General features: G+C 71.2%; 197 protein-coding genes, 1 tRNA gene, 3 pseudogenes and 1 riboswitch (2 of these 202 cut by a window edge). Of the genes and pseudogenes, 88 read left to right on the plus strand and 113 right to left on the minus strand.

Annotated elements, in window-relative coordinates; genetic code table 11:
• On the minus strand, positions 1-28 hold the 5' end (the start) of the coding sequence (locus OHA72_RS00600) for an acetolactate synthase large subunit (RefSeq protein WP_327005902.1). The gene continues 1,838 nt to the left of window position 1, outside the view; only the first 28 of its 1,866 coding nucleotides appear in the window; the start codon lies at positions 26-28; its stop codon lies off the left edge, out of view.
• Between the two features lie 226 nt (positions 29-254).
• Here OHA72_RS00600 and ilvD point away from each other — a divergent pair, with 226 nt between their 5' ends.
• Both ilvD and glyA (OHA72_RS00610) read left to right on the plus strand, forming a co-directional pair.
• Positions 255-2,099, plus strand: coding sequence for a dihydroxy-acid dehydratase (ilvD, locus tag OHA72_RS00605; protein WP_327005903.1), 1,845 nt, complete (start codon positions 255-257; stop codon positions 2,097-2,099).
• Between the two features lie 68 nt (positions 2,100-2,167).
• A riboswitch (ZMP/ZTP riboswitch) is annotated at positions 2,168-2,255 on the plus strand.
• Between the two features lie 34 nt (positions 2,256-2,289).
• On the plus strand, positions 2,290-3,552 hold the full coding sequence (gene glyA / locus OHA72_RS00610; RefSeq protein WP_327005904.1) for a serine hydroxymethyltransferase: 1,263 nt from the start codon (positions 2,290-2,292) through the stop codon (positions 3,550-3,552).
• A 74-nt stretch (positions 3,553-3,626) separates the two neighbouring features.
• Here glyA (OHA72_RS00610) and OHA72_RS00615 read toward each other — a convergent pair whose 3' ends face one another.
• Positions 3,627-8,033, minus strand: a complete 4,407-nt coding sequence (locus OHA72_RS00615) for a hypothetical protein (RefSeq protein WP_327005905.1) — start codon at positions 8,031-8,033, stop codon at positions 3,627-3,629.
• A gap of 215 nt (positions 8,034-8,248) precedes the next feature.
• On the opposite strand from OHA72_RS00615, the gene OHA72_RS00620 reads away from it, so the two are divergent.
• Positions 8,249-8,617 carry a PH domain-containing protein gene (locus OHA72_RS00620; RefSeq protein ID WP_327005906.1) on the plus strand — a complete coding sequence of 123 codons (369 nt, stop codon included), beginning with the start codon at positions 8,249-8,251 and terminating at the stop codon, positions 8,615-8,617.
• On the opposite strand, the gene OHA72_RS00625 is transcribed toward OHA72_RS00620, so the two are convergent.
• Genes OHA72_RS00625 through OHA72_RS00635 form a run of 3 tightly spaced genes read right to left on the minus strand, consistent with a single transcriptional unit; the run spans position 8,611 to position 11,307 of the window.
• Positions 8,611-9,495 carry a 2-hydroxyacid dehydrogenase gene (locus tag OHA72_RS00625; protein WP_327005907.1) on the minus strand — a complete coding sequence of 295 codons (885 nt, stop codon included), beginning with the start codon at positions 9,493-9,495 and terminating at the stop codon, positions 8,611-8,613. The genes OHA72_RS00620 and OHA72_RS00625 overlap by 7 nt on opposite strands.
• Before the next feature lie 13 nt (positions 9,496-9,508).
• Positions 9,509-10,816 (minus strand): hypothetical protein, encoded by a 1,308-nt coding sequence (locus OHA72_RS00630; RefSeq protein ID WP_327005908.1) that lies wholly within the window; start codon positions 10,814-10,816, stop codon positions 9,509-9,511.
• Complete coding sequence (locus OHA72_RS00635; protein WP_327005909.1) at positions 10,813-11,307, minus strand: SigE family RNA polymerase sigma factor; 495 nt, start codon at positions 11,305-11,307, stop codon at positions 10,813-10,815. Before OHA72_RS00635 ends, OHA72_RS00630 begins: the two co-directional genes overlap by 4 nt.
• A 116-nt stretch (positions 11,308-11,423) precedes the next feature.
• On the opposite strand from OHA72_RS00635, the gene OHA72_RS00640 reads away from it, so the two are divergent.
• Positions 11,424-12,605, plus strand: coding sequence for a PQQ-dependent sugar dehydrogenase (locus OHA72_RS00640; RefSeq protein ID WP_442788482.1), 1,182 nt, complete (start codon positions 11,424-11,426; stop codon positions 12,603-12,605).
• A complete protein-coding gene (locus OHA72_RS00645; protein WP_327005910.1) occupies positions 12,602-14,266 on the plus strand; it encodes a metallophosphoesterase family protein in 1,665 nt (554 codons plus the stop codon). The genes OHA72_RS00640 and OHA72_RS00645 overlap by 4 nt, the downstream gene beginning before the upstream one ends.
• Here the strand turns inward: OHA72_RS00645 and gatB are convergent.
• Positions 14,247-15,740 (minus strand): Asp-tRNA(Asn)/Glu-tRNA(Gln) amidotransferase subunit GatB, encoded by a 1,494-nt coding sequence (gene gatB, locus OHA72_RS00650; RefSeq protein WP_327005911.1) that lies wholly within the window; start codon positions 15,738-15,740, stop codon positions 14,247-14,249. The genes OHA72_RS00645 and gatB overlap by 20 nt on opposite strands.
• Before the next feature lie 77 nt (positions 15,741-15,817).
• Between gatB and OHA72_RS00655 the strand changes: the two genes are divergently transcribed.
• Positions 15,818-15,994, plus strand: a complete 177-nt coding sequence (locus tag OHA72_RS00655; protein ID WP_327005912.1) for a DUF4236 domain-containing protein — start codon at positions 15,818-15,820, stop codon at positions 15,992-15,994.
• A gap of 49 nt (positions 15,995-16,043) precedes the next feature.
• Here OHA72_RS00655 and gatA read toward each other — a convergent pair whose 3' ends face one another.
• The 9 genes from gatA to OHA72_RS00700 form a co-directional block, all read right to left on the minus strand.
• The gene (gene gatA / locus OHA72_RS00660) at positions 16,044-17,519 is read right to left on the minus strand and encodes an Asp-tRNA(Asn)/Glu-tRNA(Gln) amidotransferase subunit GatA (protein WP_327005913.1); all 1,476 of its coding nucleotides are present in this window, start codon (positions 17,517-17,519) and stop codon (positions 16,044-16,046) included.
• Positions 17,520-17,521: 2 nt separating this feature from the next.
• Positions 17,522-17,821, minus strand: coding sequence for an Asp-tRNA(Asn)/Glu-tRNA(Gln) amidotransferase subunit GatC (gatC, locus tag OHA72_RS00665; RefSeq protein WP_203846342.1), 300 nt, complete (start codon positions 17,819-17,821; stop codon positions 17,522-17,524).
• 149 nt (positions 17,822-17,970) lie between these two features.
• On the minus strand, positions 17,971-19,980 hold the full coding sequence (locus OHA72_RS00670) for a putative bifunctional diguanylate cyclase/phosphodiesterase (RefSeq protein WP_327011956.1): 2,010 nt from the start codon (positions 19,978-19,980) through the stop codon (positions 17,971-17,973).
• A gap of 877 nt (positions 19,981-20,857) precedes the next feature.
• Positions 20,858-22,984, minus strand: a complete 2,127-nt coding sequence (gene ligA / locus OHA72_RS00675) for an NAD-dependent DNA ligase LigA (RefSeq protein ID WP_327005914.1) — start codon at positions 22,982-22,984, stop codon at positions 20,858-20,860.
• 35 nt (positions 22,985-23,019) lie between these two features.
• Complete coding sequence (locus tag OHA72_RS00680) at positions 23,020-23,973, minus strand: uroporphyrinogen decarboxylase/cobalamine-independent methonine synthase family protein (RefSeq protein ID WP_327005915.1); 954 nt, start codon at positions 23,971-23,973, stop codon at positions 23,020-23,022.
• Entirely contained in the window at positions 23,970-25,040 is a 1,071-nt protein-coding gene (gene mnmA, locus OHA72_RS00685) for a tRNA 2-thiouridine(34) synthase MnmA (RefSeq protein ID WP_327005916.1), read from the minus strand. Before mnmA ends, OHA72_RS00680 begins: the two co-directional genes overlap by 4 nt.
• Before the next feature lie 35 nt (positions 25,041-25,075).
• Positions 25,076-26,242 carry a cysteine desulfurase family protein gene (locus OHA72_RS00690; RefSeq protein WP_327005917.1) on the minus strand — a complete coding sequence of 389 codons (1,167 nt, stop codon included), beginning with the start codon at positions 26,240-26,242 and terminating at the stop codon, positions 25,076-25,078.
• Between the two features lie 29 nt (positions 26,243-26,271).
• A complete protein-coding gene (locus OHA72_RS00695) occupies positions 26,272-26,868 on the minus strand; it encodes a class F sortase (RefSeq protein WP_327005918.1) in 597 nt (198 codons plus the stop codon).
• A gap of 74 nt (positions 26,869-26,942) precedes the next feature.
• The gene (locus OHA72_RS00700) at positions 26,943-27,764 is read right to left on the minus strand and encodes a DUF4397 domain-containing protein (RefSeq protein WP_327005919.1); all 822 of its coding nucleotides are present in this window, start codon (positions 27,762-27,764) and stop codon (positions 26,943-26,945) included.
• A gap of 209 nt (positions 27,765-27,973) precedes the next feature.
• On the opposite strand from OHA72_RS00700, the gene OHA72_RS00705 reads away from it, so the two are divergent.
• Positions 27,974-28,594, plus strand: a complete 621-nt coding sequence (locus tag OHA72_RS00705) for an RNA polymerase sigma factor (RefSeq protein WP_327005920.1) — start codon at positions 27,974-27,976, stop codon at positions 28,592-28,594.
• Positions 28,548-29,396, plus strand: coding sequence for an anti-sigma factor (locus OHA72_RS00710; RefSeq protein WP_327005921.1), 849 nt, complete (start codon positions 28,548-28,550; stop codon positions 29,394-29,396). Before OHA72_RS00705 ends, OHA72_RS00710 begins: the two co-directional genes overlap by 47 nt.
• A 115-nt stretch (positions 29,397-29,511) precedes the next feature.
• Here OHA72_RS00710 and OHA72_RS00715 read toward each other — a convergent pair whose 3' ends face one another.
• The 3 genes from OHA72_RS00715 to OHA72_RS00725 all read right to left on the minus strand — a co-directional run bounded on the left by OHA72_RS00715 (position 29,512) and on the right by OHA72_RS00725 (position 34,143).
• Positions 29,512-30,462 carry an electron transfer flavoprotein subunit alpha/FixB family protein gene (locus OHA72_RS00715; protein WP_327005922.1) on the minus strand — a complete coding sequence of 317 codons (951 nt, stop codon included), beginning with the start codon at positions 30,460-30,462 and terminating at the stop codon, positions 29,512-29,514.
• A 14-nt stretch (positions 30,463-30,476) separates the two neighbouring features.
• Positions 30,477-31,256 (minus strand): electron transfer flavoprotein subunit beta/FixA family protein, encoded by a 780-nt coding sequence (locus OHA72_RS00720; protein ID WP_327005923.1) that lies wholly within the window; start codon positions 31,254-31,256, stop codon positions 30,477-30,479.
• A gap of 361 nt (positions 31,257-31,617) precedes the next feature.
• On the minus strand, positions 31,618-34,143 hold the full coding sequence (locus OHA72_RS00725; protein ID WP_327005924.1) for an ABC transporter permease: 2,526 nt from the start codon (positions 34,141-34,143) through the stop codon (positions 31,618-31,620).
• A gap of 39 nt (positions 34,144-34,182) precedes the next feature.
• On the opposite strand from OHA72_RS00725, the gene OHA72_RS00730 reads away from it, so the two are divergent.
• The 3 genes from OHA72_RS00730 to OHA72_RS00740 are packed head-to-tail and all read left to right on the plus strand — an operon-like array spanning position 34,183 to position 35,234.
• The gene (locus OHA72_RS00730; RefSeq protein ID WP_327005925.1) at positions 34,183-34,548 is read left to right on the plus strand and encodes a YidH family protein; all 366 of its coding nucleotides are present in this window, start codon (positions 34,183-34,185) and stop codon (positions 34,546-34,548) included.
• Complete coding sequence (locus OHA72_RS00735; protein ID WP_327005926.1) at positions 34,545-34,847, plus strand: DUF202 domain-containing protein; 303 nt, start codon at positions 34,545-34,547, stop codon at positions 34,845-34,847. Before OHA72_RS00730 ends, OHA72_RS00735 begins: the two co-directional genes overlap by 4 nt.
• Before the next feature lie 27 nt (positions 34,848-34,874).
• The gene (locus OHA72_RS00740) at positions 34,875-35,234 is read left to right on the plus strand and encodes a PLD nuclease N-terminal domain-containing protein (RefSeq protein ID WP_327005927.1); all 360 of its coding nucleotides are present in this window, start codon (positions 34,875-34,877) and stop codon (positions 35,232-35,234) included.
• Here OHA72_RS00740 and OHA72_RS00745 read toward each other — a convergent pair.
• Together OHA72_RS00745 and OHA72_RS00750 are read right to left on the minus strand one after the other, a co-directional pair.
• Positions 35,209-36,138, minus strand: coding sequence for a diacylglycerol/lipid kinase family protein (locus OHA72_RS00745; protein ID WP_327005928.1), 930 nt, complete (start codon positions 36,136-36,138; stop codon positions 35,209-35,211). The genes OHA72_RS00740 and OHA72_RS00745 overlap by 26 nt on opposite strands.
• Positions 36,135-36,950: a DUF1206 domain-containing protein gene (locus tag OHA72_RS00750; protein WP_327005929.1), complete on the minus strand. Its 816-nt coding sequence runs from the start codon at positions 36,948-36,950 to the stop codon at positions 36,135-36,137. Before OHA72_RS00750 ends, OHA72_RS00745 begins: the two co-directional genes overlap by 4 nt.
• A gap of 36 nt (positions 36,951-36,986) precedes the next feature.
• On the opposite strand from OHA72_RS00750, the gene OHA72_RS00755 reads away from it, so the two are divergent.
• From OHA72_RS00755 to OHA72_RS00765, 3 genes are read left to right on the plus strand one after another with little or no spacing between them, the layout of a single operon-like run.
• Positions 36,987-38,417, plus strand: a complete 1,431-nt coding sequence (locus tag OHA72_RS00755) for a phosphatase PAP2 family protein (protein WP_327005930.1) — start codon at positions 36,987-36,989, stop codon at positions 38,415-38,417.
• The gene (locus tag OHA72_RS00760; RefSeq protein WP_327005931.1) at positions 38,414-39,925 is read left to right on the plus strand and encodes a phospholipase D family protein; all 1,512 of its coding nucleotides are present in this window, start codon (positions 38,414-38,416) and stop codon (positions 39,923-39,925) included. The genes OHA72_RS00755 and OHA72_RS00760 overlap by 4 nt, the downstream gene beginning before the upstream one ends.
• Before the next feature lie 51 nt (positions 39,926-39,976).
• Positions 39,977-40,657 carry a phosphonatase-like hydrolase gene (locus tag OHA72_RS00765; protein ID WP_203846363.1) on the plus strand — a complete coding sequence of 227 codons (681 nt, stop codon included), beginning with the start codon at positions 39,977-39,979 and terminating at the stop codon, positions 40,655-40,657.
• 293 nt (positions 40,658-40,950) lie between these two features.
• Here OHA72_RS00765 and OHA72_RS00770 read toward each other — a convergent pair whose 3' ends face one another.
• From OHA72_RS00770 to OHA72_RS00790, 5 genes are all read right to left on the minus strand, one after another.
• The gene (locus tag OHA72_RS00770) at positions 40,951-42,573 is read right to left on the minus strand and encodes an acetolactate synthase (protein WP_327005932.1); all 1,623 of its coding nucleotides are present in this window, start codon (positions 42,571-42,573) and stop codon (positions 40,951-40,953) included.
• 64 nt (positions 42,574-42,637) lie between these two features.
• Complete coding sequence (locus OHA72_RS00775; protein WP_327005933.1) at positions 42,638-44,971, minus strand: Hsp70 family protein; 2,334 nt, start codon at positions 44,969-44,971, stop codon at positions 42,638-42,640.
• A gap of 33 nt (positions 44,972-45,004) precedes the next feature.
• Complete coding sequence (locus tag OHA72_RS00780; protein ID WP_327005934.1) at positions 45,005-45,499, minus strand: hypothetical protein; 495 nt, start codon at positions 45,497-45,499, stop codon at positions 45,005-45,007.
• Positions 45,418-47,106: an Hsp70 family protein gene (locus OHA72_RS00785; protein WP_327005935.1), complete on the minus strand. Its 1,689-nt coding sequence runs from the start codon at positions 47,104-47,106 to the stop codon at positions 45,418-45,420. The genes OHA72_RS00780 and OHA72_RS00785 overlap by 82 nt, the downstream gene beginning before the upstream one ends.
• 17 nt (positions 47,107-47,123) lie before the next feature.
• Positions 47,124-47,594, minus strand: a complete 471-nt coding sequence (locus OHA72_RS00790) for a DUF6232 family protein (protein WP_327005936.1) — start codon at positions 47,592-47,594, stop codon at positions 47,124-47,126.
• Positions 47,595-47,656: 62 nt separating this feature from the next.
• Between OHA72_RS00790 and OHA72_RS00795 the strand changes: the two genes are divergently transcribed.
• Positions 47,657-48,430 carry an enoyl-CoA hydratase/isomerase family protein gene (locus OHA72_RS00795; protein ID WP_327005937.1) on the plus strand — a complete coding sequence of 258 codons (774 nt, stop codon included), beginning with the start codon at positions 47,657-47,659 and terminating at the stop codon, positions 48,428-48,430.
• A gap of 790 nt (positions 48,431-49,220) precedes the next feature.
• Here the strand turns inward: OHA72_RS00795 and OHA72_RS00800 are convergent.
• The 3 genes from OHA72_RS00800 to OHA72_RS00810 are packed head-to-tail and all read right to left on the minus strand — an operon-like array spanning position 49,221 to position 52,045.
• Positions 49,221-50,177, minus strand: coding sequence for a hypothetical protein (locus OHA72_RS00800; protein WP_327005938.1), 957 nt, complete (start codon positions 50,175-50,177; stop codon positions 49,221-49,223).
• Positions 50,165-51,160 carry a transporter substrate-binding domain-containing protein gene (locus OHA72_RS00805; protein ID WP_327005939.1) on the minus strand — a complete coding sequence of 332 codons (996 nt, stop codon included), beginning with the start codon at positions 51,158-51,160 and terminating at the stop codon, positions 50,165-50,167. Before OHA72_RS00805 ends, OHA72_RS00800 begins: the two co-directional genes overlap by 13 nt.
• Positions 51,161-51,214: 54 nt before the next feature.
• Positions 51,215-52,045 carry an ABC transporter ATP-binding protein gene (locus tag OHA72_RS00810; RefSeq protein ID WP_327005940.1) on the minus strand — a complete coding sequence of 277 codons (831 nt, stop codon included), beginning with the start codon at positions 52,043-52,045 and terminating at the stop codon, positions 51,215-51,217.
• A 31-nt stretch (positions 52,046-52,076) separates the two neighbouring features.
• Here OHA72_RS00810 and OHA72_RS00815 point away from each other — a divergent pair, with 31 nt between their 5' ends.
• Both OHA72_RS00815 and OHA72_RS00820 read left to right on the plus strand, forming a co-directional pair.
• Positions 52,077-53,105, plus strand: coding sequence for an ABC transporter ATP-binding protein (locus tag OHA72_RS00815; protein ID WP_327005941.1), 1,029 nt, complete (start codon positions 52,077-52,079; stop codon positions 53,103-53,105).
• Positions 53,102-54,103 (plus strand): ABC transporter permease subunit, encoded by a 1,002-nt coding sequence (locus tag OHA72_RS00820; protein WP_327005942.1) that lies wholly within the window; start codon positions 53,102-53,104, stop codon positions 54,101-54,103. The genes OHA72_RS00815 and OHA72_RS00820 overlap by 4 nt, the downstream gene beginning before the upstream one ends.
• A gap of 80 nt (positions 54,104-54,183) precedes the next feature.
• On the opposite strand, the gene OHA72_RS00825 is transcribed toward OHA72_RS00820, so the two are convergent.
• Positions 54,184-55,356: an ROK family transcriptional regulator gene (locus tag OHA72_RS00825; protein WP_327005943.1), complete on the minus strand. Its 1,173-nt coding sequence runs from the start codon at positions 55,354-55,356 to the stop codon at positions 54,184-54,186.
• Positions 55,357-55,542: 186 nt separating this feature from the next.
• Between OHA72_RS00825 and OHA72_RS00830 the strand changes: the two genes are divergently transcribed.
• Complete coding sequence (locus OHA72_RS00830) at positions 55,543-56,994, plus strand: glycoside hydrolase family 3 protein (protein ID WP_327005944.1); 1,452 nt, start codon at positions 55,543-55,545, stop codon at positions 56,992-56,994.
• A 734-nt stretch (positions 56,995-57,728) separates the two neighbouring features.
• Here OHA72_RS00830 and OHA72_RS00835 read toward each other — a convergent pair.
• On the minus strand, positions 57,729-62,588 hold the full coding sequence (locus OHA72_RS00835) for an NAD-glutamate dehydrogenase (RefSeq protein WP_327005945.1): 4,860 nt from the start codon (positions 62,586-62,588) through the stop codon (positions 57,729-57,731).
• A gap of 206 nt (positions 62,589-62,794) precedes the next feature.
• Here OHA72_RS00835 and OHA72_RS00840 point away from each other — a divergent pair, with 206 nt between their 5' ends.
• Complete coding sequence (locus OHA72_RS00840; RefSeq protein ID WP_327005946.1) at positions 62,795-64,684, plus strand: penicillin-binding transpeptidase domain-containing protein; 1,890 nt, start codon at positions 62,795-62,797, stop codon at positions 64,682-64,684.
• A 51-nt stretch (positions 64,685-64,735) separates the two neighbouring features.
• Here OHA72_RS00840 and OHA72_RS00845 read toward each other — a convergent pair whose 3' ends face one another.
• From OHA72_RS00845 to OHA72_RS64500, 11 genes and pseudogenes are all read right to left on the minus strand, one after another.
• Entirely contained in the window at positions 64,736-66,856 is a 2,121-nt protein-coding gene (locus OHA72_RS00845) for an arginase family protein (RefSeq protein WP_327005947.1), read from the minus strand.
• Positions 66,857-66,867: 11 nt separating this feature from the next.
• Entirely contained in the window at positions 66,868-67,758 is an 891-nt protein-coding gene (locus OHA72_RS00850) for a tetratricopeptide repeat protein (RefSeq protein ID WP_327005948.1), read from the minus strand.
• Between the two features lie 4 nt (positions 67,759-67,762).
• On the minus strand, positions 67,763-68,635 hold the full coding sequence (locus OHA72_RS00855) for an ABC transporter ATP-binding protein (protein WP_327005949.1): 873 nt from the start codon (positions 68,633-68,635) through the stop codon (positions 67,763-67,765).
• Positions 68,636-68,648: 13 nt separating this feature from the next.
• The gene (locus OHA72_RS00860) at positions 68,649-71,663 is read right to left on the minus strand and encodes an FtsX-like permease family protein (RefSeq protein ID WP_327005950.1); all 3,015 of its coding nucleotides are present in this window, start codon (positions 71,661-71,663) and stop codon (positions 68,649-68,651) included.
• Positions 71,660-74,626 carry an FtsX-like permease family protein gene (locus OHA72_RS00865; RefSeq protein WP_327005951.1) on the minus strand — a complete coding sequence of 989 codons (2,967 nt, stop codon included), beginning with the start codon at positions 74,624-74,626 and terminating at the stop codon, positions 71,660-71,662. The genes OHA72_RS00860 and OHA72_RS00865 overlap by 4 nt, the downstream gene beginning before the upstream one ends.
• Before the next feature lie 83 nt (positions 74,627-74,709).
• Positions 74,710-76,383, minus strand: coding sequence for a coenzyme B12-dependent isobutyryl-CoA mutase large subunit (locus tag OHA72_RS00870; RefSeq protein ID WP_327005952.1), 1,674 nt, complete (start codon positions 76,381-76,383; stop codon positions 74,710-74,712).
• A 114-nt stretch (positions 76,384-76,497) separates the two neighbouring features.
• Entirely contained in the window at positions 76,498-77,175 is a 678-nt protein-coding gene (locus tag OHA72_RS00875) for an Asp23/Gls24 family envelope stress response protein (RefSeq protein WP_327005953.1), read from the minus strand.
• A 160-nt stretch (positions 77,176-77,335) separates the two neighbouring features.
• Positions 77,336-77,986 carry an ABC transporter ATP-binding protein gene (locus tag OHA72_RS00880; protein ID WP_327005954.1) on the minus strand — a complete coding sequence of 217 codons (651 nt, stop codon included), beginning with the start codon at positions 77,984-77,986 and terminating at the stop codon, positions 77,336-77,338.
• A complete protein-coding gene (locus OHA72_RS00885; protein ID WP_327005955.1) occupies positions 77,983-78,840 on the minus strand; it encodes an ABC transporter ATP-binding protein in 858 nt (285 codons plus the stop codon). Before OHA72_RS00885 ends, OHA72_RS00880 begins: the two co-directional genes overlap by 4 nt.
• A 41-nt stretch (positions 78,841-78,881) precedes the next feature.
• Positions 78,882-79,634: an FtsX-like permease family protein gene (locus OHA72_RS00890; protein WP_327005956.1), complete on the minus strand. Its 753-nt coding sequence runs from the start codon at positions 79,632-79,634 to the stop codon at positions 78,882-78,884.
• A gap of 1,150 nt (positions 79,635-80,784) precedes the next feature.
• Positions 80,785-81,687, minus strand: a pseudogene (locus OHA72_RS64500) (FtsX-like permease family protein); the annotation flags it as partial.
• On the opposite strand from OHA72_RS64500, the gene OHA72_RS00900 reads away from it, so the two are divergent.
• Positions 81,617-81,964: a hypothetical protein gene (locus tag OHA72_RS00900; protein WP_327005958.1), complete on the plus strand. Its 348-nt coding sequence runs from the start codon at positions 81,617-81,619 to the stop codon at positions 81,962-81,964. The pseudogene OHA72_RS64500 and the gene OHA72_RS00900 overlap by 71 nt on opposite strands.
• Before the next feature lie 17 nt (positions 81,965-81,981).
• On the opposite strand, the gene meaB is transcribed toward OHA72_RS00900, so the two are convergent.
• Both meaB and OHA72_RS00910 read right to left on the minus strand, forming a co-directional pair.
• Positions 81,982-82,959: a methylmalonyl Co-A mutase-associated GTPase MeaB gene (meaB, locus tag OHA72_RS00905; protein WP_327005959.1), complete on the minus strand. Its 978-nt coding sequence runs from the start codon at positions 82,957-82,959 to the stop codon at positions 81,982-81,984.
• A 54-nt stretch (positions 82,960-83,013) separates the two neighbouring features.
• Complete coding sequence (locus OHA72_RS00910) at positions 83,014-84,201, minus strand: acetyl-CoA C-acetyltransferase (protein ID WP_327005960.1); 1,188 nt, start codon at positions 84,199-84,201, stop codon at positions 83,014-83,016.
• A 73-nt stretch (positions 84,202-84,274) separates the two neighbouring features.
• On the opposite strand from OHA72_RS00910, the gene mce reads away from it, so the two are divergent.
• The 3 genes from mce (at position 84,275) to OHA72_RS00925 (ending at position 87,806) form a co-directional block, all read left to right on the plus strand.
• The gene (gene mce, locus OHA72_RS00915; RefSeq protein WP_327005961.1) at positions 84,275-84,751 is read left to right on the plus strand and encodes a methylmalonyl-CoA epimerase; all 477 of its coding nucleotides are present in this window, start codon (positions 84,275-84,277) and stop codon (positions 84,749-84,751) included.
• A gap of 158 nt (positions 84,752-84,909) precedes the next feature.
• Positions 84,910-86,259, plus strand: coding sequence for a crotonyl-CoA carboxylase/reductase (ccrA, locus tag OHA72_RS00920; protein WP_327005962.1), 1,350 nt, complete (start codon positions 84,910-84,912; stop codon positions 86,257-86,259).
• 299 nt (positions 86,260-86,558) lie between these two features.
• Positions 86,559-87,806: a coiled-coil domain-containing protein gene (locus OHA72_RS00925; RefSeq protein ID WP_327005963.1), complete on the plus strand. Its 1,248-nt coding sequence runs from the start codon at positions 86,559-86,561 to the stop codon at positions 87,804-87,806.
• Between the two features lie 304 nt (positions 87,807-88,110).
• Here OHA72_RS00925 and OHA72_RS00930 read toward each other — a convergent pair whose 3' ends face one another.
• A complete protein-coding gene (locus OHA72_RS00930; RefSeq protein WP_327005964.1) occupies positions 88,111-88,647 on the minus strand; it encodes a hypothetical protein in 537 nt (178 codons plus the stop codon).
• A 386-nt stretch (positions 88,648-89,033) separates the two neighbouring features.
• Between OHA72_RS00930 and OHA72_RS00935 the strand changes: the two genes are divergently transcribed.
• Positions 89,034-90,461, plus strand: coding sequence for a coiled-coil domain-containing protein (locus tag OHA72_RS00935; RefSeq protein WP_327005965.1), 1,428 nt, complete (start codon positions 89,034-89,036; stop codon positions 90,459-90,461).
• A 435-nt stretch (positions 90,462-90,896) separates the two neighbouring features.
• Complete coding sequence (locus tag OHA72_RS00940; protein WP_327005966.1) at positions 90,897-92,252, plus strand: right-handed parallel beta-helix repeat-containing protein; 1,356 nt, start codon at positions 90,897-90,899, stop codon at positions 92,250-92,252.
• Here the strand turns inward: OHA72_RS00940 and OHA72_RS00945 are convergent.
• The 3 genes from OHA72_RS00945 to OHA72_RS00955 are packed head-to-tail and all read right to left on the minus strand — an operon-like array spanning position 92,249 to position 94,926.
• Positions 92,249-92,878, minus strand: coding sequence for a PIG-L deacetylase family protein (locus tag OHA72_RS00945; RefSeq protein WP_327005967.1), 630 nt, complete (start codon positions 92,876-92,878; stop codon positions 92,249-92,251). The two genes, OHA72_RS00940 and OHA72_RS00945, sit on opposite strands and share 4 nt — an antisense overlap.
• The gene (locus OHA72_RS00950) at positions 92,875-93,687 is read right to left on the minus strand and encodes a sugar phosphate nucleotidyltransferase (protein WP_327005968.1); all 813 of its coding nucleotides are present in this window, start codon (positions 93,685-93,687) and stop codon (positions 92,875-92,877) included. The genes OHA72_RS00945 and OHA72_RS00950 overlap by 4 nt, the downstream gene beginning before the upstream one ends.
• Before the next feature lie 6 nt (positions 93,688-93,693).
• The gene (locus OHA72_RS00955; RefSeq protein WP_327005969.1) at positions 93,694-94,926 is read right to left on the minus strand and encodes a methyltransferase domain-containing protein; all 1,233 of its coding nucleotides are present in this window, start codon (positions 94,924-94,926) and stop codon (positions 93,694-93,696) included.
• A 229-nt stretch (positions 94,927-95,155) separates the two neighbouring features.
• Here OHA72_RS00955 and OHA72_RS00960 point away from each other — a divergent pair, with 229 nt between their 5' ends.
• The 14 genes from OHA72_RS00960 to OHA72_RS01025 all read left to right on the plus strand — a co-directional run bounded on the left by OHA72_RS00960 (position 95,156) and on the right by OHA72_RS01025 (position 111,895).
• Positions 95,156-96,184, plus strand: a complete 1,029-nt coding sequence (locus OHA72_RS00960) for an NAD-dependent epimerase/dehydratase family protein (RefSeq protein ID WP_327005970.1) — start codon at positions 95,156-95,158, stop codon at positions 96,182-96,184.
• Positions 96,181-97,365 (plus strand): class I SAM-dependent methyltransferase, encoded by a 1,185-nt coding sequence (locus tag OHA72_RS00965; RefSeq protein WP_327005971.1) that lies wholly within the window; start codon positions 96,181-96,183, stop codon positions 97,363-97,365. The genes OHA72_RS00960 and OHA72_RS00965 overlap by 4 nt, the downstream gene beginning before the upstream one ends.
• 20 nt (positions 97,366-97,385) lie before the next feature.
• Positions 97,386-98,327 carry a glycosyltransferase family 2 protein gene (locus tag OHA72_RS00970; RefSeq protein WP_327005972.1) on the plus strand — a complete coding sequence of 314 codons (942 nt, stop codon included), beginning with the start codon at positions 97,386-97,388 and terminating at the stop codon, positions 98,325-98,327.
• A gap of 9 nt (positions 98,328-98,336) precedes the next feature.
• Positions 98,337-99,953 carry a lipopolysaccharide biosynthesis protein gene (locus OHA72_RS00975; protein ID WP_327005973.1) on the plus strand — a complete coding sequence of 539 codons (1,617 nt, stop codon included), beginning with the start codon at positions 98,337-98,339 and terminating at the stop codon, positions 99,951-99,953.
• Between the two features lie 11 nt (positions 99,954-99,964).
• A complete protein-coding gene (locus OHA72_RS00980) occupies positions 99,965-101,275 on the plus strand; it encodes a glutamate-1-semialdehyde 2,1-aminomutase (protein ID WP_327005974.1) in 1,311 nt (436 codons plus the stop codon).
• A gap of 11 nt (positions 101,276-101,286) precedes the next feature.
• Positions 101,287-102,546: a hypothetical protein gene (locus tag OHA72_RS00985; RefSeq protein WP_327005975.1), complete on the plus strand. Its 1,260-nt coding sequence runs from the start codon at positions 101,287-101,289 to the stop codon at positions 102,544-102,546.
• A 417-nt stretch (positions 102,547-102,963) separates the two neighbouring features.
• Positions 102,964-103,971, plus strand: coding sequence for a Gfo/Idh/MocA family protein (locus OHA72_RS00990; protein ID WP_327005976.1), 1,008 nt, complete (start codon positions 102,964-102,966; stop codon positions 103,969-103,971).
• Between the two features lie 37 nt (positions 103,972-104,008).
• On the plus strand, positions 104,009-105,136 hold the full coding sequence (locus OHA72_RS00995) for a DegT/DnrJ/EryC1/StrS family aminotransferase (RefSeq protein WP_327005977.1): 1,128 nt from the start codon (positions 104,009-104,011) through the stop codon (positions 105,134-105,136).
• 57 nt (positions 105,137-105,193) lie between these two features.
• On the plus strand, positions 105,194-106,078 hold the full coding sequence (locus tag OHA72_RS01000) for a sugar transferase (RefSeq protein WP_327005978.1): 885 nt from the start codon (positions 105,194-105,196) through the stop codon (positions 106,076-106,078).
• Between the two features lie 85 nt (positions 106,079-106,163).
• Positions 106,164-107,402: a glycosyltransferase family 4 protein gene (locus tag OHA72_RS01005; RefSeq protein WP_327005979.1), complete on the plus strand. Its 1,239-nt coding sequence runs from the start codon at positions 106,164-106,166 to the stop codon at positions 107,400-107,402.
• 54 nt (positions 107,403-107,456) lie between these two features.
• On the plus strand, positions 107,457-108,440 hold the full coding sequence (locus OHA72_RS01010; RefSeq protein ID WP_327005980.1) for a hypothetical protein: 984 nt from the start codon (positions 107,457-107,459) through the stop codon (positions 108,438-108,440).
• Positions 108,437-109,924: an O-antigen ligase family protein gene (locus OHA72_RS01015; RefSeq protein WP_327005981.1), complete on the plus strand. Its 1,488-nt coding sequence runs from the start codon at positions 108,437-108,439 to the stop codon at positions 109,922-109,924. Before OHA72_RS01010 ends, OHA72_RS01015 begins: the two co-directional genes overlap by 4 nt.
• A 61-nt stretch (positions 109,925-109,985) precedes the next feature.
• A complete protein-coding gene (locus tag OHA72_RS01020; RefSeq protein ID WP_327005982.1) occupies positions 109,986-110,807 on the plus strand; it encodes a glycosyltransferase in 822 nt (273 codons plus the stop codon).
• A complete protein-coding gene (locus OHA72_RS01025) occupies positions 110,804-111,895 on the plus strand; it encodes a glycosyltransferase family 2 protein (protein ID WP_327005983.1) in 1,092 nt (363 codons plus the stop codon). Before OHA72_RS01020 ends, OHA72_RS01025 begins: the two co-directional genes overlap by 4 nt.
• 26 nt (positions 111,896-111,921) lie before the next feature.
• Here OHA72_RS01025 and OHA72_RS01030 read toward each other — a convergent pair whose 3' ends face one another.
• The 6 genes from OHA72_RS01030 to OHA72_RS01055 form a co-directional block, all read right to left on the minus strand.
• Complete coding sequence (locus OHA72_RS01030) at positions 111,922-112,203, minus strand: Rv1322 family protein (RefSeq protein ID WP_442788809.1); 282 nt, start codon at positions 112,201-112,203, stop codon at positions 111,922-111,924.
• A 67-nt stretch (positions 112,204-112,270) separates the two neighbouring features.
• Complete coding sequence (locus OHA72_RS01035) at positions 112,271-114,055, minus strand: 3-hydroxyacyl-CoA dehydrogenase family protein (protein WP_327005985.1); 1,785 nt, start codon at positions 114,053-114,055, stop codon at positions 112,271-112,273.
• Positions 114,056-114,866: 811 nt separating this feature from the next.
• Positions 114,867-115,622: a maleylpyruvate isomerase family mycothiol-dependent enzyme gene (locus OHA72_RS01040; RefSeq protein ID WP_327005986.1), complete on the minus strand. Its 756-nt coding sequence runs from the start codon at positions 115,620-115,622 to the stop codon at positions 114,867-114,869.
• 66 nt (positions 115,623-115,688) lie between these two features.
• Positions 115,689-116,189: a DUF456 domain-containing protein gene (locus OHA72_RS01045; protein WP_327005987.1), complete on the minus strand. Its 501-nt coding sequence runs from the start codon at positions 116,187-116,189 to the stop codon at positions 115,689-115,691.
• A 10-nt stretch (positions 116,190-116,199) separates the two neighbouring features.
• The gene (locus OHA72_RS01050; protein ID WP_327005988.1) at positions 116,200-117,183 is read right to left on the minus strand and encodes an alpha/beta hydrolase; all 984 of its coding nucleotides are present in this window, start codon (positions 117,181-117,183) and stop codon (positions 116,200-116,202) included.
• Between the two features lie 30 nt (positions 117,184-117,213).
• Entirely contained in the window at positions 117,214-117,630 is a 417-nt protein-coding gene (locus OHA72_RS01055; protein WP_327005989.1) for a DUF7144 family membrane protein, read from the minus strand.
• A 137-nt stretch (positions 117,631-117,767) separates the two neighbouring features.
• Here OHA72_RS01055 and OHA72_RS01060 point away from each other — a divergent pair, with 137 nt between their 5' ends.
• The 3 genes from OHA72_RS01060 (at position 117,768) to OHA72_RS01070 (ending at position 119,460) form a co-directional block, all read left to right on the plus strand.
• Positions 117,768-118,124, plus strand: a complete 357-nt coding sequence (locus OHA72_RS01060; RefSeq protein WP_327005990.1) for a DoxX family protein — start codon at positions 117,768-117,770, stop codon at positions 118,122-118,124.
• A 56-nt stretch (positions 118,125-118,180) separates the two neighbouring features.
• Complete coding sequence (locus tag OHA72_RS01065) at positions 118,181-118,681, plus strand: MarR family winged helix-turn-helix transcriptional regulator (protein WP_327005991.1); 501 nt, start codon at positions 118,181-118,183, stop codon at positions 118,679-118,681.
• Between the two features lie 77 nt (positions 118,682-118,758).
• A complete protein-coding gene (locus OHA72_RS01070; RefSeq protein WP_327005992.1) occupies positions 118,759-119,460 on the plus strand; it encodes an SDR family NAD(P)-dependent oxidoreductase in 702 nt (233 codons plus the stop codon).
• Here OHA72_RS01070 and OHA72_RS01075 read toward each other — a convergent pair.
• Positions 119,457-120,269, minus strand: coding sequence for an alpha/beta fold hydrolase (locus OHA72_RS01075; protein WP_327005993.1), 813 nt, complete (start codon positions 120,267-120,269; stop codon positions 119,457-119,459). The two genes, OHA72_RS01070 and OHA72_RS01075, sit on opposite strands and share 4 nt — an antisense overlap.
• A 102-nt stretch (positions 120,270-120,371) precedes the next feature.
• Between OHA72_RS01075 and OHA72_RS01080 the strand changes: the two genes are divergently transcribed.
• On the plus strand, positions 120,372-121,877 hold the full coding sequence (locus OHA72_RS01080; protein ID WP_327005994.1) for an aldehyde dehydrogenase family protein: 1,506 nt from the start codon (positions 120,372-120,374) through the stop codon (positions 121,875-121,877).
• Between the two features lie 124 nt (positions 121,878-122,001).
• Here OHA72_RS01080 and nucS read toward each other — a convergent pair whose 3' ends face one another.
• Positions 122,002-122,661 (minus strand): endonuclease NucS, encoded by a 660-nt coding sequence (gene nucS, locus OHA72_RS01085; protein WP_327005995.1) that lies wholly within the window; start codon positions 122,659-122,661, stop codon positions 122,002-122,004.
• A gap of 90 nt (positions 122,662-122,751) precedes the next feature.
• On the opposite strand from nucS, the gene OHA72_RS01090 reads away from it, so the two are divergent.
• The gene (locus OHA72_RS01090) at positions 122,752-123,381 is read left to right on the plus strand and encodes a DUF4126 domain-containing protein (protein ID WP_327005996.1); all 630 of its coding nucleotides are present in this window, start codon (positions 122,752-122,754) and stop codon (positions 123,379-123,381) included.
• A 10-nt stretch (positions 123,382-123,391) separates the two neighbouring features.
• Here the strand turns inward: OHA72_RS01090 and OHA72_RS01095 are convergent, their stop codons facing one another.
• The 3 genes from OHA72_RS01095 to OHA72_RS01105 are packed head-to-tail and all read right to left on the minus strand — an operon-like array spanning position 123,392 to position 126,617.
• Complete coding sequence (locus OHA72_RS01095) at positions 123,392-124,111, minus strand: hypothetical protein (protein WP_327005997.1); 720 nt, start codon at positions 124,109-124,111, stop codon at positions 123,392-123,394.
• Complete coding sequence (locus tag OHA72_RS01100; RefSeq protein WP_327005998.1) at positions 124,108-124,596, minus strand: SigE family RNA polymerase sigma factor; 489 nt, start codon at positions 124,594-124,596, stop codon at positions 124,108-124,110. Before OHA72_RS01100 ends, OHA72_RS01095 begins: the two co-directional genes overlap by 4 nt.
• 53 nt (positions 124,597-124,649) lie before the next feature.
• Complete coding sequence (locus tag OHA72_RS01105) at positions 124,650-126,617, minus strand: ethylmalonyl-CoA mutase (protein WP_442788810.1); 1,968 nt, start codon at positions 126,615-126,617, stop codon at positions 124,650-124,652.
• A 113-nt stretch (positions 126,618-126,730) separates the two neighbouring features.
• Here OHA72_RS01105 and OHA72_RS01110 point away from each other — a divergent pair, with 113 nt between their 5' ends.
• Genes OHA72_RS01110 through OHA72_RS01120 form a run of 3 tightly spaced genes read left to right on the plus strand, consistent with a single transcriptional unit; the run spans position 126,731 to position 130,590 of the window.
• Positions 126,731-127,573 carry an ABC transporter ATP-binding protein gene (locus tag OHA72_RS01110; RefSeq protein WP_327006000.1) on the plus strand — a complete coding sequence of 281 codons (843 nt, stop codon included), beginning with the start codon at positions 126,731-126,733 and terminating at the stop codon, positions 127,571-127,573.
• Entirely contained in the window at positions 127,570-128,355 is a 786-nt protein-coding gene (locus OHA72_RS01115; RefSeq protein WP_327006001.1) for an ABC transporter permease, read from the plus strand. Before OHA72_RS01110 ends, OHA72_RS01115 begins: the two co-directional genes overlap by 4 nt.
• 42 nt (positions 128,356-128,397) lie before the next feature.
• Positions 128,398-130,590, plus strand: a complete 2,193-nt coding sequence (locus OHA72_RS01120) for an ATP-binding protein (protein WP_327006002.1) — start codon at positions 128,398-128,400, stop codon at positions 130,588-130,590.
• Here OHA72_RS01120 and OHA72_RS01125 read toward each other — a convergent pair.
• Entirely contained in the window at positions 130,575-131,426 is an 852-nt protein-coding gene (locus OHA72_RS01125; protein ID WP_327006003.1) for a 3-hydroxyacyl-CoA dehydrogenase family protein, read from the minus strand. The genes OHA72_RS01120 and OHA72_RS01125 overlap by 16 nt on opposite strands.
• A gap of 88 nt (positions 131,427-131,514) precedes the next feature.
• Here OHA72_RS01125 and OHA72_RS01130 point away from each other — a divergent pair, with 88 nt between their 5' ends.
• The gene (locus tag OHA72_RS01130) at positions 131,515-131,829 is read left to right on the plus strand and encodes a hypothetical protein (RefSeq protein ID WP_327006004.1); all 315 of its coding nucleotides are present in this window, start codon (positions 131,515-131,517) and stop codon (positions 131,827-131,829) included.
• 450 nt (positions 131,830-132,279) lie between these two features.
• Here OHA72_RS01130 and murA read toward each other — a convergent pair whose 3' ends face one another.
• Complete coding sequence (gene murA, locus OHA72_RS01135) at positions 132,280-133,563, minus strand: UDP-N-acetylglucosamine 1-carboxyvinyltransferase (RefSeq protein ID WP_327006005.1); 1,284 nt, start codon at positions 133,561-133,563, stop codon at positions 132,280-132,282.
• A gap of 28 nt (positions 133,564-133,591) precedes the next feature.
• Here murA and OHA72_RS01140 point away from each other — a divergent pair, with 28 nt between their 5' ends.
• Positions 133,592-134,173: a cob(I)yrinic acid a,c-diamide adenosyltransferase gene (locus OHA72_RS01140; protein ID WP_327006006.1), complete on the plus strand. Its 582-nt coding sequence runs from the start codon at positions 133,592-133,594 to the stop codon at positions 134,171-134,173.
• Positions 134,174-134,198: 25 nt separating this feature from the next.
• Here the strand turns inward: OHA72_RS01140 and OHA72_RS01145 are convergent, their stop codons facing one another.
• From OHA72_RS01145 to OHA72_RS01155, 3 genes are all read right to left on the minus strand, one after another.
• Positions 134,199-134,570 (minus strand): discoidin domain-containing protein, encoded by a 372-nt coding sequence (locus tag OHA72_RS01145; protein WP_327006007.1) that lies wholly within the window; start codon positions 134,568-134,570, stop codon positions 134,199-134,201.
• Between the two features lie 79 nt (positions 134,571-134,649).
• The gene (locus OHA72_RS01150) at positions 134,650-135,105 is read right to left on the minus strand and encodes a DUF2550 domain-containing protein (RefSeq protein WP_327006008.1); all 456 of its coding nucleotides are present in this window, start codon (positions 135,103-135,105) and stop codon (positions 134,650-134,652) included.
• 16 nt (positions 135,106-135,121) lie between these two features.
• Positions 135,122-135,406 carry a F0F1 ATP synthase subunit epsilon gene (locus tag OHA72_RS01155; protein WP_327006009.1) on the minus strand — a complete coding sequence of 95 codons (285 nt, stop codon included), beginning with the start codon at positions 135,404-135,406 and terminating at the stop codon, positions 135,122-135,124.
• 217 nt (positions 135,407-135,623) lie between these two features.
• On the opposite strand from OHA72_RS01155, the gene OHA72_RS01160 reads away from it, so the two are divergent.
• Positions 135,624-136,514, plus strand: coding sequence for a calcium-binding protein (locus OHA72_RS01160; protein WP_327006010.1), 891 nt, complete (start codon positions 135,624-135,626; stop codon positions 136,512-136,514).
• A 55-nt stretch (positions 136,515-136,569) separates the two neighbouring features.
• Here the strand turns inward: OHA72_RS01160 and atpD are convergent, their stop codons facing one another.
• The 8 genes from atpD to OHA72_RS01200 form a co-directional block, all read right to left on the minus strand.
• Positions 136,570-137,997 carry a F0F1 ATP synthase subunit beta gene (atpD, locus tag OHA72_RS01165; RefSeq protein WP_327006011.1) on the minus strand — a complete coding sequence of 476 codons (1,428 nt, stop codon included), beginning with the start codon at positions 137,995-137,997 and terminating at the stop codon, positions 136,570-136,572.
• Positions 137,997-138,923, minus strand: a complete 927-nt coding sequence (locus OHA72_RS01170; RefSeq protein ID WP_327006012.1) for a F0F1 ATP synthase subunit gamma — start codon at positions 138,921-138,923, stop codon at positions 137,997-137,999. Before OHA72_RS01170 ends, atpD begins: the two co-directional genes overlap by 1 nt.
• A gap of 3 nt (positions 138,924-138,926) precedes the next feature.
• Entirely contained in the window at positions 138,927-140,564 is a 1,638-nt protein-coding gene (atpA, locus tag OHA72_RS01175) for a F0F1 ATP synthase subunit alpha (RefSeq protein WP_327006013.1), read from the minus strand.
• Between the two features lie 40 nt (positions 140,565-140,604).
• A complete protein-coding gene (locus OHA72_RS01180) occupies positions 140,605-141,423 on the minus strand; it encodes a F0F1 ATP synthase subunit delta (protein ID WP_327006014.1) in 819 nt (272 codons plus the stop codon).
• Complete coding sequence (locus OHA72_RS01185; protein ID WP_442788483.1) at positions 141,423-141,974, minus strand: F0F1 ATP synthase subunit B; 552 nt, start codon at positions 141,972-141,974, stop codon at positions 141,423-141,425. Before OHA72_RS01185 ends, OHA72_RS01180 begins: the two co-directional genes overlap by 1 nt.
• Before the next feature lie 38 nt (positions 141,975-142,012).
• The gene (atpE, locus tag OHA72_RS01190) at positions 142,013-142,237 is read right to left on the minus strand and encodes an ATP synthase F0 subunit C (protein ID WP_327006015.1); all 225 of its coding nucleotides are present in this window, start codon (positions 142,235-142,237) and stop codon (positions 142,013-142,015) included.
• A 98-nt stretch (positions 142,238-142,335) separates the two neighbouring features.
• Positions 142,336-143,112, minus strand: coding sequence for a F0F1 ATP synthase subunit A (atpB, locus tag OHA72_RS01195; RefSeq protein ID WP_327011958.1), 777 nt, complete (start codon positions 143,110-143,112; stop codon positions 142,336-142,338).
• 32 nt (positions 143,113-143,144) lie between these two features.
• The gene (locus OHA72_RS01200) at positions 143,145-143,360 is read right to left on the minus strand and encodes an AtpZ/AtpI family protein (RefSeq protein ID WP_327006016.1); all 216 of its coding nucleotides are present in this window, start codon (positions 143,358-143,360) and stop codon (positions 143,145-143,147) included.
• 229 nt (positions 143,361-143,589) lie between these two features.
• Here OHA72_RS01200 and OHA72_RS01205 point away from each other — a divergent pair, with 229 nt between their 5' ends.
• On the plus strand, positions 143,590-144,060 hold the full coding sequence (locus OHA72_RS01205; RefSeq protein ID WP_327006017.1) for a hypothetical protein: 471 nt from the start codon (positions 143,590-143,592) through the stop codon (positions 144,058-144,060).
• On the opposite strand, the gene OHA72_RS01210 is transcribed toward OHA72_RS01205, so the two are convergent.
• The gene (locus OHA72_RS01210) at positions 144,057-144,455 is read right to left on the minus strand and encodes a Cg1360 family ATP-synthase-associated protein (RefSeq protein WP_327006018.1); all 399 of its coding nucleotides are present in this window, start codon (positions 144,453-144,455) and stop codon (positions 144,057-144,059) included. The genes OHA72_RS01205 and OHA72_RS01210 overlap by 4 nt on opposite strands.
• Positions 144,452-145,702, minus strand: a complete 1,251-nt coding sequence (gene glyA / locus OHA72_RS01215) for a serine hydroxymethyltransferase (protein WP_327006019.1) — start codon at positions 145,700-145,702, stop codon at positions 144,452-144,454. The genes OHA72_RS01210 and glyA (OHA72_RS01215) overlap by 4 nt, the downstream gene beginning before the upstream one ends.
• A 43-nt stretch (positions 145,703-145,745) precedes the next feature.
• Between glyA (OHA72_RS01215) and OHA72_RS01220 the strand changes: the two genes are divergently transcribed.
• Complete coding sequence (locus OHA72_RS01220; RefSeq protein ID WP_327006020.1) at positions 145,746-147,230, plus strand: SDR family oxidoreductase; 1,485 nt, start codon at positions 145,746-145,748, stop codon at positions 147,228-147,230.
• Here the strand turns inward: OHA72_RS01220 and OHA72_RS01225 are convergent.
• Genes OHA72_RS01225 through prmC form a run of 3 tightly spaced genes read right to left on the minus strand, consistent with a single transcriptional unit; the run spans position 147,220 to position 149,263 of the window.
• Complete coding sequence (locus OHA72_RS01225) at positions 147,220-147,789, minus strand: arsenate reductase/protein-tyrosine-phosphatase family protein (RefSeq protein WP_327006021.1); 570 nt, start codon at positions 147,787-147,789, stop codon at positions 147,220-147,222. The genes OHA72_RS01220 and OHA72_RS01225 overlap by 11 nt on opposite strands.
• 3 nt (positions 147,790-147,792) lie before the next feature.
• Positions 147,793-148,428 (minus strand): L-threonylcarbamoyladenylate synthase, encoded by a 636-nt coding sequence (locus OHA72_RS01230; protein ID WP_327011959.1) that lies wholly within the window; start codon positions 148,426-148,428, stop codon positions 147,793-147,795.
• A 7-nt stretch (positions 148,429-148,435) separates the two neighbouring features.
• Positions 148,436-149,263 carry a peptide chain release factor N(5)-glutamine methyltransferase gene (prmC, locus tag OHA72_RS01235; protein WP_327006022.1) on the minus strand — a complete coding sequence of 276 codons (828 nt, stop codon included), beginning with the start codon at positions 149,261-149,263 and terminating at the stop codon, positions 148,436-148,438.
• Positions 149,264-149,348: 85 nt separating this feature from the next.
• Between prmC and OHA72_RS01240 the strand changes: the two genes are divergently transcribed.
• Positions 149,349-150,887, plus strand: a complete 1,539-nt coding sequence (locus OHA72_RS01240; RefSeq protein ID WP_327006023.1) for a GGDEF domain-containing protein — start codon at positions 149,349-149,351, stop codon at positions 150,885-150,887.
• A 120-nt stretch (positions 150,888-151,007) separates the two neighbouring features.
• Here the strand turns inward: OHA72_RS01240 and OHA72_RS01245 are convergent, their stop codons facing one another.
• The 3 genes from OHA72_RS01245 to rpmE form a co-directional block, all read right to left on the minus strand.
• Positions 151,008-151,253, minus strand: a complete 246-nt coding sequence (locus tag OHA72_RS01245) for a hypothetical protein (RefSeq protein WP_327006024.1) — start codon at positions 151,251-151,253, stop codon at positions 151,008-151,010.
• A 90-nt stretch (positions 151,254-151,343) separates the two neighbouring features.
• Positions 151,344-152,450 (minus strand): peptide chain release factor 1, encoded by a 1,107-nt coding sequence (gene prfA, locus OHA72_RS01250; RefSeq protein ID WP_327006025.1) that lies wholly within the window; start codon positions 152,448-152,450, stop codon positions 151,344-151,346.
• 96 nt (positions 152,451-152,546) lie between these two features.
• Positions 152,547-152,780, minus strand: a complete 234-nt coding sequence (gene rpmE / locus OHA72_RS01255) for a 50S ribosomal protein L31 (RefSeq protein WP_327006026.1) — start codon at positions 152,778-152,780, stop codon at positions 152,547-152,549.
• A gap of 490 nt (positions 152,781-153,270) precedes the next feature.
• Between rpmE and OHA72_RS01260 the strand changes: the two genes are divergently transcribed.
• Positions 153,271-154,329: an RNA ligase gene (locus OHA72_RS01260; protein ID WP_327006027.1), complete on the plus strand. Its 1,059-nt coding sequence runs from the start codon at positions 153,271-153,273 to the stop codon at positions 154,327-154,329.
• On the plus strand, positions 154,329-155,225 hold the full coding sequence (locus OHA72_RS01265; RefSeq protein WP_327006028.1) for a phosphatase domain-containing protein: 897 nt from the start codon (positions 154,329-154,331) through the stop codon (positions 155,223-155,225). The genes OHA72_RS01260 and OHA72_RS01265 overlap by 1 nt, the downstream gene beginning before the upstream one ends.
• Before the next feature lie 49 nt (positions 155,226-155,274).
• On the opposite strand, the pseudogene rho reads toward OHA72_RS01265, so the two are convergent.
• Both rho and thrB read right to left on the minus strand, forming a co-directional pair.
• Positions 155,275-157,322, minus strand: a pseudogene (gene rho, locus OHA72_RS01270) (transcription termination factor Rho).
• Between the two features lie 407 nt (positions 157,323-157,729).
• On the minus strand, positions 157,730-158,671 hold the full coding sequence (gene thrB / locus OHA72_RS01275) for a homoserine kinase (protein WP_327006029.1): 942 nt from the start codon (positions 158,669-158,671) through the stop codon (positions 157,730-157,732).
• Positions 158,672-158,718: 47 nt separating this feature from the next.
• On the opposite strand from thrB, the gene OHA72_RS01280 reads away from it, so the two are divergent.
• Genes OHA72_RS01280 through OHA72_RS01290 form a run of 3 tightly spaced genes read left to right on the plus strand, consistent with a single transcriptional unit; the run spans position 158,719 to position 161,029 of the window.
• Positions 158,719-159,912 (plus strand): MFS transporter, encoded by a 1,194-nt coding sequence (locus tag OHA72_RS01280; protein ID WP_327006030.1) that lies wholly within the window; start codon positions 158,719-158,721, stop codon positions 159,910-159,912.
• A 29-nt stretch (positions 159,913-159,941) separates the two neighbouring features.
• Positions 159,942-160,793: an SPFH domain-containing protein gene (locus OHA72_RS01285; protein ID WP_327006031.1), complete on the plus strand. Its 852-nt coding sequence runs from the start codon at positions 159,942-159,944 to the stop codon at positions 160,791-160,793.
• A gap of 11 nt (positions 160,794-160,804) precedes the next feature.
• The gene (locus OHA72_RS01290) at positions 160,805-161,029 is read left to right on the plus strand and encodes a type II toxin-antitoxin system antitoxin (protein WP_327006032.1); all 225 of its coding nucleotides are present in this window, start codon (positions 160,805-160,807) and stop codon (positions 161,027-161,029) included.
• Between the two features lie 775 nt (positions 161,030-161,804).
• On the opposite strand, the gene thrC is transcribed toward OHA72_RS01290, so the two are convergent.
• Genes thrC through argS form a run of 4 tightly spaced genes read right to left on the minus strand, consistent with a single transcriptional unit; the run spans position 161,805 to position 167,194 of the window.
• On the minus strand, positions 161,805-162,854 hold the full coding sequence (gene thrC / locus OHA72_RS01295) for a threonine synthase (protein ID WP_327006033.1): 1,050 nt from the start codon (positions 162,852-162,854) through the stop codon (positions 161,805-161,807).
• 4 nt (positions 162,855-162,858) lie between these two features.
• Entirely contained in the window at positions 162,859-164,130 is a 1,272-nt protein-coding gene (locus tag OHA72_RS01300; RefSeq protein ID WP_327006034.1) for a homoserine dehydrogenase, read from the minus strand.
• Positions 164,131-164,145: 15 nt separating this feature from the next.
• Positions 164,146-165,531, minus strand: coding sequence for a diaminopimelate decarboxylase (gene lysA / locus OHA72_RS01305; protein ID WP_327006035.1), 1,386 nt, complete (start codon positions 165,529-165,531; stop codon positions 164,146-164,148).
• Positions 165,532-165,535: 4 nt separating this feature from the next.
• A complete protein-coding gene (gene argS, locus OHA72_RS01310) occupies positions 165,536-167,194 on the minus strand; it encodes an arginine--tRNA ligase (RefSeq protein ID WP_327006036.1) in 1,659 nt (552 codons plus the stop codon).
• 177 nt (positions 167,195-167,371) lie between these two features.
• Here argS and OHA72_RS01315 point away from each other — a divergent pair, with 177 nt between their 5' ends.
• From OHA72_RS01315 to OHA72_RS01330, 4 genes are all read left to right on the plus strand, one after another.
• On the plus strand, positions 167,372-168,295 hold the full coding sequence (locus OHA72_RS01315) for a thioredoxin-like domain-containing protein (RefSeq protein ID WP_327006037.1): 924 nt from the start codon (positions 167,372-167,374) through the stop codon (positions 168,293-168,295).
• A 10-nt stretch (positions 168,296-168,305) separates the two neighbouring features.
• On the plus strand, positions 168,306-168,935 hold the full coding sequence (locus tag OHA72_RS01320) for a DUF305 domain-containing protein (protein WP_327006038.1): 630 nt from the start codon (positions 168,306-168,308) through the stop codon (positions 168,933-168,935).
• Positions 168,936-168,979: 44 nt separating this feature from the next.
• A tRNA-Arg gene (locus OHA72_RS01325) sits at positions 168,980-169,051 on the plus strand.
• A 363-nt stretch (positions 169,052-169,414) separates the two neighbouring features.
• A complete protein-coding gene (locus OHA72_RS01330; RefSeq protein ID WP_327006039.1) occupies positions 169,415-170,791 on the plus strand; it encodes an ApeA N-terminal domain 1-containing protein in 1,377 nt (458 codons plus the stop codon).
• Positions 170,792-171,264: 473 nt separating this feature from the next.
• Here OHA72_RS01330 and OHA72_RS01335 read toward each other — a convergent pair whose 3' ends face one another.
• Positions 171,265-171,813, minus strand: coding sequence for a hypothetical protein (locus OHA72_RS01335; protein WP_327006040.1), 549 nt, complete (start codon positions 171,811-171,813; stop codon positions 171,265-171,267).
• 546 nt (positions 171,814-172,359) lie between these two features.
• Here OHA72_RS01335 and OHA72_RS01340 point away from each other — a divergent pair.
• The 3 genes from OHA72_RS01340 (at position 172,360) to OHA72_RS01350 (ending at position 175,379) form a co-directional block, all read left to right on the plus strand.
• Entirely contained in the window at positions 172,360-172,860 is a 501-nt protein-coding gene (locus OHA72_RS01340; protein ID WP_327006041.1) for a hypothetical protein, read from the plus strand.
• Positions 172,861-172,894: 34 nt separating this feature from the next.
• Positions 172,895-173,983, plus strand: a complete 1,089-nt coding sequence (locus OHA72_RS01345; RefSeq protein WP_327006042.1) for an IS630 family transposase — start codon at positions 172,895-172,897, stop codon at positions 173,981-173,983.
• 145 nt (positions 173,984-174,128) lie between these two features.
• Positions 174,129-175,379: an IS701 family transposase gene (locus OHA72_RS01350; RefSeq protein ID WP_442788811.1), complete on the plus strand. Its 1,251-nt coding sequence runs from the start codon at positions 174,129-174,131 to the stop codon at positions 175,377-175,379.
• A 21-nt stretch (positions 175,380-175,400) separates the two neighbouring features.
• On the opposite strand, the gene OHA72_RS01355 is transcribed toward OHA72_RS01350, so the two are convergent.
• From OHA72_RS01355 to OHA72_RS01365, 3 genes are all read right to left on the minus strand, one after another.
• Entirely contained in the window at positions 175,401-175,748 is a 348-nt protein-coding gene (locus tag OHA72_RS01355) for a hypothetical protein (protein WP_327006043.1), read from the minus strand.
• Positions 175,749-176,248: 500 nt separating this feature from the next.
• Complete coding sequence (locus OHA72_RS01360) at positions 176,249-176,425, minus strand: hypothetical protein (RefSeq protein ID WP_327006044.1); 177 nt, start codon at positions 176,423-176,425, stop codon at positions 176,249-176,251.
• A 590-nt stretch (positions 176,426-177,015) separates the two neighbouring features.
• A complete protein-coding gene (locus tag OHA72_RS01365) occupies positions 177,016-177,528 on the minus strand; it encodes a TerD family protein (protein ID WP_327006045.1) in 513 nt (170 codons plus the stop codon).
• A 57-nt stretch (positions 177,529-177,585) separates the two neighbouring features.
• Between OHA72_RS01365 and OHA72_RS64505 the strand changes: the two genes are divergently transcribed.
• The gene (locus OHA72_RS64505) at positions 177,586-177,927 is read left to right on the plus strand and encodes an HAD family hydrolase (RefSeq protein WP_442788484.1); all 342 of its coding nucleotides are present in this window, start codon (positions 177,586-177,588) and stop codon (positions 177,925-177,927) included.
• Between the two features lie 309 nt (positions 177,928-178,236).
• On the opposite strand, the gene OHA72_RS01370 is transcribed toward OHA72_RS64505, so the two are convergent.
• On the minus strand, positions 178,237-181,305 hold the full coding sequence (locus OHA72_RS01370) for a tetratricopeptide repeat protein (protein WP_327006046.1): 3,069 nt from the start codon (positions 181,303-181,305) through the stop codon (positions 178,237-178,239).
• A 373-nt stretch (positions 181,306-181,678) separates the two neighbouring features.
• Positions 181,679-182,041 (minus strand): hypothetical protein, encoded by a 363-nt coding sequence (locus tag OHA72_RS01375; RefSeq protein ID WP_327006047.1) that lies wholly within the window; start codon positions 182,039-182,041, stop codon positions 181,679-181,681.
• Between the two features lie 90 nt (positions 182,042-182,131).
• Between OHA72_RS01375 and OHA72_RS01380 the strand changes: the two genes are divergently transcribed.
• From OHA72_RS01380 to OHA72_RS01400, 5 genes are all read left to right on the plus strand, one after another.
• On the plus strand, positions 182,132-182,365 hold the full coding sequence (locus tag OHA72_RS01380) for a GntR family transcriptional regulator (protein WP_327006048.1): 234 nt from the start codon (positions 182,132-182,134) through the stop codon (positions 182,363-182,365).
• A gap of 925 nt (positions 182,366-183,290) precedes the next feature.
• Positions 183,291-183,506: a hypothetical protein gene (locus OHA72_RS01385; protein ID WP_442788485.1), complete on the plus strand. Its 216-nt coding sequence runs from the start codon at positions 183,291-183,293 to the stop codon at positions 183,504-183,506.
• Positions 183,499-183,714 carry a hypothetical protein gene (locus OHA72_RS01390; protein WP_327006049.1) on the plus strand — a complete coding sequence of 72 codons (216 nt, stop codon included), beginning with the start codon at positions 183,499-183,501 and terminating at the stop codon, positions 183,712-183,714. The genes OHA72_RS01385 and OHA72_RS01390 overlap by 8 nt, the downstream gene beginning before the upstream one ends.
• Before the next feature lie 162 nt (positions 183,715-183,876).
• Positions 183,877-184,326: a hypothetical protein gene (locus tag OHA72_RS01395; RefSeq protein ID WP_327006050.1), complete on the plus strand. Its 450-nt coding sequence runs from the start codon at positions 183,877-183,879 to the stop codon at positions 184,324-184,326.
• Positions 184,323-186,251: a recombinase family protein gene (locus OHA72_RS01400; RefSeq protein ID WP_327006051.1), complete on the plus strand. Its 1,929-nt coding sequence runs from the start codon at positions 184,323-184,325 to the stop codon at positions 186,249-186,251. Before OHA72_RS01395 ends, OHA72_RS01400 begins: the two co-directional genes overlap by 4 nt.
• A 700-nt stretch (positions 186,252-186,951) precedes the next feature.
• On the opposite strand, the gene OHA72_RS01405 is transcribed toward OHA72_RS01400, so the two are convergent.
• A complete protein-coding gene (locus OHA72_RS01405; protein ID WP_327006052.1) occupies positions 186,952-187,872 on the minus strand; it encodes a hypothetical protein in 921 nt (306 codons plus the stop codon).
• 66 nt (positions 187,873-187,938) lie between these two features.
• Between OHA72_RS01405 and OHA72_RS01410 the strand changes: the two genes are divergently transcribed.
• Positions 187,939-188,913 (plus strand): serine hydrolase domain-containing protein, encoded by a 975-nt coding sequence (locus OHA72_RS01410; protein ID WP_327006053.1) that lies wholly within the window; start codon positions 187,939-187,941, stop codon positions 188,911-188,913.
• A 37-nt stretch (positions 188,914-188,950) separates the two neighbouring features.
• On the opposite strand, the gene murD is transcribed toward OHA72_RS01410, so the two are convergent.
• The 4 genes from murD to OHA72_RS01430 all read right to left on the minus strand — a co-directional run bounded on the left by murD (position 188,951) and on the right by OHA72_RS01430 (position 195,560).
• Positions 188,951-190,297 (minus strand): UDP-N-acetylmuramoyl-L-alanine--D-glutamate ligase, encoded by a 1,347-nt coding sequence (gene murD, locus OHA72_RS01415; protein ID WP_327006054.1) that lies wholly within the window; start codon positions 190,295-190,297, stop codon positions 188,951-188,953.
• 55 nt (positions 190,298-190,352) lie between these two features.
• On the minus strand, positions 190,353-191,108 hold the full coding sequence (locus OHA72_RS01420; protein WP_327006055.1) for a protein phosphatase 2C domain-containing protein: 756 nt from the start codon (positions 191,106-191,108) through the stop codon (positions 190,353-190,355).
• 57 nt (positions 191,109-191,165) lie between these two features.
• Positions 191,166-194,288, minus strand: a complete 3,123-nt coding sequence (locus tag OHA72_RS01425; protein WP_327006056.1) for an ExeM/NucH family extracellular endonuclease — start codon at positions 194,286-194,288, stop codon at positions 191,166-191,168.
• A gap of 114 nt (positions 194,289-194,402) precedes the next feature.
• Positions 194,403-195,560 carry a hypothetical protein gene (locus OHA72_RS01430; protein WP_327006057.1) on the minus strand — a complete coding sequence of 386 codons (1,158 nt, stop codon included), beginning with the start codon at positions 195,558-195,560 and terminating at the stop codon, positions 194,403-194,405.
• Between the two features lie 58 nt (positions 195,561-195,618).
• On the opposite strand from OHA72_RS01430, the gene OHA72_RS01435 reads away from it, so the two are divergent.
• Both OHA72_RS01435 and OHA72_RS01440 read left to right on the plus strand, forming a co-directional pair.
• Complete coding sequence (locus OHA72_RS01435; RefSeq protein ID WP_327006058.1) at positions 195,619-196,428, plus strand: barstar family protein; 810 nt, start codon at positions 195,619-195,621, stop codon at positions 196,426-196,428.
• Between the two features lie 57 nt (positions 196,429-196,485).
• The gene (locus OHA72_RS01440) at positions 196,486-197,391 is read left to right on the plus strand and encodes a dienelactone hydrolase family protein (protein WP_327006059.1); all 906 of its coding nucleotides are present in this window, start codon (positions 196,486-196,488) and stop codon (positions 197,389-197,391) included.
• On the opposite strand, the gene OHA72_RS01445 is transcribed toward OHA72_RS01440, so the two are convergent.
• Positions 197,384-199,681: a TerD family protein gene (locus tag OHA72_RS01445; RefSeq protein ID WP_327006060.1), complete on the minus strand. Its 2,298-nt coding sequence runs from the start codon at positions 199,679-199,681 to the stop codon at positions 197,384-197,386. The genes OHA72_RS01440 and OHA72_RS01445 overlap by 8 nt on opposite strands.
• A gap of 81 nt (positions 199,682-199,762) precedes the next feature.
• Positions 199,763-200,581 (minus strand): MerR family transcriptional regulator, encoded by an 819-nt coding sequence (locus OHA72_RS01450; protein ID WP_327006061.1) that lies wholly within the window; start codon positions 200,579-200,581, stop codon positions 199,763-199,765.
• 235 nt (positions 200,582-200,816) lie between these two features.
• Here OHA72_RS01450 and OHA72_RS01455 point away from each other — a divergent pair, with 235 nt between their 5' ends.
• Positions 200,817-202,736, plus strand: coding sequence for a GTP-binding protein (locus OHA72_RS01455; protein WP_327006062.1), 1,920 nt, complete (start codon positions 200,817-200,819; stop codon positions 202,734-202,736).
• Here the strand turns inward: OHA72_RS01455 and OHA72_RS01460 are convergent.
• The 3 genes from OHA72_RS01460 to OHA72_RS01470 form a co-directional block, all read right to left on the minus strand.
• On the minus strand, positions 202,733-203,200 hold the full coding sequence (locus tag OHA72_RS01460) for an SRPBCC family protein (RefSeq protein ID WP_327006063.1): 468 nt from the start codon (positions 203,198-203,200) through the stop codon (positions 202,733-202,735). The two genes, OHA72_RS01455 and OHA72_RS01460, sit on opposite strands and share 4 nt — an antisense overlap.
• A 24-nt stretch (positions 203,201-203,224) precedes the next feature.
• A complete protein-coding gene (locus tag OHA72_RS01465) occupies positions 203,225-203,470 on the minus strand; it encodes a hypothetical protein (protein WP_327006064.1) in 246 nt (81 codons plus the stop codon).
• Positions 203,471-204,450: 980 nt separating this feature from the next.
• The gene (locus OHA72_RS01470; RefSeq protein ID WP_327006065.1) at positions 204,451-207,633 is read right to left on the minus strand and encodes a DUF4132 domain-containing protein; all 3,183 of its coding nucleotides are present in this window, start codon (positions 207,631-207,633) and stop codon (positions 204,451-204,453) included.
• A gap of 51 nt (positions 207,634-207,684) precedes the next feature.
• On the opposite strand from OHA72_RS01470, the gene OHA72_RS01475 reads away from it, so the two are divergent.
• Positions 207,685-208,047, plus strand: coding sequence for a VOC family protein (locus OHA72_RS01475; RefSeq protein WP_327006066.1), 363 nt, complete (start codon positions 207,685-207,687; stop codon positions 208,045-208,047).
• A 4-nt stretch (positions 208,048-208,051) separates the two neighbouring features.
• Positions 208,052-208,912, plus strand: coding sequence for an RNA polymerase sigma factor SigJ (sigJ, locus tag OHA72_RS01480; protein WP_327006067.1), 861 nt, complete (start codon positions 208,052-208,054; stop codon positions 208,910-208,912).
• Here the strand turns inward: sigJ and OHA72_RS01485 are convergent.
• The 5 genes and pseudogenes from OHA72_RS01485 to OHA72_RS01505 all read right to left on the minus strand — a co-directional run bounded on the left by OHA72_RS01485 (position 208,898) and on the right by OHA72_RS01505 (position 213,287).
• Positions 208,898-210,034, minus strand: a complete 1,137-nt coding sequence (locus tag OHA72_RS01485) for an NAD(P)/FAD-dependent oxidoreductase (RefSeq protein ID WP_327006068.1) — start codon at positions 210,032-210,034, stop codon at positions 208,898-208,900. The two genes, sigJ and OHA72_RS01485, sit on opposite strands and share 15 nt — an antisense overlap.
• Positions 210,035-210,163: 129 nt before the next feature.
• Positions 210,164-211,339: an ABC transporter permease gene (locus tag OHA72_RS01490; RefSeq protein ID WP_327006069.1), complete on the minus strand. Its 1,176-nt coding sequence runs from the start codon at positions 211,337-211,339 to the stop codon at positions 210,164-210,166.
• A 112-nt stretch (positions 211,340-211,451) separates the two neighbouring features.
• Positions 211,452-211,901: pseudogene (locus tag OHA72_RS01495) on the minus strand (FtsX-like permease family protein); the annotation flags it as partial.
• A gap of 311 nt (positions 211,902-212,212) precedes the next feature.
• Positions 212,213-212,488 carry a hypothetical protein gene (locus OHA72_RS01500; protein ID WP_327006070.1) on the minus strand — a complete coding sequence of 92 codons (276 nt, stop codon included), beginning with the start codon at positions 212,486-212,488 and terminating at the stop codon, positions 212,213-212,215.
• 97 nt (positions 212,489-212,585) lie between these two features.
• On the minus strand, positions 212,586-213,287 hold the full coding sequence (locus OHA72_RS01505; RefSeq protein ID WP_327006071.1) for an ABC transporter ATP-binding protein: 702 nt from the start codon (positions 213,285-213,287) through the stop codon (positions 212,586-212,588).
• 164 nt (positions 213,288-213,451) lie between these two features.
• On the opposite strand from OHA72_RS01505, the gene OHA72_RS01510 reads away from it, so the two are divergent.
• The 3 genes from OHA72_RS01510 to OHA72_RS01520 are packed head-to-tail and all read left to right on the plus strand — an operon-like array spanning position 213,452 to position 215,919.
• Positions 213,452-214,252, plus strand: coding sequence for a sensor histidine kinase (locus OHA72_RS01510; protein ID WP_327011961.1), 801 nt, complete (start codon positions 213,452-213,454; stop codon positions 214,250-214,252).
• A gap of 38 nt (positions 214,253-214,290) precedes the next feature.
• Positions 214,291-215,040, plus strand: coding sequence for a response regulator (locus tag OHA72_RS01515; RefSeq protein ID WP_327006072.1), 750 nt, complete (start codon positions 214,291-214,293; stop codon positions 215,038-215,040).
• A 54-nt stretch (positions 215,041-215,094) separates the two neighbouring features.
• A complete protein-coding gene (locus OHA72_RS01520; RefSeq protein ID WP_327006073.1) occupies positions 215,095-215,919 on the plus strand; it encodes a helix-turn-helix transcriptional regulator in 825 nt (274 codons plus the stop codon).
• On the opposite strand, the gene OHA72_RS01525 is transcribed toward OHA72_RS01520, so the two are convergent.
• The 5 genes from OHA72_RS01525 to OHA72_RS01545 all read right to left on the minus strand — a co-directional run bounded on the left by OHA72_RS01525 (position 215,906) and on the right by OHA72_RS01545 (position 222,790).
• Entirely contained in the window at positions 215,906-216,919 is a 1,014-nt protein-coding gene (locus tag OHA72_RS01525; protein ID WP_327006074.1) for a glycosyltransferase, read from the minus strand. The genes OHA72_RS01520 and OHA72_RS01525 overlap by 14 nt on opposite strands.
• Before the next feature lie 174 nt (positions 216,920-217,093).
• On the minus strand, positions 217,094-218,233 hold the full coding sequence (locus OHA72_RS01530; protein WP_327006075.1) for a glycosyltransferase: 1,140 nt from the start codon (positions 218,231-218,233) through the stop codon (positions 217,094-217,096).
• 178 nt (positions 218,234-218,411) lie between these two features.
• Positions 218,412-220,328, minus strand: a complete 1,917-nt coding sequence (locus OHA72_RS01535) for an RICIN domain-containing protein (protein ID WP_327006076.1) — start codon at positions 220,326-220,328, stop codon at positions 218,412-218,414.
• A gap of 61 nt (positions 220,329-220,389) precedes the next feature.
• Entirely contained in the window at positions 220,390-222,309 is a 1,920-nt protein-coding gene (locus OHA72_RS01540; RefSeq protein WP_327006077.1) for a discoidin domain-containing protein, read from the minus strand.
• A gap of 187 nt (positions 222,310-222,496) precedes the next feature.
• Positions 222,497-222,790, minus strand: a complete 294-nt coding sequence (locus OHA72_RS01545; RefSeq protein WP_327006078.1) for a metal-sensitive transcriptional regulator — start codon at positions 222,788-222,790, stop codon at positions 222,497-222,499.
• Positions 222,791-222,882: 92 nt separating this feature from the next.
• Between OHA72_RS01545 and OHA72_RS01550 the strand changes: the two genes are divergently transcribed.
• From OHA72_RS01550 to OHA72_RS01560, 3 genes are read left to right on the plus strand one after another with little or no spacing between them, the layout of a single operon-like run.
• Positions 222,883-223,098 carry a heavy-metal-associated domain-containing protein gene (locus OHA72_RS01550; protein ID WP_327006079.1) on the plus strand — a complete coding sequence of 72 codons (216 nt, stop codon included), beginning with the start codon at positions 222,883-222,885 and terminating at the stop codon, positions 223,096-223,098.
• Entirely contained in the window at positions 223,095-223,904 is an 810-nt protein-coding gene (locus OHA72_RS01555; RefSeq protein ID WP_327006080.1) for a DUF8832 domain-containing protein, read from the plus strand. The genes OHA72_RS01550 and OHA72_RS01555 overlap by 4 nt, the downstream gene beginning before the upstream one ends.
• Positions 223,891-226,041 carry a heavy metal translocating P-type ATPase gene (locus OHA72_RS01560; protein WP_327006081.1) on the plus strand — a complete coding sequence of 717 codons (2,151 nt, stop codon included), beginning with the start codon at positions 223,891-223,893 and terminating at the stop codon, positions 226,039-226,041. Before OHA72_RS01555 ends, OHA72_RS01560 begins: the two co-directional genes overlap by 14 nt.
• Positions 226,042-226,217: 176 nt before the next feature.
• On the opposite strand, the gene OHA72_RS01565 is transcribed toward OHA72_RS01560, so the two are convergent.
• Positions 226,218-226,721 (minus strand): PadR family transcriptional regulator, encoded by a 504-nt coding sequence (locus OHA72_RS01565; RefSeq protein ID WP_327006082.1) that lies wholly within the window; start codon positions 226,719-226,721, stop codon positions 226,218-226,220.
• A 65-nt stretch (positions 226,722-226,786) separates the two neighbouring features.
• Here OHA72_RS01565 and OHA72_RS01570 point away from each other — a divergent pair, with 65 nt between their 5' ends.
• From OHA72_RS01570 to OHA72_RS01585, 4 genes are all read left to right on the plus strand, one after another.
• Complete coding sequence (locus tag OHA72_RS01570; protein WP_327006083.1) at positions 226,787-227,209, plus strand: hypothetical protein; 423 nt, start codon at positions 226,787-226,789, stop codon at positions 227,207-227,209.
• A 290-nt stretch (positions 227,210-227,499) separates the two neighbouring features.
• On the plus strand, positions 227,500-227,817 hold the full coding sequence (locus OHA72_RS01575; protein ID WP_327006084.1) for a hypothetical protein: 318 nt from the start codon (positions 227,500-227,502) through the stop codon (positions 227,815-227,817).
• A gap of 118 nt (positions 227,818-227,935) precedes the next feature.
• Positions 227,936-228,577, plus strand: a complete 642-nt coding sequence (locus tag OHA72_RS01580; RefSeq protein ID WP_327006085.1) for a SnoaL-like polyketide cyclase — start codon at positions 227,936-227,938, stop codon at positions 228,575-228,577.
• 77 nt (positions 228,578-228,654) lie between these two features.
• Positions 228,655-228,879, plus strand: a complete 225-nt coding sequence (locus OHA72_RS01585) for a hypothetical protein (protein WP_327006086.1) — start codon at positions 228,655-228,657, stop codon at positions 228,877-228,879.
• A gap of 992 nt (positions 228,880-229,871) precedes the next feature.
• Here the strand turns inward: OHA72_RS01585 and OHA72_RS01590 are convergent.
• Positions 229,872-230,288, minus strand: coding sequence for a tautomerase family protein (locus tag OHA72_RS01590; protein ID WP_327006087.1), 417 nt, complete (start codon positions 230,286-230,288; stop codon positions 229,872-229,874).
• A 78-nt stretch (positions 230,289-230,366) separates the two neighbouring features.
• On the opposite strand from OHA72_RS01590, the gene OHA72_RS01595 reads away from it, so the two are divergent.
• Positions 230,367-230,686, plus strand: partial view of a TetR/AcrR family transcriptional regulator gene (locus OHA72_RS01595; RefSeq protein ID WP_327006088.1) — the 5' portion only. It continues 241 nt past the right edge of the window; the window shows 320 of its 561 coding nt (coding positions 1-320); the start codon lies at positions 230,367-230,369; the stop codon falls past the right edge of the window.

Here is a 230,686-nt window from a genome sequence, read left to right on the forward strand (position 1 = left end):
CGAGGACTTCAGGCGTGGGTCTCGTCATCGCATTTCGCACTTTCGCTCGAAGGTGTCCAGGTCACTTTGGAGACTCGCTCGGACATGAAAAAACCCCTCCGTGCGATGCACGAGGGGCTAGCGCGCTGACGGCAGGCGTCGGCGCGCTAGATGATAAGTACTCGCAGCGACCTCGACGACATGTCCCCACTCTCGCGCATCTCACGGCCCGAGTCAACCGGTCCCACGATCTGGAACGTGTCAGACTCACAAGTATGCCCGAGCTGCGGTCCAAAACCTCCACTTCTGGTCGCAACATGGCCGGCGCACGCGCCCTGTGGCGCGCCACCGGCATGACCGACGCAGATTTCGGTAAGCCAATCGTCGCCATCGCCAACAGTTTCACGCAGTTCGTGCCGGGCCATGTCCACCTGCGCAACCTCGGGATCATCGTCGCCGACGCGGTCGCCGAGGCCGGTGGGGTCGCCAAGGAGTTCAACACCATCGCCGTCGACGACGGCATCGCCATGGGCCACGGCGGGATGCTCTACTCGCTGCCCAGCCGCGAGCTCATCGCCGACGCCGTCGAGTACATGGTGCAGGCGCACTGCGCCGACGCCCTGGTGTGCATCTCCAACTGCGACAAGATCACGCCCGGCATGCTGCTCGCCGCCCTCCGCCTGAACATCCCCACCGTCTTCGTCTCCGGCGGCCCCATGGAAGCCGGCAAGACCATCGCGATCGAGGGCGTCGTGCACGCCAAGCTCGACCTCATCGACGCGATGATCGCCTCCGCCAACGAGGCCGTCACCGACGAGCAACTCGGCGAGATCGAGCGCTCCGCCTGCCCGACCTGCGGCTCGTGCTCCGGCATGTTCACCGCCAACTCGATGAACTGCCTCACCGAGGCGATCGGCCTGGCGCTGCCCGGCAACGGCTCGACCCTGGCCACGCACACCGCCCGCAAGGCCCTGTTCGAGCGGGCCGGCACCCTGATCGTCGACCTGTGCAGGCAGTACTACGAGGGCGACGACACCTCGGTCCTGCCGCGCGCGATCGCCACGCGCGAGGCGTTCGAGAACGCGGTGGCCCTCGACGTCGCCATGGGCGGCTCGACCAACACGGTCCTGCACCTGCTCGCCGCCGCCCGCGAGGCCGAGGTCGACTTCAGCGTCGCCGACATCGACGGCATCTCCCGCCGAGTGCCGTGCCTGTCGAAGGTCGCGCCGAACAGCCCGAAGTACCACATGGAGGACGTCCACCGCGCCGGCGGCATCCCCGCGATCCTCGGCGAGCTCAACCGCGCCGGCCTGCTCAACACGGGCGTCCGCAGCGTGCACTCTCCGGATCTGTCCAGCTGGCTCGAGTCCTGGGACATCCGCTCAGGCGCCGCTTCCGAGACGGCGCTGGAGCTGTTCCACGCGGCACCCGGCGGGGTCCGCACCGTCGAGCCGTTCTCCACGTCCAACCGCTGGGCGACGCTGGACACCGACGCCGCCGAGGGCTGCATCCGCTCCAAGGAGCACGCGTACACCGCCGACGGCGGCCTGGCGATCCTCTTCGGCAACGTCGCCCCCGACGGCTGCGTCGTCAAGACCGCCGGCGTCCCGGACGAGAACCTCGTCTTCAACGGCACGGCCAAGGTCTTCGAGTCGCAGGAGTCCGCGGTCGACGGCATCCTGGCCAAGCAGGTCGTCGCCGGTGACGTCGTCGTCATCCGGTACGAGGGACCGAAGGGCGGGCCGGGCATGCAGGAGATGCTCTACCCGACGTCGTTCCTGAAGGGCCGTGGCCTGGGGCGCGCCTGCGCGCTCATCACCGACGGCCGGTTCTCCGGCGGCACCTCCGGCCTGTCCATCGGCCACATCTCCCCCGAGGCGGCGGGCGGCGGCCTCATCGCCCTCGTCGAGGACGGCGACCGGATCGAGATCGACATCCCTCACAGGTCGATCGTTCTCGCGGTCGACGACGATGTGCTCACCGCGCGCCGGGTGGCTCAGGAGAAGCGCGAGCACCCGTACACGCCGGTGGACCGCGAGCGGCCCGTCTCCGCCGCGCTGCGCGCGTACGCCTCGATGGCCACCGCGGCCAGCGACGGCGCCTACCGCAAGGTGCCGTGATCCGTGTCTCCTGGGCCACTTCGGCCGAATTGGCCCAGGAGCCGGGTCCTTTTGTGGACTAGCATCGTGGTTGTACCCGCGACTGGCGCACATCAAGGTGGAACCGACCACCGGGGAGCTTCCTTATCGCTGGCACCGCGCGCCTGGGTGCCCGTGATCGGCGTATGCCGTTGTACGGGAGGAAGCCCCGATGCATGTTCCCGCCCTGCCCACCATCACGTCGGCAGACCCTGACCTCGCGGACCTGATCCAGCGCGAGGCCGCCCGCCAGCACGACACCCTGCGGATGATCGCCTCGGAGAACTACGTCTCCCAGGCCGTCCTCGAGGCGACCGGCACCGTCCTGACGAACAAGTACTCCGAGGGCTACCCCGGCAAGCGCTACTACGAGGGCCAGCGGTTCATCGACCCGATCGAGGAGCTGGCGATCGCCCGCGCCAAGTCGGTCTTCGGCGTCGAGCACGCCAACGTGCAGCCCTACTCCGGCTCACCCGCGAACCTCGCCGTGTACATGGCGCTGGCCGCCCCCGGCGACACGGTCATGGGCATGGCCCTGCCGATGGGCGGCCATCTCACCCACGGCTGGGCCGTGTCGGCGACCGGCGCGTGGTTCCGCCCGGTGCAGTACACCGTCCGCCGCTCCGACGGCCTGATCGACTTCGACGAGGTCCGTGACATCGCCCTCCGCGAACGCCCGAAGCTGATCTTCTCCGGCGGCACTGCCATCCCCCGCACCATCGACTTCCCTCGCTTCGCCGAGATCGCCCGCGAGGTCGGCGCGGTCCTCGTCGCCGACATCGCGCACATCGCCGGCCTGGTCGCGGGTGGCGCCCACCCCTCACCGGTCGGCCACGCCTCCGTCATCACCACCACCACGCACAAGACGCTCCGCGGCCCGCGCGGCGCCATGCTGCTCTGCGACGCCGAATACGCCAAGGCCGTCGACAAGGCGGTGTTCCCCGGCCTGCAGGGCGGCCCGCACAACCACACGACGGCGGGCATCGCCGTCGCGCTGCGCGAGGCCGCACAGCCGTCCTTCAGCGTCTACGCCCACCAGATCGTGGCCAACGCCCGCGCCCTGGCCGCCGCCCTGCTGGAGCGCGGCTTCGACCTGGTCTCCGGCGGCACCGACAACCACCTCATCCTGATCGACCTCACCGGCAAGAACATCGGCGGCAAGCCCGCCGCCCGCGCCCTCGACCGCGCCGGTATCGAGACCAACTACAACACCGTCCCGTACGACACCCGCAAGCCCTTCGACCCCTCCGGCCTGCGCATCGGCACGCCCGCGCTCACCACCCGCGGCCTCACCGAGGCGCAGATGCCCCAGGTCGCCGACTGGATCTCCCGCGCCGTCGACGCCGCGGTCAAGGACGACGACCAGGCCCTGGACACGATCGCCGCCGAGGTGCGCGAGCTGCTGTCGGCGTACCCGATGCCCGGCTGGCACTGACCCTCTGCCGCTCGAAGGCCGGATCCGCTGACATCTGGATCCGGCCTTCGACCGGTCTGGGCTGTGCTGCCTGGCTACTTGCGGCGCAGGAACCGGCGGGAACGCTGGTCGGGGCTCTTGGGCTCCTCGTCGAGGTTGAGCTCCAACGGCGCCACGTCGTCGTCGAACATCATGTCGCGGGCCCGCTGCCGCTGACCGGGCACCGCGGCACCCCGGTCCTGCTCGCCGCCGTTGCCGCCCGGCCCGGTGCGTGACCCGAGGCGGGCCCGGCTCTCGGAGGTGAACTCGCCGCTCGGATCGCTCTCGTATCCCGACGTCGGGTCAGTGGCCCACGCCGGCCGTCCGGCCGCCCCGGCCCGCTCTGCCGAACCGGCGCGCTCAGGTGGGCCCGCCCGCCCGGGCGTGCGTGGCTGCTCAGGGGTGCGCGGCCGCTCGGCGGGCGCCCCGGACCGCCGCCCGGGCTCCCTGCCCGGTCCCGTGGCCGGCTCGGACGCCCAGTCGTCCTCGGCCGCCGGAGCTGCCGCGGCGGGACGACCGTTCGCGGGCGGCGCGGCCTCAGCCGGCTGCCCCTTCCGCCCCTTGCCCGCCTTGGAACGCCCCCACAGCGAACGCTTGCCACCCGCCGCCGGCTGTTGCTCCGCCGGTGGCTCCTCGTCGACCCTGCCGCGTGCGTTCTGCGCCGCCTCGGCGTCCCACCAGGCAGGCTCGTCCTCGGCGGGCGCCGCGCCCCAGTCGCCGGGCTGTGCTCCGGCTCCCGCCCCTCGCCGCCCATCCGCCTGCCCGGACTCCCCCGGCCCGTGCTCCGTCCACGGCGCGTCCCCGCGCAGAGCACCGGGCCGTGGCTGATCCGACCAGGAAGCGTCCGGCCGCACGGAGTCCGGCCGGGTCCGATCCGGCCACGAAGCTCCCGCCGACGGCTCATCCATCGCCGGCCCGCCCGGCCGCGAAGACCCGGCCCGCGGCTGGTCCGCCCACGACACGTCCGGCCGCGCACCACCCGGCCCGGGAACGCCCGCCCCTGCACCATCCGACCGCCCAGCGTCCGACCACGACACGTCGGACCTGCCGACGTTCGGCCGCGCAGCGCCCGGCCGGCCCTGACCCGACCACGACGCCCCGGCCGACGGCACGTCCATCGACGACGGGTCCGTTCCCGACCGCTCGGACCACGAAGATCCGGACCGGGACTGCTGAGACCACGAAACTTCCACCGGCGACCCGTCCGAGGGTGAGGAGTCCGCCCGCGAGCGCTCCGACCACGACGACCCGTCCGCCAGGTCCGCTGACGACGGACCCGACGGCGAAGCGCCCATCCGTGAAGACCCGGCTTGCGGCTGGTCCGACCACGTCACGTCCGGCCGTGCACCACCCGACCTTGCAGCGTCCGGCCGCGCGGCGCCCGGCCCTGCAGCGTCCGACCATGTCACGTCCGGCCGCGCGGCACCTGACCCGGCAGCGTCCGACCACGAAATGTCCGGCCGCGCGGCACCCGACCCGGCAGCGTCCGACCGGGTCTGACCCGACCACGACGCCCCAGCCGACGGCGCGTCCATCGACGACGAGTCGGCCCGCGAACGCTCCCGCCACGACGCCCCCGCCGACGGCTGCTCCATCGGCGGCACGTCCGACCGCGAAGACCCTGCCCGCGGCTGGTCCGACCACGAAACGTCCGACCCGGCAGCGTCCGGCCACGAAACGTCCGGCCGTGCGGCGCCCGGGCGGTCGTGGGCCTCCGACCGGGAAGGTGTCGACCGGGGGCGCTCCGGCCAGGCGGACTCCGCCGGCGGCCCGTCCGAGTGTGACGGGTCGGGGCGCGACGAGCCCGGCCAGGGCGACTGCGGGCCGGTGCGTGAAGGGTCAGATGCCGGGGAGTCCCAAGAGCGGTCCGGGCGGGTCGGCGACTCGGACGCGAACCTCGCACGGGGTGTGCCGGGGGGCGGGTCCGCCCGGTGCGGATCCGACCGTGGATACCCGGAGGGGGCCGCCGGGCCGCCGGGCGTGGGAGCGGAGGAGACCGGCCATGCGGTCGACGGGCCGTTGAAAGCGGCACCGGCGGACGACCCGGTGGACCAGGACCCGTCCGTGGAGGAGCCGGCGAACGAGGTGCCGGACCGGGGTGCGCCTGAGGTCGGGCTGCCGGAGGTGGGCACGCCCGACGTGGGAGCGCCGGAGACGGGGTCGTCCGTGAAGGGATTGCCGGGCTGCTGGCGGTCGCGGCGCCGCACGGAGCGGGCCTCCGCGTCGGTCTCCCAGGAACGGCGCAGTTCGAGCGGCTCGGCGACCAGCTCGGGCTTGTCGCCGTCGAAGAGGCTGCCGGTCCACGCGGGCCGCTCGGCAGGACGCTGCGTGGGGCGCTCACCGGCGCCGGTGCTGAACCGTCCCGTGTCGGCAGGCGCACGGCCGGGCCTGTCGCGATCCGGGGCGCCACCCCGGTCCGCACGGTCGCCGCCCGGCCCCGACGCCCGGTCGCGGTCCGACGACCAGCCCGGGCCCGCGTCCGAAGACCAGGCCCGCTCCGGCGGCGGCGGCGAGGCGAAGCGATCAGCGCCGGCGGAGGGGTCGAAGCGGCTCGGCGGCGGGCCGGGCTCCGACGCGAACGAACCCGGGTCCCGGGGCGCCGCGTTGAGGTCTTCCGGGCCGTCCAAGGCGAACCCGAACCGGTCCGGGTCGCTGGCGAGGCGGTCGAACTCCGACATGAGCGACGCGAACCGGTCCGGCGGCGACTCCGGAGCGCCCCCGGCGGAGACCCCCGACAGCGACGACCCGAACAACGGCGACGACCCCGACGAAGAAGGCTCCGACGACGAGAATGAGGACGAGGTGGTCGGGGGCGGCGGGGACGACGATGCCGGCGTGCGCCAGTCGGCGGCCGGCTCGTCGTCGGGGTCGGCGCGGCGGCGCCCGACCCGCCGCTGCGACTCCTCCTCCGCGGCCAGGGTCTCGTCGCGCCCCGACGACCACGGCCGCCGCGAGTCGCGGTCGTGGTCGTGGTCGCGGTCGTAGTCGCGGTCGGCGGCGGCCTGGCTGCCGAAGTCGTCGAGCGTCAGGCGGTCATCGCGCGGGGAGGCGGGGTCGGAGCCCGAGTCCGCGGCCCAGGCGGCCAGCTTGTTGGCCGACTCGCTGTCCCAGGAACCGACCAGCTCGCGGGTGGTGCGGGACTCCCACGAGTCGCTGGCGGGGGCGATCGGGTCAGGGTCGCGGCCGGTCCGGCCGAACCGGTCGCGGACCGCGCCGTCTTCCTCGAAGTCGCCACCGCGACGGGTGCTGGAAACGTCATCCTCCAGGTGCGACGGGGTGTCGGGCGGAGCGTCCCTGCGGCTTTCGGAACGGTCCTCGGAGCGGTCCTCTGTGCGGGAGGTGTCGCCGCTCGCGGAGCGGCCGAACCGGCCGCGGGTGAGGCGGCCGCGCAGCGTGCCGGGCTCGGCGCCGGCCGGGCCGTCGGTGCCGGCGGCCGCGGCGAAGGCGGCGTCGGCGGCCATCGGGGAGGCGGGGACGGTGGGGTGCGCGCCGGTGTTCATCCGGGCGAAGGAGCGGGCCAGCGGCGAGGGCTCGGGCAGCTTGTTGCCCGAGGCGATCACCAGCAGGCGCTCCATGACGGAGAGCTCCACCCGGTAGGGCTCGGCGGCGAGCCAGCGGCCCGCGGCCTCGACCATCTCGTGCGCGTGGACGAGGTGCAGGTGCTCGCCGGGGGCGACGGAGATGACCAGGTCCTCGCTGACGTCGCCGCGGGAGGGTGCGACGACGAGATAGCCGCGGACGGCGCCGCCGACCTGGCTGAGCTGCTCGCGCCAGGTGTGCACCTCGGCGGCGAGGCCGTCGACGTCCTCGGAGCCGGGGACGAAGAGGCGGCCGCCGCGCAGGACCTGGCCGGAGGCGTCCATCGTGAACTCGCCGTGCGGCCAGACGGTCGGCAGGAACAGCGCGACGCGCCGCCCGGCCACGACGAGGTGGGTGCAGCCGCCCTCGCCGAGGGCGAAGAACCGGGCCGAGGGCAGGACCTCGAGCTCCTTGAGCCGCGGCAGGTGGTCGTCGGGCTTGCCCCACCAGCGGCGGCCGCTCACGGCCTCGTCGATGGCGGCGCGGGACAGCCGGCGGGCGTCGAGCATCAGCGCGGACAGGAACGCGCCGATGAGCGGCACGTCGAAGCCGAGGTTGACGCCGATGAACTTCAGCAGGCCGAGGATGTCCATCCAGCCGTCGGGGAGCCAGGTGCGGGTGGCGACGCCCCAGACGACCGCGCCGGCGACCGCGGCGAGGATGGCGAAGAGCGGAAAGCCACGCAGCGTGAGCACGAGCACACCGGCGAGTGCCAGGACCGCCGCGCCGCTCCACAGGATGCTGAGCTCCATGACGCCCCAGCCGGCGACGGCGAGGGCGAGCAGGGCGGCGGCGACGAGCAGGGTGCCCGCGAACACGCCGGTCGGGCGGACGCCGACCCGGCGGTTGCTCTTGACGCCGGAGTGCCACGAGTTGCCGGTCACGTCCCAGCCTCCAGGCAGATCCACACATTTCGACGCGGAGCGCCGCGACGACCGGCAGACCGGCAAGTCGCGATCACGTCGAGCACGGCACCGAGCGTAACCCCGTGTGTCGCGCCGAGCGAGAGGCGTCGGCCCCGATCGTGATCCCCCACCGCGCCAGTATGCCCCGACCCACCGACAAGAAGCAGTTCCACGAAAGGTGCGAGACTTGTCTGGTGACCACCCGTACCACGCGTCCCACCGTCCGGTTCCGGCGCAGCGCGTCGCTGGCCGTGGCGGCCGGCATCGCCACCGTCGGCGCGATCCCGCTGCTGGCCGAGAGCCTCTGGTTCCTGCCCATCCTGCTGGTGCCGATCGCGATCGCGGTGTGGGCGTGGCGGGCCGGCACCGACGTCGACGAGGCCGGGTTCACGGTGCGGGCGCTGCTCGGCAGCCGCCGGGTGCCGTGGGCCGCCGTCGACGGTCTGGTCAGCCAGGACGGCGCCGTGCAGGCCCACCTCGCCAACGGTCACTTCGTGAAGCTCGACGCGGTCCGACCGGCCGACCTCGAAGTGATCACCGCGCTGGCCGCGAAACCTCAGTAGCCGTCCACCACCACGTTGATCAGCGGCTCACCGGCCGCGAACCGGCGCACCTGCGCACCGGCCAGCGCGTAGGCCCGGGGGAACAGTCCCCGCACCGAGCCCGCCACATGCGGGGTGATCAGCACGTTCGGCAGGTCCCAGAGCGGGTGTGACGCCGGCAGCGGCTCGGGCTCGGTGACGTCTGTCGCATAGCCGATACGCCCCGACGCCGCCTCGGCCAGGACCGCGTCGGTGTCCACCACGGGTCCCCGGGCGGCGTTGACCAGCAGCGCCCCGTCCGGCATCGCGGCGAGGAACTCCGCCGACACCAGGCCCGTCGTCGACGCGGTGAGCGGCACGAGGACCACCACCACGTCGGCGAAGGGCAGCAGCGACGGCAGCTCCTCGACGCCGTGCACGCCGGCACGCGCCCGGCGGGCCACCGACGTGACCGTCACCTCGAACGGCGCCAGGCGGGCCGTGACCGCGGCGCCGATCGAGCCGGCCCCGACGATCAGCACCCGCTTGCCCGCGAGTTCGTCGGTCTGGCGGTACGCCCACTGCCTGCCGCTGCGCACGAAATGCGGAAAGTCCCGCAGGCAGGACAGGATCGCCGTGAGGACCCACTCCGAGGTGGAGGAGTCGTGCACGCCACTGGCGTCGCAGAGCTGGACGCCGTCGCGCAGCCTGCCGGCCCACCGGTCGGCGCCGGCGCTCATGAGCTGCACGACCCGCAGGCCGGGCATCGCCGCCGCCAGATCGACCACGTCCGGTGGGGCGAGGAACGGCGGCACCCAGAACTCGGCGTCCACCGGTGCGGTGTCGACCGAGACGGAGACGCCGTCGGGCAGCGGGCCGAGCAGGGGCAGGCCGGCCTCGTGCGGGATGCAAACCTTCACCGGAGCACAGTAACTACCACGCCGACACGATCCTCTCCCCGAGGTACTCCGGCACGTCGCGCCGTTCGGCGACGTACGCCTGGCCGACGGTGATCTCGGCGGCGTTCTGGATCATGACGGGGCCACCCTCGGTGCGCACCACGCGGACACCGTTGTCCAGGTAGCTCCCGATGGAGCCGGGCGAGGCGCGGACCGTCACCGACCAGGCGCCGGGTGTCGTGGCGACGACGAGCACCTTCTCCCCGTAGTAGGCGTAGGCACCCGTCCGCTCCGGCACCCGGATCGCGATCACATCGGGGTCGGCGCTGATCGCCGTCGACGCCACGTTCCACGCCGACCGGTCCGCGGTGTCCGTGCCGGCGACGTCCGGCGGGAAGGCCGTCGCGACCATCGTCTTGCCGCCGGTACCGCTGGACAGCACCGCCGCCACGCCGCCGCCGGCCAGCACGGTGGTCGTCAGCGTCCAGATGCCGCTGGTCCCCTCGATCGGCCCGCTCCAGCGCTGCACGACGGCGCCGTGGACCAGTCCACCGGCGGCCACCAGGTCGGCTCCTTCGCCGAACTCGTCCACGGGCATCGCCGGACCCTCGAAGTAACGGCCCCCGGCGCCGCAGGTGACCTGCCAGCGCTCGGCCGGCTGCAGCGACTCGCGGGCGATCCAGCTGCCGGTCGGCGCCTCGGTCCAGACGCGGTCCACGACGCCGTTGCCGGAGACGGTCCCGCCGGCGGCGGTGGCGAACCGGCAGCCCGCCGGGGCCAGCCCGACCAGCGCCGGACCGGTCCCGCTGCCGAGCCTGACCAGCGGGCCGAGGCGCAGGTTGCTGAAGCCGCCGCCGAGCAGCTGGGCCATGGTGGCGCCCGCGGGGGCGTCGTTGTAGTACAGCGCGGCGTGGGTGCCGTTGTAGCGGGCGTACGCGAGGAACCGCCGGCCGGCCGCGTCGCCGAGGAACAGCACCTTCACCCGCTCGAGCCGGGGGTTGTCGCCGCCGCGCCGGCGCAGCTCGCGTTCGACCTCGTCCTGGGACACCACGGGGTCGCCGAGCGTTCCACGGGTCGGCGACTCGATCAGCAGCCGCGTCCACGGTGAGGTGATCGGGTACCCCTCGTCGCCGCTGGTGCGATCCGGCGGCGAGCCGAACTGCAGGGCCGGGACGAACGCCGCGCCGAGGACGACCGCGACCGCGGCGAAGAAGGACGTGACACCGGCCCAGCGACGCCGGCGCCGCTGCAGGAGACGGCGCATCGGGTCGGGGCGCGGCACGACGGGCTCGGCGGCCTCCCGGAACGCGGCCCGCAGGGCCTGTTCGAGATCGGTGCTCATGACGCCCTCCTACCGGCCAGCACGTCCACGCCGAGGACGTCGCGCAGCCGGGCCAGCCCGCGCGACGCCTGGCTCTTCACCGATCCGACCGAGATGCCGAGCATCGCGGCGGTGTCCGTCTCCGACAGGTCCTCCCAGTACCGCAGGACGAGCACGGCCCGCATCCGCACCGGGATCCGGTCGAGGGCCTGCAGCAGTGACTGCCGTTGCAGGACCCGGTCCATCGGGTCCTCGGCGGGGCGGTCCGGTGGGTCGTCGGTCAGCACCTCGGCGTTGCGCAGCCGCCGCCAGATGCTGGTCCGCTGGTTGACCATGGCGCGGCGCACGTACGCGAGGGGTTCGTCGACCCTGTCCCAGTGCCGCATGACTCTCAGCAGGCTGCTCTGCAGCAGATCCTCGGCCGCGTGCTGGCTGCCGGTCAGCAGGTAGGCGGTGCGCAGCAGGTCGCCGTATCGGACTTCCACGAAGTCCTGGAACTCCCCGGCCGCCATGTGGCTCCTCTAACACGAATCTTGCACGAGTCGGAACATCCGTCACTCGGGCAGACGCCACCCCACCGACAAAGGTTGAAAGGAAGATGATGTCCGGCAACGCTAGTCTTGGCCGGGTGAGCGCCCGGACGCACCCGAGAAGCCTGACGGCCGCGAAGACCCTGATGGCGGCCGCCGCGGCGATGCTGGCCCTCGCGGGCTGCTCGTTCGGCCCGCCGCCCCCCGACGAGCTGGGCTCGCCGCCGAAGCTGTCGCCGTATCCGAGCGCGTCGACCTCGGGCGGCGAGGAGGACGGCGGTCAGACACAGGTCACCACGAAGGTGCTCGCCAAGGGCCTCGCCGTGCCGTGGGCCGTCGCGTTCCTGCCGGACGGTTCCGCGCTGGTCACCGAGCGTGACAGCAAGAAGATCCTGAAGGTCGGCAAGGAGTCCGGTCCCGACGGCCTGGCGGTGGCGACCGTGCAGACGGTCGACGAGGTCGTGCCCGGTGGCGAGGGCGGGCTGATGGGCATCGCGGTGTCTCCGGCGTACGACACCGACAAGACGGTGTTCATCTACTACACCGCCAAGGACGACAACCGGGTCGCGAAGCTCGTCCTCGGCTCGCCGCCCACCCCGATCCTGACCGGCATCCCGAAGTCGTCGAACCACAACGGCGGCCAGCTGCACTTCGGGCCTGACGGCCTGCTGTACGTGTCGACCGGCGACGCGGCGAAGCCGGAGAACGCGCCGGACCTCAACAGCCTCGGCGGGAAGATCCTGCGCATCCAGCCCGACGGCAAGCCGGCCCCCGGTAACCCGTTCGGAACCACTGTGTACAGCTACGGACATCGCAACGTGCAAGGGTTCGCCTGGGACAAGAGCAAGCGGCTGTACGCCGTGGAGTTCGGCTCGGGCGAATGGGACGAGATCAACGTGATCGAGGCGGGCAAGAACTACGGCTGGCCGACCTACGAGGGCAAGGGCGGCGACCCGAAGTTCGTCGACCCCATCCAGGTGTGGAAGACGTCCGAGGCCTCGTGCTCCGGCCTGGCGTACATCGAAGGGTTCCTCGTGACGTCGTGCCTCAAGGGCGCCCGGCTGTACGTGATGCAGCTCACCGACCAGGGTGGGATCTTCGGGGCACCGAGCCCGCTGCTGAAGGACGCGCACGGGCGGCTGCGGGCGGCGGTGGCGGCACCGGACAACAGCATCTGGGTCTCCACGTCCAACAAGGACGGCCGGGGCAACCCGAAGCCCGAGGATGACAAGCTCCTGCAGATCGTGATCAGCAACGTCGGCGGGGCCGGCAAGAGTTGACCTCGCCGTTCCGCCGGCGGGCCGCGGTGGCCGCCCGCCGGGTCCAGCGCCGGGCGGTCGTGATGGCCGCCGGGCGGCGCCACCATCCGTTCCGACCGGGCCTCAAGCGCACCGGCGCGGGCTGGCGGCGCACGAAGCGGGTACTGCACGGCGTCCTGCTCGGTGTCGTCGCGATCATCGGCATGCTCATCGGCGTCCAGCTCGGCGGGCACACGACCCAGGACATCGGCCCGTTCCAGGCGCAGCTGTCGCTGACACCGTCGCTGCGCGGCGACACGTCGGTGGAGATCCCGCCGCTGGGCTCCCTCGAACTGGACAGCCACGACGGCCCTGCCCACCTGCAGATCCGCCTGGAGTCCCTGGACGAGGCCCGGACCAGGGCGGTCGTCGCCGACGGCGGCAACCTGGAGCAGGTCAGCCACGACGCCGTCGACCAGCTCAACCTGGGCGTGCGCCGGCTGGCGCTGCAGACCGCGGGCTCCGGCCTGCTCGGCGCGATGATCCTCGTCGGGCTGACGTTCCGGGCCCGGCGCGAGACCGCGATCGGCGGCCTGGTGGTCGTGGCGGTGCTCGCCTCGGTCGGCGGCGCGACCGCGCTGTCGTTCAAGCCCGCCGCGATCCAGGAGCCGACGTACCGCGGGCTGCTGGTCAACGCGCCCGCGATCATCGGTGACGCCCGCCGGATCTCCGACCGCTACGAGGAGTACCGGGCGCAGCTGCAGAAGATCGTCCTGAACGTCTCCAAGCTGTACGGCACGATCTCCGCGCTGCCGGTGTACGAGCCGAACACCAGCGCGACGAAGGTGCTGCACATCTCCGACATGCACCTCAACCCGGCGGCGTGGGGCGTGGTGCGCACCGTCGCGGACCAGTTCGACGTCGACATCGTCGTGGACACCGGCGACATCAACGACTGGGGCAGCGAGCCGGAGTCCTCCTACGTCGGGGAGATCAGCCGGCTGCGGGTGCCGTACCTGTACGTCCGCGGCAACCACGACTCGGCGGTCACCGCCGCGGCGGTCGCGAAGCAGCCCAACGCGATCGTGCTCGACAACTCGATCGCCACGGTCGAGGGGCTGACGTTCGCCGGGATCGGCGACCCGCGGTTCACCCCGGACAAGTCGACCGACACCACCGACGCCGAGCAGCACACCGCCGTCGTCACGTCCGGTGAGCGGCTCGCCGAGAAGATCCTGTCCAGCCCGAAGCCCGTCGACGTCGCCATGGTGCACGACCCGGTGGCGGCACAGCCGCTGGCCGGGATCTGCCCTCTCGTCCTGGCCGGGCACCGGCACGCGCGCTCCATCACGCGGCTCGACCCGAGCGCGCCGGTCGTGCTGCCGTCCGACGCCGCGTCGCCGGTGGCGCAGCAGCCGGAGCGCACGCTGCTGATGGTCGAGGGTTCGACGGGTGGCGCCGGGCTGCGCGGCCTGGAGAGCGCCAAGCCGCTGCCGCTCGCGTTGTCGATCCTGTATTTCGACGAGGACCGGCGCCTCACCGCGTACGACGACATCCAGGTCGGCGGGACGGGCCTGACCGAGGTGGCGCTGCAGCGGCACATCGTGACCGCGGACAAGGCGGCGCCGGCACCATCGGTCTCCGTGGTGCCGGCGCCGTCGTCGACGTCGGTGAGCCCTTCCGTTACGACAAGCGGGCGATGACCAGCTCGCGGACGGTCTTCGCGTCCGCCTTGCCGCCGGTGGCCTTCATGACCGCGCCGACCAGCGCGCCGGCCGCGGCGACCTTGCCCTCGCGGATCTTCGCGGCGATGTCGGGGTTGGCCGCGATGGCCTCGTCGACCGCCTTCGTCAGCGCGCCCTCGTCGGAGACGACCTCCAGGCCCCGTGCCGCGACGACCTCGGCGGGCGTGCCCTCACCGGCGATAACACCTTCGAGCACCACCCGGGCCAGCTTGTCGTTGATCTTGCCGGCGTCGACGAGCTGCTGCAGCTGCGCGACCGCGGCCGGGCTCACGCCGAGCGCGTCGAGCTCGGTGTCGGTCTCGTTCGCGTGCCGGGCCAGCTCCCCCAGCCACCATTTGCGTGCGGCGGCTGCGGTGGTACCGGCGGCGACCGTCGCCTCGATCAGCTCCCACGCGCCGGCGTTGAGCACCGACTGCATGTCGAGGTCGGAGAAGCCCCAGTCGGCCTGCTGGCGCTGACGGCGGATCCGCGGCAGCTCGGGCAGCGCGGCCTTGAGCTCGGCGATCCAGTCCGCCGCCGGGGCGAGCGGGACGAGGTCCGGCTCCGGGAAGTACCGGTAGTCGGTCGCCGTCTCCTTGCTGCGGCCCGACGTGGTCTCGCCGGTGTTCTCGTGGAAGTGCCGCGTCTCCTGCGTGATCGTGCCGCCGCCCTCCAGGACCCCCGCCTGCCGGATGATCTCGGAGCGGACGGCCCGCTCGACGCTGCGCAGCGAGTTGACGTTCTTCGTCTCGGTCCGCGTGCCCCACTCCGCACCGGGCCGGTTCAGCGAGGTGTTGACGTCGCAGCGCATCGAGCCCTGCTCCATCCGTACATCGGACACACCCAGCGACCGGATGACGTCGCGCAGCTCCGTGACATAGGCCTTCGCGATCTGCGGCGCCCGGGCGCCCGTGCCGGGCACGGGCTTGGTCACGATCTCGACGAGGGGGATGCCGGCCCGGTTGTAGTCCACGAGGGACTCCGTGGCGCCGTGGATCCGGCCGGTCGAGCCGCCCACGTGCAGCGACTTGCCGGTGTCCTCCTCCAGGTGGACCCGCTCGATGCCGATGCGCACGAGCTCGCCGTCCACGTCGACGTCGAGATACCCGTCCACGCACAGCGGCTCGTCGTACTGGCTGATCTGGAAGTTCTTCGGCATGTCCGGGTAGAAGTAGTTCTTGCGCGCGAAGCGCCCCCACGGCGCGATCGAGCAGTTGAGCGCGAGCCCGATCCGGATCGTCGCCTCGATCGCGGCGCGGTTCGCCACCGGCAGCGCGCCGGGCAGCCCGAGACAGACCGGGCAGACCTGGGTGTTGGGTTCGGCGCCGAACTCGGTCGGGCAGCCGCAGAACATCTTGGTGTTGGTGCCGAGCTCGACGTGCGTCTCCAGGCCGATGACCGGCTCGAAGCGGGCCACCGCCTCGTCATACGACAGCTGGGTCACGGTGCTCATCTAACGCCTACTTTCAGCCTCTGGTGTATCCACGCGCGGCATTGGGTATCAACAGTTCACCTGGAGAGGAGAACGCCATGCCGGTGCAGTTTCGGAAGAGCAAGAAGTTCGGCCCGTTCATTTTCCACTTCACCCAGGAAGGGTTCTCTTCCTGGAGCTTCAAGCTGGGCCCCTGGTCCTGGAACTCGCGGAGCAAGAAGAACCGCGTCGACCTGCCCGGCCCGTTCTCGTGGCGTCAGGGCAGCCGCGGCTGACCCTCGTTGACGTGGGGCGGTTCGTGCGGGAACCGCCCCATCAACGTGCCTAGAGCGCGGGCGGGGTGAGCGGCGGCAGCGCCGACTCGAGGGCCGCGGCGACCCGGTACATCCGGTCGTCGGCCATCGTCGGCGCCATGATCTGCAGCCCCACCGGCAGCCCCTCGGACAGTCCGGCCGGCACCGAGATCGCGGGCCCGCCGTAGAGGTTCGACGGGATCGTGTACAGGTCCGCGAGATACATCTGGTACGGATCCGACGTGCGTGACCCGAGCGGGAACGCCACGAACGGCGTGGTCGGCGCGACCAGCACGTCCGCGACCTCGAACGCCTTCTGGAAGTCCCTGGTGATCAGGGTCCGCACCTTCTGCGCCTGCCCGTAGTAGGCGTCGTAGTAACCCGCCGACAGCGCGTAGGTGCCCAGGATGATCCGGCGCTTGACTTCGGGGCCGAAGCCCTCCTCACGGGTCAGCTGCATCACCTCTTCGAGGGAGTGCTTGCCGTCGTCGCCGCTGCGCAGCCCGAACCGGACCCCGTCGAAGCGGGCCAGGTTGGACGAGCACTCGCTCGGCGCGATCAGGTAGTAGGCCGGCAGCGCGAACTTGAAGCTCGGGCACGACACCTCGACGACCTCGGCACCCAGCTTGACCAGCGCGTCGACCGACTCACGGTAGGCGGCGGCGACGCCGGGCTCGGCGCCGTCACCGGCGAACTCCCGGACCAGGCCGAGCCGGACCCCGCTGAGGTCACCGGTCGCGCCGAGGCGGGCCGCGGCAACGACGTCGGGCACCGGCTGCGGGATCGACGTCGAGTCCCGCGGGTCGTGCCCGCCGATGATCGCGTGCAGCAGCGCCGCGTCCTCGACGGTCCGGGCGCACGGCCCGGGCGTGTCCAGCGAGCTCGAGAAGGCGATCAGCCCGTAGCGCGACGTGCCGCCGTAGGTCGGCTTCGCGCCGACGGTGCCGGTGACCGCGGCCGGCTGGCGGATCGAGCCGCCGGTGTCGGTGCCGATGGCCAGCGGCGCCTCATACGCGGCGACCGCGGCGGCCGAGCCACCGCCGGACCCGCCGGGGATGCGGCTGGTGTCCCACGGGTTGTACGTGGGGCCGTAGGCCGAGTACTCGGTGGAGGAGCCCATCGCGAACTCGTCCATGTTGGTCTTGCCGAGCATCACCAGCCCGGCCTCCCGCAGGCGGGTGGTGATCGTCGCGTCATACGGCGGGCGCCACCCCTCCAGGATCTTGGACCCGGCGGTGGTCGGCACACCCTTGGTGGTGATCACGTCCTTGACCGCGATCGGTACCCCGGCGAGCGGACCGACCTCCTCGCCCTTCGCGCGGGCGTCGTCGATCTTCTTCGCGTCGGCGAGCGCGCCGTCGCGGTCGACGTGCAGGAACGCGTGGACCTTGCCCTCGACCGCGGCGATGCGGTCCAGGTGGGCGGTGGCGACCTCGACCGCGGACACGTCCCTGGCGGCGAGTCGGCGACCGAGCTCGGCCGCCGTCAGCTTCGTCACGTCAGCCATGCTCAGGCCTCCTCGTCCAGAATCCGCGGGACGCGGAAGCGGTTGTCCTCGGCGTCGGGCGCACCGGAGAGCGCCTCGTCACGCGTCAGCCCCGGCACGACGACGTCGTCGCGGAACACGTTGGTCAGCGGGACGGAGTGCGACGTCGGCGGCACGTCAACCGCGGCGACCTCGCCCACCTGGGCAACGGCCTGCAGGATCACGTCAAGCTGCCCGGCGAAGGTGTCGAGCTCGTCATCGGTGACTGCAAGCCGCGCGAGGCGCGCGAGATGCGCCACCTCTTCGCGGGAAATGGTGGCCATGGGCGCAATGCTCCTTCAACAGTCGGCTCGACGCAGTCTATTTCGTCCGTGTCGGTCGCTGTGCGCGGCGGCCTGCACATCGGGCTCAGGTGCTGTGCGGCGGCCTGCACATCGGGCTCAGGTGCTGTGCGGCGGCCTGCACGTCGGGCTCAGGTGCTGTGCGCGACGGTCGACCGCCGGTGGCGCGTCAGCCAGTCCAGGAGCCGCTCCGGTGGCATCGGCCGGGCGAAGTACCAGCCCTGGGCCAGGTCACAGCCCGCCTCGACCAGCATCCGCCAGGTGCGTTCGTCCTCCACGCCCTCGGCCACGATGCGCAGTCCGAGCGCCCGCGCCAGGTCGATCATCGACCGCACGATCGCGGCGTCGTCGGGGTCCGTCGCCACCCCCAGCACGAACGACCGGTCGATCTTCACCTCTTTGAGCGGCAGCCGGCGCAGGTGCAGCATCGAGGAGTACCCGGTGCCGAAGTCGTCCAGCGCGATCGCGATCCCGAGCCGCTCCAGCCTGGCCAGGGTCGCGAGCACCCGCCGCGGATCGGCCATCAGCGCGCTCTCGGTGATCTCCAGCTCCAGCCGCTCCGGCTCGATCCCCGTCTGCCGCAGCTTCGCCGCGATCCGGTCGGCGATCTCGCCGGTGTGCAGGTCCCGGACACTCACGTTGACAGCGACCCGCACCCGCCCGGCGGCCTCACCCCAGGCGGCGAGCTGGTCGATCACGTCGTCGATGACCCGGAACGTGAGCAGCCGCATCACCGAGCTGTGCTCGGCGACCTTGATCAGCTCCTCCGGGTCGACCAGCCCCCGCTGCGGGTGCTGCCACCGCAGCAGCGCCTCCAGCCCCACGACGTCGCCGGTCGCCAGCTCCACCTGCGGCTGGTAGTACAGCGCGACGCCGCTGTCCTGCTGCGTTTCGAGCGCCTTGCGCAGGTCGGCCAGCAGGCTGAGCCGCTCCGGGGAGTTGTGGTCCGCCTCGGGCGCGTACACCGCGAGGTTGTCGCCGCGGCCCTTCGCGTCGTACATGGCGACGTCCGCGTGCTGCATGAGCTCCTCGAAGTCGGTGCCGTGCTCCGGGTACACCGCGACACCCACCGACCCGCCCACGTCGATCGGCAACCCGTCCAGCAGCACCGGCTCCCGCAACACGTCCATGATCGCCTCCGCGTGCGCTTTCGCGTCGGCGACGTCGTGCAGGTGCGGCACGACGATCGCGAACTCGTCGCCACCGAGCCGCCCGACCTCGGCGTCCGCCCGCTCCTTCAGCCGCCGCGACACCTCGACCAGCAGCCGGTCGCCGACCCTGTGCCCGAGCGAGTCGTTGACCTGCTTGAACCCGTCGAGGTCCAGCAGCAGCAACGCCAGTCGCCGCGAGGCCTCCTGGTTGGCCGCCCGCTCCGCGTGCTCCTGCAGCCGGCGGGCGACGGCCCGCTCCAGCCCCTGCCGGTTCGCCAGCCCCGTCAGCGGATCCCGCCGCGCTTCGAGGGCCCGCTGCGCCGAGAGGGCGGTCATCCTGCGTACCGCGTACAACGTCACCAACGCCAATGGAATCAGCAGCACGTCCACCTTCGCGGTCGCGACCAGCCCCGGCGCCGACAGCAGCAATGCACCGGTGGCCAGCGCGTCCATCCTGACCGCGTGCACGAACCGCGCCCGCCACCCCTCGCCGAACCGCAGCCACACCGCGGTCGACACGAGCAGGTTGTTGACCACGAACCACGCCACCGCCGCCGCCACGATCCAGCCGACGTGATGCGACCGCCTGACGATCACATCCGCCACCGCGAACGAGACGAAGTACTGCGCCGCGTTGAACGCCGCCCGCCACACCGTGTGCCGCAACCAGCCCGCCGTGATCGCCACCGCCGCCAGCTGCACCAGCACCGCGGGCGCGAACCCGAACTCCAGCATGATCGCGAACGTGAAACACACCGACGGGAACGTGAGCAGCACGTCATCCCGTCCCACCTGCACGAACGGCTTGGTGTCGGCGACCACGGCGCATCCCGCGAGCACCCAGAACGCCGCCGGCAGGCTCTGCGGGAATCCTCCGGGCAGGTGTACCGCCAGCAGCACCGCCCCTGCCCCGACCACCACCGCCACGTACGCGAAGAACCGATGAGCGTGCCGAGGCGGCGCGATGTTGCGCAGCGCGCTCTGCTCCATCCACTCCCCCGCTTCGGGTGCCGCCGACCACTCCGTCGTGACGCTCTGCGAGCCTGCACCCTGAACCGCCGCCAAAACCGGAAAGGATGCTGAATCGATGCACAAAACGCCCGCCATTCGTCCGACCGGGCGACTTTTACCACCCAGTCGTCCGCAGACATCACTACTGCGTAGCGATTCCCGTTCGTTCCGTAACGTCTTTCCGGTCACCTTCCGCAATGCTTTCCTGACGGAAAGCACGTATCGCCTCGCGCCTTTCTCTTCACCGCTACGGCTTCCCCCACCCCGGTAGTGGATCATGCAGGTGGCCGCTCTGCCCGTCAATCCATACCGGCATGACCGCAGATTCGATCTTGTCTGCGTGATCGAAGGACGGCCCTGGTCATCGACACGGCCGGTGCTCGCCTTCGATCATCGTCGGGGCAGGGCAGGCGGGGCTCCCGGGGACGGTTGCCCGGCACGGCCTCGACGGTCACGCAGGACGGGGGTGCAAAACCACCCCGCACGGCAAGTGGCCGAAACACCCATGCGACTTGCGGAACGGCCGACTCGACGTCGCGGAACGCTCGGCCAACTTGGCAGCGCGGAACCCTCTCGGCTGGCTCGGCAGCGCGGAACCCACGTCCAGCTCAAACGGCGACACGGGCGAGCAGCCCGGAACCGGCAACGCGCCCGCCGGGCAGCGCCCAGTGAGCAGACGGCCGTGGCATAACGACGCCGTGGCCCCAGACACCCGAACGGTCCGGCAACCCACGGCCCGGCAACCCAGGTGACGGAGCAAACCGGTGGCCGGGCGAGCCGACGGCGGGGCGAGCCGGTGACGGCCACGCCGACTGGGACTGGGCAGGTGAGCGGGCGGCGCGACGACCCCGGCGAGCTAGGCGGTGGGCTGGTCGGCAGGCTCGGCGGTGGGCTGGCCTGCGGGCGGGTCGGTGGGCCGGGCGAGAGCGCGGGCAGCGTCAGGGCCCTCGGTGAGGAGGACCTCGAAGGCGGGCTCGTCGAGGATGGGGACCTTCAGGGTGGCGGCCTTGTCGGCCTTGGAGCCCGGGGACTCGCCGACGACGACGAAGTGGGTCTTCTTCGACACGGAGCCGGAGACCTTGCCGCCGCGGGAGGTGATGGCCTCGGTGGCCTGGTCGCGGGAGAAGCGCTCGAGGGAGCCGGTGACCACGACGGTGATGCCGTCGAGGGGGCGGGGGCCTGAGGCGATCTGGTCCTCGACCATGCGGACGCCGGCGGCGGCCCAGCGCTCGACGACGTCGCGGTGCCAGTCGACGGCGAACCAGTCGTGGACGGCGCGGGCGATGGTGGGGCCGACGCCCTCGACCGCGGCGAGCTCTTCCGGGGTGGCGTTGGCGATGGTCTGCATCGAGCCGATGGAGTTGCTCATGGCCTGGGCGGCGGTCGGGCCGACGTGGCGGATGGACAGGGCGACCAGGATGCGCCAGAGGGGGCGCTGCTTGACCTCCTGGAGGTTGGCGAGCAGTTGGTGGGCGGTGCTGCTGAGCGAGCCGTCCTTGTTGACGAAGAACGGGGCCTTGGCGAGCTTGTCGGCGTCGATGTCGAAGAGCTCGGCCTCGTTGGTGATGACGGACTCGAGCAGGGCGGCGGCGGACTTCGAGCCGAGCGCCTCGATGTCCAGGGCGCTGCGGCTGGCGAGGGCGAAGAGGCGCTCGCGGAGCTGGGCGGGGCAGAGGCGGGCGTTGGGACAGCGGATGTCGACGTCGCTGTCCTTCTCCGGCGCGAGGGACGTGCCGCAGGAGGGGCAGTGGGTCGGCATGACGAAGGGGACCTCGGTGCCGTCGCGGCGGTCGGCGACGGGGCCGAGGACCTCGGGGATGACGTCGCCGGCGCGGCGGATGACGACGGTGTCGCCGATGAGGACGCCCTTGCGGACGACCTCCTGCGCGTTGTGGAGGGTGGCCTGCGTGACAGTGGCGCCGCCGACGAAGACGGGCTCCATGACGGCGAACGGGGTGACGCGGCCGGTGCGGCCGACGTTGACCTCGATGCCGACGAGCTTGGTCATCGCCTCCTCGGGCGGATATTTGAAGGCGATCGCCCAGCGGGGTGCCTTGCTGGTGGAGCCGAGGCGGCGCTGGATGGACATCTGGTCGACCTTGACGACGACGCCGTCGATCTCGTGCTCGAGGCTGTGGCGGCGCTTGCCATAGTCGGCGATGTAGGCGCGCACGCCGGCGACGTCGTCGAAGACCTTCCAGCGGGGCGAGGTCGGCAGCCCCCAGGCGTGCATCAGCTCATAGGCCTCGGACTGGCTCGCGGGGTTGAACCCCTCCCGGGCACCGAAGCCGTGGACCAGCATGCGCATCGGGCGGGACGCGGTGACGCGCGGGTCCTTCTGGCGCAGGCTGCCGCTGGCCGCGTTGCGCGGGTTGGCGAAGGGGCGCTCGGCGGCGGCGACCTGTGCGGCGTTGACCTCCTCGAAGCCGGCGAGGGTGAAGAACACCTCGCCGCGGACCTCGAGCAGGTCGGGCACGTCGGTGCCGGCGAGGCGCTCCGGGATGTCGGCGATGGTGCGCACGTTGAGCGTGACGTCCTCGCCGGTGCGGCCGTCGCCGCGGGTGGCGGCGCGGACCAGGCGGCCGCGCTCATAGGTGAGGTTGATGGCGAGGCCGTCGATCTTCAGCTCGCACAGGTAGCGCGGCTGGCTGCCGGCGTCGCGCTCGGTGCGCTGCACCCACGCGGCGAGCTCGTCGTCGTCGAGCGCGTTGTCGAGGCTGAGCATGCGCTCGGCGTGCTGGACGGCGGCGAAGTCGGTGGAGAAGGTGCCGCCGACGCGCTGGCTGGGCGAGTCGGGCGTGACCAGGGCCGGGAACTCGGCCTCGATCGCCTCCAGCTCGCGCATGAGCCGGTCGTAGATCGAGTCGTCGACGGCCGGGGACTGCAGGATGTAATACCGATACTGATGCTCGTCCAGCTCGCGGGCCAGCTCCGTGTGCCGCTCACGCGCTTCGAGGGTGGGCTCGGTCCCTGCGTCACTCATGCCACGAATTTACCGCCCGGGTACGACAGAAACCGCTAGAGATCATCGGTGAGCCGCCGGCCGGCGTCGCGCAGGGCGCGGAACACCGGCACCGGCGGCACCGAGAGCCCGCACGGCGGCGTGACGACGACCTGCACCGCGAGCGAGGTGAGCGGGAAGCCCAGCTTGCGCCAAAGATCCCGGACAACCCCCGCCGGCGACGGACCGGACACACCGGCGAAGACGCCCATGCCGGCATCGACCTGCTCCCCGAGCGCGTCCAGATCGGACAGCAGCGACAGGTCCAGCGCGACCGCCATGGCGCCCGCCTCCCGCAGCAGCGAGAAGGGCACGTCAGGGGCGCAGCAGTGCGCGACGACGGGCACGTCGGAGGCCGCGGAGAAGACCGTCGCGAGCGCGTCGCGGGCCACCGACGGGGAGACGGAGCGCAGCGTGGCGTACCCGCTCTCGGACGGCACCCGGCCGGCCAGGACCGCGGGCAGGGACGGCTCGTCGACCTGGAGCAGGATCGTGGCCAGGGGCAGCCGGGCCCGCACCGACGCGACGTGCGCGCGGACCCCGTCGGCGAGGGACGCGGCGAGGTCGCGTGCGGCGCCGTGGTCCCGCAGGAGCGCGCCGCCGATCGGCAGCTGCAGCGAGGCGGCCAGGGTCCACGGCCCCGGCACCTGGATCTTGAACACGCCGGCGAACTCCGAGGCCTGCTCGGTCATCGTGTCGAGGTCGCGGTCGAGGAAGTCGCGGGCGACCCGCAGGTCGTGGCCGGGGCTGGAGGCAACCCGCCAGCGACCCGCATACAGCTCGATGGGCAGCTCGGTCAGCAGCGCGCCGCCCCGGCCGATCATGTCGGCGCCGGGACCGCGGGCGGGCAGCTCCGGCAGATACGGCAGGTCGGGCAGCTCGCCGAGCACGATCCGCTGCGCCTCGGCGATGTCGGTGCCGGGCATGGAGCCGATCCCGGTGGCAGACCCCACCGGCCAGGGAAAAGTCATGAGGTTTCCGAAATGGTGGCCGAACCGAGCACGATGTCCCCCGAAGGTGAAGGCTGGTAGCAGACAATTGCCTGCCCGGCGGCGACCCCGCGCGCCGGCGAGGCCAGCGAGGCGGTCAGCGACGAACCGTCGAACGACACCGACGCCGGGAACACGGAGCCATGCGCCCGCAGCTGGACGGAACACTCGACCGAAGCGCCGGGCACGTGCCAGATGGGCCGCACCCCGACGACCGTGGACACCTCCAGCGCGGAGGACGGCCCCACCGTCACCGTGTTGGTGGCCGGCGTGATCGAGAGCACGTAGCGAGGGTTGCGATCGGGCGCCGCGACCCGCAGGTCGAGTCCTCGTCGCTGGCCCACGGTGTACGCATATGCCCCCGCATGCTGCCCGATGACCGCTCCGGTGGTCGCCTCGACGATGTCGCCGGGCTGGGAGCCCAGCCGGTCGGCGAGGAACTTGCGGGTGTCGCCGTCGGCGATGAAGCAGATGTCGTGGCTGTCCGGCTTGTCCGCCACCGCGAGTCCGCGCGCGGAGGCCTCCGCGCGGACGGCGGCCTTGGTCGAGTCGCCGAGGGGGAACATCGCCCGGGACAGCTGCGCGGCGGTCAGGACCGCGAGGACGTAGGACTGGTCCTTGCCGTAGTCGACGCTGCGGCGCAGCAGCCCGTCGGCGCCGAGCCGGGCGTGGTGGCCGGTGACGACGGCGTCGAAGCCGAGGGCGACGGCGCGGTCCAGCACCGCCTCGAACTTGATCTTCTCGTTGCACCGCAGGCACGGGTTGGGCGTGCGGCCGGCCGCGTACTCCGCGACGAAGTCGTCGACCACGGACTCGTGGAACTGCTCGGCCATGTCCCACACGTAGAACGGGATGCCGATCACGTCGGCGGCGCGCCGCGCGTCGCGGGCGTCCTCCAGGGTGCAGCAGCCGCGGGCGCCGCTGCGATACGTCTGCGGGTTGCGGGCCAGAGCAAGGTGGACCCCGGTCACGTCGTGACCGGCCTCGGCCGCCCGGGCGGCCGCGACCGCCGAGTCGACCCCACCAGACATCGCCGCCAGCACTCTCACAGCAGAAGCCTAGCTCCACCCGGAAACCGGTTGGTTCAACGGGACTTGACCGCGCCCGCCCGCCGCGCCCGCTCCACGGCGCCCGGCAGCGCCGCCACGAGCGCGTCGACATCGTCGGCGGTCGACGTGTGCCCGAGCGTGAAGCGCAGCGACGAGCGCGCCTCCGCGTCGCCGGCGCCCATCGCGATCAGCACGTGCGAGGGCTGCGCCACCCCCGCCGAGCAGGCCGAACCGGTCGAGCAGGCGATGCCCTGGGCGTCGAGCAGGAGCAGCAGCGCGTCGCCCTCGCAGCCCGGGAACGAGAAGTGCGCGTTGCCGGGCAGCCGGTCCGACGGGTCGCCGTTGAGGATCGCGCCGGGCACCGCGTCGCGGACCCGTGTGACGAGGTCGTCGCGCAGCCGCCCGATCCGCTCGGCGGTCTCCCGCTGGGTCTTGACCGACAGCTCGACCGCCACGGCGAGGGCGACGATCCCGGGCACGTCGAGGGTGCCGGAGCGCACGTCGCGCTCCTGGCCGCCGCCGTGCAGCAGCGGCGTGCACTCGACCTCCCGGCCGAGCAAAAGCGCGCCGACACCGATCGGGCCGCCGAGCTTGTGCCCGCTGACGGTGAGCGCGGCCGCGCCGCTGGCGGCGAAGTCGACGGGGATCTGCCCCACGGCCTGCACCGCGTCGGTGTGGAACGGCACCCCGGCCGCGGCGGCGAGCGCCGCCAGCTCCGCGACCGGCTGGATCGTGCCGACCTCGTTGTTGGCCCACATGACGGTGGCGACCGCCACATCGTCACCGGCGAGGGCCTCGGCGAAGGCGGCGGCCGAGACCCGGCCGGCGCCGTCGACGGGCAGCCAGGTCACCGCCGCGCCCTCGTGCCGCTCCAGCCAGGTGACCGCGTCGAGGACCGCGTGGTGCTCCACGGAGCTCGCCACGACGCGGTTGCGGCGCGGGTCCCGGGCCCGCCGGGCCCAGTAGAGGCCCTTGGCGGCCAGGTTGTCGCTCTCGGTGCCACCGCCGGTGAAGATGACCTCGGACGGTCGGGCGGCGAGCGCGGCGGCGATCTGCTCGCGCGACTCCTCCACCCGGCGGCGGGCCTGGCGGCCGGGAGCGTGCAGCGACGAGGCGTTGCCGACTGCACGCGCGGCGGCGACGAAGGCGTCGAGCGCCTCCGGGAGCATCGGCGTGGTAGCGGCGTGGTCGAGGTACGACATCGGGCCCAAGCCTAACGGCCACCCGCTCCTTACCGCGCTGCCGGTTGCGCGGTGATCACCACGTTGTCACGGTAATGGCGGGTCCGGGCGTCAAACGGGCCACCGCACGTGATCAACGTGAGCCGTACGGCACCGTCCCTGGCGAAGTACCGCTCCAGCGGAACGGCGGTCTTGGCGAAGATCTCCCTGGCCACGACCGTGAACACCCGAGGCGTGCCGTCACTGCCGGTGACGGTCACCGCATCGCCGGGAGTCAATTCGCGCAGTCTGAAAAACGCACCCTTGCCCTGCTCGGCGCTGTCGACGTGCCCGGCGATCACGATCGAGCCGGCGGTCGCCTCCAGCCCGGGGCCGAACCGGTACCAGCCGACCTCGTCGATGCTCGGCGGGACCGCGAAGTCACCCGTTGCGGCGTCGATGCCGACCGCGTCGACCCGGGCGGTCAGGCCCAACCGGCCGATCTTCAACTGGGCCGGCGCGACGGCCGCCGCGGCGCTCGGCAGCGCGCCGGCCTGCACCGGCACCCCGCCGGACGCCGGCACGGAAGGGCTCGCCAGCGCGGAGGCGGCCGCACCGCCGACGCTCGGCGCCGGGTCACCCGAGCAGCCCGCAAGAGCGAAGAGCATGAACGCCGCCACCGGTACGAGGCGTGCCCCGGGACCGTGGTCCCGGGGCGCACCCGTCAAGGACGAACCGTGCATCAGACCCGGACCCGGCGACGGGCGGCGACCGCCCCGCCACCCGCGAGGACGATCAGGGCGGCGGAGGCGACGGCGTACCAGACCCACGGCGTGCGCTGCTCGAGCAGCCCACCGGTGCCACTGGGCACGCCACCCGGGGTCGAGTGCAGTCCTTCGATCTTCTGCGCGACCACCCCGAGCGTCTTGCCCTCGGCGGAGCCCACCGCGTAGACGATGGTCGAGGTGCCCTCGGCGAGGGCCAGGCTCGCCGCGGGGATCGCCACGGTGGTGGTGCCGGCGAGGACGACGTCGGCGCTGACGGTGCCGGCGGCGATGTCGGCCTTGGCCTCGTTCGGGTTGGTGAGGGCCTTGAACACGGGCTGGCCGCCGGCGCGCACGTCGACCGCGGGCGCCGCCGCCGTGTGCCGCACGACCAGGCGGGCCTTGCCGGCGGCGACCTTGGTCACGTCGTTGACGAACGGGGTGAGCGTCGGCTTGCCGTCGGCGGTCAGGTGGGCCACCAGGGTGATGTTGGCGTCCGCGGGCACCGCGGCCTGGTCGACCTTGATGATCGGGCTGGTCACCGGGTCGCCCGGTTTGACGATCACGATGTCGTACTTGCCGGCGGCCAGGTCGAGCGGCCCGGCGACCGTGGAGGGCTGGAAGTTGGTGAGCGTCTTGGCACCGTTGACGTAGACGTCGACGGGCTGGCCGGGGATGCCGTGCACGACCGAGACCTTCGACGGCCCGGCCGCGTGCGCGGGGGTCGCGGCCAGGGCACCGGCGCCGACCGTGGCGGCGGCCACGACGGCGAGCCCGGCAAGCGTCCTGCGAATGCGCATCTGGGGGTGCTCCCTGTCTGGATGAGCGACGGCGTCCTTGGGAGGCGACGGCGTCTTGATGGAGTGACGGCCAGGGTTTCGCCGGTCGCCGGCCGGGCGGATGCGCGGAGTGGAAATGGCCACGAAGTGCATCCGGAGGACCCGTCCGCGCCGAACACGTATGCGGAAGTCCCCTTTGAGATGCGATAGCTTCAGGACGTGCCTGTGCGATGGCGGCAACCACGGTGAGCTCGGCAAGCGTCGAGCACCCGAGCGACGGCGACGACGGCTTCACGGATCTGTTCCGCGCCGGTGACGAGCGTGCGCTGCGGCTGGCGTATGAGCGTTACGGGCCGGCCGTGTTCCACCTCGCCGCCCGTGGACTGGCCAGCACGACCGACGCCGAGGACGTCACCCAGGCGACGTTCGTCGCGGCGTGGCTCGGCCGGGAGGGCTTCGACCCGGCCCGCGGGTCGATGCTCGGCTGGCTGCTCGGGATCGCCCGTCGCAAGGTCGTCGACCAGATCCGCGCCAAGGCCCGCGACGAGCGGATCACCGACTCGGTCCGCCGGCTCACGCCCGCCGGTGAGGTCGAGGCGCCACCGGACCGGGTCATCGACCGCCTGGTCGTCGCCGACGAGATGGCCCAGCTGCCCGGCGAGCAGCGGCGGGTGCTGGAGCTGGCGTTCTACGACGACCTGACCCATCCGCAGATCGCGGCGGTCACGGGCCTGCCGCTGGGCACGGTGAAGAGTCACCTGCGGCGCGGGATGGCGAGACTACGCAGTCGATGGGAGGTGGACGGTGTCACATTTGGAGCCCGAGCGGCTGGTGCTTCTGGCGCTCGGTGAGGAGACCCTCGACCAGCATGAGACCGGCCACCTCGACACGTGCGGGCGCTGCCGCACCGAGATGGACGAGCTGCGTGACGTGGCCGGCCTCGGCCGCCAGACCCAGCGGCTGCGCGAGCTGCCGCCGCCACCGGAGCACGTGTGGCAGCGGATCCGGGCGGAGCTGGCGGCGACCGACCGGGCCACGCCCCCACCGGCGGTGACCCTGCACACCGACCCGCCGGCTGCCCCGGTTCCGGCAGCGGATTCGGTACGGGTGCCCGCCGCGCGCCCCGCGGACGAGCTCGACCGGCGGCGGGCCGCCCGACGCACGGCCGGGCGGCGTCCCGGCTGGGGCGTCACCGCCGGCATCGCCGCCGCGGCGGCCGTGGTGGCGGCGGTCGCGGCCGCGGCCGGCACGGCGCTGGTCCTGCGGGACGAGCCGCGGGACACCGTCGCGTCCTGCCCCGCCGGCTCGCCCAGGGTGTCGCTGGAGGCGCTGCCGGGCGCACCGGCCGGGGCGGGCGGGTATGCCTGCCTGGTGACCGTCGACGGGGAGCGCAAGCTGCACGTCCACGCGGAGGGCATGCCCAGCCAGGCCGACGGCGACTACGAGGCGTGGCTGCTGGACTCGACCAGCCTGCAGGGCCCCGGCCTGCGGATGCAGCCGCTGGGCGTGATGGGCGTCAAGGCCGACCAGGAGCTCACCGTGCCGGGGACCCTCGACCTGAGCAGGTTCAACATCGTCGACATCTCCGCCGAGCCGCACGACGGCGACGCCACCCACTCCGGCAGGAGCCTGCTGCGCGGCGTCCTGCCGTAACGCGCGGCCCGCTGCCGGAACGCGCAGGGTCCGCCGCCGGAAACGGGCGCGGCACGCCGCCGGAGACGGCAGAAGGCCGCCCGGTGGGGGCGGCCTTCTGTATTCGCGGGTGGGGCTACTTGCGCTTGCGGATCTCCTCGGCGGCCTGCGGGACGACCTTGAACAGGTCGCCGACCACGCCGAAGTCGGCCAGCTCGAAGATCGGCGCCTCGGGGTCCTTGTTGACCGCGACGATCGTCTTCGACGTCTGCATGCCGGCCCGGTGCTGGATGGCGCCGGAGATGCCCAGCGCCACGTACAGCTGCGGGGACACCGTCTTGCCGGTCTGCCCGACCTGGAACTGGTGCGGGTAGAAGCCCGAGTCGACCGCCGCGCGGGACGCGCCGACGGCGCCGCCGAGCAGGTCGGCGAGCTCCTCGACCAGCTTGAAGTTGTCGGCGCTGCCGACACCGCGGCCGCCGGACACGACGATCGAGGCCTCTGCCAGCTCGGGACGGGCGCCCTTCGCCTCGACCTTGCGCTCCACGACCTTGGCCAGCTTGTCCTTGTCGGTCAGCGCGACCTCGACCTGCTCGACCGACGGGGTGGCCGGGGCCGGGGTGGGCGTGAGCGAGTTGGGCCGGACCGTGACGATCGGCAGGCCCTTGCTGACCTTCGACTTCACGATGGTCGAGCCGGCGAAGACGACCTGCGTGCCGACACCGTCGGCGTCCAGGGAGACGACGTCGGTGAGCAGCCCGTTGTCGAGCTTGACGGCGACCCGGCCGGCGATCTCCTTGCCCTCCTGGCTGGAGGCGATGAGGACCGCGGCGGGCGACACGCGCTGGATCAGCGACGCGAGGACGGTGGCCTTGGGGGCCACCAGGTAGCCGTCGAGGTCCTCGCCCTCGGCGGCGTAGATCTTCGAGGCGCCGAACTCGCCGAGCTTGTCGGCGAGCGCCGCAGCCGAGCCGCCCAGCACGACGGCGGAGACGTCGCCGAGCGTCCGGGCCAGGGTCAGCATCTCGAGGGTGACCTTCTTGGCGGCACCCTGGGAGGCCTCGACGACGACCAGTACTTCAGCCATGGTTTCGAACTCCCTTAGACGAACTTCTCGGAGGCCAGGTATTCGACGAGCTTGCTGCCGCCGTCGTCACCCGCGTCGATCTTGTTGCCGGCCTGGCGGGGCGGCCGCTTGCTGTGCTCGACCACGGTGCTGGTCGCGCCGTCGAAGCCGACCTCGCCCGCGGCGACGCCCAGGTCGCCCAGCGACAGGGTCTCCAGCGGCTTCTTCTTGGCCGCCATGATGCCCTTGAACGACGGGTAGCGCGGGTCGTTGATCGTGTCCCACACGCTGACCAGTGCCGGGGTCGAGGCGGTGACGACCTCGTAGCCCTCATCGGTCTGCCGCTCGATGGTGAGCGAGGCGCCCTCGACGGTGAGCTTGCGGGCGCCGGTGAGCGCCGCGATGCCCAGCCGCTCGGCGATCATGTGCGGCATCACCTGCACCCGGCCGTCGGTCGACTCCGCTCCGCAGATGACCAGGTCGGCCTCCTGCCGGGCGATGGCGGCCGCGAGGACCTTCGAGGTGCCGACGGCGCACGAGCCGTGCAGCGCGTCGTCGACGACGTGGACGGCGGAGTCGGGGCCCATCGACAGGGCCTTGCGGATCGACTCGGTGGCGCGGTCGGGTCCGACGGTCAGGATGACCACCTCGCCGCCGTGCGCCTCCTGGAGGCGTAGCGCCTCCTCGATCGCGTATTCGTCCATCTCGTTGATCACATTGCTGGCCGACGCGCGGTCGACGGTGTTGTCGTCACTGCGCAGGTTGCGATCCGCGCCGGAGTCCGGCACCTGCTTGACGAGTACGACGATTTTCATCGCGGTCCGAGGTCCTCCTGCTTGACAGTCGCCGCGCCGTCGCGGCCCACTTGCGCCCCACGTTACGGCTCAGCTCAGGCGGTAACAGGTTCGCCTCCCGGATGTTACTCGACAGTAGGTTGGCGAGCGCGGTGAAAACTGTCACCCGACGGTTCACCCTGAAGCCGGGGGTGGGGGATATGTCACAGAAAACCGGACTCTTCGAGCCCGCGCGGCCGCTCTCCGCGGCGGTGGCACAACACGCTGCGGAAAAGGTCACACACCGCCGTTGTGAGGAACCGGACGGACATCTGTGCACCTGCGGCCGCCCACGCGAGCACTGCGTGACCGAGACGATCCGCGAGCTCTGGCACATGCCCGTCTAGTCGTCGACCATCACCGCCGCCACCTCGGTGCGGGCGGCGCGGCGGGCGGGGAGAACGGCCGCGACCGCGCCGGCCACGGCGGCGAGGACGACGTAGAGCAGCAGCTGGCCGTACGGCACGACGGGGTGCCCGTGCCCGAACTGCCGGATCAGGCCGACCGACGCGGACACGCCGACGAGCACGCCGAAGCCGACGCCGACGACCGCGCCGACGAAGGCCATGAGCATCGCCTCGAGCACCAGCATCCCCCGCAGCTGCCCGCGCGACAGCCCGAGCGCCCGCAGCAGCGCCGACTCCCGGGTGCGCTCCAGCACCGACAGGGCCAGGGTGTTGGCGATGCCGGTCAGGCCGATCACGATCGACATGCCCAGCAGCGCGGAGAACACGCCGAGCTGCTCGTCGAGGGAGCCGGTGATCCGGGCCCGCCACTCGGCCTGGCTGCTGACCTGGGTGAGCGGCGCCTGGACGAGCGCGGCGTCGACCGCGGCCCGCGAGTCCTGCGGCGCGACCCCCTCCGCGGCCTTGACCAGCACCTGGTCGGGGTCGCCGGGGCCGAACGCGGACGAGTAGTCGCTCCAGTCCAGCAGCGCCTGGCCGTCGGTCGGGGCGTCGTCGTAGAGCGCGGCGACGGTCAGCGTCAGCGAGCGCACCCGCACCTCGGAGCCGACCCGGGCGCCGATCTCGTCGGCGAAGAACCGGTTGAGGGCGACCGTGCCGGGCTTGAGCGCGCCGGCGGAGCCGGCGGTGATCTCGGGGCGCAGGAGGGTGTCGAGCGCGCCCGGCTCCATCGACCAGATCTCGGTGTACCGGCCGTCGACGTCGCCCTCGCGGCTGCGGGCGCCGGCGACCGCGGCGAGCTCGCGGTGGGAGCGCAGGGTCGCGGTCACCGCGAGCGGCACCTTCCGGCTCTGCCCGCCCGGGGTGTACACGCCGCTGATGATGTAGTCGACCGCGAAGTTCTCGTCGAGCTCCTGCTCCGCCTGGGCCCGCGCGGTCGCCAGCAGCACGCTGAAGACGCTCATGAGCGCCAGCCCGACCATGAGGGCGCTGGTGGTGGCCGCGACGCGCTTCGGGTTGCGCAGCGCGTTGGTGACCGCGAGACGGCCGGCCGCGCCGAACAGCCTCGCCGGCAGCCAGCCCGCCCAGGCGGTCAGCCGCGACACGATCAGCGGCGCCCCGATCACGATGCCGGTGAAGACCGCGATCGCGCCGAGGAACACGATCGGCACGCCGGCGAACCCGGGCACCGTGGTGCCGTAGAGCATGAGCAGCCCACCGGCGGCCGCCGGCACCGCCGCGAGGGCGATGCGCAGCAGCCGGCGCCCAGGGGCGACCTCCGACAGGGCGGTCGTGCGCAGCGCGGCGATCGGCGGGATCCGGCTCGCGGTGGCCGCCGGCAGCAGCGACGCGATCACCGTGAACAGCGTGCCGGCGAAGACGCCGACCAGCACGGTGCGGGGCTCGACGATCAGCCGGTCGACCCGCACGCCGCTGCCGACGGTGTTGCGGCCGATGAGCAGGCCCTCGCCGACGACGGTGCTGACGAGCAGGCCGCCGAGGGAGGCGACGACGCCGACGACGACCGCCTCCAGGATCACCGAGCCGAACAGCTGCCCCTTGGACGCCCCGACGCAGCGCAGCAGCGCCAGCTCCCGGATCCGCTGGGCGACCAGGATCGCGAAGGTGTTGTAGATGACGAAGACCGACACCGCCAGGGCGATCAGCCCGAAGCCGAAGATCACGATGAGGAAGCCGTCGACGTACTTGGCGGCGGCCTGCGCGTATTCGTCGCGCAGCTGCGCGCCCGTGCTCACCCAGGCCCGGCCGCCGAGGGCCGACTCCAGCCGCCCGGCGAGCTCGTCCTGCGAGACGCCCGGCTGCGCGGACACGACGACCTGCGCGTAGCCGTCGGCGCCGGTCAGCGTCCGCATGTCCGCGGGGGTGAGCGCGGCGACGGTGAAGCCCGCGAAGCGCTTGTTGGCGCCCAGGTCCATGATGCCGACCAGCGTCAGCGCGACCGGCTTCTGGTCGGGACCGACCACGGAGATCCGCTCGCCGAGCTCGAAGCCGTAGATCCCGGCGGTGGTGTCGTCGACCGCGATCTCGCCGGCGCGCTGCGGCTGCCTGCCGGTGCCGATGTCGTACATCGACAGGTGATCGTCGCCGGGCGTGGACAGCGCCCAGCCGATCCGGCCCAGATAGGAGATCAGCCGGCCCTTGTCGTCGAGCATGGGCAGCCGCTCGGCCATCCGGCCGTCGGCGTGCGCCACGCCGGGCACGGCCTTGATCTCCTCCACGATGCCGGGGTCGAAGCGCTGGCCGGACTCGCTGAAGCCGGAGGAGCCGACGGAGACGTCGACGTTCTTCGCGGCCCGGGCAAGGTCGTCGTAGAAGGCGGCCTTGGCCGTGTCGCCATAGACCAGGGTGCCGGCGAGGAACCCGACTCCGATCATGATGGCGGTCGCGGTCAGCAGCAGCCGTAACTTGTGAGCACGCAGCCCGGCGAGAGTTGTTCGCAGCATCGGCCGCGACTGTACCTAGGGAGTCTGACAATGGTGTCGATGTGGGCAATCATCCGACGCTGGTTCGATCCGCACGAGGTGCGATCCGTCGGCAGCACGCCCGACTACCGCTTCTCGCTGGCCAACGAGCGCACCTTCCTGGCCTGGCTGCGCACCGCCCTCGCCCTGGTCGGCGGCGGGCTCGCGGTCGCGCAGTTCCTGCCCGGGCACCGGTTGCGGGTCGTGATCGCGGTGTCGCTGTTCGCGCTCGGTGGTCTGGTCGCGATCCGCTCGATCGATCACTGGGCCCGCAGCGAACGGGCGATGCGGCTGGGTGAGGCGCTGCCGCCGTCGCGCTTCCCCGGCATCCTGTCGCTCATCGTCGCGCTCGGCGCGGTCGCTCTGCTGGTGGCGACGTTCCTGTGAACCCGTCCCCCGACGCCCCGCTGGACACGCAGCTGGAGCGCACCGTGCTGTCGTGGCGGCGCACGACCGTGTCGTTCACCGCGGTGGCGCTGCTGCTGGCGAGGCTCGCCGTGCTCCAGGCGTCCCGTCCGGTCGCCCTGGCCGCGGTCGCCGCCATCGGTCTCACGTGGGCCGGCGCGATCCACCTCACCCGGATGCGGGTCCGCTCGATCACCCTCCCGGTGCGCCGTACCTTGCCGCTCATCGTCACGCTCATCCTCCTGTACTGCGTGACGGGCACCCTCCTGCTGGTGTCATAGGGCGCTTCGCTGCGTCATGATGGCGCCATGGGACGTGCACTGCCCTTTCTCATCGTGCTGGTCGCGACGCTGGTCGCGTTGATCGACTGCCTGTCCACGGACCGTGACGACGTCCGGGGGCTACCGAAGGTCGTCTGGTGTCTCGTCATCCTGCTGCTACCCGTCGTCGGCGTCATCGCCTGGTTCTTCGCGGGCCGTCCGCTCGCGACCGAGCAGCCCGCCGGGGTGCCCCCGGCGGGCGGCTCGCGCCGCAGGCAGCCCAAGCCCGTCGCACCTGACGACGACCCCGAGTTCCTGCGCGGCATCGACACGAGTCGCTCCCGCGACGACGCCGAGCTGCTACGCCGCTGGGAGGAGGACCTCAAACGGCGGGAGGAGGAGGGGTAGCCCGCGGCACGCAGAGCAGGAGGGCGGCGGGTGAGATCGTCGCCACGAGCATGCGGGCCGGCGCGACGACGTCGCCGTCGAGCTCGCGGGCCTGCTCCCGGTCGCTGTGCACCTCGACCTTCTTCGCCCGGAATGTCTCCAGCTGCCGACTGTCACCCCGGCGCATGATCACGCCCCACCCGAGCCTCACCCAGTCGGTGATGTCGCGGGGCGTCAGGATCGCCACGTCCAGCCAGCCGTCGTCGGGCTGGGCGTCCGGCAGGAGCGGGATCCCGCCCTGCAGCCGCCCCACGTTGGCGACGAGCACGGTGCGGGCGCGGCGGCGCAGCCACTTGCCGCCGTCGAGCCGGATCCGCATCGGTACCCGTTTGCGGCGCAGCGTGCGCAGGCCGGACACGACGTAGGCGGGCCAGCCGAACCGGCGCTTCATCGTGTCGGGGGTGGCGTCGAGCATCTCGGCGTCGAAGCCCATCCCGGCCATGACGGTGAACGTGCCGGGGTGCCCGCTGCTGGTGTCGGCGCCGTCCACGATGCCGACGTCGATGCGGCGCCGGTCACCGTTGATCGCCAGCTCGACGGCGGCCGGCACGTCGCGGGTGACGCCAAGGTTGGTGGCCAGCAGGTTGCCGGTGCCCGACGGCACCAGGGCCAGGGCCACGTCGGTGCCGGCGAGCACGGAGGCGACCGCCATGACGGTGCCGTCGCCGCCGCAGGTGAGCACCACGTCCACGCCGGCGTCGACGGCCTGCACGGCCATGCCGCAGCCGGGGTCCTCGGGCGTGGTGGTCAGCCAGAGCGGCTCGGGCCAGCCGGCCCCGGCGAGGAGATCGCAGATCTCCCTGCGCCGTTCGTCAAGGTCGATGACCTTGGACGGGTTGACGATGACGGCGGCGCGCTGCGTCACGTGCCGACCTTGCGGTACCGGGCCTGGAAGAAGCAGTACACGCCGAACGCCGCGACGCCGATCGCCACCGCGAGCAGCAGGAACTTGCCGTACGGCTGGGCGGCGAGGGTGTGCAGCGCGGCGTCCAGCCCGCGGGACTTGGCCGGGTCGTTGGTGACCGCGGCCTGCAGCAGCAGGACGCCGACGATGCCGAACGCGACCCCCTTGGCGATGTAGCCGACCTGCCCGGCGCGGACCGCCGTCTTGCGGGTCTTGGGCTCCGCCGCACCGAAGGTCAGCTTGCGCTCGAACTTGCGCTTCCAGCCGTACCAGAGCATCCCGACACCGAACGCGAGGACACCGAGGCCGATCAGCCCGACGAGCCACGCACCGGCCGGCTTGGCCATGATCCCGGCGGTGGCCTGCTCCTGCTGGTCGGCGCTGGACGACGGCGCGCCGGTGATGACCTTGCCGGCGGTCCAGGCCAGTGCGGCGTAGATCACGACGCGGGCGGCGGAGGCGACCCGTTCCCAGATCCGCTCCTTGCCCTGCACGTCACGGTGCCCCCAGATCGCGAGGGCGACCTGCCACAGGGCGAGCGCCACCAGGCAGATCAGCGTGAACCAGAGCAGCACCTTGCCGAACGGCTGCTCCGCGAGCTTCTGGAAGGCACCGGACTGGTCACCCTCCTGCCCTCCCTGGCCGAAGGCGATCTGCGCCGCCACCCAGGCGAGCGCGAGGTGCAGCAGCCCGTATCCGATGAACCCGACCTTGGTGAGGTTCTTGAACAGGTCGCTCTGTGTGGCGCGGTGCGCTGTATCGGCGGGGGTCATGTTCTCGTTCTCCCCAGACTGGGCATGCTGGCAAACGTGAGAACCTCCAGATCCGCCCTGTGGCGCATGGCCGGCTTCGGCGGCACGGCACTGCTGTTCAGCCTGTTGATCATCGCGGTGCGAGTGCGCTGGGTACCACTGGAGTCGATCGACCGCGGCATCGCCGAGGAGCTCAACGAGGCCGTCGCGCCGAGTGACTTCCTGGTGACGCTGATGGGTGGCATCAGCCGGCTCGGCAGCTTCGGTGTCATGGCCTGGCTCGTCGCGATCGGCACCACGCTGGTCCTGGTGCGCAAGCAGTACAAGCTCGCGGGGTTCCTGGTCGCGACCACCGTCGGCGGGCTCATCCTCGACCCCACCCTCAAACTGGCCGTCGGCCGGCTGCGTCCCGTCGTCGAGCAGCCCGTCGCCCACGGCGGCGGCAACAGCTTCCCCAGCGGCCACTCCCTCAACTCGCTCATCTGCTACACGGCGCTGCTGCTGGTGTTCCTGCCGGCGCTGCGGCCCCGCTGGCGCAGGGCGGCGGTGATCGGCGTCGGCGTGATCGTCACGCTGATCGGGTTCAGCCGGCTGGCACTGGGCGTGCACTTCCTGTCCGACGTCATCGGCGGCTGGTCCCTCGGTGTCGCCTGGCTCGGGCTGTGCGCCACCGCGTTCGAGCTGCTGCGCCACCACGAGGGCCTGCGGGTCACCGAGCCCTTGGAGGAGGGTCTGGAGCCCGAGGCCGCCGACGACCTGCGCCCCACCGAGCCGCACGAGCACCGGCCGGGCACCGCATGGGCCCTCGCCTTCGGTGCCGTCGCCTGGGTCTTCACCTTCGGCGCGCTGGTCGTGGTCGGGCTGCCGCTGGCCCGGTACCGCGACGGCAACGGCAACGTCCTGTGGGACTCCACGATCCCGCACTGGTTCGCCGGGCACCGCAGCGACGTGCTCGGGCACGTGAGCATCGTCGGCAGCGAGGTCGGCAACACCCACGCGATCCTCGCGATCGGGCTGGTCATCGGCGCGGTGTCCCTTGCCGCGATCCGCCGCTGGCGCCCGGTGATCTTCCTGCTGGCCGTCATGTTCGGCGAGCTGACCCTGTTCCTGGCCAGCGCCGCGATCGTCGACCGGGCCCGCCCCGACGTGGAGAACATGGACGGGCCGATGCCGACGTCGAGCTTCCCGTCCGGCCACGTCGCCGCCACGATCCTGATCTGGGCGACCGCCGCCGTGCTGGTCATGCCGCGGACCCGGGCCTGGTGGCGGTGGGTGCTGCCGGCCCTCGCCGTGGCGATGCCGCTGTGGGTCGCCGTCTCCCGCATGTACCGCGGCATGCACCACCCGACCGACATCCTCGGCAGCGTGCTGCTGTCGGCGCTGTGGCTGTGCGCCGTGTACTGGCTGGTCAAACCCAACCGCGACCTGGTGTCCGAGGAAGTCCCCGAACCGGTCAGCGACCTCCAGGACGCAGGTGTCCCGCGATGAAACAGGACTGGTTCCTCACGGAGGAGGAGCGGGGCAACCCGCACACCAGGATCACGGCGTGGACCGACGGCAACGCCGTACGGCCGCTGATCGACGGCAAGGAGTACTTCGCCGAGCTGTACGCCGCGATCGAGCAGATGGAACGCGGCGACCTGCTGCTGTTCACCGACTGGCGCGGCGACGCGAGCCAGCGGGTCAGCAGGAACGGCCCCACGATCGGCGACCTGCTGTGCGCCGCGGCCGAGCGCGGGGTCCGCGTCAAGGGACTCATCTGGCGGTCGCACTGGAACGCCCTGCAGTTCAGCGCGGCGGAGAACCGGCGCTTCGCCCGCAAGATCGAGGCCGCCGGCGGCGAGTGCCTGCGTGACATGCGGGTCCGCGTCGGCGGCTCGCACCACCAGAAGCTCGTCGTCCTGCGCCACCCCGGCCGCCCCGAGCTGGACCGGGCCTACGTCGGCGGGATCGACCTGTGCCACGGCCGCCGCGACACCCCCGCGCACGAGGGCGACCCGCAGCCGGTGGAGATCACCCCGAAGTACGGCCGCCGCGCGCCCTGGCACGACGTGCAGCTGGAGCTGCGCGGGCCGGTCGTCGGCCAGATCGAGGCCACGTTCCGGGAGCGCTGGGAGGACAGGTCGGCGCTGTCGCGCAACCCGCTGCACTGGTTCCAGGACACGGTCGCGGACGAGAACCTGGACCCCGACCGGCTGCCGCCGCAGCAGCCTGACCCTTCGCCGGTCGGCTCGTTGAGCGTGCAGCTGCTGCGGACGTACCCGCACCGCCACGGCGGTTACCCGTTCGCCCCGGACGGGGAGTTCAGCGTCGCGCGCGGCTACTGCAAGGCGGTCAAGCGGGCCCGGCGGCTGATCTACCTGGAGGACCAGTACCTCTGGTCGCCGAAGGTCGCCAGCTGCTTCGCCGACGCGCTGCGGGAGAACCCCGGCCTGCACCTGATCGCCGTCGTGCCGCGCCACCCCGACCGGCCGGGCAGATTCGGGAGCATGCCGCAGCTGTACGGCCGCTCCCGGGCCCTCGCCATGCTCCGCGAGGCGGGCGGCGACCGGCTGCACGTCTTCAGCCCCGAGAACGCCGCCGGCACACCCATCTACGTGCACGCGAAGGTCTGCGTCGTGGACGACACCTGGGTCACCACCGGCTCCGACAACGTGTCGCTGCGCTCCTGGACCCACGACTCGGAGCTCACCTGCGCGATCCTCGACCCCTCCGGCACCTACCCCCGGGATCTGCGCGAGCGGCTGTGCAAGGAGCACCTGGAGCTCGACGAGCTGCCCGAGGGCCCGATCGAGGAGATCTTTGACGCCTCCGCCAAGGCGCTGCAGGCGTGGCACGACAGCGGCAAGATCGGCCCCCGCCCCGCCGGGCGGCTGCTGCCGTACCACCCGCCGCGGGTACCGCGCCACACGGCGGCCTGGGCACGTGTGGTCTACAACACCATCCACGACCCGGACGGCAGGCCACGGCAGCTGCGCCGGGCGGGTGCCTTCTGAGCGTTTTGCGCCGTTCACCAACCCGCCTTGTCGGCATGGTCGGATAGGGCGATGACAGCGTGGCAGCTCGCCTGCATCGACATGGCGGGGACGACGGTGCGGGACGACGGCCTGGTCGAGCAGGCCTTCACGGTCGCCTTCGCGGGCGAGGGCGTGGCGCCCGGCACCCCGCAGCACGACCGGATGCTCGCCGTCGTGCGCAAGACCATGGGCCAGAGCCGCATCGAGGTCTTCCGGCTGCTGCTCGACGGCGACGAGCGGCGCGCCCAGGCCGCCAACGACACCTTCGAGGAGGCCTACGGCCTGCTCGTCGACGAAGGCGCGGTCCTGCCGATCCCTGGCGCCCTGGAGGCGATCAAGACCCTGCGGACCGCGGGGATCAAGGTCGCCCTGACCACCGGGTTCGCCCGCGCCACCCAGGAAGCGATCATGGACGCCCTCGGCTGGTGGGGCCAGGTCGACCTGGTCCTGTCCCCCGCCGACGCCGGCCGCGGCCGGCCCTTCCCGGACTTCATGCTGGTCGCCGCGCTGAAACTGGGCGTCGAGGACGTGCGCCGCATGGTTGTCGTCGGCGACACGCCGCTGGACCTGATCGCCGGCCAGCGCGCCGGCGCCGGCCTGCTCGTCGGCGTCCTCACCGGCGCCGGCGACCGCCAGGCCCTCCAGGCGTCCGGGGCTCACGAGGTGATCGGCTCGATCGGCTCCCTGCCCCGCCTCCTGGGCCTGGAGTAACACCCAGCACCCGCCCGCCGCCCGCCGGCCGTCGCGGCAGTCCTGCGGCGGCTCGTCCGGCCACACGCGCACGGCCTCATCGCGGCAATGCTCAATCGCCCGAACTGCCTGGCGCGTCCATCGGGCCGGATCCACTCCGTCCGTCGGGCGGATCCACTCCGGCCATTGGGCCGGATCCACTCCGTGGCCCGGCGCCGGACAGCGATCTTCGCCGCAGGACCGTGGCCGTCCTTCGATCTGTGCGACCCGAGGGCCGCGCGGACGCCCCGGTCGGCGCCGCGCGGCCCTCGTCGCTACGCGAGGTTCGACGAGCGCGGGTAGGCGTCCTCGGGGTCGGTCAGCACGTTGACCAGGTAGGGCACGCCCGAGGCGAACGCCCGGTCGAACGCGCCCGCCAGGTCGGCCGGCTTCTCCACCGTCTCGCCTGCGCCGCCGAGCGCCTTGACGACGTCGTCGTAGCGCAGGCCCGGCTGCAGGTCGGCGGCGACGTCGTAGCCGTAGATGTTGCGCATCGGGTGCTTCTCCAGCCCCCAGATGCCGTTGTTGCCGACCACGATCACGACCGGCAACTGCTGGCGGACCAGCGACTCGACGTCCATCAGCGAGAAGCCGGCGGCGCCGTCGCCCATCAGCACGCAGATCTGGCGGTCCGGATACGTCACCCGCGCCCCCATCGCGTAGCCCATGCCGGTGCCGAGGCAGCCATACGGTCCCGGGTCCAGCCAGGTGCCAGGCTGGGACGGCTCGAGGTACTTGCCGGCGTAGGAGACGAAGTCGCCGCCGTCGCCGATCGTGACGGCGTCCTCGGCAAGGACCTTGCGCAGCTCGCCGTAGACGCGGCTCGGCTTGATCGGGTCGGTGTCCGCCTCCAGAGCCTGCTGCTCCCGGACACGGCCGGCGTCCTCCGCGGCCCGCAGCGCCTCGATCCACTCCTCGTGGTCGGCGACGAGGCCGGTGTACGACGCGAACGCCGCCAGGATCGCCCGCAGGTCACCCGACGGCGCGGCGGCCGGCGTGACGTGCCCGGCCCGCTGCGACGGCGCGTCGGTGACGTGCACGACCTGGGCGCCGCCGAAGTCGCCGAAGCCGAGCCGGAAGTCCAGCGGGGTGCCGACCACGGCGATCACGTCCGCGCCGCCGAACGCCGCCTTGCGCGCCCGGGAGAACGCGAGCGCGTGCGACGGCGGCAGCGTGCCGCGGCCCATGCCATTGGCGAACACCGGCACGCGCAGCGCCTCGGCCGCCTCCCGCAGCGACGCGGTGGCGTGCCCCGCCCACACGTCGGAGCCCGCGATGATCACCGGCCGCTGCGCGGCGGCGAGCAGCTGGACGGCCCGCGCGACCTCCTCCGGGTCCGGCTCCAGATGGGGCACGACCGGCGCCGGCGCCGCCTCGACCCCGTCCGCCTGCGAGAACACCACCTCCAGGGGCAGGTCGACGAAGACCGGCCCCCGGTGCGGGGTCAGCGCGGCGAGGGCCGCGGCCTGCATCCGGGCATACACCTCGTCGGTGGCGAGGATGGTCTCCGCGTGCTTGGTGACCGCGCGGACGATCGGCAGGTGATCCATCTCCTGCAGGCTGCCCGAACCCCAGCGGAACTGCGGTGCCCGACCGCCGATCACGACCACCGGCGCGCCGTTGAACGAGGCGCTGGTCAGCCCCGACACGCCGTTGGTGACGCCGGGGCCGGCGGTCAGCACGGCCAGCCCGGGACGGCGCTGCAGCTTGGCGACGGCCTCAGCGGCGAACACCGCGGACTGCTCGTGCCGCACGTCGACGATCCGCACACCCGTCTTGTGGGCGGCGTCATACAGCGGGAAGACGTGGGCGCCGGAGAGCGTGAACAGCTCCTCGACCCCGAAGCCCCGCAGCGCCGCGAGCGCCAGGTCCCCACCGTGCCCGTCGATCTGCGTCATGCACCCTCCTCGATCAGCTCCGACCGACGCGAATGTTACTCACTTTCACCGGGCCGCGGAGCGTTCATCGCCCATCCGGGTCGAACAACGTGTCGGCCGGCGGCGGCCAGTGACCGGCGGTGAAGTAGAAGGAGACGTAGCCGGCGACGACCGGGGTCGCGATCAGCAGCACGAGCACCAGCAGCGTGAGCATCGCCCGGGCGAACGGCCCCCGCCTCCTGGTCCCGCCATCCGCCCGCCGCTCGTCACCGCGCTGCGCGGGATGCACCGGCGACGGCCGCTGCTGCTGATACGCAGGACGCTGCTGGCCGCCGCCCTGGCGAACCGGGCTGCCGTATTCGTCGTAGCGGGTCGCCGGCTCGGTCTGCGGCCCGGGACTCACCGGCACCCTGCCACCGGACACGAAGATCTGCCCCGCCGCCCGGTTCGGCGGCGCGGACACCGGCGGCGACGAGGCCGGCGGCCCCGACATGGGCTGGTTGGAACCGGCCGGCGGGCCCGACATCGGCTGGTTGTAGCTCGCCGGCGGGCCGGACATGGGCTGGTTGTAGTTGGCCGGCGGCGCCGACGCAGGCTGGTTGTAGCTCGCCGGTGGCCCTGACATCGGCTGGTTGTAGTTCGCCGGCGGGGCCGAGGCCGGCTGGTTGTAGTTGGCGGGCGGCACGGAGACCTGCGGGCCGTAGTTCACCGGCTGGCCTGAGGTCGGCACGCCGTAACCACCATGCGGGGAGGTGGCCTGGCTGCCGGCATAGTTCCCGGGCGGCGCCGACGCCGGATAGGTCGAATAGCCACCGCCGGGCGGCGACGAGACCGGCGGCGCCGACATCGGCACGCCTGACATCGGCGCGGCACTCGCGGCGGACTCCGTGGCGAACGTGCCCGCCTCGGGCCACAGCGGCGCGTCCGCTCCCGACTGCCCGCCCCCGGGCTGCCCCGCGCCGGGCTGCGCACCAGGCTGGGCCGCGCCGGACTGTCCCTGACCGGGCTGACCTCCGCCGGCCGGCCCCACGCCGAACTGCCCGGCACCGGCCTGGCCTCCACCGGGCTGCGCCGCACCGAACTGCCCGGCACCGGGCTGACCCCCGCCGGGCTGCGCCGCACCGAACTGGCCCGCGCTCCCCGCCGGGCTGCCTCCGGGCGCGCCGAACTGGCCCGCTCCGGCCGCTGCCCCGAACTGCCCGGCGCCGGCCGCCGCGCCGAACTGCCCGGCGCCTGGCTGCGGGGCGCCGGAGGTCGGGGACTGTGGCCGCCAGTCGAAGCCCGGCACCCGCGGGATCACGCCCGTCGCCGGACCCGGCGCGGGCTCCGCCGTCACCGGGATCTCCGTCGAGCCGGTCAGCATGCTGCCCTCGGCGACCACCAGCTCCGGCTGCTCGATCACCACGGGTGCCGTGCCCAGCGCGCGGTGCAGCAGCGTGCCGACCAGCGGCATCCGGCTGGAGCCGCCGACCAGGAACACGCCCGCGATGCTGCCCTCGCTCAGCTGCGCCCACCGCATGACGCCCTGCGTGACGCGAACCGTCTGCTCCAGCAGCGGCTGCGCGAGCCGCTCCAGCTCGTCGCGGGTGAGGTGCACGTCGATGTTGAGCAGCGGCACGGTCAGGTCGGACGCCGGCTGGCGGGACAGGCGCTCCTTCGCCACCCGCGCGTCGTCGAACAGCAGCCGCCGGGCCCGCCGGTCCTCGATCGTCTGCGGGCTCATCAGCCGCTGCCACTCCTGCGGCGCCTGCGGCTCGCAGATCGCGCCGATGTGCGCCACGATCGCGTTGTCGAGGTCGATGCCGCCGATGTCGTCGCGGCCGTCGACCGCCAGGACCTCGAAGCCGCCCTGGGTGCGGGCGACCACGCTGGCGTCGAAGGTGCCGGCGCCGAAGTCGTGCACGACCACGACCGAGCCGACCGGCACGTCCTTGCCGAGCACCTGCGTGAAGTAGGCGGCGGCCGCGACTGGCTCCGGGACGAGACGCACCCTGCCCAGGCCGGCGGCGGCCGCGGCGTCGGCGATCGCGAGCCGCCGGGTCGCGCCCCACGACGCCGGGAACGTCACCGTCACCTCGGACGCCACGTCGCCGACGGTGCGGGTCCACTCGTCGCGGACCCGCCGCAGGACGGTGGCGACGAGGTCGTTGACCGGGATCTCACGATCACCGAGCAGCACCGTGCCGTCGTCGATGCGCCGCTTCGGGTTGGGCTCGAAGCGGGCAGGCTCCAGCCGGGCGCTGTGCACCGCGTCCCGGCCGACGATGACGGTGCCGCCGGGCTCGGCATAGACGGCGGAGGGCAGCAGCGGCGAGCCGTCGAACAGCAGCGCGCGGGACCGTCCGTCCGGCCACCGCACCACGGCGACGGTGTTGGAGGTGCCGAAGTCGACACCGAGCCGGATCCCTGGCGTTGGCATGCCTCGAAGTCTAGGCGGCGGGTACGACGGTTCTCACGCCTCGGCGGGTCCGGTCGCGTTACTGACTGACGGGGGCGCCGACGGCGGGCGCAGCGGCCGGATCCAGGCCCGTGCGCTGGGCAGCAGGAGCAGCAGCGCCGCACCCGCGTACACCGCGCTGAGACCCAGCCAGGCGGGCTCGCCGAAGCCCCGCGCCAGGTACACCCCGCCGGCGGCGACGAGCACGCACAGCGCCATCGGATACCACGCGTGACCGTTGCTGCCGCGGCGCAGCCGCCGGGCGGCGTGGGTGAACAGCACGGCGAGGCCGAGGCTGATCAGGGTGGAGTAGAGCACCACCTCCCACGCCGGCTCCGTCAGCCTGTTGCTGGAGTCCGGCATCCTGCTCACGATCAGCACGAGGGTAAGCAGCGCGGTCAGGATGTACATGAGCACCCCGTACAGCTTCAGGAAGCCCGCGGGCCAGCGGATCGCCCCCGGCGCGAGCCGGCGCTGCGGCGGCGGCACGAGCGGCACGTATTGCGGCACGTAGACCACCGCGGGCGGCGGCGGCTGGTAGTAGACCGCGCGTGGGGGCGGATACGGCCGTTGCGGCGGCGGCATCCGGTGTACGGGCGGCGCCGGGCTGAACGGCACAGGGCTGAACGGCACGGCTCCCGGTGACACCGGCGCCCGCGCCCCGGAGACCGGTGCCACCCCGGCCGGCCCGGCGGCGGGCGACACCGGCGGCATGGCCGGCGACCCCGGCGGCGCGGCCGGTGACCCAGGCGGCGCGGCACCGAACGGCGCTGGCGACCCGAACGGCGCCGGCGACCCGGGCGGCGCGACCGGCGACCCCGGCAGCGCGACCGGCGACCCAGGTGGCGCCGGCTGACCGGACACGGGGTCGGGACGCACCGGTGCCACGCCCCGGAGACCGGCTCGGCGGACACCGGAACCACGGCGCCCCCGGTGACGACGGCCCGGCCACCCGGCGGCACAGCACCCCGCCCGCCGGCCGGCGACGCGCCGGGCCGGGCGCTGCCTCGTACACCACCCGGAGGCTGACGGGACGCGGGCACGACCGCGCCCGACGGCTTGTCGACCCGCGCGCCGACCAGGACACTGCCCTCGGCGACCACCATCTCCGGCTGCTCGATCGTCACCGGCGGCCGGCCGAACGCGCGGTGCAGCTCGGTCGCGACGAGCGGGATCTGGCTCGCCCCACCGACCAGGAAGATCCCGGCAACCTGCTCGGTCGTGACCCGCGACAGCCGGACGGTCTCGGTCAGCACCCGCACCGAACGCTCCACGAGCGGGCGGGCCGCCGCGTCGAACTCCTCCCGCGTGAGCTGCACGTCCACGTCCAGCAGCGGGATCAGCACCGTGACCGAGGAGGCGCGGGAGAGCCGCTCCTTGGCCTCGCGGACCTCGTCGCGCAGCATCCGCGCGGCCCTCGCCTCCTCGATCGTCGAGGGGGTGATCAGCCGCTGCCACCGCTCCGGCGGCAGCGTCCGGCCGATCATCGCCAGGACCACCTCGTCGAAGTCGAGGCCGCCGAGGTCGTCACGGCCGTCGACGGCGAGGACCTCGAAGCCCTCCGGGGTCCGGGCCACGACGCTGCCGTCGAAGGTGCCGGCGCCCAGGTCATACACCACGACGGCGGAACCGACGGGCACCAGGTGGCGCAGGACCCGCACGAAGTAGGTCGCCGCCGCCACCGGCTCCGGCACCAGGGTCGCGTCGGGCAGGTCGGCGCCCCGCACCGCCGCCGCGAGAGCCTTGCGCCGGGTCGAGGCCCAGTTGGCCGGGTGGGTGACGGTGACCGTGGCCGGCGGTCCCCCGGCGGTGCGGGTGAACTCGGCGCGGACCCGCTGGAACACCGCGACGAGCAGGTCGTGGACCGGCACCTCCCGCTCGCCCAGCAGCACGTGCCCGTCGTCGATGCGGCGCTTCGGGTTGGGCTCGAAACTGGCCGGGGCGCGGCGGGCGCTGTGCACGGCGTCGCGGCCGACGACGAGCTCGCCGTCCTCCCAGAACGTCGCGGACGGCAGCAGCGGCGAGCCGTCGAAGAGCAGGGGGCGGGCACGGCCGTCGGGCCATCGGGCCACGGCGACGGTGTGCGACGTGCCGAAGTCCACGCCCAGGGCCACCATGCCCGAAATCCTAAGGGTTAGGCAGACTGCTCGACGGCCCGCTGCAGTGCACGATAGATCTGCCCGAATTTCGGCGAGTCGGTGGTCGAGTAGATCATCGAGTCACCGGTCCGGGTCCGCACCCAGATCTCGTGCACGCCCTTGCCGTGGTCGTGCGCCCGGTCGAGCAGATCGAGCAGCCCTTCGACGCTGAACGCGACGATCCCGCCGATCACGATGATGCCGAGAATCCCGCCCGCGATGTACATCGTGGAGTCCGGCCCGTTGAAGTCGATCCGGCGCGCGGCGGTGCCGGCGGCGATGAGCAGACCGATGATCAGCGCAACGGCGCCGCCCCGCGTGACGAGCATGTACGCGCCGTGGACGAGCCTGCCGGTGCGCTGATGCCAGATGTACGTGAGCGTCGCCAGCGGATACCAAGCGTCATCGACGCGCACACCCTCGGAGCTGATGTGCACCTTGTGGTCGCGGTAGTACGTGGTCGCCATGGCACATCAGACGGTACGCCGGAATACGCTGCGGGCAACGACAACGACGTTGAGGAGACACTGTGGGCGACAGCAGGCTGGTCCGGCTGAAGATCGAAGATGGTATCGGCACGATCCGGCTGGACCGTCCGCCGGTCAACGCGCTGAACATCCAGATCCAGGAGGAGCTGCGTGAGGCGGCGGGCGCCGCGACGGCGGACCCGGACGTGCGCGCGGTCATCCTGTACGGAGGAGACAAGGTCTTCGCCGCCGGCGCCGACATCAAGGAGATGGCCGGCATGGGCTACTCCCAGATGGCCTCCCGGGCCACGGCACTCACCGGCGCGTTCGACGCCGTGGCCCGCATCCCGAAGCCGGTCGTCGCGGCGATCAACGGGTACGCGCTCGGCGGCGGCTGCGAGCTCGCACTGACCGCCGACTGGCGCGTCGCGGCCGAGGACGCGACCCTGGGCCAGCCGGAGATCACTCTCGGCATCATTCCTGGGGCGGGCGGCACACAGCGGCTGGCACGGCTCGTCGGACCGGCCCGCGCCAAGGACCTGATCATGTCGGGGCGGTTCGTGAAGGCGGCCGAGGCGCTGTCCATCGGCCTGGTCGACAAGGTCGTGCCGGCCGGGGAGGTGTACGCGGCGGCGAAGGCTCTGGTCGAGCCCTATGTCCGCGGACCGGCGCACGCGTTGCGGGCCGCCAAGCTTGCCGTGGACGGCGGCTTGGACATGGACCTGGCATCTGGCCTAGCTTGGGAGAGCCAGCTGTTCGCGGCGCTGTTCGCCACCGAGGACAAGACCGAGGGCATGAACGCGTTCGTGGAAAAACGCAAGCCCAACTTCGCCTGACTACACAGCGCAATGTGGTCGAAGATCCATTAGGTCGCGTGCGGTACCGTGCAGAAGAAGCTGCCGCGCGCACCGGGCTTGGCCGTTGTGCGGCGGGCTGCCGTAGGCATTGACCGGGTTGCTGGCGGGGCGATCGCTTGTCGGCCTGATGCGGGGTTCGGCTTGACGCCCGATCCGGACTGGGTCAGGCCTGGTGCCGGGCCCGGGCCGATGGGTCTCGGCCTGACGCCCGGTCCGACCCCGCCTTGGCCAACCCGACGCCCGGCCCGGCGCCCGGCCTGGCGCTTGGCCGCGACGCCCGGCGCTGCCCGACGCCTCACCCGGCCGACGCCCGCCCTGTCTGAACCGTGGCCCTGGTTTCCGAGGGCCTGGACCTGACGCATGCCCGGCCTGGGCTAGGACTGGGCCGGGCCGCGTGAGTCGGACTAGGGCGGCCGGGGCCGGGCCGGGGCCGGGCGTGGCCAGGGCGGGGCGCGCCGGCGGGGCAGACCGGCCGACCGGGCCGACCGGGCCGACCAGGCCGACCAGGCCGACCGGCCGGCGGGCTGGGCCGATCCGGCAAGGCCGACCGGGCAGAGCTGGTCTGGGCCCGCCCAGCCTGGCGCCCGAGCATCCTGGTCCGGACTGCGCAGGGAGGCGAACCGCCCCTGCCTGTCAACCGCGCACCTCGACACGCCCACAACCCCGACGACGCACCCCGAACCCGAGCCAGCGCCCTGCCTCGCCGCGCGGCCCTCGGCAAACCCGAACCAGCGGCGGCCCTCGCAGCGCGGCCCACGAGAAACCCGAACTAGCGGCGGCCCTCGCAGCGCGGGTCCACGGGAGCCGGGCGGCGGGTCGGCGCGATCCACGTCAATGCGGTCTGCTCGACCGACCAGCCGTGCGCCGCGACCCGGCTGCCAGGCGGCCGGTCCCCCGCGTCGCAGAGCACCTTCGCCTGGACCCGCTCATTCAGCACGAACTGGACGCTGCCGCCGGTGTCCAGCAGCGTCGTCATGCGGTCATCGACGGTGATCACGGAGCCGACGAGGACGCCGTCGTCGGTGTCGATTGCGACCGTTGGCAGGATCGGGGCGCGCAGGAAGACGACGCCGACGAGGAACGGGGCTGTGAACGCGGCCACCACGGCCGGCCAGTGCGTCACGGGGCGGGCTGCCCACGCCGGCACCGGGCCCGTGAGCAGCGGTGTCACCAGCGGCGGCAGGGCCAGCAGGACGAACGTGACCGGCTCGTGCTGCCGCAGGGCCTCGACGATCGCGGGGCCGAGGAAGGCGTACAGCAGCACGGCCGCGACGAACGGCAGCACCACCCCCGTCGCGGCGGCGGCTGCGCCGGTGTTGGCGCCGCGCTGGCGCACGACCAGGCCCAGGATCGACAGCGCGACCATGATCAGCGTGGGTAGGAAGCGCAGCTGCCAGGTCAGGGCGCCGATCACCAGGGCGACGACGACCACCCAGTCGGGGATGCGTCTGGCGGCCGCGGCCAGCCGTGACGTGGCGGCCGCGGCGGGGTCGCTGAGCTCCAGCAGCGCGCCCAGGACGCGGGTCAGCAGCAGCGTCGCCGGGAACACCCACAGCAGCGCGATCACCAGCGTGCTGAGCAGGCCCAGGGGGCTGACGTACTGCACGAACAGCAGCATCGTCTGCACGTTCTGCCGGCTCAGATACCACAGCCGCAGCACCAGCAGGACGATCGGGAACGTGGGCAGCAGCGGCAGCAGCCACTGCCGGTCGCCTACTTCTCCCACGGCCACTGGCGCACGTCCACCTTCGGCACCTCGGGCTGGTGGTCGATCGCCACCTGCTGGCTGGGGCTGAACCGCTGCTCGCTGCGCAGATAATTGTCGTACGCCTGCTCCCACCGCCGGTCGGTCGCGTCGTGGGCGGAGCGGTACAGGTACAGATTCACCAGCGTCTGCAGGGCCTCGTTGTCGCCGCAGTTGACGCCCCACCGCTCATCGCCGGTGAGCCCGACGTCGTGGTGCACGAGCGTCTGGCCGGCGTCCTGCGCGACGAACCCGGCGAGGATCGCGGCATCGGTGGTGACGGCGTCGAACTCGCCGCTCCTGAGCCCGGCGACGCAGGCGCTGATCTCGTTCTTGCCGGAGAGGGTCACGCCGGCGTCCTTGGCGACCACGCTGGACGTGGATGTGGCAAGGGTGCAGACCCGCTCACCGCGCAGGTCCTCGAGGCTGCTGACCGGCTTGTGCGCCTTGCCGGTGACCACCGACTGCTGGGTGCTCAGATACGGCCCGGCGAAACGCACCCCGGGCTGCTCCGAGCGCTCCTTGGTGATGCTGAAGCTGGCCACGACGAGATCGACGGTGACGAACCTGCCATCGGTGCCGCGGGCCTGCATGCGGGCCCGGTCCTCGGTCTCGATCGACAGGAACCGCACCTGGTCGGGGCGGAACCCGAGGTCGCCGGCGATGAGATACGCGATGTCGATGTCGAACCCGGCGTACTCGCCGGTCGCCTTGTCCCGCAGGCTCACGCCAGGGGTGTCGTCCTTGACGCCGATGAGCAGCTCGCCGCGCCCGGCGATGGCGCGCCGGCGCAGGTCGGCCTCGGAGGGCGGACCGACGTCGATGACCACGACCACCGCGACGACGACGACCGCGACCAGCACGACGACCCAGGCGACCAGGCGCGCGACCCGGGTGCGGCGGACCGGCGCAGGCTCGGGATCGCCCGGCGGGTCGGCGGGCGGGTCGTCTCCTGGATCGGCCACCGTCCACCCCCCGCTCGAATACATCGAACGGTACCGCTGCGGTACGACAGTTTTCTAGACCGCCTGCGCGTGGTAGCGACCGTCCACGATCGACAGTCGCAGGGGCAGTCCGAACGTCTTGGAGAGGTTCTCCGCGGTCACGGTGTCCCGCAGCAGGCCCTGCGCCACGATGCCGCCGTCGCGCATCAGCAGTGCGTGCGTGAACTCCGGCGGGATCTCCTCGACGTGGTGCGTGACGAGCACGATCGCCGGCGAGTCGGGGTCGGCGGCGAGCTCCGACAGCCGCCGCACGAGGTCCTCGCGGGCGCCGAGGTCCAGCCCGGCGGTCGGCTCGTCGAGCAGCAGCAGCTCGGGGTCGACCATCAGGGACCGGGCGATCTGGACCCGCTTGCGCTCCCCTTCGGACAGCGTGCCGTAGAGCCGGTCGGCGAGCGCGCCGACGCCGAACTGCTCCAGCAGCGCCTGCGCCCGGGACTCGTCCATGCGGTCGTACCGCTCGGTGAAGCGCCCCACGACCGCCCATGAGGCGGTGACGACGACGTCACGGACCGTCTCGTCGCCCGGCAGCTGCAGCCCCGCGGAGGAGAACCCGAGCCGGGTCTTGAGCTCGTTGATGTTGGTGCGGCCGAGCTTCTCCCCCAGCACGGTCACCGTGCCGCGGGTCGGATACAGCCGGGCACCGGCGAGGTTGAGCAGCGTGGTCTTGCCCGCGCCGTTGGGGCCGAGCACGACCCAGCGCTCATCGAGCTCGACCTGCCAGCTCACCGATCGGATCAGGTCGGACCGGTTGCGGGTCACCGTCGCTTTGTCCACCGCGATGACAAGGTCATCAGACACGGGCCAATCCAACCACGTCGCCGTCCCGGTACTGGCCCTGCCCCCCATCCGCCGGACAAAAGCCGTATCGTGCGCGGGGATGAGTGCCGTACTGGAAATCGCCGGTCTGGTGAAGACCTACCAGACACTGTTCGGCAAGCCACGGGTCGCGCTGGACCGCCTCGACATGGAGGTCCACCAGGGGCAGATCCACGGCTTCCTCGGGCCCAACGGGTCGGGCAAGAGCACGACGCTCAAGACGCTGCTCGGGCTCCTGCGGGCGGACTCGGGCCACATGCGCATCCTCGGCCAGCCGGTCCCGAGGGCGTTGCCGCAGGTGGTGTCGAGGGTCGGCGCGATCGTCGAGGCGCCGGCGTTCTTCGGCAACTTCACCGGGCACAAGACGCTCCTGCTGCTGGCCAAGGCCGGCGGGGTGCCGAAGCAGCGGGTCGACGTCGTGCTGGACCAGGTCGGCCTCACCAACCGCGCCGAGGATTTCGTCAGGACCTACTCCATGGGCATGAAGCAGCGGCTCGCGGTGGCCTCGGCCCTGCTGAAGGACCCCGAGCTGCTGATCCTCGACGAGCCGAGCAACGGGCTGGACCCGGCCGGCATCCGCGAGATGCGCGACCTGCTGCGCGAGCAGGCCGACCGCGGCTCGACCGTGGTCATCTCCAGCCACATCCTGGCCGAGATCCAGCAGATCTGTGACTCGGTCACGATCATCTCCCGGGGCCGCCGGGTCGCCGCCGGACCGGTGTCGGAGGTCCTGGCCGCCAACGACCGCGGCACCTACCGGGTCCGCGTCGACGACCTGCCCCGGGCCGCGCAGATCCTCTCCGACGCCGGTGCGCAGATCAGCGTCTCCGGCGACCAGATCGTCGTGCACGACCTCGCCGACCCCGCCTGGGTGTCGCGCGCGCTGGGCCTGCACGACCTGTGGGTCCGGGAGCTCGCACCGGTCGCGCAGCTGGAGGACGCGTTCCTCACGCTGACCGGCGGCGGTCCCCGGCGCGGGCAGTTCCGCCCGGTCGACAACTCCGACTGGCCCGGCCACGACGCACCCCAGCAGCCCGGCCCGCCGTTCGAGGTCACCGGCCAGATCATCGAGAACGGACGGCAGGCATGACGCCGCTGCTGCGGGCCGAGTGGTCCCGCCTGTTCAGCCGCCGGGTCACGCTGGTGACCCTCGTGCTCATCGCGACGCTGCTCGCGTTCCTGACGTTCGGTTTCACGCTCACCCGCAGCAGCCCGACCGCCGACGAGATCAGCACCGCCGGCAAGCGCGCCGAGGCCGCCGCGGTCATCTACGACCGCAACGTCGCGCTGTGCGAGGCGGTGCAGAGCGGCACGGAGACCGCGCCGCCGGGTGTGAACTTCCCCCGCGGCTGCGACTACGGCGCCCGCCCCACGGCCGACTCGATGCTCGACTTCGGCTTCTCGTTCGCCCGCCAGTGGCCGGCGCTGTTCACGACGGCGGCGATCGTGCTGACGGTGGCCGGCTTCGTGCTCGGTGCGTCGTTCGTGGGCGTGGAGTGGAGCTCCGGCGGCATGCTCAACCTGCTGCTCTGGGCGCCCCGCCGGGGCACGGTCCTGGCCGGCAAACTGATCGCCGCATGCGCTGGGGTCGCACTGGTGTCGGTGGTGTACCTCACTGCCTGGACCGGCGCGTTCGTGGCCGTCGACGCGGTCAACGACACGGTCAGCGTGATGGGGTTCGCCGACTGGATGTCGTTGCTGATCACCGCGGTCCGCGTGGCCCTGCTGGCGATGGCCGGCACGGCGCTGGGCTTCGCAATCGCCTCGATGGGCCGGCACACCTCGACGGCGCTGGGCGTCGGGATCGCCTACCTGCTGGTCTACGAGCTGGGCGCCATCATCCTGTTCCAGGTGATCGGCGGCGTCGACTACTCGGCGAAGTACCGGCTGTCCAGCTGGGTCTCGGCGTGGCTGAACAAGTCGCACACGTTCGAGAGCACCTCCGCGTCCTGCACCGACACGGGCTGTACGCCTGCCGAGACCGTGTTGTCCGGCAGCTGGCAGCAGGCGGGGCTGGTCCTGGCGCTGGTGGTGGCGGTCCTGCTGGCCGGCGCGTTCACCTCGATGCGCCGCCGCGACACGAACTGAGGCCGTCGGGGCCCGGCGCCGACCGGGCCCGGCGGCACGTCACGACCGGCGGCGCCGCACGACCGGCCGGCGGGTACACCTCACGCGGTGTCGCCGAACACCTCTTCGCGCACGGCGTCGAGGCCGGTCAGGATGGCGCCGTTGAGGACGGGCTCGCTGGACACCTCGGTGGCGACGACCCGCGGGGAGACCACGGCGATCGCGGCGACCTCGTGCTGCACCCGCTGCGCGAGGTCCGCGCCGCCGGCCTGGCCGATCTCGCCGGCGAGGACGACCAGCTCCGGGTCGAGCACCAGTCCGACCGACGCCACACCGAGTGAGATCCGGCGGGCCAGTTCGTCGAGGAAGGGGCTGCCGGCCGTACCGGCAGCAATGGCTGCCCTGATCGCCTCTCCCGCGCCCGCGGCCTTGAACCCGTGGGTCTTCGCGACCGCCTTCACCGCCGCGGCGTCGGTGAGCATCCGGAAGCCGCTCTTCGCCCGGCGCGACGCGTCGCGGCTGACCTGCGTGCCGGCCACCGGCAGGTAGCCGATCTCTCCGGCCGCGCCGACGCTGCCGCGGTGCAGCCGCCCGCCGAGCACGACGGCGGTGCCGACGCCACGGTCGAGCCAGACCAGCACGAAGTCCTTCGCGCCGATCGCGGCGCCGCTGTGCTGCTCGGCGATGGCCGCGAGGTTCACGTCGTTCTCGAACGCGACGGGCCGGCCGAGGTCCTCGCGCAGGGCCGTGAGCAGCCCCCGGTGCCAGCGCGGCAGGTCCCAGGCGAACGTGATCTCGCCGCTCTTCGGGTCGACCAGGCCGGGCGTGCCGAGCACGATCCGGCGGATGCGGTCGATCGGCGCACCGGCCTCGCCGGCGGCCTCGACGACGGCGGCGTGCACGACCTTGACCGGGTCGTCGCCCTCGCCGATCGACACGTCCGTGCGCCCGACGATCCTGCCGGTGATGTCGGCCACGCCGGCCACGACGTGCTGCGGGCCGGCCTCGACGCCGACGACGTACGCGGTCGCGGGGACCACGGCGTACATCTGTGCGTTGGGTCCGCGGCCGCCGGCCTGCTCGCCGACGCGGGCCACAAGCCCTCGCTCCTCGAGGCGTTCGACCAGCTGGGACGCGGTGACCTTGGACAGCCCGGTCAGCTCGCCGAGCTGCGCGCGGGTCAGCGGACCCTTGCTGAGCAGCAGTTCGAGGGCGGCGCGGTCGTTGAGCGCGCGCAGCAACCTAGGGGTGCCGGGAAGACGAGCAGAACTCATGGTGATGAACACCCCTAGTATTTAAGAAACTTTCCTATTAGATTGCCTCGGGCAACCTATACCGGAAAGCGTACGGTCACACCACCCACACGGCCTACGCACAACTGGTCAAGATGCTCTTACGATCGTGGATAGCGCATCCGACGAGTGTCCAACACTGGTCCAAGCGCTGAGGGGGGAAACACCGTGTCGAACGATCCAGGACTGCGCCGGCTGGCGCTGGGCACGCTGCTCGGAGCATTCCCGGGCACACAGGCCCCGGCCTGGGCCGTCGACCTGGTCGCCGAGGGGATGGCCGGGCACCTGCTGTTCGGCTACAACATCGTGGACCGCGACCAGGTCGCCGCGCTGACCGCCGGCCTGCACGCCGCCCGTGACGGCGTGCTGATCGCCATCGACGAGGAGGGCGGCGACGTCACCCGCCTGGCCCACCGCCTGGGCAGCCCGTATCCGGGCAACGCCGCCCTCGGCGCGCTCGGCGACCCGGCGATCACCCGCCGCGTGTACCGCACCATCGGCGCCGAGCTCGACCAGCTGGGGCTGAACCTCGACCTCGCACCCACCGTCGACGTCAACACCGCCGACGACAACCCGATCATCGGCACCCGCAGCTTCGGCGCCGACCCGCACCTGGTCGCCGCGCACACCGCCGCCGCCGTGCTCGGCCTGCAGAGCGCCCGCGTGGCCGCCTGCGCCAAGCACTTCCCCGGCCACGGCGCCACCCTCGCCGACTCGCACCTCGAGCTGCCGACCGTCGACATCTCCTTCGAGGAGCTCCGCGGCCGCGAGCTGCCACCGTTCGCCGCCGCCATCGAGGCCGGCGCCAAGTCGATCATGAGCGCGCACATCCGCGTACCCACGCTGACCGGCGACGCCCCGGCAACCTTCAGCCGGGCCGTCCTCGTCGACCTGCTCCGCACCGAGCTCGGCTTCACCGGCGTCGTCGTCACCGACGCCCTGGAGATGCTGGGTGCGGCCCGCTACGCCGGCAGCACCCAGGCCGGCGCGGTCCTCGCCCTCGCCGCCGGCGCCGACCTGCTCTGCATCGGCGCCGACGTCGACGAGAAGCTCACCCTCGCCTGCGTGGACGAGATCGTCGCCGCCGTCCAGGACGGCCGCCTGCCGCTCGCCCGCCTGGAGGAGGCCGTCGCCCGCGTCCAGGCCCTGTCCGACTGGACCCGCCAGGGCGACCGCACCGACCGGGAGGAGCCCGGCCTCGGGTACCCGGCCGCACTCAGCGCCGTGCGCATCGAAGGCTCGGTCGACCTCTCCTCCGCCCCGCTCATCGTCCAGCTGGAGTCGGAGTCGTCGATCGCCGCCGGCCGCGTCCCGTGGGGCCTCGGCCCGCACGTCAACGGCACCGAGCAGATCCGCGTCGTGGCCGAGCAGACCACCCCGGACGAGCTGCGTGCCCGCGCCGGCACCCGCCCGATCGTCGTCGTGGGCCGCAACGTGCACCGCCTGTCTGGCGCTCGGGTGCTGGTGGATGCGCTGGCTGCCGTCCACCCCGTCACCGTCGTCGAGATGGGGTGGCCGTCGTCGTGGCGTCCTGCTGCCGCTCGCGCTTTCATCACGACCTGGGGTGCAAGCCATGCCAACGGGCGTGCTGCGGCTGAGACTCTGGGGTTGGCTGCCTGAGGGTTCCTGTTTTCACCCCCCAGGATCGTGTGGTCGTCTTCCTGTTGAGCGTCCGCTTGGGGGTACGCCGCTTGGAGTGGTTCCTGGTGTCGGTCCTCGGGGCTCGGTGGTTTCGCGCAGCCTCCGGCGGCGCGGACGGGTAGCGCGGTCGCCGTCCGTGCCGTAGTTGCGGTGATCCCAAGCCAGGTCCGAACTCACATGATCCAGCGCCGTCGGGCGCATCATTCGGTGCTACAACACCGTTTTCAGTCAAAGAGCGAAGACCATCGATCACTAGACCGGGGAGTACCAGCACTCGGACGGCGATCTTCCGTCCCGGCCCATGATCGAAGGACGGCCGTGGTCGTCCGGACGACCACCCGGAGCCTTCGATCATGAAGGGGGCGAGGCTGGATCTTGGTGCGCACCTTGAGCGCTCTCCGATTTGGGTGATTTGCGATGGTTTTGATACCAGCGACGGTGTGGCACCACCGAATGACGACCTCGACGGCGCTGGATCATGTGAGCGCGGACCTGGCTTGGCATCACCGCAACTACGGCACGGACGGTGACCGCGCTACCCGTCCGCGCCGCCGCAGGCTGCGCGAAACCACCGAGCCCCGAGGACCGACACCAGGAACCACTCCAAGCGGCGTACCCCCACGCGGACGCTCAACCGCAAGACGACCACACGATCCTGGGGGGTGAAAGATCCGGAAGACCCCCAGAGGCCTCCCGGATCAAACACAGCCACGTCAGGCCGCAGAAGCCCGAACCAGAGTACGGATCTGACGTAGCAGCACAGACAGCGCGGCAAGATCCCCAGGCGACTCACCGAACTCGCCGATCGCATTGCGGGTCCGCGCGATCGACGTCGCGTTGCTCTGCTCCCACTCATCGACGCGGGCCTCGGCGTCCCCCGAGGGAGCGGTGCCGTTGAGCACCTCGGCCGTCAACGCCGCCAGCGCCGCATACAGGTCGTAGCGCAGCGCCATGCGGGCCAGGGTCTGCCAGCGGTCCTCGCGGGGCAGGTCGGAGATCTTCGACAGCAGGTTGTCGATGCGGAAGCGCTCCGACAGCACGTAATAGACGGTGGCGACCTCGTTGACGTCGCGACCGGTCTGGGAGGCGACCTCGACGATGTCGAGCAGGCCGAAACCGTACATGATGCGGGTGGTGAGCTCGGCCAGCTCGTCGGGCAGGCCGAGCTCGCGCAGCTGGACGGTGTTGGCGTGCAGCGCGTCGCGCTCGCGGCCTCGGAACAGGGTCTCGAGCTCGCCGAGCAGGCGTGAGATGCCGGGGCGCAGCCGGGCGATCTCGCCGGGCACGTCGATCGGCAGGCGCCGGTTGGAGACCAGCCAGCGCACGGCGCGGTCGAGCAGGCGCCGGATCTCCAGGTAGACCTCGGTCTGCGAGTCGGTCGGGATCTGGTTGTCGAGGGCCTCGACTGCGGCGCGCAGCGCGTTGAGCCCGTAGACCTCGCGGATGACGACGGAGGCGCGCAGCACGTCCGCCGAGCCGGCGCCGGTCTCCTCCGACGCGCGGTGGAAGAAGGACGTGCCGCCCCGGTTGACGGCCTCGTTGACCACGGCCGTGGTGACGATCTCGCGGCGCAGCGGGTGCTCGGCCATCGCCTCGACGAACCGGTCGCGCAGCGCGGTCGGGAAGTAGTCGACGAGCACCTCGTTGGTCCACTCCTCGTCCGGCAGGCCGGAGTCGAGGATCTCGTGCTCGAGCACGATCTTCACGTAGGACAGCATGACCGCGAACTCGGGTGAGGTCAGACCGACGCCGAGCGCGGCGCGGGAGTCGAGCTCCTCGTCCGTGGGCAGCCCTTCCAGGGCCCGGTCGAGCTGGCCGCGGCGCTCCAGCTCGGCGATGAGCCGCTTGTGCACCGGCAGCAGCGACCGGGACTGGGCGCGGGCGTTGCCCAGCGCGGTCGCCTGGTCGTAGTTGTCGCGCAGGACCAGGTCGCCGACCTCGTCGGTCATCTGGGCCAGCAGCGGGTTGCGGTCGGCCTGGTCGAGCCGGCCGGCGGCGACGGCGCGGTCGAGCAGGATCTTGATGTTGACCTCGTGGTCGGAGCAGTCGACGCCGGCGGAGTTGTCGATGAAGTCGGTCGCGATGTGACCGCCGCCGAGCGCGAACTCGATCCGGCCGAGCTGGGTCAGGCCGAGGTTGCCGCCCTCGCCGACGACCTTGGCGCGCAGTTCGCGGCCGTTGACCCGCAGGTAGTCGTTGGCCTTGTCGCCGACATCGGCGTGCGACTCGCTGGTGGCCTTGACGTAGGTGCCGATGCCGCCGTTCCAGAACAGGTCGACGGGGGCGGCGAGGATCGCGTGCATCAGCTCGTTGGGGGTCAGCGAGTTGAGCGAGGACGGGATGCCCAGCGCCACCTTCGCCTCGGACGTGAGCGGGATCGACTTCGCCGTGCGTGGGTAGACCCCGCCGCCGGTGGAGATGATCGACTTGTCGTAGTCGTCCCAGGAGGAGCGGGGCAGGTCGAACAGGCGCTGCCGCTCCTCGAACGACGCCGCCCGGTCCGGGGTGGGGTCGATGAAGATGTGCCGGTGGTCGAAGGCCGCGACCAGCAGGATGTACCGCGACAGCAGCATCCCGTTGCCGAAGACGTCGCCGGACATGTCGCCGACGCCGACGACGGTGAAGTCGGTGGTCTGGGTGTCGACGCCGAGCTCGCGGAAGTGGCGCTTCACCGACTCCCAGGCGCCCTTGGCGGTGATGCCCATCTTCTTGTGGTCATAGCCGGCCGAGCCGCCCGAGGCGAACGCGTCGCCGAGCCAGAACCCGTACTTCACCGAGATCTCGTTGGCGATGTCGGAGAACGTGGCGGTGCCCTTGTCCGCGGCGACGACCAGATACGGGTCGTCGGGGTCGTGGCGGACCACGTCGGCCGGGGCGACGACCTTGCCGCCGTCGAGGTTGTCGGTGACGTCGAGCAGGGCGGAGATGAACAGCTGGTAGCAGGCGACGGCCTCGTCCCGGTCGCCCGGGACCTGCTTGAGCACGAAGCCGCCCTTGGCGCCGGTCGGCACGATCACCGCGTTCTTCACCATCTGCGCCTTGACCAGGCCGAGGATCTCGGTGCGGAAGTCCTCGCGCCGGTCGGACCAGCGCAGGCCGCCCCGGGCGACCGCGCCGAAGCGCAGGTGCACACCCTCGAACCTCGGCGAGTAGACGAAGATCTCGAACTTCGGCCGCGGTGCCGGCAGGTCGGGGATCGACTGCGGGTCGAGCTTGAACGCCGTGTAGGACTTCGGGCGGCCCGCCTCGCCGCGCTGGAAGAACGACGTGCGCAGGGTCGCCTGGATCAGCATCAGGAACGAGCGCAGGATCCGGTCCTGGTCGAGGCTGGTCACCTCGTCGAGGTCGGCGTGGATCGCCGTGACCAGCTCCTTGGACTGCACGGCGCGGCTCTCCTCGGACAGCTGCAGCCGCGGGTCGAACCGGGCCGCGAACAGCGCGACGAGCTTGGAGGCGATCGCCGGATACTGCAGCAGCGTCGACTCCATGTAGTCCTGCGAGAACACGGTGCCGGCCTGGCGCAGATACTTCGCATAGGCGCGCAGCACGACCACCTCGCGCCAGGTGAGGCCGGCCTTGATGACGAGGGTGTTGAACCCGTCGACCTCGGCCTCCCCGCGCCAGGTCGCGGAGAACGCGTTCTCCAGGTGGGGGCGCACCTCGGCGATCGCCCGCGAGTCGGCGGGCAGCTGCAGGCCGAAGTCGTAGAGGAAGATGGTGCCGTCGGCGCGGTGCATCTCATACGGACGCTCGTCGGTGACCCGCACGCCGAGGGAGTGCAGCACCGGCAGGACCGCGGACAGGATCATCGGCTCGCCGTAGCGATACACCTTGAACCGGATGTCACTTTCGTCCTGGCGACGCCGGTAGACGTGCATGACCAGCTGGCCCGGCTCGTCGAGCAGCTCCAGCTTCGCGACGTCCTTCACCGCCTCATACGGCGTGTGCTCGTCCTTGTAGGTCTCCGAGATCGCCCCGCCATAGCGCTGGTAGAGGATCTTCGCCTGGTGCTCGTCGTTGAGCTTGCGCTCCAGCACGAGCCGGAAGTCGTCGTCCCAGAGGCGGGTGGCCTCGGCGAGCCGCTCGGTCAGGTCGTCGACGTCGACGTCGCCGGGCGGGTTGCCGGGCTCGGTGCGCACGATGAAGTGGACCCGGGCGAACTTCGACTCGCTGACCCTGGTCGTGTAGTCCACGCCGATGCCGTTGAGCTCGGCCAGGAGGATCTGCTGGATGCGCAGCCGGTTGGCGGTGGTGAACCGGTCCCGGGGCAGGTAGACCAGGCAGGAGATGAATCGGCCGTAGGCGTCGCGGCGCAGGAACAGCCGCAGCTGCCGGCGCCCGGCCAGGCGCAGCACGCTCATCGAGGAGCGGTAGAGCTCGTCGGTGGTGATCTGGAACAGCTCGTCGCGGGGATAGGTCTCCAGGGTCTCCATCAGGTCCTTGCCTGAGTGGCTGCGCGGCGACAGGCCGGAGCGCTCCACCACCTCGGCGACCTTGCGCTTGACCACCGGCAGGTCCCGCACGCTGGTGCGGTAGGCCGCGGAGGAGAACAGCCCCAGGAAGCGCTTCTCGCCGGTGACGTTGCCGTCGGCGTCGAAGAGCTTGAAGCCGATGTAGTCCAGATAGGCGGAGCGGTGCACGGTCGCCCTGGAGTTGGCCTTGGTGATGATCAGCAGCCGCTTCTCCAGGGCCTTGGCATACGCCTCGGCGGTCATGGAGCTCAGCACCCGCGGGTGCGGCTGGTCGGCGCGCAGGATGCCCAGGCCGGTGCCGAGGACGGCCTGCAGCAGGTCCTCGCCGTTGTCGCCCTTGGTCAGCTTGTATTGCCGGAAGCCCAGGAACGTGAAGTGATCATCGGCGAGCCACCGCAGCAGCTCGACGGAGTCGGTGATGTCCTTGTCCGGCACCGGCAGCTGCGCGCTGCCCAGCTCGTCGGCGAGCGTGAGCGCCTGGGTGCGCATCTTCGGCCAGTCCTCGACCGCTTCGCGCACGTCGTTGAGCACGCGGGCCAGGTCTGTGCGGACCGTCTCCAGGTCGTGCTCGTCGCGGATGCGGTCGATCTCGATGCGGATCCAGCTCTCGACGATGTCGCCGGGGGCGGCGTCCTCGGGCTCGAGCCCGACCCGGACCTCCTCCAGGGCGCCCAGCGGCTTGCGGCGCACCACGAAGAGCGGGTGGACGAGCAGGTTGACGTCGAGATTGCGTGACGACAGCGCACTGGTGACGGAGTCGACCAGGAAGGGCATGTCGTCGGTGACGATCTCCAGTGATGTGCCGCCGGTCACGCTGAGCCCCAGCCGGAGCTTCAGCTCGCCCGGGACCCGCTGCCCGGCGAGCTCCAGGTGCGACCCCGTGGCCTCGACCATCTTGGACACCTGGCAGCTGGCCAGCTCCTCGTCGGGGACGAGTCGCCAGTAGTGCGCGACCAGCTCTGGATCGGCGTCCTGCGCGGCGGCCAGGACCACCGCCTCGGCGACGAGATGCTCAGCGTTGGGCACTGGCTGCGTTAATTCGTCGTCCTCGATCGCTGGCTCGGCGACCGCAGTGCGCACCGTTGCCGTGGGCCGGTTCATCGGTCTGTTCTCCCCTCACCCACGACGCTGTGGGTTGTCCCGCACAGCCTAAGACGTACCCCCGACATTTCAGATCGGCGCACGCCCCGACAACCGGTTCAGCAGCGTCGGTTACCCGATCGACCAGCACGCGCCGATACCAATTGTCCAACTTTTCCGATCTTGGGGCGTGCGGATCGTGGCTTTCATGACGCAGAATCGCCCACATGGCCGTTTCATTTCGTCGCATGATCGCCCTCCTCGCCGGGCTGACGCTGCTGGGCGCCCTGCCCGCCTGCTCCAGCAAGCCACCGGACGACGCGCTGAAGACGTTCCTCGCCGCGTGGGAGCAGGGCAACATCGCCGGGATGAAGTTCCTGGGCACAGACGGCAAAGCGCTCAGTGGCGACGCGGCGCAGAAGCTGTGGACCACGGTCGCCGGCGACCTCGCCGCGACCCCGCCCAAGCTGGCCATCAAGGGCTCGCCCGCGGTCAAGAAGGACGAGGCCAGCGCCGTCGTCACGGTCAAGTGGCCGGTCTCCGGCTCGACCTGGGAATACGACACGACCGTCAAGGCCAGGCGGGTCGACAAGCAGTGGACCGTCGTCTGGGACGCCAAGACCATCAACCCGACGCTGGAGCCCACCGACAAGATCGCCGTGCGCAAGTCGGCGGGTCCCCGCGGCAGCATTCTCGACGGCGCCGGCCAGCCGATCGTGAGCAGCAAGCCCGTGGTCATCATCGGCGTCCAGCCACGCTCGGTCACCGACATCAACATCGTGGTCAAGAACCTCGGCGACGCGTTCACCGCCGCCAAGGTGCAGGTCGACCTGTCCGGCCTGCCCAACAAGGTGAAGTCCGCGAAGCCCGACGCGTTCGTCGAGGTCGTTACGTTGCGTAAAGAGGTCTACGACACGGTCGCCAACAAGCTCAACTCGACGCCCGGTGTCGTCACCCGCAACTCGACGCAGACCCTGGGACCCTCGGCCCAGTTCGCCCGTGCCCTGATCGGCACGTCCGGCGAGGTGACCAAGGAGATCATGGACAAGAACCCCGGCAAGTACAAGATCGGCGACGTGGTCGGCCTGTCCGGGCTGCAGCAGCGGTACGACACCGCGCTGCAGGGCAAGCCGGGCGTCTCCGTCATCGTGCCGATGCCCACCGGTACCCCGGACAAGAAGCTCTTCACCACCGAAGCGGCACCGGGCGCGGCGATCAAGCTCACGCTCGACGTGAACATGCAGAACGCGGCCGAGGCGGCCCTCGCCCTCGACAACCGCCGCTCCGCCCTCGTCGCGATCCGCGTCAGCGACAACTCGATCGTCGCGGTCGCCAACGGCCCCGGCGCGGCCGGCAACAACTTCGCGCTCGTCGGGCAGACCCCGCCCGGTTCGACGTTCAAGACGATCACCGCGCTCGGCGTGCTCGACAAGGGCACGACCGGCGAGACCGTGGTCCCCTGCCCGAAGAACCTCACCGTCGACGGCCGCACGTTCAAGAACTCCCACGACATGGAGCTCGGCAACGTGCCGTTCCGGGTCGACTTCGCGAAGTCGTGCAACACCGCGTTCGCGTCGCTGGCCCCGCAGCTCGCCCCCGACGGCCTGGCGAAGACCGCGCAGAGCGTCGGCATCGGCATCCCGTGGGACCTCGGCGTCGACGTCTTCACCGGCAAGGTCTCCGCGAACGGCTCCAAGTCCGAGCAGGCCGCGGCCGCGTTCGGGCAGGGCACCACGCTCTCCTCGCCGGTCGCGCTCGCCGGCGCCGCCGCCGCGATCGCCCGCGGTCAGTGGAAGCAGCCGCAGCTGGTGCTCGACCCCGCCCCGAAGAGCCCCGCGGCCGACGGCCCGCAGCTCAACCAGGCGTCCCTGGACGCGCTGCGGCAGATGATGCGCGAGGTCGTCACCGCCGGCACCGCCGACCAGCTCAAGGACCTGCCCGGCGACCTGCGGGGCAAGACCGGCACCGCCGAGTACGACAACGACCCGGCGCACACGCACTCGTGGTTCATGGGGTACCGCGGCGACATCGCGTTCTGCGTCTTCGTGGAGAACGGCGGCGCCAGCACTGCGGCGGCGGTCCCGATCGCCGGCAAGTTCTTCCAGATCATCGGCTGACCCCGGCGCACCCGGCCCCACTCGCCACCCGGCGGGTGGGGCCGTTGCACGTCAACGCTGCTTCGGTGTCCGGTCCTCATCGGGGGTACGGGCGGCAGGCACCACGTCCGTCAACGGCGACTCCGGTGGCTCCACGGGCTCCCGCGGCGTCCTGCTCTGCGCCGGCACGAACGGCACCACGCCCTCGCGCTCCTGAGCGGACGCATTGCCGGGTGCGCTGTCGTGCGGGTCGGCGCGGCGGGCCAGACGACCCGACACCGGTGGCCCCGAGATCGGCGCGAGCGTCAACGCCAGCCGTGGCGCCCGGCGGCTCTTGCGCCCGGGACGCCCGAACGGCAGCGCACCGCCGCCGTCCTCCGCGCCCTCGTCGGCGGCGCCCGCATCAGGGCCCTGGCCGGTGCCGGCCGGCTCACCGGGCTCCTCCGGCACGCCGGCGCCGCTGCCGACGGTGACCCAGCCGCCGTCCGCGGGGGGCGCGGACTCCACGGTGTCCAGGTCGATCGGCTTGCGGGTGGTGATCCCGATCACGGCGCCGCGACTGTACGCCGGCAGCCGAGGCGTCTCGGTCCTGCCCGCCGCCGCACGGCCGGTGCCCCGGTCGGCGGCGAGGTCGACCACCGCCCCGGTCCGCACGTCGACCCAGGCGACCGGCGGCAGCTCCAGGTCCGCGCCGCCGGTAGCGGCCTCGTCACCGGCAGCGTCCTCGTCGCCCGCGGCCCCGGCGACGTCAGGGGACGCCGGCTCCACCTCCGCCGCCAGGTCGGCGGCAACGTCGTGCGCCGGATCCTCCGCCAGATCGTCCACCGGCTCACCCGCGAGGTCGCCGACGGGCTCAGCGGGCTGATCGTCGCCGGTCGGGTCGGTGGGCAGGGCAGCGGGCGGCTCATCCACAAAGTCGGCGTCCGGGAAAACGGCGGCCGGGAGGTCGGCGGCCGGCCCACCCTCGGCGTCCTCCGCCAGGACGGCGACCGGGTCGGTCAGCTCCTCGCCGACCGGACCAGCGGCCCATTCGGCGTCCAGGTCGGCGGAGTCGACCACGCCGTCGGCGGCAGCGTCACCCACCGGCGCGGTGATCGGCTCATCCGCCAGCTCATCCGCCGGCTCCTCCGGCGGCACCGACGACGACACCGCCGCAGGAACAGGCTCCACCGGAACGGGTGCCACCGGAACGGATGCCACAGGCGGTGCCGGCGGTGCCGGCGGGGCCTGCAGCGGCGGGGCGGACACCACCGGGGTGAGGTCCGCGGCGGCGAGGGCGGAGGACGTGACGAGGGGCTCGAGCCCGGCGACCAGGACGTCGGTGACCTCCCGCGCATACTGCCCGTCGGGGTCGTAGTCGGGGTCGAAGACGGTGACCTGCACACCCACGCAGCGAGGGTCGCAGACCAGCCCGCTGAGCAGGATCTCCAGCTCGCGGTAGGCGATGCCGCCCACGTCGGGCGCGTCGACCGCCGGCATCACCGCCGGGTCGAGGACGTCGACGTCGACGTGGACCCAGAAGCCGGCGCAGTCGCGCAGCTGGTCGCGGGCCCACTGCGCGGAGCGCGCGGCGCCGTGGGAGCGCAGCTCCGGCACCGCGCGGGCGACGATGCCGGCGGCCTGCAGGTCGAGGCGATACTCGTCGTGGGTGCGGATGCCGAGCAGGACCACGTCGACGTCGCGGAAGTAGGGCCGGCGCTGCTCGATCGAGGCGAGGTTGCTCTGGCCGCGGCCGGTGGCCAGGGCGAGGGCCTCCCCCGCCGCAGCCCCGACGTAGGAGGCGTTGCCCTCGTGGCGGAAGTCGGAGTGGCCGTCGACGTAGACGAGGCCGACCCGGCCGGCGAGGTCGGCGGAGTACCGCCGCATCGCCAGGCCGGCGCCGAGCAGGATCGAGCAGTCGCCGCCGAGGACGACCGGGAAGTCGCCGGAGGCGAGGACGGCGCCGATCCGGTCGGCGAGCCGGCGGACGAAGACGGCGATCTCATCCGCCTGGGCGACGCCGTCACCGGGCTGCCAGCCGGCCGGGTCGTAGCGGGGCGGGGTGATGCACCCCGCGTCGCGGGCACCCAGCCGGGCCAGCAGGCCGCTGTCGCGCAGCGAGCCGGGGGCTTTCGCGCAGCCGGGGACCGAGGTTGCGGTCGGTGGCCGCAACCCCAGGTTGCTCGGTGCGTCGACGACGGCGATCCGGCGCATCCCGCCCCGGCTCAGAAGAGCGCGCTCGCCAGCGCCCGGCGGGCTTTGGCGACCGCGGGGTCGTCGGGCCCCGCGACGGTGAACAGCGAGACGAGGTGCTTGCGCACCGTCTCGCGTTCGTCGCCGGGGGTGCGGCGGACAAGGTCGATGAGCCGCTTGTAGGCGAGGTCGGCCTGGCCGGTCAGCACCTCGACGTCGGCGGCGAGCAGCTGCGCGGGCACGTCGTCGGCGGCGGCCTGTGCCGCCGCCAGGACCGCCGCGGGGTCGAGCCCCGTGGTGCGGCGCAGCAGGGCGACCTGGGCGAGCCCGGACCCGGCGATCGGGTCGGCCGGCGTGTCGGCGAGGATGTTGCGGTAGGCCTGCTCGGCGGTGTCGAGGTCGCCGTCCATGAGGGCGTCGTCGGCGGCGAGCAGGCGCGGGTCGTCGCCGCGCTGCACCTCGACGCCGGCGGCCTTGAGGACCGCGTCGATCCACTGGCGCAGGTGCGTCTCGGGCAGCATCTGGTTGAACGCATCGACGGGCTGGCCGCCGACGATCGCCACGACGAACGGGATGCCCTGGATGCGGAACATCTGGGCGAGCCGCGGGTTGGCCTCGATGTCGACGCGGCCGAGCAGCCAGGTGCCCTCACCGTCGGCGGCGAGTTTCTCCAGCAGCGGTGAGAACTGCTGGTGCGGCTGGCTGCCCTCGACGTAGAAGTCGAGGACGACCGGGGTGGTGACCGAACGCTGCAGGACGGCGTCCTGGAAGTTGGTCTCGGTGACGTCGAATACGAACGCGGAGCTCGGCGCGGCGGCAGGCTGGGCAGATCGCTGCGCCGCGGCCTGATTGCTCCGGGCCAGGGCGCCGAGGTCCACCGCCCCGCGGGTGAAGATCGACTGGGTCTGCCTTGGGTCGCTCATGGAGCTAGTTTTGCACGTGTCCCAAGTGGTCTGCCGCAAGTGACCGGTCGGATCCACCCGCGACCAGTGTGACGGCGCCGTCGATGTGCTCCACGGTGAAGAGGGTGCCGGGCGGGAAGTCGCCGAGGACCTCCGGCGGCAGCTGCACGGTGCCGTCCCCGGCGACGACGGCGAAGTCCTGGCCGTCGCGGCCTTCGGCGCCGACGCGGCCGTCGCGGATGGTCACGGCGCGGCCGAGGCGGGTGCCGACGTCACCGTCGTGGGTGACGACGACGATGGTGGTGTTGCGCTCCTGGTTGACGGTCTCGAGGGCCTCGAGGACCTCGTCGCGGCCGGCGGTGTCGAGCTGGCTGGTCGGCTCGTCGACGAGCAGCAGGCCGGGTCCGGCGGCGATGCCGACGGCGAGCGCGGCGCGCTGGCGGGCGCCGGGCGCGAGCTCGTCGATGCGGGAGCGGCCGAGGCCGGGCAGGCCGACCAGGTCCAGGATGCGGTCCGGGTCGTCGAGCTTGATGCCCTCGGTGCGGGCGGCGCGCCGCTGGGCGAGCCAGATGTTGCGGTGCAGCGTCGCGTAGGGCAGCAGGTTGCGCGCGGCGCCCTGCAGCACCACGCCGATCTCGGTGCCACGCAGCCGGGCGATCTCGCCGTCGGAGAGCTTGCCCATGTCGTATGTGCCGATGTTGACCCTGCCGGCGGAGGGGCGCATGAGCCCGGCCAGCAGCGCGATCAGCGTCGACTTGCCGGAGCCGGACGGCCCGACCAGGGCGAGGGTCTCCCCCGGGCCGATCGACAGGTCGACACCGGCGAGGGCAACGACGTCGCCGGCCTCGGCCCGGTAGATGTGCACGACCCGCCGGCAGGCCACCGCCAACCCGTTCATGAGCAGTCCCCTTTTATCGCTGTCTGGTCGCGGCACGGAGTCGGGCACCGGCGAGGAGGGCCACACCGGTGAGGGTCAGCACGGACGCCACCCAGGCGGCGGCGACCGGGAGCGGCGACGGCCAGACCGGCACCGGGAAGGTGCCGGGGTCGTCGGTGAACACCGGAAGATGTTCGCGCACAAGGAGCCAGCTTGCCAGAGCGGCGAACGGTCCGATGACCGCCGCGGTGCCGACCAGCGCCAGGTAGCCGTTGGCGGACGCGTCGCGGCGGGCGACGCCCTGCGCCCGCAGTGCCCGCAGCTCGCCGCCGCGGCGCTGCCGGTCCAGGGAGGTGACGAGCCAGAGGGCACCGCCGGCGAGGAGGACCGCGAAGCCGGCCGCGAGCCCGTGGAAGCGCAGCGCGACCGCCGGTCCCTGATCGTCGAGGGCGGCGCGCAGCGGTGCCAGCCGCTGGTCGGTCATGACCTTCAGGCCCTGCGCCGCGACCCGGTCGAGGATGTCGGCGGGGGCGTTCGCGTTGAGCCAGATCTGCGGGCTGATCGTGTCGGCGCCGCCGGAGGAGAGCCGCTCGGCGTAGTCGAGATCGACGATGCCGCCCCGCACCCCCACCCGGGGGATCTGGACGGCCTCACCGGCGACCTTGACGGTGACCCTGGCCCCGTCGAAGCCCGCCATGTGGTCGCCTATGCCGGCGGTCGGGGACATCACGACCGGCATCGGCGACGGCGCGTCGGTCGGCATGAGCGTGAACGCGACGTCGGCGCCCTTGTAGTTGGACACGTCCATGTGCAGCCCGCCGCCGAGGAGGGTGAGGTCGGGCACGATCAGCTTGGGCCCGGGCGTCTCCGGCACCCGCCACTCCTCGGCGTCACTGAAGTCGGTGACGGTCTCGCCGCGCTGGGCCATGGAGTGCAGCGTGATCCCGGCGTCGAAGCCGCGGTCCTCCGGCTGCCGGATCCGCAGCGCGGCGAGGCGGCACTTGTTCACGCACATCGGGAGGTTCCTGACGTACGTGTGCCGTCCCAGCTGCGGCGCGCCGAAGTCGACCTCGCCGGCGGCCGAGCCGTCCAGCGGGATCACCACCGCGACGAACCTGACCCGGAACGCGTCGACGAGCTTGTCGACGGTGATGTCGAGGGTCACGTCCTTGTTGTCGAGGATGACGCTGTCCCGGGGGACCTCCGGCCGCAGCGCGGCGGCGGCCTCGGCGGCGGTGAACCGCGTGTCGTTCCACAGCGCGACCTTGGCGAGGCGTTCGCTGTCGACGCCGAGCATCCGCTGGGCCCCCGAGTCCCCCGACGTCGGCAGCATCGCCGTGGCCATGGCGAAGTCGCCGGCGGGGTCCAGCGCCCGGACCTTGCCGAGCAGCTCGGTGCGGCTGACCGGCTCGACGGTCAGGATCCGGTCGGCGCCCAGCTCGACCCGGATCCGCAGGTCGCGGTTGTCGTCGGAGGCGGACGCCGCGGTCGCCGCGAAGCAGGCGAGGGCGATCGCGACCACGAACAGGGCGAGGATGCGCTGGCTGCCGGGGCGGCGGGCCATCGCGTACGCGGCCAGCGTCGGGCCGATCCGGCCACGGCGCAGGGCCCGCCGGCCGTTGCGCTCGGCGAGCGGCAGCACGCCGCGGGCGGCGAGCAGGCCGAACGCGATGACCACCAGCGACGGGCCGAAGACGGCGAAGCCGGTCAGCCCGCTGTCACCCTGCCGCAGCTGCAGCATGGCGACGACGGCGAGCACCACCACGACCACCTCGAACACCGGGGCGCCCCAGCGCGACAACCGGCCGGGCACGTTGCGGAGCAGGTCGATGGTCTTCTTGGCGAGCTCGGCCCGCTGGGCGAGCACCGCCGCCAGCACGGCACCGGCGAGCGCGGTGAGGGCCCACCCGTTGGCGCCCTCCTTCAGCGGTACGTCGCCGCTGGTGCCCAGCAGCAGCCACGCCGCGAGCCGGACGAGGTAGTGGCCGAGGACGAAACCGGCCGCTGCGCCCAGCAGGATCGGCACGATGCTCTCGCCCGCGGCGAGCCACCAGCGGCGCGGGAGGGTGACCCCGCGCAGGGCCACCAGGCCGAGCTCCTGCCGGCGTTCGCCGGTTGCCGAGGCCACGACGACGAACAGCACGAACCAGCACAGCAGCACCAGCGGCACCGCGCCGACCGGCACGACCTGGGAGACCAGGCTCCGGTCCCGCTCGATGCGGGCCAGCAGGTGCGGCAGGTCCGCCTTCACCGTCGGCGACCCGGACAGGCCGGCCAGCTGGGCCCGGCCGCTCTCGACGGCGCCGTTGACGGCGACGAGGCTGTCGCCGGTGATCGCGGCGTGGTCGATGACGACGTCGAGGGCCTGCCGCTCGGTGAGGCGTTCGATCGACTCCAGCGTCAGCCGGCCGGCGAGGATCGGGGCGGTGACGCCCCGGGCGCTCGGCCGGTCGTCGAAGTAGCCGAAGTCCGCCCAGTACTGCTCGGTCGCGTCGATCGGCTCGTAGGCGCCGACGACCGACATGACCGTGGGCTTGCCGCTGCCGATCCACTCCTGGCCCTCGGCGTCGAACGTTGCCCAGTCGACGTTCAGCGGGTCGCCGACCTTGACCTTGAGCTGGTCGAACGTCGGCTTGCTGAGGATGATCTCGCTCTGGCTGATGAAGCAGCGGCCTTCGACGAGCCGGACGTGCGCGCAGGCGTCGTCGCGGTACACGAACCGCGGCGCGACCGGCTCGACGCCCGCCACCGAGCTGGTCACGTAGGTGTTGGTCTCGGCGCTGAAGACGGTCGAGAAACCGGGGAAGACGAAGACCTTCGGTGCGAGGTCCTCGAAGGCGCGGTCGCCGGCCTTCGCCTCGCGGCGGGCCTGCACGACCAGCTCGTTGATGGGCGCGGCCTCGACCTCGCTCGCCACCACGGCACGGTCGGCGGTGGTGATGTAGACCGGCGCGCTCACCGCGGCCGCCATCGCGAGCATGGCCAGCACGAACGCGGCGACGGCCTGCCCGGGCCGGGCCCGGATCATCGAAAGGACCAGTCCGATCACGGTGCTTTCCATCCGTCGGCGAAGTAGGGCAGGACGTCGCCGATGTAGGCGCGGATGAGCACGACCAGCAGCACCCCGATGAGGACGGAGACGCCGACGAGGATGAGGTACCCCTCGACGGCCACGCGCCGCACGAGACGGGAGGGCGCGCCCTGGATCCGCAGCGCGGTGAGCTCCGCGCCCCGGGGCCGGCGCTCGACGGCGGCGACCACGGAGGCCGCACCGATCGCGAGCGCGACCCCGATGAGCGCCGACAGCAGCATGAACCGCAGGGTCAGCGGCGGGCCGAAGGACGCGTAACGGGCGGCGGTGTCGTCGATGGACTCCTCGCCCTGCACGATCAGCCCCTGCTGCTCGAGCCGGTCGACGATGTCGCGCGGCGCGCCGCGGGCCAGCCAGACCTGCATCGACTCGCCCGCGCCGAAGTCGGCGCCGAGCCGGTCGGCGTACTCGAGGTCGATGAGCACACCCTGGTCGCCGAGGCGGGGCAGACGGGTCGCGGACCCCACGATCCGTTCGGCGATCGACGCCGAGCCGTAGGTGACCCGCTGGTCGCCGGCGATGCGCTGCTGCAGCCGCTTCGCCCGGATCGAGGCGATCGGCGCGGGCGTGTCGACCGGGTAGACGCCGGCGTCGGATGCCGGGCCGGGCCGGATCGGCGCGACCCGCAGCAGCAGGCCGCCGCCGGTCGGCGTGACGATCAGGTTGGGCGGCGCCGGGGAGACGGCCAGTCGCCACCGGGTCCGGTCGGCCAGCGCGTCGGCGCCGAGGACCGGCGACCCCGCCGACAGCCCCCGGACGGTGACGTCGATGCCGGGCCGCGCGGCGAAGAACACCTTCTGCTCAAGGGTGCTCTGCGTGATCGCCAGCGAGCTCAGCCGGCATCCGGGCGCCGTGGCGCAGACGGGCACCGGCGCCTTCAGCACCGCGGCACCCGCCACGAGCGGGCCGACCCGGGCCACCAGCCGGTCGCCCTGCGGGTCGGCGAGCACCGCCTCGAAGAAGAGGGTCCGGCCCGACTCGGGCTTGGTCATCCGCACGTCGAGGTCGAACGTCAGCTCGCCGCCGCTGACCATGACCGGGTCCGGCGCCGGGGGGTGCAGCGCGGCCGCGGCCTGCTCGGCGGTCATCCCGTACTCGGGGCGCCAGACGGCGACGGCGGGCAGGCGTGGGCTGTCCACGAGCAGGACCCGGTCCTGCCCCGAGCGCAGCGACTGCACGGCCGCCATCGCCTGCTTGCCGGACGGGTCCGCGGCGCGGACCGCCTGGAGCAGGGCGAGCCGGTTCTCGGCGCGGACGGTCAGCACCCGGTCGGCGCCGACCTCCAGCTCGGCCCGGGTGCGCCCGGCGGTCACGCCGGTGTCCCAGGTGATGTACGACGTGCCGAGCAGCGCCACCGTCACGATCATGAGCGCGGCGAGCCGGTGGACGCCGGGCCTGCGGGCCAGGTAGATGGCGGTGAGCGCGCGCGCCGGGCGGCCGTGGCGCAGCGCGCCCTCGACCAGCCGGCCGGCGACCGCGGTGATCACCCGGGACGCGACCAGCGCGCAGGCGAGCGCGGCGAGGCCGGGCGCCAGCAGGGCGAGCCCCGCGGCGTCCCCGGAGGCGCGGGTCTTCACCTGGTACACGGCGACGCCCGCGACGAGCACCAGCACCAGGTCGAACAGGTCGCGCCACGCACGGGCCCTGCCCGGGGTCTGGCGCAGCAGCTCGGCGACCGTCGCACCCAGCGAGCGGCGCTCGGCCAGCAGCGCCGCCAGCAGCGCGCCGAGCACGGCCACGACCACCGCGCCGACGGACAGCGACAACGCCTGGGAGACGACGGCGGGCTCGTCGATCGTGCCGGTGACCGCGGTGGCCACCAGGTAGCCCAGCGGGAGCCCCAGCACCGCTCCGGCCAGCATCGGCACCGCGCTCTGCCCGCCGACCAGCGCCCAGGTGCGGCCGCGGGTCGCGCCGCGCAGCTTGACCAGGCCGACGTCCGGGCGGCGTTCGTCGCCGGTGTACTTGACCGCCAGATACAGCGCGAACCAGCACAGCAGCAGCAGCTGGAACGCCCCGACGGGGACGCCGAGGCTCAGCAGCTGCCGGTCGCGCTCGACCCGCTCGACGGTGGCGTACAGGCTGGTGTACATGGTGAGCCGGTTGTTGGCCGCCTTGACCGTCGCCGCGTCGAGGAAGGCGCGGACCTCCGACGGGGAGTTGTCCACGAACAGTTTCGGCTCGGCGACCATGTCGACGACGAAGCGCAGCTTCTCCGGCTTCATCTGGTCGAACACGGCCGGTCCGGCGAGCACCGCGTCGTCGACCGGCTCGGTGATCTCCGGCGGCGCGCCGACGGGCAGGTCGACCGCGATCAGCTGGGCGTTGCTGCTCCAGAACGGGTCGGCCGGGTCCAGCGGCCGGTAGATCCCCACGACGGTGAACTGGGCCGTCCCGAGCACGTTGGTCGCCTCGAAGGTGACCTTGTCGCCCGGCTTGGCCCCGAGCCAGTGGGCGGTGCGGTAGCTGAGCATCACCTCGTCGGGACCGGTGGCGCAGCGCCCTTCGATCGTGGCGTGCTCACACGCGCCGGTGCGCAGCGACAGCGGCGAGTCGGTCTCGCGCTTCACGCCGACGGTGGCCCCGTCGTCCCGCGGCGTCGCGGCGATCAGCGAGCCGACCAGGTACGCCTGCGTGAAGGTGGTGAACCCGTCCAGCTCCACGACCGACTGGGTCAGCAGCGCGTTCGCCTCCAGGTGCGCGGCGACGGAGCCCCCCTCGATCGCACCCTCGCCGACGGTCTCCAGGGACCGTTCCTGGATCGTCGCCGACTCCACGTGGCGGGTCGCGATGCGTTCCGTGGACGCCAGGACGTACCAGGGCGCGGCGGCCGCGGCGGCCGCGGCGAGCGTGCTCAGCAGGAGCAACGTGATCGCCTGCGCCCGCCGGGCCCGCAGCGCTGCGAGCACGAGTGCCAGCAAGGCCCCTCCCCATGGTCAAGGTCGTTCGTAGGTAGACCACCCGGGAGAGGAGCCGGTTGCATTGAGATTAGGTAACGGTGCCCTTAAAAACGTGCCGGTTCGCGGTAAATGCCCCATTCGTCCTTCAGCGCGCCGCAGATCTCGCCGAGGGTTGCCTCGGCCCGGCACGCGTCGAGCATCGCGGGGATCATGTTGTCGCCGCTGCGCGCGGCGTCGACCATCTCGGCCAGCTTGCGCTCGACCAGGGCGTTGTCGCGTTCGATGCGGCGGGCGCCGAGGAGCTTGTTCTGCTCGATCTCGACCTCGTGCGAGACCCGCATGATGTCCAGCTCACGGGTCAGCGAGCCGGTGTGCACGTTGACACCGACGACCCGCTTGTCGCCCTTCTCGACAGCCTGCTGGTAGACGAAGGCGCTGTCGGCGATCTCCGACATGAACCAGCCGTCCTCGATGCCGCGCAGGATGCCGGCGGTGATGGTGCCGTCGCCGCCCATGTCGCGGATGCGCTGGAAGATCGCCTCGGCCTCCGCCTCGATGCGGTCGGTGAGATCCTCGACATACCAGGAGCCGCCGAGCGGGTCGGCGACGTTGGTGATGCCGGTCTCCTCCATCAGCACCTGCTGCGTGCGCAGGGCGATCTCCGCCGCCTCGTCGGTCGGCAGCGCCAGCGTCTCGTCCAGGGCGTTGGTGTGCAGCGAGTTGGTGCCGCCGAGGACCGCGCTGAGCGCCTCGACCGCGGTGCGGACCACGTTGTTGTACGGCTGCTGCGCGGTGAGCGACACGCCGGCGGTCTGCGTGTGGAACTTGAGCCACAGCGCCTTCTCGCTGGTCGCGCCGTACACGTCGCGCAGCCAGCGGGCCCAGATCCGCCGCGCGGCCCGGAACTTCGCGATCTCCTCGAAGAAGTCGATGTGCGCGTCGAAGAAGAAGCTCAGGCCGGGCGCGAACCGGTTCACGTCCAGCCCCCGCGACTGGCCCAGCTCCACATACCCGAAACCGTCGGCGAGGGTGTACGCCAGCTCCTGCGCGGCCGTCGACCCCGCCTCGCGGATGTGGTAGCCGGAGACGGACAGCGGCTTGTAGCGCGGGATCTCCTTGCCGCAGAACTCCATCAGGTCACCGATGAGGCGCAGGTGCGGCTCCGGCGGGAAGAGCCACTCCTTCTGCGCGATGTACTCCTTGAAGATGTCCGTCTGCAGGGTGCCGTCCAGCACGCTCAGGTCGGCGCCCTGGCGCTCGGCGGCCACCAGGTACATGCAGAACACCGGCACCGCGGGCCCGGAGATGGTCATGCTGGTGGTGACGTCGGCCAGGGGGATGCCGTCGAAGAGGACGTCCATGTCGGCCGCGGAGTCGATCGCGACGCCGCAGTGGCCGACCTCGCCGAGCGACTGCGGGTCGTCGGAGTCGCGGCCCATCAGCGTCGGCATGTCGAAGGCGACGGACAGCCCGCCGCCGCCGGCGCCGAGCAGCATCTTGTAGCGGGCGTTGGTCTGCTGCGCGTTACCGAAGCCGGAGAACTGCCGGATCGTCCAGGTGCGGCCGCGATACCCCGTGGGGTGCAGCCCGCGCGTGTACGGGAACTCGCCGGGCCAGCCGATGCGCTCGAAGCCGGGCACGTCGGCACCCTCGGGCGGCCCGTAGACCGGCTCGAGGCGGGTCCCGGACAGGGTGGTGAAGTCGGCGTCGCGCTTGCGGGCCTCGTCGTAGCGGCGCTGCCAGCGGGCTCGGCCCTCGGCAATGTCGTGGGCGTCCATCGGGTGTCGGCGCTCCTCGGGTGATCGGGGTGTCCGTCTCACCGTCGATGGTATGCGCTCCCTGAACGATCGCTAAGGAGGGTGGGCGAACTCCCACCCTCCGTTACCCGGCCCTTACGCCTCGGACGCCGCGACGGACTCGGGCAGTTTGTCGCTGACGTGCACGTCGTCCACGACGATGTCGACCGACGTGACCTCGAGCCCCAGCAGGTTCTCCACGGCGCCGATGACGTTGGCGCGGACCTTCTCGGCCACGGAGTACAGCACGAAGCCGTACTCGATCACGAGCGTGACCTGCACGGCCGCGGAGCGGCCCTCGAGCCGGACGCTCACGCCGCGGTTGCCGTGCTCGCGCTCGTCGTCGCCGAGCCCGATCCGGTCGCGGACGGAGGCGAAGACGCGGGCGACGTCGCCGCCCAGGTCGTACACGCCGGCGACCTCACGCGCGGCGATGCCGGCGATCTTCTCGACCACCTCGTCGGCGATGGTGGTGGTGCCCCGCTCGGCCGCCAGCTCGGCGTTGTTGCGCAGCCGGTCGACGACCTGCGACGCGATCCGCCCGGACGCCGCGGCGGTGGTCGTGGCGAACTCCCCGACCCGGTCGGCGGTCGTGCTGGCGAACTCGCCGACCCGCTCGGCGGTGTCGGAGGCGAACGCGCTGACCCGCTCGCCGGTGGTGGCGCCCGCGACGGACCCCGGGGCGGCCGGCTCGATGGAGAGCGCGTCGCCCGTCATGTCCGGATCGTCCACATCAGTGCGCTGTGCGGGGAGACCCGCGGTCACGTCGGTCATGTCAAAAACTCCCCTAGGTCGGTGGCCGAGCGCGAGCGTACTCGCGCCCGGCCACCGCAGGGATAGGGCTTTCGTGCGTAGCGGCGCGGAGCATGGGGGGTGTGGGGTGGGAACCCCCCATGGAACCGCGGCCCGCAGGGTCGGGGAGCCGGAAACAGCCCTAACGGACCAGTTGGGCGACCCCGTCGGAGAGATGCAGCTCGCGGTCGCAGGCGGCCGCGGCCTCCGGGTCGTGGGTGGCGAAGACGACCGCCGCGCCGCGGCGGGCCTCCTCCTGCAGCAGCTCCATGACCTTCTGCCGGTTGGTGGAGTCCAGCTCGCTGGTCACCTCGTCGGCGAGCACCACGGCGCCGTGCAGGGCCAGGCCCCGGGCGATCGCGGTGCGCTGCTGCTGGCCGCCGGAGAGCTCCTCGACCAGCTGGTCGGCCTGGCCGGCGAGGCCGAGCCGCTCCAGCGACGACACGGTCGCCCGCCGGGCGTCCGCCGGCGCCGCACCGCCGGCGATCATCGCCACCTGGATGTTCTCCTGCGCGGTGAGGATCGCGGCGAGCCCGTTGTCCTGCGGGATCAGCACGACCTTCTCCGTCACGGCGTGGTCGCGGTCGCGCAGCGGCGTGCTGTCCACGGCCACGACACCGGCGGCGGGCTTCAGCAGCCCCGCCATCGCCCACAGCAGGGTCGTCTTGCCGGCCCCGGAGGGTCCGGTGACGGCGAGGATCTGCCCCGGGGAGACGACCACCGAGACGTCGCGCAGCACCGGGTGGTCCCGCTCGTACGCCACCGTGACGCCGTCGACCGTCAACGTCTTCACTGCATGTCCTCCATATGTGCGGACCGGGCGGGCACCAACAGCACCGTGCCGTCGGGCTGCGGCTCGACCCCGACCAGCGAACCGGGCGGCAGCAGGCGCAGCGCCTCCTGGGGCAGGTGCACCGTACCGTCGCGACCGACCACGGCGTAGTCCTCTCCGCGACGGCCCTCGGCACCGACCCGGCCGTCCCGGATCGTGACGGTGCGGCCCATCCGCTGGCCGACGTCCGGGTCGTGCGTCACGACGACCACCGTCGTGCCGGCCCGGCGGACCGCGTCCAGGGCGAGGAGCACCTCGTCGCGGGCGTGGGTGTCGAGCTGGCTGGTCGGCTCGTCGGCGAGCAGCAGTCCCGGCCGGGCGGCCAGCCCGACGGCGAGCGCCAACCGTTGACGCTCACCAGGAGAGAGTCGCTGCGGCCGCTGCCGGTTGCGTCCCCGCCCGCTCAGGCCGACGGTCGCGAGGACCTCCCGCGGGTCGGGCAGCTGCCGCCGCCGGTCGCCGGGGACGCCGCGCTGGGCGAAGCGCACGTTCTGCTCCGCCGTCAGGTACGGCAGCAGGTTGCGTGAGGCGCCCTGCAGCACGACCCCGACGTCGGTGGCCCGCAGCTGCTGCAGCTCCGCGGGGGTGGCCCGGGCCAGGTCGTGCTCGCCGACGCTGACCCGCCCCGCCGACGGCGGCAGGAGCCCGGCGAGCAGCGACAGCAGCGTCGACTTGCCCGACCCGGACGGGCCGAGCAGCGCGACCGACTCGCCCGGGGAGATGTCCAGGTCGACCCCGGACAGGGCGACGACGTCGTAGCCCTCCAGCCGGTAGATGTAGACCAGTCCACGGCAGGTCACGGACAGTCCGCTCATGCCGTCCCGGTGAGCGGCACCTCCGCCGCGCTCCGGGCCGGTCACTGGGCACCGTCCCGCAGCCGCTGCGGCGTGGCGCGTCCCATGAGCCGCAGCACCATCAGTACCGCCGCAAACAGACCCACCACGATGACGGCGACCGCCACGGGCAACGCGCCCATGCCGAGCCGCAGGGCGAAGGGCTCGGCGACCCCGACCGTGACGAGCGGGATCCCCGGCAGCATCACCATCGCACCGACCAGACCGGCGGCGAGACCGACGACCAGTGGCAGGCCGAGCAGCGCCCGGTACTCCCGGAACACCACCCTGCGCAGCTGCCCGGCCCGCACCCCGGCGACCCGCAGTGCGGCGAGCTCGTAGAGGCGGGCCCGGACCCCCACGTACGCGGTGAGCAGCACCACGCCGATCGCGAGGAGGATCGCGGCGCCACCGGCGAGCAGGTAGAGCCACAGCCCGAGCGCCGGCGCCCGCCGGGCCAGCTGCGAAAGCTGCCCCTCGATGGTCTCCGTGCGCAGCACCTGCACCCCGGCCGCGGCGAGCCGGCGGTCGAGGTCCGCGGGCGCGGCGGCCGAGGCCCACACCTCGTAGCGCAGGGTGGCGTTGTCGGCGAGGCTGGCGCCCCGCTCGGCCATCCGGGTGGCGTAGTCCAGGTCGAAGAGCACCCCGCGCCGGCCGGCCCGCGGCAGGCCGGCGGCGTGCGCCGCGACCGTGAACGGCTGCGGCTGGTCGGAGAAGCCGGGCAGCTTGAACGTCGCCGCGGCCGCGTCGTCGGTGGGCGCCCCACCGGCGAGCACGGCGGGCAGCGCGTCGGGCGTGTCGACGTGCTCGACGACGGCGTCGGCGGGCTCGGTGCCGGAGACGTCGACGCCGAGCGCCGCGCCCGACCGGACGGTGACCGAGCTCTGCCTCGGGCGCCAGCGGCCGGCGAGGTCGAAGCCGGCCGCGAGGGCCGCTCCGTCGGTGCTCAGGCCGCGAACGGCGACGCTGACGGCGAAGGGTTCGCTGCCCCCGGCGGCCCGCCCGATGGCCAGGCCGACGAGGCGGCAGCCGTTCGCGCAGCCGGTGAGGGCGGCGTGGTAGGACTTCGTCGTCCCTTGCCCAGCCCGCCGAGCGCCACCGTGCGGGCGGCTGGCCCGGCGCGGCGACGATCGCGGCGACCCGCAGCGCCGGCTTGGCCGGCAGCGCGTCGACGGAGATCTCGGCGGCGAGGTCCTTGCCGACCCGCAGCGGCGCGGCGACGTCCGGGTGCAGCCGTGAGGCCAGCTCGCCGACCTCGGCCGGGGAGTGCCCGCGCCACACCGCGACGCCCGCCAGCCGGCCGGACTGCACCCCGAGCAGCTCGATGGGGGCGTTGTCGAAGCGCTGGCTGGCCCGCACCACGGCCATGGAGTGACCGCCGGGGTCCGCCTTGTCGACCGCGGCCTCCAGGGCCGACGGGTGGTCGGCGGCGACCGTGAGGACCCGCTGCGCGCCGACGGTGTCGTCGGCGGTGTCGCGGCGGGCCTGCGCGGCGGCGTCCCACGCGGTCGCGGCGAACGTCAGCAGCGCCACCGCGACGGTGACCACCACGACGAGCCGCTGGCCGCCGGGGCGGCGGGACAGCTGCGCGGCGGACAGCAGCGGCACGATCCGGCCGCGACGGCGGGCGATGCGCAGCCGGGCGTGCGACCACAGGCCGAGCAGCCGGGCGGCGGCGACTCCGAGGACGACCGCGAGCAGCGGCGGCGCGAGCAGGGCGAGGGGCGAGCCACGGTCGTTGACGGCGGCGGCGAGGCTGGCCACGGCGAGCGCCACGACGACGCCCTCCGCGACGCCGGCCCGCCAGCCACCCCGCTCGGGGACGCGCCGCAGCAGGCCGAGGACGGGCCGCGCCAGGGTCTGCCGGCCGGCGAGCACGGCGGCGGCGAGGCCGGCGGCCAGGGCGATGCCCGCGGCTGCGAACACCGGCCAGCGCACCTCGACCCGGACCCCGTCGGCGAGCAGCGCGCCCGCGGCGGCCTGCACGAGCAGCAGCCCGGCGACGATCCCGGCGGGCACGGCGGCCGCCGTCAGCAGCAGCACCTCACCGAGCCCGAACCTGGCGGCCCGCCCGGACGGATAGCCGCGCAGTTTCGCCAGCGCGATCTCCGGCGCCCGCTCCTCGGTCAGCGAGGCGACGAGCAGGAACAGCACAAACCAACACAACAGCAGCAGTGGTACGGCGATGACCGGCGCCGTCCGCCCGATGCTGGCGCGGTCGGCGTCGATGTCGCGAAGGACCGCCGGGAGGGTGGTGGTCACCTCCAGCTCCTCCCCCCGCAGCCGGTCCCCCAGGGTCTGGATGCCGTCGCGGAGCCCTGCGACGTCGTCGAGCCTGACCCGGTCGGCGCGCAGCGGGTACTCCAGGCGGGTCGCCAGGGTCGCCGTGCGCTCCAGGCGCAGGTCGTCCTCGGTCATCGAGAACAGCGCGTCGGCCCGCTCCCCCTCGCCTCCCGCGGCGGCGCTGAAGTAGGAGGTGCGGCCCCAGTACGCGGCGTCGCCGTCGGTCGGGGTGTAGATGCCGCGGATCGTGAAGGTCTTGTCGTGCCCGCCAGTCGCCGGTCCCATCCGGACGGTGAGGCGGTCGCCGACCTTCAGGTCGCGGGCCGTGGCGGTGCGCTTGCTGACCGCGATCTCGCCCGGGTTGTCCGGGCAGTCGCCGTCGATCGTCAGGTGGTAGCAGGCGTTGTCGCGGTACGCGAGCTTGGCGCCCACGTCACCGTCGCCGGAGGCGACTTTGCCACCCAGGGTGACTTCGGTGTCGATTGCCGCGACCGGCAGGTCGAGCCGGTCGGCGAGCAGCTGGTCCTTGGCGAGCGCGGTGTTCATGGCCAGCCGGATCTCGGCGAGGTCCTTGAACGCGGCGCTGTCTGCGGTGCCCTTTGCCCCGACGGTCAGCCCGGTCGCGTCGGTGGACGCGGCGGACAGGCCGTCGGTGAGCACGGACTGCTGCGCGGCACGGCTGTACGCGGGTGCGAGCACGGCCGCCGTGGTCGCCGTAACGGCGAGGAGGAAGACCACGAACGACCGGCCGGACCGGTATCTGATGCCACGCAGCATGACGGTCCAGGCCGTCAAGATGTGCCCCCTGTGCTGGTCGAGCTGAAGGTTGACCCGCAGACCTTAGCCGCCGTTCGGCAGCTCGGTCATGGTCACCAGCTCTCCCGCCGCGGTGTGGGGGTCCAGGTCACCGCCGGCCACGCGAGCGGCCAGCTCTTTGAGGACCGCGCCGCCCCGCAGGGCCTCCATCCGGGCACGCAGCGTGCCCAGGGCGATCGCCTCGATCTCGGCCGCCGCCCGGCGCTCCCGCCTCCTGCGCAGCTCGCCGGTGTCCTGGAGGTGTTCGCGGTGTTCTGTGATCGCCGCCACGATCTCCTCGATGCCCTCGGCCTTCGTCGCGGTGCTGCGCAGCACCTTGGGCCGCCACTGGCCGGGTGCCCGCTCGCCGAGGCCGATCATGCCCTGGATGTCGCGGTACGTGGCGTCGGCGCCGTCCCGGTCCGCCTTGTTGACCACGAAGATGTCGGCGATCTCCAGCACGCCCGCCTTGGCCGCCTGGATCGAGTCGCCCATGCCGGGCGCGAGCAGCACCAGGGTGGTGTCGGCGAGCCCGGCGATCTCGACCTCGGCCTGCCCGACGCCGACGGTCTCCACGACGACCGGGTCGCAGCCCGCGCCGTCGAGCACCCGCACGGCCTGGGGGGTCGCCGCCGACAGCCCGCCGAGGTGCCCCCGGCTGGACATCGAGCGGATGTAGACGCCCGGGTCCGTGGCGTGGTCCTGCATCCGGACCCGGTCGCCGAGGATCGCCCCGCCGGTGAACGGGCTGGACGGGTCGACGGCGAGCACGCCGACGCGCCGGCCCGCGTTGCGGAACGCGCGGACCAGCTCGTTGGTGGTGGTCGACTTGCCCACGCCGGGCGAGCCGGTCAGCCCGATGACGTGGGCCTGGCCGGCGAACGGCGCGAGGGCCGCCGCGACCTGCGGCAGCACCTCGTCGCCGTCCTCGACCAGCGACACCAGCCGCGCGACGGCGCGGGGGTCACCCTCCCGCGCCTTCGCGACCAGATCGGGCACGTCCCGCGAACGCCGGACGCTCACCGCTTCGGTTCCCTGGCTTCGTTGCCTTCGCTCATGTCCTGAATGATCGCTGGTTCACTGCTTGGGGACACGCAGCAGGAGCGCGTCGCCCTGGCCGCCGCCGCCGCACAGGGCAGCCGCGCCGAGCCCGCCGCCGCGGCGGCGCAGCTCCAGCGCGAGGGTCAGGGCGAGCCTGGCACCGGACATGCCGATCGGGTGACCGAGGGCGATCGCGCCGCCGTTGACGTTGACGATCGCCGGGTCGATGCCCAGGTCCGCGGTCGACTGCACGCCGACCGCGGCGAACGCCTCGTTGATCTCGACCAGGTCGAGGTCGGCCGTGGTCAGCCCCGCCTTGCCGAGGGCGTGCTTGATCGCGTTGGACGGCTGGCTGGTCAGCGAGTTGTCGGGGCCCGCGACGTTGCCGTGCGCGCCGATCTCGGCGAGCCAGGTCAGCCCGAGCTCCTCCGCCTTCGCCTTGCTCATGACGACGACCGCGCAGGCACCGTCGGAGATCGGCGAGGACGTCGCGGCGGTGATGGTGCCGTCCTTGCTGAACGCGGGCCGCAGCTTGGCGAGGGTCTCGACCGTGGTCTCCGGCCGGATCTGCTCGTCGTCGGTGACCAGCAGCGGGTCACCCTTGCGCTGCGGGATCTCCACCGGGACGATCTCCTCGGCGAAGCGCCCGTCCTTCTGCGCGGCGGCGGCCTTCTGGTGGCTGGCCGCGCCGAACGCGTCCTGCGCCTCGCGGGTGATCCCGAGCCGCGCCACGTGGCGCTCGGTCGACTCGCCCATCGACACCTGGTCGTAGGCGTCGGTGAGGCCGTCCAGGGCCATGTGGTCCTTGATGACGACGTCGCCGTACTTGTACCCCTGACGCTGCCCGACCAGCAGGTGCGGGGCGTTGGTCATCGACTCCATGCCGCCGGCGACCACGATGTCGAACTCACCCGCCCGGATGAGCTGGTCGGCGAGGGCGATCGCGTCGAGGCCGGACAGGCAGACCTTGTTGACGGTCAGCGCCGGCACCGACATCGGGATCCCGGCGTCGATGGCGGCCTGGCGGGCGGGGATCTGGCCGGCGCCGGCGGTCAGCACCTGGCCCATGATCACGTATTGCACCTGCTCGGGCGCCACGCCCGAACGCTCCAGCGCCGCCTTGATGGCGACACCCCCGAGCCTGGTGGCGGGAAAGTCCTTGAGCGCGCCGAGCAGGCGCCCCATCGGCGTGCGGGCGCCGTTGACGATCACCGATTGAGTCATCGGGTGGCCTCCGAGAGATGGTTCACATCGCACCGTCGCGACTGAACGATTACTTGGGATTCAGACTATCGCTATGACGTCTTCCGACCCGCAGTTGGATATCTCACCCGTCGGCATCCTGCGCATCGATCACGTGGGTATCGCCGTGGCCGATCTCGACCAGGCGATCGAGTTCTATGCGCGCGTGTTCGGCATGCGTTGCGTGCACCAGGAGACCAACGAGGAACAGGGCGTGCGCGAGGCCATGCTGTCGGTCGGGCCGACCACGGACGGCGGGTGCCTGCAACTGCTCGCCCCGCTGAGCCCGGCCTCGACCATCGCGAAGTTCCTGGACCGCAGCGGTCCGGGCATGCAGCAGCTCGCGTACACGGTGACAGACATCGATGCAACCTGCGCCGAGCTGCGGTCCCGCGGCGTCCGCCTGCTGTACGAGTCGCCGCGGCGCGGAACGTCCGACTCGCGCATCAATTTCGTACACCCGAAGGACGCCGGAGGCGTACTCGTGGAGCTGGTGGAGCCATTCCGCGCAACTTCGAGCAACCACTCCTGAGCCGGTCAGTGGACTTCTTCACAGGCCGGTTCCTGATGTAGCTACTGTTCAGTAACGTCCGGATGAGGGCATCGAGATGTGTCGCCGATCCCCATAGGCACCCCGCATTCCGGGGTTCCACGCTTGTTGCCTTCATCCCGGACGTTAAGGAGCCAGCGGTGCAGCAGATCCTCGACGCGATCATGCAGGCGGAGCGGGCCACGGACCCTGCAGCCGAGCTCCGCGCCGTGGCCGGCCTGCCGGTGCCGTCGTCGTACCGCGGCGTGGTCGTGCGCGCCGACGAGACCGACATGTTCGACGGCCTCGCCACCCGCGACAAGGACCCCCGAAAGTCCCTGCACGTGCAGGAGGTCCCGACCCCGGAGGTCGGCCCCGGCGAGGCGCTGATCGCCGTCATGGGCAGCGCGGTCAACTACAACACCGTCTGGACCTCGATCTTCGAGCCCGTCTCGACGTTCGGCTTCCTGCAGCGGTACGGCCGGCTCAACGACCTCTCCAAGCGCCACGACCTGCCCTACCACGTGGTCGGCTCCGACGCGGCCGGCGTGGTGCTCAAGGTCGGCCCCGGCGTGAGCAAGTGGAAGCCGGGCGACGAGGTGGTCGCGCACTGCCTGAGCGTCGAGCTCGAGGACGCCGCCGGCCACGACGACACGATGCTGGACCCGCAGCAGCGGATCTGGGGCTTCGAGACCAACTTCGGCGGCCTCGCCGAGCTGGCCCTGGTCAAGGCCAACCAGCTCATGCCGAAGCCCGCCCACCTGTCCTGGGAGGAGGCGGCCTGCCCCGGGCTGGTCAACTCCACCGCCTACCGGCAGCTGGTCTCCCACCACGGCGCGCAGATGAAGCAGGGCGACACCGTCCTCATCTGGGGCGCGTCCGGCGGCCTGGGCTCCTACGCGACGCAGTTCGCCCTCAACGGCGGCGCGACCCCGGTCTGCGTCGTGTCCAGCCCGCAGAAGGCCGACCTGTGCCGGGCCATGGGTGCCGAGCTGGTGATCGACCGCTCCTCGTACACCTTCTGGAAGGACGAGCACACCCAGGACACCGCCGAGTGGCGCCGCTTCGGCGCCGAGATCCGCTCCCTGACCGGCGGCGACGACCCCGACATCGTGTTCGAGCACCCCGGCCGCGAGACCTTCGGCGTGAGCGTCTACGTCGCCAAGCGCGGCGGCACCATCGTCACCTGCGCCTCGACGTCCGGGTTCATGCACCAGTACGACAACCGGTACCTGTGGATGAACCTCAAGCGCATCGTCGGCAGCCACTTCGCCAACTACCGCGAGGCGTGGGAGGCCAACCGGCTCATCGCCCTGGGCCGGATCCATCCGACGCTGTCGCGCACGTACGCGCTGGACCAGACCGGCCAGGCCGCCCACGACGTGCACCGCAACGCCCACCAGGGCAAGGTCGGCGTCCTGTGCCTGGCCCCGTCCGAGGGTCTGGGCGTCCGCGACCCAGATCTGCGCGCAAAGCACGAGCAGGCGATCAACCGCTTCCGCGACCAGTAGCGGGACCGGTCCGGCAGCTCCAGGACCCCGCGGCGGGAAGGTCACAATGACGTGACCCTCCCGGCGCGGTTGTTTTTTGCCCACTGCAGGCAGAACACCCATGTCATCCGGGGTGGGCATTCTCTCGGTGTGCACGCCGTTCGGTGACCTTGACCTGGCCGGACGGCCAGGCGACACGCCGACAAAGCGTGACAAACACGGGGCGTGTCCTGCCCTGGTGAAGTTGACCTTGTGACCATCTCGGAAGAGTGCCGTTGCACCCTTGCGAAAGCCCCCCCGTGGTCTGCAAGTATGTGCCAATGCCCCAGCAGCAGTCCTCGGTTGACTTCTTTCAGAACGGCTCGGATCACGAAGAGCTGAGTGTCGTCCTGCGCGGCTATGACCGTGCCCAGGTCGACGCCAAGCTGCAGCGGATCAACGCGCAGCTCCAGCAGGCCAACCAGGCTCGCGAAGAGGCCGAGGGTCGCCTCGCTGAGTCCCAGCGGCGCATCCGTCAGACCGAGCAGCGGCTCGGCACGATGGAGCAGAAGCTGAGCGACACGAACAAGCAGCTGGAGGAGAACAACCGGCCGACGCTGTCGGGGCTGGGCACGCGGGTCGAGCAGATCCTGCGGCTCGCCGAGGAGCAGGCCAACGACCACCGGGGCGAGGCCAAGCGGGAGTCCGAGGGCATCATCTCCGCCGCGCGTCTCGAGGCTCGCGAGATCACCGACAAGGCGCGGGCCGAGTCCGCCGCCATGAAGGCGACCGCTGAGCGCGAAGCCGGCAACCTGCGCACCGCCGCCGAGCGCGAGGCCGCCGAGGTCCGGGTCCAGGCCCGGCGCGAGGCCGACACGCTGCGCGCCGACGCGGAGCGCGAGACCAAGCAGCTGCGCACGGCCACCGCGCACGAGGTCGCCGAGCTGAAGGCGACCGTCGAGCGCGAGGTCGCGACGCTGCGGGCCACCGCCGAGCGGGAGATCACCCAGCTGCGCGCCAAGGCCGCCCGCGAGGCGGAGGAGAAGCGCGCCGAGGCGACCAAGCTGCTGACCGACGCCCGGGACAAGCGCGACAAGGACCTGCAGTCCCTGGCGCTGGAGATCGCCGAGCGGCAGGAGAAGGCGGAGCGCGACGAGTCCGCCCGCCACGCCTCCGCGGTCGCCGCGACCCAGAAGCTCGTCAACGAGGCCGAGAGCCGCGCCCGGGCCGCCGAGGACCGCGCGAAGGAGATCGAGCAGCGGGCCGAGGCCCGTCGGGTCGAGTCCGAGCGCAGCGCAGCCGAGACCCTCGAGAAGGCCAAGAACCTGTCCGAGAAGACGGTCAACGAGGCCCGCGCCGAGGCGCACCGCCAGCTCAGCGAGGCTCGCGCCGAGGCCGAGGAGACCACCCAGCGCGCCCGGCGCGAGGTCGAGGACCTCACTCGCCAGAAGGACGCGGTCACCTCGCAGCTCGGTCAGATGCTCTCCGGTCTCGCCGGGATCATGCCGTCGGTCCAGCCCCCGCAGCAGGGTGGCCCGGCCGACGCCAAGAAGGCCAAGTCCGGCGACGGGGACAAAGTCTCCGCCTGACGCTCGCGGGGCGCGGTGATCCGGCCGCTTCTCTATCATTCACGGGGAGTTCGATCGCACGTCCCGTCATGCGCGGTGTGTAATTGCGCGTGGCGGGACGTTGCGTGTGAGGATGGGTGTTATGGCAGACGGCGACCTCTTCGACACCGGCCCGGGCGGCGTCTCTTCAGAGCCCGACTTCGAGACCGCACTGCGTGGATACAACCGCAGCCAGGTCGACAAGTACTGGACTCAGTCAGAGAACGAGATCCATGCCCTGAAGCTGGAGAACGAGGAGGTCTGGGGCCAGGTCCAGGCACTCGCGTCACAGGTTCAGGACCTGCAGATGGAGCTCGCTGACCTGCGCAGGCGGGGTCCTGTGGGCGAGGTCTCGTTCCGTCATCTGGGCGCCCGCGTCGAGCAGATCCTGGGCCTCGCCGAGGATCAGGCCGAGTCGATCCGCGCCAACGCCGTGCAGGACATCTCTGGCCTGCGCGCCGAGGCGGAGCGGCTGCTCGCCGACGCCCGCGGCCGCGCCGCCAAGGCCAACGAGGACTTCGAGCTCGCCCTCGCCGCCCGCCGTGCGGAGGAGGAGCGACTGGTTACGGAGCGTCGCGCCGTCCTCGACGCGGAGACCCGCGCGGTCGAGGAGCGGGCCGCCGCATCGCGGGCCGAGGCCGAGCGGATCGTCGCGCACGCCCACGCCGAGGCGCAGCGCATCACCGCCGCCGTCACCGCGCAGCTCGAGCAGGCCCGCCTCCAGGCGGAGCAGGAGCTGCAGGAGCTGCGGGCGAGCGCCGAGCAGCACTCGACGCAGGTCCGTGCGCACGCCGACCAGCACGCCGCCGCCGCGCAGCAGCACGCCACCACCGTCACGACCCAGGCACAGCAGCAGGCCGACGCGATCCTGGCGCAGGCACAGGCGCAGGCGACGGCGGTCACGACCCAGGCGCAGCAGCAGGCCGACGCCGTCACCGCGCAGGCACAGGCCCAGGCGACCGCGGTCACGACCCAGGCACAGCAGCAGGCCGAGTCGGTGACCGCGCAGGCACGGCAGCAGGCCGACGCCGTGGCCGCGCAGGCGGAGCAGGCCGCCGCCGCCGTCGCCGCCAAGGCGCAGGGGCCGCGGCCACCGTCGCCGCGCGGGCCGAGGAGCACGCCGCGACCGTCGCCGCGCAGGCCGAGCAGGCCGCGACCGCCGTCACCGAGCAGGCCGCCGCGCAGGCGAAGGCCATCGCCGACACGGCGGTGTCGAAGGCCGAGGCCGCGGCCGCCGAGGCGCACGCCGCCGCGACCGAGGCACACCAGAAGAGCACCGACGAGGCGACGCAGAAGGCCGGCGCCGAGGCCGCGCAGCAGGCGGCCGCCGCCCGCGCCGCGATCGAGCAGGAGCTGCGCGACCTGCGCGCCGCCCATGACGCCGAGCTCGCCGAGCTGCGCGCCACGGCGGAGCGTGAGCTTGCCGAGGCCCGCGCCGCGGCGAAGGCCGAGGCCGACCAGCTCCGCGCCGCCGCGGCGGCCGAGGCCGAGTCCCTGCGCGCCGACGCCGCGACCGAGGCCGACACGCTGCGCGCCGCCGCGGCCGTGACCGCCGCCGAAGCCACCGCCGCCGAGGTCAAGGCCGCACACGAGGTCAAGGCCGCCGCTGACGCCAAGGCCGCCACCGACGCCAGGACGAAGGCCGACGCGGCCGCCCAGGCCACCGCCGCCGAGGTCGAGGCGGTCACCGCGAAGCTCGCCGAGGCCGAGGCCCGCCTGGCAGAGGTCCAGTCGCAGGAGGCCGCCCTCCGCGAACGGCTCAAGGACGCCACCGCCGCCGAGGCGCGCCTCGCCGAGCTGCGCGAGCAGGAGCAGGCGCTGACCGAGCGACTCGCCGCGACCGCGGCGGCGCAGGAAGGCCAGGAGCAGCGGGAGCAGGACGTCACCGCCGCCGAGGCCCGCCTCGCCGAGCTGCGCGAGCAGGAGACGGCACTGACCGCGCGGCTCGCCGAGGCCGAGGCCGCCGAGCAGCGGATCACGGAGCTGACCGCCCAGGAGGCGCAGCTGCGGGAGCGGGCCACGGAGGCCGCCGACGCCGAGGCGCGGCTCGCCGAGCTGCGCACGCAGGAGACGGCGCTGCAGGGGCGGCTCACCGAGGCCGCCGCGCAGGAGGCCGAACTGCGGCGGCGAGTGAAGGAGTCCGCGACCACGGAGGCCCGCCTCGCCGAGCTGCGCGAGCAGGAGACGGCGCTCACCAGCAAGGTCGCCCAGGCCGAGGCGGCGCTGAGCACCGAGCTGGCAGGGTTGCGGTCCCAGGAGACGGACCTCACCACCCAGGTCGCGGCCGCCGAGGCGCACCTGGCCGAGCTGCGGCAGCGCACCGTCGACGCCGAGGCGCTGAGCGAGAAGGCCGCCGCCGCCGAGGAGCGGCTGCGCCAGGCGGAGGAGCGGGCCGAGGCCGCGCAGCGGCGGGCGCAGGAGATCGAGCAGCTCGCGACCGCCGCCGGGACCGAGGCCGCCGAGCGCGCCGCGCAGACGATCGCGGAGGCCGAGCAGGCCGCCGAGGCGATCCGGGAGGCCGCCCGCCGCGACGCTGAGGCCGCGCCGGCCGCCGCCCCGGCCGCCGGCACCACGACGAGCGCGACCGGAGGCGGCGCGACCAACGGCAACGGCAAGGTGAAGGTCGCCGCCGAGTAACCCCGGATCGGGTGGGAAAGTCTGGCGGGAAGCCGATCCGGCCTGTCCGAACTGCCGAAAGTCCCTGTGCGCCATGTGCAGAAAGCCGACACTCAGGTTGAGGGCGTGATGACAGATCACGTATCGTCCGCGGGTCTGCGCGCCGAGTCACGTACAGGGGGAGATCGTGTGAGCGGTCCGGAGCGAAGCGGAGGAACCGCGCACCGGGATTGCAGGATTGGCTCACGGCGGCGCCGGAGCGCAGCGGAGGTGACGCTGTGAGCAGCACGGAGCGAAGCGGAGGAACCGCGCACCGGGATTGCAGGATTGGCTCACGGCGGCGCCGGAGCGCAGCGGAGGTGACGCTGTGAGCGGTCCGGAGCGAAGCGGAGGAACCGCGCACCGGGATTGCAGGATTGGCTCACGGCGGCGCCGGAGCGCAGCGGAGGTGACGCTGTGAGCAGCACGGAGCAGGTGCAGAGAAGCCGGCCCGGACGTCACACCGCTCCACCTACCGGGCCGCGCCTGTTCACACGCCGCCGCGTCGCGATCGGTGTCGCGATCGTGGTCGTGGTGGCCGCGGGCACCGTCGCGGTCGTGCAGTACCTGTCGGGCGGCTCGCAGAGCCAGTCGACCAGCGGTGAGAAGGCCACCGTCATCAGCACCGCCGGCACCGTCGTCGACGGGCAGCACCTGACCACGGCCCTGCACATCAAGGCCGACAACGTCAAGGTGGTCAACTCGACCGTGCGGCACAAGGGCACGGTGGCGATCCGGGTGTTCCCCGGCTTCAGCGGCACCGTCGTGGAGAACACCGAGGTGTGGTGCGACGCCAAGGACATGGTCGGCGTCGGCAACGGCGGCTACACCGCGGCGAAGGTGAAGGTCCACGGCTGCGGCACCGGCTTCCAGCACTTCGCCGGCGCCCCCGCGGTGGTCAGGGACTCGACGGTCGACGACCAGCCGTACAAGGCCAGCTACGCCTTCGACGAGCCCGGCAAGAAGCACGCGACCACCGGCGCCGGCCTCGTCGCGGGTCCGGTCAAGGCCACGAAGCCCTGGCCCGGCCCCGACAACACCGGGGTGCCGGCCGGGACGGAGCTCACCCCGTACACCGGGCAGTATGCGATCACCCAGGACAACACCGTCATCGACGGCAAGATCCTCACCGACTGCCTGGACATCAAAGCGAAGAACGTCACGATCAAGCGGTCGAAGATCAGCTGCAAGAACAAGGGCGGCATGATCATCCGGGTGTTCGACGACGTGGTGCCCGGCGCGAGCCTGCTCATCGAGGACACCGAGATCGTGGGTGAGGGCCAGGGGCTCGGCGTCGGCTTCGGTCACTACACGATGCGCCGCGTCAACATGCACCACCTCAACGAGGGCCCCCGCGTCTCCGACGGCGCCGTCATCGAGGACAACTGGATCCACGATCTCGTCTTCACCGACGAGAAGGATCACCAGGACATCCTGCAGACGACCGGCGGCGAGCACATGATCGTGCGACACAACACCCTCGAGGCGTTCAACCCGACGACCAACGACCCGTTCAACGCGGGCTTCCAGCTCGGCTCGGAGACCGCCCCGAAGCTGAGCGATCTCCTCGTCGAGGACAACCTGTTCACCGGCGGCAACTACACGGTGAACCTGCGCCCGGACACGAAGGCGGAGAAGGTCGTGTTCCGCAACAACGTGTTCGTGCAGAACAGCCGGTACGGGCCCGCCTCCAACGAGGACCTCGACGGCGTCACGTGGGAAGCCAGCAACGTCTACCTCGAGGGCGGCAGGCCCGTCACCCAAGGGCCCTAGAAGCGCACCACGGACTTGGTCACCGTGTACGCCTCGGCGTAGTGGGCCCGGCACTCCATGCCGCGGATCCGGGCCAGGCCGAGGAACACCTCGTCGTCCCACCAGTCGCGGGCCTTCTGCGACGGGAAGTGCTCGTGCAGCAGCTCGACCTTCCGCCGGCCCTGCTCACGGGTGAGCGGCACGTAGACGTTGCGCCGGGAGAGGTCGCCGTCCCACTTCGGGATCTCGTAGTGCATGACGAGGGAGTCCCGGAACGCGGTCGAGGCGAGCGAGCCGAGCAGCCGGTGGTCCTGGTGCGCGTCGTCGGTCGACGGCGCCAGGACCAGGTCCGGGGTGCCGAGCCGGGACGCGGCCTCGACGATCTCCTTGGTCGCGTTCCAGTGCGCGGGAAGGCGCCCGTCGGGCAGGTCGTTGAGGTGGAACGTGACGGTGCCCTGGGACAGGAACGCGGTCGCGGCCGCGCGGGCCTCGTCCTGCCGGGCCGGCACACCCGTCGCGAGGACGTACTGCACCGACACCCCTGGAGGCAGGGACAGCAGCAGCCCGCCGGCGGCGATCTCGATGTCGTCCGGGTGGGCACCCAGGGCGACGACGGACCGCACGCCGGCCAGCGAGAACTCGATCACGCGCGCTGCGTGGGGACGAGGGACGGGCGGCGGGTGGAGTCCCACAGCATCCACGGGCAGTTGCCGTGGTTGTATGCCTCCTCCATCTCCGCGCGGTCCTTGAACGTGTCGACCGCGCGCCAGAACCCGTCGTACTGCTGCGCGAGCAGCTTGCGGTCCGGGATGAGCCGGTCGAAGGCGTGCGGCACCATGTCCTCGCCGTCGCGCAGGACGTCGAAGATGTCCGGCCGCATGATGAAGTAGCCGCCGTTCTCCCAGGTCATCAGCTCGCGGAAGTCCCGGACCCGCGAGACGGCACCGTCGGCGCCCATCTCCACGACGTGGTGGGTGGACACGGGTGGCACGGCGAGCATGCTGACCGCCGCGCTGGACTCCCGGAACCGCTCCACCATCTCCGGCAGCGGCGCGTCGGTCAGCGTGTCGGCGTAGTTGGCCAGGAACATCGGCTCGTCCTCGACGTACTTGCGCACGCGCATAAGCCGCTCACCGATCGTGGCCTTGAGGCCGGTGTCGATGAAGGTGATGTTCCAGTCGGTGATGTCGGTCGAGAACAGCTGCACGTCGCGGTTGCCGCCGACGAGGGTGAAGTCGTTGGAAAGCGTCTCGTCGTAGTGCAGGAAGTAGTCCTTGACCACGGCCGCCCCGTAGCCCAGGGCGAGAACGAAGTCGGTGTGTCCGAAGTGGGCGTAGTAGCGCATCACGTGCCACAGCAGCGGCCGGTCACCGATCATCGCCATCGGCTTGGGCACGTTGCTGGTGCCCTCGCGCATCCGCATGCCGAGACCACCGCAGAACAGGACGACCTTCACGACAAACTACCCCTCAACGTCGAGAGCCGGGATCGGGTAGACCAGCTTGCCGCCCCAGTCACGCACGTAGGACAGCTGCGCGCTGATCTCGGTGCGCAGGTTCCACGGCAGGACGAGGACGTAGTCGGGCCGGTCCGCGGCGATGCGCTCCGGCTCGTGGATCGGGATGTGCGTGCCCGGCAGGAACATGCCCTGCTTGTGCGGCGACCGGTCGACCGTGTACTCGAGCAGGTCCTCACGGATGCCGCAGTGGTTGAGCAGGGTGTTGCCCTTGCCCGGGGCGCCGTAGCCGACGACCCGCTTGCCCTCGGCGCGGGCCTTCATGAGGAAGTCGAGCAGGTCACGCTTGATGGTGAAGACCTCGTCGGCGAAGCCCTGGTGCCCCTCGAACGTGTGCAGGCCCGCCGTGGCCTCGGCGTCGAGGACGGCCTTGACCGCCACCGACGGCTCCCCCGCGGTCCCGGTGTGTTGCGCGTGTACGCGCAGCGACCCGCCGTGCGTCGACAGCTCCTCCACGTCGACGACGGTGAGCCCGCCCTTGGCGAGCGCCCGGGACGCGGTGAGCAGCGACAGGTACTGGTAGTGCTCGTGGTAGATCGTGTCGAACTGCCGGCGCTCGATCAGGCGGAGCAGGTGCGGGAACTCCAGCGTGACCAATCCGTCCGGTTTGACCAAATTCGCGAGGCCCTGACTGAAGCCAATGATGTCCGGAATGTGCGCATAGACGTTATTTGCGGCAACCAGGTCCGCGCGGCCGTACTGCGCCGCGACCGATTCGCCGGTTTCCGGCCCGAGAAAGCAGACCTCGGTCCGGATCCCCTTTTCGCGGGCCACCGCCGCGACATTTCCGGCTGGCTCAACGCCGATCACAGGAATACCCGCGGCCACAAAATGCTGCAGAAGGTACCCGTCATTACTGGCCACTTCGGCGACCAGGCTGTCGGCCGTTAGGCTGAGCTTCTCGATCATAGCGACGGAGTACCGGCGGGCGTGCTCCACCCAGGAGGATGAATAGGAGGAGAAGTACAGGTAGTCGGAAAAGATCTCCTCACCCGCCACGTACGCCGGGAGCTGCACCAACAGACACTCAGAGCAGGTGCGCACGTGCAGTGGGTAGAACGTTTCCGGTGCGTCGACCCGATCCGCGGAGACGTAGCTCTCACACAGTGGTGACATACCGAGGTCGACGAAGGTCTCGGTGAGCTCGGCGCCACAGAGCCGGCACGAGACAACGGGCATGCGTCCCCCCAAAATAATCGTTGGCGCTAGGCTTCTGCTTCATGGCGGAAGCTATACCGCAGGAGCAAGATGTGGACGCGTCAGCCTAAGGCAGAATCCAGGCCAAGAAGCTAGCGGTCACCGAAGACTGCAGTTCAACGCCAGAGTAAGAAGTCCGACACACCACCGAGGGCACTTTCGGTCCCTCTTAGACTCTCCTTCCACCCGCCGAGCGTTCGGGAGCTTTGCCATGCGCGTTCTCGTCACTGGTCACGACGGATACATCGGCAGCGTGCTGGTGCCGATACTCCGGCAGGCCGGGCACGAGGTGGTCGGTCTGGACACGGGGTTGTTCGCGGACTGCGTGCTCGGGCCGGCGCCGGAGGAGGTCAAGACGCTGCGCGTCGACCTCCGTGACGTCGAGCCGTCCCACGTCACCGGCTTCGACGCGGTCATGCACCTCGCGGCGCTGTGCAACGACCCGCTGGGCAACCTCAACCCGGACCTGACGTATGACGTCAACCACCGCTCGACGATCCGCCTGGCGAAGGCCGCGAAGGCCGCCGGGGTGCAGCGGTTCCTGTTCTCGTCGTCCTGCTCGCTCTACGGCAAGGGCGCCGACGACACCCCGCTGGACGAGACGGCCGGCTTCCAGCCGGTGACGCCCTACGGAGAGTCGAAGATCCTCTCGGAGCAGGGCCTGCTGGAGCTGGCCGACGACGACTTCTCGCCGGTGTTCCTGCGCAACTCCACGGCGTACGGGTTCTCCCCCCGGCTGCGCGGCGACCTGGTCGTCAACGACCTCGCCGCGCACGCGCTGCTCACCGGGCAGGTCCGGCTGCTGTCCGACGGCAAGGCGTGGCGCCCCCTGGTGCACATCGAGGACATCTCCGCCGCCTTCCTGGCGCTGCTGGAGGTCGACCGGGCCCGGGTGCACGCCAAGGCGTACAACGTCGGCAAGAGCAGCGAGAACTACCTGATCCGCGACGTGGCCAACCTGGTCGCCGAGGTGGTGCCGGGCAGCGAGGTCACCTTCGCCGAGGGCGCCGGCACGGACCTGCGCAACTACCGGGTCACCTGCGACCTGATCGCGGCGGAGGTCCCCGAGTTCCAGCCGAAGTGGACCGTCAAGCTCGGCGTCGAGCAGCTGATCGAGCAGTACCAGCGGCACGGCCTCACGATCGAGCAGTTCGGCAGCGAGACCCATCAGCGCATCAAGCGGATCAAGTCGCTGATGGCGGCCGGCAAGCTCGACAACAACCTGCGGTGGGTGGCATGAGTACGGACCGTCTCTGCGACGCGTGCGGCGAGGAGCGGCTGGTCCCGTTCGCCGACCTCGGTGACATCCCGGTCCTGTGCGGGGTGCACTGGGAGGCCCACGGCGACGCCGTCGCGTCCCCCGTCGGCAGGATGGAGCTGGCGCACTGCCCGCGCTGCGCCTACGTGCGCAACATCGCGTTCGAGCCGGACCTGCTGGTCTACGACACGACGATGGACACCAACCTGCACTTCTCCCCCGCGTTCCAGCGGTTCTCCGCGGACCTGGTGCAGAGCCTCAGCGAGCGGTACGACCTGAGCGGCAAGCTCGTGCTGGACATCGGGTGCGGCCAGGGCGAGTTCCTCAAGGAGCTCACCCACGTCAGCGGCGCGACCGGCGTGGGCTACGACGCGATGTACGCGGGCGAGATCGGCACCAGCGGCGCGACCACGTTCCACAGCGGGCTCGCCCCGCGGGTCGCCGGCCTGCCGAAGTATGACTTCTTCACCTCGCGGCACTGGTTCGAGCACCTCGACGACCCGCACGAGTTCCTGGTCGACCTGCGGGAGCAGGCCAAGGGTCGCGAGGTCTTCGGCTACGTCGAGGTCCCCGACGCGGTCTACGACCTCGCCACCGCCGGCTGGGAGGTCATCTACCCGCACGTGTCCTACTTCGACGCGTACTCCCTCGCCAGCATCTTCAGCCGGGCGGGCTGGACGGTCGAGTCCACGGGGACGCTGTTCTCGGGGATGTTCCGCTACATCGAGGTGTCGGCGAACCGGCCCCGCGCCGGCGGTCACGTCGCGCACACCGGCGAGCTGCCGTCGATGCGGGCCCGCGACAAGCAGCTCGCGGCGATCGCCGGCTTCGCCGAGCGGCACCACGCCGAGCGGGAGCGCTGGCGCACCACGATCGCGAAGCTCAACGCCGACGGCGCCCGGCCCGTGCTGTGGGGCGCGGGCTCGCGCGGCGTGCAGTTCCTGACCCTCGCCGACCGCGAGCTGGGCCTGCACGGCGTCGTGGACCTCAACCCGCGCAAGTGGGGCCGGTTCCTGCCGGTCACCGGGCACCGGGTCGACCCGCCGTCCACGCTGACGACGCTGCAGCCGAAGGCCGTCGTGATCACCAACCCCGCCTACAAGGAAGAGATCGCCAAGTCCCTCGCCGACCTTGGCGTGACCGCAGAGATCCTGGTGGCCTGATGCCTGCGACCAACCCTCGCGTGACGATCGGCATGACGACGTACAACGTCGAGAAGTACCTGCCCCTCGCGCTCGAGTCGATGCTGGCCCAGGACTACCCGGACTTCGAGATCGTCGTCTGCGACAACCTGTCCACGGACGGCACCTGGGACATCCTGGAGCGCTACGCCGCCAAGGACGAGCGGGTCCGGGTGTACCGCAACCCGGAGAACCTCGGCGAGGCCGGCAACTTCCGGCGGGTGGTGCAGCTGGCCCGCGGCGAGCTGTTCCGCCTGGCCGCGCACGACGACCTCGCCGCGCCGAGCTTGATCAGCCGGTGCGTGGAGGCGCTCGACGCGCACCCGGAGGCGATCCTGGCCTTCCCGCAGACGATGCTGATCGACAGCGACGGCAACGAGATCGGCCCGTGGGACGACGCCATGGACACCCACGACCTGCGCTCACGCAGCCGGGTGAGCTGGTACGCGCGCAAGTGGAACCTCTGCAACGAGGTCTTCGGCGTGATCCGCACCGACGTGCTGCGCAAGACGCGGCTGCTCGGGCCGTTCCTGTCCAGCGACGTGCGGATGCTGCACGAGCTGGCGCTGCGCGGCGAGTTCGTGCAGGTGCCGCAGCGGCTGTTCTTCCGCCGGATGCACGCGACCAACACGTTCGGCGCCCAGCGTGACACCGACGAGGTGCTCGAGTGGCTGGAGCCGGGCGCGGCCAAGGGCAAGACCCGCAAGCGCAAGCCGGCCTCGGACCAGAGCCACCACACCAGGATGACCTGGGAGATCACCAAGGCGCTCATGAGCAACGAGCTGCCCGTGACCGAGCGGGCGGTGGCCACCGGGGCGTTCCTGACCTCCTGGGGCACCCGCCGGGGGCGGGCCAAGCTGGGCCGCATCCGCCGCTCGATCACCCGCACCCCGATCGCCCCACCGCCGTGGGAACAGCCGTCGGACCAGCAGTCTCAGGCCTAGGAGTCCCGCATGAGTCAGGGCGTCGACCAGTCCGTCGATCCGCTCGACCGCACCGTCGACCTTGACAGCACCGTGGAGATCGGGGCGCTGACCTCGACCAAACCTTCGCCGGAGAAGGACCTGGCGAAGGACCCGGAGAAAGATCCGGAGGAGGCGCCGCGCAAGCGGCTCAAGTCGGCGATCTTCTGGTCCTACGCGCTGACCGCGGGCCGGCTCGGCACCACGACCATCGTCACCTTCGTGCTGGCGCACATGCTCGGCCCGCACGCGTTCGGCGTCGTGGGCACCGCGCTGCTGTTCGTGATGATCACGCAGATGCTGCTCCAGCAGACGCTGCTGACCACGATCATCCAGCGGGAGAAGCTCGACGGCGACCACCTCGACGCCGGCTTCTGGCTCGTCATCGGCGGCAGCGTCGTGCTCACCGCCCTCGCGGCCGGCGCGGCGCCGTTGTGGGCGTCGTTCAACAACCAGCCCGAGGTCACGATGATCTGCGTGGCGCTGACCCCGATGATCCTGCTGCAGGGGCTGACCGTCGTCCCCGAGGCGATCACGCGGCGGAACATGACGTTCCGTCCCCTCGCCATCCGGACACTGATCGCAAACGTCATCGGCGGCGTGGTCGGCATCATCATGGCCGTCGCCGGCTACCAGGCCTGGGCCCTGGTGGCGCAGCAGCTGGTGACCGGTGTCGTCGGCGCGGTCGTGCTGTGGACCGTCACCGACTGGCGGCCCCGCTTCCGGTTCCCCCGCCAGGCGATCAAGGACCTGTGGGGGTTCTCCGCCCAGTCCGCGCTCGGCGGCATCGGCGTGTTCCTGTCCATCCGCATGGACCTGCTCGTGCTGGCCAAGTTCTTCGGGCCGGTGGCGGTCGGCCTGTACCGCATCGCGCAGCGCCTGCCCGACATGCTGACCGAGGTGACCAGCCGCTCGCTGCAGCAGGTGTCACTGCCGGAGCTGGCCCGGCTGCAGCGCAGACCGGCCGAGCTCGGCGACCGCCTGGCCAAGATGCTGCACGTCTCCGCCGTGGCGGGGCTGCCGGCGCTGGGCATCCTCGCCGCCACGGCGAAGCCGCTCGTCGCGCTGCTCGGCCCCGAATGGTCGCCGGCCGGCACCGGCATGCAGCTGCTGTGCATCGTCGGCGTCGTCAACGTCTACGGGGTGCTGCTCGGCCCCGCGCTGCAAGCGGTCGGCCGGCCCGGCCTCAACACCGCGATGGCGTGGTTCCAGCTCGTCGTGGGCGTCGCCACGTTCTACCTCATCGGCAGGTGGCTCAACGGCTCCACCGACGACCGGGACCAGGTCGCCGCGATCGCGCTGGGCATGGCCGCGGTCGAGCTGTCGATCACGATCCTGATGATGTACGTCACCTTCGTCCGGGTGCTGAAGGTCGACTCCTGGCAGATCCTCGGCCCGACGGTGCCGGCGTTCATCGCGGGCGCCGCGGGCTTCGCGATCCCCTTCCTCGTCGACCGATTCGGTCTCGTCGGCGGCCCGTGGGTGCTCAAATTCGTGGTGTACGGCGTGCTCGCCACCGGCATCTCAGGTGGGCTGCTGCTCGCGCTGGACACGCGTACCAGGGGGATGGTCATGCGGAAGGTACAACCGATGTTGCGTAGATCGTAGGGAGCAGTTCTTTGCAGTTCGACGAGTCCAACCGGCTGCGGCCCCTGGCACACGCGGTCATCCCGGGCGGCGCACACACCTACGCGAAGGGCGACGACCAGTTCCCGCAGGAGGCGCCCGGCTTCATCGTGCGGGGCAGCGGCTGCCACGTGTGGGACGCCGACGGCAACGAGTTCGTCGAGTACGGCATGGGGCTGCGCTCGGTCACGCTCGGCCACGGGTACGCGCCGGTGGTCGAGGCCGCGGCGCGGCAGATGGCCGAGGGGCTGAACTTCAGCCGCCCGGCGACCATCGAACTGACCGCGGCGCAGCGGCTGCGCACCGCGCTCGGCGTGCCCGACCGGATGGTGAAGTTCGCGAAGAACGGCTCCGACGCGACCAGCGCCGCGGTGAAGCTCGCCCGCGCGTTCGCCGGGCGGGACCTGGTCGCGGTCTGCGCCGACCACCCGTTCTTCTCCACCGACGACTGGTTCATCGGCACCACCGGGATGCCGGCCGGGATCCCGGGCGCGATCCGTGAGCTGACCGTGCGGTACCGCTACAACGACCTGGCCAGCGTCGAGGCGCTGATCGCCGCGCACCCGGGGCGGCTCGCCTGCCTGGTGCAGGAGGTCGAGACGACCGAGCCGCCCGCGCCGGGCTTCCTGTCCGGCCTGCGGGCGCTGTGCGACCGGCACGGCATCGTGCTGATCCTGGACGAGATCATCACCGGGTTCCGCTGGCACCTGCGCGGCGCGTCGCACGTGCACGGCGTCCAGGCCGACCTCACCACCTACGGCAAGGCGCTCGGCAACGGCTTCGCGGTCGCCGCGCTGGTCGGCCGGCCCGACATCATGGCCCTCGGCGGCCTGCACACCGACCGCGAGCGGGTCTTCCTGCTGTCCACGACGTACGGGGCCGACACGCACACGCTCGCCGCGACGATGGCCGTCCTCGACGTGTACGAGCGGGAGCCGGTCATCGAGCACCTGCACCGGCAGGGGCGGCGGCTCGCCGACGGGGTGCGGGCGGCCGCGGCGGCGCACGGGGTCGAGGACTTCTTCGGCGTGGCGGGCCGCGACAGCAACCTGATCTACCTGACCAAGGACGCCGACGGCGAGCGGTCGCAGCCGTTCCGGACCCTGTTCCTGCAGGAGCTGGTCCGCCGCGGCGTCATCGCCCCGTCGTTCGTGGTGAGCTACTCGCACACCGACGCCGACATCGACCGCACGATCGAGGCGGTCGACGGCGCCCTCGCGGTCTACGCCAAGGCGTTGAGCGACGGCGTCGAGGCGTATCTGGTCGGCCGAGCCGTGAAGCCCGTCTTCCGCCCTTACGTCTGAGGGGTACACCTGTGGTCGCCGTCGTCGAAGAACGGGAACAGGTCCGGCGCGCCGGGCGCAGTCCGCTGAAGGCCGGGCTGGTCGTGGGGGCCCTCGCGGCCGGGACGGTCGCCTCGATCCTGCGGCAGCCGGGTCCCGGCGCGATGGACACGATCTGGGCCGAGGACGGCGAGATCTTCCTGACCCAGGCGGTGCGCGACGGCGCCGGGGCGTTCACCACGTCCTACGCCGGCTACTACCACCTCGTCGCCCGCATGGTCGCCGGCGTCGCCGCGCTGCTGCCGCCGTCGCAGGCCGCCGCCGCGCTGGCCGTGGGCGCGGCACTGGTCACGACGGTCTTCGCGATCGCCGCGTACGCCCTCAGCGGGGAGTACATCTCCTCGACCGTGGGCCGGCTGGTGGTGTCGGTGCCGGTCGCGGTGCTGCCGATGGCGCAGGGTGACGTGCTGAACTCCCCCGCGAACCTGCACTGGACCGGCCTGTACGTGCTGTTCTGGTTCCTGCTGTGCCGGCCCTCCTCGACCGCCGGGAAAATCCTCACCTGCGCCGGGATCGTGCTGGTCGTCGGCAGCGACATCCTCACCGGCGTCTACCTGCCGCTCGTGGCGTTCGTGCTGTGGTTCCACCGGGACCGCTACGCCGTGGCGAAGGCGGTCGCGTTCGTGGTGCCACTGGCCGTGCAGGTGCTGGGGCTGCTGACCGGGGCGAGCGAGCGGGAGGGCCTGGCTCCGGACCCGGTGCGGGCGGTGACCGGCTTCGTGCTGCGCGCCGTGCCGACGGCCCTGTTCGGCGAGCGGTGGGTCGGCCAGACCGTCAGCGCCCGCAGCATGCTCTTCGCCGCCGTCGCGTGGCTGCTCATCGCCGCGGTGCTGGTCCTCGGCCTGCGCAAGGTGACCCGTCCACGGTGGACGCTGGTGATCGCGGCGGGGGTGCACAGCGCGCTGGTCTACATCGCGCCGGTCGCGCTGAGCGGCATCGCCACGCCCCGCTACAACGTGGCGCCGGCGCTGCTGGTGCTGGTCACCCTCGTGGCACTGCTCAACGACGTGACCGGGGTGCGCGCGCTCGCGGCGCTGCTGCTGGTGGTCTGCGCGGTGAACTTCCGGGTGGACAACGCCCGCGCGGACGGGCCGGACTGGCACACCGGGTTACGCACGGCCGAGACCGCCTGCGCGGCGGATCCGGCGGGCACGGCCACGGTCGAGGTGACCCCGCTCGCCGCGCCGGGATGGCACGTTGCGCTGCCGTGTGACTATGTCGACAGAAATTGACCCCATGACAATGCGGTCATCGTCGCGCAAGCAATTATCAGGCGAACTATGATCCACTCCAGGGTTAAAGCGTAAATTTCCTCGACCGTTCGGGCAGGGTTGCCTGGCGGAACGACGGAGGTCGCTACACCCCGGAACGAGATTCACACTTCATGGCCCACATGTACGCTGAGCTGCGCGGCAGGAGATCACTCCTGTCCGATTCGTAACTTTGGTACCAAAGCTGCATTTCGCGCTTTTTGTTGTTCTTGATCGCGCAAAGTGGCATTTCATGTTGCGTTAAAAGAGGCATGTAAAGAATGCGACACGGCGAGATTGCCAGTGCCCACTTGCCTCCCACACGCGTTATCCGCCAGTGTCGCTAGGCGACTGCCGAGGGGGCGCCGCGATGATTATTCTTCGGGAGCAGGGTCGGTCATGAAGGTTGGCGTCATCGGCTGTGGTTACTGGGGGGCGAAGCACGTCCGGGTGCTCTCGTCGCTCCCCGAGGTGTCCCTGGTCGTCGCGATCGACGCGCAGACGGAGCGGATCGAGCCGCTGCGCCGGATGTATCCGAGCGCGCTCTGCGTCACCAGCCTCGACGAGGTGATCGACCTCATCGACGCCGCGATCATCGCCACGCCGCCGCGCTCGCACGCCCCCCTCGCGAAGCGGCTGCTCGCCGCCGGCAAGCACGTCATGGTCGAGAAGCCGATGACCGCGTCGACCGCCGAGGCCCGCGAGCTCGTCGCGATGGCCGACGAGGCCGGGCTCACCCTGGCCACCGGGCACACCTTCGAGCACAACGCGGTCGTCAAGCACCTGCGCGACATGGTCGCCGCCGAGGAGCTCGGCAAGATCTACTACATCGACACCGCGCGGCTGAACCTCGGCCTCTACCAGCCCGACGTCAACGTCGTCTGGGACCTCGCGCCGCACGACATCTCGATCATCAACATGGTGCTGGGCAGCACGCCGACCGCGGTGAGTGCCTGGGGTGCCAGCCACGCCGGCACGCCGTTCGAGGACGTCGCCTACCTGCGGCTGGAATACGGCGCGATCGGTGCCACCGCCAACATCCACGTCAGCTGGCTCGACCCGTCGAAGGTGCGCCGCGTGACCGTGGTCGGCAGCCAGCGCATGGCGGTCTACGACGACATGCTCGACGAGGGCCGGCTGCGCATCTACGACAAGGGCGTCCAGGGCGCGCCGCTGGACGGCACCGTGCCGATGTCGTACCGCTACGGCGGCATCACCGCACCGCACATCCCGATGACCGAGCCGCTCGGCGAGGTCGACCGCGACTTCGTGCAGTCGGCGCTGACCGGCCGCACCCCGCAGGTCGACGGCCGCCGCGGCCTCGCGGTGGTGGAGGTCCTCGAGGCCGCCGCCGAGTCGATGGCGACCGGACGCACCGTCGACATCTCCCAGCCCGCCAGCGTCTGACCCGCTGTTTCTTCCCCGAGAAAGGACCTCACGTCCCGTGCGTATCCCGTTCAATGACCTCGCCACGCCGCACGCGTCGATCGTCGAGGACGTCGTCGCGGAGGTGCGCGCGCTGGCCGGCAACTCCCGCTTCATCGGCGGGCCGGCCGTCGAGGCCTTCGAGCAGGACTTCGCGGCGTACTGCCGCACCACGCACGCGGTGGGTGTCGCCAACGGCACCGACGCGATCGAGCTGACGCTGCGCGCGCTCGGCATCGGCGGCGGCGACGAGGTCCTGGTCCCGGCCAACACGTTCATCGCGACCGCCTCGGCCGTCGCGGCCGCCGGCGCCACCCCCGTCTTCGTCGACGTCGACCCGGTCAGCCTCCTCGTCACGCCCGCCTCGCTGGAGGCCGGCAAGACCGAGCGGACCGCCGCGGTGATCCCGGTGCACCTCTACGGGCACATGGTGCCGCCGGCCGACGTGCTGCCGTTCGCGGCCAAGCACGGCCTCGCCGTGATCGAGGACTCCGCGCAGGCACACGGCGCGAACGCACCGGATGACGCCTCAGGTGAGAAGGTTCGAGCCGGCTCCTACGGGGTTGCCGGAACCTTTAGTTTTTATCCGGGCAAGAACCTCGGCGCCTGGGGCGACGGCGGCGCGATCGTGACCGACGACGCACAGCTCGCCTCACGGATCCGGTCGCTGGCCAACCACGGCCGGTCCGAAGGCACCGACCACTACGAACACCGCTACATCGGGCGCAACAGCCGGCTCGACGCGTTGCAGGCGACCGTCCTGCGCCGCAAGCTGGCCGACCTGGACTCAGCCACCGGGCAGCGCCGGCGCGTCGCGTCGGTCTACGCGGAGGCACTCGCCGCGCACGGCATCCCGCTGGTGGCACCGCTGCCCGGGGTGGACAGCGCGTGGCACCTGCTCGTCGCCCGGGTGCCGGGGCGCGAGGCAGTGCGCCGCCTGCTCGACGAGGCCGGGATCGGCACCGGGGTCCACTACCCGGTTCCGTGTCACCGGCAGCACGCATACGCTACCGACCAGACCGTCAGCCTTCCGGCGGCCGAGCAGGCCGCCGCCGAGATCCTCTCCCTTCCCTTCTTCCCGCACCTGCGGGACGAAGAGGTCGCCTACGTCGCGGACCACCTCGCCAAGGCGATCACCGCGCTCTGATCTTCGTCAGCTCGCTCGTTCGTTGTCGCACCAACGCACAGTGAGGAGGTGTCGCCGTTGACCGCGCCACAGGCCGTCGACGCTGCACTGAACACCACGCCGTCCTCGGCCTCGTCCTCAACCGGGGATCAGGCCACGGATGACGCCACCGTCGTCATCTCCTCCCTGCCGCAGCCGGCCACCACGCCGGCCGCCGGTGCGGTGGAGCTCTCCGACGACGCCACCGTCGAGATCCCGATGCCGCAGCGGGTGCTGCGCAAGGTCGGCAGCGGCTGGGGCCTGATCCAGGGGCACCGGGAGGGGCGCTCGCTCATCCCGAAGCGGTCCCTGCGGCAGCTCGCGGAGGGACTCGTCGCCCTGGCGATCCTCGCCGCGCTGTCGCCGGTCCTGCTCGTGGTCGCGCTCGCGGTCAAGTGGACCAGCGAGGGCCCGATGCTGTTCCGGCAGGAGCGCCTCGGGCTGCACCGCAGCACGTTCAAGATCATCAAGTTCCGCACGATGAGCAACAAGAACAGCGACGCGCAGCACCGCGAGTTCGTCAAGAAGATGCTCACCTCCGACGACGACGTCGACGGCGGCGAGCAGGGCGTCTACAAGCTGGTCAACGACCCGCGGATCACGCCCATCGGCGGCTTCCTGCGCCGCACCAGCATCGACGAGCTTCCCCAGTTGTGGAACGTCGTGCGCGGCGAGATGTCCCTCGTCGGCCCGCGCCCGGTCCTCGCCTGGGAGGCGGACCTGTTCCCGCCGGAGGCGGAGCGGCGCTTCGCGTGCCGGCCCGGCATGACCGGCCTGTGGCAGGTGTCCGGCCGCAGCACCCTGGACTTCAAGGCCGCCCTCGAGCTCGACGTCATGTACGTCGAGAAGAAGTCGGTCTGGTATGACATCTCGATCCTCTGGCGGACCGTCGGGGTCGTCTTCAATCGATCGGTGGCACGGTGAGCGACTCCTCCGCTACGGTCCGGACCGCTCGCGGTAAGGGCAAGGTGGCTCGGTGAAGGATCCGCGACTTCACGTCGTGATTGCGGTGGCGAATCTGCCGGTCGAGCGCGACCGGCGGGTCATCCGTGAGGTGAAGGCTCTCGAGGCGGCGGGCTACCGGGTCACGGTGATCTGCCCGCGCGGCGTCTCGAAGATCACCCACGTGCCGGGCACCGTCGACGCCAAGGTCCGTTCGTACAAGATGTACGAGTCCTCCGGCGGCGCGGTCTCCTTCGCCATCGAGTTCGCCTGGTCCTTCGTCTGCATCGGCTGGCACATGATGGCCGCGGTGATCCGCGACCGCGCGGTCGCCGCCCAGGTGTGCAACCCGCCCGACGTCTTCTTCCCCCTCGCGCTGCTCATGCGGATGCTGGCCCGGCCGTGGATCTTCGACCACCACGATCTGTCACCCGAGGTGTACCAGGCGCGCGGCGGGCGCCCCGGCTCGCTGCTGGACAAGGTGCTGCTGCGCTTCGAGAAGTGGTCGCAGCGCGCCGCCTCGGCGGTCGTGTCGACCAACGAGTCCTACCGGGAACTCGCGATCAGCCGCGGCGGCTGCGACCCGGCCCGGGTCGTCGTGGTCCGCAACGGGCCCTCGGCCGCCGAGGTCAAGCCGGTCGCCTCCGCCCCGGCCGACATCGACGACCACACCATCGTCTACCTGGGCGTGCTGGGCGCGCAGGACGGCGTCGACAACGCGATCCTGGCCGCCGAACGCCTGGTCGAGCTGCGCGGCCGGCTGGGCTGGCGCCTCGTCGTCGCCGGCGACGGCGAGTGCCTGGAGAGCCTCAAGGCGCTGACCGTCGAGCGCAAGCTCGAGGACGTCGTGGAGTTCACCGGCTGGCTCGGCGTGGAGGAGATCGACCGGCTGCTGCGCACCGCTTCCGTCGGATTGCAGCCAGATCCTCGCAGTGCGCACGCCGAGGTGTCGACAATGGCCAAGACCGTCGAATACCTCGCCCGGGGACTGCCCGTCGTCGGCGTGGACATGCGGGAGACCCGGCGCAGCGCCGGGGACGCCGGGGTCTACGTTGAGCACGGCACCCCCGAGGAGTTCGCCGTCGCCCTGCACCGCCTGCTCGACGATCCGGTGGCTCGCGCGTCGATGCGCAATGTCGCGCTCGCGCGGTTCCGCAACACCTTGGCCTGGGAACACCAGGCGGCGGCTTATGTCCGGCTATGGGACGAGTTGCTGTCCACCCGCCGCGAGAGGTACAAAGCGGGATCGGCGATCATCCGGCAAGCCGGACCAGCAGACGTCAGTCAGGCAGAACAACGACAGTGATGCGCGCAAATGAATACCGCCCGACCGGCGACCGCGCTTGTGTGAGGGGATGACGTGGACCTCTGGGATCTCGCCAAGCTGATGGGTCGGCGCTGGTATCTCATGGCGCCGATGATCATCTTGACCCTTGCCGCGACCAGTTGGGCGCTGCTCACGATCAAGCCCGACTACACCTCGACCGGCCAGATCATGCTGATCCCGCCGGCCGACCGCACGCCGCTCACCCCGGCCGAGCTGCAGTCGACCAACACCTGGGTCGAGGTCGGCGAGGACATCATGGCCAAGGCCCTGTCGATCTCGCTGAACACCAACCAGACCCACAAGGAGATCGAGGGCGAAGGCTTCTCGACCGCCTTCGAGGTGACCGCCGAGGACCGCTCCTCCATCCTCACGGTGACCGCGACCGCGACCACCCCTGAGGCCGCCCAGGCGACCGTGCAGCGGCTGGAGAAGCAGATCACCCGCGAGGTCGAGGAGATGCAGGCGCGCTACAAGCCCAAGGCGGGCCGCGCGATCAGCACCCAGGTCCTCGACGCCGGCGACACCATCGAGGTCGTCTCCTCGAAGGTCAAGCGCGCCGCCGTCGTCATCATCGGCGTCGGTCTGCTGCTCACCGCCGCGGTGACGATCGTCGGTGACAACATCCTGCGCCGCAGGGCCCGGGCGCAGCTGTTGCGCCGGCAGAAGCCCGCCGACCTCGATCCCGGCGACGAGTCAGACGTCATCGCCGACACCGATCGATTGCAGGCCGGCCGCGTCAACGGCGGCGGCAACACGGTGAACGGCAAGGAAGCCGCCGCGAAGCAGGACGAAACGGCCGTGCTCAGCGTCGGCAGGATCAAGAGCACCGTCGCGACCGGCAACGGCAACGCCGCCGGCGCGGGTCTCACCGTGGCATACCGGCAGGCCGAGGTCGCCCCGGACGACGATCGCCGCGGGGTCGAGCCCGACGACGCGACGATCATCCTGCCCCTGGGCAACACGCCGTGGGCCGGCCGGGAGGGGCGCGACAAGGACGCTGAGGCGCGCAACCGTTGACCTCCAGCACCGTTGCCGGCGAGAGCCGCACGCGTAGCCAGGCGCCACCCACCGCGGTGGCGCCCGACGACCTGCGGATCTTCAAACGCAAGCCGAAGCGGAAGCGGGTCCAGGGCTACCGCCCGTCGCCCGACCTGCTGCCGGTCCTGGTCGACGAGCGCACCTATGCCTCCCGCCGCCGGCGCAGCCACATCGACGCCGCGTCGCTGCTCGTCCTGGTCGTGGTGCTGATCCAGCTGCTGCCCTCCCGCCTCGTCGTGCCGGACCTGACCTCGGTCGGCCGCCCCGGGCTGCTGATCGGGCTGCTGCTGGCCGTCTGGTGGTTGCTGTCGAAGCTGCACCCGCGCCTGGCGATGGTCGGCCCGCAGCCGATGCGCTGGGCGTTCGTGGTCTATCTGCTGTCGCTGCTGCTGTCCTATGCGGCCGGCCAGTTCCGCGGTCTGCCGGTGCTGGAGGCCAACTCCGCCGACCGGGCCCTGCTCGGCGCGCTCGCGTTCATGGGCATCGTCTTCATGACCGCCGACGGCGTGCCGACCCGTGAGCGCCTCGACGACGTGCAGCGGGTCCTGGTCTACTGCACCGGGATCAACGCCCTGCTCGGCATCCTGCAGTTCGTCACCAAGAAGGACCTGACCCAGAACATCGTCATCCCCGGCCTCACGCTGCAGGGCGAGCTGGTCGGCCTCGCCGACCGCGGCGGCGGCGGCCTCATCCGGGTCGCCGGCACCACCGGGCACTTCATCGAGTTCAGCGTGGTCATGGCGTTCGCGGTGCCGCTGGGCATCCACTACGCCCGCTACGCCAAGACCAAGCTGGAGCGCCGGATCTTCCTCGTCACCACGCTGCTGATCGCCGGCTCGATCCCGCTCGCCCTGTCCCGCACCGGCATCCTCGCCGTCGGGATCGCGCTGCTGTGCATGTGGCCCGCGTGGAACTGGCGCTTCCGCTTCAACGTCGTGGTCATCGCCATGGGCCTGCTCGGCGTGCTGTCCGTCGTGCGGCCCGGCCTGCTGGGCACGCTGCGGTCCCTGTTCAGCAACGCGGAGGACGACCCGAGCATCAAGGGCCGCACCGACGACTACGCCATCGTCTTCCAGTACGCCTCCGAGCGGCCCTGGCTGGGCCGGGGCACCGGCACGTTCATCCCCGAGCTGTACCGCTACCTGGACAACCAGTGGCTGATGACGCTCATGAACAACGGCTACCTCGGCATCGCCGGGATGGTCGTGCTGCACTTCTCCGGCGTGTTCCTCGCGATCATCGCGTTCCGCCGGGCGGAGAATGAGGTCGACCGCCACCTGTGCGCGGCCATCTCGGCCGTCCCGCTCATCGCGGCGCTCACCGGTCTCACGTTCGACTCGTTCTCGTTCAGCACCTTCGTGGTCGTGCTCGCCCTGCAGCTCGGTGCCGCCGGCGCGATGTGGCGCTTCACGCACCCGGCCCGCACCACCCGCGGCGCCGCCGTCGGCGCCCTCCAGCGCTAGACCTTCCTTTGGAGCGTCCGGTGTTCCCTGTCGTCCCGCCCTGCCCCGTCTGGAGCTTCCGGTGATCTCTGTCGTCATCGCCGCCCACAACGAGGCGGCGGTCATCGGCCGCTGCCTCGACGGCATCCTCGCCCCCGACATCGACGTCACCGTCGTGGCCAACGGCTGCAGCGACGACACCGCCGCGGTCGCCGCGAGCCGGCCGGGCGTACGGGTGATCGACCGGCCCGAGCCGGGCAAGTCGGCCGCGCTGAACGCCGGCGACGCCGTCGCGGCCGGTTTCCCCCGCATCTACCTGGACGCCGACATCCCGCTGACCGCTCTTGACCTGCGGACCCTGGCCGCGTTCCTGTCCGAGACGCCCGGACTGCTCGCCGCCACCGCGCACCGGGCGCTCGACACCCGCCGCCGGCCGCTGCTGGTGAAGGCGCACAGCGCGATCAACGGCCGGCTCCCCGCGTACCGCGACGCGCTCTACGGCCGCGGCGTCATCGCCCTGTCCTCGCAGGGCCGGGCCAGGTTCGACACCTTCCCCGAGGTCGTCGCCGACGACCTGTTCCTGGACGGCCTCTTCGCCCCCGGCGAGAAGGCCGAGACGCCCGCGGTCGTCGCCGTGGTGGAGACGCCCCGCCGCACTTCGGACCTCGTGCAGCGTTTGGCCAGGGTACGAGCGGGTAACGCGGCCCTGCGCGCCGCGGGTGCCGCCCGTCCGGCGGCGCGCTCCTCGTGGCTGCGCGACGTGGTGCTCCCCAGGCCCTGGCTTCTGCCGGCCGCGGTGGGCTACGTTGCGCTCACCGTCGCCGCGTCGCGGGCCGCCCGCCGCCGCGACGTCGGATGGGGCCACGACACATCCACCCGCGGAGCAGTCGGAGCACAGCAGTGAGCAGCAACGTCGAACCACTCGTCAGCGTCGTCCTCGTCTCCTACAACACCCGCGAACTCACGCTCAAGAACCTCGCGGGCCTGCAGGCGGGCACCGCCGTACCGATCGAGATCATCGTGGTCGACAACGCCTCGACCGACAACTCCGCCGCTGCGATCGCCCATGCCTACCCGGAGGTGCGCGTCCTGCGCCAGCCGGAGAACCTCGGCTTCGGCAACGCGGTCAACCTCGGCGCGGCGCGGGCCACCGGCCGCTGGATCCTGCTGATCAACCCGGACACCGAGCCGATCGGCGACGTGATCCGCACCCTCGTCGAGTACGCCGGCGGCCACCCCGAGCACCGGATCTACACCGGCCGGACGCTGCGCGCCGACCACACCGACGACGGCCACTCGGTGCACGCGCTGCCGAGCCTGTGGGGATACGTCTGCTTCGCCACCGGCCTGTCCTCGCTGCGCCGGCAGTCGCCGCTGTTCAACCCCGACGAGCTGCCCGGCCTCGACCGCGCCATCGGCGGCGAGGTGCCGGCCGTGTCCGGCTGCCTGCTGCTCATCGACCGGCCGCTCTGGCAGCAGCTGGGCGGCTTCACCCCGGACTACTTCATGTACAGCGAGGACATCGACCTCAGCGCCCGCGCCCGCGACTTGGGCGCCCGCCCGGTCCTGGTCCCGGAGGCGCAGCTGCTGCACGTCGGCGGCGCCGCGTCCAGCACGGTCAACAAGCGGATCATGGTGCTGCGGGGCAAGACGACGTTCGTCCGCCTGCGCTGGTCGCCCGGCCGCGCGAAGCTTGCCCGGTTGCTCATTTCCGCGGGGGTACTGGTACGCGCCGCCGCCGGAGCCGGGTGGCGGGACGTGTGGCGCCAGCGGGCGTCGTGGCTGGACGGCTGGCCCGCCCCGGCCGGCTCGCCGCTCATCCCCGCGCAGTCGCTGCCGGCCCCGATCTCAGCGGTGCCCTCGTCCCCGGCCTCTGCGTCCCCGGCCTCGGCCTCGGCCTCGGCCTCTGCGTCCCCGGCCTCGGCCTCTGCGTCCCCGGCCTCTGCTTCCTCGGACTCCGCGTCGCGGCGGTCGGGCCTCGCTCAGCCGTAGGCGCAGTGCGCTGCGGCTGCGCTGGCTCAGCCGTAGCGTGGGGCGCTGCGGCTGCGCTGGATGTTCGGCGTGCGCCGCTCGCGGGCGCGCCAGCAGCCGGTGTGCCAGTGGCGGCGGTCGCCGAGGTCACCGCGGCCGTCCGCCGGCCAGGCCACCAGGTGCGGCACGCCCGGCGCGATCTCGTGGTCGCAGCCGGGGCAGCGGTACGCCTTCGTCGCCGCGCTCGCCGGGATGTTGCGGACCTGCCACTCACCGTCGCTCCACGTCTGCACACCTTCGACACCGCGCTTGACCCGTTCGAGATCGATCGGCTCCGGTGCGGCGTCGCGACGGAGGTGGTTGCGACGTGGGCTCACCGTTCCAGCGTACCGATGATCACCGTTTCGAGTAGTCGCGGAACCCTCGGCCGACCTTCCGCCCCAGGTACCCCGCGGTCACCAGGTGCTCCAGCAGCGGCGCCGGCGCGAACCCGGGCTCCCGCAGCTCCAGGTACAGCTCCCGCTGGATGGCGAGGGACACGTCCAGCCCGACCACGTCGAGCAGCTCGAACGGCCCCATCGGATACCCGCAGCCGAGCTTCATCGCGTAGTCGATGTCGTCCGCGGTCGAATACGACGCCTCGACCATCTTCACCGCGTCGTTGAGGTACGGGAACAGCAGCGCGTTGACCACGAACCCGGACCGGTCGGCGCACACCACCGCGTGCTTCGCCAGGGCCCGGCACACCTCGGTCGCGGTCTTCACCGTCGCGTCGGACGTACGGATCGTGCGCACCACCTCGACCAGCCCCATCACCGGCGCCGGGTTGAAGAAGTGCAGCCCCACCACGTCCGCGGGCCGCTCGGTCGCGACCGCACACTCGATGACCGGCAGGCTCGACGTCGTCGTGGCCAGCACGACCCCCGGCTTGCAGATCTCGTCGAGCGAGGCGAACAGCGCCTTCTTCACCGACAGCTCCTCCACGACCGCCTCGACCACCAGGTCGACGTCGGAGAGGTGATCGAGCGTCGCGGACCACGTGACCCGCCCGATCGCGGCGTCGCGGTCCTGCTCGGTGAGCTTGCCCCGCACGACGCCCTTGTTCAGCGACGTCTTCAGCCGCTCGCACACCTGCGCGGACTTCTCCGCGCCCCGGGTCACCGACACGACCTCGAAGCCCGCCTTCGCGAACACCTCGATGATGCCCGTCGCCATCGTGCCCGAGCCGACCACGCCCACCTTGGCGATGTGCTTGGCGCCTTCGCCGCCCGCCTGCCGCTCCGGCGTGGCCTCGTCGGCGACGACGACCGGCGAGCCCGGCTTCTCGTACGTGTAGAACCCCCGCCCCGACTTCCGCCCGAGCAGCCCCGCCGTCACCATCTGCTTGATCAGCGGCACCGGCGCGTGCCTTCTGTCCCGCCCGCCCCGCCGGTACATCGTGTCGAGGATCTCGTACGCGGTGTCCAGCCCGATCAGATCCATCAGCGCCAGCGGCCCCATCGGCAGCCCGCACCCGAGCTTCATGGCCGCGTCGATGTCCTCGCGCGTCGCGTACTTCGCCTCGACCATCGAGACGGCCTGGTTGAGATACCCGAACAGCAGCGCGTTCGCGATGAACCCGGCCCTGTCCGTGATCGTCACGTCCACCTTGCCGAGCCGCTCACACAACGCCTCGATGTCGGTGACCACGTCCTGCGACGTCACCACCGTCCGCACCACCTCGACCAGCTTCATGATCGGCGCCGGGTTGAAGAAGTGCATGCCGATGACCTGGTTCGGCCTGGTCGTGGCCACCGAGATCTCCGTGACCGACAGGCTGGAGGTGTTGGTCGCGAGAATCGCCTCGGGCTTGCAGACCCGGTCGAGCTCGGCGAAGATCCGCTGCTTGAGGTCCAGGTGCTCGGGCACCGCCTCGATCACCAGATCCACCTCACGCAACGCGTCCAACCCGACCGCGAACGTGACCCGCCCGAGCAACGCGTCCCGGTCGTCGGCGGAGAGCTTGCCCTTGGCAACCGCCCGGTCGAGCGACCCGCGCATCGTCACCTCGCCCCGGTGCAGCGCCACGTCACTGATCTCGACCGCGGTCACCGCCACCCCACTGCGGGCAAAGACCTCGACGATGCCGGCGCCCATGGTGCCCAGCCCGACAACACCCACGGAACCAAACTCGCGCCCCATCGCACGACCTCCCTAACGACCGCTCAGGTTACCCGCGAGTCTCCCATGCCACCCCCACCTGATGCCTTGTGGGATTTCTGGCTGTTCTTCCTTGCTTCCTTCGGGCGGCTCCCGCCGCGGCCGCCGGAGGGTTCCCACCCCGGACCCCCCATGCTCGCCTTGCTCGCACGCCCTGCGCCCTGGCGGGCGCGGGCGACTCACGCGCGTGCGCGCGGCATGTGAAGGGCTGGGGGTTGAGGTTTCGAGTCTCGCGTCAGGTCTTTCGTCCGATTCGCCTGCCCTTCGCGCGAGACGCGTAGGCAGGCCCGTCCGGGAGCGTGGCAGATGGGAGTGGGGAACGCCGATCGTTCGCGGGGCGCCCACCCCATTGGTGTCCGAGTCGCGCCGAGTCTGCCGTTGCTGAATCGAGTTGCGAGGGGGAACGGTTGTCCGGGCCACCGGCGGGTGCAGTCCGGACCGACACGGTGTCGGCCTGGACAGGTCGGGAACGGATATGAGTGATCTGGGCGGGCGAGCCGGAGCGGGGCGAGCCGGAGCGGGGCGAGCCGGAGTGAGGCGGACCCTGAGCGGGGCGGACTGAGGCCAGGGCGGACTGAGGGCAGGGCTGGCCGGCCGGGCTGGAGTCGCTGGCCGGAGCCTTGGGGCGAGGCGGGGCTGGGCGGGTTGGCTGGGGCGGGTTGGCTGGGCGGGCTGGCTGGCTGGCTGGGGCGGGCGGGCCGGGGCGGGCGGGCCGGGGCGGGCGGGCCGGGGCGGGCGGGCCGGGGCGGGCTGGCTGGCGGGCTGGCGGGCTGGGCGGTTGGGGCGGGGTTGGTCAGGTCCAGCGGATGGTGGCGCGGGCGCGCCAGAGGGCCAGGACGGTTTCGTCGCCGTGGACGTGGAGGTCGGTGGTGGTGCGGCGGTTCCAGAGGGCGAGATACAGGTCGCTGGCGGGGCCGCGGAGGGTGCAGTCGGCGGTGGTCGGGGTGCCGCGGGTGATGTCGGCGCCGGTGGGGCCCATGCGGACGGTCCATGAGTGGGGGGCGTCGGCGGCTTCGACGGCGAGGACGGCGGGCTCGTCGCAGCGCAGGCGGCGGCCGCGGGCCGCGTAGAAGGCCATGAGCAGCTCGTCGATGCCGTCGACGCCGAGGTCGCGGTCGACGCCGTCGGGCTGGCCGATGGCGGCGTGGAGGTCGGCGCGGTGGACGATCGTCTCGTGGGCCTGGCGGCGGGCCCAGAAGGAGAGCGGGGAGTCGGCGGGGAGGAAGTGCCAGCAGGTCAGGTCGGCGGGGGCGGCGCGGAGCTGGTCGACGAGGGCGACGTGGCCGGCCTGGAACCAGGGGACGAGGTCGGGGTCGGCGGGCATGGGGCCGACGGCGCCCTCCTCCTCGTCGTCGGTGAGGACGGCGGGTCTGGCGTCGCGGACATAGGCGGTCGCCCAGCGGTGGACATAGCCGACGTGCTGGACGAGATCGCGGACCGTCCAGTCGGGGCAGGTCGGCACGGCGGCGTCGAGGCCCGCCTTCTCCGCCGCGTCGACGAAGTCGAGCCCGGCACGCTCCAGCGCATCGATGTGCTGCCCGATTTCCATGCCGACATGCTAAGCCGACCCCCCGACAAAAACGGCCAAGGCAGAAGCGGCCAGAGCAGAAGCGGCTCAGGCGATGAGGAGGCCGCCGACCCAGATGCCGGCGATGACCAGGGCGGTGGCGAGCTCGATCAGCATCGAGACGCCGGCGGCCTTGAGGGCGTGCTTGGTGGACTGCCAGGCGCGGGTGTTGTCCTTCTGGCGGATGCGTTCGACGACGAAGACGCCCAGGACGAAACCGAGGACCAGGCCGACGACCGGGATGAGGAAGAAGCCGATGATGCCGACGACGCCGCCGAGGAAGAGGGTCAGGTTGGGCACGCCGGCGCGTTTGAGGTTGCGGCCGGGGACCAGGTACTTCGCGGTGAAGCCGAGGCCGAGCACCAGGGTCGCGGCGACGGCGACGGTCCAGCCGACGGCGCCGTGGCCGCCGAAGACGGCCCACGCCATGACCCCGGCCCAGCACAGGAGCAGGCCGGGGAGCATGGGGATCAGGACGCCGACGACTCCGATCAGCACCGCGGCGCCGGAGATGAAGGCCACGAGGCCGGAGTTGTCGGTCACATCCACGATGATCAGGCTAGGCGGACGCAACCACCTTGGCCAATTCCGCGGCGAAGTCCGCGGCGCGTTCCACGTGCGGGGAGTGGCCGCAGCCTTCGTAGACGATCTCGGTGTACGGGCCGTACGCGGTGAGCACCGCCCTGGTCTGGCCGATCATCGGCTGGGGCGGGCATGCTTCCTCGCCGGGCCAGCCGGGGACCAGGCCGAGCTTGCCGAGCTGGGCGAGGTCGAAGAACGAGGCGTCGGACACGATCGCGTCCTGGTCGCCGCGGATCCAGGTGATCGGGGGCTTCACCGGCAGGTCGACGATGCCGGACAGGTTCAGCCAGCGAGGCGACAGCGTGTTGAGCACCCCGCGGTCCCCCGGTCCGACGCCGGGCCAGTTGTCGCTGGTCGATCCCGTGCCGGGGTAGTTGTCCTCGCCGACGGCGGTGGAGAGCATGGTGTCCAGGAGCAGTTCCTCGTCGTCGCCGAAGGACGACGGGTCGGCGACGTAGAAGGCCCGCATGACGTTGCGCGGGCTGGCCTGCTCGTCGGTGCCGCGGTCCTTGGCCGCCAGCAGCCGCACGAAGTCGGGGTTGGCCGATCCGCCTCCGGTACCGGCGAAATCAGGCGTGGTGGGTGTGCCGGACAGGTCGCGGGTGCCGCCGAAGCCGTAGGGCGACACCGGCGCCTCCAGCACCAGCGCGGCGATGGACGAAGGGTGGTCGAGCAGCAGCTGCATCGCGACGCCGCCGCCCAGCGAGTGCCCGACCACGACCGGCTTGCGGTCGAAGCCGGCCAGCAGCGGGGCGATGTCGTCGGCGAAGTCGCGCACGCCCCGGGTGGCGTCGACGCCGAGGGTGGGTGCGGCACCGTACCCGCGCAGGTCCGGCGCGACGATCCGCCAGTCCTGCGGCAGGTGGCGCAGCAGGGGCTCCCAGAATCCGGACGAGGAGCAGTTGCCGTGGATGAGCAGGACCGGGGGGCCGTCGACTGGGCCGCGGGTGGTGACGTGCATCACCGCATCGTGACACCCCGGAATGGCGCGTCACATGTGCTCGGCCCACATGTTCCGGTCGTACTTCGTGAGGGCCCAGATGACCGCGACGTCGGCGGCGATGATGAGCATCGACCACAGCGGGTAGTACGGCAGGAACAGGAAGTTGGCGACGGCGCTGATCGCGGCGAGCACGATGCCGAGGACCCTCGCCCAGACCTGGCCGGCCAGCACTCCGACCCCGCCCGCGGCCACCAGCACGCCGAGCGCCAGGTGGATCCAGCCCCATGTCTCGACGTCGAAGCCGAAGAGGTAGTTGTCGGTGAGCACGTAGAAGGTGTCCTCGAAGATCGCGGTCAGGCCGACCACGATCTGGAAGATGCCGATGACGACCATCATGCTGCCGCCGAAGACGGCGAAGCCGGTGACCCAGCCGGATTGGCGGCCCGTTGTCGATGTCGTACTCATGCGGCCCACCGTGGGCCGCCCGAAGGTGAACCACGCTCACCCGTCCGGGACGGTCGACTCGGCGACAGTACTTGACGCTTCAAGTATTACTGCCCCACTATGTACTTGAAGGTTAAAACACTTAGGGAGATACCACCATGAACATCGTTCTGTGGGTCCTGCAGGGGCTGCTCGGCGCGGCCTTCATCGGGGCCGGGCTGATGAAGACGGCGCAGCCCAAGGAGAAGCTGCCGGCAGCCATGACCTGGACCCAGCGCCGCAGCGCCGGCACGATCAAATTCATCGGCGTCATGGAGGTGCTCGGCGGCCTCGGCCTGATCCTGCCGTGGGCCACCGACATCGCCCCGATCCTGACCCCGCTCGCCGCCGTCGGCCTGCTCGTCATCATGCTGCTGGCGATCGTCGACCACGTGCGCGCCAAGGAGTACAACGTCCTGCCGGTCAACCTGGTGCTCGGCGCGATCGCGCTGGTCATCGCGATCGGCCGGTTCTGACGCGTATCGGACGTGGCGTTGGCCGCGGCGTGCGACCTCCAGGCACCATGGACGGCATGAACGACGAGACACGATGGCTGGACGACACCGAGCAGCGCGCTTGGATGTCGTTGCTGGCCGTCGTGCTCGTCGGTTTCCCCGAGCTGGAGCGCACGTTCCGCCCGCACGGTCTGGTGCACGTCGAGTACGGGCTGCTGGCCGCGCTCAGCAACGAGGACGAGGGGCTGCGGCTGTCGGAGCTGGCGGCGCAGATGAACATGTCACAGAGCCGCCTCAGCCACCGCATGCGCAAACTGGTCGACCTCGGCTACGTGGAGGTCACCGGCGACGCGTGCGACGGGCGGGTCAGCATCGCCCGGGTCACCGAGGCCGGCCGCCGCTTCGCCGCACAGGTCTCCCCCGCCCACCTGGCCGACGTGCGGCGGCTCATCTTCGACCACCTCGACGAGGCACAGACCGCGGCGCTCGCCGACGCGCTCGGTGCGGTCGCGGACCGGCTCGGCTCGACCTGCCCGGGCGCGCCGAAGGGTCCGCCGGTACCGAAGGCCCGTAACTGAGCGCAGCCGGAAAGCCGTCACCGCATCGGGACCACAGAGCCTGTCGGCGCGTGGGCCGACAGGAATAGAGTGACCGCATGCGTGCCGTCGTGATCACCGGGGTGTCCCGCGGCCTGGGCGCCGCCCTCTTCGATGTGTGCAACGCACGCGGCGATCGGATCCTGGCGGTCGGCCGCCACTTCACGCCCGAGCAGCGCCAGGGCCGCGACGACCGGCCCGGCGACGTCACACTCTTCTCCACCGACGTGGCCGACGCGCACTGGCTGCCCGACCACGACACGCTGCGGGCGTTCCTGCGCGACGCGGACGAGGCCGTGCTGCTGCACAACGCCGCGGTCGTCGATCCGATCGGCGCCGTCGGCAAGCTCACCACGGAGGCGATCACGCACGCGATCGCGGTCAACCTGACCGCGCCCGTGGTGCTGACCAACACCTTCCTGCGCGCGGCGCCCCGCGAGGCGCGGCTGCGGGTGCTGTTCATCTCCTCCGGCGCCGCGCACCGCATCATCGACGGCTGGTCGCTGTACTGCACGACAAAGGCAGCCGGTGAGACCTTCTTCGAGGCGGTCGCCTCCCAGGTCGCCGACGAGGAACGGATCACCGTGGTCAGCGTCGACCCGGGGCAGATGGACACCGGCATGCAGGACAACATCCGGCGGGCCGCGGCGTCCGGCAACTACTTCCCGGGCCAGCAGCGGTGGATCGACGCGCACGCCGAGGGGCGGCTCGCCGACCCCATGACCGTGGCCGAGCGGATCCTCAAGGAGCACGCTCCTTAGGAGGCGAGCACCTCGCGCAGCCGCGGGGCGAAGACCGTCGGGTTGCCGTGGCCGCCGTGCCCGCCCGGAAACTCGGCGACCTCGACCCCCAGCCGCGACGCCAGCTCCACACCGACCCGGTGCGGGGCCTCGCCGGCGCTGGCCACGCCGACGGCGGGCACGATCCGGGCGGTGCCGGAGCGCAGCGTGTCGAGGTCGGGCACCCACGCCCCGAAGGCCGGCACCTCGTAACCGGCGAAGAACGGCAGGTTGCCCTGCATCCGCGCCATGAACTCCGGCGACGGCTCCTGAGCCGGGATCTCCTCGCCGGCCATGTGCATGCCCTCGCCGAAGACGCCCATCGCCGCGCCCCAGCCGTCGCGGTGGAACGTCTCCTCGACCGTGCGCATCAGCTCCCGCCAGTGCGCGGCGTCGTCGAGCAGCTCGAACGCCGGCGGTTCGTGCGCCACCGCGGTGCGGACCATCTCGGGGTGCCGGGCCGCGAGCTCCAGGGCGATCTCGGCGCCGGAGCTGTTGCCGAACACGTCGGCCGGGTCGTCCTCGGTGACGCCGACGGCGGCGAGCAGCCGGTACGCGTCGTCGCCGTGCTCCTCGACCGACTGCACCGCGGGCGGACCGTCCAGGCTGCTGCGCGAGTTGCCGCGCCGGTCGTAGGTGACGACGGTCCGGTCCTCGGCAAGCGCCTCGGCGAGACCCGCGAACCCCTCGGCGTCGTACACCCCGCCGCAGATCAGCAACAGGACCGGGCCGCTGCCACGGACCTCGTAGTGCAGCGTGGCCCCGGGCACCGCCAGCGTTTCGACCTTCATGATTCCTCCTCATGATTGCTGCCCGACGGTCGTGGCGGGCGCGGCGTTCTCGACACGGATTCGGGGCTACTCGTGAGTAATTTCCGGGTTTACACTCGCGCAATGACCGCCACGCGAACTCCCGGCGTCCCCGCCATCGACGAGGGCTCGCTGATCTCGACCAACCCGGCCAGCGGCGAAGAGGTCGGCCGATTCCCCGTGGCCTCCCCCGATCATGTCACCGAGACCGTCGGGCGCGCCCGGGACGCGGCGGGTTGGTGGGCCGGACTCGGCTTCGCCGGTCGGCGCAAGCGGCTGCTGGCGTTCCGCAGCGTGCTCGCCAACCGCCTGGAGGAGCTCGCCGAGCTGATGCACCGCGAGGGCGGCAAGCCCACCGCGGACGCCCTCGTCGAGGCGATCGCCGCGATCGACCACGTGGCCTGGGCCGCGCACCACGCCCGCAAGGTCCTCGGCCGGCGCCGGGTCGGCTCCTCGATCCTGCTCACGGAGCACAGCTCCTACCTGGAATACCTGCCGTTCGGCGTCATCGGTGTCATCGGGCCGTGGAACTACCCGGTGCTGACGCCGATGGGTTCGATCGCGTACGCCCTCGCCGCCGGCAACGCCGTGGTGTTCAAGCCGAGCGAGTACACGCCGGCCGTCGGCCAGTGGATGGTCGACCGGTTCGCCGAGGTGGTGCCGGAGCGACCGGTGCTGCAGATCGTGCACGGCATGGGCGACGTCGGCGGGGCGCTGTGCCGCTCCGGGGTCGACAAGATCGCGTTCACCGGTTCGACGGCGACCGGGAAGAAGGTCATGGCGGCTGCCGCCGAGACGCTGACCCCCGTACTGCTGGAATGCGGCGGGAAAGACGCCATGATCGTCGCCGCTGACGCCGATCTCGATGCCGCCGCCGAGGCGTGCGTCTGGGGCGGCCTGACCAACGCGGGCCAGACCTGCGTCGGCATCGAGCGGGTGTACGTCGCCGACGGCGTCTACGACGAGTTCCTCGGCCGCGTGGTCGCCCGCGCGGCGAAGCTCACCGTCGGCGAGGAGGGCACCGCCGACATCGGCCCGATCACCATGCCGTCGCAGATCGACATCATCCGGCGCCACATCGAGGACGCGCTGACCCGCGGCGGCCGCGCGGTCCTGGGCGGCGCCGAGGCGGTCCGCCCGCCCTTCGTCAGCCCGACGATCCTGGTCGACGTGCCGGAGGACGCGGCCGCCGTGCAGGAGGAGACCTTCGGCCCGACGCTCACCATCGCCCGGGTCAAGGACGCCGACGAGGCCGTCGAGCGCGCCAACGGCACCGGGTACGGCCTCGGCGGCTCGATCTTCTCCAAGTCGCGCGGCCTGGAACTGGCCAGGGGCGTCCGCTCCGGCATGACGTCGGTCAACTCGGCGCTCACCTTCGCCGGCATGCCGTCCCTGCCGTTCGGCGGCGTCGGCGGGTCAGGCTTCGGCCGCATCCACGGCGAGGACGGCCTGCGCGAGTTCACCCGCGCGAAGGCGATCGTGAAGCGCCGCGGCCCGACCCTGCTGGCCATCACGACCTTCGACCGCACCCCGAAGACCATGCAGCAGGTCCTGAAGATCGTGAAGTTCGTCCACGGCCGCTCCAAGTAGCCGGCGCACCCGGGGCTGGTAGGCTGCGCAGACTACAGAAGGTGACGACGCCGGAGATCAATTTCCACGGCCACGGTAGGATTTGGTTGAACCAGTCGACACCATCGAGTCCGGTGGCGCAGATCTAGAACAGCGTCAGCTCGTCCTTGACCATGCCGCGCAAGGCGTTGTAGTCCAGCACCACGCAGCGGATGCCGCGGTCCTCGGCCAGGACCCTGGCCTGCGGCTTGATCTCCTGCGCGGCGAAGATGCCGCGCACGGGGGCGAGCAGCGGGTCGCGGCCCATCAGCTCCAGGTAGCGGGTGAGCTGCTCCACGCCGTCGATCTCGCCGCGCCGCTTGATCTCGACCGCGACCGACACGCCCTGGGCGTCCTTGCACAGCAGGTCGACCGGGCCGATTGCGGTCATGTACTCGCGGCGGACCAGCGTGTAGCCCTCGCCGAGGGTCTGCGGGTGGGCGGCGAGCAGCACCTGCAGGTGCGCCTCGACGCCGTCCTTGACCAGGCCGGGATCGATGCCGAGGGCGTGGCCGCCGTCGTGCAGGATCTCCTCGACGGTGATCTGCAGCTCTTCGCCGCCCTTGTTGACCACCCTCCAGAGTCCGTCGGTCTCCTCCAGGCGGCAGGGCGGGGTCATCCACATCAGCGGCTTGTAGCCGCCGGTGTCGGAGTGCACCAGCACGGAGCCGTCGGACTTGACCATGATGAGGCGGATGGCGGGCGGCAGGTGGGCCGTGAGCCGGCCGATGTAGTCGACCGAGCACTTGGCGATGACGAGACGCACGGGCGACAGCCTAGCCGCAGCGGCTGGTGATGCTGGACTGACACCCGGTGTGCAGCGCCGTGGTGGCGCGTCGATGTCATGCTAGGGGGCGTGTTGGAGTCATTGACGGGCCTCGGCCTGGCCACATCGGCCGGGTTGAACGCCTACATCCCGTTGCTCGCGATCGGTGTGCTGGCGAGGTACACCGATCTCATCACGCTGCCCGGCAACTGGTCGTGGATGGAGAACGGATGGACCCTCGCGATCGTGGCGATGCTGCTGGCGATCGAGTTCGTCGCTGACAAGGTGCCGGTGGTCGACCACGTCAACGACATCCTCCAGACGTTCGTGCGGCCGACCGCGGGCGGTCTCGCCTTCGGCGCGGCGTCGAGCTCCGAGACGGTGACCGTGACCGACCCGGGCTCGTTCTTCGGCAGCCATCAGTGGGTCCCGATCGCCGTCGGCGGCGCGATCTCGCTGGGTGTGCACGGGATGAAGGCAGCGTCCAGACCCGTGATCAACGCGAGCACGGCGGGCTTCGGCGCGCCGGTGGTGAGCGTCATCGAGGACATCGCGAGCGTCACGATGGCCCTGGTCGCGATCATCCTGCCGGTGCTGGTGCTGCTGTTCGTCGTGCTGATGTTCGTGGCGTTCTGGTGGGTGGTGCGCCGCTGGAAGCGCCGCAGGGAAGAGAAGGCCGCAGCCAAGTGGGCACAGTCCCAGGGGTACCGGCCCACCTGACCTCACGGGGTCACTGCACGTAGTCGACCAGGACCGCGATGATCGGCAGCACGTCGGTGAGGTGGATCGGCAGCTCCGGCTGCGGCAGCGGGTCGGTGGGGGCGCCGGTCTGGTTGGTGACCATGATCGAGATCGCCCGGCCGCCCACCTTGACGCACCGCACCTCCCAGCCCGGCCTGGTCAGCCCCAGCTCGGGCCGGACCGCGACGTCGCGGATCCAGCCGCAGGCCGGGATCTCCCCCGGTTCGGACAACGGCAGGCAGCGCTGCAGGCCGTCGCAGCCGTCGGCCGCGTTCACGCCGCGCGGCCACACCGTCACCGCCACCGTGCCCTTCCGCCCACCGACCTCCACCCGGGCCAGCTTCGACGACGGCGTGCCGCCGTCCGGCGGCGGCACGATCCGCGGCGCGGGGTCGAGCCACCGCAGCGGCTGCGGCAGCCAGGTGCGCATCGACGACTCGAAGAACGCGCTGGGATCCGGCCGGGAGTCCTCGCCCCCGGACGGCGCCGCGGACCCGGTGGGGCGCTCGGCGACGCCCGGGCCGGGACGTTCGCCGTGGGGCAGGAGCGTGGCGGCGCCCACGACCGCGAGGACCGTGACCGTCGCGGCGGCACCCACGGCCGCGCGCCGCAGCCGGCGCAGGCCCGTCTTGCGCCGCACGATCCCGTCGACGTCGACGGTGGACGGCGGCGGGGTGCCGATCATGTCGTCGAACAGTTGCTGTGTCATCGCTGGTCCCCCGATGCGGCGAGTTGGCGCAGCGCCTCCAGGGCGCGCGCGGACTGGCTCTTGACCGTGCCCGCGGAGACGCCGAGCAGGTCAGCGGTCTCCTCGACGGAGCAGTTGAGATAGAAGCGCAGCACCAGCACCGCCCGCTGGCGCGGGCCGAGCGAGCCGAGCAGGTCCTCGAGCGCAGCACGGTCGTCGACGCGGTCGTGCGGGCTGTGCACCGGCTCGGGCAGGTGTGCGCTGGCCCGCTCCCGCGACCACGGTCGGCGGCGCTCGTCGAGCCAGGTGCGGGTCAGCACCTTCTGGGCGAACGCGTCGCGGTTGTCGGCCCGGCTGACCTTCGCCCAGTGCCAGTAGAGCTTGCCCACCATGATCGAAACCAGGTCGTCGGCGGCATGCCAGTCACGGCAGAGCAGGAACGCGGTGCGCCGCCAGCGGTCCATCCGCACGGCGACGTACTCGCGGAACTCGTCGTCCTGCGGCATCGGCCTCCCCTTTCTCCGCGCTACGACGACGCGGACCGGAGAAAGGTTGCAGGCTAGGAGAGCTTGTGCGCCTCCCGCACGACGGTGACGAGCTCGTCGACGACGTCCGTGATCGCGAAGTCCTTCGGCGTGAAGACCCGGGCCACCCCCGAGGCCCGCAACACGAGCGCGTCCTCGGGCGGGATGATGCCGCCCACCACGACCGGCAGGTCGTCGAGCCCCTCGGCGCGCAGCCCCGCCAGTACCGACGCGACCGCCGCCAGATGAGAGCCTGACAGGACGGAGAGGCCGACGAGGTCCACGTCCTCCTCGACCGCCGCCGCGACGATCTGCGCCGGGGTCAGGCGGATCCCCTGGTACACCACCTCGAAGCCGGCATCGCGGGCACGCACGGCGATCTGCTCGGCGCCGTTGGAGTGCCCGTCGAGGCCGGGCTTGCCGACCAGCATCCGCAGCCGGCCGGCGCCGAGTTCCTCCGCCGTGCGCCGGACCCGCTCACGCACCGCGACCAGCGCCGTGCCGGGTGCCCCGGCGAGCGCGGTTGGGGAGACCGCACCGGTGAGGCCGGTCGGGGCGCGGTACTCGCCGAAGACCTCCCGCAGCACGGCCGCCCACTCCCCGGTGGTCACGCCCGCGCGGACGCAGTCGAGGGTGGCCTCCATGAGGTTGCCCGCGCCGCCGGCCACCTCCCGCAGCCGATCGAGGGTCGCGGTGACCTCGCCGGCGTCGCGTGAGGCGCGCCAGGCGGCCAGGGACTCCACGGCCGCGGCCTCGACCGCCGGGTCGATCTGCTCGATCGCCGCGGCGCCGGCGGCGACCAGCGGCGACGGCTCGGTCTCGGGGAACCGGTTGACGCCGACCACGACGTCCTCGCCGCGCTCCATCCGGCCGCGCCGCTCGGCGAGCGACGCCACGAGGGCGCTCTTGAGGTAGCCGGACTCGACGGCCGCGACCACGCCGCCCATCCCCAGGACACGGTCGAGCTCGGCGGTCGCCCCGGCGACCAGGTCGTCGACGAGGGCGGTCATGACGTGCGAGCCCTCGAACAGGTCGGGGTAGTCCAGCAGGTCGGACTCGAACGCCAGGACCTGCTGCATGCGCAGGGACCACTGCTGGTCCCACGGGCGCGGCAGGCCGAGCGCCTCGTTCCACGCCGGGAGTTGTACGGCACGTGCCCGGGCGTCGCGGGACAGCGTCACGCCGAGCATCTCCAGCACGATGCGCTGCACGTTGTTCTCGGGCTGCGACTCGGTGAGGCCCAGGCTGTTGACCTGCACCCCGTAGCGGAACCGCTTCGCCGACCTGTCGGAAATCTCGTACCTGTCGGTCAGGAGCTTCGCCCAGAGCACGCCGAACGCCCGCATCTTCGCGGTCTCCTCGACGAAGCGGACCGAGGCGTTGACGAAGAACGAGATGCGCGCCGCGACCTGCGTGAACCGCTCCGGCGGCAGCTGGCCGGAGTCGCGGACGGCGTCGAGCACGGCGATCGCGGTGGCGAGCGCGAACGCCACCTCCTGCACGGGGGTCGCCCCGGCCTCCTGCAGGTGATACGAGCAGATGTTGACCGGGTTCCACTTCGGGCAGTTCGCCACGGTCCACGCGATCGTGTCGGTGGTCAGGCGCAGCGACGGCCCCGGCGGGAAGATGTGCGTGCCCCGGGACAGGTACTCCTTTACGATGTCGTTCTGCGTGGTGCCGGCCAGTGCCGCGAGCGGCGCGCCCTGCTCCCGCGCGACGGTGACGTAGAGGCTCAGCAGCCACATGGCGGTGGCGTTGATCGTCATCGACGTGTTGGCAAGACCGAGGTCGATGCCGTCGAAGAGGGTGCGCATGTCGCCCAGGTGCGAGATCGGCACGCCGACCCGGCCGACCTCACCGCGCGCCAGCTCGGCGTCGGGGTCGTAGCCGGTCTGCGTGGGCAGGTCGAAGGCGACCGACAGGCCGGTCTGCCCCTTGGCCAGGTTGCGCCGGAACAGGGCGTTGGAAGCCGCGGCCGAGGAGTGCCCGGCATAGGTGCGCATGACCCATGGGCGGTCGCGCTCGGGGAGCTTCGCCATAGAAGCACCTTACTTATCGGTAACTTGGTCAGGGCGGTGAAAAGTGTCACCGGGGCCTGATGCCTATAGTGAACGCCGTGACGGAAGCGATCACCGTGCGGGGACTCTATAAGCGGTACCGGGGACATGTCGCCGTCGATGGCGTCGACCTCGACGTGCACCGCGGTGAGGTGTTCGCGCTCCTCGGCCCGAACGGTGCGGGCAAGACCACGACGGTGGAGATCCTCGAGGGGTTCCGGCGGCGCACGTCGGGCGAGGCCACGGTCCTCGGCGTCGACCCGCAGGTCGCCGACGGCGAGTGGAAGCAGCGGGTCGGCATCGTGCTGCAGAGCACCGGGGAGATCGACGACCTGACGGTCCGCGAGGTGGTGCACCACTTCGCGCTGTACTACCGCAACGCCGACGACCCCGACGCCGTCATCGAGCGGGTCGGGCTCGCCGACAAGCGCGGCGCCCGGACCCGGGTCCTGTCCGGTGGGCAGAAGCGCCGCCTCGACGTGGCGCTGGGCATCATCGGCCGCCCGGAGCTGCTGTTCCTCGACGAGCCGACCACCGGCTTCGACCCGGAGGCGCGCCGCGAGTTCTGGGGCCTGATCCGCCAGCTCGCCGCCGCCGGCACCACGATCCTGCTCACCACGCACTACCTGGACGAGGCCGAGACCCTCGCCGACCGGGTCGGCGTGCTCGTCGGCGGCAAGCTCGTCGCCGTCGACACCCCCGCCCGGCTCGGCAACCGGGGCACCGCCGCCGCGACGGTCGGCTGGCACTCCCCCGACGGCCCCCGCCAGGAGCAGACCGACACCCCGACCACGGTCGTGGCCAGGCTCGCCGAGCAGTTCGGCGGCGAGGTCCCCGGCCTGACCGTGACCAGACCCAGCCTCGAGGACGTGTACCTGCGGATGATCGGCGCCGGCGAATGACGACGTTGCGGCTCGGAGCGGCCCGCGGCGGCCTGGAGATCAAGCAGTTCCTGCGCAGCCGGGAGTCGGTGATCTTCACGCTGGTCTTCCCGCTGCTGCTGCTGGTCATCTTCGGTGCGGTGTTCGACGCCGAGATCGCGCCGGGTGTGTCGTTCACGCAGTACTTCGCCGCCGGCATCATCGCCGCCGGGCTGCTGACCACCGGGTTCCAGTCCTTGGCGATCCAGATCCCGATAGAGCGCGAGAAGGGCATCCTCAAGCGGCTGCGGGGCACCCCGATGCCGCGCACCGCGTACTTCATCGGCAAGGTCGTCATGGTCCTCGCGATCGGCGCCGCCGAGACCGTGGTGCTGGTGGCGACCGCCGCGGCGTTCTACGACCTGCCGGTGCCCTCGACCGCCGAGAAATGGGTGACGTTCGGCTGGGTGTCACTGCTCGGGATCACCGCGTGCACGCTGTGCGGGATCGCCTTCTCCTCCCTGGCACGCACCGGGCGCGGCGCGCCGGCGATCGTGACCCCCGTCGCACTGGTGCTGCAGTTCATCTCGGGCGTCTTCTTCCAGTACACGAGCATCCCGGACTGGATGCGCACCATCGCCTCGCTGTTCCCGCTGAAATGGATGACCCAGGGCATGCGCTCGGTGTTCCTGCCGGACTCGTTCGCGGCCCGGGAGGTCGGCGGCTCCTGGCAGCTCGGCCACGTCGCGATCGCGCTCGGGGCGTGGGTCGTCATCGGCCTGGCGCTGTGCGTGTTCACGTTCCGCTGGACCGACCGGGCGTAATTCGCTCAAGGCCGCCGCCACCCCGCCGATCAGGGCGGGGTGATGGGTCGGCTGGGCAGGGCGGTCCGGCATGCCGGCACAGTCGGCATCCTGGCGATCCTGCTCGTCCTCGCCCTCGGCCTGGCGGCGTCCTGGAACGCCGCCTCCTCGCTGCGGCACAACCAGCTGGCGCGCGCCAACGCCGTCATGGACCGCGACACGTCCCTCGCCGAGGCCGCCGTGCGCACCGAGGTCCACCGGTACCTCGACGCGCTGCGCACCGTCGCGGCGGCGGTCGGGGCGCACGAGACGCTGACCTTCGACGACTTCTCCACCACCACGGCGCCGTTGCGGGACGCCGGGCTGCCGGGCGCCACGTCGCTGGTCTTCGTCGTGCCCGCGGAGGACTCCCAGCTGGACGACGTCGAGCGGTTCTGGCGCGACCGCGGCGTCACCGGCCTCGACCTGACCGCGAAGGGCAGCGGCCGGGAGCACCTGTTCGTCATCTTCTCCCGCCCGCTGGACGGCGCGGCCAGCGCCACGGCCGGCACCGACCTGTCCCAGTCCGCCGAGCCGACCGCCGCGCTCAACGAGGCCCGCCGCGCCGGTGGGCCGGCCGTCTCCGACACCTATGTGCTGCTGCGCGACCGTGCCCTGCCCGTGACGCGCCAGCAGCTGTCGTTCGCCATCGCCGCGCCGGTGTACGGCAACCCGACGCCGTCGGGTACCAAGACGTTCAAGGGGTGGGTCGTCTTCGGGCTGCGCGGGCAGAACTTCGTCGGCGGGGTGCTGGACGACGCCACCCAGGGCCAGGTCGACGCCGACCTGTGGGCCGACAACGGCGGCGGCCAGGACACCCGGGTCGCGTACCTGCACCGCATCGCCCACCCGGACCTGCGCCGGGACGTGACCATCCCGATCGCCAACCGGCAGTGGCGGCTCGTCCTGACCGCCGACTCCGACCGGCTCGCCGGGCTGACCGGCCCGGCCAACACCGCCCCGCTCGCGATCGGCGCCGGCGGCACGATGCTGACCCTGCTGGTCGTGTTCATGCTGTGGGCCCTGGCGGGCGGCCGGGCCCGCGCCGAGGCCCGGGTCGTCGCGGCCACCGCCGAGCTGCGCGAGGCCGAACGCACCGCAAACCGGCAGGTCGACCTCCTCAACGGCATCCTCGACCGGATCAGCGACGGGGTGGGCGTCATCGACGAGCACGGCGTCTTCCTGGTGCACAACCCCGCGGCGAAGTCGATGCTCGGCGTGGACGCCGACGCGGACGGCGTCGGAGGCTGGCAGGAGCACTACGGCATCTACCGCCCCGACGGCATGACCGAGTTCCCGGTCGAGGAGCTGCCGCTGGTCCGGGCCCTCGCCGGCGAGTCGACGGACCGGGTCGAGATGGTCATCCGCAACGCGGCCCGCCCCGAGGGCACCCTGCTGTCCGTCAGCGGCCGCCCGCTCGACGTCGACGGCCGGCGCGGCGCCATCGCGGTCTTCCACGACATCACCGAGGTCCGGGAGCGCGAAGGCGACCTGACCGCGTTCGCCGGCATCGTCGCGCACGACCTCAAGAACCCGCTGACGGTCATCGCCGCGCACGCCGAGATGGCGCACGACGCGCTCGAACCGGCCGTGCCGCACTCACGGGAGGCCCGGGAGGCCACCGCCAGCATCGACCGGGTCAGCGCCGGCGTCGTGCGGATGCGGCGGCTCATCGACGACCTGCTCGCCTACACCACCGCCCGCGACGCGGCCCTGAAACCGCAGCCGCTGGACCTCGGCGCGCTGGTCGGCGAGGTCGTCGCCGAACGGGTCAACCACCTGGCGGCCCGCCCGGACATCTACGTCGGCCCGCTGCCCTGGGTCGAGGCCGACCCCGCCCTGCTGCGGCACGTGCTGGACAACCTCATCGGCAACGCCCTCAAGTACGTGCAGCCCGGCCGTACCCCGAAGGTCGACGTCAGCGCGTCGCCGGCCGGTCCGGGCTGGGTCAGGATCGAGGTCGCCGACCGCGGCATCGGCGTGCCCGACGCCGACAAGCCCTACGTCTTCGAGTCCTTCCACCGGGCCCACACCGGCCAGTTCTACGGCGGCACCGGCCTCGGCCTGGCCATCTGCCGCCGCGTCGTCGACCGGCACGGCGGCTCGATCACCGTCGTGGACAACCTTGGCGGCGGCAGCCGCTTCAGCTTCACCGTGCCCGGGGCCCCGATCCCCCTGGAGACCCCGGCCGGCGTCACCGCTCACGAATACGTGTAGAACCCCTTGCCCGACTTCCGGCCCAGGTCACCGGCCACGACCATCCGTGCCAGCAGCTCCGGCGGGAAGAACTTCGGGTCGGCGGTGTCCGTGTGGATGTTCTTCGCCGCGTGGTACAGCACGTCCACGCCCGTCAGGTCGGTGGTCGCCAGCGGCCCCATGGCGTGCCCGAAGCCCAGCTTGCAGGCCAGGTCCAGGTCCTCGGCACTCACCACGCCGCTCTCGACCAGCTGGACCGCCTCGACCACCAGCGCCGCGATCAGCCGCGTGGTGACGAACCCGGCGACGTCCCGGTTGACCACGATGCAGGTCTTGCCGATCTCCTCCGCGAAGCTCCTCGCGGTGGCCAGCGTCGCGTCGCTCGTCTTGTAGCCGCGCACCAGTTCGCACAGCTTCATCACCGGTACGGGGCTGAAGAAGTGCGTCCCCACGACCTGCTCCGGGCGCTGTGTCGCCGTGGCGATCTGCGTCACCGGGATCGCGGACGTGTTCGTCGCCAGCACCGCGTCCGCCCGGCAGATCTTGTCCAGCGTCGCGAACAGCTCCTGCTTCACGTCCAGCCGCTCGAACACCGCCTCGACCACGATGTCGGCCTCGGCCGCCGCGTCCAGGTCCGTGGTGGTCGTGATCCTTGCGAGGGTCTCCTGCACATCACCCTCGGCGATCACGCCCTTGCTCGCGAACTTCGCCAGCGACTTCTCGATGCCCCCGACGCCGCGCCGGACCGCCTCGTCGGACAGGTCCCGCAGCGTCACCTCCCACCCGGCCTGCGCGGCGACCTGCGCGATGCCCGATCCCATCAGCCCCGCCCCGATGACCGCCAGTCGACCCGCCATGTGACTCCCTTTCGCATCGTCTCAACCCGCTGACCTTATCCGGCTCCAAAGGGTGATCATCTAGTGGCAGACTGTCAGCGTGCCCCTCATGTACCTTGCCGGATGGGCGGCCTCCGCCGGTGCACTGGCCACCCTCGTCCTGATCATCCGGCTGCTCCGCTTCGGCGAACGAAGGACCACCCCGCCGGGCGGCGCCCGCTCACCCGCCCCGGACACCGCCCTGGACTTCGGCCTGCTGCGCTCGGTCTCCCTGATCGGCGACCTGGCGTTCGCCCGCGACGTCCGCGACCGCCTGCGCCACAACGGCGTCCGAGCCACCCTCGCCACCGGCCACGACGGCATGGTCCGCGTCCTCGTCTTCGCCGACGAGTACGACCACGCCAGGTTGTTACTAGCTCCCTAGCTTCGCCAGGGGCCCGTGGGGGATTCTCACCCCACACCCCCAATGCTTCGCTGCGCTCGCACGGCCTGCGCTTCGCGCGGCCGCAACACACGCATGCGCGCTGCAACTGAAAGACCGGTGGTCCGGGTTCGAGGCACACCAGGTCTTTCGTCCAGCTCGCCTGCCCTGCGCGCGAGACGCGGAGGCACGCCCATCCACTCCGGGCGGGCGGAAGCGTGGAGGCGGGGTTCCCTGGATGGGCCTGCCTACGCGTCTCGCGCGAAGGGCAGGCGAATCGGACGAAAGACCTTGCCGGACCCGCAACCTCGACCACTGGTCTTTTCATTGCAGCGCGCAGCGTGTGTTGCGGCCGCGCGAAGCGCAGGGCGTGCGAGCGCAGCGAAGCATGGGGGGTCCGGGGTGGGAACCCCCCGGCCGCCGGCGGCGCCAGCCGCCCGAAGCTAGTAACAGCTAGAAGTCGAACTGGTCTGGGGGGGCGGCGGCGCGTTCTACTGCGACGCCCAGGCCGCGGAGGTCGGATTCGAAGCTGGGGTAGCCGCGGTCGATGTGGTGGACGTGGCGGATCTCGGTGACGCCGTCGGCGCACAGGCCCGCGATGGCCAGGCCGGCGCCGGCGCGGATGTCCGTCGCGGTGACCGGGGCGCCGGAAAGGCGCTCGACGCCGCGGACGACGGCGTGGTGGCCGTCGGTGCGGATGTCGGCGCCGAGGCGGGACATCTCGTTGATGAACATGAAGCGGCCGTCGAAGATGTTCTCCGTGACCAGGGACGAGCCTTCGCTGACGGAGGCGAGGCCGACCGCCATCGGCAGCAGGTCGGTGGCGAAGCCGGGGAACGGGAGGGTGACCACGTCGACGGCGCGCGGGCGGTCGGCCATGCGGACGCGGAAGGAGTCGGGCGCGGTGTCGACCTGGCCGCCGGCGGTGGCGACCTTGTCCAGGGCGATCTCCAGGAAGTGCGGGTCGATGCCGTGCACGGTCACGTCGCCGCGGGTCATGGCGGCCGCGAAGGCCCAGGTGCCGGCGACGATGCGGTCGCCGACGGTGCGGTGCTCGACGGGGCGCAGCTCGGCGACGCCCTCGACCACGAGCCGGGAGGAGCCGGCGCCGGAGATGTCGGCGCCCATGTCGGTGAGCATGCGGCAGATGTCGACGATCTCCGGCTCGCGAGCCGCGTTGTCGATCTCGGTGCGGCCGTTGGCGAGGACCGCGGCCATCAGCAGGTTCTCGGTGGCGCCGACGCTGGGGAAGTCGAGCCAGATGGTGGCGCCGTGCAGCTTCGGCGCGGTGGCGATGACGAAGCCGTGCTCGCCGGAGATGTCCGCGCCCATGCGGCGCAGGCCCTCCACGTGCATGTCGAGGCCGCGGGAGCCGATCGCGTCACCGCCGGGGTGCGCGACGCGGACGTGGCCGCAGCGGGCCAGCAGGGGGCCCAGCACGCAGATGGAGGCGCGCAGGCGCCGCACCAGGTCGTAGTCGGCCTCGGTGCCGAGGCGTTCGGGCACGTCGATGATGACGCGGTCCTCGTCCTGCTCGACCTCGCAGCCGAGCCGGCGCAGCACCTCCGCCATGATGGCGATGTCGGTGATGCGGGGCACATTGGTGAGCACCGACCGCCCGGTGGCCAGCAGCGCGGCCGCCATGAGCTTGAGTGCTGAGTTCTTGGCACCGACGACCGACACGTCACCGGCGAGCCTGGCGCCGCCCATCACACGGATCACGTCCACGTCGGTCATCGTAGGGGCATTCCGTACCGTGAAAACCATGGCCATTCACCTCACCCGTATCTACACGAAGACCGGCGACACCGGCACGACCGGATTGGGCGACTTCTCCCGGGTGCCGAAGACCCATCCGCGCATCGGTGCCTACGCCGACGTCGACGAGGCCAACGCCGCCCTGGGGGTGGCCGTGGCCATGGGTGACCTGGCCGAGGAGCTGCGGGCGGTGCTCACCGTCGTCCAGAACGACATGTTCGACGTGGGCGCCGATCTGTGCAACCCGGTGGTGGAGGAGCCGCAGTACCCACCGCTGCGGGTGACCGAGGAGTACCTGACGCGCCTGGAGGGCTGGTGCGACGAGTTCAATGAGCGCCTGCCGAAGCTCGACTCGTTCATCCTTCCGGGCGGCACCCCGGGCGCGGCGCTGCTCAACGTGGCCAGGACGGTGACGCGCCGGGCCGAGCGCAGCGCGTGGGCGCTGATGGAGCTCGACCCGGAGCACACGAACGAGCTGGCCGTGCGCTACCTCAACCGGCTGTCGGACCTGCTGTTCATCCTCGGCCGGATCGCCAACCCCGACGGCGACGTGAAGTGGGTGCCGGGGGCCAACCGTCAGGTGCCGTAGACCCCCAGCTCTTCCGGCCCGCGGGTCAGCAGGCGGGCGGCACCGGGTCGGACCGGCTGCCGGTGCCGGTCGGGGAGCCCTGCACCGTGAAGGTCCTGGCGGAGGCGGCCTCCCGGCGCAGCACCATCCGGCACAGCTGCCGGGCGGCGCCGAGGTTGACCTGCAGCCACTGCGGGTCGCTGAACGCGATGGACCAGCGGGTGGCGGGGTTGCCGTCGAACGCCCTGGCCGGCAGCAGGCTGCCGTTCTCGGTGGAGGACGCGGTGGCGGGCCTGTTGAGCGCGACATTCGTGGCACCGCAGGCCGCGGGAGCGGCGGCCTGCGGCGGAGGGCACCGCGAACAGCGCCGCCGCGGAAAGCACCACGGCAGCGAGCATTCTGGACATAAAGGGTTCACCTAGGGGTGACGGCCACTCGGAGAGCGCTCTCAGACCGCGTCGGTCTTCCCTAGATAAAAGACAATCGTCAATTTCTGACTAATTTGTGCGATATCGGTAGGGCCGGGTCTCCGGGGTCGACTCACCCGGAGGCGCCGCCTCCACCCACGACAGGAAGCCGGTCAGCGCCCGCTCCGCCATCGCGATCTCGACCGGCGCCTGGCGACTGACGCACCGCACGATCACCCAGTCCGGCGGGAGGACGAGCAGCTCGGCCGGGTCAGGCGTGCGGCGGCGGTCGACGGAGAGCCCACGGCGGGAGAACACCCGACGTGGGCCGGGCCAGAAACTGAAGATGCGATACCACCGCAGGTCGTCACCGGCGAAGCGGGCCAGGCCCGCCGACCAGCCCCGGCCGGGCACCATGGTGCTCAGCCGGACACCCAGCTCGATCGTGCCGCCCTGACGGGCGATGACGACGCGGCGCACGAACAGCAGCGCCAGCGCGGCGAGCACGATGAGGACCCCGATGCCGATTCCCTCGACGATCCTCACCGACGCCGCCCGCGAGTCAGTGCGCGGCTTGCGCGGATGCGGGGGTGCAGCTCTCGGCGAGCACCGTCACCCCGGTCGCGGTGATGGAGAGGAACCCGCCCGAGACGTCGAAGGCGATCTCCTGCCCACCGGAGTGCTTGATGCGCACCTGACCGGGCTCGGCGAGCTGACCGAGGAGCGGCGCGTGGCCGGGAAGCACACCGAGCTCGCCCTCCGTCGTGCGCGCCATGACCATGTCGGCGTCACCGGACCAGACTTTTTCCTCGACGGCTACGAGCTCGACGTGCAGCTGCCTCGCCACGCTAGTTACTCCTCGTGTGCGCGATTCGGTTTTGCCGAGTGTAGTCAATGATCCGACGAGGCGAGCAGTGGGCCTCGCCACGTTGGCACAACTGTTGAAATGCGGGTGAAGTGGCGGCCCACGAATCGGCAGAAGGTGGGTATCCGACACTTCAGAGCGTGACGCACGTCACCCTGTCACGGTGGGCCATTCACTGAAAAAGACGGAGGTGATTTTCATGCGAGGAAAGATCGCGGCGGCGAGCGTCGTGATCGCGGCCGCCGCCGTGGCGATCCCGCAGCCGGCCCATGCGGGCGTTCCCGCCGCCGAGATCTGGTTCAACGGCGGCGAGATCGTCTACCAGGCCCCGGCCGGCCAGGCCAACGCGCTGGTGCTGACCACGGTGGGCGTCAACCTGTACCGCCTCGACGACGTCGTGCCCATCACGTCGGACGAGGACGACTGCGTGTACCCCGTCCTCGGCGACGACACGGTCATGGACTGCGAACGCAACCTGACGTTCTGGGACGTGGACCTCGGCGACCTCAACGACACGCTCGACAACCAGACCACCCGCCCGGGACACCTCAACGTCGGCGCCGGCAACGACATCGTGCGGACCGGCGGCAACGGCGGCTCCAACCAGGAGGTCGCGGGCGGCGACGGCGACGACCTCATCTACTCCGGCCCGGGCAACGACTGGATCGCCGCCGGCGCCGGCAACGACACCGTGTCCTACGAGGGACGCATCGGCGCCGTGGTGGCCGCAGTGGCGACCGGAGGGGCCGAGGACACCTATGTGAGCGGCGTGGAGAACCTGACCGGCGGCGCCGGCGGCGACACCCTCACCGGCAACGCCTCCAACAACGTCCTCGACGGCGGCACCGGCACCATCTGCCTGTTCATGGTCTGCTTCGTGACCTCCGGCAACGACACGCTGCGCGGCGGCAGCGGCAACGACCTGCTGCGCGGGCAGGGCGGCGCCGACAACCTGTACGGCGAGGGCGGCGTCGACACGCTCCGCGGCGGTGCAGACTTCGACGCCCTGGACGGCGGCCCCGCCTCCGACTGGTGCTATACGGAGGCGGACGGCGGCACGACCGTGAACTGCGGCCTGGTGGTCACCTAGACGGCAAGAAGGGGTGCCCCCGTCGGGAGGCACCCCTTCTCACTGGATCGGGACGTCAGTCCTTCATGAGCTCGTGCGCGTTGCGCTCGAGGTCCTCAAGACCGCCGCACATGAAGAAGGCCTGCTCGGGGAAGTGGTCGTACTCACCCTCGGAGATCTTCTTGAACGACTCGATCGTCTCCTTGAGCGGGACGGTCGAACCGGGGACGTTGGTGAACTGCTCCGCCGCGTAGGTGTTCTGCGACAGGAACCGCTCGATGCGCCGGGCCCGGGCGACGGTGACCTTGTCCTCTTCGGACAGCTCGTCCATGCCCAGGATGGCGATGATGTCCTGCAGGTCCTTGTACTTCTGCAGGATCCGCTGCACCTCGCGGGCCACCGAGTAGTGCTCCAGGCCGACGAACTCCGGCGCGAGGATCCGCGAGGAGGAGGCCAGGGGGTCCACCGCCGGGTAGATGCCCTTGTCCGAGATCGACCGCTCGAGGTTGGTCGTCGCGTCCAGGTGGGCGAACGTGGTGGCCGGCGCCGGGTCGGTGTAGTCGTCGGCGGGCACGTAGATCGCCTGGAGCGAGGTGATGGCCTTGCCCCGCACGGAGGTGATGCGCTCCTGGAGCTGGCCCATCTCGTCGGCCAGGGTCGGCTGGTAACCGACGGCGCTCGGCATACGGCCGAGCAGCGTCGAGACCTCCGAGCCGGCCTGCGTGAACCGGAAGATGTTGTCGATGAAGAGCAGCACCTCCTGGTTCTGCACGTCACGGAAGTACTCCGCCATGGTCAGCGCGGACAGGGCGACCCGCAGACGCGTGCCCGGCGGCTCGTCCATCTGGCCGAAGACCAGCGCGGTCTTGTCCAGGACGTTGCCCTCGGCCATCTCCAGGATGAGGTCGTTGCCCTCACGGGTGCGCTCGCCGACGCCGGCGAACACCGAGGTGCCACCGAAGTTCCGGGCGACCCGGATGATCATCTCCTGGATGAGGACCGTCTTGCCGACGCCGGCGCCGCCGAACAGGCCGATCTTGCCACCGCGCACGTACGGCGCGAGCAGGTCGAGGACCTTGATGCCGGTCTCCAGCATCTCGGTCTTCGGCTCGAGCTCCGCATACGCGGGAGCCTTGCGGTGGATCTCCCAGCGCTCGTTGATCTCGAGCTTCGACTCGTCGGCGTTGAGCACCTCGCCGAGGGCGTTGAACACGTGGCCCTTGGTGACGTCGCCGACCGGCACCGAGATGCCGGAGCCGGTGTCGCGCACCTCGGCGCCGCGGACGAGACCGTCCGTCGGCTGCATGGAGATGGCGCGGACCAGGTTGTCACCGAGGTGCTGGGCGACCTCGAGCGTCAGCTTCTTCGTGCCCTCGGACAGGGTCACGTCGACGTGCAACGCGTTGTAGATCTCGGGCATGGCGTCGCGCGGGAACTCGGCGTCGACGACCGGGCCGATGACCCGGACGACGCGGCCGACCGCGGTCTTGGCTGGTGCAGTCATCACACATCACTTCCCGCCGCCGCCAGCGCGTTGGCGCCGCCGACGATCTCACTGATCTCCTGGGTGATCGCCGCCTGCCGTGCGGAGTTCATCTCACGGGTGTACCGCTTCAGCAGGTCGTCGGCGTTGTCTGAGGCGCTCTTCATGGCGCGCCGGCGGGCCGCCGACTCACTCGCCGCCGAGTCCAGCAACGCCGCGAAGATCCGCGTGTTGATGTACTTCGGCAGGAGCGCCTCGAGCAGCTCCTCGGCCTCCGGCTCGAACTCGTACGCCGGCAGGGGTCCGGAGACCTGCTGCTCCTCGACCTCCATCGGAGCGACGATGCGCGCGATGGGGGTCTGCGTCATGAGCGAGCGGAACTGGGTGTGGACCATGTACAGCTCGTCGACACCGTAGATGCCGTCCGGGCCGGGGCCGTCGACCGTGTCGTCGGCACCGTTCACGAAGGCCTGGATCAGCGTCTCACCGATCTCCCGCGCGTTCTCGAAGCGCGGCTGCTCGGAGAAGCCGGTCCAGCTGCCCGCGATCTCGCGACCGCGGAACCGGTAGTAGCCCACGCCCTTGCGGCCGGACACGAAGAGGGCGACCTGCTTGCCGTCGGCGCGCAGGCGCGCCATCAGCTGCTCGGCCTGACGGATCGCGTTGGCGTTGTAGCCGCCGCAGAGTCCCCGGTCGCTGGTGACCACCAGCACCCCGGCCCGACGGACCGGGGTGCGCGGCACCAGCAGCGGGTGGTCGACGTTGGTGTTGGTCGCCAGTGCCGTCAGCACGCCCGTGATCGCCTCGGCATAGGGGCGCGACGCGGCGACCCGCTCCTGCGCCTTACCGATGCGGCTCGTGGCGACGAGCTCCTGCGCCTTGGTGATCTTCTTGGTCGACTTGACCGTGCGGATCCTCCGGCGCAGTGCCTGTACCTGACCGGCCATGGCTCAGCCCGACTTCCGGACCTGGCGGGTGACGGTCTCGCGAGCCTGCTCACCCTGCAGCGCCTTGGCCGGGGCCTCGTTGACCGGGGCGTCGGCACCCTTGACCGTGAAGACCTGCTTGAAGCTCTTGATCGCGGCGGTCAGGCCGTCGATCGCGTCCTGCGGCAGCTTCTTCGACTCGGCGATGCCGCCGATGAGGTCCTTGCGGTTGCTGTGCAGGTACTGCAGGAACTCGCTCTCGAAGCGGCGCACCTCGCTGACCGGGATGTCGTCGAGCTGGCCGGTGGTGCCGGCCCACACCGAGACGATCTGGTCCTCGACCGCGAACGGGGAGAACTGCGGCTGCTTGAGCAGCTCGACCAGGCGGGCGCCCTTGTCCAGCTGGGCCCGCGACGCCTTGTCCAGGTCGGACGCGAACGCCGAGAAGGCCTCCAGCTCGCGATACTGCGCGAGGTCCAGCCGCAGGCGGCCAGCGACGTCCTTCATGCCCTTGACCTGGGCCGAGCCGCCGACGCGGGACACCGAGGTGCCGACGTTGATGGCGGGACGCACACCCTGGTTGAACAGGTCGGACTCGAGGAAGACCTGACCGTCGGTGATCGAGATGACGTTGGTCGGGATGTAGGCCGAGATGTCGTTGGCCTTGGTCTCGATGATCGGCAGACCGGTCATCGAGCCGCCGCCGAGCTCCTCGGACAGCTTCGCGCAACGCTCCAGCAGCCGCGAGTGCAGGTAGAAGACGTCGCCCGGGTAGGCCTCACGGCCCGGCGGGCGGCGCAGCAGCAGCGACACGGCGCGGTAGGCCTCGGCCTGCTTCGTCAGGTCGTCGAAGACGATCAGGACGTGCTTGCCGCCATACATCCAGTGCTGGCCGATGGCCGAGCCGGCGTAGGGCGCCAGGTACTTGAAGCCGGCCGGGTCGGACGCCGGGGACGCGACGATGGTCGTGTACTCCATCGCGCCCTGCTCCTCGAGGACGCCCTGGGTCGCGGCGATCGTCGAGGCCTTCTGGCCGATGGCGACATAGATGCAGCGGACCTGCTTCTTCGGGTCGCCGGACTTCCAGTTGTCGCGCTGGTTGATGATCGTGTCGAGGGCGACCGTGGTCTTGCCCGTCTTACGGTCACCGATGATCAGCTGGCGCTGGCCCCGGCCGATGGCGGTCATGGCGTCGATCGCCTTGATGCCGGTCTGCAGGGGCTCCTTGACGGGCTGGCGGGCCATGACGTTGGGCGCCTGGAGCTCCAGCTCGCGGAAGCCCTCGTTGGCGATCTCGCCGCGGTCGTCGATCGGCTCGCCGAGCGGGTTGACCACGCGGCCGAGGAAGGCGTCGCCGACCGGGACCGAGAGCACGCGGCCGGTCCGCTTGACCTGCTGACCTTCCTCGATGCCCTCGAAGTCACCGAGGACGACGACACCGATCTCGCGGACGTCAAGGTTGAGCGAGACGCCGAGCGTGCCGTCCTCGAACTCGAGCAGCTCGTTGGCCATCGTCGAGGGCAGACCCTCGACCTGGGCGATACCGTCGCCGGCGTACGAGACGACGCCGACCTCCTCGCGGGAGATCCGTGAATCAACGGACGACACGTAGCGCTCGAGTGCGCCCCGAATGTCGTCCGAGGAGATGGTCAGCTCGGCCATTCCTCAACCTTCTATCTGGAAGTGAATCAAGCTTCGGGGATTAGTTGGCGAGCGCCGTCTTCGCCTCGGCGAGACGTCGCGACACCGTGCCGTCAAACAGGTCCGAACCGACCTTGACCCGCACGCCACCGATGATGCGCGGATCGACGTCGATCTTCAGGGAGACCTCTCGACCGTACAGCTGTGCGAGACGCCCGGCCAGGCGCTGCTCGTCGGCCTCGGTCAGCGGGACCGCGGTGGTCACGTAGGCCACCGAGTGGTCGCGCTGCTTCGCGGCCAGCTCGATGAGGCGGGTCAGCGAGCTTTCGAAGCCCCGGCCGCCGAAGCCGGCGGCCGCCAGCTCCGCCAGCCGCAGTGTCGCCGGCTTGGCCTTGCCCTTGAGCAGGTCCCGGATGAGCTGGACCCGCGCCTCGAGCGGCGTGGTGGTGTCGGCGAGCGCCGCGGCCAGGCGGGTGTCGCCGGAGACGACCTGGCCGAACCGGAACAGCTCGTCCTCGACGTCGCCGAGGTCGCCGGCGCGGTCCACGCCGGTCAGCAACGCAGTGACACCGAGCAGCTCGACGCCGTCCAGCAGTGCACCGGGGCCGGACCAGCGGCCCGTGACCTGGGTCGCGAGGATGTCGACCGCCTCGTCGCTGGCCTTGCCCGCAAGGACCGAGCGCAGCAGGGCGGCGTGGTCCTCGCCGGAGCGACCCGGGTCGGCCAGGGCCCGGCGCAGCCGCCGCTCACGCCGCAGCACGTCGGCCACCGAGAGGATCTCCTCGGCGACCGGACCGATGCGCTGAACGTCAGCGCTCGCCGCGAAGGCGGCGAGCTTGTCGGCGGCGGCTCCGTAGGACTCCCGGTTGATGTTGTCCATCAACGCCGCCCGGCGGTGCCGGCGGCACCGTCACCGATCTCGTCGAGGAACCGCTCGACCGTGCCACGCCGGCGGGCCTCCTCCTCGAGGGACTCCCCGACGATCCGACCGGCAAGGTCGACCGCGAGCGAGCCGATCTCGGCGCGCAGCTGACGGACGATGGTCTGCCGCTCGGTCTGCAGGGCCTCGCGGCCTGCCGCGATGATGCGGTCGCTCTCCTCACGGGCCTTCATGAGGATGTCCTCACGGATGCCCGTGGCGTCGGCGCGCGCCTCGTCACGGATGCTGGCCGCTTCGGTGCGGGCCTCGGCGAGCTGCTGCTTGTACTGCTCCAGCAGCCGGTTTGCCTCGGCCTGCGCCTCCTCGGCGCGCTTGATGCCACCCTCGATCGCGTCCACGCGTGCGCGGAAGGTCTCCTCCATGCGCGGGAAGACGAACTTCATCAGCACGAAGCACAGGACGCCGAAGGCGATGAAGCCGAGGACGACTTCCTGCCAGATCGGGATGATCGGGTTGTGTTCAGCTCCCTCGTCAGCCAGGAACTGCAGCATGGGATACCTCCCGCTTCAGGTGTAGGTGGAGGCGGGAGCTAGTTGCCGAACACGAAGCCGAAGGCGATGCCCAGCAGGGCGAGCGCCTCGACCACGGCGAAGCCGAGGAACATGTAGGTACGGGTCAGACCGGCCGACTCGGGCTGGCGAGCCGTCGACTGGATGTACGAGGCGAAGACGATGCCAACACCGATGCCGGGGCCGATGGCGGCGAGGCCGTAGCCGACGGCGGCGAGGCTACCGGTGACTTCTGCCAGAACCATGAGTGAATCCTCCTGAGATCTCGCGTGACGATCACGCGGGACAACTGAAAAAGGTGGTGCTGCTCGCTATCGAAATGACGGAGCGGGGGAAGCTCGGCTCAGTGATCCTCCGCCAGCGTGCCGGCCAGGTAGTTGGCCGTCAGCAGCGTGAAGACATAGGCCTGCAGCGCGGCGATCAGCAGCTCGAAGAAGGTGAGCGCGATGGTCATCGCCCAGGAGACCAGGGCGACGGGCTTGAGGAACAGGCTCTCGGCGTTGAGCAGCGCGAAGCCGCCCAGCGTGAAGACCAGCAGCAGCATGTGCCCGGCGAACATGTTGGCGAACAGACGCAGGGCGAGCGTGAGCGGCTGGAGCACGAATGACTGCAGCGCCTCGATCGGCAGCAGCAGCGGCTGCATGTACCACGGGGCGGGCAGGTAGACGGCGTGCTTGATGTATCCGGCGACACCGTGCTTCCTGACGCCCTGGTACAGGTAGAGAGCATAAGTGCACAGCGCCAGCACCAGCGGGAACGCGATGTGCGCATTCGGCGAGACCTGGATCAGCGGCACGATGGAGAAGATGTTGCCGACGAGGATGAAGCAGAACAGCGACGCGAGGTATGGCGCGAACCGCAGCCCCTCGTGGCCGATGATGTCCTTGGCGACACCCTCCCGCACGAAGCCGTAGATCGACTCGGCGAGCCACTGCTTCTTGGTCGGGACGATCTTCGGCTCGCGGTAGGACACCAGGAAGTAGATCAGCACCACCGCGACGGCCAGCCACAGGAACAGGCTGAACTTCGTCAACCAGGGTGCCGCATCCCAGAGACTGGGGGGGAAGACGTCCTCCACGCTGGGCGGGAAAGGCACCTCCGCCAAAACCAGACCGCTCACCACGTCCCTCTCGTTATCAATACAACCAGGTGTCAGGCGCCGAGGCGCTTGACGACCAGGTAGATGCCAGCAGCGGCGCCGAGCACACACCCGATTCCGGTGATGATGCCTCCGGCGTTGAGCCACTCGTCGATCAGCCAGCCGACGAAGCCCCACACGGCAATGCCCGAGATGAGGTATCCGACGGCGGCCCAACCTTCGTTGGCGCCACTCGCTCCGGACTGCTTGGGTGTCTGGTTACCGGCCATGACGCGGTGACCATATCAGCCTGCCGGGAGCACCCGTGCATCGACCCCCGCGTGCTCATCGCGCGGGGGTTGCTCTCGGGGCCGGGTGCCATCAACCGACGGCCGTCAACGTTACTACGCCTAACGCTTGGCAAACGTCAACTACACGACTGATGCGTGAGTGAATGTTGCGCACGGTCACCCCCAGAGGGTTAGCTGAGGGCTCAGGATAACAATGCGTGTGGGAGTGATGACCTTGCGCAACACCGTCATCGCGTTTTTCTTGATCCTGGCGGCCATCGTGGTCACCAAGACCGGGACCGGCGACACGCCCCGGGCGACCTCGGGCGGCGGCTCCGGCGGCTCGGGAGGCAGCGGCCGCGTCGTGTGTTCGGTGTCACCGCAGCGGCCCGCGGAGAAGGACAACAGGATCGTCGCGGCCGCGCAGTTCCGCTGCGACTCCCCCGGCCCCGACGGGCTCACCATCACCGTGCACCTGCAGCGCAACGACGGCGGCACCTGGACCACGCTGGCCAAGGAGACCTTCGTCAGCAACTCCGTCTCCACGACCCGCGAGGAGTCCGCGGCGGCCAGGACCCGGCGGGTCAGCGCCGCCTGCGCGGCCGGCACATTCCGCACCCTGGTCGAGGGGACCCTGTTCGACGCCAAGCGCAGCTCCCCGCTGTCGCAGACCAGCGGCGAGCGGAAGAATCCCTGCTAGGACGGCTCGATCTCGACGTAGGGGATCTTCGCGCGCCAGACCCAGACCGCCTGCGCGGTGATCCACACCAGGGTCGCGGCGATCACCGCCGCGCCCAGCCAGGGCAGCCCGCCCCAGTCGGCGCCCGCGACGATCCACATGACCACGCCGATGATCGTGAACTTCAGCACGTAGGTGCTCATCGCAACGGGCAGCAGCAGGTGCCTGGCCCGCAGGTCGGTCACGGCGATGATCAGGCTCGACAGCGTGTAGCTCAGCGCGACCAGCCCGATGCCGGCGAGGGCGCCGGACACGCCGATGGCGCCGTCGCGCCAGCCGGCCAGCGGCGCGACGACCACGAGCAGGATGCCCATCGCGATCAACGCGGTCGGCAGGTGCTGCAGTCGCTTCTTCACAATGGAGCAGGATACGCCGGGAACCTCCCGACCAGGTCGGTCACCCGGTCACCGACCGGCTCGCCGCGCACCGCGGCGCCGATCAGCGCGGCGATCTGCGCCATCTCCGGCTCGCCCATCCCCTGTGTCGTCACCGACGGCGTGCCGACCCGCACCCCGGAGGCGGTCATCGGCTTCTCCGGGTCATACGGGATGGCGTTCTTGTTCAGCGTGATCCCGGCGGCGTCGCAGCGCTCCTCGGCGTCGCGGCCGGTGATGCGCAGCTCGCGCAGGTCGATGAGGGCCAGGTGGGTGTCGGTGCCGCCGGAGACCGGCCGCATCCCCTGCGCCTCCAGGCCGGCGGCGAGGGCCCGCGCGTTGCGCACGACCTGGCCGGCGTAGTCGGCGAACGCCGGCTGGGCGGCCTCGTGCAGCGCCACCGCCTTCGCCGCGATCGCGTGCATCAGCGGGCCGCCCTGCGTGAACGGGAAGACCGCCTTGTCGATGCGCTGCGCGAGGGTCTCCCGGCACAGCAGCATGCCGCCCCGCGGACCGCGCAGCACCTTGTGCGTGGTGCAGCTGACCACGTCGGCGTGCGCGACCGGCGACGGGATCGCCTTGCCGGCGACCAGCCCGATGAAGTGCGCCGCGTCGACCATGAGGTAGGCGCCCACCTCGTCGGCGATCGCGCGGAACCGGGCGAAGTCGATCAGCCGCGGATACGCGGTGGCACCACAGATGATCATCGCCGGGCGGTGGGTGAGGGCGAGGTCGCGCACCTCGTCGTAGTCGATCAGCTCGTCGTCGCGGCGGACCGGGTACCCGACGGTGTTGAACCACTTCCCGGAGAAGTTGACCTTGCTGCCGTGGGTCAGGTGGCCGCCGTGCGGCAGCTCCATCGCCAGGACCGTGTCGCCGGGCATGAGCAGCGCGGCGTAGGCGGCGAGGTTGGCGCTCGCGCCGCTGTGCGGCTGGACGTTGGCGTGCTCGGCCCCGAACAGCGCCTTGGCCCGCTCGATCGCGAGCTCCTCGGCCCGGTCGACCGCGGCGCAGCCGCCGTAGTAGCGGCGGCCCGGATAGCCCTCGGCGTACTTGTTGGTCAGCGTCGAGCCCAGCGCGGCGAGCACCGCGGGCGACGTGAAGTTCTCGCTCGCGATGAGCTGCAGCCCGCCGCGCAGGCGGTGCAGCTCGTCGAGGACGACGTCGGCGATCTGCGGGTCCGTCTCGCGGAGCGCGTCGAAGTCCGGCCCCCAGTAGGTGTCGCCCATGAAACGAGTCTAGGGGGCATCAGCGCAGGGTAAGCATGAAGTCATGCGATGCCTCGTGACCGGCGCGACCGGATATGTCGGCGGGCGGCTGGTGCCCCGTCTCCTCGCCGCGGGGCACGAGGTGCGCTGCCTCACGCGTGATCCACGGCGGCTGCGCGACGTGCCGTGGGCCGGCCGGGTCGAGATCGCCGCCGGCGACGTCGCCCGCGACGATGGCCTGGCCGAGGCCGTGCGAGACGTCGATGTCGTCTACTACCTGGTCCACGCGCTCGGGCAGGCGTCCTTCGAGGACGTCGACCGGCTCAGCGCGCTCAACCTGGCCGTCGCCGCCCTCGACGCCGGCGTGCGGCGCATCGTGTACCTGGGCGGACCGGTGCCCGACCAGCGCGCCTCGGCGCACCTACGCTCCCGGGGCGAGGTCGCCGACATCTTCCTGCGCAGCGGCGTGCCGACCGTGGTGCTGCGCGCCGCCGTCATCATCGGCTCCGGCTCCGCGTCGTTCGAGATGCTGCGGTACCTCACCGAGCGGCTGCCCGTCATGGTCACCCCCAGCTGGGTGCGCAACAGGATCCAGCCGATCGCGATCCGCGACGTCCTGCGGTACCTGGTCTCGGCGGCCACCGTCTTCCCGGTGCAGCTCAACCGCGCCTTCGACATCGGCGGGCCCGACGTGCTCACGTACGCCGACATGATGCGCCGCTACGCGAGGGTCGCGGGCCTGCCCCGCCGGATCCTGCTGCCGGTGCGGGTGCTGACGCCGTGGCTGTCCTCACACTGGGTGGGCCTGGTGACCCCGGTGCCCAACCGGATCGCCCGGCCGCTCGTCGGCAGCCTCATCCACGAGGCGGTCTGCCGGGAGCACGACATCGCCGGGTTCGTGCCCGACCCGCACGACGGGCTCACCGGCTTCGACCTCGCGGTCCGGCTCGCCCTGCGCAAGATCCGCGACGCGGACGTGGAGACCCGCTGGGCCAACGCTGCGCTGCACGGTGCGCCCAGCGACCCGCTGCCGTCGGATCCGTCGTGGTCCGGCGGCACGGCGTACCGCGACGAGCGCACCCGCCACGTCGGCACCGCACCGGAGCGGCTGTGGCGGGTCATCGAGGCCATCGGCGGGCAGAACGGCTGGCACTCGTTCCCGTTGGCGTGGTCCGTCCGTGGCTGGCTGGACCGCCTCGTCGGCGGGGTCGGGCTGCGCCGCGGCCGCCGCGACCCCGAGCGCCTCCACGTCGGCGAGGCCCTGGACTTCTGGCGGGTCGAGGAGATCGTGCCCGGCGAGCTGCTGCGGCTGCGCGCGGAGATGAAGCTGCCGGGGCGGGCGTGGCTGGAGATGCGGGTCGCGCGGGACGAGCGCGGCCGCACGGTGTACGGCCAGCGCGCCGTCTTCCTGCCCCGCGGCCTGGCCGGGCACCTGTACTGGCTGGCCGTCGCGCCCTTCCACGCGTTCATCTTCGGCGGCATGGCGCGCAACATCGCCCGCTCCGCCGAGAAGCAGCCGTCGTCGGCGCCGGCGCAGGTCAGCGGCTGAGCAGCGCCGCGGCCAGGGGGCGCGTCAGTGCCTGGATCTGGTCGGCGACGACCCCGAAGAAGGCGTCGGGGCGCCCCCACGGGTCGGCGAGGTCGTCGTCGTCGAGCACCTCGTCGCGCGCCTTGTCCACCAGGTCGACGAGCGCCACGCCCCTGTCGTACACGTCGCCTCCCGCGGGCAGGTCCGCGGCCGCGCCCGGCAGCAGCCGGGCGAACTGCCCCCACACGAACGTCCGGGGTGCCGCGTCCGGTCGCAGAGACACCACGAAGTCGACCTGTTCGGCCGTCGCGGTCAGCACCAGATCCGAGGCATCGACGTGCTCGGCCAGGAGTTTGCGGGCGCGGAAGCCCGCCGTGTCGCCGCCGCGGGCGAGGACCTGCCGGGCCGCCTGCGGGTCCATCGCGTCCCCCGCGTGCCAGCCGCCGGTGCCCGCGCCGTGGACGTAGACCAGGTCAGGGGCCGCACCCAGGGCGGCGAGGTCGGCGACGAGCAGCCGCTCCGCCATCGGCGAGCGGCAGATGTTGCCCATGCAGACGCACAGGACGCTGAACGGCGCCACCGGCTAGTCCAGGCCGATCAGGCTGGGCACGACCTCGCGCAGCTTCTCGATCGGGATCGCGCCGGCCCGCAGCACCCGGTGCTCGCTGTTGGTCACCGAGATGATCGTGCTGGCGACCGGCTCGGGGCACGGACCACCCTCCAGGTAGACGCTCACCGAATAGCCCAGCTGGTCGCGCGCCTCGGCCGCGGTCTCCGCCGCCGGCTGGCCCTGCTTGTTGGCCGAGGACACCGCCATCGGGCCGGTCTCGCGCAGCACCTCCAGGGCGATCGGGTGCAGCGGCATGCGCACCGCGACCGTGCCGTCGCCGCCACCGAGGTCCCATTGCAGGCTCGGCGCGTGCTCCACGACGATCGTCAGCGCGCCCGGCCAGAACGCGTCGACCAGGTCACGCGCCGCCTGCGGCAGCCCGAAGACCAGCCCGTCGAGGGTGTGCCGCGACCCGACGAGCACCGGCACGGGCGCGGAGCTGCCCTTGGCGTTGTTGAGCGCGGTGACCGACCAGGACTTGAAGGCGTCGGCGCCGATGCCGTAGACCGTGTCGGTCGGCAGGACGACCAGGTCGCCGCGGCCCACCGCCTCGATCGCGGCGGCGATCCCGCGATCGCGCTCGGCAAGCTGGCTGCAGTCGTAGAGCATCACGCGGCTAGTCTGCCATTCGCCTGGCGGTGACGAAGCGCGGGCGCCCGGCCAGATCCCGGTGGTCGGTCACCTCGCCGAAACGGCCGGTCGCCCGGATCAGCTCCGGCAGTGACTCGCCCTGGCTGTCGTCGTGCTCGATCCCCAGCCATCCGCCGGGTCGCAGCAGGTCCGCGGCCCGCGCCACGAGGCCCGGCATCAGCGCGAGGCCGTCCGCGCCGGCGAACACGGCGTCGTGCGGATCGTGCACCGCCACCTCGACGTCGACCGGCGCGCCCTCCGGGACGTAGGGCGGGTTGCTCAGCACCAGGTCCACGGTCCCGTCGAGGTCGCGCAGCGTGGCCGGATCGGTCACGTCGCCGTCGACCACCCGGACGTCCGGCGCCAGCCGCTCCACGTTGCGCCGCAGCCAGCGCAGCGCGGCGGGGTTGCGCTCCACGCAGTACACCTCGGACCGCGGCGTCGCGACGGCGATCGCGATCGCGCCCGACCCCCCGCAGAGGTCCACGATTCGCGTGCTCCGCTCGGGTACGTGGTGCCGCGCCCACTCGACGAGCAGCTCCGTCTCAAAACGTGGGACGAAGACCCCGGGACCGACCTCGAGCTCGTACCCGTAGAACGGCGCCGTCCCGGTCAGGTGCTGCAGCGGGATCCGCGTCCTTCTGGCGGCGACGAGACGGTCGAGCTCCGCGCGTTGCGCCGCGTCCGGCGCCGCCGCGGTGAGCAGCCGGGACCTGGACACCCCGAGCACGTGCGCGGCGAGCAGCTCCGCGTCAACCCTCGGCGAGGCGACCCCGGCGCCTGCGAGAACGCGGGTGGCGGCCGTGATCACCATCGAAAGCGTGGGCAACTGCCCTCCGGGCATGTCATCTTCGGTGCTGTGCACCCCATAATCATGGGGCGCGCGAAAGGAGGATCCGATGGCGGTGGCCGACCGCACGTCGGAGCTGTCCCGCGCCCGACGGATGATCTTCGACGACCAGCTCGGCGAGGCGATGACGGTCATCGACCGCGTCCTCGCCGGTGACCAGTCGCCGCACGACCGCGTCGAGGCGCTCACGTTACGGCTCATCGCACTGATCAACCAGGGCCGCGGCGACGAGTATCCCGCGGCGCTGGACACCGGGCTCGCCGCCGCGCGGCAGGTCCAGGACCCCGCGCAATACGGCGAGCTGCAGGCCCTCGCCGCGATCGTCGCGCTGCGCGCCGGCTCCCTCGACCGCTGCGTCCGTGCCCTCGTGCATGGCTCGCGCGCACTCGGCGCCGTCGAGCTCACCGACGAGACCACCGCCTGGGGCTGGCACAACCTGGCGATGGCATATTCGTACACCGGCTTCCATGAGCACGCGAACGCCGCGATGGAGAAGGCCCGCGAGGTCGCCGCCGAGGTCGGCGTCGAGACCGCCAACACCGACTTCGCCACCCCGCAGATCCGCCTCCTGCACGCCGTGGAGCTCGACCACCGCGGCGACAGCGAGGGCTGCCAGCGCATCCTCCGCGACGTCGTCTACGACCTGGAGCGCAAGCACAAGGACAACGACCTGGACAAGCTGCGCCCGATCGCCCGCGGCGCGCTCGGCTACGCGGTCCTGCGCCTGGGCACCCTCGGCATCCAGGGCCTGGTCACCGACGTCGACCCGTGGCCGCTGCTGGAGTCCGCCGGCATGTCCACCCGCGCGCGGGACCTGCGCACGCTCGGCGCGGTGTGCAAGGCCATCGCCGAGCGCCGCCCGATCGAGGCCGTCGCCCGCCTGGAGACCGCCCACGTCAGCGACGACTCCCTCGGCCCCGCCGAGCAGCACCGCCTGCGGGCCCTCGCCCACCTGGGCACCGGTGACTACCGCTCTGCGTACCACGCCGACCGCAACGCCTTCCGCGTCGCCAACATCCAGCCCGACCGGCTCCGCGACCTCTTCGTCGAGGGGGTCGCCGCGCTCCTGGACCACGAGGACCTGGTCCGGCGGGTCGACTTCCACCGTGGCGAGGCCCAGACCGACCCGCTCACCGGGCTGCCCAACCGGCGCTACCTGGAGGAGCACGTCACCAAGCTGTTCACCGCCGGCGGCCACGCCGCCCTTGGCGTCTGCGACCTGGACGGCTTCAAGCAGGTCAACACCCGCCACGGCCACCTCTCCGGCGACCTGGTCCTGCAGCGGGTCGCGGGCGTGCTCAACCGCGTCATGCGCAAGGGCGACTTCGTGGCGCGCTACGGCGGCGACGAGTTCGTCGTGGTGCTGCCCACCACGTCGCCGGGCGAGGCCCGCGAGATCCAGCGCCGCATCGTGGCGGCCGTCGCCGCGGAGGACTGGCACGCCCTGGTCCCCGGCACGCCGGTGGGGGTGACGATCGGCTGGGCCGGGCTGTCGGGTGAGGACTTCGAGTCGGTCGCCGAGGCGTTCGAGGCCGCCGACCACGCGATGCTGCGGGCGAAGACCCCTCGGCCCCGCGCCGCTTCCTGAGCGCTTTCACGGTTTTCGTGAGCGCCTCACGGTTTCATGTGCGCTTTCACGGATGACAGACCCGGTCGCCGTCACGACCACGTCTGTCATCCGATCGGGCAGGTCCGTCTGTCGCTGCGGTCAGCGCACGGCGTGCAGGATCCGCGCGTTCTCCTCGCGGATACGGGCGCGCTCCTGATCGGCGCAGACCGCCGCCCACGCGTTCGCCTTCGCGGTCGGGACGCGATCAGCGCCCAGCATCGACAGGCCGACCTTGTAGATCAGGTCGGCGGCGGTCCCGACCACAACGCGCGGAGCCGAGGACAGGTCGACGGGCGACGATGGCATGGCGTCCCTCCGGAAGATCGGGTCGGCAGCGATGATCACGATCGGTAAGCTCGTTCGGGTCGAAACGCTACCTGACGCAAGCGTGCCGGTGCATCGTTTCCGCTATGTGACGTCTGCGTTAGACCCGCGTCACCCTCGGCTGAGCTGGTCGTCACCCGCGAGCCGGGCCTTGCGGTCGGCGTCGGCCAGGGCGTCCAGGACGCTGTCCAGGTCACCGGCCATCGCCAAATCCAGGTTGTACGCCGTGTAACCGATCCGGTGGTCGGAGATCCGGTTCTGCGGGTAGTTGTAGGTCCGGATGCGCTCGGAGCGGTCGACGGTGCGCACCTGCGAGCGGCGGGCGTCGCCGGCCGCGGCGGCCGCCTGCTCCTCCGCGAGGGCGGCCAGCTTGACCTTGAGCATCCGCATCGCGCGGTCCTTGTTCTGCAGCTGGGAGCGCTCGTTCTGGCAGGACACGACGATGCCGGTCGGCAGGTGCGTGATCCGGACCGCCGAGTCCGTGGTGTTGACGCTCTGGCCGCCGGGCCCGGACGAGCGGAACACGTCGATGCGCAGGTCCCCGGCGTCGACCTCGATCTCGCCGGCCTCCTCGATCTCCGGCGTCACCAGTACACCCGCCGCGCTGGTGTGGATGCGGCCCTGCGACTCCGTCGCCGGGACCCGCTGGACGCGGTGGACGCCGCCCTCCCACTTGAGCCGGGACCAGACGCCGTTGCCGGCCTCGGGGATGCCCCGGGTCTTGATCGACACGGCGACGTCCTTGAAGCCGCCGAGGTCGGACTCCTGCGAGTCGAGCATCTCGGTCTGCCAGCCGTGGCGTTCGGCGTACCGCATGTACATCCGCAGCAGGTCACCGGCGAACAGCGCCGACTCCTCGCCACCCTCGCCGGCCTTGACCTCGAGGATCACGTCCTTGGCGTCGTTGGGGTCGCGGGGGGCGAGCAGCTCGGCGAGGCGCTCCTCGATGTGCGGGATCCGCGCCTCGAGCTCGTCGGCCTCACCCGCGAACGCCGGGTCCTCCGCGGCCAGCTCGCGCGCCGCCGTGAGGTCCTCGCGGGCCGCCTCGAGCTCGCCCGAGGTCTTCGCGATCGGCGACAGCTCGGCGAAGCGCCGGCCGGTCTTGCGGGCGAGATTCTGGTCCGCGTGGATGCTCGGGTCGGCGAGCTTCTGCTCGAGCTCCTGGTATTCGGTGAGCAGGGCCCGCAGGCGCTGTCCGGAGGAGGTGTCGGTGCTCATTGTCTCGCGCCCCAAAGAAAGAAAAACGGCCAAGGACGAAGTCGGCGCCCGCACCGAACCCCGTCGAGCGGGATGGTGCGGGCGCCGGTCGTGCAGCTACTTGGCGGTTTCGGCCTTCTTCGCCGCAGCCTTCGCGTACTTCTGCTGGAACTTCGCGACCCGGCCGGCGGTGTCGAGCACACGCTGCTTGCCCGTGTAGAACGGGTGGCAGACGGAGCACGTCTCCACGTGGATCGTGCCGCCCTTGGCGGTGCTGCGGGTGGTGAACGCGTTACCGCAGGAACAGGTGACCTCGGTGGTCGCATACTGCGGGTGGATGTCCGGCTTCATGGCCGCGGTCCTTTCGTCAAGTGGTCGCCGGGTCGCCGTGAGGCGTGAACCGGAACCTGTGTGGCCGTCGGTCAAGTCTGCCATGAACTGGTCACAGCACCTCAACCGGAGTCTGTAACGCCGCACCGGGAGCCGGCATTCCCCGTGCAGGAGATTCCGGCAAGCATGGCTGACGTCCTCAGGATTCGAAGGGGATGAGGCCGGAAAGTGCAGGTGGCGCCCCTGGCCGGCAGCCACCGCTCGATCGGGTACGCCGACGTCGCCGCCCGCAGGCAGGCGTCCGGGATGAATGACGCCGGGTGGCCGGCCCCTCGACGAGCGGCCCTGCGCCGGGCATGGTCTGACCGGGCTCGCCCGACCCGCGGGCGGCGGCACGGGGCTGCCCGGCGTGGCGGACCGGATCGGCGCGGCGGGCGGCACGGCGGTGACCGTCCTGCTCCCGTTATAGCGTCGCTTCCGCAAGCACGGCTCACCTACGCTGGCCCGTGCTATGAGCCTCCACATCGACGCACTGTGTGACCCGGCGCTGCTGGCCGAGATGGCCGGCGGCGGATACCTGCGCACGCAGCGCCACCCCTCGCTGCCCCTGCTGATCCACAACTACACCGAGAAGGCGCAGTACGAGAACGTCTGGAACGCGGCCACGCTCGCGTGCCGGGGTCTCGTCGTGCACGCCGAGACGGGCATGGTCCTCGCGCGGCCGTTCACGAAGTTCTTCAACCACGGCCAGCCGGGCGTGCCGGAGCTGGACTTCGACGGGCCGGTGCGCGTCACCGACAAGGCCGACGGCTCGCTGGGCATCATGTTCCCGACGCCGGACGGCTGGGCGTTCGCGACCCGCGGCTCGTTCGACTCGGAACAGGCGCGGCACGCGACGGCGGTGTTCCGCGACCGGTACGCCGCGCGGTTCACGCCGCCCGAGGGGCTCACGGTGCTGGTGGAGATCATCTACCCGTCGAACCGGATCGTGCTCGACTACGGCGACCTCGACGACCTGGTGCTCCTCGGCGCGGTCGACATCGCCACGGGTCGCAGCCACGGCCCGGACGCGGTGCCCGGCTGGCCCGGTCCGGTCGTCGACACGTTCGAGCACTCCACGCTCGCCGACGCGCTCGCGGCGGCGCCGCGGGACAACCGCGAGGGCATGGTCGTGCACTTCACCGTCCCGGACACCCGGCTGAAGATCAAGTATGCGGAGTACGTGCGGCTGCACCGGATCGTGACCGGCCTCAACGCCCGGGTCGTGTGGGAGGCGGCCGGCGACGGCACCCTCGACGCGCTGCTGGAGCCGCTGCCGGACGAGTTCCACGTGTGGGCGACGAAGATCGCCGACGGGCTGCGCGAGGAGGCCGCGGCGCTCGCCGCCGAGGTCGAGGCGGCGTACGAGGCGACCCTCGCGACCCTGCCGGACGGCTGGGGCCGCAAGGAGTTCGCGATCGCCGTCTCGAAGCACCCGGCGCGGAGCTGCCTGTTCCTGCGCCTCGACGACAAGGACTACCGGGGTCTGCTGTGGCAGCGGGTCCGGCCCAAGGTGACGGAGGAGAGCTGATGGCGTCGCTGACCATCACCCGGGGGCTGCCCGCCTCGGGCAAGACCACCTGGGCCAAGGAGCAGCGGCTGGTGCGGGTCAACCGCGACGACCTGCGCCTGATGATGCACGGCGGCCGGGTCGCCGACGACGCGCGGCGCGGCCGGGCCGAGAAGGAGGTCACGCAGGCGCACCACGCCGCGATCGACGCGCTGCTGCTCGGCGGCGCCGACGTGGTCTGCGACGACACGAACCTGCGGGGCCGGGTCGTGCGGGAGCTGGCCGAGCTGGCCGCGAAGCACGGCGCGGCGTTCACGGTGCGCGACTTCACCGACGTGCCGGTCGAGGAGTGCGTCCGCCGCGACGCCCTGCGCGAGGGCAACGGCCAGGTCGGCGAGGAGGCGATCCGGTCGATGCATCAGCGGTACCTGGCGGGCCGCGCCCTGCCGTTGCCGCTGCCGGTGCTCGACACGGCGGGCGTCGTGTACGAGCCGCCGCCGGACGCGCCACGGGTCGTGCTCGTCGACATCGACGGCACGGTCGCGCTGATCGACGACCGGAGCCCGTATGACGTGACCCGGGTCCGCTTCGACCTGCCGAACGTTCCGGTGATCGCCGCGGTACGCGCGATGCACGCCGCCGGGCACGAGATCGTGTTCTGCTCCGGCCGCACCGACGACTGCCGCGAGGACACGGCGGCGTGGCTGGAGGAGCACGTGGGCGTGCCGTACACCGCGCTGTTCATGCGCGCCACCGGCGACCAGCGCCGCGACAGCATCGTGAAGCAGGAGATCTTCGACAAGGAGATCCGCAGCCGGTACCACGTGGTCGGCGTCTTCGACGACCGGCAGCAGGTGGTGCGGATGTGGCGGGCCCTGGGCCTGACCGTCTTCCAGGTGGCGGAGGGCAACTTCTGAGCATGTGAAAGGGCCCCCTTCAGCCGAAGGGGGCCCTTTTCCGTGATGCTTACTCGCCCGGTGTGGTCTGGGCGATCTGCATGAGGAACTCGACGTTGGTCCGGGTCTTCTTCAGCCGGTCCAGCAGCAGGTTGAGCGCCTCCTGCGAGTCCAGGGCGTGCAGCACCTTGCGCAGCTTGATGACGATCGCGAGCTCGTCGGGCGCCAGCAGGATCTCTTCCTTGCGGGTGCCGGACGGGTCGATGTCGATCGCCGGGAAGATGCGCCGGTCGGCGATCTTCCGGTCGAGCTTGAGCTCGGCGTTGCCGGTGCCCTTGAACTCCTCGAAGATGACCGTGTCACCGGTGGAGCCGGTCTCGACCAGCGCCGTGGCGATGATCGTCAGCGAGCCGCCGTTCTCGATGTTGCGGGCCGCGCCGAGGAACCGCTTCGGCGGGTACAGCGCCGTCGAGTCGATACCACCGGACAGGATGCGGCCGCTCGCCGGCGACGCGTTGTTGTACGCGCGGCCGAGCCGGGTGATCGAGTCGAGCAGGACGACCACGTCGTGGCCCAGCTCGACGAGCCGCTTGGCCCGCTCGATCGACAGCTCGGCGACCGTGGCGTGGTCCGTCGGCGGGCGGTCGAAGGTCGAGGCGATCACCTCACCCTTGACCGACCGCTGCATGTCGGTGACCTCTTCGGGCCGCTCGTCGACCAGGACCACCATGAGGTGGCACTCCGGGTTGTTGCGGGTGATCGCGTTGGCGATCGACTGCAGCACCATCGTCTTGCCGGCCTTCGGCGGCGACACGATGAGCGCCCGCTGACCCTTGCCGATCGGCATGACGAGGTCGATGACGCGGGTGGTGAGGATGTGCGGCTCGGTCTCCAGCCGCAGGCGGTCCTGCGGGTAGAGCGGGGTCAGCTTGTAGAACTCGGGGCGGCGCTTGGCCTCCTCCGGGTCCATGCCGTTGACCGTGTCCAGGCGCACGAGCGGGTTGTACTTGTCGCGGCGCTGCTCACCGTCGCGGGGCTGGCGCACGGCACCGGTCACGGCGTCGCCGCGACGCAGCCCATAGCGCTTGACCTGCGACATCGCGACATACACATCGTTGGAGCCGGACAGGTAGCCGGTGGTCCGCACGAACGCGTAGTTGTCGAGCACGTCGAGGATGCCGGCCACCGGCACGAGCACGTCGTCGTCGCTGACCTGCGGCTCGTTGCCGCCACGGGCACCGGCGGCGCCGGTGGGCTGCGGCTCGACGCCGTCGCGGTCACGGCCCCGGCGGCGGTCCCGGAACCGGCTGCGGCGTCCGCGGCGGCCGGTGCCGTCGTCGTCGCCGTCGTCCTCGGCCTGGTTGAAGCTGCCGCGCTGGTTACGGTCGCCGCCGGCGCGGTCACCGCGGTCGCCGCCGCTGTTGCGGTCGGTGCGCTCCGCGGTCCGCTCGCCGGTGCGCTCGGCCCGGTCGTTGCGCTCCGTGCGCTCGCCGCGCTCGGCCCGCTCCGGGCGTTCGGCCCGCTCGGTGCGCTCGGCCCGCTCGGTGGTCCGCTCGGCGCGTTCGGTGCGCTCCGCCCGCTCGGCCCGCTCCGGACGCTCGGCCCGCTCGGTGGTCCGCTCGGCGCGTTCGGTGCGCTCGGCCCGCTCGGACGCTCGGCCCGCTCGGTGGTCCGCTCGGTGCGCTCCGCCCGCTCGGCGGTGGCAGCCCGCTCGGCGCGGCTGGCGCGAGCCGGCCGCTCGGTCTTCTCGACCGCCGGCTCGGCGGCCTTCTCCACCGCGGCGGGGGCCTGCTCGGTGGCGTGGGCCTCGGCGGCGGGGGCGGCAGTGGCGGCCGCACGCGGCTCCGGCGGCCCGGCGGCCCGGGTGGCCCGGCGAGGGGAACGGGTGACCGGTGCCTCGGCGGCACCCTGCGTGGCGGACGGCCACTCCTGCTCCGGCGCCTCGGCACGAGCCGCGGTGGTCCGCGCCGGTGCGGTGGCGGCGGGGGCAGCGGCGGCCGGGCGCGACTCGCCGGCCTGACGCTCCTGGATCGCTGTCACCAGGTCACCCTTGCGCATCCGCGCGGCGACCGGGATGCCCATCGACGCGGCCAGGCTCTGCAGCTCAGGCAGCAGCATGCCGGACAACCCCGCGCCAGAGCGGCGCCGACGCGTCGCCCCGGCCTCGGCGCCGTCGGCCTCGACCGCGGCGCGGTCGCTCGAGACATCCGACGTGACGTCGGTGGTGTCGCTCAATGGATTCCTTCCCTCGTTAGGCCGGGATGCCCGGAGACGAGACACGGTGGCCGGGCGGCCCGGGGGCTCCCGCCTCGCTACGAAAGAGCGGAGCGGAAGGTGTTGCAGCGCTGTGCGGTGAGCCGGGCGCCACCATCTGCGGCCTGGCCCAGCCGTGCGCGCGCGACCACAGGAGACGCGGGTTGGCGGCCGGGCGTGCGCAAGGGGTGCCACGGGAATCGGAGCACGCCGCCCCGCATGAGATCGCCGCACGGAGCGGCTGCTGTAGGACTAGAGAGTAATCAACTCGCCTAGCCAGCGGCAACAGGGTCCCGATCGGCGTGTTCCAGCGTACCCCACACCAGGTCAACACCGACGAGGGCACCCACCAGATCGACATCGAGCGGTAATACACGCCAACCCGGCACCGGCGAGGGCGCCCAGCCGCCGGTCGCCAGCGCCAGGACGCTCGGCCCCGCACCGGAGATGACGGCCGCGACGCCGTCCGCCCGCAGCGACGCGACGAGCGCGGCGCTGCCCGGCATGGAAGCGGCCCGATACCCCTGGTGCAGCCGGTCCTCGGTCGCCGCGAACAGGTGCGACGGATCGACGGTGACCGCATGGACGAGCAGCGCGGCCCGGCCGGCGTTGAGCGCGGCGTCGGCGTGCGGCACGGCCGACGGCAGGGCGGCCCGGGCCACCTCGGTCAGCCCGCGCTCCTGCGGCACGAAGACGAACGGGCGGATCGTGGCGGCGGGATCCACCCGTACCGCGGCCGCACCCTCGTCCTCGGTCCAGGCGATGGTCATCCCGCCGAGCAGGCACGGCGCCACGTTGTCCGGGTGGCCTTCGAGCTCGGCGGCGATGCGGAGCAGCCCCCGCTCGTCGAGCCGCTCGGCGCCGTCGGTGACGAGGGCGCGGGCCAGGGTCACCCCGGCCACGATCGCGGCGGACGAGGAGCCCATGCCGCGGGCCTGCGGGATGCGGTTGCGGCAGCGCAGGGCCAGCCCGGCGGGCCGCTCCCCCAGCTCGTCGAACACCCGCCGCATGGCCCGCACGACCAGGTGGGTCGCGTCGCCGGGCAGGTCGCCGGCGCCCTCACCGGTCACCTCGACGGTCACCCCGTGGCCGGCGACGCGGGCCTCGACCTCGTCGTGCAGCGACAGCGCCAGGCCGAGCGCGTCGAAGCCGGGTCCGAGGTTCGCGCTCGTCGCGGGCACGCGGACGGTGACCGGGGTGGACAGCAGAGCCATGCCGTTAATGAGATCACGGCGTCCGGACCCCGGCCTAAGGTGGGCCGGTGCCGCCCACACTGTCGATCCTGGTCCGCAACCGCGACTTCCGCCGCCTGTTCTCCGCCGACCTGATCGGGCTCGGCGCCGACTGGTTCGTGCAGATCCCGCTGCTCTCGCTCCTGCTGCAGCTGACCGGCTCCGGGGCCTGGGGCGCGCTGATCCTCGCCGCCGACGTCGGCGTCATCGCGCTGCTGCAGCCGTACGCGGGAGTGATCGCCGACCGCTTCGACCGGCGCCGCATCCTGATCATCGCCGAGGTCGCGATGGCCGTCGCCACCCTGGCGCTGCTGCTGGTGCGGACCGCGGCGACGGCGTGGCTCGCGGTGGCCGCGATCGCGGTCATCGCCGTGGCGAAGGCGTTCTTCGTGCCCGCCGCCTCCGCCGCCCTGCCGAACGTGGTCGACGCCGAGGACCTGCCGGCCGCCAACGCGCTGTCCGGCTCGGCGTGGGGCACGATGCTGGTCGTCGGGGCGTCCCTGGGTGGCATCGCATCGGCACTGTTCGGTCCGTACTGGTGCTTCGCCGCCTCCAGCGCGCTGTGCTTCCTCTCCGCCGCCCTCGTGGCCGGGGTCCGCCGCCCGTTGCAGGCCGCCCGGGCCTCCAAGCCCGAGATCGGCGAGGCCGTGCGGTACATCCGCAGACATCCGCGGGTCGCCTCGCTGGTGACGGTGAAGGCCGCCGTCGGGCTGGGCAACGGCGTGCTGACCACGTTTCCGCTGCTGGCCGCGGCGTACGGGGTCGGCCCGCTGGGCGTGGGCCTGCTCTTCGCGGCGCGCGGGCTGGGCGCGCTGATCGGCCCGTTCGTGCTGCGCCGGGTGCTGTCCCACCCGGCGTGGCTGCTGCCCGGCCTGGCGGTGTCGATGTCGGTGTACGGCCTGACGTACATGGCCGTCAGCGCCGCCCCGTGGTTCCCGCTCGTGCTCGTCGGCGTCGTCCTGGCGCACCTGGCCGCCGGCGGCAACTGGATGATGTCCAACTTCGCGCTGCAGACCGAGGTCCCCGACGAGCTGCGGGGCCGGGTCTTCGCCACCGACATCCTGTTCGCCCTGCTGTCGGTCGGGGTGTCACAGCTGATCGTCGGCGCGTTCGTCGACCGCGTCGACCCGCGCGTGCTGATCGCCGCCTGCGGCGCTGTGACGCTCGTCTACGCGATCGGCTGGGCGGCGGTCACCACACGCCAGCGCCCTGCGGTATCGTAGTGATATCACTTCGATAGCTTGGGGATGTCATGGAGAGACGAGCGTTCCGCGCACCTGGGTTCCTGATCCTGCTCATCCTGCTGGCTCTGATCGGCGCGGTCGTCGCGTTCGTCGCCGGCCAGCCCGAGGACACCGCCGGCGTGCTGGTCGCGGTGACGGTCACCGCCGCCGTCCTGCTCATGACGGGCTTCACCGTCGTCAACCCGAACGAGTCGCGGGTGGTGCAGTTCTTCGGCCGCTACATCGGCACCATCCAGACCGCCGGGTTCCACTGGACGGTCCCGTTCAGCTCGAAGCGGCGCGTCTCGCTGCGCGTACGTAACTTCGAGACGGCCCGCCTCAAGGTCTCCGACGCCGACGGCAACCCCGTCGAGATCGCCGCCGTCGTCGTCTGGCGCGTCGTCGACACGTTCAAGGCGTCCTTCGGCGTCGACGACCACATCTCATACGTCGCCGTCCAGGCCGAGGCCGCCGTCCGGCACCTGGCGACGAGCTACCCGTACGAGTCGCACGACGACGGCCGTACCAGCCTCCGCGAGGGCAGCCTGGTCAGCGAGGAGCTCACCACGGAGCTCGGCGAGCGCGCCGTCCTCGCCGGCGTCGAGGTCCTCGAGTCGCGGGTCACCCACCTCGCGTACGCGCCGGAGATCGCCCAGGCCATGCTCGCCCGCCAGCAGGCCAGCGCCATCGTCGGCGCCCGCTTCAAAATCGTCGAGGGGGCCGTCGGTATGGTGCAGAGCGCCCTGGACCGCCTGCGCGAGCTGGAGGTCGTCGAGCTCGATGAGGAGCGCAAGGCCCAGATGGTGGCGAACCTGCTCGTCGTGCTCTGCGGCGACCGCAACGTCCAGCCGGTCGTGAACACCGGCTCGCTGTACAGCTGAGGTCCGTGGCCGTGGCCGAACGCAAGAAGCTGCTCCTGCGCCTCGACCCGCAGGTCTATGACGCGGTGGCCCGCTGGGCCTCCGACGACCTGCGCAGCGTCAACGCGCAGATCGAGTTCGCCCTGCGACTCGCCCTGCGCCAGGCCGGCCGCACCGCCCGCGCGTCCCCCGCCGGCCTACCTCCGGACGAGCCCGACCCGGACCCGGACGACGAAGAGCCACTTCCGCTCCCATGACCACAGCCGATGGCGTCCGGGAGCGGCGGCCTTCTCCACCACCCGGTGGATCGCGGCAACCCGGTGGATCGCTGTCGCCTTGGGAACAGCGATCCACCGGGTACCCGCGGTCCGGCCGCTACGGCAGGCGGTGCTCACTTGCAGCGTGGTGCTCAGGTCGTCTCGCACCACCGCCGTCGTGATCGAAGTCGCGGTCCGGCCGCCCGGACGACCACCCGGCCGGGCGTCGCACGCCGGCCCGCCGCACGCTCGCCACAGAGTCGGGTAGATGATCTTCCGCAATTGATCGAAGGATGCGCGTGGCCGCCCCGACAGCCAGGGCCGTCCTTCGATCATGGGCCAGAACGGAAGATCGCCGTCCGAGCGCTGGTACTACCCGGTCCAGTGATCGACGTTCTTCGCTTTCCGACCAGCGACGGTGTTGTAGCACCGAATGACGCGCCCGACGGCGCTGGATCATGTGAGCGCGGACCTGGCTTGGCATCACCGCAACCACGGCACGGACGGTAACCGCGCTACCTGTCGCGCCGCCGCAGGCTGCGCGGAACCACAAACGGCCGCAGCCGTGCTGGATTTTCTATTACGGGCAGAACAAACACCGCACGCGAAGAGCCACCGCAAGGTAGCCAGCGCATCGGTGAAGAGCGTCACGACCGCAGGCCGTGTCGCAGGGTGACTACCGACGGACCCGGCAGGGCCAGGGCCAGCGAAGCTGGGCCCCGGCCCGGTGTCTGGCGGGAGCGACGGTCCGGACCACCGCGGACCCGAGCCCGGATCAGGCCAGATCAAGAGCCTTGGCAGCGGCGAGCGCATCAGCCGGGATCGTCGTCGGCGCCGGCGCGGTCGAGATCGCCCACTCGGGGTCCTTCAGCCCGTGCCCGGTCACGGTGCACACGACGGTCTGCCCCTGCTCGATGAGCCCTTGGCCACTGGCCTGCAGCAGGCCCGCGACGGAGGCGGCGCTGCCCAGCTCGACGAAGACGCCGACGGAGCGGGCGAGCAACCGGTACGCCTGCAGGATGTCGCGGTCGGTCACGGCCTGGATGACGCCGCCGGACTCGTCACGGGCGTCGACGGCCTTGGTCCAGGAGGCGGGGTTGCCGATGCGGATCGCGGTGGCGATCGTCGAGGGCTCGCGGACGACGGCGCCGTTGACGATGGGCGCGGCGCCGGAGGCCTGGAAGCCGAACATGCGCGGGCGGCGGGTGGCGTTGCCGGCAGCGGCGTCTTCCTTGTAGCCCATCCAGTAGGCGCTGATGTTGCCGGCGTTGCCGACCGGGAGGCAGTGGATGTGCGGGGCGTCGCCGAGGCCGGCGACGATCTCGAAGGCGGCGGTCTTCTGGCCCTCGAGGCGGTCGGGATTGACCGAGTTGACGAGGGAGACCGGGAAGTCGAGTGAAAGTTTCGAGGCGAGCGCGAGGCAGTCGTCGAAGTTGCCGGAGACCTGCAGGAGTCGGGCGCCGTGCACGAGGGCCTGGGCGAGCTTGCCGAGGGCGATCTTGCCGGTGGGCACGAGGACGGCGCAGGTGATGCCGGCGCGGGCGGCGTACGCGGCGGCAGAGGCCGACGTGTTGCCGGTGGAGGCGCAGATGATCGCCTTCGCGCCCTCCTCGACCGCCTTGGAGACCGCGACGGTCATGCCGCGGTCCTTGAAGGAGCCGGTCGGGTTGGCGCCCTCGACCTTGAGCCACACGTCGCAGCCGGTGCGGGCGGACAGCTCCGGCGCCGGCAGCAGGGGCGTATTGCCCTCGTGCAGGGTCACGACCGGGGTCTGCGGTCCGACCGGTAACCGGTCACGGAACTCTTCGATCAATCCACGCCACATGGCGCTACTCCCCTTCGACACGCAGGACGCTCGCCACGGCGCGAACGATGTCCAGGGCCCGCAGCTCGGCGACGGTGGCCGCGAGGGCGCGGTCCGCGGCGGCGTGCGTGACGATGACCAGCACGGCCTGGTTGCCGCGACCCGACTGGTTGACGGTCGCGATGCTGACCCCGTGCTTGGCGAAGACGCCCGCGACGGCGGCGAGGACGCCGGCCTTGTCCGCGACGTCCAGCGAGATGTGATACCTGGTGAGCGCGTCGCCGATCGGCCGGATGGGCAGGTCGGCGTATGCGGACTCCGATGCGGCGTGGGTGCCGGCGAGCCGGTTGCGCGACACGGCCACCAGGTCGCCGAGCACCGCGCTCGCGGTGGGCGCGCCGCCCGCGCCGCGGCCGTAGAACATGAGCTGACCGGCGGCCTCGGCCTCGACGAACACGGCGTTGAACGCGTCGCCGACGCCGGCGAGCGGGTGCGTGCGCGGGATCATCGCCGGGTGTACGCGCACCGAGACGGCGTCGTCGAGCTTGGTGGCGATGCACAGCAGCTTGATCGTGCAGCCCATGGCCTTGGCACTGGCCATGTCGGCGGCGGTGACCTCGGTGATGCCCTCGCGGTGCACGTCGGCGGCGGTGACCCGGGTGTGGAACGCCATGGACGCCAGGATCGCGGCCTTGGCCGCGGCGTCGAAGCCCTCGACGTCCGCGGTCGGGTCGGCCTCGGCGTAGCCGAGCGCGGTGGCCTCTTCGAGAGCCTCGGCGAAGCCGGCGCCGGTGCTGTCCATCGAGGACAGGATGAAGTTGGTCGTGCCGTTGACGATGCCGGTGACGCGGGTGATGCGGTCGCCGTGCAGTGAGTCGCGCAGCGGGCGCAGCAGGGGGATCGCGCCGGCGACGGAGGCCTCGTAGTACAGGTCGGCGCCCGCCTCGGCGGCGGCCTTGTGCAGGGTGGCGCCGTCCTCGCCGAGCAGGGCCTTGTTGGCCGTCACGACGCTCTTGCCGCCGTGCAGCGCCTCGAGCAGCCAGGTGCGGGCCGGTTCGATGCCGCCGACGACCTCGACGACCACGTCGACGTCGTCGCGCTTGACCAGGCCGAGCGCGTCGGTGGTGAACAGTGCCGGGTCGATCGGCAGGTCACGGGCGCGGCCCGACCGGCGCACGGCGACGCCGACGAGCTCCAGCGGCGCGCCGATGCGCGCCGTCAGGTCCCGCTCGTGCTCGTGCAGGAGCCGGACCACTTCCGCGCCGACGGTCCCGCAGCCCAGAAGAGCCACCCTCACCGATTGCGCCATTCGTCACCCCACGTCCAGTTTAAGCAGGTCGTCCTCGGTCTCCCGGCGGACGATGACCCGCGATTCCCCGTCAACCACCGCCACGACCGGCGGACGGGGGACGTGGTTGTAGTTGCTCGCCATGCTGCGGCAGTAGGCCCCTGTGCCCGGCACCGCAAGAAGATCTCCGGCCCGAACGTCGGCCGGCAGGAACTCATCCTTCACGATGATGTCCCCGGCCTCGCAATGTTTTCCCACCACGCGGGCCAGAATAGGCGGCTCGGCGGACGCCCGGCTTGCGACGGTCGCGGAGTAGGCCGCGTCGTACAGCGCGGTGCGGATGTTGTCGCTCATGCCGCCGTCGACGCTCACGTACGTGCGGATCCCGTCGACGTCCTTGACCGTGCCGACCTCGTAGAGGGTGAACATCGCCGGCCCGACGATCGCCCGGCCCGGCTCGATCGACAGGTGCGGCACGCTGAGCTGCAGCGCCGCGCACTCCTGCTTGACGATCCGCATCAGGTCCGTGGCCAGGTCCCGCGGCTCGGCCGGGGTGTCCTGCGTGGTGTACGCGATGCCGAAGCCGCCGCCCAGGTCCAGCTCGGGCAGCTCGATCTTGTACTTGTCGTGGATGGCGGCCTGGAGTGACAGGAGCCGCCGGGCGGAGACCTCGAACCCGGACGTGTCGAAGATCTGGGAGCCGATGTGAGAGTGCAGGCCGCGGAGCACGAGGACGTCTTCGGTCAGGATCTTGTCGACGGCCTTTGCGGCGGCGCCGCCGGACAGCGAGAAGCCGAACTTCTGGTCCTCGTGCGCCGTGGCGATGTACTCGTGGGTGTGCGCCTCGACGCCGACCGTGACCCGGACCATGACCTTCGGCCGGGTGGCCGTCTGCTTCGCGATGGCGGTCAGCCGGTCGATCTCGTCGAACGAGTCGACGATGATCCGGCCCACGCCCGCCTCGACGGCCCTGGTGAGCTCGGCGACCGACTTGTTGTTGCCGTGCAGGCCGATCCGCTCGGGGGGCATGCCGCCGCGCAGCGCCACGGCGAGCTCGCCGCCGGTGCAGACGTCCAGCGACAGGCCCTCCTCGACGAGGATCCGCACGATGGCGGTGGCGATGAAGGCCTTGCCCGCGTAGAAGACCTCGGCGCCGCCGAAGGCCTCTTTGAACGCTTTGCAGCGGGCACGGAAGTCCGCTTCGTCGAACACGTAGGCGGGGGTGCCGTGGTCTTCGGCGATTTTTCGGACATTTACCCCGCCGACGCTTATCTCGCCGTTTGTCGCTCTTTCGACTGTTTTGGCCCAGAGCTGGGGTACGAGCGCGTTGACGTTCTCGGGGGTGCGCAGCCAGGAGGGGCCGCTGAAGCCCAGGTCCCCGTGCAGCGCTCCGGCCTCATGTGCACGCATCTGCTTACATCCGTTCCGGTGCTGAGACGCCGAGCAGGTCGAGCCCGTTGACGATGACCTGACGCGTCGCGTCGTTGAGCCACAACCGCGCCCGGTTGGTCTCCGTGATCGGCTCGTCGCCCTGCGGCAACACCCGGCAGTTGTCGTAGAAGCGGTGGTAGGACCCCGCCAGCTCCTCCAGATAGCGTGCCACGCGATGCGGCTCGCGCAGCTCCGCCGCGGTGGCGACCACCGCCGGGAAGTCGCCGAGGGCCTTGAGCAGGTCGAGCTCCTTCTCGTGGACGAGCAGGCCTGCCTCATACGTGTCGGTGCGGTGCAGCCCGAGCTCCGCCGCGTTGCGGGCGACGGAGGCGGTGCGGGCGCCGACGTACTGGACGTAGAAGACCGGGTTGTCGTTCTTCTGCCGCGTGATCACCTCGATGTCGAGGGTGAGCGGCGAGTCGGTCGAGGAGCGCGCGAGGGAGTACCGCGCGGCGTCGACCCCGACGACCTCGATCAGCTCGTCGAGCGTGATGAGCGTGCCGGCGCGCTTGCTGAGCCGGACCGGCTCGCCACCGCGCAGCAGGCTGACCAGCTGCCCGATGAGGACCTCGATGTTGCGCTGCGGGTCGTCGCCGGCGCACGCCGCGATCGCCTTCAACCGCCCGATGTACCCGTGGTGGTCGGCGCCGAGCATGTAGATGCAGCGGTCGAAGCCCCGCTCGCGCTTGTTGATGTAGTACGCGGCGTCGGCGGCGAAGTAGGTCTTCTCCCCGTTGGAGCGGATCAGCACCCGGTCCTTGTCGTCGCCGAAGTCGGTGGTGCGCAGCCAGATCGCGCCGTCGGCCTCGAAGATGTGCCCCTGCTTGCGCAGCTCGTCGAGGGCGTGCTCGACCGCGCCGCCGTCGTGCAGGGTCTTCTCGGAGAACCACACGTCGAAGTGGACGCCGAACCGCTCGAGGCTGTCCTGCATCTCCTTGAGCATGGCCTTGTAGCCCTCGTGCTCGAAGGCCGCTTTCTGGTCTTCCTGGCTTTTGTCGAGAATATCCGGATTTTCAGCGACGATCTTGCGCGCGATGTCCTGGATGTACTCGCCCGGGTACCCGTCCGGCGGCGTCGGCTGGTTGTTGGCCGCGGCCTGCACCGACTCGGCGAACCTGGCCATCTGCACGCCGGCGTCGTTGATGTAGTGCTCGCGGGTCACGTCCGCCCCCGCGGCCGACAGGATCCGGCCCAGCGCGTCGCCGACCGCCGCCCAGCGGGTGTGCCCCAGGTGGACCGGCCCCGTCGGGTTCGCCGAGACGAACTCCAGGTTGACCTTCTCCTTGGCGAGGGTCTCGCTGCGCCCGTAGGAGCGGCCCGCCTCCACCACGATCCCCGCCAGCCCACCGGCCGCCGCCGCCGACAACCGGATGTTCAGGAACCCCGGACCGGCGATCTCCACGGCATCGATCCCGGGAGTTTCCTGCAAGTTTTTCGCGACCGCCGCGGCGAGCTCACGCGGACTCAGCCCGACCCTCTTGCCCAACTGCAAGGCGATATTCGACGCATAGTCACCATGCTCCGGGTTTCGCGGCCGCTCCACGCTGGTCGTCGCAGGAAGAACGGACGCGTCGAGGTCACGCTCAGTAAGCGCCGCCCGGGCGGCTTCGAGGACTGCTACGGCGAGTTCAGCGGGAGTCACCGACAAATGTTATCGGGGGTAGACTCCGGTACTTGGCGGCGGCCCGTTCTGCTGGTCACAATGCGGGACGGCCGCTCCGGCGGTGTTGACCGACCGCGCGTCCCGCCCGACCCCCCGACCGTTGACCAGACGAGGCCCGATGAGCGAGCACCACGCTGAGCGTTGCGAGGCGACGACATGAGCATGAGCACCCAGCACGGCGGCGGTAACCGCAAGCCGTCGACCAAGCCCGTTGCCGGCGCCAAGCCGAAGCAGGGCGGCGACGAGGACGAGGTCGACGTCGACGCGGTCGAGGAGACCGACGTCGAGGAGGCCGCACCGGTCTCACTGGGCAAGCCGAAGGCCAGCCCACGCAAGTCCGCCCCGGCGCGCAAGACGGCCCCGGCCGGCAAGCGCCCCGCCGCCGGTCGCCCCGCGGCCCGCAAGGTCGCCCCGGTGAAGGTGAAGCAGGGCGCCGCATGGGGCCCGATCATCCTGTTCTCCGTGGTCGGCCTGCTCGCCCTGGGCATCGTGGGCTTCGCCGTCTGGCAGGTCAACGAAAACGGCCTCACCGTCCGCGAGCGCGCCGACCGCATCGACGGCATCAAGGACTACTACAAGATCAACAAGGCGTACACCGAAGAGCGCAGCCACGTGTGGGGCCAGCAGAAGTACGACCTGAGCATCGCCAACCCGCCGGTGGCCGGTAACCACAACCAGAACTGGCAGCGCTGCCTCGGCGACGTCTACACCGCGCCGATCGCCACCGAGCACGCCCTGCACGCCATGGAGCACGGCTCGGTCTGGGTCACCTACCGCCCCGATCTGCCGGCCGACCAGGTCGAAGCCCTCGCCAAGAAGGTCCGCGGCAAGGACTACATGATGATGAGCCCCTACGAGGGCCTCGACAAGCCGATCTCGCTGCAGGCCTGGGGCTTCCAGCTGAAGGTCGACAAGGCCAGCGACGGCCGCATCGACGAGTTCATCAAGGCGCTCCGCCAGAACGCCAGCCTCGAGCCCGGCACCCCCTGCTCCAGCGGTGACATCATCACCGAGACCGGCACCGTGCCGCGCGACCTCGGCAAGGACGGCACGCAGCAGCAGCCGGGCACGGGCGGCTGATCACCAAGCAATGTTCGGACAACTCACGGCGCGGGCACGCCTGACCTTGGGCGTGCTCGCCGCCGTTCTGCTCCTCGCCGTGGGCGTCTCCGTCGGATACCTCATCCCGACCCTGCGCACCCCCGGCGAGGACTCAGTCGACGCCGGCTTCGCCCGCGACATGAGCGTCCACCACACCCAGGCGGTCGAGATGGCCATGTTCGCCTACCGCCTCGGCTCCACCGACGACATCCGCACCCTGGGCTACGACATGGCCACCAGCCAGCAGTGGCAGATCGGCCAGATGCAGACCTGGCTCACCCAGTGGCACCTGTCCCCCAACACGGACAACACCCCGATGTCCTGGATGCCCGACGGCAAGAACGCCCTCCAGCCCGACGGCCGCATGCCCGGCATGGCCACCCAGGACGAGCTCAAGAAGCTCAAGTCCTCCACCGGCAAGGACTTCGACACCATGTGGTGCCAGCTCATGCTCCGCCACCACCTGGGCGGCATCCACATGTCCGAGACGGCCGCCAAGACCGCCTCCACCACCGAGGTCCGCGACGCCGCCGAGAGGATGCGCGTCTCCCAGCAGTACGACATCACCGCCTTGACGGAAAAGCTCCAGGACCTGGGCGCCCAACCCCTCCCCTCCTGACTCAACCGCCACAGGCGATCTGTTATCCTTTGCGAGGCCGCAAGGCCCCCGTAGCTCAGGGGATAGAGCACCGCCCTCCGGAGGCGGGGGCGCAGGTTCGAATCCTGCCGGGGGCACGTTACAGAACTGCAAACGCGCAGCGCGACCGGTCGATCACTGATCGTGGAGGCCAGTTTCGCGTTCGAGTAGACGATCAAAGATGCCCCGGTCCGGTGGCCGGGGCATCTTCGCGTTGGCCCGACGGGCAGTGACACGCTCGCCCGGATCGCGGTATACAACACGCACTTGATTACGCGAGTCAACCGGCGACCCCGCGCACTGACGGCGACAGATCACTTCGCCCGATCATGGCTGTGGGATAAGTCTGATGTTGCTGAAGTGGCCGCATTGACGGCGCGGCCACCGTAACGCCTCTGCCTTCGTCGCGTTACGCGAGGCGTGTTCCTAGCAAGAGGTCGTCGGTACGGGAGGGTTCGCCAATGAGTGGCTTCGAGGTTGTCGGGCACTGGTGGCTGCCCGAAGACGAAGCGCGGAAACTGCCTGGTGTCCTGACCGTCGATGCCCAGGGCGCGTCGCAGCTGCTGCTGATCGGTGGGGCGCTCAAGGAGGTGACGGACGTTGCGACCTGGACTCACTCCAACGGCGAGTCTTCTGCAGCGATCACCGAGGATGACCTGGAGGTCGCGGGCACGTACGACCGAATCCTGGGAGAGGCAGAAGGCGGCCGCTACACCCTTGAGGGCGGCGTACAGGTCAAGTACCAGGGCGCCATGTTCGGTGGCGCCTACCGGCAACTCGTACACGTTCAGCAGGTCTTCAAGGGCGTTCATTTCGATGGTACGGGGGCACTATCGGCCAACGCCGTGTTCGTACAGCCAGGCGGGCTTGAGACCTGGGTGGGACGCAGCGGGATCACCGGCATCATAAATGTGAAGCCGGGCGAGGAGCCCAGGTACGAGCTGACCGCCGAATCTCTGCCGGTCGAAGCCGCGCAGCTTGCGGATGGTGGCAAGCTTGAGCTTCGGCACCGCACAGGCAGGCCGCAGCAGGCCGGCGGAACATGGAAGATCAATGAGTACTTCAGCTTTGGTCTGCGGTACCCGACCGTGTTGCCGATGACGGAGCTGATCGACACAGTTTCGGATCTACAGGATCTGCTGTCGATCGCAACAGGGCGACCCGCAGCGTTCGAAACCTTGTCGTTCCGGCACCCCGACGTCTATCAGGAGATTCCCGACACACGGCCGGAGCTGAAGGAGTCGTACCCCGACGGGCGCAGGTACACGCCCATCCAGCTATGGGCGCAGTGGACCGTTGACCCGTCACATGAGGCAAGATTGCTCCGCGGCAACGACCTGCTCTTCTCCCTGGGGCAACTCGGCGGTCTGGACGGCGCAGCCCGGTGGCTCGCCGTCGCGCGGAAACATCGATCGACGCTCGGCCGTGTCATGGCCACGCGATACAGCACCGGTGGCTACCTACACGATCGGTACATGGACCGTCTCGCCGCCCTGGAAGGGCTCGACCGAGACGAACACAATGACAGTGTCATCTACGTGGAGCGCATCAAGCGCTGCGCGCAAAATGTCGGGCAGCCGATGCAGGACCTCGTAGGCGGCCGAGTCGACAAGTGGGCAAAGCAGTTGAAGGACGATCGCAACGATATGGCCCATCACAAAGGCGTCCGGCTGGATGAGCAGTTCTCGGAGCAGTACTTCATGTCCGAGTCCGCGTACTGGCTGTACGTCTTTCAACTTCTGCGCTTGGTGGATGCCCCTGACGCGGTATTCGACCAAATCGTTCAGCATCAGGAACTTCTGCACCTCAAACGGCAACTGGACAAGATCCTCGTGTAAGAGATCGGCGGGAAGGCACCGTCAGCGCCGACGCGGTCGGTTGCGTGCGCTGACGGGTGTAAGAACGGGCCAGCGCTGATCCAGCCGGGTTGATGCTAGGCGGCTGCCAGTGGCGCGTAGTCGTTGCTGGCGCAACGAGAGCTATGCCCGCGAGCCCGAGTCCCGATCGCCAGCGAACGGAGTCGGGTCCGGAAGCACCAACCTGCAACTGCTTCGGCAGGGCGAATCCCAGGTCAGGCCGAGCATATTCCCAGCTAGAACCGGTAGATTCACGATCAAGTTATGCAGATTTGTCTCTAGCCGGGGGCACGTCACAGAACTGCAAGCACGCAGCGCAACTGGCCAATCACTGATCGTAGAAGCAAGTTTCGCGTTCGAGTAGACGATCAAGGATGCCTCGGCCGAGCGGCCGGGGCATCCTTGCGTTGACCCGATGTACGGCGCCGAACGCGCCCGGATCGCGGCATGGCAGTTCAGTGCGGCAGCTCTAGGATTGCGGGTGGAATGTACGTCGGATCTCTGTCGACCTCACGAGCGATCCGCTCTAAGCGCCGTGTGTGTCTAGTGCTCCACTCATCGCCAACGCTCTTCGGAAGGTAGGTTCCCTGAAGGCGCTGGTAGACCGACAGCCAGTCTGCGCTGTGGCCGTAATTTCCTTCGTCGCTATCGACTACGAGATGAGCGACCTCATGCAACGCCGTCAGCTTCCGTTGTTGCCCGGCCTTTACGTACAGGAACGGCTGGCCGAGGTACCACAGGCCGTTCGCGTCGGTAGTTGAGAACACTGCTGCAATGGCGGGATCCAGCTCCTCAATGACGTGCACCGAAAGACGAATGTGATGATTCTCGCCTGCCCAGACCTCGTTGGCGTAGCTCGCGAACGTCGTAGCAGTCAGAAGTTCCGAATGTACGGTTTCATCCTTATACAGGTGGACCAGTTCGGCGTCCGTCAGCGCTGCTGCTATAGCGAGCCGACACAAGTCCACATCACTTGGTCCATCAGGGTGCAGCACCAAGCCCACGCACATGAGCGTACGTTCTCGGTTCAACAGCTTGCACGACGGCCCGTGTCATCCACTCCGCTAGCCCGGTGGCACCAGTTCGGCATTCTACGAGCACCAAGGCCGAAGCGCGCGGGCGTGTTAGCACTCAGCCTCAACGAGTGCTAGCGTGATTGCGCCTCGGTAGCAACGAATGGCTTGGCCGCAGAGAAAGCGATCATGGCATGTCGGACAACACCTCCGGTCAACCGCCGGTTGAGCCCCCACCCCCACCGCCACCACCGGTCGACGTGTCGTGGGTGACGACGGACCACATTCGCGAGAGCGACCGCGCGGGGTACGAATTTCGTGGTTCGAGTCGCGTTGTCGAGAGTGGGCAATGAGCGACCCGCACGACTCCCCCGCGCCCCACAGCTCATCGGAGGACGTCCAGTCGGAAGCGGCGGCGGCACGCCAAGACATCCCGCCAACGGCCGCCGCTGAGTCAATGGCGCCAGTCGACCTGTCGTGGGTAACGACAGATCTGATCCGTCACGAGGACCCAGGGCAAGTCCAAGAGATCATCCGGTGAGCGGTGATCAGATCTATGCCGTCTTTATCGAGGGTGAGCTGAAGGGCGAACGCGAGCGCCGGACGACCCTGGAAGCACGTGGCGTGTCGGTTGTCACGCAGTCGGGAGCGCTGGTCACGCTCTTAGCCGGCGTCGGCGCCTTGGTGAAGGGCATCACTTCGACAGCGCCTCCATCGGCCGTGATCGTCGCGGTGATCTGTGCACTGGTGTTCTTTTTCAGTGCGGCGCTGTGCGGAACCTTGATCAGCTTCGGGCCGATCTTTCCGCCGCACACGTTGGCCGACGCCGCAACGATGACCCAGATGCGTACAACCAGACGGGACCATTCCGAGGAGGAGGCGCGGAGCGTCGTCGCCCATCTCCACATTGGAACGCTGGATTCGTTGCGCAAAGGCAACGACATCAAAGTCCGTTGGGTTGTGGCGGCTCAGTTCTGCCAGATTCTCGCACTCGTGGCGGTGAGCGCGGCCGTCTGCTTCATCGTTGCGCAGTCCTAGTGTCCTGAGTCGCTAATTCGCCTACACTTTGCGTATGCCAGGGAAGGCGCAGGGGTCGTTGGTGTTGTCCGACGATGAGCGTGAGACGTTGTTGCGATGGACGCGGCGGGCGAAGTCATCGCAGGCGTTGGCGATGCGGTCGCGGATCGTGTTGGCGTGTGCGGACGGCATGCCGAACACCGCTGTTGCTGCGCGGCTTGGGGTGTCTCGGGACATGGTCGGGAAGTGGCGGTCCCGGTTCATCGCCAGGCGTTTGGAGGGTTTGTCGGACGAGCCGCGGCCGGGAGCGCCGCGCAAGCTGACTGATGATGCGGTCGAGGCGGTGGTGGTGGCGACGTTGGAGCAGGCGCCGCCGCGGGGTGACAGTCACTGGTCGACCCGATCGATGGCCAGGGCGGTCGGCTTGAATCAGACCGCGGTGTCGCGGATCTGGCGTGCGTTCGGGCTCAAGCCGCACCTGGTCGACGATTGGAAGCTGTCGACGGACCCGCAGTTCATCGAGAAGGTCCGCGACATTGTCGGGTTGTACCTCGACCCGCCGGTCGGGGCGATGGTCCTGGCGGTGGACGAGAAAAGCCAGATGCAGGCGTTGGACCGCACGGCGCCGGTGCTGCCGATGATGCCGGCCGCGCCCGCCCGGCAGACCCACGACTACGTCCGGCACGGCACCACGAGCCTGTTCGCAGCTCTGGACCTGGCGACCGGCAAGGTGATCGGGCAGACCCAGCGACGACATCGGCATCAGGAGTTCCTGCGGTTCCTCAGGACGATCGACAACGCCACACCGTCCGATGTGGACCTTCACCTGATCCTGGACAACTACAGCACGCACAAGACACCCCAGATCCAGCAGTGGCTGGTCAAGCACCCCCGCTTCCACCTGCACTTCACACCGACCTACTCGTCCTGGCTCAACCTCGTCGAACGCTGGTTCGCCGAGCTCACCAACCGCAAGCTCCGTCGCTCCACGCACCGCAGCGTCGCCGCACTCGAAGCCGACGTGACCGCCTGGATCGAAGCGTGGAACACCGACCCGAAGCCGTTCGTCTGGACCCGCACCGCCGACGAGATCCTCGAAACACTCGCCGCGTACTGCGGCCGAATTAACGACTCAGGACACTAGTACGGCAGCGGCACTTCCTGGGTGGGGTGGCGTAGTTACGGCCACCGCTTGATCATCGTCTGTTGTGGACAGTCAAGATGATCTCGTGGTGGCCGCTGGTCACAGCGTAGCGGTCGCCCTTTGGCGACAGAAGTTCGATGATGTGGTGACGCGGATCGGGCCGCGGTTCGCCCGTCCGGAGACCCGCCGCACGGTGGGTGAGTTGTTGTTGGGTCTGCTGGCGCCGTTGGAACGTAAGAACGGATGGTGGCTGGCCGAGCATGCTGGCCACGGGTGCCCGGACCGGATGCAGCGGCTGCTGCGTACGGCGGTGTGGGATGAGGGTCGCATCGGTGATGACCTGCGCGGGTTCGTGGTGGAGCAGCTCGGCCACCCCGAGGGCGTCCTAGTGGTGGACGAGACTGGGTTCTTGAAGAAGGGGTTCTGCTCGGTCGGGGTCCAGCGCCAGTACTCCGGGACTGCGGGCCGGATCGAGAACAGCCAGGTAGGGGTGTTCCTGGCCTACGCGGCGCCCTCAGGGCGAGCGCTGGTCGACGCCCGGCTGTACCTGCCGGGTTCCTGGTGCGCCGATGCGGAGCGCTGCCAGGTGGCTGGCGTGCCCGATGGGGTGCAATTCGCGACGAAACCGCAGCTGGCCATCGCGATGATCGAGGAGGCCCTCGACGCCGGGGTGGCCGCGGCGTTCGTGACCGGTGACGAGGTCTACGGCCTGGACCCGGCACTGCGGGAACGACTGCGTGGTCGGGGTGTGGGCTACGTCCTGGCGATCGCCCGTAACCAGCGCATCCAGGCCACCGAAAGCGTCCGGCTGAGAGTCGATGACGTCGCCGCCGGCCTGAGCGAACAGGCATGGGAGCAGCGCACCTGCGGGAAAGGGTCCAAGGGTGAACGGTTCTACGAGTGGGCCTGGGTTCACGACCACGTCGACCACGACCACGGCTGGCACAGCCTGCTCATCCGCAGATCGGTCGACACCGGCGAGTTGGCGTTCTACCGCTGCTGGACGCCACACCCCGTCCCACTGAGCACGCTGATCACCGTCGCGGGACGCCGTTGGTCGATCGAGGAGGCCTTCCAAGCCGCGAAAACCCAGGTCGGACTCGATCACTACCAGTGTCGAGGCTGGAAAGCCTGGCACCGCTTCACCCTGCTGGCCATGATCGCCCTCGCCGTCCTAGTCACCGCCATCACCAGCCAACAACCCGATAATCCCGACCCGCGCAACGACGAGCTGGTGCCGCTCAGCGTCGGGGAACTACGTCGGCTGGTCGTCGCGCTGCTGGACGGTCACGACGACACCGCAGCGATCCGCTGGTCCTGGTGGCGACGACGTCACCAAGCCACCGCACGTCGCAGCCACTACAGACATCGCGACACCAAGCTGGCCAGCAGCTAGATCAAGTGCACCGCTGCCGTACTAGTCCAGGTGCCGGGCGCTTGCCATACTCCCAATCGTCTCGACGAGGCTCACGGGGATCAGGAACGCGATGTCCCACGCCTCGTCGTCATGTCCGATCAACACCGTCGCAGTCTCAGGGTCTGCGCCCTCAGCAGGACCAGCCCAAAAGACCCTGCTACCGGCACTCGTTCCCGCCGCGATCGACCTGCGCTCAGCCCACACGGCGGATCGAACGTCACGAAGCTTGGCCAGATCCTCGAAGGTGGACCACACATTCAGCTCCCAGTCGTCACCACCTTGAAGCTTCAGCACCACCTCGTGCGGCGGCCCCGCAGCGCCAAGAGACACATCGACAACCGACTGCATACGATGATCATAAGACGACGCAGTCCCCTTGACCGGACAAGATCTGGCCCTGGAGAACAACTGGCAAACGACGACACCGTCCAGCTGATCTACGGAACCCCACGGGGCTCCACCCTCGATCCTCCAGGCGGCAGGCACGGAACGCCGGCTTCAACCCAGCCTTAACGCCGCGACACCGATGACCGCACATAGATCAGAAGTGCCGCTGCCGTACTAGCTCTCTGCGCGACCATCTTTCGCTCCGCGATAGCGTGCCTCGCTCGCCGCGCTCGCTCCGACCCTGACGCCTCGCGACGCGCCGCCTCGCGAGGCCAGCGCGCAGTTGGTCAATTACTCGCCTGAGTTCCGCAGGAGACGACGGCTCTGGACGGTGCAATCGGCCTGCCACCAGGGAAAACAGGACCGTTCATAGCAGTGGTAGCCGGACGGTACGCCAACCGGTCCCGCCACCGCTCCGAGGTAACCGGCACAGCCGGTGCGGTGAGGGTTGAACAGACCTGTTACACCCACGGCCGGAAGCGATCCAGCGCGCCGCCGAGCAGCGTCGAGGCCACCGCCGCCGCGCCGTCGTCGGCGTTGAGATAGCCGGCGTAGACGCGGCACGCCGCCTCGGCGAGTTGCCCGATCGCGTCCGCGCACCGGCCCGGATCGGCGCACACCTCGACGTCCGGGCACACGAGCGTCAGGTCGTAGCGGCGGTGGTGGACCGGGTGGTTGAGGTCACGGTGTCGCTGAGGAACCCCCGAACCCGCGCCGCCCGGATCGGAAGCGTCGCGTCCAGCCGGATCAGCAGGGCGTCGTTATGCGGCGACAGCAACAGCGGCACCGACCCGCCGAGTCGACCACTATGGGGCCACCCCGCCGCGCCGCCATCCGCGGCACCGCCAGGTGGCGAGCCGGTCCGCCGTACCGTCACGCCGTCCGGCCTCCGCCGATTTCGACAGCCACGACCGCGGCGGCGACCCGCCTCTCCATGCCCATGATCCGCTCGCGCTTGCGGAGATCGACGGGCGTCGACGCTGGCCCGGCCGGGGGCGGTGGCCAGGCCGGTGCCGGTGCCGGAGCCGCTGGCGCGGGCAGAACCGGCGGCCCAGACGGGACCGGCGGCCCGAACGGAACCGGCGGCCCGGACGGGACCGGCGGCCCGAACGGAACCGGCGGCCCGGACGAGACCGGCGGCCCGAACGGAACCGGCGGCCCGGACGAGACCGGCGGCCCGAACGGAACCGGCGGCCCGGGCGGGACCGCGCGTGCCGGCTCCTCCTCCTCAACCACCGCAACGCCGAAGTCCCTGCGCGAATCCCGCCAGCCCCGACGCGTACCCCTGCCCTACCGCACGCAGCTTCCACTCGGCGCCGCGTCGGTACACCTCCGCGAACAGGAACGCCGTCTCGCTCGCCGCGTCGTCGACCTGGAACCGCGCAATCTCAGCCCCGCTCGCCGCGTCTACCACCGCGAGGTACAGCCCCGGCACCGACCCGAACGTGCCACCGTCGGTCGAGCCGCCGATCACGACCCGGTCCACGGCGGGCGGCAGGTGGGCCGGGTCGATCGTGAGCGTCTCACCACCCGCCGCTTTGCCTTCGTGGCGTAGCGCGCCGCTCGGGTGCGCGGGCTGGTTGTAGAAGACCATGTCCGCGTCGCCGCTCACCTTGCCGTCGGCGTCGAGAACCAGGACACAACCGTCCACCTCGGGCACGCCCGCACCCGGACGCCACCCGATCACGACGCGCAGCGGGGCAACCGGCAGCGTCATGTTCTGTCCCTTGGCCAGCAGCATGCCGCAACGATAACGTCGGGCAACAACTGGCATGATCAGCTGCACGGTCGTCACCAGATGAGTGCGCTGCGGTTTACCACGGTGAGGGTGCGATGCGAGCATCGACAACGGGCCGGCCGTCACCGCACAAGGCCCGCTCAGAACAACCAACCTGCAACCGCCCTGGCAGCTCGAACACGAGCTGGCAAGCCGATCACGATCGTCAGCAACAACTCTGCGCCCGCGATCGAGGCGTACCTCAGCACCCATCGCCTGAACGGGCACATCGCCTACGTGGTCGGCCGGGCGTACGCACAACCTGAGCGGATGAAACCCAACCCAGAACCAATCCGGCGGGCCATGACTGCGCTGAACGTCGAGTCGACAGCGTGCGTGTTCATAGGCGACTCCCTGTTTTGACATTGAGGGATCGCATGCGGCCGGCGTACCAGTTATCGCCTATGCCAACAAGCCGGTGAAGTTCCAGCGGTTCACTGATGCACATGCCGATGTGGTGGTAACGAGCATAGGCAACATTGCTGCCGCATTGGTGTCCGACACTCCGAGTGCGTAACCTGAGCGTCGAACGCCTCTGTGAGAACTCAGAATGAGTGCCTTCATCTGGTATCCAGCGATCAGCTTTCTACGATCGAGCAAAGCTCCTCGACACTCAACCAAGGAACTAGACACCGGGTCCGAGTCGCCACGACCTAGGCCATGGTCGACACCCTAAGATCTTGGGTATAAGCTGCCCGCAATTCTGCGCGCTATCTGTATCTGCCTCAGCACGCGAATATCCTTAAGAGTCTCTGGATGCTTGGCACCGAATGTATTCGTGTCAATTTCAACTGCCTGCTTAGCCAAGCTAATAGCTCCTGGAAAATCACCGAGGAACATGCGGACTTGGGCCAAATGCACCAGAGCCGGCGTTAGTTCGTGATCGTAGCCGCGCCGTGCATTTTGCATTATTTCTAGCGACTCTTCAAGATCTTCACTAGCTTCCGGGAATCGCTGCTGGACAAACCTTAATCTTCCGCGAACCGCAAGGACATCACCATAGTGAGCGCTAGAGGTTCCGCCCCCCTCTCGCGCAAGCTGCTCCGCTTCGGCAACATATCGCTCCGCCACTTCGAGCTCTCCAGCGCCGATAGCGCTATCTGCAAGGTGCCTAACTCTGAGAAGGCGCGGCAGGTGCCCAGCTCGCCCCTCTCCCGCCTCCGCAGCTAGCGATTCGTAGCGAAACACCGCCGCGTCGTCATTACGGTCCCTCGCCAATAGTGCGGCGACGCCATAGATTTCTTCGGAAAGCTGTGGATGCTCCTTAACCGCTGGCATCCGCTCAAGCGCTACCTGGAGCGCACTATCGGCTTCATCATGCCGGTTTAGCAACCGCAGTAACTGAGCTCGCATCTGGGCGATCGTGGCCGATCCAACGTCATCCTGAACGGTCTGCGGTTCTGGCAACAGGCCTAACGCCTCTTCTGCCACTTCCCTTAACCCGCCTCTTGCGGCAGCGAGGCCGATGTTCAGCAAAGATCTGATCGCATGGAAATAGGAACCACGCGAGGCGCCAAATTCATAGTTCTTTCTTAATTCAACGATCGCTTCATCTGCCGCTCCATCGAGAATTAGCGCCTGAGCCAGTGCCTCGCGTACAGCGAGCACGAGCTCTGCATCTAGCGCACCGATGGCAACCTCCATCTCAGTTCGCGACAGCAGCACGCGGCCTAACTCTACGGCAGACGATTGAACCGATCCCGACACGCTGCCATCTCCCATGAGGGCGAGCCGCATGACAAGCGTCCTGCCAGCAAGGATTACGCCGATCCCATGCAATTGGCGTTCTAGAGCGTGAGAAACTATCGCATTGATGATTCCAAGATATGGATCCGGCCGTCCAGAATAGTCGTTATCGCCCCCCATTTTCCCCACAAAGAACCCAAGTCCCAACTCAAGATAAGGGACAGGCGAGCTACATAACCCTCGCGTATACAACGCGATCAGCGGGTGCATGATCAGCGCGCCGTCTCTACGATTAACGAGTGCGGACGAAACCAGGGCTTCAAGTGCTCTGTCCCGGATCTCATTCCTACCCAGGGTGGAAGCTATCGCCTGTGCATCCACTGTGACTTCCGCATGCCGAGTTTGAGATTCACGCTCAGACGTCTTGCGTTTGCGAAGTATCTTTTCTATCCAGCCGACGCTCTCCGATCGCGATTCGACCACTTCCGCCCGGGATACGAATGCCATTCCCCACCGATCCGGATCATCGGGGAACAACGACTCTGGGAACGGATGGCCGTCCATAAACGCGAGACACCGCAGAATTTCGCCGGCCTCCGAACATGTTTCGTCGAGCAACTCAATTGCCAACCGAAGCGTTTGAGCTAGACTTCTCGGATAGCCACTCGCTGAGCCCCGGTCGAGAAGATCGACTGGCATCCGATTGAATCGCTCAAGAAAGTCGATGATCGGACTACCGTTATTACGACAATAATTTACTGCTTGAGTTATCGCCAGCGGATGGTCATGAAGCACTGACGCAAGCTTCTGAACGACCTCGAACGACTCACTCGGGAAAACGTTTCGGATGAAGTTGACGCTTTCCCCCCGAGTCCATACATCAAGAGCGATGTGCATGTAACCCGCGTCAACATTACGAACAGTGCTCGTAATCAGCACCCGACATAGTCCGATCCGCGGGATTACTCCACGCAAGGTTTGTACGTCAGTCACGCCGTCCAAAATAATCAAAGTGGCCGAGTTGCCCGGAAGAGTCGGAGTAACGGGTGCCTTCATTTCGCGCAGAGCATCGTCCTTTGATATCTCGCGAGCCTCCGGAATAGACAGTGAGTTGATCCCGTGAAGCAGGGATGCACGGGATCGTGCATCGATTATGATCGGACGAATCTGATCCCTGCTGAGAGCGGCGAATTGCAACGCTACGCTGGTTTTCCCGCAGCCGGCGCCACCATGGATGACAACCGGCGCCACTTCTACGGGCTCACCTATCCGTAGCAGATCTCGAACTTGGTGCAGCACCTGTTCTCGACCAATAAACAGCGGGTCCGGCGTCCAACTTGACCTCGGCGCGCCTTGGAGTTCATCAGACTCACTTCTGTCCCAAGCCGCGAGCATCGCGAGTCGGAGATTGTCTGCGGATAGAAACTGTGTCTCTCGCTCCCACTCCCCCCGACGGGCGACCTCCGAAGCGAGCGTCGCGACCCGTTCGATCGGAATGTATGCCCGCTCATCGGGAAGATCGGTACTAGCCGCCGCGATCGCTTCGATGAGTGCGCCATACGCAGCTTCCGCATGCCCCATCGCCCCAGTTCTCCACTGGCGGATGTACCGACCGACCTTCACAACCCCAATGTCGGTTATTTCCTTACGGCGAGGCAATGGCTCGGCGGGCATCTTCAACGCCGCTAGAAATCGCCGTGCTTCAGGATCAGCAACGGCAAGCTCAGCCGCCACCTTTTTGACTATCTCAACTAGGATCGGTGCAGACGTCGAACAGGCCGTATGAAGTGGGACAAGGGATCGGATAAAGCCGGCATTGGTCCAGAATGCGACTGAACACTGCTCATCAGCCACAGACCAAGCCTTAAACAGACCGGTAAGGACATCCTGCTTGCGCAAGGAATCCCACGTCCAGTCACTGCCGGAGGTCTGATTCACATCTCTATGCTTGACTGAGACCATTTCAAGCGGACCGCTGGTCGGCACGATACAGAAGTCGGTCGTGACTTCGACTAGAATTCCTGCGAAATCCTCGGCACCGAGATGGTTCAGCACGGCTAGAGCGCCGCACTCATCTTGATAACGGAACCGAGCCCGGGTCGGTCGAGCAGTGTTCTTGCTGTCCGCCTTAACACGCGCGACCGACGTGGGCCCCTTGGCTCGCGTAGCTCGACGGCGACTCATGCGTGTAACTCTACGCAATCACGCCGCGCACAGAAAAGTGTGTGCTTCGACCACCGAACTTTGCCTTTACGCATGAAGCGAGTGAAATTCGCGAATCAGTCGAAATGCTCAAAGCCGGACAAGGCGGCAGACATTGGACGGGACCTCGGGGAGCATACGATCCTCCGCTACCACCGTGATCGACCCTGGGATGCCGAGTTGACGCCTCCCCCGGCATGCCGAACGTGGGCACCGGGGGTCGCGGTCAGACCAGCTCGGCCAGGGCGTGCCGCACGGCATCAGCCGAGTCGCGAGGGAGGAGGATTTCCCGGTTCGCGATCGGCTCGGTCAGGTGCCACGGCTGCCCCTCGGACAACTGCAACATCGCCATCTCGATGTGCTCATCTGTGCCGTCTGGGTCGGCCAGCTTGCAGATGAACAGGTTGATGGCCGGATCGTCGGTCTTGACCACGACCGGTTCAGACCGGTGGTACTCGTCTCCGTCACGAACGTAGGCCGTGCAGGCAGTGCGGACGCACCAGTCGGGGTGGGCGGTCATCATCGCTCCCTTGCTGCGCAGGATCAGGATGGACGAGGCGGCCGTGTTCCTCCTCGCCCCGACCGCCACATCCGATCGTCACCGTATCTCACTGTTACATGGTAGTCCATGGTCTGCCATGACGGATCGCGGAAGACCGTGACCACTTACCTTCAAGGAGTGATTGATCCGGAGGGCCCAGAACCGCTGTACCTACAGCTGGCGGCGGTTCTCCGTGAGCGGATCAGGACGGGCGTCTACCCGCCGAACCGTCCGGTCCCGAGCATCACGTCGCTACAGCAAGAGTTCGAACTTGCGCGAGGAACGGTCATCCATGCCATCGAGGTCCTGCGCGACGAGGGTGCGGTCCGCACCGTCCAGGGCCGAGGGACCTTCGTGGCGCCGCCGACCTGAGACCGGCAGCCAGGCGACGTGACGAGCAGGACCACGCCCGGATACACCAAACCTCGGTCAACTACCAATCTGACGGCCAGAGGACCGCCATGACCGGTGGATCAACGCCTTGATGATCTCGGGGCGGCTCGTCGGGTGTCGTGCCCCTGAGGACCCGGTCCAGGTTGATCGTCCGCGCCAGCACCAGCGCTGCGGGCAAAGAAAAGCCGTGAGCCGGAACTGCCGACAGCTTGCGTACCGATAGAAGTGATAGTTCTTATCAGTCGGTTCCGGTCCACCAGCCCTCCGCACCGTCGCCCACCAGCAGGGATGACGCGTTCATGGGCGAGGGTTCAGGCGAGCGTTCCCGGTCGTTGGAGCCCTCGTTGGAACGCTCGTTAGGACCCTCTAGTGGGCCCGCCCCATGAACAGCGAAGGTGTTGCGACCAACCAACGACGCGCCTGCACCGGCGTCGTCGGCGAGGTCGGTGTTCGGTTGGTCAGAGGCCGCGTCACCGAGCAACTGCCGGCGCTCACCGAGCGGCAGGCCGGTGTACTCACGAACCAGCCGGCGCAATCCGGAGGCCCCGCCTCGGATCGGCTCCGGCGGTGCGAGGGTGTCCGCGGTGACCGGCGGAGCAATCCGGCCGCCGGCCGCCGGATCACTGCATAGCCACCGAGGCGCAGCAGATCGCCCTGATCAACAGAACGCTGTGAGCGGAATCCTTCTGAAATTTGCTTTCATCAACGCGTCGGGCGTGCCGTCGCAGTGGTGTTCGACGTCTGACCTGCGTGTTCAACCTCGCATCGAGCTTGTTCATGACGTTGAACGCGGCACGGCAAGAGGCTTCGTGACCGGTTGGCCAGCTGGGCAGGCTCCAAAACGAGGCCCGAATTTGTATTCCCATAGTGTCAGCGCTTGTCGGCGGACGTGGCCACACCATCCATGCCACAGACGCACCAACACACTCCCGATCCCAACCCCGAACGCCCACGCGTCAAGCTGCTCCTCCTGGTCGAGGAACTCGTCGCGCTCATCGCCGGAGCCCGCGACGGCGTACCCGTACCGCAGGCATCGTTCCTTCAACCGGAGAACGTCCGTGCGGCCGTCGCCGCCGGTGACCCGCAATGGCTGATCCAGCAGGAGCGCGGACGTGGCTAGGTCACAGCGCGCCGCCGGAGATGACGCCGAGCGGGTTGACCACGAGCCGGACGCTGTCCAGACCGAGGATGCGTTGCAGGTGGACTTCGACATCACGGTCGTCGGCGGCGAGCACGGCCGGCGGCTCGCCGCCCTGCAAGCCGAGGCCGTTCTCGACGTGCTGACCTGGCTGCACGAGCACCACCGCACCGGCATCGCCACCGAGTAACCACGGACCGTGCATCGAGACGTATCGCCTCGACCGGCCAGCCTTGATCACCGCATCGAGGTGCGGGTGGATCGGTCCAAACCCCGCGTGTCCCGGCCCTGGGGCCGGGACACGCGGGCGGCCGATCACACACCCAAACCAACACCGGAGGCAACGGTTCCCATGCACGTCACCATCACCGCCGACGACGCCGGACGACTGACCGTCCGCCCGGCAGCCGACGCCACCACGCCCGGCAGCCCGGACAGCGTCACCGTCCTGTTGTGCCCGCCAGACGCCTACGACCGGCGGTCCGGCACCCTGGTGCACCCCTACCGGTACACGCCGGCCCCCACCGGGGTGGCCGCCGCGCCGGTATACCCGCCGCGTGACGCGACCGTCGTCGACTTGAACGCGCCGACCGTCCTCGTGGCCATCCACCCGCTCAGCCGACGCCTGCTCGCCGTCGGACCCTTCACCGGCCCCGACCGAGCCCAGCAATGGTGGCACGCCGACTCCAATCAGTTCGCCACCAGCGGCACCGCCTGTCACGTCCTTCCCCTGCCCGGCAACGACAACGCCGACCACCTCGACACCGTCATCGCCCTCAGCCAGGAAGGAGACCTTCGGTGACCGCCACCCTGCCCGAGTGGCTACGACCCGCCGCCACCAGCCCACTCCCGCGACAAACCATCCGCGTCGCGTTCCTCGGCCGGACCTCCACCGATGAGCAGCAGGACCCCACCCTCTCGCTGCCCCGTCAGTTGACCAACAGCGAACGCGCACTACTGCCCGGGATGGTCATCGTCGCCTGGTTCTACGACGTCGAATCCTCCCGCAAGGAACTCGCGCAACGAGGGTCCAGCACCGCGTGGACCAAGTACGACATCGGCATCCAACGCGACGGCGGCCTCAACGACCTACTCACTGAGGCCACCGCACCCAACCGCCGCTTCGACGTCGTCATCTGCGAATCGATCGACCGCATCGCCCGCTACACCCACCAGGGCACCAAGATCGAGCATGACCTCGAACTCGCCGGCATCCCGCTGCTGGCCGCCGACGAGCCGATCATCCTCGACGGGCAGACCAACGGCCGTAGGCGCAAACGGGCCAGTCAGGTCCTGTTGCGCCGCACCAAACAGGGTGTCGCCGAGTGGTACATCATCGAAATGCTGGAGAAGTCCTGGGACGGGTTCGAGACCCACACCGGGCAGGGCTGGAACGTCGGGAAACCGCCCTACGGCTACGTCGCCGAGCGACACAAGCACCCCGTGCCCGCGAAACGGGCGCAGGGCAAGCACAAGACCAAACTGGAGATCGACCCGGTCCGCAGCCTCGCCGTCATGCAGATCTACGCGTGGCGCATCGACGAGAAACTGTCGTACCGGGCCATCGCCGAACGGCTCAACACCGACCTCGATCGGTACCCGCCACCGCAGCCGGTAGACCCCGAGCGCGCGGTCGGCCGATGGACCGGCTCCGCCGTCCGGGAGATCCTGTTCAACCCGAAGTACACCGGGCACATGGTGTGGAACCGGCGCTCCACCAAGGACAAACTCCACCCGGGCAAGAACAACCCGCGCGACGAATGGATCGTCTCCGCTGAACCCACTCACCCGGCGATCGTGCCGATCGACGCCTACGTCGACGCGCAGAGCATCGCCGCAGCCCGCCAACGATCCCGCGCCGACGCGCAGCCCGACACACCCAACCGGCACCGCCAGACCCGGCGCGTCTACGCCCTACGGTCCTACGTGTGGTGCGGCCCGTGCCAGCGACGCATGTTCGGCCGGACCGTAGCGCCGTACACCTACTACTCCTGCCAACCACGCGAACGGGAGATCCCAGAAGGGCACCCCGGCACCGTCTCCGTCACCGAGGAGACGCTGCTCGGATTCACCACCCAGTTCTTCAACATCTACCTCCTCGGCCCCGACCGGCTCCAACTCGCCGTATGCAGCATCGACGTCGCAGCCAAACACGCCGCTGAGGAGCACCGCCGCAAGATCGCCTCCCTACGCCACGCCCTGACCGACATCACCCACCGCCGGGCCCGGCTCCTCCGCGTCCTCGAAGAAGCCGACGACCCCGACGGCAGCATGTTCAACGACATCCGCGAACGACGCGCCCAACTCGACCAGGACCTCAGCATCAAGACCGCCGAACTCGCCCACTACGAAGCCACCATGCCCGCCGGCACCGCCGACAACGTCGAACTCCTCACCGACCTACCCGAAATGGAGATCGACCTCGGACTCATACCAACCGACCGGCTACGACGCTTTCTCGACGCGTTCGCCGTCCAGATCACCCACGACGTCCGGACCAGCCGAGTCCGCTTCCAGGCCACCATCACCGACCGCGACGCGGCCAACCTGTCCCGACTGACACGGACCATCACCCCACACCAGCGCCGCCCAACCGACGCGGTAACCGCCACACATGACGCTGCCCCCGCCGTCGACGGCGGGGGCAGCGTCGATTTGCAGATCTGTGACACGCCCCGCCGGGGGCACACTTTGAGAAGTGGCTCTGATCAGCAAACGAAGCCCTAGACCAGCGGAAACGCGGCCTAGGGCTTCGCTCGTATGTCCGGCTGTCACTGGCTGGATCTGGCCCTGATCAGCCAGCCACGGGTAACTACGCGGCGACGTTCCCGGCTTAGTGCGACCGACAATAGGCGCTCCGCTCGCGGAGGAATCCCGCACCACGGTCCCGGCGCAGCGCCCGCGTCCAGGTGCAGGTCCGGCATGGTCCCGCGGCGAAGATCGCCGTCGGACGCGTGGCCTTCCCGGCCCAGTCATCGACTCTGACCACTTCTCGCGACCACGGAACTTCACGGGGCCTACGGTGCCACCGAACTTCCGTGATCACAGAGGGCGGGCATGCACTGTTCCCAGCACTCAACCCCATTTCACTCGGATTCGACCTTGCCGTCGTGATCGAGGTCGCCCGGTGGCCGTCCATGCGACCAGCCCGCGACTTCGATCAACCATAAGATCCACTCCCAGGACAGGGTCGAGGTGCGGGGAGGGCGATCTGGACATCGACGGACGGTCGCTTGGTGGCCCAGGGCCCTCGCCATTCGCCGGCGTGCCTGTGCGTGCCCCAGCCGAGGCGTTTGGTGTCGAGCTTCGGCAGCGTGTCGGCGGAGCGCCTGACCCACACGCCGCACAGCGCGGGCCGACTGCGTCCCTGCAGCGGGCCGAGCCCTCCGCCGCCTCGCAACTCGTGAACTGGGCGATACCCACAGGCTCACCGCAGGGCGAAGTAGAGCGCCTGCATGGAGTGGATGGTGGAGCGGACTTCCTGGAGCAGTTCGAAGGTGCGGGCCGCGGCGATGTACTCACTCGATGCCATGGAGAAGCCGACCGTGTCGATGGTGCAGCCGTAGGGCAGGCCGAGCAGGCGTACGGCGTTGCAGTGCTGGAACGGGACGTACAGGTCGGTGGTCACCAGGAGGAGTCGCGTGCGGTGAGGGTGGGGGGCGGCCAGTTGTATCCAGCCGGTGAACCCGTCGGCCGTGTTCGCGCGGAGGCCCGGGCGGGTGGAAGGAACGGCGAGGACGTGCACCTGTGGCCGGGCGTCCGGGTAGCTGCGGACCCACCAGTCGGGGCCGGTCCGGGTCGTACACGGGACGTCCAGGTGGAACGTGGAGCGGAGCGCCTCGTCGGCGCCTTCGGCCTCTGTCGGGCATGGGCGCAGGCCGAGGATGCGGGCCGTCTCCTCATGGTCTTGCAGGGGGCGCATGCTGCTCAGCGCGGCAACCGTCGAAGCCTGGACGCCCGAGTGGAGGATGTCGGCGGTCAGGGATGAGCGGGCCATCATCGTGCGGATGCCGCCGCCGAGGACCAGGATGTGGTCGTACGCCGTGAACGACGGTTGCTGCCGGCCGACCAGGCCCAGGGCGGTGGTCGTCGTGCGGATGAGGGCGTCGAGTGCTGGCGGGAAGTCCTCGCCCGCGGCCTCGTGGCGTTCCAGCCAGCCCTTGCGGTAGTCCCAGCGTTCGGAGCAGCGTTCGGCCACCGCAAGGTTCTCGGCCAGCGGGGACGAGGGCCGCAGCGGCGGGAAGCCGAAGGCGTCCAGCAGGGTGGTCATGGCCGGGGAGGTGAGCCACCTGGCCATGCCGTCGGGCAGGGAGGTGCCGTCCTCGCCCGGGAGGGGCACGCGCATCATGCGGTCATGGTCCGGTGCGGAAGGCTCATGGGTTGTCTCTGACGGACAAGGCGGTACATTTCGCGGGTGGAGCGGACCGCGGCGTTGATGGAGCGGGCGCCGGTGCCGGCCGTCGGTGTCAGTGTCTTCGACCGGGGCGGGGTGCTGTTCCAGGAGGTGCGCGGGGTCGCCGACCTGACCACCGGACGGCCCGCCACGGCGGAGGACTGGTGGGATCTGGCCAGCCTGACCAAGGTGCTGGTCACCCTGCCGCAGGTGCTGCTGCTGTGTGACGCGGGGCGGCTCGACCTGGACCGTTCGCTGGGTGAGCAGTGGGAGCGGGCCGCCGGGGCGCCGGTGAAGGATGCCACGATCCGGCAGTTACTGGCGCACAACGCGGGGTTGCGGCCGACCGTGGAGTTCTTCCGGTTCGCGCGGGGGCGGGAGGCGATCGTCGACGCGGCGCTGGCGACGCCGCTGGTGAGTGCGCCCGGTGGGGTGGCGGCGTACAGCGATCTGGGGTTTCTGCTGCTGGGTGAGCTGGTGCGGGAGCTTGGTGCCCCGCTGCCGGCACCTGGGTTGCGGTTCCCGCCGCTGCCGGGGCCGGCGGTCGCCACCGAGGAGTGCCGGTGGCGGGGGCGGCTGATCAGCGGTGAGATCCATGACGAGAACGCCTGGGCGATGGGTGGGCAGGCCGGTCATGCCGGCGCGTTCGGCACGCTCGACCTGGTGACGGCGGCAGGCCGCGGCTGGCTCGCGGACCAGGTGGTCAGCCAAGCGCTGCACGATCAAGCAAAGCAGTGCTGGGCGGGCAACGGGCTCGGCGAGCGCTTCGGGCTCGGCTGGTGGCTCGCGCCGACGCGGGACGTGGCCGGGGCGTCGGCCGGGCCGGGCAGTTTCGGCGCGACCGGGTTCGTGGGCAACCGGCTGTGGTTCGAGCCGGACCGTGGCTATGGCGTGGTCGTGCTCAGCAATCGGATCCATCCGGTACGCGACGCCGACCGCGCCCCGTTCCAGGCCTGGACCCACGAGCTGTTCGCGGCGATCGCCGACGAGGTTTGACTACAAGACGAGGTTTGACCACAAAGACGAGGTTTGACTACAAAGAGGCGTCGATCGCCTCGCGGAAGACCCGCGACCGGTGCTGCCAGTTGTCGAACCGCCCGTAGCTGGGCGCCGCCGGGGACAGCAGCACCACCCCGCCGGCCGGCGTGGACTTGCGGCTCAGGCGTACCGCATCCGTCAGGTCCTCCGCGACGATCGTGGTGACGCCCGGCAGGTCCTGCAGGGTGCCGAGGATCCGCGCGCCGCTGTCGGGGATGCCGATCAGGGTGCAGGTGATCTGCTTCGCCTCGAAGAAGGCCCGCAGCGGGCCGTAGTCGACGCCGCGGTCCTCGCCGCCCAGGATGACCGTGAGCGGGCGGTCCGCGTACGCCTCGATCGCGTAGATCGCCGACTGCGGGATGGTCGACAGCGAGTCGTCGATGAAGGTCAGCCCCGAGGCGTCGGGGATGGGGGTGAGGCGCTGCCCTAGCGGCTCATACGTGGCGAGTGCCGACCCGACCTGGTCGCGCTGGGCCAGGACGTCGATGCCCGCGCTCTGCACGGCGGCGAGCGCGACGCAGAGGTTGCCCTCGTTGTGCCGGCCGAGAAGCTTGAACAGCGAGCGCGGGAACAGCGGCTGGTCGCCGAGGTACACCGTGTGATCGGTGACGTGGAACGACTCGGGCTGGTTGGCGGCGACCAGCGGCAGCGAAGCGCCCGGCGCGCGCAGCTCGGAGGACAGCCGGGCGTCCTGACCGTTGTAGACGACGACCGAGGGGTTGTGCCGGGCCACGTTGAGCTTGTCGCTGTAGTAGCGGCGCTCGCTGCCGGCCCAGTCCAGGTGCTCCGGGAAGAGCGAGGTCAGCGCGACGATGCGGGGCGATTCGGTCAGGTCGGCGCACTGGTAGACGCTCAGCTCCAGCACGTACAGCTCGGCCGGTGGCAGTGCCAGCGCGGCGATGCCGATGTTGCCGCCGAGCGTGTTCGGCATCCCGAGCCGATCGAGCAGGTGATGGATCAGGGTGGTGGTGGTGCTCTTGCCCTTGCTGCCGGTCACGCCGATGGTGCGCGACGCGTTGTCGGCCATCCAGAGCGCGGTGCCGCCGGTGACGACACCGCCGCGGGCCCGGTGCTCGATGATCCAGGGGTGCACCTGGGCGATGATCGGCGAGCGCACGATCACGTCGACGGAGGCCAGCTCGCGGTGCGCGTCCTCGCCGCTGTACAGCGGGGCCATCTGCGCGAGGTCGCCGGTCCAGTCCGTGGCGAGGAAGGTCGTCTTGTCCTGCACCGCGATCATGGAGGCGGGCGCGTGCGGCACGATCGCTCTGGCGGCGGCGATGGCCTCGCGTCCGGTCCCCCACACGGCGACCCGCTTGCCATGGAGATCCTGCAGGCGCATGACCACTCCTAGGACGTGCTGTGAAGATCTCGAGTAGACGTCACAGTATCCGGGGTCAGCGCAACCGCAGCGCCAGGGTCGCGTCGTCGTGCTGCTTGAACCGGCGCCCCCGCTGCGTCAGGAGCTCCGGCCGCACCCGCTCCTGCACCCGCACCGCGTCGATGACCGCCCGAGGCCCCTGCCGCTCGGCGAGTTCGAAAACCGAGGGCCACGTGGAGCCGAAGAACTCGACCAGCCGGGATATTCCGTCGGTACAGACGAGCAGGCGCGAAAGCCCGTCGAGCGGCACCGAGCCGGTGACCGCCTCGCCCGCGGCCTGCGGGGCGGTGGATGCGACCCAGAACCCGCCGGGCCGGTTGCGCACCCGGGCCACGCTCTCCCGGTCGTAGTGCAGCAGGTCACCGGTGCGCCCGTCGCTGACCGCCTCGACCCGGCCGCCGCGCTCGAACACCACGGAGGAGTCGCAGAGGACCAGGTATTCCAGCAGTTCACCGCGTTCCCGGACGATCGCGACCGTCGAGGACGGGCTGTTGGGGTTGGTGAGGTCGCAGGTGCCGGCATGGTCGCGGCACACCGCCTCGATGGCCCCGGCCAGCACGTCGTCGAGGCCGCCGGCCGGGTCCGCCGACAGGGCCGTCGTGAGGTGGGCGCCGAGGGTGCGGACCAGCCAGACCGGCCCGTGCACGCAGCCGGTGTCCAGGCCCGGTAGCTGCGTGACGCCGTCCAGGAGTACCGCGAACTCCGCGGAGAGCAGCAGGTGGTCCTCGTTGGCCCGGCCCGGTGCCGCCGCGGTGGCGAACGCGAAGTCCATGCGGCCAGTCTTGCCCACCGGGCCGCCCCCGACGATCGAGGGCGGCCCGGCATGCAATCAGGGCAGGAGCTTCCACGGCCCCCACGGGTCACCCGGGGGCTGGTTGCGGGTCCACCACTTGGCCTCGTACTTCTTGCCCTGGTAGAGCACCACGGCGCCGGTGGTGAAGACGCGCGACGCGGTCCAGATCGCCGTGCCGTCCGGTGCGGTCGCGATCTGCTCCCACGGGCCGTACGGGTCACCGGGCGTCTGGTTCTGGGTCCACCACAGCGCCCGCCAGACGGAGCCCTGGTAGGTGACCTTGTCACCGTTCAGGTACACCTTCGACGGGCTCCAGGCCGGGAACGCAGGCGTCACCGGCGGGTTCAGCCCGACGACGACCGGGTCGTGGTCGGAGGCGGCGAACGGGTTGCTGCCGTTGAACAGCAGGGTGGCGTTGTAGTTGTAGCGGCTGTACGAGTAGGCGATCGCCTCCTGCGCGTTGATCTGCCACACGTCCGCGCCCGTGACCAGCGCGCGGGCGGCCGGGTTGGCCAGCACGTGGTCGAGGGAGCCCTGCATGCCGTCGAAGGAGTACGTCGACTCGTTCGGATCGAACGTGGCACCCAGGTCGGTGTAGCCGGCGTCGTACAGGACCTGCACCGGGTCCTCGTGCGTGTAGGAGTTGAGGTCACCGACCAGGAAGATCCGGTTGGTGCCGAGGCCCGCCGCGACCTGGTTGGCGAAGGCGACGGTCTCCTGCGCCTCGCGGACCCGGGTCTCGTTGAACGAGCCCTGGTTGACCGCGGGCGACGACGTGTCCTCGGCGTCGCCCGGGTACAGCGGGGTGCCGCTGCCCTTGGACTTCCAGTGGTTCGTGACGACCAGGAACGCGTCGGCGTCGGTCGCGCCGGCCTTCTTGAAGCCCTGCGCGAGCGGCTCACGGGCGATCGAGAACGGCTGGCCGGGGCCCGAGGCGGTGGTCAGGATCGCCGAGACACCGACGAGCGAGATCTCCGCGGGCTTGTAGATGAACGCGCTGCGGATCACGTCCTCGTCGGCGATCGGCGGCAGGACGGCCGGCGACGGCACGTACGCCCACACGGTCGCACCGGCGGCCGCGTTGAGCGCGTTGACGAGCGTGGCGAGGGCGGCGTCGCGGGGCTGGCCGAACTTCGCGGAGTTCTCGACCTCTTCCAGCGACACGACGCCCGCGCCGAGCCGGTTGATGCCGGTCACGATCTTCGCCTGCTGCCGCTGGAAGCTGGCGTCGTTCGCGGCGCCCCGAGGACCGGCGGTGTTGCCGGGTCCGGTGCACGTGTTGACGGCGATGTGGTTGCCGGCCCGGTCGTTGTAGTAGGTGCACGTGCCGAGGCCCTGCTGGACGTACAACTCTCCGGTCGTCGGGAAGTAGTTCTCGACGTTGAACGTGGCCAGGCGGACGGTGCCGCCGACGTTCGCCGGCTGCTGGTTGCCGGTGCGGGTGTCACTGAACGTCGCGACCGCGGCACCGTCGTCGGTGACCCGCTGGGTCGGCTGGAAGTTCCACAGCGAGAAGCGGTACTCCAGGATCACCGGCTGGTGGAAGGTGACCTTCGAGCCGATGCTGACCGCGTTCGTCGCCGTGAACCACGGCAGCGGCGTGCCGGTGTTGGCGGCGGCGCTGTAGTTGACGCTCGCGCCGTCGTCCAGGGTCACCATCCGGGCCGCGTTGTCGGCGACCGCGGCGACGGCCGCGGCGCTGCCGGGGCGGCCGGCGTCGGTGGGCTGGCGCAGCGGCGCGTCGCCGGCGGCCAGGGTGAAGGAGCCGTACCAGTTCGCGTCGTAGTTGTCCGCGACCGTGAACGTGCCCTGCGGCGCGACGAGCTCGCCCTCGTGGGCCTCCTTCTGCGCGTCCGTCGTCAGCGAGGACCACGGGATCGACCCCGGCACGACGGCCGGCAGCGGGGTGGTGAGCTTCGTGACCGACGGGCCGCTGAGCTCGGTCGTGCCCTGGAACTCGACCACGTTGCCGGTGACCCGCACGCTGTCACCGGCGGCGACCTGACCGGCGGCGACCGAGCCGAAGACGAAGATCGCGTCGGAGGCACCGGGGGTGTCGTCGTCCGCCTCGGTACCGCCGGCGCCGCCCGTCTCCAGGAAGAAGCCGTTGAACCCGCCCGTGGCGTACACGGCGGTCACGACGCCCTCGGTCGTCACGCTCTGGCCGACCAGCGGCGACGTGTCGGTGTTCGTGCCCTGGATCGCGGCGATCGGCACGACCGTGGTCACCGAGGTGACCGTGAAGGTGAACGTCGCCGAGCCGCTCGCGCCGCCCGACTCGGTCGCGGTGACCGTCACCGACGACGTGCCGCTCGCGGTCGGCGTGCCGGACACGACGCCGTCCGTCGAGATCGCCAGCCCGGCTGGCAGCCCGCTCGCCGTCCACGTGTACGGCGCGGCGCCGCCCGACGCGGCGAGGGTCAGCGGCGCGATCGCCGTGCCGGTCGTCGCGTTCTGGGTGCCGGGGTTCGTCACCGTGACCGTGGTGGTGCCACCGTCGGACGCGGCGTTCTGCGGCACCGGGGCCGCGGTGTGGAAGTCCGTGCCGTTGACGTCGGTGTCCGCGCCGGCCGCGTCGCGCTGGTAGCTCAGCACCAGCGAGTTGCCGCTGGAGGCCGTGCCCTCGGGGGCGTTGCTGGTACCCCAGCCGATCCTGTCGATCACGGAGGCGTCGGTGGGGAGCACACCGGTGGCGCTGGCCGCGATGTAGAGCGTCCCGCCGCCGGCGCCGGGGTTGACGCTGGTGCCGGTGCTCAGGTCGGGCGTGGGCAGCGGCCCGCCGGGGTTGGTGCCGGCGTTGTTGCTGGGCAGCTGGATGAGGAAGTGCCCGTGCGCGGCGACGGTCCCGGTCAGCGTGAACACCTGCGAGCCGCTCGGCACGACGGTGCTGGTCGGCGCGCGGTACTGCAGCGTGTCACCGCTCAGGTCGATGGCGCCGGCCGTCGGGTTGTACAGCTCGACGAACTTGTTGAAGTAGCTCGCACCGGACGAGCCGCCGTTGACGTAGACCTCGCTGATGACCAGACCCGTGCCGGCCGGATTCGCGGCGGCCGGGTCGGCGAATAACGGCCAGGCGAGCCCGGCTGTGGAAAGACATAAGGCGACGGTGGCGCGTTGGATGAGCGCACGAGACATTGACCCGGACCTCCAGGTGATCATGAGCCGGCTCCGTCACTGCGGAGGCCGACCTAAAGACGCTAGGCGGTCGGAGGCCACCCTGTCGCCGGACAATGGCTGAACGGCGGGTTTCGACGAGGGTCTACCCGTGACGGTTCACTGGTTGCGGAGCCTGTCGATGAAGGAGCGGGGCGCGTTGCGCTGCTTCACCACGGACACCTTGGTGATCAGTCCGCGGGTGCGCAGCTCGGCCCAGATCCACGGCGGGCACAGGCCCCGGTACCTGCGGAACTCCTCCAGCGGCACCCGGGTCGGCCGCAGGTCGAGCCAGCTCTCCTTGGTCAGCACGCCCCGGCAGCGTTCCAGCGGCAGCGGCAGGTAGCCGCCGAACCGGGACTTGTCCTGGCTGGTGATCTTCATGACCTCGGCGCTGCCGCCGCCGGTGCTCAGGACGAGGACGGGGCGGTCCTTGCCTTCCTCCTCGCCGTCGTCCTCATCCTCGTCGTCATAGCTCACGAATGCGTTCCACACCTCGTGTGCGGCCGGCACGCGGGCCGCCTTGTCGCGGGCGGGCCTGGCGCTGCCGGCGGTCTTGGCACTGCCGGCGGTTTTGGCGCTGTTGAACAGTGGCAGGTCGGGGCGGGTCCGGCGCAGCAGCGCGATGGTCAGCACCGCGCCGGCCAGGGCCAGCAGCGGCAGGACCAGCAGCATGATCCCGAGCGTCGTGGTGGAGGCGGTGCGCGGATTGCCCGCGACCGGCACGTGGTTGACGGCGGCCCAGGCGCCGACCAGGCCGACGGCGGCGAGGATCACGCCCGCCCGGACGAACAGGTGCACGGTCCCCTCGACCGCTGCGAACTGCCACACGGCGATGCAGACGACCAGCGCCCCGAGGGTGACGGCGCCGCCGGTCCAGAAGTCGAAGACCCGGAACCCGGCCGCGTAGGCGACACACTTCGCGAGGACACAGCCGGCGAGCAGGACACCGGCGCGGACGAAGATCTGGCCGATCGAGTTCTGACCCGGGGTACGGAACCGGCGCCCCAGCACCAGCGCGACGACCGGCGCCGCCACCAGCCCGGGCCAGATCGTGCCGGCCCGGGTGTGCCCGAGCAGCACGTCGGCCGGCAGCCCGATGACCGCCGCACCACCGAACCACGCGGCGACCACGATCGGCAGCAGCACCAGCCCCTGCGGCGTGAAGAACAGCGCCCGCGAGTCCCACGCGATGACGCACACGAGACCGAAGCCGATCACCGCGGCGATGAGCAGCAACGCGCCGTTGCCGTTGAGCAGCCCGGCCGCGACAGTCATGCACGCCCCTCCCCGACACGGTCGGCAACAGCGTGCCACAGCCGGTACGGTCGCGGCCATGACGCTGCGCCGGCGCCGGGATCAGCCCGTCCCCCTGCGCTGGCTGCTCATCGACGAGTACACGATGGGCGAGCCCGACACCGCGGTCGCCGCCTGCACCGACATCGACGGCCTGTTCTCCTGGCCCGCGCCGCAGCCGGCGACCCTCCTCGGCTGCCGGCCCGAGCCGAAGCTGCGGGCGGCGATCGAGGCCCTGCGCCGCGGCGCCGGCAACCCCGGAGGCGCGCTGCACCGGCGCCGGATCGACGGCCTGATCTGCAGCGTGGACACCGGCGGCCGGGTCACGCCCACGTTCGCCTCGCTGCAGGGTTCGGTGGCGGGCGCCCGCCCGTCCGCGCTCGGCGAAGGCCTGCTCGACGTCACGTTCGACACCGGCGTCACCCGCCCGATGCCGCCCGGCGCCCGGGACATCTGGGAACGCCGGCGCACCGAGGGCCGCCCGGCCGAGCCGGGGCTGTGGCACCGGTACGACCAGGAGCTGCGGCACCAGTGGTTGGGTGCGGCCCTCGCCCACCGCCGGCGCGACGCTCCCGACCGGCCCGCGGGCACCACGTACCACCTCGACGGCGGGCACGTGACCGACATCGACGGGTTCTACTGCGCGATCGGCGAGGCGGTCAACGGCCCCGGCGGCTACTTCGGCTGGAACCTCGACGCGCTCGACGACTGCCTGCGCGGCGGCTGGGGCGCGACATCCCCGTTCCGGCTGGTGTGGCACGACGCGCACGTGGCCCGCGCCCACCTCACCGGCTTGGACCAGGTGATGGCGGTGTTCGCGGAGCATCACGTCGAGGTGGAGCCGCGCTGATCGCCCTGCCGCCGCCGCGGTCCGGCGATACAGTCGGTGACCAGGAGGTTGACGCCGATGTCGAGCATCAATGAGTACCTGACCTCAGAGGTCGTGGTGGACTACTCCGAGGGCCTGATCCACCGGCGCGAGGCGCTGCGGCGGCTGTCGATGCTCGGGGTCGGCGCCGCGGTGGCCGGCCCGATGCTCGCCGCCTGCGAGTCACCGTCCGGCTCACCCGCGCCCGCCACGCCGTCTGCGGCTGGATCCGTGTCCGGGTCGGCGCCGGCCGGCCCTTCCCCGCTGCCCGTGGAGGCGATCACGTTCCGCGGCCCGGGCGGGACGCTGCAGGGTGCCTGGGCGGCGGCCGCCGATCCGCGCGGCACGGTCCTGGTCGTCCACGAGAACCGGGGCCTGACCGACCACATCCGCTCCGTCGCCGGCCGCCTCGCCGCCAGCGGCTACTCCGCCCTCGCCATCGACCTGCTGTCGGAGGAGGGCGGCACCGCCAAGTTCACCGACCCGGCCCAGGCCACCGCCGCCCTGGGCGCGGTGCCACCCGCCCGCTTCGTCGCCGACATGAAGGCCGGCATCGACGAGCTGCTCCGCCGCGTACCGGCGAAATCCCCCGCGGCCATGGGCTTCTGCTTCGGCGGCGGCATGGTCTGGCAGCTCCTCGCCGCCGGCGAACCCCGCCTCCGCGCCGCCGTGCCGTTCTACGGCCCGCTGCCCGACAACGCCGACCTGGCCGGCTCGAAGCGCGCCGCCGTCCTCGCCGTCTACGCCGAGCTCGACACCCGCGTCAACGCCAGCCGCGACACCGCCAAGGCCGCCCTGGAGAAGGCCGGCATGAAGCACGAGATCGTCACCTACCCCGGCGTCAACCACGCCTTCTTCAACGACACCGGCGCCCGCTACGACCCGGCGGCCGCGACCCAGGCGTACCAGCGCCTCACCGACTGGTTCGCCACCAACCTCAGCTGACCAGCTCGTCGTCGAGCGCCGCCGCCTCCGACACGGTCTCCTCCGACAGCTGCGGCGCCGGCGACGGCCACGGCTTGAGGCCCTGCACGACGGTGCCGTAGAAGGTCTCCAGGGACGCAAGCACACTCGGCACGAACGCGCCCTTGAGGCCGGACCGCTTGGTGCCCATGGCGCTGTTCCTGGTGAGCCGGAACGTGGTGATGTCCAGCGCGCGGTCCACGATCAGGATGGCCGGCTTGGACCGGGCGTCGACGAGCCGCTCGCAGGTGGTCTCGGCGCGGCCGGCGAACCCGACCTCGACCACGAGGTCGTCGGGGGCGGTGTCGCCGAGCTGGCGCAGCAGCCACGACACCCGCCGCTGCGCGCTGCCCTCCTTGGGCGCGGGGACCTGGACGGACACCCTGACCTGCCCGAGCCGCACGTCGGCGGCGACCGTGACCAGGCCGACCGCGCCCGGGATGCGCAGCGTCGCCTCGAGGACCCCGTCGACGGCAAGCTTCGACACGACGGCCGCCTGCCGGGCGGCGGGGTCGACGGCGAGCTTGCGGGGCAGCGTGTGGGTGACGGTGACGCCGAGCTCGGCGGTGAGGTGCAGGCACAGGTAGCGCACCAGCCGGAGCCAGGCGTCGGCGACCGCGGGGACCTTGCGGTCGCTCGCGCGCAGCGTCCCCGCATACGCCGCCTCCCGCACCGGCACCCACGCGGCGCCCATGTCGTCGAACCCGGACGCGCCCGACCGGGGGTGCTCCAGGTAGCGGATGAACTCGGACAGGATCAGCGCCTGCAGCGGCGTCTCGACGCCGCGGTGCGTGAGCACCATACGGGCCTCCTGCAGGACCTCCGCCCAGGACAGGTGGAACATGCCCACCTTGCGCAGCTTGCGCTTGTCCACGCCGATGGGGTGTTCCCCGGCGCCGGGGGCGATCTCGTTGGACAGCGTGACGACGGCGTCGAAGCCCCGCTCGCGGGCCACGTCGAGGTACTTCTCCACCTGGTCGCGGCGCAGCTGCCCGGTGCCGGTCTTGACCTCCAGCAGGGCCGTCCACAGCCGGCTGCCCCGCGCGACCCTGATGACGCCGTCCGGGATCACCACCCGCTCGTCGAGCAGGAACTGGACCTCGGCAAACGTCTCCACGGCACCGGCGGGTGCGCCGAGCCGCGCGACGATGCCCCGCGCGAACGGCCGCACCGCGAACATGGTCGCCAGAAGGGCCGACGTCGCGCGTTTCTCCTGCTCCTCGGCGGCGCCGACGCCGGCGACCGAGAACAGCCTCGCCGCCTGCCAGCTCTGTTCGGCCGCCAGGGTCGGCACCGGCGCGACGATCCGCGTGGCGCGGGGCTGCCGGGTGCGCACCCCTTTCGACCGTGCGGCGGCCTGCTTCGGTCCTGCGGTGGGGCCAGGCACGCCACCGGACACCGGCACGGCGTCCGGCTCGACCACCGGGGCGGGCTCGTCGAGCACGTCAATCGACGCCTCGTGCGACCCGGTCACGTCGTCGACAACCGGCGTCGGGTCGTCAAGGACCGAGACCGAGTCGTCGAGGACTGAGACCGGATCGTCGAGCGCCGTCGTGGGTTCATCAAGGATGGAGGTCGAGTCGTCCAGCACCGGCGCCGGGCCACCGTCGGGCAGCGCGTCCGGCGGGGTGACCGGCTCGTCGGCGGCCGGCGGCGAGGCCGAGTCGTCGTCGACGGTGACGCCGAAGTCGGTCGCGAGGCCGGCCAGGCCGCTGTCCCAGCCCTGGCCGACCGCGCGCAGTTTCCATATGCCGCCGCGCCGGTACACCTCACCGAACACGAACGCCGTCTCGACCGTGGCGTCGGTGATGTCATACCTGGCGATCGGCACGCCCGCGTCGTCGAGCGCGACCAGATGCAACCCGCTCAGCTCGCCGAACGACCCGCGATCGAGACTCGCCGCGACCGCAATGGCATCGACGTCCGCCGACATCGATTCGAGGTCGACCGCGATGCGCTCTTCGACGCCGCTTTCGGTGACGCTCGCGCCCAGGTGGCGCACCGAACCGTCGGCCGAGGTCGGCTGGTTGTAGAAGACGAAATCAGCGTCCGAACGAACTTTTCTACCCGACAGCAACAATGCGGACGCGTCGATCGCACGCTCACTGGAGGAATCCAGCCAACCGACGACGATCTGCAAGCCACCTGTCTCGGTGGGGATTTCGATATTCGCGCCTTTGGTGATGCTCCGGACCTCCATGCGGGCAGTATTGAGCAACGAATACCGCGGCGACACCACGCATGCGCAATCACCGCTGAAGGGCGGACGCATTGACCCGTTCCGTCGGTGTGCGGCGCCGATGAGGCAGTTACGGCTGGACCGAGCAGTGCCCGCAACGAACAGTCGCGGCGGTCAGTCGAGGGGGAAGGCGACGTCGCAGACCTCGTCGGACGGGGCGGCGGCGCCGAAGTCGGCGAAGTACACCTCGCGGGGTGATGAGCTCACCGGCAGGCCCTGCGAGGACACCCACTGGGCGACCGCGTCGAAGGCGGACAGGATCTGCGGGTAGCCGACCTGGGCTTTGATGATCCGGGTGTACGCCTCGCGGTGGGCGGGCTCCACGCGGACCGCGGCGTCGACGGGGCCGGTCGGGTCGACCGGGAGGCAGATCTCGACGGGGCCGTCGCTGTCCTCGTTGACCTCGCCGTGGTAGATGATGAAGCAGGGGCCGACGATGCCATCGCCGTGGCCGGCAGCAGACTTCAGCAGGCGGCCGGTGGCCTCATCGATCCAGGGCGACAGCTCCTGGACCTTCACGTGCCGCTGTTCGGTCAGCACGGTCTGTTCGGGCACGTCGCGGACCTTGACGTCGTACATGGTGAATCCCTCCGGATCGTCGAGCAGCCGGCGGCGCAGGTGGGTGACGAGCTCGCGGCGCACGGCCGTGGCGTGCTCCTGGGTGGACCAGTAGTCACCGATGAGGTCGGCCCGGGTCTGGGGGTCCTCGGCGGCGACGATCGCGGCGACGGCGGTCAGGGGCATGTCGAGGCGGCGCAGCCTGGCGATCAGCCTGGCCGTCTCCAGTTGCTCCTCGCGATACCAGCGGTAACCGTTGTGCTCGTCGACGGCCGCGGGCAGCAGGAGGCCCTGCCGTTCGTACAGCCGCAACGCCTTCGGCGACAGCCACGACCGACGCGCGAACACCCCGATGGTCACCAGGTCCTCGTCCACCTGTGCTCCTTCCGGGTCGGGCCGGGCGGCCCGACGGGTTCTACGTTCGACCTTTCCCAAGGGGCAAGGTCAAGCGATCGGGGCCCGGAAATGCCGGTGCGCGGGCCGGGCCGGTCCGGGCAGTATGGAACGACAGCAACGTCGAGACGGGAACTGTGGGAGAGGGAGAACATGCGCGCAGGGATCACGTCCACGCGGAAGGAAGCCATCGACGCTGCGAAGGATCTGACCCTGCATGACCGTGCTCAATCTTGGCATCGTGGCCCATGTCGACGCCGGTAAGACCAGCCTGACCGAGCGGCTGCTGTTCCGCGCCGGCGTCATCGACCGGATCGGCAGCGTCGATGACGGCAGCACGCAGACCGACTCCCTCGCCCTGGAGCGGCAGCGCGGCATCACCATCAAGTCGGCGGTGGCGTCGTTCGTGGTCGGCGGGGTGACCGTCAACCTGATCGACACGCCCGGGCACCCGGACTTCATCGCGGAGGTGGAGCGGGCACTGCGGGTCCTCGACGGCGCTGTCCTCGTCGTGTCCGCGGTCGAGGGCGTCCAGGCGCAGACCAGGGTGCTCATGCGCACGTTGCGGCGGTTGCGCGTACCCACGCTGATCTTCGTCAACAAGATCGACCGCCGTGGAGCCCGGCACGAGGACCTGCTCGCCGACCTCGCGGCCAAGCTCACCCCCGCGCTCGCCCCGATGGGCCGCCCGACCGGCCTCGGCACGCCCGCCGCCGGGTTCGAGCCCGACACCGGCCGCCTCGCGGAGGCCCTCGCCGAGCACGACGACGACGTCATGGCCGCTTTCGTTTTCGATGCGCCGGGTGTACCCCTCGGCGCGGCGCTCGCCCGTCAGACCGCCGGTGGACTCATCCATCCGGTCTACTTCGGCTCCGCGGTGACCGGCGCCGGCGTCGACGCGCTGGTCGAGGGCCTCGCCACCGTGCTGCCCGCCGCCGGTGGCGACCCGGACGGCCCGGTGTCCGCGACGGTGTTCAAGGTCGAACGCGGACCGTCCGGCGAGAAGATGGCCTACGTCCGGATGTTCTCCGGCACCCTGCGGGTCCGCGACCGGCTCGCCGCCGGGAAGGTCACCGCGATCAGCGTCCCCGACGGCGGCACCGCGGCCCCCGCCGGTGAGGTGGTCGCGGGCCAGATCGGGAAGCTGTGGGGCCTGCGGACCGTCCGCATCGGCGACAGCATCGGCGAGCCGCGACCCGGCGCGGAGCAGCTGTTCGCGCCGCCCACCCTGGAGACCGTCGTCGTCCCGCGCGACCCGCGGGACCGTCCCCGCCTGCACGCGGCGCTCGTCCAGCTCGCGGAGCAGGACCCGCTGATCGACCTGCGCCAGGACCACGAGCTGTCCGTGTCGCTGTACGGCGAGGTCCAGAAGGAGGTCATCGAGGCGACCCTCGCCACGGAGCACGGCGTGCTGGCCGACTTCCGCGAGTCCACGACCATCTACGTCGAACGTGTCACCGGCACCGGCGAGGCCACCGAGATCCTCGGCGCGCCGGACAACCCGTTCGTCGCCACGATCGGCCTGCGGATCGAGCCGGCCCCGCCCGGCAGCGGCGTCGCGTTCCACCTGGACGTCCCGGTCGAGGCGATGCCGATGTACGTCTACTCGTCGGCGTCGCTGTTCCACGCCGCGATGCACGACTACGTGCGCTCGACGCTCCGCCAGGGCCTGCACGGCTGGGACGTCACCGACTGCCTGGTCACGATGACGCAGTCCGGGTACTCCGCCCCCGTCAGCACCGCCGGCGACTACCGCAAGCTGACCCCGCTGGTCCTGATGCGCGCCCTGCACCGGGCCGGCACGCAGGTGTGCGAGCCGGTCCACCGCTTCCACCTCGAAGTCCCGGCCGACACCAGCGGCGCCGCGCTCGGCCTGCTGTCCAAGCTCGGCGCCGCGCCGGACACCCAGCACCCCCACGGCGACTGGCACGACGTGAGCGGCACCATCCCGGCGACCCGCATCCACGACCTGTCCCGCAGGCTGCCGGGCATCAGCCACGGCGAAGGAGTCCTGGAGTACGCGTTCGACCACTACCGCCCCGTCCGCGGCATCCCACCGACCAGACCCCGCACCGACCACAACCCCTTGGACCGCAAGGAGTACCTGCTGTGGGTCGAACGCCGCGTCGCCCTCTAGCCGCCGGCCTCGAGCTCCCGCTTCAGCCGTTCAAGCGTGACCCGCATGCCCTCACGGTTGGCCTCGGGCCTCGCGTGCGCGACCTTGCCGGTGAACACCCGCCCGAGAATCATCGCGCCGCGGACCCGCTGGTCGATCCAGTACTGACTGACGTCGGTGCCACCGCCTGCCGGCGCGAGCCGGAAGCCCCACCGTGCGACCGGCAGCCCGAACGTGGTCACGTCGAAGGCGAACTCCGCCCCCGGCTCGGCGACGACGACCCGGCAGGTGGTGAACCAGACGTACGCCTTGCGCCGGTTGAACCCCACGAACCGTTCCGGCACCCGGTCCGCGGACCGGGTGAGCACCCAGGTGGCGAAGCACTCGGGGCTCCATTTCGCCATCCGCCGCACGTCGGAGACGGCTTGGAAGACCGTGTCCGGGGTGACCTCAACCGTGATCCGCTCAACGACCTCGTCGGTCATGCCTGGTCACCATCCGCATCCATGTCACCGATCCGCTTCTTGCCTTGCGCCACGGTCCGTGTGCGTTTCGGCATGCCCCATGAATGAAACCATCACGGCTGCGGCCTTCGTGGTTCCGCGCAGCCTCCGGCGGCGCGACGGATAGCGCGGGTCGCCCTCCGTGCCGTCGTTGCGGTGATACCAAGCCAGGTCCGCACTCACATGTTCCAGCACCGTCAAGCGCATCATTCGGTGCTCCAACGCCGTCGCCGCCCAGAAACCAAAGACCATCGATCACTGGACTGAGCGGTATCTGCCCCCGGATGGCGATCTTCCGCCCCGGCCCGTGATCAAAGGACGGCCATGGCCGCCCGGACAACCACCCCGGTCCTTCGATCACGGACGAAGCCCTGGTCGATCCCGACACGACCCGAAATTGCCCAGATCCGCACAGGGCGGCCCGCCGATACGGGCAATTTGCAGCTTTCCTGACAACGGACGGCACGGCCGAGGCTGACAGCGCAGGCGCCACCAGCGGCACAGGCCAGCACTGGCAGCGTGGGGCCAGCGCGGACGTCACGGCCAGCGCGGACGTCACGGGCAACACGGGCAGCACTGGCGACACGGGCAGCACGAACAGCGGGAGGTCGACGAGCGGGCAGCACGAGCCACGCGGGCAACACGGGCAGCACGGGCGACACGAGAAGCGCGGGCAGCGCGCGGGCCAGCGCGGGCGACACGAGCGACACGGCCAGCGCGGGCAGCGCGGGCAGCGCGCGGGCCAGTGCGAACGACGCGGGCCAGCGCGGGCGACACGAGCGACACGGCCAGCGCGGCCAGCGCGGCCAGCGCGGCCAGCGCGGCCAGCGCGCGCAGGCGGCGCGCGGGCCAGTGCGAACGACGCGGGCCAGCGCGGGCGACACGAACGACGCAGGCGACACGGGCAAGCGCGGACCAGCACGGGCAGCGCGGACCAGCACGGGCAGCGCGGACCAGCACGGGCAGCGCGGACCACGCCGGCAGTGTGGGTGGCGCGGGCAGTGCAGGCAGTGCCGAGGGCGCCGTCGCTGCATCGGATCAGGTGAGGATTGTCGGCGGGGAGCGGCCCAGACCGGCAGAGCGCTGACCCGACAGGTCGCGCGTGCGTGGACGCGCAGCGTCGGGCGGCGCCGGCACTTCCGCCCCGTCGGCGAAGCCCGCGCAGACCCACAGCCAGCCAGGACAGCCAATCCGGGACGGGCCTCCGGGGCAGTCGAACTGGGGCGGCGGGCTCAGGACAGGAGGCGCAGGTCGTGGATCAGTTCTGAGAAGACGACGGGGGGCAGGGTGCCGAAGGTGTGGGTGCCGGCGCGGGCGAGGACCACGGGGCCGACCGTCTGGGGTGGGGCGGTGTCGACGGTGTCGGAGGCGTGCCAGCCCGGGTCGGTGGTGAGGATCGCGTAGGCGCCGTCGCCGATCGGCTTGGCCATCTGGACGGCGGCGTCATACCAGCGGGTCCAGCCGTGCCGCTCCAGGCCGCGCAGCACCGCATACGTCACCTTGCGGCCCTCGAAGCGGTCGATGGTGGTGGCGGTGCGCTCGTCGGCGGTGATGTCGTGGAAGGGGCGGCCGAGCTGCTCGAACGGCTGGAGCAGCTCATAGTCGGCGAGCACCTCGGCCCACGTGGTGAGGGCGCCGGCGGGGAACTCGAGGGGGTGCAGGACGCCGAGCGTCGCGGTGGGGGGCAGGGTCGCGGGCTCGTCGGCGGGGGTGGCGAGGGAGCCGTCCTCGGCGACGCGGACGGTGCGGACGAGCGTGGCGCCGTCGAAGACGCCCCAGACGAGGCGGCGGGCGAGGTGGCTCATCCACGGGTGGGTGGCGAAGCGGTCGAGGAAGATGGCGGCGGGGATGCGGCGGGCGGTGCACATGGCGCGCTCCAGCCGGGACACGTGCAGCGACGCCGAGGCGCGGGCCTCCTTGCGCAGCGCGGCGATGCGGTCCTTCGCCGCCTTGTGGCGCTGCTTGTCCTCGCCGCGGGCCGGCTTGGGCAGCTCGGCGTGGACGCGGCCGGTGGCGTCGCGGACGACCGGCAGGAGCTGGTGGTCGAAGGCGATCCGGAACGTGCCGGCGTCGGTGTCGACCGTGTCGCCGTGGTCGTCGAGGCCGAGGGTCGGCACGAGGCGGTCGGCGAGCTCGTCGGGGGTGAGGCCGCGCAGGTCGGCGATCGCCTCGATGTGCTGGCGGGCGACGCCTTTGAAGACGGGGAAGCGGGACTTCTCGGCGAGCAGGTTGAGCTCGATGAGGGCGGCGTCGCTGCCGCGGTGCCGCAGCGCGTCGAGGGCGGCCTGCGCGCGGGCGCTGGCGCCCTGGCCGGGCCATTGCTTGGCGAGGGCGGCGACGCGGCGGGCGCCGGCGTCGTCGCCGATCAGCCCGACGGCCTGCAGGCACCAGCCGTCGGCGGCGGGTGCGCCGGCGGTGAGCCAGCGCTCGAACAGCTCCAGCGCGAACGCGGCCCGCGACGCGTGGACCCCGGGGTGCACGGTGTCGGCGTCGCAGACCGCGAGGCGGACCAGCAGCGCTTCCGCGGCATCGGCGGATGCGACCGCGCCGTCCGCCGCGGCGAGCGGCGGCAGGGGCGGCGAGGTGACATACGCGGGGAGCTTCGACGCGACGCCGGGATCCTGGTCGAGCAGCGCCGTCAGCGCCTCGGCCTGAGCGCCGGCCCGGGCGAGGAGCAGCGGGCGCTGGCCCTGCGCGTCGAGATAGCGAAGGACCCGGGCGACCGCACGGTCCTTCGGCGTGGCCGACCACAGCGCGACGGCGCCCGCGGCGGCGTGGGCGGGGTGGCGCAGCAGCCAGGTGCGGGCGGGGCGGCGCAGCTTCTTGCCGGCGAACGCCTGCACGACCGGCGGGACGAGCGCGACGTGCCCGACGGGCTGCGCGGTCTGCAGCGCGGGCTCGACGCTGCGCGGGTCGGCGAAGGCGGCGAGCAGCGGCGCGATGTGGCTGGTGCCGTGCCGGAGCAGCAGCATCGGCAGCTGCCACCGGACCCAGTAGTGGTGCTGCTCGAAGCCCAGCTCCAGCAGCCGCTCGTGCGTCCACAGCGGAGCAAGGGAGAGCATCGGCACCGTGGTCGGCAGCGCCCAGTGCTCGCGGTGCTCCAGCCACGCGGTCACCTGCGCGGTGTCGCACCGGCTGATCGGCACGCCTTCCCACCGCACGTCGCCCTCATGGGCGCTCTGCCGCTCGGCGGCCTCCCGCTCCTCGTCGCGCCAGCGCAGCACCGGCTCGACCGGCACGGCCGGCTCCAGCCAGGTGGGGTGCGCGGCGGGCGGCGGCACGTAGTCGCAGGGGATGCCGTCCGGAACCGCGGTCACGGTCGAGGCGTCGATGCCGGGCTCGAAGGACGCCGGATCGTCGAGCGGGCCCAGGGTCGCCCAGCCGTGGCCGCGCTCACGCTCGCGCTGCAGGGCGTCGCGGGCCGCGTTGTCGTCGATGTGGGCGAGCAGGCTGCACCACACGCCGTTGTGGTGCGCGTGATCCTCGAACGGATACGCCGGCTTCATCCCGGCGAGCGCCGGGCCGGCGGCCGAGCCGGCGAGGTCCAGGAGGCTCGCCAGGTAGATCCTGCCGCCGGAGGCGCCGAAGAACTCCCACCGCACCCGCTGCTTGTTGGCCGCCAGGAGCCGGTCGAGGGTGTCGAGGTCGCCCGCGGCCAGGGCGGACGCGTGGACGTCGGCGTTGCCGAACTCGCCCGTGTAGCGCAGCGCGGCGGCGTGCGCGCGCCGCTCCGCGTCGCCGGAGGCGGGGCCGAGCGGCAGCAGGAACGTGGTGGCCCAGAACAGGTCGGCACGGATGTCGCCGGTGCGCTGCGCCGCGAGCCGGTCGCGGACCTCCAGCAGCGCGTCGCGGGCCTGCGCATAGGTCGGCTCGTCGGCGAGGACCAGCAGCTGCCGGAGCCGGCCGAAGACACCGACCCCGACATAGGGCAGCTCGACGTGCAGGCCGCCGAGGATCCGCCGGCACCCCTCGACGAGGCCGTGCGCGGCGACGAGGAAGTCGGCGAGCCAGTCGTGCGCCGGGCCGGACAGGTATTCGAACCGGGCCTGGCACGCCTCGACCAGCGCCCGGTCCTCGGCCGCGGTGCCGACGTGCGCCGAGGGGTCGAGCAGCCGCAGCCCGACGGCCCGGCTCTCGGACTCGGGCGAGGAGACCAGCTCCCAGACCCGGGACCGGTATCCGCGCCCGCGGATCGCCTCGTCCTCGACCCAGACCCCGTGGCGCAGCCCGGCCCACGCCTCGTCGAACGTGGCCAAGGGCCTGATGTCGGTGGCGATACCGCCGCGGCGGGGGTGCAGGACCGAACGCAGCCACGGGCCGACCGCGATCCCGTCGCGCCACGCCAGCGGCGGGGGCGGCGACGGGGCCCAGGTCTGCGGAGCGGGAGACGCCGGCGGCGCGGTCCATGTCGTCACCGCGCCACCCTAACCAGCCCCAACGACAAAAAACCGTGGTAGGAACGGGGCATGCTCACAGATTCCAAGGCGTTCAGCGGGTTCTCGGCCGACGACATCCCCGCCGCCAAGCGGTTCTACGGCGAGACCCTCGGCCTGAGGGTCGACGAGGAGCGCGGCATGCTGCACCTGCGCCTCGCCGGGGACAAGGACGTGCTCGTCTACCCCAAGCCCGACCACCGGCCCGCCACGTTCACGGTGCTCAACTTCCCGGTCGAGGACATCGAGGCCACCGTCGCGGCACTCGCCGGGCGCGGGGTGCGCTTCGAGCATTACGAGACCACCGACGAGCACGGCATCCACCGCGCCGGTGGGCCGCTGATCGCGTGGTTCAAGGACCCGGCGGGCAACATCCTGTCGGTGCTGCAACAGTAGTGGCGTGACCGCGGCTGAGATCTTCGATGCGCACCGGCAGAAGCTCAACGCCGTCGCCTACCGGGTGCTCGGCCGGGTCGGTGACACCGAGGACGTCGTGCAGGACACGTGGCTGCGGTGGAGCACCGTGGACCCGGCGGCCGTCGAGGATCCCGAGGCGTATCTGGTCCGGGTGACGACCCGGCTCGCGATCGACCGCCTGCGCAGCGCCCAGGCGCGCCGGGAGCACTACGTCGGGCCGTGGCTGCCGGAGCCGATGCTCACCAGCCCCGACGTCGCGGAGCGGGTCGCCCTGCGCGACTCGGTGTCCACAGCGATGCTGCTGGTGCTGGAGTCGCTGTCACCGCTGGAACGGGCCGTGTTCGTGCTCCGCGAGGCGTTCGGCTACTCCCACGCGGAGATCGCCGGGTTCGTCGGGCGCAGCGAGGTCTCCGTGCGCCAGACCGCGGCGCGGGCCCGCGCCCACGTCGAGGAGCATCGCGTCCGGTACGACACGGACGTCGCCACGCGCACCCAGGTGACCGAGCGGTTCCTTGCCGCGTGCGCCGGCGGTGACCTGCGGGAGCTGATCGCCGTGCTGGCGCCGGGCGTGGAGCTGGTCAGCGACGGCGGCGGCCTGGCACCCGCGCCGCGCAAGGTGATCGAGGGCCTGGAGCTGGTCGCGCGGGCGCTGCTCACGTTCGCCGGCCGGCTGCCAGAGGCGCCGAGCATCCTCCTCGAACAGGTCAACGGCGGGCCGGCGATCGTGGTGTACTCCGCCGGCCTCCCGTCGACCGCCGTCGTCCTGCACCTGGTCGACGGCCTGGTCCACTCGATCCATCTGATGACCAACCCCGAGAAGCTGGCCGGGCTAACCACGCGATGACAGCGCGGCGGCAGGGACCGTGAGTCGCTTCGACATCCGGTACGCCGGCAGCGGGCTGCGCGTCACCAGCTCCTTGTAGACCACCGCGGCGCGACCGGTGAGGAACCAGCGCCGCGGCGTGTCGTCGGCGTGGGTGAACTGGATGACCGCGTCCTTGCGGCCCAGCGACACCGGCTGGTGGATGTAGCCGAACCGGAACGGCTTCGCCGCCTTGCCCGAAAGGACCCGGGCGATGCTGTCGGCGGCGTGCGCGCCGCTGGGGATGCCGCTCTGGCAGGTGCCGTGGATGGTGCCCCACGGCTGCCGGATCGCCGCGGCGTCACCGATCGCGACGACGTCCGGGTGCGACACCGACCGCAGCGTTGCGTCCACCACGATCCGGCCGCGCTCGTCGACGGTGAGCCCGGCCTCGGCGGCCAACGGCGACGCGGTGAACCCGGTGGTCCACAGGGTCGCGTCGGCGGTGACGATCTCCCCGCCGGCGAGCTCGACCGCATCCGGACGCACCGAGACGACGTCGACGCCGGTGCGCACCTCGATGCCGAGGCGGGTCAGGGCCCGGTCGAGGTGGGCGCGGGCCCGCGGCGACATCAGTGGGCCGGGCGCGTCGCGGCTGAGCAGGACCACCCGGGCCGCCGGGTGCCGTTCGGCGAGCTCCGTGGCCGCCTCCACACCGGTCAGCCCGCCGCCGACGACCGCGATCGCCGCATCCGGTCGCGCGGCCAGCAGGTCCGCCAGCCGTCCGGCGGATTCGACGGTGTTCAAGGTGTACGCGGAAGCCTCGGCCCCCTGCCCCGCCGCTGTGTCAGCGACGCTGCCGATGGCGTACACGAGGGTGTCGTAACCGATCGTGCGGTCGCCGACGCTCACCTCGCGGCGCCCGGTGTCGATCCGCTCGGCGCGGCCCTGCACGAACGCGATGCCGGTGCCGCGCAGCAGGTCAGGGATGCTCACGTCGGGCAGCGCCTGCCCGGTGGCGGTCTGGTGCATCCGCAGCCGCTCGGTGAAGCGGCTCGACGGGTTGACCAGGGTCACGGTGGCCCGGCGGCGGGTGCGGCGGGCCACCCGGATGGCGGCGATCATGCCGGTGTACCCGGCTCCGAGGACGACGATGCGGTGCATGGCCGGCTCCTTCTCGTTGGGGCGCCGCGTCCCGGCGCGCTACACCCCCAGGACGAGACGGCCCGCCGATCCGTGAGCCGGCCGGGAGGTGACGGCGCTCACGCCGCCACCTCCGCCGCGCCGCGGCGCTCACTCCGTGCGCAGGACCTCCGCGATGGTGAGGCGGGCGGCGCCACGGGCCGGCACGATCGCGCCGAGGACCGCGATCACGGCACCGGTGACGGCCAGGAGCAGCAGCGTCCCCGGCTGCCACACGTGCAGCAGCGACCTGGGGATGTCGACCTTCGCCGCGTGGGCGGCCAGCGGCATGACGTACCGGTGGGCAAGGATGCCTGCGGGGACGCCGACGAGGCCGCCGACGAGGCCGAGGCCGGCCATCGACGTCACCGTCATCACGACCACCTGCCGCGGGGTCATCCCGATCGACTTGAGCATGCCGAGGTCGCGGCGGCGCTCCCGGACGTTGAGCACCACGGTGTTGAAGACGCTGAGCGCGGCAACGGTGCCGAGCATCAGCGACAGCGCGACGGACAGGCTGATCATCGAGACCGTGAACGGGTTGACGCCCGAGTTGTCCCACGCGTTGAGCCCGGGGTCGGCGGCGCGGACCGAGGCGAGGTAGGCCTGCAGGTCGGTGCCGGGGGTGAGCGCCACCTCGAACAGCACCTCGTGGTTGGCGACCGGCCGGCCCGGCGCGAGCCGGTCCAGGGTCTCCCACGCGGTGAGCAGCCCGGCGCCGCCCGGCGAGCCGTTCACCGTCTCACCGACGACGGTCACCTCGGTCCGGCCACCGTCGAGCTCCAGCGTGAACCGGTCGCCGACCCTGAAGCCGCGCTCGTGCAGCAGCGTCGAGGGCACCACCACCTCGCCGGGGCCCCGCAGCCAGCGTCCCTCGACGAGCTGCTCCTTGAACCCGACCTCGTCGAGGTCGCCGCGCAGGAACACCACCGGGACCGCCTGGATCTGCCCGGCGGCGGGGATCTCGATCCCGAACTCGGCGGTCACGTGCTGGGTGCCGGGCAGCGACCGCAGCAGCCGCTCGATCTCCACGTCGGAACGGGCCGTCACCCCCTGGTGGAAGCCCGGGTTCATCGGCCGCACCGCGACGGGGGCGGTCTCGATCCGGTCGGCGAGGCCGGAGAACCGGGCCACGGAGGTGGTGAGCCCGCTGGCGAACGTCACCGTGGTCACGCCGAGCACGACCGCGGCGACGGTCAGGGCGGTGCGGGCCGGCCGGGCGAACGGCAGGCCCAGCCCGAGGCTCACCGACCGGGGCAGCCGGACCCCGCTCAGCCACCGCTGCACCCGCCGGCCCCGCCCGCCGCGGGGCGCCGCCGGCGCTGATCGCCTCGGCGGCCGAGAGCCTGCGGGCTCGCGACGCCGGCAGCAGTGCGGCGAGCAGCACGACGACCAGCACCCCGGCCACCGCCGTGAGCTGGGCGCCATACCCGCGGCCGACGTCACCGCTGAAGCCGAGCCCGAGGAAGGCGTTGGTCAGCAGCGGTCGCGCCGCGAACTGGCCCGCGAGGGCACCGAGCACGCACCCTGCCAGCGCCGGGACCGAGACCATCGTCAGGTAGACCGCGACGACCTGCGCGGGGGTGAAGCCGATGGCCTTGAGAATGCCGATGTGCCGATACCCGGAGACGACCGCACCGCTGACGACGTTGGCGACGACCAGGATCGCGACGAGCAGCCCCAGGAGCCCGAAGACGACCAGGAACGGCACGTAGGCGCCCGGGCCGGCGGCGACCTTCTCCTTGATCACCAGATAGGAGCGGGTCGCGAGCAGTCCCTGTGACGGCAGCGCGGCGGTGAAGGCGCCGACGGCCGGCTCGGCCGGTGCACCGCGCAGCCGGTACAGCATCTGGACCGCGGTCGGGTGCAGCGCCGTCAGCTGCGCCGGGGCGACCCACGCGTCGGCCGTCTGGCTGACGCTGTAGGCGAAGCCGACGACCGTGAGCGGTGGCGCGCCCGGCAGGTGGATGACGGTCCCGACCTCCGAACGGGGGTGATAGCCGGGGGCCGGCGGGAGGTCCGCCACGACGATCTCGCCGGGTGCGGTCGCCCAGCGCCCGTCCCACAGGTCGACCCGGTCGACCGGGCCGCCCGGGTCGGCGCGGCCGACGACGGTGATCGAGTCGGCCAGGTGGATCAGCTCGACGTCGGGCGGCACCGTCAGCACCGCCTGCTCGAACGGCCCGGCGACCGCCACGGCACCGCCCGGCGCGGCCGCCGCGGGCCGGCACCGGCGGACCCCGGCTCGACGACGGCCACGACGTGGGCGCCGGCCTGCTCGTCGAAGACCCGGTCGAACGGCGCCGACGACGCGTCCAGCAGCCGCAGCGCGACCACGATCGTGGCGGTGGAGAACAGCACGACAAGCCCGATGACGACGGTCTGCAACCGCCGCCGGCGCACAGCCGCCCGCGCCGCCCGCCACACCGCGCTCACGCCGTCACCTCCGCCGCGCTGCGCGGCCGGCCTGCGCCCCGCCCTCCGCTACGCCCCGGGTCGCTCACGCCGTCACCTCCGCTGCGCTCCGGGTCGCTCACGGCGTGCGCTCCAGGCTGCGCTCGCCGACGATGCGGCCGTCGGCGACGGAGACGACCCGGTTCGCGCAGCGCTCCGCCAGGCGCTCGTCGTGGGTGACGAGCAGCAGCGTCTGGCCGATCTGGTTGAGGTCGAGCAGCAGGTCCATCACCTGCTCCCCCGCGTGGCTGTCCAGCGCGCCGGTGGGCTCGTCGGCGAGCAGCAGCGCAGGGCGGTTCATCAGGGCGCGGGCGACCGCGACCCGCTGCCGCTCGCCGCCGCTGAGCACCGCCGGGTAGGCGTTGCGCCGGTCGGCGATGCCGAGCTCGTCGAGCAGCTCCAGGGCGCGCCGCCTGGCCTGGCCCGCGGAGACCCCGGTGAGCTGGGCGGACAGTGCCACATTCTCCAGGGCGGGCAGGTCGTCGAGGAGGTTGAAGAACTGGAAGACCATGCCGATCCGCTTGCGGCGGAACAGGGCGAGCCCGGTCTCGGTGAGCCGGCCGAGGTCCTCGTCGTGCACGACGACGCTGCCGGCGCTCGGGCGGTCCAGCCCGGCGATCATGTTCAGCAGCGTCGACTTGCCGCAGCCGGACGGGCCCATCACGGCGACCGCCTCGCCCGCCCGGATCTCCAGCGACACCCCGTCCAGCGCGACGGTGTCCCCGTATTCCTTGCGCACCCCGTCGAGGCGCACCACGACCCGTTCCCCGTCTCCATGCATGCCAAGCAACGTAGGACCCGCACGGCGCCGGCGCGTCCTTCCACGGATGCATCCGTCTTCGGCAGGGGGTCATCCTGTGGTCGTACATCGCCGGGCAGATGCGGCCCGGGCTGCGCGTCTGCGAAGGTAGGCCGGTGTGGACCTCCGCGGCGACCTGGCTCGCCATCGCGCTGGCGGGCGCGTGCGCCGTGGCCGCCGCGCTGGGTGTGGCGCTGCTGCGGGCCCGCCGCCGGCACGCGCAGGCCCTCGGCGAGCGGGGCTGGCTGCTGGAGCGGGAGCGGGAGCTGGCCTCGCGGACCGCGGTCGACGCGGAGCGGGCCAGGATCGCCCGGGAGCTGCACGACATCGTCAGCCACACGGTCAGCGTGATGGTCGTGCAGGCGTCCGCGGCACAGGAGGTGCTGACCACGATGCCCGGTGAGGCGGCGACGGCGCTGCGCGCCGTGCAGGACGCGGGCCGGGCCGCGCTGACGGAGCTGCGGCACCTGCTCGGCCTGCTCGCGCCCGGCGCCGCGGGAGAGGGCGAGGACGACACCGGCGGGGGCGACGCGCTGGAGCCGCAGCCGAGCCTGCGCCGGCTCTCCGCGCTGGTGGACCGGATCGCGTTCGCCGGGCTGCCGGTCGAGGTCCGTGTGTCGGGCGAGCCGCGCCCGCTGCCCGCGGGTGTCGACCTGACCGCGTACCGGATCGTGCAGGAGGCCCTGACCAACGCGCTGAAGCACGGCGACGGCGGCAAGGCCGAGGTGACGGTCCGCTACGCCGAGCGCTCCCTGCGCGTCGAGGTGCTCAACACCGGGCCGAGCGTGCTGAAGTCCGACCCTCCCGGCAGACCCGCCGGCGCCGCCGGGCGTGGCCTCACCGGGCTGCGGGCCAGGGTCGCGGTGTACGGCGGCGACCTCGACGCCCGGCGCCGCCTCGGCGGCGGCTACCGCGTCCGCGCCCGCATCCCACTGGACCCGGCATGAGCGACCCGGCATGAGCGACCAGACATGAGCGACCAGACATGAGCGATTCGCAGCCCAGGGTCCTCGTCGTGGACGACCAGGAGCTGATCCGGACCGGGTTCCGGCTCATCCTGACCGCCAGGGGCATCGACGTGGTCGGGGAGGCCGCCGACGGCGCGCAGGCGGTCGAGGCCGCGCAGCGGCTCCGCCCCGACGTGGTCCTCATGGACATCCGGATGCCGGTCATGGACGGCATCGAGGCGACCCGGCGGATCCTGGAGCTGCTGCCCACCTGCCGGGTCCTGATGCTGACCACGTTCGACCTGGACCGGTACGTGTACGCCGCGCTGCGCATCGGGGCGAGCGGCTTCCTGCTCAAGGACGTGACCGCCGACCATCTCGCCGGCGCGGTCCGCCTCGTCGGCACCGGCGACGCGCTGCTCGCCCCGTCCATCACCCGCCGCCTGGTGGAACGGTTCGCAGCCCAGGACGAGCCGGTGAAAGCGCTCTTCGACAAACCGGCGAAAGCGCCCTACGACAAGTCGGCGAAAGCGCCCCACGACACGCCGCAGCAGACACCCCAGGCACCCGCAGACGCCCTCGCCCCGCTGACGCCCCGCGAGCGCGAGGTCCTGGCACTGATGGGCCGCGGCCGGTCCAACGCCGAGCTCGCAGCGGCGCTGTTCCTCAGCGAGGCCACCGTGAAGACCCACGTGGCCCGGATCTTCGCCAAGCTCGCGTTGCGGGACCGGGCGCAGGCGGTGGTGGTGGCGTACGAGACCGGCCTGGTCGTACCCGGGGACAAGTAGTCCCCGGATGAGCTGGGCCTTCATCCGCCCGCCGGTACTCGTAGGGTGAGGTCCATGGACCGGGCACAGCTGGCGGAGTTCCTGCGGGCGCGGCGCGAGGCCCTGCAGCCCGAGGACGTCGGGCTCCCCCGCGGGCCGCGCCGCCGCACGGGAGGCCTGCGGCGGGAGGAGGTCGCCGCGCTGTGCGGCATGTCGGCCGACTACTACGGCCGCATCGAGCAGCAGCGCGGCCCGAAGCCGTCGGAGCAGATGCTCGCCGCGCTCGCCCGCGGCCTGCGGCTGACCCTGGAGGAGCGGGACCACCTGTTCCGGATCGGCGGGCACCTGGCGCCGCACCGGTTCGCCCGCGCGGATCACGTCAACGCGGGCATGATGCGGGTCCTGGACCGGCTCGACGACACCCCGGCGCAGGTCATGAACTCGCTCGGCGAGACGCTCGTGCAGACGCGGCTCGCCGTCGCACTCCTCGGGGACGAGACAGGGTTCGACGGACCGGCCCGCAGCGTGGTGTACCGCTGGTTCACCGACCCCGCGTCCCGGGACGTCTACCCCGAGGAGGACCACCCCACGCACGCGCGCATCTTCACGGCGCTGCTGCGGGAGGCGTACACCCGCGAAGGCCGCACCGGCAGGGCCGCGACGCTGGTCGAGACCCTGCTGGCGGCCAGCGCCGAGTTCGGTGACGCCTGGCGGGAACACGTCGTCGGGGTGCGCCACACGGACCTGAAACGGATCCGGCACCCGGAGCTCGGGGTGCTGGAGCTGCACTGCCAGACGCTCGTCGACCCCGACCAGTCGCAGGCGCTGCTGGTCTTCACCGCGGTCCCGGGGACGCAGAGCGCGCGGACGCTGGAGCTGCTGCGGGTCATCGCCCCGTAGCGACCTGCATCGTCGACAGCAGCGCGAGCGTGGATTCCGCGCCCTGGTTGAGGTTCGGGCCGTCCGGGGTGAGGCCGTCGAACCCGCCGCCGGTCAGCGGGTCCCACATCGCGGCGCCGCCGTCGTTGTCGCCGTGGAACCAGCCGGCGGCCTGCCGCACGACCAGGTCCCAGTAGCGCTGGCCGGTGGCGGCGGTCGCGGTCGCGGCGGCATCGGCGAGCGCGGCGACCTCGATCGGCTGCTGGTCGTAGCGCTCGCGCGGGCCGTCGCGCCGCCAGCCGGTGGCGGCGACGACCGACAGCCGGCCGCCGGACTCCTGGACGCCGTGCAGCCAGCGCAGCATCCGCAGGCCACCGGCGAGCAGCGCGTCGTCGCGCAGGAGGTGGCCTGCGGCGACGACGACCTCGGCGAGGGACGCGTTGCCGTACGTGAGCTGTTCCCGCGGCCACGGCCACAGCGGGTCCTCGGCGGGCCCGCCGACGGCCGCGGCCGCGTCGCGCAGCAGGGTCGCGGCGACAGTGTTGGACGGGTCGGCGCGCAGCACCTCGGCGGCGCCGAGTCCCGCGTACGCCATCGCGTGCACCGCAGGCGACCGGCGCGTGGCGCCGAGCATGAACACGCCGAGCGCCTCCCGCCGGATCCACGGCGCGGCGCTGCGCGCGGCGGCGGTGCCCAGACCCCACACGGCCCGGCCCCACCAGTCGCCGAGGCCGGGCTCGTCGCTCCAGCGCCGGTCGTGGCCGAGGCGGTTGTGGAAGGCGCCATTGCCGTCCTGGGCGTGCGCGAGGAACGTCAGGTAGGTCTCCGCGAGGCGCAGCACCACCGGCGACGGGTCCGGCTCGCGGCTGGTGACCAGCAGCCCACGGGCGACGTCGTCGGTGCAGTAGCCGTGCTCCCGCCGTACCGTGGCGAACCGCGCGTGCTCGAACAGCCCGGTGTCGTCGGTCAGCCGGACCAGGTGGGTGAAGTCGAGCGCCGTGGTGACCGCGACCGCGGTCACGCCGCCACCTCCGCTGCGCTCCGGCGTCGGCCTGACCTGAAGACTGCGCCCATGATGACCAGCTCCTCGCTGCGCTGCGGGCCGGTCACGCCGCCACCTCCGCTGCGCTCCGGCGTCGGCCTGACCTGAAGACTGCGCCCATGATGACCAGCTCCTCGCTGCGCTGCGGGCCGGTCATGCGGCGACCGCGTCGAGCGCTGAGGGCCGCATGCGGACCAGGCCGCGGGCGAGCTCCGCGTAGCGCTGCGCGACGACCGGCCAGCGTGCCGCCGCGCTCTGCGAGCGGCCGCGACCGGTGAGCTCGGCGGCCAGGCCGGGCTCGGTGAGGATCCGGCGGACCGCGGCGGCCATCGCGACCGGGTCCTGGTGCGGCACGACCAGGCCGGGCCCGTCGGCGAGGAGCTCGACGGCGTGCGGGAAGGCGGTCGCGACGACCGGGATCCCGGCGGCGACGGCCTCGGCGAGGACCCCGGAGGTGACCTGCTCACGGGAGTCGTAGGGCAGGACCACCACGTCGGCGGAGCGCACGAGCCCCGACAGGGTCGCCCGGTCCAGGTAGCCGCCGCGGAAGCGGACGAGCTGCGCCACGTCCAGCAGGTGCGTGAGGCGCTGCAAGCCGGACCGGTAGAGCTCGCCCTCGTGCTCGAGCACCTTCGGGTGGGTCTGCCCCGCGATGGTGTAGGTCGGCCTCGGGTCGAGGTCACGCAGCCGGGCCAGGGCCCGCACCGCCCATTCGATGCCCTTGCCGGGGCCGAGCAGCCCCCACGTCAGCAGGTGCGGCTGGGCACCGTCCCGGGCCGGGTCGGCGGCCGGGGCGTCGACGCCGTGCGGGATGACGCTGACCTTCGCGGCGTCGACCGTGTAGCCGGCCAGGAGCCGATCGCGGGCGGTGCCGGTGAGCGTCACGACGGCGCCGGCGACGGCCATGATCTTCTCCAGCAGGGTCCGCTGGGCGTGGCTCGGCCGGGTCAGCACCGTGTGGAGCACGACGATGCTCGGCACCGTCAGCCGGCGCAGCAGCGGCAGCAGGTCCTCGCCGTCGCGGCCGGGATAGATGCCGTATTCGTGCTGCACGACGGCGACGTCATAGCGGCCCAGCACGTCCGCGGCGCCGCGCCAGCCGTCACCGGGGCCGGCGCGCCACGTGTGGGTGACGTCCGCCCGGGCGCGCTGGTCGTCGCCGGCCGCGGTCACCCGGACGATGCCGTGCGGCACCCGCTCGACGGGCAGGTGCCCGGCGAGGGCCGAGCTGAAGCTGGCGAGTCCGCAGAGCGTCGGCGGATGCGTGCTGAGAAAGCCGTAACTGATCGCCATATGCCGAACCTCTCGCCGGCGCCGCGGCAAGCACCGGAAGGTGGACACGATGACCGTCAGGACGACCGAGAACGCCGGGATTGCGGAGCACCTGGGAGGGCCGCTGGTTTCCGGGATACCCGGAACCCTACACCCGGTGACGCCCGGGAGCCCCTGGCGGAGGGCCCCCGGACGCCGGTCACCCTTGCGTGACCAGGCGGAACGACTGTGCGGGGCCGCCCGTGCAGCCCCACTGCTGCAACCACACACCGTCAGCGGTTGAAACATCACGGACGTCGAGACATTTACCACTGTTACGGGCCGTGAAGCGGAACGCGCCGCCGCCGAGCGGCGCCGGCAGCCATTGCTGGTTGGTGCCGCCGCCATATGCCCACAGGTGCACCTGGGCGCCGTCGCCGGTGGCCCCGGCACCGCCGTTGACGTCCCAGACCAGGTTCGGCGCGTACCGGTTGACGACCTGGTAGTAGCCGCCGCTGGTGGGCCGGAACTGCCACTGCTGGTTGGTCGCGGCCGCGGCGCCGCACGTCCACTGCTGCAGCGCGGTGCCGTTGGCGGTGCCCCAGCCGGCGTCGTCGAGGCACTTGCCGCTGTTGGTGTTGACCACCTGGTACCACCTGGTCGGGTCGATCGAGGTGGCGGGCGGCTGGGAGGTGACCGGCGGCTGGCTGGTCGGGGTGACCGGGCCACCCGGCCACGTGAACGTCGCCATCGAGCCGCCCGGCAGGTTGTAGCCGAAGGACGCGCCGCCGAAGGACACCTGGAAGTTCTGGGCGCCGCCGGAGTTCACCGCGACGAGCACGATCGATCCGTCCGGGTTGCGGAAGGCGACGTTCTCGATGCCGCCCTGCCCGTAGCCGGTCGAGTCGATGCGGACCGCGCCGGGCTTGACGAACTTCGCCAGGTGCCCGAGGACGTAGTACTCGGCGTTGTACGTGACGCTGCCGCCGTTGACGGTAACGACGCCCATGCAGTTGGTGCAGCTGCCGATGACCGGTCCGTGGGACGCATTCAGCGCCATGTTCCACATCGTGACGGTCTTCGCCCAGTTGCGGGTGGCGCCGACGGCCAGGTTGCGGCCCTGCCACAGCAGCGAGTCGGCGAAGGTGTTGCCCGACTCGATGCCGGAGCACTCGGTGAAGAAGACGTCCTTGTTCGGGTAGGCGTTGCGCACGGTGGACTGCCCGCCGGGGTCGCCGCCGTAGCAGTGCCACGCGGTGCCGGCGGTGTTGTTGCCGGTGGCGGCGAGGACCTGAGAAGGGAACGACGTGTTGTCCCAGTTGTGGTCCCACGCGAGGATCTTCGTGCTCAGCCCCGCCGAGGACAGTTTCGGCGCGAGGTTGTTGATGATCGCGGCCTGCTGCGAGGCGGACATGAGCATGCCGGGGTAGCCGGGCGGGGAGAACTGCGGCTCGTTCTGGATGCTGAGGTACTGCACGGGCACGCCCGCCGCCTGGTACGCCTGGACGGATCTCACCAGGTAGTCGGCGAAGGTGCCCTCGTAGCTGGTGCTCAGCGAGCCGCCGACGAGGTTGTTGTTGGTCTTCATCCAGGCCGGCGCGCTCCACGGCACGACCATCGTGGACAGCTGCGGGTTCAGGGAGCGGGCCTGGGTGAGCAGCGGCAGGATGTACGCCTGGTCGTGCGCGACCGAGAACCGCGACAGGCTCGGGTCCGCGGCGCCGTCGTCGTAGGTGTAGAAGTTCAGCGAGAAGTCCGACGCGCCCAGCGGCTGGCGCAGGAAGCTCAGGCCGATCCCGCTGCTCGGGTTGAACAGCGCGGTCATGATGCTGTTGCGGGCCGAGGAGTTGTAGATCAGGTTCGCGGACGAGTCGGTGAACGACGCGCCGAAGCCGACCATCGACTGGTAGGTCGTGTTCGGGTTGACGATGATCGTCGATCCGCTGCCGGCGGTGCCGAACGCGACGTCGGCCTTCTTCGTGAGCTGGTTCGCGCGGTCCGGCGTGGTCAGCCAGACGCTGGCGTTGGTGGCGGCGAGGGCGGGCGACGCCTGGGTGATCACGTAGGCGGCGCCGGCGGTGAGCAGCGCGCCCGCGGCGCAGGTGGCGAGGAGGCGTTTGACCGGGCGGTCGGTCATGGGGGTTCCCTTCTGAGGGTCGTGAAGGAGGCGGGGCTGGCGGGCCCCGCCTCCACCGCGGTTATGCGTAGAGCCGCAGGTCGGCCAGGCTCCACCAGCTGCCGCTCGTGCCCGTGTTCGTCACCCGCAGGTAGCGGGCGCGGGCAGGTGCGTCGACGTTGGTGAGCTGGCCCGTGCCTGTGCCCGACGCGACCACGCGCCAGGAGGTGCCGTCGTCACTGACGGACAACTGCCAGGCCCGTGCGTAGTCGCCGATGCTGCCGCCGCTGTCGATCGCGACCCGGCGGAAGCGCCGCTGCTCGCCGAGGTCGACCTGCAGGTACTGGCCGGGCTCCTGGGCCTGGCCGGCGGACCAGCGGGTGGAGGCGTCCTCGTCGACGGCGAGCTTCGCGTCCGGGCTCGCCGGCAGCGACGTCGCGGTGGCGCCCTTCATCGACAGCAGCCGCAGCCCGTCGTCGAACACCCGGCTCCGCGGCCAGGTGAACGTGGCGAGGGAGCCGCCGGGCAGCGTGTAGTCGAAGGTGCGCCCGCCGGCGGCGACGGTGAACGTGCGGGGGTCGTCGTTCTCGTTGTGCACGACCAGCGCCGTCGAGCCGTCCGGGTTGCGGAACGCGACGTCCATGATCTGGCCGTTCCAGCCGGTCGTGCCGAAGGAGGTGCTGGCGATGCGGACCGCGCCGGGCTTCACGAACCGCGACAGGTGCCCGATCGTGTAGTACTCGGCGTTGGTGGTGAACGTCCCGTCCGGCTGCACCGTGATCAGGCCGGTGCAGGTGTCGCAGCCGCCGAGGTGCGGGCCGCCGGTCGCGTCGAGGGCGATGTTCCAGTTGACCGCCGACTTCGCCCAGTTGCGGGTCGTCCCGATCGCGATGGTACGGGCGTGCCACTTGAGCGTGTCGCGGAAGAACTGCGCGGGGGTGTCGCTCGCGCCGTGCGAGCCGGAGCACTCGGTGAACCAGATGTCCTTGCCGGGGAACGCGTCGTGCAGGGCGGTCTGCGCGGCGGGCTCACCGTAGTAGCAGTGGTACGCGGTCCCGGCGAGCCACTTGCCGGCCGGGCTGTTCAGCAGCTGGTAGGGGTAGTCGGTCTCCGGGTCCTGCCCGGGCGGGACGTTGACCACGTCGTTGGGGTGCGTGGCCCAGTTGTGGTCGTACCCGATGATCTTCGTGCGGGGGCTCACGATCCGCAGCAGCGGGCCGAGCGCCTCGATGACCTTCGCCTCCTGCGCCACGCGCATGGCCGTCGTCGGGTAGCCGTTCTGGCCGCCGTTCTGCGGCTCGTTCTGCACGGTGATGTAGTCGACCGGCACGCCGTTGGCGGCGTACGCGAGGACGAAGCGCACCAGGTACCGCGCGTAGGCCGTGTAGATCGCGGGGTCGTCGATGAGCGAGCCGCCGACGAGCGAGTCGTTGGTCTTCATCCAGGCCGGCGGGCTCCACGGCGTCGCCATGATCTTCAGCTGCGGGTTGAGCTGCTTCGCCCGGCGCAGCAGCGGCAGGATCTGCTGCTGGTCGCGGGCGATGCTGAAGTGCCGCAGCGCGAAGTCCTTCTGCCCCGTCGGCACGTCGTCGAGCGAGTAGTGGCTGCTCGCGGCGGTGAAGTCCGACGAGCCGATCGGCTGGCGCAGGAAGCTCACGCCGTCGCCCTTGGCCGGGTCGAACAGGGCGCGCATGGCCCGCTCCCGCTCGGCCGGGCTCAGCCGGTACAGCACCGCGGCGGAGGAGTCGGTGATCGACGCCCCGAAGCCGTCCATGGTCTGGTACCCACGGCTCGGGTCCACCGTGATGGTGGCGTTCGGATTCCCGGCGACCGGCCGGCCGAACGCGACCGGGGCCCGCTCGTGCATGAGCTCCGTCCCGTCGACGGTCGTCACCCACACTCTGGCCGCCGCGGACTCTCCCGCCTGTGCCTCGGTGAACCCTGTCAGCCCGACCGCGACGGCGGCACCGATCGCCACCAGCCGCAACACCTGTCGTGTCATCGCGTCTCTCCCAGAGATACGGATGTAACAAATGAAACATGAATGTAACGAAGCGGAGGACAGCACAGCATCGGCCCCCACCGATTGTCAAGACCACCTCAGGTGGTTGACGCATGCCGGTGAGGGCCGTGGGACCGGTAGGGGACTACCAGATTGAAACGGGGCTGATGAAACAGATCGCGGCGGGTCAGCCCCGGCGCAGCAGGCGGCCGACGGCGGCCATCATCTCGGTCGCCATCTCCTCGCCCTTGCCGTCCTCGGCGCCGTGCTGCATGCAGTGGCGGGCGTGGTCGTCGAGCAGGCCGAGGGCGACCTTGTCCAGGGCGGCCTGGATCGCGCTGATCTGGGTCAGGACGTCGATGCAGTAGCGGTCCTCGTCGACCATCTTCTCCACACCGCGGACCTGGCCCTCAATGCGGCGCAGCCGGCCCTGGAGCTGGTCCTTCGTCGCGGTGTACCCGCGCGGCGTGGCGGTGGTCATGCCATCCATCCTAGCGCACACCCCCAGGGGGTATGTTAGATTCGACAACTACCCATGGGGGGTATCCGTATCCAGCCGTTGAAGGAGCCGACATGAGCACCACGACCTACGCCGTCAAGGGAATGACCTGCGGGCACTGCGTGCAGGCGGTCAGCACCGAGGTCGGGCGGGTGGCCGGGGTGACGGCGGTCCAGGTCGACCTGGAGTCCGGCGCCGTGACGGTGACCAGCGACGGGCCCGCGGACGAGCAGGCCGTCCGGGCCGCCGTCGACGAGGCCGGCTATGAGGTCGTGGGCACCCGAGCATGAACGCCCCGGTGCGGCTCGGCGCGTTCGCGGCCGTCCTGGCCGTGGCGTTCGGGCTGGCGTTCGGGGCGGGGCGGCTGGTCGGGCCCGACGCGGTCGCCGAGACCCGTCCGGCCGGCGACGGCCACGCCGGCGGCGACCATGGCACGCCGTCCGGCCCGCAGACCGGTGCGTATGCGTTCAGGCTCGATCCGTACACCGGCGGAAGGCTGAGTTTCAGGATCACCGGGTCCGACGGCCGGGCCGTCACCGCCTTCGAGACGCTGCACGAGAAGCCGTTGCACCTCATCGTGGTGCGGCGGGACCTGTCCGGCTTCCAGCACGTGCACCCCGTCATGGACGCGACCGGGACCTGGCAGGTGCCGCTGGCGCTCGCCGACGGCGGTCCGTGGCGGGCCTACGCGGACTTCACCGCGACCGGCGGGCCGGCCACGGTCCTCGCCGCGGACCTGACCGTCCCCGGCGAACACCGGTCCGAGCCGCTGCCGGCGCCCGCCACGACCACCGTCGTCGACGGGTACACGGTGCGGCTCGACCTGCACGACGGGGTGACGTTCCGCGTCGAGCGGGACGGGCGCCCGGTGACCGACCTGCAGCCGTATCTCGGCGCGCCCGGGCACCTCGTGGCGATCGCCCAGCAGGACCTCACCTACCTGCACGTCCACCCCACCGGAGCGGGCCTCGCGTTCGCCGTCGAGGGCGCCGGTCCCGGCGTGCACCGGCTCTATCTCCAGTTCCAGCACGGCGGCGCCGTGCACACCGCGGAGTTCACCGTGACCGGCTTCGGGGGCGGGCATGCCCACAACTGAGCTCACCATCGGCGGCATGACCTGCGCCGCGTGCGCCGCCCGGATCGAGAAGAAGCTGAACCGGCTGGACGGGGTCTCGGCGAGCGTCAACTACGCCACCGAGAAGGCCCGGGTGGTGTTCCCGCCGTCGCTGGTCGTCGCGGACCTGATCGCCACCGTCGAGCAGACGGGGTACACGGCTTCCTCCGTTCCGGAGATTTCGGATGTTCCCGGCGTTCTCGATCCGCTCGACGCCGCGCGGCAGCGGCTGCTGGTCAGCGCCGCGCTCGCGGTGCCGGTGATCCTGCTGGCGATGGTGCCGGCGTGGCAGTTCGAGTCGTGGCAGTGGGCGTCACTCACGCTTGCCGCGCCGGTCGTGGTGTGGGGTGCGTGGCCGTTCCACCGCGCGGCGCTGCGCAACCTGCGCCACGGCGCCGCGACCATGGACACGCTCGTCTCCGTCGGCACCCTTGCCGCGTTCCTGTGGTCGCTCTACGCGCTGTTCCTCGGCGACGCCGGCATGCCCGGCATGCGCCACCCGTTCTCGCTGACCGCCTCCGGTGACGCCATCTACCTGGAGGTCGCCGCCGGGGTGACGGTCTTCATCCTGGCCGGCCGCTATTTCGAGGCCCGGGCCAAGCGCCGGGCCGGGGCCGCCCTGCACGCCCTGCTGTCCTTGGGCGCCAAGGATGCCGCGGTACTGGCGGCGGACGGCACCGAGCACCGCGTTCCGGCAGAGCTCCTCGCGGTCGGCGACAAGGTCGTCGTCCGGCCGGGCGAGAAGATCGCCGCCGACGGCGTGGTGCTGGACGGCACGTCCGCGGTCGACGCGAGCATGCTCACCGGCGAGCCCGTGCCGGTCGACGTCGCACCCGGCGACCCGGTCGTTGGCGGCTGCGTCAACACCGCCGGGCGCCTAGTGGTCCAGATCAGCCGCACCGGCGCCGACACCCAGCTGGCCCAGATGGCGCGGCTCGTCGAGGAGGCGCAGAACGGCAAGGCCGCCGTGCAGCGCCTCGCCGACCGCATCGCCGCCGTCTTCGTGCCGATCGTCATCGCCCTCGCCGTCGCCACCCTCGGCTTCTGGCTCGGCACCGGCGGCTCGGCGGCCACCGCGTTCACCGCTGCGGTCGCGGTGCTGATCATCGCCTGCCCCTGCGCGCTAGGGCTGGCGACCCCGACGGCGCTGCTCGTCGGCACCGGCCGCGGCGCCCAGCTCGGCATCCTGATCCGGGGCCCTGAGGTCCTCGAGTCGACCCGCCGCGTCGACACCGTGCTGCTGGACAAGACCGGCACCGTGACCACCGGCCGGATGTCCGTCCTGGACGTGCACGGCCACGAGGACACGCTGCGCCTGGCCGCCGCCGTCGAGCACGCCTCGGAGCACCCGATCGCCCGGGCGATCGCGGCCGCCGTGCCGGACCGCCCCGCGGTCGCGTCGTTCACCAGCCACGCCGGCCACGGCGTCAGCGGCATCGTCGAGGACCGCAAGGTCTGGGTCGGCCGTCTGTCGTTCCTGGCCGCCCAGGGACTGACGCCGCTCGACCCCGCCCCCGAGCTCGCGGCGACCGTCGTCGGGGTCGGCTGGGACGGGGCCGTGCGGGGCCTGATCTCGGTCGGCGACACGGTCAAGCCGACATCGGCGGACGCGGTCCGCCGGCTGCGGGATCTCGGGCTGCGCCCGATGCTGCTCACCGGCGACGCTTCGCCCGTCGCGCACGCCGTCGCCCGTGACGTCGGCATCGACTCCGGCGACGTGATCGCCGAGGTGCTGCCGGCCGGCAAGCTCGACGTCGTGCGGCGCCTGCAGGGCGAGGGCCGGGTCGTGGCCATGGTCGGCGACGGGGTCAACGACGCCGCCGCGCTCGCCCAGGCGGACCTGGGCCTGTCGATGGGCACGGGCACCGACGCGGCCATCGAGGCGAGCGACCTCACCCTGGTCCGCGGCGACCTGACCGCGGTCCCCGACGCGATCCGGCTGTCCCGGCGCACCCTCGGCACGATCAAGGGCAACCTGTTCTGGGCGTTCGCCTACAACCTGGCCGCGGTGCCCCTGGCCGCCGCCGGGCTGCTCAACCCGATGATCGCCGGCGGGGCGATGGCGTTGAGCTCGGCGTTCGTGGTCGCCAACAGCCTGCGGCTGCGCCGTTTCACCTGACGCGGCCGGCGGCCGATCCCGACGCGGCGGCGCGGTCGGTCCCGGCGCGGTCGGTCCCGGCGCGGTCGGTCCCGGCGCGGTCGGTCCCGGCGCGGTCGGTCCCGGCGCGGTCGGTCCCGGCGCGGTCGGTCTCAGCGCGGTCGGTCTCAGCGCGATCGGTCTCAGCGCGGTCGGTCTCAGCCGATCGCGTCGAGGAAGCGTTCGGCGGCGAGGGCGTTCTCGTAGCGCCACGTCAGCAGGATCCGGCCGAAGCCCGTCTCCGCGTCGCGCTGCCGCTCGATCGCGGCCCGCACCCTCGCCACCGTCTCCCGCTGGGCGGCGACGAGGGCGCCGGGCGGCAGGTCGCGGCGCAGCCGGAGGGCGAGCTTGACCAGCAGTTCCGAGCGCATCTCCCGGACGTGCCCGACGGGCCGCTCCAGCCACTCCCCCACCGCCTGCGCGCCGTCCGGGGTGCTGGTCAGGATGGACCGCTGCGGCCCCCGCCGGCCGGCCTCGGTGCTCTCGACGCGCACCAGGTCGAGCGTGCCGAGACGGTCGAGCGAGCGGTACACGATCGGCCGCGGCACGTGCCAGGCCCGCCCGACGTCGCCGTCCTCGGCGGTCAGCGCGGCGATCGCGAAGCCGTGCGTCGGGCCCTCGTCGACCAGGGTGAGGACGATCCATTCGGCCAGCGACAACACGCCCTTGAGGGTACGTGCCCGCGCCGGTAGTCTCACTGTGACTACCGAACGTGAAGGGCGGGCGAATGGGCATCCACGCGCCGATCGGCCAGATGCTCACCGACGGCGAGCGGGTCCGCTGCCACCTGTGCGGGCAGTGGTTCCTGTCCGTCGCCAGCCACATCCGGGTCCACGGCTGGAGCAAGGCGGACTACATCGCCGAGTTCGGCCTGGAACTGGGCAACCCGCTCAGCGGGCCCTTGACCCGCAAACGCCGCTCGGCTGCGCTGCTCGCCCGCAGGATCGAGCCGGCGATCCGGCACGCGCAGCAGCGGGCCCTGACCCGGTCCCGGAGCGGGGCGCTCGCCATGGCCGCCGCGGAGGCGGCCCGCGGCCGGCGCACCCGGCCGAACGCCGCGCGAAGACCCTGGCCGCACTCGGCGGCGTCGACCCACAGGCCCGCGCGGAGGGCAGCCGCCGGCGGGCACGACAGCACCGCGAGCGGCTGACCCGCGAGGTGGCGGCCCGGTTCGGGTACGCCACCTTCGACGACTACCTGGCCGACCGTTTCGGCGCGGGCATGAGCATGGCCGCGATCAGCCGGGAGGCGGGGCTGCACAAGGACTGGGTCTCCCGCCACCTGTCCCGGTCCGGCGCCTTGTCCTCTGGTGCCCCGTCCCCTGGTGCTCCGTCCTCTGACGCTCCGCCCTTGTCCCGCGCTCCGGTCTTGTCCGGCGTTGGGCGTGGCGTCCCGGACCGGCTCGCGCCCGTGGCGCGACGGCTCGGGTTCGCTGACACCGTGGCGTACCTGACCGCCGCCCACGTCGAACAGCACCGCAGCGTCACGTCGATCGCGGCCGAGGCGGGCGTGACCAGGTCGACGGTCCTCACCGCACTGCGCCGGCTCGGCATCGACGCCGTCCCGCACGCGACGAAGCGGCACCTCGCGGACACCCGTGGACGGACGGTGGCCGAGTCGCTGGGGTTCGAGACGCTGCGGGCGTACATCACCGACCGCCGAGCCGCCGGCATGCCCTGGACCGCACTCGCCGCGGAGACCGGCCTCCCCGCCACAACATTGCGCCGACACGTCGCCGTAACAGGTTCTACATATTGACGTTTCTTAATATTACCCGACTCTCGGAGCGACTTACTCAACGGGGTTGACGGGCGTCATTGGCATCCACCAACATCGCAGGCGATCACTTCCCCGATGCTGTGAAAGGACGAGGTCCTTGACTGAGACCCCGCTCTGGTTGCAAGGCCGCTCGGCCGTCGTCGAAGCGGCCGACCCGGAGGAATTCCGTGACGGCACCCCCGATTACCACCTGTCGCACACGGTGATGCCCGAGCAGCGGACCCACCACTTCGCCCCGGACTCCCTCGAGGCGATCGTCGAGCGGATCGTGCAGGTCTTCGAGATGGAGGTCTCACACAAGAAGGACCCAGCGACCTGGGTCTCGATGGTCACCGAGCACTTCCGGACCAACGTCAACGGCGGCCCGTGGGCGACCGCGCAGGACATCGCCGACATCGGCAGCTACAACATCCTCATCGGCGACAGCGCGTTCTACAAAACCGGCCAGGAATCGTTCGAGTCGTCGCACCACATTTTCCACCAGGCATTTCCGACCGGATTCTACTGGGAGGTCCTCGAGGTCCTGAGCCCTCCCCCGGTCGTCACGTTCAAGTGGCGCCACTGGGGCGCGTTCACCGGCGAATACCACGGTTTCCAGCCCAACGGCGAGACCATCGAAATGTTCGGCATCAGCGTCGCGAAGGTGAACGACGACCTGAAACTGCTCGAGGTCGAACACTATTACGACCCCAACACCTTCCTCGGCAAACTGACCGGCGGCTGCCCGGTCGCGCACTGACCCGTACCGCCGCGGCCGGGCGCGCCGGCGGCGACTTCCCACACCGGCTCGAGGGCCGCGACGCGATCCGCGCCGGCATGGCCGCCTGGTACGCCCTGGCCGCCGAAGACACCCGCACCGTCGACTTCGCCCGATCGCGCTACGTCCTGCACACCACCGCCGACCCCGACGTCTTCATCGCCGAGATCGACACCGCGTTCACGGACTCCGACGCCGTCGCCCTGGTCCAGATCTTCCGCCTCCGCGACGGCAGGATCGCCCACCTCCGCGACTATTTCGCCCCGTCCCTCGTCGCCTCATAGCCCACCATCAGCGTTTTCGCGAGCCCGGGGCATGGGCCGGCGCCCGTCACGTACCGCGATGGTGGTGACGACACAGCGCGAGAGCATGGCTCGTCGTCGGCAGGAATCCCGTGCGACTCCTACGGTGATGGCAAGACGGTCCAGCCCTGGGGAGGTGGTCCAGTGTTTTCCGAGCGCAGCGCCCGGCTTCGGCACCGGCAGCGAACCGCGCCACGACCCACATCCACACCTGCGGCATGCCGCCGCGATCCACACCTGTGGCAACTGCGCCGCGACCTGCACCCGCAAGCCGCGCCGCGTTCTGCGATCGCGGCAAGCCCGCGACCACCGAGCCTGTCATGGCGACCGCCCGATTGCCGTGGACCCGGCCACTGAGGCGCGGGCCGGGCCGGGCCGAGGCCACAGGCCGGGCAAACGCGGCCGGGCAAACGCGGCCGGGCAAACGCGGCCGGGCAGGGCTTGCGGCGCGAGCGGCGGTCTCCTCGCGGCGTTCCTGGGCGCCCGCCTGCGCGGCGGCCCGGCGACAGCCCGCTGGGCGCGATGGCCGCACGCTGGGCGGCCGTCCCAGCGAGTTCCTCGCGGCCCAGCGGTAGCGGCGTGACGACGGCCCGCTGGGCACGATGGCCGCACACTGGGCGGCCGTCGCAGCGAGCTCCTCGCGGCCCAGCGGTAGCGGCGTGACGACGGCCCGCTGGGCACGATGGCCGCACACTGGGCGGCCATCGCAGCGAGCTCCTCGCGGCCCAGCGGTAGCGGCGCGCTGCAACATGGCCGCGCTGCAACACGGTCACGGCAGCAGGTCGGCGCAGTCACGCGGCGAGCGCATCGTGGACAAGGCGGCGGCGTGGGTCAACGCAGCCGCAGATCGGCGCAGTTGCGCGGCGGACCCCACAACACAAGGTGGGGTCCGGACAAGGTGGGGTCCGGACAAGGTGGGGTCCGGACAAGGTGGGGTCCGGACAAGGTGGGGTCCGGACAAGGTGGGGTCCGGGTCAGCGCAGGAGGGCGGCGAACTCGGGGCGGCCGAAGGCGGTGCCGGCGATGCCCCAGCCGCCCTCGGCGGCTTCGGTGAGCAGGACCCAGGTGCGGGCCGGCTGGGACCGGTCGCCGCTGACCTCGGCGACGATCCGGGTTGCGTCGGCGACGAGGGAGCGCTGGCCGTCGCGGGTCAGGGCGCCGGGTGGGGTCAGGACCTGGATGCGGACGGTGCGGGCGGCGTCGGCGCCGGCGGTGTGGACCGTCTCGGGGGGCATGCGGTGGATGTAGGCGCCGGTGTTGTCCAGGTGGGCGGCGCCAGGGTCGGACACGCCCTCGGCGCGCAGGAGCGCGGCGGTCAGTTGGGCGGCGAGGGTGCGGTCGCTACCCGCGGGGAAGAGGTCGGCGGGGGCGTAGACGTCGATCATGGGCATGGACGGGCTCCGTTCTGGACTATGCTGGTCGTCATAGAACGTAGATTATGCCGACCGTCATAGTCAAGGGAGTGCGGGATGGCGGGGGATGTCCGTGGGCGGATGGTGGAGGGTGCCGCGCTGCTGCTGGCGAAGCAGGGGCTGCAGGCGACCTCGTTCTCGGAGGTGCTGAAGGCGACCGGGGCGCCCCGGGGGTCGATCTACCACCACTTCCCCGAGGGCAAGGATCAGCTGGTCGGCTCGGCGCTGGAGCTGGTGGCGGGGCGGATGCTCGACGGGTTCGCCCAGCTGGAGGGGCGCGGGGTCGTCGGGGTGACCGAGCACGTGCTGCACCTGTGGCGCACCGTCCTGGAGCGCTCGCAGTTCAGCGCGGGGTGCGCGGTGCTCGCGGTGACGGT

Origin of the sequence: Dactylosporangium sp. NBC_01737 (assembly GCF_035963215.1) — a bacterium.
Taxonomy (GTDB): domain Bacteria; phylum Actinomycetota; class Actinomycetes; order Mycobacteriales; family Micromonosporaceae; genus Dactylosporangium.

Bases quoted from the DNA above. Each gene is read 5' to 3' on its own strand.
- ilvD (WP_327005903.1), top strand. From the start codon at position 255: ATGCCCGAGCTGCGGTCCAAAACCTCCACTTCTGGTCGCAACATGGCC.
- glyA (WP_327005904.1), top strand. From the start codon at position 2,290: ATGCATGTTCCCGCCCTGCCCACCATCACGTCGGCAGACCCTGACCTC.
- OHA72_RS00630 (WP_327005908.1), bottom strand. From the start codon at position 10,816: ATGAGCACCGATCTCGAACAGGCCCTGCGGGCCGCGTTCCGGGAGGCC.
- OHA72_RS00635 (WP_327005909.1), bottom strand. From the start codon at position 11,307: ATGGCGGCCGGGGAGTTCCAGGACTTCGTGGAAGTCCGATACGGCGAC.
- gatB (WP_327005911.1), bottom strand. From the start codon at position 15,740: ATGAGCACCGTGACCCAGCTGTCGTATGACGAGGCGGTGGCCCGCTTC.
- OHA72_RS00655 (WP_327005912.1), top strand. From the start codon at position 15,818: ATGCCGGTGCAGTTTCGGAAGAGCAAGAAGTTCGGCCCGTTCATTTTC.
- gatA (WP_327005913.1), bottom strand. From the start codon at position 17,519: ATGGCTGACGTGACGAAGCTGACGGCGGCCGAGCTCGGTCGCCGACTC.
- gatC (WP_203846342.1), bottom strand. From the start codon at position 17,821: ATGGCCACCATTTCCCGCGAAGAGGTGGCGCATCTCGCGCGCCTCGCG.
- OHA72_RS00670 (WP_327011956.1), bottom strand. From the start codon at position 19,980: ATGGAGCAGAGCGCGCTGCGCAACATCGCGCCGCCTCGGCACGCTCAT.
- ligA (WP_327005914.1), bottom strand. From the start codon at position 22,984: ATGAGTGACGCAGGGACCGAGCCCACCCTCGAAGCGCGTGAGCGGCAC.
- OHA72_RS00680 (WP_327005915.1), bottom strand. From the start codon at position 23,973: ATGACTTTTCCCTGGCCGGTGGGGTCTGCCACCGGGATCGGCTCCATG.
- OHA72_RS00690 (WP_327005917.1), bottom strand. From the start codon at position 26,242: ATGTCGTACCTCGACCACGCCGCTACCACGCCGATGCTCCCGGAGGCG.
- OHA72_RS00695 (WP_327005918.1), bottom strand. From the start codon at position 26,868: ATGCTCTTCGCTCTTGCGGGCTGCTCGGGTGACCCGGCGCCGAGCGTC.
- OHA72_RS00700 (WP_327005919.1), bottom strand. From the start codon at position 27,764: ATGCGCATTCGCAGGACGCTTGCCGGGCTCGCCGTCGTGGCCGCCGCC.
- OHA72_RS00705 (WP_327005920.1), top strand. From the start codon at position 27,974: ATGGCGGCAACCACGGTGAGCTCGGCAAGCGTCGAGCACCCGAGCGAC.
- OHA72_RS00715 (WP_327005922.1), bottom strand. From the start codon at position 30,462: ATGGCTGAAGTACTGGTCGTCGTCGAGGCCTCCCAGGGTGCCGCCAAG.
- OHA72_RS00720 (WP_327005923.1), bottom strand. From the start codon at position 31,256: ATGAAAATCGTCGTACTCGTCAAGCAGGTGCCGGACTCCGGCGCGGAT.
- OHA72_RS00725 (WP_327005924.1), bottom strand. From the start codon at position 34,143: ATGCTGCGAACAACTCTCGCCGGGCTGCGTGCTCACAAGTTACGGCTG.
- OHA72_RS00730 (WP_327005925.1), top strand. From the start codon at position 34,183: ATGTGGGCAATCATCCGACGCTGGTTCGATCCGCACGAGGTGCGATCC.
- OHA72_RS00740 (WP_327005927.1), top strand. From the start codon at position 34,875: ATGGGACGTGCACTGCCCTTTCTCATCGTGCTGGTCGCGACGCTGGTC.
- OHA72_RS00750 (WP_327005929.1), bottom strand. From the start codon at position 36,950: ATGACCCCCGCCGATACAGCGCACCGCGCCACACAGAGCGACCTGTTC.
- OHA72_RS00760 (WP_327005931.1), top strand. From the start codon at position 38,414: ATGAAACAGGACTGGTTCCTCACGGAGGAGGAGCGGGGCAACCCGCAC.
- OHA72_RS00765 (WP_203846363.1), top strand. From the start codon at position 39,977: ATGACAGCGTGGCAGCTCGCCTGCATCGACATGGCGGGGACGACGGTG.
- OHA72_RS00770 (WP_327005932.1), bottom strand. From the start codon at position 42,573: ATGACGCAGATCGACGGGCACGGTGGGGACCTGGCGCTCGCGGCGCTG.
- OHA72_RS00775 (WP_327005933.1), bottom strand. From the start codon at position 44,971: ATGCCAACGCCAGGGATCCGGCTCGGTGTCGACTTCGGCACCTCCAAC.
- OHA72_RS00785 (WP_327005935.1), bottom strand. From the start codon at position 47,106: ATGGTGGCCCTGGGCGTGGACTTCGGCACGTCGCACACCGTCGCCGTG.
- OHA72_RS00790 (WP_327005936.1), bottom strand. From the start codon at position 47,594: ATGGCGACCACGTACTACCGCGACCACAAGGTGCACATCAGCTCCGAG.
- OHA72_RS00810 (WP_327005940.1), bottom strand. From the start codon at position 52,045: ATGGGGGGCAGGGCCAGTACCGGGACGGCGACGTGGTTGGATTGGCCC.
- OHA72_RS00815 (WP_327005941.1), top strand. From the start codon at position 52,077: ATGAGTGCCGTACTGGAAATCGCCGGTCTGGTGAAGACCTACCAGACA.
- OHA72_RS00820 (WP_327005942.1), top strand. From the start codon at position 53,102: ATGACGCCGCTGCTGCGGGCCGAGTGGTCCCGCCTGTTCAGCCGCCGG.
- OHA72_RS00825 (WP_327005943.1), bottom strand. From the start codon at position 55,356: ATGAGTTCTGCTCGTCTTCCCGGCACCCCTAGGTTGCTGCGCGCGCTC.
- OHA72_RS00835 (WP_327005945.1), bottom strand. From the start codon at position 62,588: ATGAACCGGCCCACGGCAACGGTGCGCACTGCGGTCGCCGAGCCAGCG.
- OHA72_RS00840 (WP_327005946.1), top strand. From the start codon at position 62,795: ATGGCCGTTTCATTTCGTCGCATGATCGCCCTCCTCGCCGGGCTGACG.
- OHA72_RS00845 (WP_327005947.1), bottom strand. From the start codon at position 66,856: ATGCGCCGGATCGCCGTCGTCGACGCACCGAGCAACCTGGGGTTGCGG.
- OHA72_RS00850 (WP_327005948.1), bottom strand. From the start codon at position 67,758: ATGAGCGACCCAAGGCAGACCCAGTCGATCTTCACCCGCGGGGCGGTG.
- OHA72_RS00855 (WP_327005949.1), bottom strand. From the start codon at position 68,635: ATGAACGGGTTGGCGGTGGCCTGCCGGCGGGTCGTGCACATCTACCGG.
- OHA72_RS00870 (WP_327005952.1), bottom strand. From the start codon at position 76,383: ATGGACGCCCACGACATTGCCGAGGGCCGAGCCCGCTGGCAGCGCCGC.
- OHA72_RS00875 (WP_327005953.1), bottom strand. From the start codon at position 77,175: ATGACCGACGTGACCGCGGGTCTCCCCGCACAGCGCACTGATGTGGAC.
- OHA72_RS00885 (WP_327005955.1), bottom strand. From the start codon at position 78,840: ATGAGCGGACTGTCCGTGACCTGCCGTGGACTGGTCTACATCTACCGG.
- OHA72_RS00910 (WP_327005960.1), bottom strand. From the start codon at position 84,201: ATGACTCAATCGGTGATCGTCAACGGCGCCCGCACGCCGATGGGGCGC.
- mce (WP_327005961.1), top strand. From the start codon at position 84,275: ATGACGTCTTCCGACCCGCAGTTGGATATCTCACCCGTCGGCATCCTG.
- OHA72_RS00925 (WP_327005963.1), top strand. From the start codon at position 86,559: ATGCCCCAGCAGCAGTCCTCGGTTGACTTCTTTCAGAACGGCTCGGAT.
- OHA72_RS00955 (WP_327005969.1), bottom strand. From the start codon at position 94,926: ATGCCCGTTGTCTCGTGCCGGCTCTGTGGCGCCGAGCTCACCGAGACC.
- OHA72_RS00960 (WP_327005970.1), top strand. From the start codon at position 95,156: ATGCGCGTTCTCGTCACTGGTCACGACGGATACATCGGCAGCGTGCTG.
- OHA72_RS00965 (WP_327005971.1), top strand. From the start codon at position 96,181: ATGAGTACGGACCGTCTCTGCGACGCGTGCGGCGAGGAGCGGCTGGTC.
- OHA72_RS00975 (WP_327005973.1), top strand. From the start codon at position 98,337: ATGAGTCAGGGCGTCGACCAGTCCGTCGATCCGCTCGACCGCACCGTC.
- OHA72_RS00990 (WP_327005976.1), top strand. From the start codon at position 102,964: ATGAAGGTTGGCGTCATCGGCTGTGGTTACTGGGGGGCGAAGCACGTC.
- OHA72_RS01035 (WP_327005985.1), bottom strand. From the start codon at position 114,055: ATGGGGCGCGAGTTTGGTTCCGTGGGTGTTGTCGGGCTGGGCACCATG.
- OHA72_RS01040 (WP_327005986.1), bottom strand. From the start codon at position 115,622: ATGGAAATCGGGCAGCACATCGATGCGCTGGAGCGTGCCGGGCTCGAC.
- OHA72_RS01050 (WP_327005988.1), bottom strand. From the start codon at position 117,183: ATGCACGTCACCACCCGCGGCCCAGTCGACGGCCCCCCGGTCCTGCTC.
- OHA72_RS01055 (WP_327005989.1), bottom strand. From the start codon at position 117,630: ATGAGTACGACATCGACAACGGGCCGCCAATCCGGCTGGGTCACCGGC.
- OHA72_RS01060 (WP_327005990.1), top strand. From the start codon at position 117,768: ATGAACATCGTTCTGTGGGTCCTGCAGGGGCTGCTCGGCGCGGCCTTC.
- OHA72_RS01065 (WP_327005991.1), top strand. From the start codon at position 118,181: ATGAACGACGAGACACGATGGCTGGACGACACCGAGCAGCGCGCTTGG.
- OHA72_RS01070 (WP_327005992.1), top strand. From the start codon at position 118,759: ATGCGTGCCGTCGTGATCACCGGGGTGTCCCGCGGCCTGGGCGCCGCC.
- OHA72_RS01075 (WP_327005993.1), bottom strand. From the start codon at position 120,269: ATGAAGGTCGAAACGCTGGCGGTGCCCGGGGCCACGCTGCACTACGAG.
- OHA72_RS01080 (WP_327005994.1), top strand. From the start codon at position 120,372: ATGACCGCCACGCGAACTCCCGGCGTCCCCGCCATCGACGAGGGCTCG.
- OHA72_RS01095 (WP_327005997.1), bottom strand. From the start codon at position 124,111: ATGACACAGCAACTGTTCGACGACATGATCGGCACCCCGCCGCCGTCC.
- OHA72_RS01100 (WP_327005998.1), bottom strand. From the start codon at position 124,596: ATGCCGCAGGACGACGAGTTCCGCGAGTACGTCGCCGTGCGGATGGAC.
- OHA72_RS01105 (WP_442788810.1), bottom strand. From the start codon at position 126,617: ATGCGCACCTATGCCGGGCACTCCTCGGCCGCGGCTTCCAACGCCCTG.
- OHA72_RS01115 (WP_327006001.1), top strand. From the start codon at position 127,570: ATGACGACGTTGCGGCTCGGAGCGGCCCGCGGCGGCCTGGAGATCAAG.
- OHA72_RS01120 (WP_327006002.1), top strand. From the start codon at position 128,398: ATGGGTCGGCTGGGCAGGGCGGTCCGGCATGCCGGCACAGTCGGCATC.
- OHA72_RS01125 (WP_327006003.1), bottom strand. From the start codon at position 131,426: ATGGCGGGTCGACTGGCGGTCATCGGGGCGGGGCTGATGGGATCGGGC.
- OHA72_RS01130 (WP_327006004.1), top strand. From the start codon at position 131,515: ATGTACCTTGCCGGATGGGCGGCCTCCGCCGGTGCACTGGCCACCCTC.
- murA (WP_327006005.1), bottom strand. From the start codon at position 133,563: ATGACCGACGTGGACGTGATCCGTGTGATGGGCGGCGCCAGGCTCGCC.
- OHA72_RS01140 (WP_327006006.1), top strand. From the start codon at position 133,592: ATGGCCATTCACCTCACCCGTATCTACACGAAGACCGGCGACACCGGC.
- OHA72_RS01160 (WP_327006010.1), top strand. From the start codon at position 135,624: ATGCGAGGAAAGATCGCGGCGGCGAGCGTCGTGATCGCGGCCGCCGCC.
- atpD (WP_327006011.1), bottom strand. From the start codon at position 137,997: ATGACTGCACCAGCCAAGACCGCGGTCGGCCGCGTCGTCCGGGTCATC.
- OHA72_RS01170 (WP_327006012.1), bottom strand. From the start codon at position 138,923: ATGGCCGGTCAGGTACAGGCACTGCGCCGGAGGATCCGCACGGTCAAG.
- atpA (WP_327006013.1), bottom strand. From the start codon at position 140,564: ATGGCCGAGCTGACCATCTCCTCGGACGACATTCGGGGCGCACTCGAG.
- OHA72_RS01180 (WP_327006014.1), bottom strand. From the start codon at position 141,423: ATGGACAACATCAACCGGGAGTCCTACGGAGCCGCCGCCGACAAGCTC.
- OHA72_RS01185 (WP_442788483.1), bottom strand. From the start codon at position 141,974: ATGCTGCAGTTCCTGGCTGACGAGGGAGCTGAACACAACCCGATCATC.
- atpE (WP_327006015.1), bottom strand. From the start codon at position 142,237: ATGGTTCTGGCAGAAGTCACCGGTAGCCTCGCCGCCGTCGGCTACGGC.
- OHA72_RS01200 (WP_327006016.1), bottom strand. From the start codon at position 143,360: ATGGCCGGTAACCAGACACCCAAGCAGTCCGGAGCGAGTGGCGCCAAC.
- OHA72_RS01205 (WP_327006017.1), top strand. From the start codon at position 143,590: ATGACCTTGCGCAACACCGTCATCGCGTTTTTCTTGATCCTGGCGGCC.
- glyA (WP_327006019.1), bottom strand. From the start codon at position 145,702: ATGGGCGACACCTACTGGGGGCCGGACTTCGACGCGCTCCGCGAGACG.
- OHA72_RS01220 (WP_327006020.1), top strand. From the start codon at position 145,746: ATGCGATGCCTCGTGACCGGCGCGACCGGATATGTCGGCGGGCGGCTG.
- OHA72_RS01230 (WP_327011959.1), bottom strand. From the start codon at position 148,428: ATGCTCTACGACTGCAGCCAGCTTGCCGAGCGCGATCGCGGGATCGCC.
- prmC (WP_327006022.1), bottom strand. From the start codon at position 149,263: ATGGTGATCACGGCCGCCACCCGCGTTCTCGCAGGCGCCGGGGTCGCC.
- OHA72_RS01240 (WP_327006023.1), top strand. From the start codon at position 149,349: ATGGCGGTGGCCGACCGCACGTCGGAGCTGTCCCGCGCCCGACGGATG.
- prfA (WP_327006025.1), bottom strand. From the start codon at position 152,450: ATGAGCACCGACACCTCCTCCGGACAGCGCCTGCGGGCCCTGCTCACC.
- rpmE (WP_327006026.1), bottom strand. From the start codon at position 152,780: ATGAAGCCGGACATCCACCCGCAGTATGCGACCACCGAGGTCACCTGT.
- OHA72_RS01260 (WP_327006027.1), top strand. From the start codon at position 153,271: ATGAGCCTCCACATCGACGCACTGTGTGACCCGGCGCTGCTGGCCGAG.
- OHA72_RS01265 (WP_327006028.1), top strand. From the start codon at position 154,329: ATGGCGTCGCTGACCATCACCCGGGGGCTGCCCGCCTCGGGCAAGACC.
- thrB (WP_327006029.1), bottom strand. From the start codon at position 158,671: ATGGCTCTGCTGTCCACCCCGGTCACCGTCCGCGTGCCCGCGACGAGC.
- OHA72_RS01285 (WP_327006031.1), top strand. From the start codon at position 159,942: ATGGAGAGACGAGCGTTCCGCGCACCTGGGTTCCTGATCCTGCTCATC.
- thrC (WP_327006033.1), bottom strand. From the start codon at position 162,854: ATGTGGCGTGGATTGATCGAAGAGTTCCGTGACCGGTTACCGGTCGGA.
- lysA (WP_327006035.1), bottom strand. From the start codon at position 165,531: ATGCGTGCACATGAGGCCGGAGCGCTGCACGGGGACCTGGGCTTCAGC.
- OHA72_RS01315 (WP_327006037.1), top strand. From the start codon at position 167,372: ATGAGCATGAGCACCCAGCACGGCGGCGGTAACCGCAAGCCGTCGACC.
- OHA72_RS01320 (WP_327006038.1), top strand. From the start codon at position 168,306: ATGTTCGGACAACTCACGGCGCGGGCACGCCTGACCTTGGGCGTGCTC.
- OHA72_RS01330 (WP_327006039.1), top strand. From the start codon at position 169,415: ATGAGTGGCTTCGAGGTTGTCGGGCACTGGTGGCTGCCCGAAGACGAA.
- OHA72_RS01345 (WP_327006042.1), top strand. From the start codon at position 172,895: ATGCCAGGGAAGGCGCAGGGGTCGTTGGTGTTGTCCGACGATGAGCGT.
- OHA72_RS01355 (WP_327006043.1), bottom strand. From the start codon at position 175,748: ATGCAGTCGGTTGTCGATGTGTCTCTTGGCGCTGCGGGGCCGCCGCAC.
- OHA72_RS01365 (WP_327006045.1), bottom strand. From the start codon at position 177,528: ATGCTGCTGGCCAAGGGACAGAACATGACGCTGCCGGTTGCCCCGCTG.
- OHA72_RS64505 (WP_442788484.1), top strand. From the start codon at position 177,586: ATGAGTGCGCTGCGGTTTACCACGGTGAGGGTGCGATGCGAGCATCGA.
- OHA72_RS01385 (WP_442788485.1), top strand. From the start codon at position 183,291: ATGCCACAGACGCACCAACACACTCCCGATCCCAACCCCGAACGCCCA.
- OHA72_RS01395 (WP_327006050.1), top strand. From the start codon at position 183,877: ATGCACGTCACCATCACCGCCGACGACGCCGGACGACTGACCGTCCGC.
- OHA72_RS01405 (WP_327006052.1), bottom strand. From the start codon at position 187,872: ATGATGCGCGTGCCCCTCCCGGGCGAGGACGGCACCTCCCTGCCCGAC.
- murD (WP_327006054.1), bottom strand. From the start codon at position 190,297: ATGCGCCTGCAGGATCTCCATGGCAAGCGGGTCGCCGTGTGGGGGACC.
- OHA72_RS01420 (WP_327006055.1), bottom strand. From the start codon at position 191,108: ATGGACTTCGCGTTCGCCACCGCGGCGGCACCGGGCCGGGCCAACGAG.
- OHA72_RS01425 (WP_327006056.1), bottom strand. From the start codon at position 194,288: ATGATCACCTGGAGGTCCGGGTCAATGTCTCGTGCGCTCATCCAACGC.
- OHA72_RS01430 (WP_327006057.1), bottom strand. From the start codon at position 195,560: ATGACTGTCGCGGCCGGGCTGCTCAACGGCAACGGCGCGTTGCTGCTC.
- OHA72_RS01435 (WP_327006058.1), top strand. From the start codon at position 195,619: ATGACGCTGCGCCGGCGCCGGGATCAGCCCGTCCCCCTGCGCTGGCTG.
- OHA72_RS01440 (WP_327006059.1), top strand. From the start codon at position 196,486: ATGTCGAGCATCAATGAGTACCTGACCTCAGAGGTCGTGGTGGACTAC.
- OHA72_RS01445 (WP_327006060.1), bottom strand. From the start codon at position 199,681: ATGCGTCCGCCCTTCAGCGGTGATTGCGCATGCGTGGTGTCGCCGCGG.
- OHA72_RS01455 (WP_327006062.1), top strand. From the start codon at position 200,817: ATGACCGTGCTCAATCTTGGCATCGTGGCCCATGTCGACGCCGGTAAG.
- OHA72_RS01460 (WP_327006063.1), bottom strand. From the start codon at position 203,200: ATGACCGACGAGGTCGTTGAGCGGATCACGGTTGAGGTCACCCCGGAC.
- OHA72_RS01465 (WP_327006064.1), bottom strand. From the start codon at position 203,470: ATGGTCTTTGGTTTCTGGGCGGCGACGGCGTTGGAGCACCGAATGATG.
- OHA72_RS01475 (WP_327006066.1), top strand. From the start codon at position 207,685: ATGCTCACAGATTCCAAGGCGTTCAGCGGGTTCTCGGCCGACGACATC.
- OHA72_RS01485 (WP_327006068.1), bottom strand. From the start codon at position 210,034: ATGCACCGCATCGTCGTCCTCGGAGCCGGGTACACCGGCATGATCGCC.
- OHA72_RS01505 (WP_327006071.1), bottom strand. From the start codon at position 213,287: ATGCATGGAGACGGGGAACGGGTCGTGGTGCGCCTCGACGGGGTGCGC.
- OHA72_RS01515 (WP_327006072.1), top strand. From the start codon at position 214,291: ATGAGCGATTCGCAGCCCAGGGTCCTCGTCGTGGACGACCAGGAGCTG.
- OHA72_RS01520 (WP_327006073.1), top strand. From the start codon at position 215,095: ATGGACCGGGCACAGCTGGCGGAGTTCCTGCGGGCGCGGCGCGAGGCC.
- OHA72_RS01530 (WP_327006075.1), bottom strand. From the start codon at position 218,233: ATGGCGATCAGTTACGGCTTTCTCAGCACGCATCCGCCGACGCTCTGC.
- OHA72_RS01535 (WP_327006076.1), bottom strand. From the start codon at position 220,328: ATGACCGACCGCCCGGTCAAACGCCTCCTCGCCACCTGCGCCGCGGGC.
- OHA72_RS01540 (WP_327006077.1), bottom strand. From the start codon at position 222,309: ATGACACGACAGGTGTTGCGGCTGGTGGCGATCGGTGCCGCCGTCGCG.
- OHA72_RS01545 (WP_327006078.1), bottom strand. From the start codon at position 222,790: ATGACCACCGCCACGCCGCGCGGGTACACCGCGACGAAGGACCAGCTC.
- OHA72_RS01550 (WP_327006079.1), top strand. From the start codon at position 222,883: ATGAGCACCACGACCTACGCCGTCAAGGGAATGACCTGCGGGCACTGC.
- OHA72_RS01555 (WP_327006080.1), top strand. From the start codon at position 223,095: ATGAACGCCCCGGTGCGGCTCGGCGCGTTCGCGGCCGTCCTGGCCGTG.
- OHA72_RS01560 (WP_327006081.1), top strand. From the start codon at position 223,891: ATGCCCACAACTGAGCTCACCATCGGCGGCATGACCTGCGCCGCGTGC.
- OHA72_RS01570 (WP_327006083.1), top strand. From the start codon at position 226,787: ATGGGCATCCACGCGCCGATCGGCCAGATGCTCACCGACGGCGAGCGG.
- OHA72_RS01585 (WP_327006086.1), top strand. From the start codon at position 228,655: ATGGCCGCCTGGTACGCCCTGGCCGCCGAAGACACCCGCACCGTCGAC.
- OHA72_RS01590 (WP_327006087.1), bottom strand. From the start codon at position 230,288: ATGCCCATGATCGACGTCTACGCCCCCGCCGACCTCTTCCCCGCGGGT.